The 230686-nt window shown below is 51.8% G+C and carries 205 protein-coding genes, 4 tRNA genes and 3 rRNA genes (2 of these 212 running past the window's edge); 128 read left to right on the top strand and 84 right to left on the bottom strand.

Translation table 11 applies throughout. The features are described 5' to 3' along the window. Positions 1 to 1243: the 5' portion of a tetratricopeptide repeat protein gene (locus M0220_RS02130; RefSeq protein WP_264018556.1), read on the bottom strand. It extends 551 nt beyond the left edge of the window; 1243 of the gene's 1794 nt are visible here — the first part of the coding sequence; the start codon lies at positions 1241 to 1243; its stop codon lies beyond the left edge, outside the window. A 267-nt stretch (positions 1244 to 1510) separates the two neighbouring features. Between M0220_RS02130 and hemA the strand changes: the two genes are divergently transcribed. The 5 genes from hemA to M0220_RS02105 are packed head-to-tail and all read left to right on the top strand — an operon-like array spanning position 1511 to position 6060. Beyond that, entirely contained in the window at positions 1511 to 2821 is a 1311-nt protein-coding gene (gene hemA / locus M0220_RS02125) for a glutamyl-tRNA reductase (RefSeq protein WP_264018555.1), read from the top strand. Beyond that, the gene (gene prfA / locus M0220_RS02120) at positions 2818 to 3906 is read left to right on the top strand and encodes a peptide chain release factor 1 (protein ID WP_030070240.1); all 1089 of its coding nucleotides are present in this window, start codon (positions 2818 to 2820) and stop codon (positions 3904 to 3906) included. The genes hemA and prfA overlap by 4 nt, the downstream gene beginning before the upstream one ends. Before the next feature lie 14 nt (positions 3907 to 3920). Then, the gene (gene prmC / locus M0220_RS02115; RefSeq protein ID WP_030070241.1) at positions 3921 to 4766 is read left to right on the top strand and encodes a peptide chain release factor N(5)-glutamine methyltransferase; all 846 of its coding nucleotides are present in this window, start codon (positions 3921 to 3923) and stop codon (positions 4764 to 4766) included. 33 nt (positions 4767 to 4799) lie between these two features. Continuing rightward, positions 4800 to 5300 (top strand): Lrp/AsnC ligand binding domain-containing protein, encoded by a 501-nt coding sequence (locus M0220_RS02110; RefSeq protein ID WP_030070242.1) that lies wholly within the window; start codon positions 4800 to 4802, stop codon positions 5298 to 5300. Between the two features lie 4 nt (positions 5301 to 5304). Beyond that, the gene (locus M0220_RS02105; RefSeq protein ID WP_030070243.1) at positions 5305 to 6060 is read left to right on the top strand and encodes a HesA/MoeB/ThiF family protein; all 756 of its coding nucleotides are present in this window, start codon (positions 5305 to 5307) and stop codon (positions 6058 to 6060) included. Positions 6061 to 6180: 120 nt separating this feature from the next. Here M0220_RS02105 and ahpF read toward each other — a convergent pair whose 3' ends face one another. Together ahpF and ahpC are read right to left on the bottom strand one after the other, a co-directional pair. After that, the gene (gene ahpF / locus M0220_RS02100) at positions 6181 to 7737 is read right to left on the bottom strand and encodes an alkyl hydroperoxide reductase subunit F (RefSeq protein WP_264018554.1); all 1557 of its coding nucleotides are present in this window, start codon (positions 7735 to 7737) and stop codon (positions 6181 to 6183) included. A 202-nt stretch (positions 7738 to 7939) separates the two neighbouring features. After that, positions 7940 to 8503 carry an alkyl hydroperoxide reductase subunit C gene (gene ahpC, locus M0220_RS02095; RefSeq protein ID WP_264018553.1) on the bottom strand — a complete coding sequence of 188 codons (564 nt, stop codon included), beginning with the start codon at positions 8501 to 8503 and terminating at the stop codon, positions 7940 to 7942. Between the two features lie 339 nt (positions 8504 to 8842). Here ahpC and M0220_RS02090 point away from each other — a divergent pair, with 339 nt between their 5' ends. The 4 genes from M0220_RS02090 to M0220_RS02075 all read left to right on the top strand — a co-directional run bounded on the left by M0220_RS02090 (position 8843) and on the right by M0220_RS02075 (position 13005). Then, positions 8843 to 9946: a polyamine ABC transporter substrate-binding protein gene (locus tag M0220_RS02090; protein ID WP_030070246.1), complete on the top strand. Its 1104-nt coding sequence runs from the start codon at positions 8843 to 8845 to the stop codon at positions 9944 to 9946. 92 nt (positions 9947 to 10038) lie between these two features. After that, positions 10039 to 11223, top strand: a complete 1185-nt coding sequence (locus M0220_RS02085; RefSeq protein WP_030070247.1) for an ABC transporter ATP-binding protein — start codon at positions 10039 to 10041, stop codon at positions 11221 to 11223. Positions 11224 to 11254: 31 nt separating this feature from the next. Continuing rightward, positions 11255 to 12163 (top strand): ABC transporter permease subunit, encoded by a 909-nt coding sequence (locus M0220_RS02080; protein ID WP_264018552.1) that lies wholly within the window; start codon positions 11255 to 11257, stop codon positions 12161 to 12163. After that, positions 12163 to 13005, top strand: coding sequence for an ABC transporter permease subunit (locus M0220_RS02075; RefSeq protein ID WP_264018551.1), 843 nt, complete (start codon positions 12163 to 12165; stop codon positions 13003 to 13005). Before M0220_RS02080 ends, M0220_RS02075 begins: the two co-directional genes overlap by 1 nt. A 23-nt stretch (positions 13006 to 13028) precedes the next feature. Here M0220_RS02075 and M0220_RS02070 read toward each other — a convergent pair whose 3' ends face one another. Further along, complete coding sequence (locus tag M0220_RS02070; protein ID WP_264018550.1) at positions 13029 to 13238, bottom strand: CPXCG motif-containing cysteine-rich protein; 210 nt, start codon at positions 13236 to 13238, stop codon at positions 13029 to 13031. A 304-nt stretch (positions 13239 to 13542) separates the two neighbouring features. On the opposite strand from M0220_RS02070, the gene M0220_RS02065 reads away from it, so the two are divergent. Further along, the gene (locus M0220_RS02065; RefSeq protein ID WP_030070251.1) at positions 13543 to 13971 is read left to right on the top strand and encodes a DUF3617 domain-containing protein; all 429 of its coding nucleotides are present in this window, start codon (positions 13543 to 13545) and stop codon (positions 13969 to 13971) included. 103 nt (positions 13972 to 14074) lie between these two features. Here the strand turns inward: M0220_RS02065 and M0220_RS02060 are convergent, their stop codons facing one another. Next, positions 14075 to 17215, bottom strand: a complete 3141-nt coding sequence (locus M0220_RS02060) for an efflux RND transporter permease subunit (protein ID WP_264018549.1) — start codon at positions 17213 to 17215, stop codon at positions 14075 to 14077. Further along, the gene (locus M0220_RS02055) at positions 17215 to 18282 is read right to left on the bottom strand and encodes an efflux RND transporter periplasmic adaptor subunit (protein WP_264018548.1); all 1068 of its coding nucleotides are present in this window, start codon (positions 18280 to 18282) and stop codon (positions 17215 to 17217) included. The genes M0220_RS02060 and M0220_RS02055 overlap by 1 nt, the downstream gene beginning before the upstream one ends. A gap of 192 nt (positions 18283 to 18474) precedes the next feature. Here M0220_RS02055 and M0220_RS02050 point away from each other — a divergent pair, with 192 nt between their 5' ends. Beyond that, positions 18475 to 19659 carry a BaiN/RdsA family NAD(P)/FAD-dependent oxidoreductase gene (locus M0220_RS02050; RefSeq protein WP_030070254.1) on the top strand — a complete coding sequence of 395 codons (1185 nt, stop codon included), beginning with the start codon at positions 18475 to 18477 and terminating at the stop codon, positions 19657 to 19659. Between the two features lie 112 nt (positions 19660 to 19771). Here M0220_RS02050 and M0220_RS02045 read toward each other — a convergent pair whose 3' ends face one another. The 4 genes from M0220_RS02045 to M0220_RS02030 all read right to left on the bottom strand — a co-directional run bounded on the left by M0220_RS02045 (position 19772) and on the right by M0220_RS02030 (position 21881). Beyond that, positions 19772 to 20071, bottom strand: coding sequence for a YqjK-like family protein (locus tag M0220_RS02045; protein WP_264018547.1), 300 nt, complete (start codon positions 20069 to 20071; stop codon positions 19772 to 19774). Beyond that, the gene (locus tag M0220_RS02040) at positions 20046 to 20450 is read right to left on the bottom strand and encodes a phage holin family protein (RefSeq protein ID WP_030070256.1); all 405 of its coding nucleotides are present in this window, start codon (positions 20448 to 20450) and stop codon (positions 20046 to 20048) included. Before M0220_RS02040 ends, M0220_RS02045 begins: the two co-directional genes overlap by 26 nt. Next, positions 20450 to 20782, bottom strand: coding sequence for a DUF883 family protein (locus M0220_RS02035; RefSeq protein WP_030070257.1), 333 nt, complete (start codon positions 20780 to 20782; stop codon positions 20450 to 20452). Before M0220_RS02035 ends, M0220_RS02040 begins: the two co-directional genes overlap by 1 nt. 79 nt (positions 20783 to 20861) lie before the next feature. After that, on the bottom strand, positions 20862 to 21881 hold the full coding sequence (locus M0220_RS02030; protein WP_030070258.1) for a phospholipase A: 1020 nt from the start codon (positions 21879 to 21881) through the stop codon (positions 20862 to 20864). A 288-nt stretch (positions 21882 to 22169) separates the two neighbouring features. On the opposite strand from M0220_RS02030, the gene mscK reads away from it, so the two are divergent. Then, complete coding sequence (gene mscK / locus M0220_RS02025; RefSeq protein WP_264019190.1) at positions 22170 to 25457, top strand: mechanosensitive channel MscK; 3288 nt, start codon at positions 22170 to 22172, stop codon at positions 25455 to 25457. A 43-nt stretch (positions 25458 to 25500) separates the two neighbouring features. Here the strand turns inward: mscK and M0220_RS02020 are convergent, their stop codons facing one another. From M0220_RS02020 to M0220_RS02010, 3 genes are read right to left on the bottom strand one after another with little or no spacing between them, the layout of a single operon-like run. Further along, the gene (locus M0220_RS02020; protein WP_030070260.1) at positions 25501 to 26268 is read right to left on the bottom strand and encodes a TlyA family RNA methyltransferase; all 768 of its coding nucleotides are present in this window, start codon (positions 26266 to 26268) and stop codon (positions 25501 to 25503) included. Positions 26269 to 26322: 54 nt separating this feature from the next. Continuing rightward, entirely contained in the window at positions 26323 to 28353 is a 2031-nt protein-coding gene (locus tag M0220_RS02015) for a hypothetical protein (protein ID WP_030070261.1), read from the bottom strand. A 30-nt stretch (positions 28354 to 28383) separates the two neighbouring features. Beyond that, entirely contained in the window at positions 28384 to 29607 is a 1224-nt protein-coding gene (locus tag M0220_RS02010; RefSeq protein WP_030070262.1) for an ATP-grasp domain-containing protein, read from the bottom strand. Positions 29608 to 29819: 212 nt separating this feature from the next. On the opposite strand from M0220_RS02010, the gene M0220_RS02005 reads away from it, so the two are divergent. From M0220_RS02005 to M0220_RS01995, 3 genes are all read left to right on the top strand, one after another. Continuing rightward, on the top strand, positions 29820 to 30149 hold the full coding sequence (locus tag M0220_RS02005; protein ID WP_009100748.1) for a DUF1820 family protein: 330 nt from the start codon (positions 29820 to 29822) through the stop codon (positions 30147 to 30149). A gap of 85 nt (positions 30150 to 30234) precedes the next feature. After that, on the top strand, positions 30235 to 30870 hold the full coding sequence (locus M0220_RS02000; protein WP_264018546.1) for a TIGR04211 family SH3 domain-containing protein: 636 nt from the start codon (positions 30235 to 30237) through the stop codon (positions 30868 to 30870). A gap of 53 nt (positions 30871 to 30923) precedes the next feature. After that, positions 30924 to 31556, top strand: a complete 633-nt coding sequence (locus tag M0220_RS01995) for a thiopurine S-methyltransferase (RefSeq protein ID WP_264018545.1) — start codon at positions 30924 to 30926, stop codon at positions 31554 to 31556. A 54-nt stretch (positions 31557 to 31610) separates the two neighbouring features. Here M0220_RS01995 and M0220_RS01990 read toward each other — a convergent pair whose 3' ends face one another. From M0220_RS01990 to cysP, 5 genes are all read right to left on the bottom strand, one after another. Next, a complete protein-coding gene (locus tag M0220_RS01990) occupies positions 31611 to 32204 on the bottom strand; it encodes a YajG family lipoprotein (RefSeq protein WP_030070265.1) in 594 nt (197 codons plus the stop codon). A gap of 174 nt (positions 32205 to 32378) precedes the next feature. Then, positions 32379 to 33473, bottom strand: coding sequence for a sulfate/molybdate ABC transporter ATP-binding protein (locus M0220_RS01985; protein ID WP_264018544.1), 1095 nt, complete (start codon positions 33471 to 33473; stop codon positions 32379 to 32381). Further along, positions 33470 to 34297 carry a sulfate ABC transporter permease subunit CysW gene (gene cysW, locus M0220_RS01980; RefSeq protein ID WP_030070267.1) on the bottom strand — a complete coding sequence of 276 codons (828 nt, stop codon included), beginning with the start codon at positions 34295 to 34297 and terminating at the stop codon, positions 33470 to 33472. The genes M0220_RS01985 and cysW overlap by 4 nt, the downstream gene beginning before the upstream one ends. Beyond that, a complete protein-coding gene (cysT, locus tag M0220_RS01975; protein WP_264018543.1) occupies positions 34297 to 35151 on the bottom strand; it encodes a sulfate ABC transporter permease subunit CysT in 855 nt (284 codons plus the stop codon). The genes cysW and cysT overlap by 1 nt, the downstream gene beginning before the upstream one ends. A gap of 9 nt (positions 35152 to 35160) precedes the next feature. Then, positions 35161 to 36198: a thiosulfate ABC transporter substrate-binding protein CysP gene (gene cysP, locus M0220_RS01970; protein ID WP_030070269.1), complete on the bottom strand. Its 1038-nt coding sequence runs from the start codon at positions 36196 to 36198 to the stop codon at positions 35161 to 35163. 220 nt (positions 36199 to 36418) lie between these two features. On the opposite strand from cysP, the gene rpe reads away from it, so the two are divergent. After that, positions 36419 to 37120, top strand: a complete 702-nt coding sequence (gene rpe, locus M0220_RS01965) for a ribulose-phosphate 3-epimerase (RefSeq protein ID WP_264018542.1) — start codon at positions 36419 to 36421, stop codon at positions 37118 to 37120. A 9-nt stretch (positions 37121 to 37129) separates the two neighbouring features. Here rpe and M0220_RS01960 read toward each other — a convergent pair whose 3' ends face one another. Next, a complete protein-coding gene (locus M0220_RS01960) occupies positions 37130 to 38428 on the bottom strand; it encodes an NAD(P)/FAD-dependent oxidoreductase (protein WP_264018541.1) in 1299 nt (432 codons plus the stop codon). A gap of 149 nt (positions 38429 to 38577) precedes the next feature. Here M0220_RS01960 and M0220_RS01955 point away from each other — a divergent pair, with 149 nt between their 5' ends. Next, on the top strand, positions 38578 to 39246 hold the full coding sequence (locus tag M0220_RS01955; RefSeq protein WP_264018540.1) for a phosphoglycolate phosphatase: 669 nt from the start codon (positions 38578 to 38580) through the stop codon (positions 39244 to 39246). Between the two features lie 17 nt (positions 39247 to 39263). On the opposite strand, the gene M0220_RS01950 is transcribed toward M0220_RS01955, so the two are convergent. Next, a complete protein-coding gene (locus M0220_RS01950; protein ID WP_030070273.1) occupies positions 39264 to 40181 on the bottom strand; it encodes a metal ABC transporter solute-binding protein, Zn/Mn family in 918 nt (305 codons plus the stop codon). Positions 40182 to 40466: 285 nt separating this feature from the next. Between M0220_RS01950 and M0220_RS01945 the strand changes: the two genes are divergently transcribed. The 5 genes from M0220_RS01945 to trpC all read left to right on the top strand — a co-directional run bounded on the left by M0220_RS01945 (position 40467) and on the right by trpC (position 47603). Then, on the top strand, positions 40467 to 42206 hold the full coding sequence (locus M0220_RS01945) for an NADH-ubiquinone oxidoreductase-F iron-sulfur binding region domain-containing protein (RefSeq protein ID WP_264018539.1): 1740 nt from the start codon (positions 40467 to 40469) through the stop codon (positions 42204 to 42206). Further along, the gene (gene fdhF / locus M0220_RS01940) at positions 42203 to 45010 is read left to right on the top strand and encodes a formate dehydrogenase subunit alpha (protein WP_264018538.1); all 2808 of its coding nucleotides are present in this window, start codon (positions 42203 to 42205) and stop codon (positions 45008 to 45010) included. Before M0220_RS01945 ends, fdhF begins: the two co-directional genes overlap by 4 nt. A 120-nt stretch (positions 45011 to 45130) precedes the next feature. Continuing rightward, positions 45131 to 45736, top strand: coding sequence for an anthranilate synthase component II (locus tag M0220_RS01935; protein ID WP_264018537.1), 606 nt, complete (start codon positions 45131 to 45133; stop codon positions 45734 to 45736). 36 nt (positions 45737 to 45772) lie between these two features. Continuing rightward, a complete protein-coding gene (gene trpD, locus M0220_RS01930) occupies positions 45773 to 46792 on the top strand; it encodes an anthranilate phosphoribosyltransferase (RefSeq protein WP_030070277.1) in 1020 nt (339 codons plus the stop codon). A gap of 7 nt (positions 46793 to 46799) precedes the next feature. Further along, positions 46800 to 47603 (top strand): indole-3-glycerol phosphate synthase TrpC, encoded by an 804-nt coding sequence (gene trpC / locus M0220_RS01925; protein ID WP_264018536.1) that lies wholly within the window; start codon positions 46800 to 46802, stop codon positions 47601 to 47603. A 47-nt stretch (positions 47604 to 47650) separates the two neighbouring features. On the opposite strand, the gene ydiJ is transcribed toward trpC, so the two are convergent. The 3 genes from ydiJ to M0220_RS01910 form a co-directional block, all read right to left on the bottom strand. Next, entirely contained in the window at positions 47651 to 50755 is a 3105-nt protein-coding gene (gene ydiJ / locus M0220_RS01920) for a D-2-hydroxyglutarate dehydrogenase YdiJ (protein WP_264018535.1), read from the bottom strand. 88 nt (positions 50756 to 50843) lie between these two features. Further along, positions 50844 to 51434 carry a DUF4202 domain-containing protein gene (locus M0220_RS01915; protein WP_264018534.1) on the bottom strand — a complete coding sequence of 197 codons (591 nt, stop codon included), beginning with the start codon at positions 51432 to 51434 and terminating at the stop codon, positions 50844 to 50846. 115 nt (positions 51435 to 51549) lie between these two features. After that, a complete protein-coding gene (locus M0220_RS01910; RefSeq protein ID WP_030070281.1) occupies positions 51550 to 52803 on the bottom strand; it encodes a dicarboxylate/amino acid:cation symporter in 1254 nt (417 codons plus the stop codon). A 333-nt stretch (positions 52804 to 53136) separates the two neighbouring features. On the opposite strand from M0220_RS01910, the gene serS reads away from it, so the two are divergent. Further along, positions 53137 to 54414, top strand: coding sequence for a serine--tRNA ligase (gene serS, locus M0220_RS01905; RefSeq protein ID WP_030070282.1), 1278 nt, complete (start codon positions 53137 to 53139; stop codon positions 54412 to 54414). Here serS and M0220_RS01900 read toward each other — a convergent pair. After that, positions 54353 to 55195 carry an SIMPL domain-containing protein gene (locus tag M0220_RS01900; protein WP_264018533.1) on the bottom strand — a complete coding sequence of 281 codons (843 nt, stop codon included), beginning with the start codon at positions 55193 to 55195 and terminating at the stop codon, positions 54353 to 54355. The genes serS and M0220_RS01900 overlap by 62 nt on opposite strands. 192 nt (positions 55196 to 55387) lie before the next feature. Here M0220_RS01900 and M0220_RS01895 point away from each other — a divergent pair, with 192 nt between their 5' ends. After that, positions 55388 to 56488 carry an AI-2E family transporter gene (locus tag M0220_RS01895; protein ID WP_030070284.1) on the top strand — a complete coding sequence of 367 codons (1101 nt, stop codon included), beginning with the start codon at positions 55388 to 55390 and terminating at the stop codon, positions 56486 to 56488. 229 nt (positions 56489 to 56717) lie between these two features. On the opposite strand, the gene trxA is transcribed toward M0220_RS01895, so the two are convergent. After that, positions 56718 to 57041 (bottom strand): thioredoxin, encoded by a 324-nt coding sequence (trxA, locus tag M0220_RS01890; protein ID WP_016914369.1) that lies wholly within the window; start codon positions 57039 to 57041, stop codon positions 56718 to 56720. A 343-nt stretch (positions 57042 to 57384) separates the two neighbouring features. Here trxA and cysB point away from each other — a divergent pair, with 343 nt between their 5' ends. Further along, positions 57385 to 58359, top strand: a complete 975-nt coding sequence (gene cysB / locus M0220_RS01885; RefSeq protein WP_030070285.1) for an HTH-type transcriptional regulator CysB — start codon at positions 57385 to 57387, stop codon at positions 58357 to 58359. Positions 58360 to 58462: 103 nt separating this feature from the next. On the opposite strand, the gene M0220_RS01880 is transcribed toward cysB, so the two are convergent. Further along, on the bottom strand, positions 58463 to 59083 hold the full coding sequence (locus M0220_RS01880) for a phosphoadenosine phosphosulfate reductase domain-containing protein (RefSeq protein WP_030070286.1): 621 nt from the start codon (positions 59081 to 59083) through the stop codon (positions 58463 to 58465). 115 nt (positions 59084 to 59198) lie between these two features. After that, positions 59199 to 60557: an aminodeoxychorismate synthase component I gene (gene pabB, locus M0220_RS01875; protein ID WP_264018532.1), complete on the bottom strand. Its 1359-nt coding sequence runs from the start codon at positions 60555 to 60557 to the stop codon at positions 59199 to 59201. A gap of 252 nt (positions 60558 to 60809) precedes the next feature. Between pabB and M0220_RS01870 the strand changes: the two genes are divergently transcribed. From M0220_RS01870 to prpF, 5 genes are all read left to right on the top strand, one after another. Further along, entirely contained in the window at positions 60810 to 61553 is a 744-nt protein-coding gene (locus M0220_RS01870) for a GntR family transcriptional regulator (RefSeq protein ID WP_030070288.1), read from the top strand. A 43-nt stretch (positions 61554 to 61596) separates the two neighbouring features. Continuing rightward, positions 61597 to 62493 carry a methylisocitrate lyase gene (prpB, locus tag M0220_RS01865; RefSeq protein ID WP_030070289.1) on the top strand — a complete coding sequence of 299 codons (897 nt, stop codon included), beginning with the start codon at positions 61597 to 61599 and terminating at the stop codon, positions 62491 to 62493. Positions 62494 to 62552: 59 nt separating this feature from the next. Beyond that, entirely contained in the window at positions 62553 to 63680 is a 1128-nt protein-coding gene (gene prpC / locus M0220_RS01860) for a bifunctional 2-methylcitrate synthase/citrate synthase (RefSeq protein WP_264018531.1), read from the top strand. A gap of 33 nt (positions 63681 to 63713) precedes the next feature. Then, on the top strand, positions 63714 to 66353 hold the full coding sequence (gene acnD, locus M0220_RS01855; protein WP_030070291.1) for a Fe/S-dependent 2-methylisocitrate dehydratase AcnD: 2640 nt from the start codon (positions 63714 to 63716) through the stop codon (positions 66351 to 66353). A gap of 165 nt (positions 66354 to 66518) precedes the next feature. Then, a complete protein-coding gene (gene prpF / locus M0220_RS01850; protein WP_264018530.1) occupies positions 66519 to 67697 on the top strand; it encodes a 2-methylaconitate cis-trans isomerase PrpF in 1179 nt (392 codons plus the stop codon). 203 nt (positions 67698 to 67900) lie between these two features. On the opposite strand, the gene M0220_RS01845 is transcribed toward prpF, so the two are convergent. Beyond that, a complete protein-coding gene (locus tag M0220_RS01845) occupies positions 67901 to 68185 on the bottom strand; it encodes a ComEA family DNA-binding protein (protein WP_030070293.1) in 285 nt (94 codons plus the stop codon). A gap of 321 nt (positions 68186 to 68506) precedes the next feature. Between M0220_RS01845 and pyrF the strand changes: the two genes are divergently transcribed. Continuing rightward, complete coding sequence (gene pyrF / locus M0220_RS01840) at positions 68507 to 69208, top strand: orotidine-5'-phosphate decarboxylase (protein ID WP_264018529.1); 702 nt, start codon at positions 68507 to 68509, stop codon at positions 69206 to 69208. A gap of 4 nt (positions 69209 to 69212) precedes the next feature. Here the strand turns inward: pyrF and lapB are convergent, their stop codons facing one another. The 3 genes from lapB to M0220_RS01825 form a co-directional block, all read right to left on the bottom strand. Further along, positions 69213 to 70409 carry a lipopolysaccharide assembly protein LapB gene (gene lapB / locus M0220_RS01835; protein WP_264018528.1) on the bottom strand — a complete coding sequence of 399 codons (1197 nt, stop codon included), beginning with the start codon at positions 70407 to 70409 and terminating at the stop codon, positions 69213 to 69215. Further along, entirely contained in the window at positions 70410 to 70715 is a 306-nt protein-coding gene (locus tag M0220_RS01830) for a LapA family protein (RefSeq protein WP_030070296.1), read from the bottom strand. Between the two features lie 146 nt (positions 70716 to 70861). After that, positions 70862 to 71158: an integration host factor subunit beta gene (locus tag M0220_RS01825; protein WP_030070297.1), complete on the bottom strand. Its 297-nt coding sequence runs from the start codon at positions 71156 to 71158 to the stop codon at positions 70862 to 70864. A gap of 205 nt (positions 71159 to 71363) precedes the next feature. Here M0220_RS01825 and M0220_RS01820 point away from each other — a divergent pair, with 205 nt between their 5' ends. Then, entirely contained in the window at positions 71364 to 71657 is a 294-nt protein-coding gene (locus M0220_RS01820; protein WP_030070298.1) for an FAD assembly factor SdhE, read from the top strand. Continuing rightward, positions 71617 to 72015 (top strand): hypothetical protein, encoded by a 399-nt coding sequence (locus M0220_RS01815; protein ID WP_232222334.1) that lies wholly within the window; start codon positions 71617 to 71619, stop codon positions 72013 to 72015. The genes M0220_RS01820 and M0220_RS01815 overlap by 41 nt, the downstream gene beginning before the upstream one ends. On the opposite strand, the gene nadB is transcribed toward M0220_RS01815, so the two are convergent. The 7 genes from nadB to uvrY form a co-directional block, all read right to left on the bottom strand. Further along, positions 71992 to 73644, bottom strand: a complete 1653-nt coding sequence (nadB, locus tag M0220_RS01810; RefSeq protein ID WP_264018526.1) for an L-aspartate oxidase — start codon at positions 73642 to 73644, stop codon at positions 71992 to 71994. The two genes, M0220_RS01815 and nadB, sit on opposite strands and share 24 nt — an antisense overlap. Before the next feature lie 365 nt (positions 73645 to 74009). Beyond that, positions 74010 to 74096 (bottom strand) — tRNA-Leu (locus M0220_RS01805). Positions 74097 to 74138: 42 nt separating this feature from the next. Next, positions 74139 to 74212, bottom strand: a tRNA-Cys gene (locus M0220_RS01800). A gap of 87 nt (positions 74213 to 74299) precedes the next feature. Continuing rightward, positions 74300 to 74374, bottom strand: a tRNA-Gly gene (locus tag M0220_RS01795). Positions 74375 to 74457: 83 nt separating this feature from the next. Continuing rightward, complete coding sequence (gene pgsA / locus M0220_RS01790; protein ID WP_030070301.1) at positions 74458 to 75006, bottom strand: CDP-diacylglycerol--glycerol-3-phosphate 3-phosphatidyltransferase; 549 nt, start codon at positions 75004 to 75006, stop codon at positions 74458 to 74460. A gap of 95 nt (positions 75007 to 75101) precedes the next feature. Then, a complete protein-coding gene (gene uvrC / locus M0220_RS01785) occupies positions 75102 to 76916 on the bottom strand; it encodes an excinuclease ABC subunit UvrC (RefSeq protein ID WP_030070302.1) in 1815 nt (604 codons plus the stop codon). Between the two features lie 45 nt (positions 76917 to 76961). Beyond that, on the bottom strand, positions 76962 to 77612 hold the full coding sequence (gene uvrY / locus M0220_RS01780) for a UvrY/SirA/GacA family response regulator transcription factor (protein WP_030070303.1): 651 nt from the start codon (positions 77610 to 77612) through the stop codon (positions 76962 to 76964). A 194-nt stretch (positions 77613 to 77806) separates the two neighbouring features. Between uvrY and M0220_RS01775 the strand changes: the two genes are divergently transcribed. After that, positions 77807 to 77882 (top strand) — tRNA-Ala (locus tag M0220_RS01775). A 145-nt stretch (positions 77883 to 78027) separates the two neighbouring features. Here M0220_RS01775 and argF read toward each other — a convergent pair. Then, positions 78028 to 78951 (bottom strand): ornithine carbamoyltransferase, encoded by a 924-nt coding sequence (argF, locus tag M0220_RS01770; protein WP_030070304.1) that lies wholly within the window; start codon positions 78949 to 78951, stop codon positions 78028 to 78030. A 220-nt stretch (positions 78952 to 79171) separates the two neighbouring features. On the opposite strand from argF, the gene grxD reads away from it, so the two are divergent. From grxD to M0220_RS01730, 8 genes are all read left to right on the top strand, one after another. Then, on the top strand, positions 79172 to 79522 hold the full coding sequence (grxD, locus tag M0220_RS01765; protein ID WP_030070305.1) for a Grx4 family monothiol glutaredoxin: 351 nt from the start codon (positions 79172 to 79174) through the stop codon (positions 79520 to 79522). A 158-nt stretch (positions 79523 to 79680) separates the two neighbouring features. Continuing rightward, positions 79681 to 81597: a DNA polymerase III subunit gamma/tau gene (gene dnaX / locus M0220_RS01760; protein ID WP_264018524.1), complete on the top strand. Its 1917-nt coding sequence runs from the start codon at positions 79681 to 79683 to the stop codon at positions 81595 to 81597. Positions 81598 to 81651: 54 nt separating this feature from the next. Then, entirely contained in the window at positions 81652 to 81978 is a 327-nt protein-coding gene (locus M0220_RS01755; RefSeq protein ID WP_030070307.1) for a YbaB/EbfC family nucleoid-associated protein, read from the top strand. A gap of 3 nt (positions 81979 to 81981) precedes the next feature. Next, positions 81982 to 82587: a recombination mediator RecR gene (gene recR / locus M0220_RS01750; protein WP_030070308.1), complete on the top strand. Its 606-nt coding sequence runs from the start codon at positions 81982 to 81984 to the stop codon at positions 82585 to 82587. Between the two features lie 53 nt (positions 82588 to 82640). Then, positions 82641 to 83774, top strand: a complete 1134-nt coding sequence (rnd, locus tag M0220_RS01745; RefSeq protein WP_030070309.1) for a ribonuclease D — start codon at positions 82641 to 82643, stop codon at positions 83772 to 83774. Then, positions 83771 to 84064, top strand: coding sequence for a YcgL domain-containing protein (locus M0220_RS01740; RefSeq protein ID WP_030070310.1), 294 nt, complete (start codon positions 83771 to 83773; stop codon positions 84062 to 84064). The genes rnd and M0220_RS01740 overlap by 4 nt, the downstream gene beginning before the upstream one ends. Before the next feature lie 38 nt (positions 84065 to 84102). Then, entirely contained in the window at positions 84103 to 84738 is a 636-nt protein-coding gene (locus tag M0220_RS01735; RefSeq protein WP_264018523.1) for an acyl carrier protein phosphodiesterase, read from the top strand. Further along, complete coding sequence (locus M0220_RS01730) at positions 84719 to 85177, top strand: YcgN family cysteine cluster protein (RefSeq protein WP_030070312.1); 459 nt, start codon at positions 84719 to 84721, stop codon at positions 85175 to 85177. The genes M0220_RS01735 and M0220_RS01730 overlap by 20 nt, the downstream gene beginning before the upstream one ends. 52 nt (positions 85178 to 85229) lie before the next feature. Here M0220_RS01730 and M0220_RS01725 read toward each other — a convergent pair whose 3' ends face one another. After that, complete coding sequence (locus M0220_RS01725; protein ID WP_198023690.1) at positions 85230 to 85397, bottom strand: hypothetical protein; 168 nt, start codon at positions 85395 to 85397, stop codon at positions 85230 to 85232. A 233-nt stretch (positions 85398 to 85630) separates the two neighbouring features. Next, positions 85631 to 87736 (bottom strand): S9 family peptidase, encoded by a 2106-nt coding sequence (locus M0220_RS01720; protein ID WP_264018522.1) that lies wholly within the window; start codon positions 87734 to 87736, stop codon positions 85631 to 85633. Between the two features lie 62 nt (positions 87737 to 87798). Between M0220_RS01720 and M0220_RS01715 the strand changes: the two genes are divergently transcribed. From M0220_RS01715 to M0220_RS01680, 8 genes are all read left to right on the top strand, one after another. After that, positions 87799 to 88224 carry a hypothetical protein gene (locus M0220_RS01715; protein ID WP_264018521.1) on the top strand — a complete coding sequence of 142 codons (426 nt, stop codon included), beginning with the start codon at positions 87799 to 87801 and terminating at the stop codon, positions 88222 to 88224. 33 nt (positions 88225 to 88257) lie between these two features. Further along, positions 88258 to 89043 (top strand): class II glutamine amidotransferase, encoded by a 786-nt coding sequence (locus tag M0220_RS01710; RefSeq protein ID WP_030070315.1) that lies wholly within the window; start codon positions 88258 to 88260, stop codon positions 89041 to 89043. Positions 89044 to 89228: 185 nt separating this feature from the next. Next, on the top strand, positions 89229 to 90902 hold the full coding sequence (locus tag M0220_RS01705) for an AMP-binding protein (RefSeq protein ID WP_030070316.1): 1674 nt from the start codon (positions 89229 to 89231) through the stop codon (positions 90900 to 90902). A 234-nt stretch (positions 90903 to 91136) separates the two neighbouring features. Next, positions 91137 to 95048 (top strand): ATP-dependent RNA helicase HrpA, encoded by a 3912-nt coding sequence (gene hrpA / locus M0220_RS01700; RefSeq protein WP_264019189.1) that lies wholly within the window; start codon positions 91137 to 91139, stop codon positions 95046 to 95048. 107 nt (positions 95049 to 95155) lie between these two features. Beyond that, positions 95156 to 96277, top strand: a complete 1122-nt coding sequence (locus M0220_RS01695; protein WP_264018520.1) for a beta-ketoacyl-ACP synthase III — start codon at positions 95156 to 95158, stop codon at positions 96275 to 96277. Positions 96278 to 96353: 76 nt separating this feature from the next. Further along, a complete protein-coding gene (locus tag M0220_RS01690) occupies positions 96354 to 97154 on the top strand; it encodes an MlaA family lipoprotein (protein WP_030070319.1) in 801 nt (266 codons plus the stop codon). An 8-nt stretch (positions 97155 to 97162) separates the two neighbouring features. Beyond that, positions 97163 to 98356: a PP2C family protein-serine/threonine phosphatase gene (locus tag M0220_RS01685; RefSeq protein WP_030070320.1), complete on the top strand. Its 1194-nt coding sequence runs from the start codon at positions 97163 to 97165 to the stop codon at positions 98354 to 98356. Further along, positions 98346 to 98861 (top strand): STAS domain-containing protein, encoded by a 516-nt coding sequence (locus tag M0220_RS01680; RefSeq protein WP_264018519.1) that lies wholly within the window; start codon positions 98346 to 98348, stop codon positions 98859 to 98861. The genes M0220_RS01685 and M0220_RS01680 overlap by 11 nt, the downstream gene beginning before the upstream one ends. A 166-nt stretch (positions 98862 to 99027) precedes the next feature. Here the strand turns inward: M0220_RS01680 and tal are convergent, their stop codons facing one another. Then, positions 99028 to 99969, bottom strand: a complete 942-nt coding sequence (tal, locus tag M0220_RS01675; protein WP_264018518.1) for a transaldolase — start codon at positions 99967 to 99969, stop codon at positions 99028 to 99030. A gap of 208 nt (positions 99970 to 100177) precedes the next feature. Between tal and M0220_RS01670 the strand changes: the two genes are divergently transcribed. Further along, positions 100178 to 101362 carry a Bcr/CflA family multidrug efflux MFS transporter gene (locus tag M0220_RS01670; RefSeq protein ID WP_264018517.1) on the top strand — a complete coding sequence of 395 codons (1185 nt, stop codon included), beginning with the start codon at positions 100178 to 100180 and terminating at the stop codon, positions 101360 to 101362. A 533-nt stretch (positions 101363 to 101895) separates the two neighbouring features. Here the strand turns inward: M0220_RS01670 and M0220_RS01660 are convergent. From M0220_RS01660 to M0220_RS01645, 4 genes are all read right to left on the bottom strand, one after another. Further along, a complete protein-coding gene (locus M0220_RS01660; protein ID WP_264018516.1) occupies positions 101896 to 102441 on the bottom strand; it encodes a luciferase domain-containing protein in 546 nt (181 codons plus the stop codon). A gap of 43 nt (positions 102442 to 102484) precedes the next feature. Next, entirely contained in the window at positions 102485 to 102997 is a 513-nt protein-coding gene (locus M0220_RS01655) for a nuclear transport factor 2 family protein (RefSeq protein ID WP_264018515.1), read from the bottom strand. Positions 102998 to 103063: 66 nt separating this feature from the next. Beyond that, positions 103064 to 103780, bottom strand: coding sequence for an outer membrane protein (locus M0220_RS01650; protein ID WP_264018513.1), 717 nt, complete (start codon positions 103778 to 103780; stop codon positions 103064 to 103066). Between the two features lie 196 nt (positions 103781 to 103976). Further along, positions 103977 to 104456 (bottom strand): ester cyclase, encoded by a 480-nt coding sequence (locus M0220_RS01645; protein WP_264018512.1) that lies wholly within the window; start codon positions 104454 to 104456, stop codon positions 103977 to 103979. Positions 104457 to 104585: 129 nt separating this feature from the next. On the opposite strand from M0220_RS01645, the gene M0220_RS01640 reads away from it, so the two are divergent. Beyond that, entirely contained in the window at positions 104586 to 105470 is an 885-nt protein-coding gene (locus tag M0220_RS01640) for a LysR family transcriptional regulator (protein ID WP_264018511.1), read from the top strand. A 112-nt stretch (positions 105471 to 105582) separates the two neighbouring features. Here the strand turns inward: M0220_RS01640 and M0220_RS01635 are convergent, their stop codons facing one another. Continuing rightward, positions 105583 to 106308: a GntR family transcriptional regulator gene (locus M0220_RS01635; protein WP_264018510.1), complete on the bottom strand. Its 726-nt coding sequence runs from the start codon at positions 106306 to 106308 to the stop codon at positions 105583 to 105585. A 172-nt stretch (positions 106309 to 106480) separates the two neighbouring features. On the opposite strand from M0220_RS01635, the gene M0220_RS01630 reads away from it, so the two are divergent. After that, positions 106481 to 106765: a UxaA family hydrolase gene (locus M0220_RS01630; protein WP_264018509.1), complete on the top strand. Its 285-nt coding sequence runs from the start codon at positions 106481 to 106483 to the stop codon at positions 106763 to 106765. Positions 106766 to 106767: 2 nt separating this feature from the next. Continuing rightward, positions 106768 to 107937 carry a UxaA family hydrolase gene (locus M0220_RS01625; protein WP_264018508.1) on the top strand — a complete coding sequence of 390 codons (1170 nt, stop codon included), beginning with the start codon at positions 106768 to 106770 and terminating at the stop codon, positions 107935 to 107937. 42 nt (positions 107938 to 107979) lie between these two features. On the opposite strand, the gene M0220_RS01620 is transcribed toward M0220_RS01625, so the two are convergent. After that, positions 107980 to 108105: a hypothetical protein gene (locus M0220_RS01620; protein ID WP_264018507.1), complete on the bottom strand. Its 126-nt coding sequence runs from the start codon at positions 108103 to 108105 to the stop codon at positions 107980 to 107982. Here M0220_RS01620 and M0220_RS01615 point away from each other — a divergent pair. The 5 genes from M0220_RS01615 (at position 108104) to M0220_RS01595 (ending at position 113126) form a co-directional block, all read left to right on the top strand. Then, positions 108104 to 109066 (top strand): tripartite tricarboxylate transporter substrate binding protein, encoded by a 963-nt coding sequence (locus M0220_RS01615; RefSeq protein ID WP_264018506.1) that lies wholly within the window; start codon positions 108104 to 108106, stop codon positions 109064 to 109066. The genes M0220_RS01620 and M0220_RS01615 overlap by 2 nt on opposite strands. A 24-nt stretch (positions 109067 to 109090) precedes the next feature. Beyond that, positions 109091 to 110614, top strand: a complete 1524-nt coding sequence (locus M0220_RS01610) for a tripartite tricarboxylate transporter permease (protein WP_264018505.1) — start codon at positions 109091 to 109093, stop codon at positions 110612 to 110614. Next, positions 110614 to 111114 carry a tripartite tricarboxylate transporter TctB family protein gene (locus M0220_RS01605; protein WP_264018503.1) on the top strand — a complete coding sequence of 167 codons (501 nt, stop codon included), beginning with the start codon at positions 110614 to 110616 and terminating at the stop codon, positions 111112 to 111114. The genes M0220_RS01610 and M0220_RS01605 overlap by 1 nt, the downstream gene beginning before the upstream one ends. A 63-nt stretch (positions 111115 to 111177) precedes the next feature. After that, a complete protein-coding gene (locus tag M0220_RS01600; RefSeq protein WP_264018502.1) occupies positions 111178 to 112116 on the top strand; it encodes a hydroxyacid dehydrogenase in 939 nt (312 codons plus the stop codon). After that, positions 112113 to 113126, top strand: a complete 1014-nt coding sequence (locus tag M0220_RS01595) for an Ldh family oxidoreductase (RefSeq protein WP_264018501.1) — start codon at positions 112113 to 112115, stop codon at positions 113124 to 113126. The genes M0220_RS01600 and M0220_RS01595 overlap by 4 nt, the downstream gene beginning before the upstream one ends. Before the next feature lie 12 nt (positions 113127 to 113138). Here the strand turns inward: M0220_RS01595 and M0220_RS01590 are convergent, their stop codons facing one another. Further along, positions 113139 to 114167 (bottom strand): LacI family DNA-binding transcriptional regulator, encoded by a 1029-nt coding sequence (locus M0220_RS01590; protein ID WP_264018500.1) that lies wholly within the window; start codon positions 114165 to 114167, stop codon positions 113139 to 113141. 248 nt (positions 114168 to 114415) lie between these two features. Between M0220_RS01590 and M0220_RS01585 the strand changes: the two genes are divergently transcribed. The 17 genes from M0220_RS01585 to M0220_RS01505 all read left to right on the top strand — a co-directional run bounded on the left by M0220_RS01585 (position 114416) and on the right by M0220_RS01505 (position 133677). Beyond that, a complete protein-coding gene (locus M0220_RS01585; RefSeq protein ID WP_264018499.1) occupies positions 114416 to 114643 on the top strand; it encodes a hypothetical protein in 228 nt (75 codons plus the stop codon). A gap of 59 nt (positions 114644 to 114702) precedes the next feature. After that, complete coding sequence (locus tag M0220_RS01580) at positions 114703 to 115887, top strand: TRAP transporter substrate-binding protein (protein ID WP_264018498.1); 1185 nt, start codon at positions 114703 to 114705, stop codon at positions 115885 to 115887. Then, entirely contained in the window at positions 115859 to 116422 is a 564-nt protein-coding gene (locus M0220_RS01575; protein WP_264018494.1) for a TRAP transporter small permease, read from the top strand. The genes M0220_RS01580 and M0220_RS01575 overlap by 29 nt, the downstream gene beginning before the upstream one ends. A gap of 11 nt (positions 116423 to 116433) precedes the next feature. After that, entirely contained in the window at positions 116434 to 117741 is a 1308-nt protein-coding gene (locus M0220_RS01570) for a TRAP transporter large permease (protein ID WP_264018493.1), read from the top strand. Positions 117742 to 117918: 177 nt separating this feature from the next. After that, positions 117919 to 119232 carry a histidinol dehydrogenase gene (gene hisD / locus M0220_RS01565; RefSeq protein WP_264018492.1) on the top strand — a complete coding sequence of 438 codons (1314 nt, stop codon included), beginning with the start codon at positions 117919 to 117921 and terminating at the stop codon, positions 119230 to 119232. Position 119233: 1 nt separating this feature from the next. Then, on the top strand, positions 119234 to 119995 hold the full coding sequence (locus M0220_RS01560; protein WP_264018491.1) for an SDR family NAD(P)-dependent oxidoreductase: 762 nt from the start codon (positions 119234 to 119236) through the stop codon (positions 119993 to 119995). A 25-nt stretch (positions 119996 to 120020) separates the two neighbouring features. Further along, entirely contained in the window at positions 120021 to 121013 is a 993-nt protein-coding gene (locus tag M0220_RS01555) for an alcohol dehydrogenase catalytic domain-containing protein (protein ID WP_264018490.1), read from the top strand. Between the two features lie 120 nt (positions 121014 to 121133). Next, positions 121134 to 122189 (top strand): YeiH family protein, encoded by a 1056-nt coding sequence (locus tag M0220_RS01550; RefSeq protein ID WP_264018489.1) that lies wholly within the window; start codon positions 121134 to 121136, stop codon positions 122187 to 122189. Positions 122190 to 122255: 66 nt separating this feature from the next. After that, positions 122256 to 123827, top strand: a complete 1572-nt coding sequence (locus M0220_RS01545; protein ID WP_264018488.1) for a Re/Si-specific NAD(P)(+) transhydrogenase subunit alpha — start codon at positions 122256 to 122258, stop codon at positions 123825 to 123827. 16 nt (positions 123828 to 123843) lie between these two features. Continuing rightward, complete coding sequence (locus tag M0220_RS01540; RefSeq protein WP_030070677.1) at positions 123844 to 125286, top strand: NAD(P)(+) transhydrogenase (Re/Si-specific) subunit beta; 1443 nt, start codon at positions 123844 to 123846, stop codon at positions 125284 to 125286. A 375-nt stretch (positions 125287 to 125661) separates the two neighbouring features. Next, positions 125662 to 126672 carry a substrate-binding domain-containing protein gene (locus M0220_RS01535; protein WP_030070325.1) on the top strand — a complete coding sequence of 337 codons (1011 nt, stop codon included), beginning with the start codon at positions 125662 to 125664 and terminating at the stop codon, positions 126670 to 126672. 152 nt (positions 126673 to 126824) lie between these two features. Then, positions 126825 to 128075 (top strand): phosphate ABC transporter permease subunit PstC, encoded by a 1251-nt coding sequence (gene pstC, locus M0220_RS01530; protein ID WP_030070326.1) that lies wholly within the window; start codon positions 126825 to 126827, stop codon positions 128073 to 128075. 18 nt (positions 128076 to 128093) lie between these two features. Then, positions 128094 to 129260 carry a phosphate ABC transporter permease PstA gene (gene pstA / locus M0220_RS01525; RefSeq protein ID WP_030070327.1) on the top strand — a complete coding sequence of 389 codons (1167 nt, stop codon included), beginning with the start codon at positions 128094 to 128096 and terminating at the stop codon, positions 129258 to 129260. A gap of 24 nt (positions 129261 to 129284) precedes the next feature. Continuing rightward, positions 129285 to 130124 (top strand): phosphate ABC transporter ATP-binding protein PstB, encoded by an 840-nt coding sequence (gene pstB / locus M0220_RS01520; protein WP_264018487.1) that lies wholly within the window; start codon positions 129285 to 129287, stop codon positions 130122 to 130124. 157 nt (positions 130125 to 130281) lie between these two features. Next, positions 130282 to 131310 (top strand): ArsJ-associated glyceraldehyde-3-phosphate dehydrogenase, encoded by a 1029-nt coding sequence (locus M0220_RS01515; protein WP_264018486.1) that lies wholly within the window; start codon positions 130282 to 130284, stop codon positions 131308 to 131310. Between the two features lie 49 nt (positions 131311 to 131359). Then, positions 131360 to 132526 (top strand): organoarsenical effux MFS transporter ArsJ, encoded by a 1167-nt coding sequence (arsJ, locus tag M0220_RS01510; RefSeq protein ID WP_264019188.1) that lies wholly within the window; start codon positions 131360 to 131362, stop codon positions 132524 to 132526. Then, positions 132523 to 133677 carry an MFS transporter gene (locus M0220_RS01505; RefSeq protein ID WP_264018485.1) on the top strand — a complete coding sequence of 385 codons (1155 nt, stop codon included), beginning with the start codon at positions 132523 to 132525 and terminating at the stop codon, positions 133675 to 133677. The genes arsJ and M0220_RS01505 overlap by 4 nt, the downstream gene beginning before the upstream one ends. Positions 133678 to 133695: 18 nt before the next feature. On the opposite strand, the gene M0220_RS01500 is transcribed toward M0220_RS01505, so the two are convergent. From M0220_RS01500 to arsH, 6 genes are all read right to left on the bottom strand, one after another. Then, entirely contained in the window at positions 133696 to 133932 is a 237-nt protein-coding gene (locus tag M0220_RS01500) for a thioredoxin family protein (protein ID WP_264018484.1), read from the bottom strand. 63 nt (positions 133933 to 133995) lie between these two features. Beyond that, complete coding sequence (locus M0220_RS01495; protein WP_264018483.1) at positions 133996 to 135348, bottom strand: permease; 1353 nt, start codon at positions 135346 to 135348, stop codon at positions 133996 to 133998. A 113-nt stretch (positions 135349 to 135461) separates the two neighbouring features. Next, positions 135462 to 135755: a CC/Se motif family (seleno)protein gene (locus tag M0220_RS01490; protein WP_264018482.1), complete on the bottom strand. Its 294-nt coding sequence runs from the start codon at positions 135753 to 135755 to the stop codon at positions 135462 to 135464. A gap of 3 nt (positions 135756 to 135758) precedes the next feature. Further along, positions 135759 to 136418, bottom strand: a complete 660-nt coding sequence (locus M0220_RS01485) for an NADPH-dependent FMN reductase (protein ID WP_264018481.1) — start codon at positions 136416 to 136418, stop codon at positions 135759 to 135761. Positions 136419 to 136430: 12 nt separating this feature from the next. Further along, complete coding sequence (gene arsB, locus M0220_RS01480; RefSeq protein WP_264018480.1) at positions 136431 to 137501, bottom strand: ACR3 family arsenite efflux transporter; 1071 nt, start codon at positions 137499 to 137501, stop codon at positions 136431 to 136433. Between the two features lie 15 nt (positions 137502 to 137516). Next, positions 137517 to 138236 carry an arsenical resistance protein ArsH gene (arsH, locus tag M0220_RS01475; RefSeq protein ID WP_030070337.1) on the bottom strand — a complete coding sequence of 240 codons (720 nt, stop codon included), beginning with the start codon at positions 138234 to 138236 and terminating at the stop codon, positions 137517 to 137519. Positions 138237 to 138390: 154 nt separating this feature from the next. Here arsH and M0220_RS01470 point away from each other — a divergent pair, with 154 nt between their 5' ends. Both M0220_RS01470 and M0220_RS01465 read left to right on the top strand, forming a co-directional pair. Next, positions 138391 to 138816: an arsenate reductase ArsC gene (locus M0220_RS01470; RefSeq protein WP_030070338.1), complete on the top strand. Its 426-nt coding sequence runs from the start codon at positions 138391 to 138393 to the stop codon at positions 138814 to 138816. Positions 138817 to 138852: 36 nt separating this feature from the next. Continuing rightward, positions 138853 to 140520 carry a methyl-accepting chemotaxis protein gene (locus tag M0220_RS01465; RefSeq protein ID WP_264018479.1) on the top strand — a complete coding sequence of 556 codons (1668 nt, stop codon included), beginning with the start codon at positions 138853 to 138855 and terminating at the stop codon, positions 140518 to 140520. Between the two features lie 37 nt (positions 140521 to 140557). Here the strand turns inward: M0220_RS01465 and M0220_RS01460 are convergent, their stop codons facing one another. Further along, on the bottom strand, positions 140558 to 141745 hold the full coding sequence (locus M0220_RS01460) for an acetyl-CoA C-acyltransferase (protein WP_264018478.1): 1188 nt from the start codon (positions 141743 to 141745) through the stop codon (positions 140558 to 140560). A gap of 128 nt (positions 141746 to 141873) precedes the next feature. On the opposite strand from M0220_RS01460, the gene M0220_RS01455 reads away from it, so the two are divergent. From M0220_RS01455 to rlmM, 8 genes are all read left to right on the top strand, one after another. Further along, positions 141874 to 142437 (top strand): TetR/AcrR family transcriptional regulator, encoded by a 564-nt coding sequence (locus M0220_RS01455; protein WP_030070341.1) that lies wholly within the window; start codon positions 141874 to 141876, stop codon positions 142435 to 142437. Positions 142438 to 142628: 191 nt separating this feature from the next. Then, complete coding sequence (locus tag M0220_RS01450; RefSeq protein WP_264018477.1) at positions 142629 to 144299, top strand: AMP-binding protein; 1671 nt, start codon at positions 142629 to 142631, stop codon at positions 144297 to 144299. Between the two features lie 16 nt (positions 144300 to 144315). Continuing rightward, entirely contained in the window at positions 144316 to 145083 is a 768-nt protein-coding gene (locus M0220_RS01445) for an SDR family NAD(P)-dependent oxidoreductase (RefSeq protein WP_264018476.1), read from the top strand. Positions 145084 to 145334: 251 nt separating this feature from the next. Further along, a complete protein-coding gene (locus M0220_RS01440; RefSeq protein ID WP_264018475.1) occupies positions 145335 to 147140 on the top strand; it encodes an acyl-CoA dehydrogenase C-terminal domain-containing protein in 1806 nt (601 codons plus the stop codon). 637 nt (positions 147141 to 147777) lie between these two features. Beyond that, a 16S ribosomal RNA gene (locus M0220_RS01435) occupies positions 147778 to 149310 on the top strand. 345 nt (positions 149311 to 149655) lie between these two features. Further along, positions 149656 to 152549: ribosomal RNA gene (locus M0220_RS01430) — 23S ribosomal RNA — on the top strand. 157 nt (positions 152550 to 152706) lie between these two features. After that, a 5S ribosomal RNA gene (gene rrf, locus M0220_RS01425) occupies positions 152707 to 152822 on the top strand. The 16S, 23S and 5S rRNA genes sit together here, the layout of an rRNA operon. Positions 152823 to 153285: 463 nt before the next feature. Next, positions 153286 to 154353, top strand: coding sequence for a 23S rRNA (cytidine(2498)-2'-O)-methyltransferase RlmM (gene rlmM / locus M0220_RS01420; protein WP_030068832.1), 1068 nt, complete (start codon positions 153286 to 153288; stop codon positions 154351 to 154353). Positions 154354 to 154399: 46 nt separating this feature from the next. On the opposite strand, the gene M0220_RS01415 is transcribed toward rlmM, so the two are convergent. After that, on the bottom strand, positions 154400 to 154687 hold the full coding sequence (locus tag M0220_RS01415; RefSeq protein WP_009724920.1) for an antibiotic biosynthesis monooxygenase family protein: 288 nt from the start codon (positions 154685 to 154687) through the stop codon (positions 154400 to 154402). 28 nt (positions 154688 to 154715) lie between these two features. Here M0220_RS01415 and tusA point away from each other — a divergent pair, with 28 nt between their 5' ends. Then, the gene (gene tusA / locus M0220_RS01410; RefSeq protein WP_030068839.1) at positions 154716 to 154967 is read left to right on the top strand and encodes a sulfurtransferase TusA; all 252 of its coding nucleotides are present in this window, start codon (positions 154716 to 154718) and stop codon (positions 154965 to 154967) included. Positions 154968 to 155031: 64 nt separating this feature from the next. Here the strand turns inward: tusA and M0220_RS01405 are convergent, their stop codons facing one another. From M0220_RS01405 to M0220_RS01395, 3 genes are all read right to left on the bottom strand, one after another. Beyond that, positions 155032 to 155742, bottom strand: coding sequence for a hypothetical protein (locus M0220_RS01405; RefSeq protein WP_030068841.1), 711 nt, complete (start codon positions 155740 to 155742; stop codon positions 155032 to 155034). 113 nt (positions 155743 to 155855) lie between these two features. Further along, positions 155856 to 156854, bottom strand: a complete 999-nt coding sequence (locus M0220_RS01400) for a DUF3080 family protein (protein WP_030068843.1) — start codon at positions 156852 to 156854, stop codon at positions 155856 to 155858. A gap of 3 nt (positions 156855 to 156857) precedes the next feature. Then, positions 156858 to 158276: an MATE family efflux transporter gene (locus M0220_RS01395; RefSeq protein WP_264018473.1), complete on the bottom strand. Its 1419-nt coding sequence runs from the start codon at positions 158274 to 158276 to the stop codon at positions 156858 to 156860. Positions 158277 to 158459: 183 nt separating this feature from the next. On the opposite strand from M0220_RS01395, the gene M0220_RS01390 reads away from it, so the two are divergent. Next, complete coding sequence (locus M0220_RS01390; RefSeq protein WP_264018472.1) at positions 158460 to 159044, top strand: elongation factor P hydroxylase; 585 nt, start codon at positions 158460 to 158462, stop codon at positions 159042 to 159044. Here M0220_RS01390 and M0220_RS01385 read toward each other — a convergent pair. Further along, positions 159041 to 159520, bottom strand: coding sequence for a hypothetical protein (locus M0220_RS01385; protein ID WP_030068848.1), 480 nt, complete (start codon positions 159518 to 159520; stop codon positions 159041 to 159043). The two genes, M0220_RS01390 and M0220_RS01385, sit on opposite strands and share 4 nt — an antisense overlap. Positions 159521 to 159532: 12 nt before the next feature. Beyond that, complete coding sequence (locus M0220_RS01380; protein ID WP_264018471.1) at positions 159533 to 160384, bottom strand: TatD family hydrolase; 852 nt, start codon at positions 160382 to 160384, stop codon at positions 159533 to 159535. 271 nt (positions 160385 to 160655) lie between these two features. On the opposite strand from M0220_RS01380, the gene M0220_RS01375 reads away from it, so the two are divergent. The 5 genes from M0220_RS01375 to M0220_RS01355 are packed head-to-tail and all read left to right on the top strand — an operon-like array spanning position 160656 to position 167571. Continuing rightward, a complete protein-coding gene (locus M0220_RS01375) occupies positions 160656 to 161888 on the top strand; it encodes an ABC transporter substrate-binding protein (RefSeq protein ID WP_030068850.1) in 1233 nt (410 codons plus the stop codon). Positions 161889 to 161931: 43 nt separating this feature from the next. Beyond that, entirely contained in the window at positions 161932 to 163488 is a 1557-nt protein-coding gene (locus M0220_RS01370) for a fatty acyl-CoA synthetase (protein WP_030068851.1), read from the top strand. 2 nt (positions 163489 to 163490) lie between these two features. Then, a complete protein-coding gene (locus M0220_RS01365; protein ID WP_264018470.1) occupies positions 163491 to 164633 on the top strand; it encodes an acyl-CoA dehydrogenase family protein in 1143 nt (380 codons plus the stop codon). A 60-nt stretch (positions 164634 to 164693) separates the two neighbouring features. Beyond that, a complete protein-coding gene (gene bktB / locus M0220_RS01360) occupies positions 164694 to 165881 on the top strand; it encodes a beta-ketothiolase BktB (RefSeq protein ID WP_264018469.1) in 1188 nt (395 codons plus the stop codon). Between the two features lie 37 nt (positions 165882 to 165918). Further along, positions 165919 to 167571: a fatty acid--CoA ligase gene (locus M0220_RS01355; protein WP_264018468.1), complete on the top strand. Its 1653-nt coding sequence runs from the start codon at positions 165919 to 165921 to the stop codon at positions 167569 to 167571. A 3-nt stretch (positions 167572 to 167574) separates the two neighbouring features. Here M0220_RS01355 and M0220_RS01350 read toward each other — a convergent pair whose 3' ends face one another. After that, positions 167575 to 168588, bottom strand: coding sequence for an AraC family transcriptional regulator (locus tag M0220_RS01350; protein WP_030068858.1), 1014 nt, complete (start codon positions 168586 to 168588; stop codon positions 167575 to 167577). Positions 168589 to 168741: 153 nt separating this feature from the next. On the opposite strand from M0220_RS01350, the gene M0220_RS01345 reads away from it, so the two are divergent. Beyond that, on the top strand, positions 168742 to 170661 hold the full coding sequence (locus M0220_RS01345; protein WP_264018467.1) for an ATP-binding cassette domain-containing protein: 1920 nt from the start codon (positions 168742 to 168744) through the stop codon (positions 170659 to 170661). Positions 170662 to 170711: 50 nt separating this feature from the next. Here the strand turns inward: M0220_RS01345 and M0220_RS01340 are convergent, their stop codons facing one another. After that, positions 170712 to 171164, bottom strand: a complete 453-nt coding sequence (locus tag M0220_RS01340; RefSeq protein WP_030068860.1) for a universal stress protein — start codon at positions 171162 to 171164, stop codon at positions 170712 to 170714. A gap of 242 nt (positions 171165 to 171406) precedes the next feature. On the opposite strand from M0220_RS01340, the gene M0220_RS01335 reads away from it, so the two are divergent. Continuing rightward, complete coding sequence (locus tag M0220_RS01335; protein ID WP_030068863.1) at positions 171407 to 171946, top strand: hypothetical protein; 540 nt, start codon at positions 171407 to 171409, stop codon at positions 171944 to 171946. 24 nt (positions 171947 to 171970) lie between these two features. Here the strand turns inward: M0220_RS01335 and slyA are convergent, their stop codons facing one another. Continuing rightward, positions 171971 to 172423: a transcriptional regulator SlyA gene (gene slyA, locus M0220_RS01330; protein WP_030068865.1), complete on the bottom strand. Its 453-nt coding sequence runs from the start codon at positions 172421 to 172423 to the stop codon at positions 171971 to 171973. Between the two features lie 71 nt (positions 172424 to 172494). Then, complete coding sequence (locus tag M0220_RS01325) at positions 172495 to 173652, bottom strand: DUF5924 family protein (protein ID WP_030068868.1); 1158 nt, start codon at positions 173650 to 173652, stop codon at positions 172495 to 172497. Positions 173653 to 173930: 278 nt separating this feature from the next. Between M0220_RS01325 and fadB the strand changes: the two genes are divergently transcribed. Continuing rightward, positions 173931 to 176105 (top strand): fatty acid oxidation complex subunit alpha FadB, encoded by a 2175-nt coding sequence (fadB, locus tag M0220_RS01320; RefSeq protein ID WP_030068870.1) that lies wholly within the window; start codon positions 173931 to 173933, stop codon positions 176103 to 176105. Between the two features lie 23 nt (positions 176106 to 176128). Then, positions 176129 to 177307: an acetyl-CoA C-acyltransferase FadA gene (gene fadA, locus M0220_RS01315; protein ID WP_030068872.1), complete on the top strand. Its 1179-nt coding sequence runs from the start codon at positions 176129 to 176131 to the stop codon at positions 177305 to 177307. 106 nt (positions 177308 to 177413) lie between these two features. Here fadA and M0220_RS01310 read toward each other — a convergent pair whose 3' ends face one another. Beyond that, positions 177414 to 177875 (bottom strand): flavodoxin family protein, encoded by a 462-nt coding sequence (locus M0220_RS01310; protein ID WP_030068875.1) that lies wholly within the window; start codon positions 177873 to 177875, stop codon positions 177414 to 177416. A gap of 80 nt (positions 177876 to 177955) precedes the next feature. On the opposite strand from M0220_RS01310, the gene M0220_RS01305 reads away from it, so the two are divergent. From M0220_RS01305 to M0220_RS01255, 11 genes are all read left to right on the top strand, one after another. Continuing rightward, entirely contained in the window at positions 177956 to 178330 is a 375-nt protein-coding gene (locus M0220_RS01305) for a thiol-disulfide oxidoreductase DCC family protein (RefSeq protein WP_030068877.1), read from the top strand. 28 nt (positions 178331 to 178358) lie between these two features. Further along, positions 178359 to 178916 (top strand): hypothetical protein, encoded by a 558-nt coding sequence (locus M0220_RS01300; RefSeq protein ID WP_030068879.1) that lies wholly within the window; start codon positions 178359 to 178361, stop codon positions 178914 to 178916. Positions 178917 to 178985: 69 nt separating this feature from the next. Beyond that, positions 178986 to 179462: a YbhB/YbcL family Raf kinase inhibitor-like protein gene (locus tag M0220_RS01295; RefSeq protein ID WP_030068882.1), complete on the top strand. Its 477-nt coding sequence runs from the start codon at positions 178986 to 178988 to the stop codon at positions 179460 to 179462. A gap of 87 nt (positions 179463 to 179549) precedes the next feature. After that, positions 179550 to 179891, top strand: a complete 342-nt coding sequence (locus M0220_RS01290; protein ID WP_030068884.1) for a zinc ribbon domain-containing protein YjdM — start codon at positions 179550 to 179552, stop codon at positions 179889 to 179891. Positions 179892 to 180160: 269 nt separating this feature from the next. Then, positions 180161 to 180619, top strand: a complete 459-nt coding sequence (locus tag M0220_RS01285; protein ID WP_009724947.1) for an SUF system Fe-S cluster assembly regulator — start codon at positions 180161 to 180163, stop codon at positions 180617 to 180619. A gap of 71 nt (positions 180620 to 180690) precedes the next feature. Continuing rightward, positions 180691 to 182133, top strand: a complete 1443-nt coding sequence (gene sufB / locus M0220_RS01280) for a Fe-S cluster assembly protein SufB (protein ID WP_030068888.1) — start codon at positions 180691 to 180693, stop codon at positions 182131 to 182133. A 69-nt stretch (positions 182134 to 182202) separates the two neighbouring features. Beyond that, positions 182203 to 182952, top strand: a complete 750-nt coding sequence (sufC, locus tag M0220_RS01275; RefSeq protein ID WP_030068890.1) for a Fe-S cluster assembly ATPase SufC — start codon at positions 182203 to 182205, stop codon at positions 182950 to 182952. Then, the gene (sufD, locus tag M0220_RS01270) at positions 182949 to 184289 is read left to right on the top strand and encodes a Fe-S cluster assembly protein SufD (RefSeq protein ID WP_264018465.1); all 1341 of its coding nucleotides are present in this window, start codon (positions 182949 to 182951) and stop codon (positions 184287 to 184289) included. The genes sufC and sufD overlap by 4 nt, the downstream gene beginning before the upstream one ends. Positions 184290 to 184321: 32 nt before the next feature. After that, a complete protein-coding gene (locus tag M0220_RS01265) occupies positions 184322 to 185587 on the top strand; it encodes a cysteine desulfurase (RefSeq protein ID WP_264018464.1) in 1266 nt (421 codons plus the stop codon). Between the two features lie 22 nt (positions 185588 to 185609). Continuing rightward, complete coding sequence (sufT, locus tag M0220_RS01260; RefSeq protein WP_030068896.1) at positions 185610 to 186179, top strand: putative Fe-S cluster assembly protein SufT; 570 nt, start codon at positions 185610 to 185612, stop codon at positions 186177 to 186179. Between the two features lie 18 nt (positions 186180 to 186197). Then, on the top strand, positions 186198 to 186977 hold the full coding sequence (locus tag M0220_RS01255; RefSeq protein WP_030068899.1) for a SanA/YdcF family protein: 780 nt from the start codon (positions 186198 to 186200) through the stop codon (positions 186975 to 186977). A gap of 1 nt (position 186978) precedes the next feature. Here the strand turns inward: M0220_RS01255 and M0220_RS01250 are convergent, their stop codons facing one another. The 4 genes from M0220_RS01250 to M0220_RS01235 all read right to left on the bottom strand — a co-directional run bounded on the left by M0220_RS01250 (position 186979) and on the right by M0220_RS01235 (position 190047). After that, a complete protein-coding gene (locus tag M0220_RS01250) occupies positions 186979 to 187425 on the bottom strand; it encodes a hypothetical protein (RefSeq protein ID WP_030068901.1) in 447 nt (148 codons plus the stop codon). Positions 187426 to 187512: 87 nt separating this feature from the next. Next, on the bottom strand, positions 187513 to 188421 hold the full coding sequence (gene rimK, locus M0220_RS01245) for a 30S ribosomal protein S6--L-glutamate ligase (RefSeq protein WP_009724955.1): 909 nt from the start codon (positions 188419 to 188421) through the stop codon (positions 187513 to 187515). Positions 188422 to 188467: 46 nt separating this feature from the next. Further along, positions 188468 to 188908 (bottom strand): ATP-dependent zinc protease family protein, encoded by a 441-nt coding sequence (locus tag M0220_RS01240; RefSeq protein ID WP_030068904.1) that lies wholly within the window; start codon positions 188906 to 188908, stop codon positions 188468 to 188470. A gap of 86 nt (positions 188909 to 188994) precedes the next feature. Beyond that, positions 188995 to 190047: a DUF3549 family protein gene (locus tag M0220_RS01235; RefSeq protein WP_264018462.1), complete on the bottom strand. Its 1053-nt coding sequence runs from the start codon at positions 190045 to 190047 to the stop codon at positions 188995 to 188997. A 285-nt stretch (positions 190048 to 190332) separates the two neighbouring features. Between M0220_RS01235 and M0220_RS01230 the strand changes: the two genes are divergently transcribed. Next, a complete protein-coding gene (locus tag M0220_RS01230; RefSeq protein WP_030068907.1) occupies positions 190333 to 190665 on the top strand; it encodes a YqcC family protein in 333 nt (110 codons plus the stop codon). A gap of 156 nt (positions 190666 to 190821) precedes the next feature. Here the strand turns inward: M0220_RS01230 and M0220_RS01225 are convergent, their stop codons facing one another. The 8 genes from M0220_RS01225 to M0220_RS01190 all read right to left on the bottom strand — a co-directional run bounded on the left by M0220_RS01225 (position 190822) and on the right by M0220_RS01190 (position 204497). Further along, positions 190822 to 191448: an OmpW/AlkL family protein gene (locus M0220_RS01225; RefSeq protein WP_030068909.1), complete on the bottom strand. Its 627-nt coding sequence runs from the start codon at positions 191446 to 191448 to the stop codon at positions 190822 to 190824. A gap of 295 nt (positions 191449 to 191743) precedes the next feature. Continuing rightward, on the bottom strand, positions 191744 to 193234 hold the full coding sequence (gene putP, locus M0220_RS01220) for a sodium/proline symporter PutP (RefSeq protein WP_264018461.1): 1491 nt from the start codon (positions 193232 to 193234) through the stop codon (positions 191744 to 191746). A gap of 150 nt (positions 193235 to 193384) precedes the next feature. Further along, the gene (gene putA, locus M0220_RS01215) at positions 193385 to 197050 is read right to left on the bottom strand and encodes a bifunctional proline dehydrogenase/L-glutamate gamma-semialdehyde dehydrogenase PutA (RefSeq protein ID WP_264018460.1); all 3666 of its coding nucleotides are present in this window, start codon (positions 197048 to 197050) and stop codon (positions 193385 to 193387) included. Between the two features lie 136 nt (positions 197051 to 197186). Further along, the gene (gene putP / locus M0220_RS01210) at positions 197187 to 198677 is read right to left on the bottom strand and encodes a sodium/proline symporter PutP (RefSeq protein WP_030068916.1); all 1491 of its coding nucleotides are present in this window, start codon (positions 198675 to 198677) and stop codon (positions 197187 to 197189) included. A 296-nt stretch (positions 198678 to 198973) separates the two neighbouring features. Continuing rightward, the gene (gene putA, locus M0220_RS01205) at positions 198974 to 202165 is read right to left on the bottom strand and encodes a bifunctional proline dehydrogenase/L-glutamate gamma-semialdehyde dehydrogenase PutA (protein WP_264018459.1); all 3192 of its coding nucleotides are present in this window, start codon (positions 202163 to 202165) and stop codon (positions 198974 to 198976) included. A gap of 242 nt (positions 202166 to 202407) precedes the next feature. Continuing rightward, entirely contained in the window at positions 202408 to 203307 is a 900-nt protein-coding gene (locus tag M0220_RS01200; RefSeq protein ID WP_264018458.1) for an AraC family transcriptional regulator, read from the bottom strand. Between the two features lie 27 nt (positions 203308 to 203334). Beyond that, the gene (locus tag M0220_RS01195) at positions 203335 to 203694 is read right to left on the bottom strand and encodes a hypothetical protein (protein ID WP_030068924.1); all 360 of its coding nucleotides are present in this window, start codon (positions 203692 to 203694) and stop codon (positions 203335 to 203337) included. Between the two features lie 395 nt (positions 203695 to 204089). Further along, positions 204090 to 204497 carry a CBS domain-containing protein gene (locus M0220_RS01190; RefSeq protein WP_030068926.1) on the bottom strand — a complete coding sequence of 136 codons (408 nt, stop codon included), beginning with the start codon at positions 204495 to 204497 and terminating at the stop codon, positions 204090 to 204092. A gap of 195 nt (positions 204498 to 204692) precedes the next feature. Here M0220_RS01190 and M0220_RS01185 point away from each other — a divergent pair, with 195 nt between their 5' ends. The 8 genes from M0220_RS01185 to M0220_RS01150 all read left to right on the top strand — a co-directional run bounded on the left by M0220_RS01185 (position 204693) and on the right by M0220_RS01150 (position 211047). Beyond that, the gene (locus M0220_RS01185) at positions 204693 to 205223 is read left to right on the top strand and encodes a YqaE/Pmp3 family membrane protein (RefSeq protein WP_264018457.1); all 531 of its coding nucleotides are present in this window, start codon (positions 204693 to 204695) and stop codon (positions 205221 to 205223) included. An 85-nt stretch (positions 205224 to 205308) separates the two neighbouring features. Beyond that, entirely contained in the window at positions 205309 to 206178 is an 870-nt protein-coding gene (locus M0220_RS01180; protein WP_030068930.1) for a carboxylate/amino acid/amine transporter, read from the top strand. Between the two features lie 116 nt (positions 206179 to 206294). Next, positions 206295 to 207287, top strand: a complete 993-nt coding sequence (locus M0220_RS01175; RefSeq protein ID WP_264018456.1) for an NAD(+) kinase — start codon at positions 206295 to 206297, stop codon at positions 207285 to 207287. Position 207288: 1 nt separating this feature from the next. After that, positions 207289 to 208275, top strand: a complete 987-nt coding sequence (locus tag M0220_RS01170) for a metallophosphoesterase (protein ID WP_030068934.1) — start codon at positions 207289 to 207291, stop codon at positions 208273 to 208275. A gap of 207 nt (positions 208276 to 208482) precedes the next feature. Next, a complete protein-coding gene (locus M0220_RS01165) occupies positions 208483 to 209334 on the top strand; it encodes a rhomboid family intramembrane serine protease (RefSeq protein WP_030068937.1) in 852 nt (283 codons plus the stop codon). 11 nt (positions 209335 to 209345) lie between these two features. Then, positions 209346 to 209630, top strand: coding sequence for a YeaC family protein (locus M0220_RS01160; RefSeq protein WP_030068939.1), 285 nt, complete (start codon positions 209346 to 209348; stop codon positions 209628 to 209630). Continuing rightward, positions 209614 to 210480 carry a DUF2797 domain-containing protein gene (locus tag M0220_RS01155; RefSeq protein ID WP_030068942.1) on the top strand — a complete coding sequence of 289 codons (867 nt, stop codon included), beginning with the start codon at positions 209614 to 209616 and terminating at the stop codon, positions 210478 to 210480. Before M0220_RS01160 ends, M0220_RS01155 begins: the two co-directional genes overlap by 17 nt. A gap of 141 nt (positions 210481 to 210621) precedes the next feature. Then, a complete protein-coding gene (locus M0220_RS01150; RefSeq protein WP_264018455.1) occupies positions 210622 to 211047 on the top strand; it encodes a CopD family protein in 426 nt (141 codons plus the stop codon). A gap of 40 nt (positions 211048 to 211087) precedes the next feature. Here the strand turns inward: M0220_RS01150 and M0220_RS01145 are convergent, their stop codons facing one another. Next, positions 211088 to 211555, bottom strand: coding sequence for a DUF2231 domain-containing protein (locus M0220_RS01145; protein ID WP_264018453.1), 468 nt, complete (start codon positions 211553 to 211555; stop codon positions 211088 to 211090). 68 nt (positions 211556 to 211623) lie between these two features. On the opposite strand from M0220_RS01145, the gene coxB reads away from it, so the two are divergent. The 4 genes from coxB to M0220_RS01125 are packed head-to-tail and all read left to right on the top strand — an operon-like array spanning position 211624 to position 217782. Beyond that, positions 211624 to 212688, top strand: coding sequence for a cytochrome c oxidase subunit II (gene coxB / locus M0220_RS01140; RefSeq protein WP_264018452.1), 1065 nt, complete (start codon positions 211624 to 211626; stop codon positions 212686 to 212688). Then, the gene (ctaD, locus tag M0220_RS01135; protein ID WP_264018451.1) at positions 212685 to 215210 is read left to right on the top strand and encodes a cytochrome c oxidase subunit I; all 2526 of its coding nucleotides are present in this window, start codon (positions 212685 to 212687) and stop codon (positions 215208 to 215210) included. Before coxB ends, ctaD begins: the two co-directional genes overlap by 4 nt. Further along, positions 215210 to 215566, top strand: coding sequence for a hypothetical protein (locus M0220_RS01130; RefSeq protein WP_264018450.1), 357 nt, complete (start codon positions 215210 to 215212; stop codon positions 215564 to 215566). The genes ctaD and M0220_RS01130 overlap by 1 nt, the downstream gene beginning before the upstream one ends. A gap of 23 nt (positions 215567 to 215589) precedes the next feature. Next, positions 215590 to 217782, top strand: a complete 2193-nt coding sequence (locus M0220_RS01125) for a heavy metal translocating P-type ATPase (protein WP_264018449.1) — start codon at positions 215590 to 215592, stop codon at positions 217780 to 217782. Between the two features lie 8 nt (positions 217783 to 217790). Here M0220_RS01125 and M0220_RS01120 read toward each other — a convergent pair whose 3' ends face one another. The 4 genes from M0220_RS01120 to M0220_RS01105 form a co-directional block, all read right to left on the bottom strand. Beyond that, complete coding sequence (locus tag M0220_RS01120) at positions 217791 to 218087, bottom strand: winged helix-turn-helix domain-containing protein (protein WP_030068959.1); 297 nt, start codon at positions 218085 to 218087, stop codon at positions 217791 to 217793. A 43-nt stretch (positions 218088 to 218130) separates the two neighbouring features. Beyond that, positions 218131 to 219207, bottom strand: coding sequence for a PA0069 family radical SAM protein (locus tag M0220_RS01115; RefSeq protein ID WP_264018448.1), 1077 nt, complete (start codon positions 219205 to 219207; stop codon positions 218131 to 218133). A 77-nt stretch (positions 219208 to 219284) separates the two neighbouring features. After that, the gene (locus M0220_RS01110) at positions 219285 to 220922 is read right to left on the bottom strand and encodes a methyl-accepting chemotaxis protein (protein ID WP_264018447.1); all 1638 of its coding nucleotides are present in this window, start codon (positions 220920 to 220922) and stop codon (positions 219285 to 219287) included. A gap of 136 nt (positions 220923 to 221058) precedes the next feature. Further along, complete coding sequence (locus tag M0220_RS01105) at positions 221059 to 222513, bottom strand: uracil-xanthine permease family protein (RefSeq protein ID WP_030068964.1); 1455 nt, start codon at positions 222511 to 222513, stop codon at positions 221059 to 221061. A 515-nt stretch (positions 222514 to 223028) separates the two neighbouring features. Between M0220_RS01105 and uraH the strand changes: the two genes are divergently transcribed. The 7 genes from uraH to M0220_RS01070 all read left to right on the top strand — a co-directional run. Next, positions 223029 to 223391, top strand: a complete 363-nt coding sequence (uraH, locus tag M0220_RS01100) for a hydroxyisourate hydrolase (RefSeq protein ID WP_030068966.1) — start codon at positions 223029 to 223031, stop codon at positions 223389 to 223391. A 92-nt stretch (positions 223392 to 223483) separates the two neighbouring features. After that, positions 223484 to 224683, top strand: coding sequence for a urate hydroxylase PuuD (locus M0220_RS01095; RefSeq protein WP_264018446.1), 1200 nt, complete (start codon positions 223484 to 223486; stop codon positions 224681 to 224683). A gap of 194 nt (positions 224684 to 224877) precedes the next feature. After that, positions 224878 to 225675: an IclR family transcriptional regulator gene (locus M0220_RS01090; protein ID WP_264018444.1), complete on the top strand. Its 798-nt coding sequence runs from the start codon at positions 224878 to 224880 to the stop codon at positions 225673 to 225675. A 364-nt stretch (positions 225676 to 226039) separates the two neighbouring features. Continuing rightward, positions 226040 to 227827 carry a glyoxylate carboligase gene (gene gcl / locus M0220_RS01085; RefSeq protein WP_264018443.1) on the top strand — a complete coding sequence of 596 codons (1788 nt, stop codon included), beginning with the start codon at positions 226040 to 226042 and terminating at the stop codon, positions 227825 to 227827. A 68-nt stretch (positions 227828 to 227895) separates the two neighbouring features. Further along, complete coding sequence (gene hyi / locus M0220_RS01080; RefSeq protein WP_264018442.1) at positions 227896 to 228672, top strand: hydroxypyruvate isomerase; 777 nt, start codon at positions 227896 to 227898, stop codon at positions 228670 to 228672. Between the two features lie 109 nt (positions 228673 to 228781). After that, positions 228782 to 229666, top strand: a complete 885-nt coding sequence (locus tag M0220_RS01075; RefSeq protein ID WP_264018441.1) for a 2-hydroxy-3-oxopropionate reductase — start codon at positions 228782 to 228784, stop codon at positions 229664 to 229666. A gap of 115 nt (positions 229667 to 229781) precedes the next feature. After that, positions 229782 to 230686: the 5' portion of a glycerate kinase type-2 family protein gene (locus M0220_RS01070; RefSeq protein WP_030068979.1), read on the top strand. It continues 418 nt past the right edge of the window; 905 of the gene's 1323 nt are visible here — the first part of the coding sequence; its start codon is at positions 229782 to 229784; its stop codon lies off the right edge, out of view.

Below are 230686 nucleotides of genomic sequence, written 5' to 3'. Positions count from 1 at the left end.
GTACTTCTAGCATTACCAGATCGCCGAAGTAGTTGTCATAGCGCATTCGCTCAATGCGCAGCATAGCGCGAGCATCTAGCAGGCGATCATTTTCAATCAGCATGCGTGCGGCAGTGGCCCTGGCCGGTAGAAACTCGTTGCCACCTTGTACTTGCCGATAATAAAGCAGCGCGTTATCAACTTCACCTTGGGATTGAGCGATAGCTCCCAGTAAAAAGTAGGCTATGTCGGGCACGCGGTCCTGACCAATAAGGGGCTGTAGTAGCCGATACGCGGGCTCGCTATGACCTTCTTCCAGGTAAAGTTGGGCGAGAGCAATGCGCAACTCTTCATTACCACCATGTGTTTCTAGCAGGGTGTTGGTTTGTGTTTCTGCAGCAGCAATATTGTTCAGACGAATTTCGGCCTGGGCGAGCATTAATATAAAACGGACATCATCAGGTGCTAAATCTAACCCTTGTTGAGCGGCTCGTTTAGCATCGCGATGATCGCCTGTCTCTAGTGCCAGACGTGCCTTAGCCAGCCACAGAGCGGCAGAAGCGGGTGAGCGCAGGGTTACTTGATCTAGATACTGTTGCGCTTGACGCGTTTGCCCCAGGGCGGACTCGATCAATGCAGCGCCAAGCAAAACATCACTATGGAATTCATTTTGCTGAGCGCCAGGCTTAGCAAGATAATCGCGCAGTGGCTGAACTAACAGGTCCAGCGGTGCCTCTTCAGCCACGGCAGCCTCAGAAAAAGCGGCTATTTCGCCGTTGCCTCCTGCTTGAGTAATTGCTAAGCGTTGCTCTAGGCTATCCAGCCAATCGCCTCGTTGTAACGAGAGCGTTGCCAGCAATCTGTTTGGAAGTTCTGCTTGGGGTGCTAGTTCACGCCAGCGTATCGCTGAGGCTTCCATTAATGCCACATCATTACCAAAGCGTGCGGCAAAGGTAGCACGTTCGGCCAGTGCGGCATTGCTATAGCGCCTAGCAGCTTCCAAGTAGCCTTGGCTGGCATAGCGATAATCACCCCGCTGTCCGGCAAGTTCTGCTGCCAGCAGCGAGCCGAGTCCTTCAGCGTCCAGCCCACGTGTAATTGGCGGTGCGGAGTGCATGGGATCGTAAGCACTATTCTGAAACCCGTTCTCCTGAGAAGAGGGTGACAGCTGGCAGCCGCTCAATAATAGCGTTGCGGCCAAAGGCAGTAGGGGTAAACCCAGTAATGATAGGGGGTGACCCAGTAGTGTCGCGCGAAGGGGCATGCGTCTCTCGATCAGGTGGCCGAATGCTCAGCATAGCGGCTTGGTTGCCTGCGGCAAAGTGGTGTGCGCCAGAACATGCTGTGCTGTGATAGAATATTTCACTTTGAAAACGAAGTAGGGTGGTGCAATCCATGGTACCTGTTCATAGTATCTATCCTAGTATTTACCCTAGTATTTACCCACTCCTCAAACTTGCTTGAGCAAGTTTCGGACCTTTAGACCGATAAGTGACGTGACGACCGATCCACTAGCGAAGACGCATAACGCATGACGCTTCTTGCCCTGGGAATAAATCATCGTACTGCCAGTGTGGCCGTACGTGAGCAGGTGGCTTTTACGCCAACGCAGCTAGAAAGCGCGTTGACGGAACTGCGCAACCTGCCACAAATTAGCGAAGCGGCAGTGCTTTCGACGTGTAACCGTACCGAACTTTATTGTGTGACGGATGCCGCTGGTGAGCACGCCGTGCTGGATTGGCTTGGGCGCTTTCATAACTTGCGCGTCGAAGACCTCACCCGCTGCGCTTACCATTATCTTGACAACGATGCTGCGCGCCATCTAATGCGTGTTGCCGTTGGCCTGGACTCTATGGTGCTGGGTGAACCACAGATACTTGGCCAGTTAAAGGATGCTTATCAGCAGGCCCGCCAAGCCAACGGGCTGGGGGGCGAACTAGAGCGGTTATTCCAGCACACGTTTGCGGTGGCCAAGCAAGTACGCACGGAAACGGGTATCGGTAAAAACCCGGTCTCAGTTGCGTATGCGGCTGTCAGTATGGCGAGCCGTATTTTTGATGACTTTAGCCGTGCCAAAGCGCTTTTGATCGGCGCAGGAGAGACCATTGAACTGGTCGCGCGCCATCTTCATGAAGCGGGCGTGCGACATCTTACGGTAGCCAATCGGACCCGTGAGCGCGCTGAGCAAGTATCTTCCCCACTTGGGGGGACCGCTATTACGCTGCCAGAAATACCAGAGGCGTTAGAGCAGGCGGACATCGTCATTTCTTCTACTGCCTCGCCACTGCCTATTCTTGGAAAGGGGATGGTGGAGCGTGCGCTGAAGAAGCGCCGCCATCGCCCGGTCTTTATGGTCGATATTGCAGTACCTCGTGATATTGAGCCCGAAGTGGGTGAACTGGCAGATGTTTTTCTTTATACCGTTGATGACTTACAAGAGGTCATTGAGGAGAACCGTCGTCACCGTCAGATCGCCGCCGATCAGGCCGAATCACTCATAGAGCATGGGGTGGGCAGCTGGCAGCACGAACGACGAATTCGTAATGGCGGTGAAATCATTCGCGACTATCGACGTCACGGTGAGGCCATTCGTGACCATTCTCGCGAGCAAGCCCTTGAGCGGTTAGCAAAGGGCGAAGATCCTGCCAAGGTGATTGAACGCTTAGCCCACCAGCTGGCGAACCGTTTGATGCACCAGCCTACACTTGCCCTGCGCGACGCTGCATCCCAAGAAAATAACGAATTGCTGAATGCCGCGCCCAATCTACTACTGCCTGCTAAGCCTGCTTTTGAGCAACCAGTGGCCGCGGTAAAACGCCAGAAGGATGATACACCCGCATGAAAGAAACTTTGCGCCAACGCCTAGATAGCTTTGCCGACCGCTTCGAAGAGCTGGCAATGCTGCTGTCTGATCCTGAGGTGATTAATAACCAGCAGCGTTTTCGCGACTACTCCCGAGAGTACGCTGAATTAGAAGAACTGGTGGCCGCCTGGCAGCGTTACGGTGCGGTGGAAAAAAGCATCGAAGAAGCCGTGCAGTTAAGCCGCGATAGCGACCCAGATATGCGCGAGCTAGCGGAAATGGAAATCAGTGACGGGCGAGAGCAGCTAGAAGCGCTGGACACCGAGCTGAAGCGCTTGCTGGTACCTAAAGACCCCGATGATGGCCGCGGCGTTTTCTTAGAAGTGCGTGCAGGAACGGGGGGAGATGAAGCGGCTATTTTTGCTGGCGATTTGTTTCGTATGTACTCCCGCTATGCTGAAAAGCGCGGCTGGCGCGTTGAGGTGGTCAGCGCAAGCCACGGTGAGCAGGGCGGCTACAAAGAAGTTATTTCTCGGGTGAAAGGCGATGGAGTTTATGCACGCTTGAAGTTTGAGTCTGGCGCGCACCGCGTACAGCGGGTGCCTGCGACAGAATCGCAAGGCCGGATACACACGTCTGCCTGCACGGTAGCCGTGATGCCTGAAGTGGACGACGTGGGGGATATTGATATTAACCCTTCAGACCTGCGCGTTGATACCTACCGTTCAAGCGGCGCGGGGGGGCAGCACGTTAACACTACAGACTCCGCTATCCGTATTACTCACCTACCTACCGGCGTGGTGGTGGAGTGTCAGGAGGAGCGCAGTCAGCACAAAAACCGCGCAAAGGCGATGTCGTTGCTGGCAGCGAAGCTAAAACGTAATGCGGTTGACTCACAGCGCCAAGAGCAAGCCGACGCTCGCCGCTCCTTAGTAGGCTCAGGAGATCGTAGTGAGCGCATTCGTACCTACAATTTCCCCCAAGGTCGTATTACCGATCACCGTATTAATCTGACGCTTTATAAGCTAACGGAAGTCATTACCGGTGAGCAGCTTGATGATGTGATTGAACCGCTGATTCATGAATACCAAGCAGAACAGTTGTCGGCCCTTCAGGACGCTTGATGAGCTTTGATGTGCTGACTTTCGATGTGCTTTTGCGACAAGCGACGACTCGACTGCAGGCGGTAGGTTCGCCTTCCCCTAGAATTGATGCCGAAGTGCTGCTCAGCCACGTTACGGGCCATGACCGTACGTGGCTATATACTTGGGGTGACCGCCATTGCCCTGTCTGGGAGCATGCAAGATTCGCTGCATTAGTAGCTGCACGTGCTCAGGGAATGCCGATTGCTTATTTGACCGGCGAGCGTGAGTTTTGGGGGCTGCGATTGGCAACATCGCCAGATACGCTGATTCCACGGCCTGATACAGAAACTCTGGTAGAAGCGGTGTTAGCGCGTGCCCAGGCATCAGAGGGAAGGTTTCTTGATCTGGGCACCGGTACGGGTGCTATTGCACTTGCCTTTGCCAGTGAAAAACCCAACTGGCAGGTAATGGGAGTAGATATTCGCCCAGAAGCGGTGGCGCTTGCCACACGCAACGCACAAGCACTTAAAATCGTTAATACTCAGTTCAAGGTTAGCGATTGGTTTAGTGAGCTTGCACCGTCTACTCAAATGACTGTATTTGACATTATTGTGAGTAATCCACCCTATATTGCTGCTGACGACCCGCATTTGTGTCAGGGGGATGTGCGGTTTGAGCCACGATCTGCGCTGGTGGCGGGTGCTGATGGCATGGCTGATTTACTGCACTTGATTACCACGGCCCGCGAGTACCTTTCTCAAGGCGGCTGGCTAGCTCTAGAGCACGGGTATACACAAGCGGCCAGCGTGCGTCATGCGTTAGCGTGTGCAGGCTTTCAAAACGTTGAAAGTATGCAAGACGTTGGAGGTCATGAACGGGTTACTCTAGGGCACCTTTAATAACTGCCTGATTCATCAGTATTGGATCCTGCCATGAAACCAAAAAATAGAACGCTGGACCGAATCGATCTTAAAATTTTGCGCTGTTTGCAGGAAAACGCGCGAATTTCCTATGTCGATCTTGCCGCTGAAGTCGGCTTATCCACTACCCCTTGTTTAGAGCGTGTTAAACGCCTTGAACGTGCGGGCATCATTCGCGGCTATCAAGCTATACTTGATCCACAAGCACTGAAAGCCAATTTGTTGGTGTTTGTGGAGATTAGCCTGGAAACTCAGTCACCTGCTGTATTTGATGAGTTTCGTCGGGCGGTTGAGAAACTGCCGCAAATCCAAGAGTGTCACTTGGTGTCCGGCCAATTTGACTACATTTTAAAATGTAGAATTCCTGAGATGTCGGCATATCGACAGTTACTAGGCGACGTAGTACTGACATTGCCGGGAGTAAAAGAGTCTAAAAGTTACGTGGTAATGGAGGAAGTGAAAGAGAGCTTCAGCTTACACGTACCTGATTTCGAGGAATTTGAGGATAAGTAGCCTAATGATGGATGATCAGGCGCTGCTACGCTATAGCCGCCAAATTATGCTGCCTGAGGTTGATATTGAGGGGCAGGAACGCCTTAGAAGCGCTCATGCTCTCATTATTGGTGCGGGTGGGCTTGGTTCCCCAGTGGCTCTTTACTTAGCGGCCGCTGGCGTTGGCAAGATAACCATTGCGGATGCCGACACTGTAGAGGTGTCAAACCTGCAGCGCCAGATTGCTCACCAACAGGCAAGTATCGGCTCTAATAAAGCGCGTTCAGCAAAAGCGAGCATGCAGGCGCTTAACTCTGAGTGCCATGTTATCGCTTTGGAACAGCACGTTGATGGCCAGGCGCTTGAGGCGCTGGTCGCAGCGGTAGATGTGGTGTTGGATTGCACGGATCGTTTTTCGAGCCGCTATGCGATTAACGCTGCCGCTCATCAGGCCGGCGTACCACTGGTCTCTGGAGCGGCCATTCGTTTTTCTGGGCAGTTAGCGGTTTTTGATCCTCGTAACCCTACATGCCCCTGCTATGCGTGCCTATACCCGCCAGGGGACAGCGAAGATGAAGCCTTGAGCTGTGCTGAAAGCGGGGTAATGGCACCACTGGTTGGATTGATCGGCTGTTTTCAAGCGATAGAGGCTTTTAAGCTGTTGAGCGGCACAGGGAAGCCGCATCAAGGCCTTTCCACTTTTGAAGGCCTGAGTGGTCAGTGGCGCCACTTCCAAGTGCCTCGCGATCCTGCTTGCCCCGTGTGTGGTCGCGCTGGTTAGCCATACGGGTAAAAAAACGCCCGCTGAGCAGCGGGCGTGACGTCACGGTCTTTACGTCAAAGGAACAACCTAAAGGGCGGTAGGGGATCCGCCCAGCAGGCTAGCTAATGTCGAATCAGGTTAGTGGCGAATCAAGTAGTCAAACGCACCAAGTGATGCTTTTGCACCTTCACCCATGGCGATAATAATTTGCTTGTACGGCACGGTGGTAACGTCACCTGCGGCAAATACGCCAGGTACTGATGTCATGCCATGAGCATCGACAATGATTTCGCCGCGCGGTGTCATTTCAATAGGGGAGCCTTTCAGCCACTCGGTATTAGGCACGAGACCAATCTGTACAAAGATGCCCTCCAGAGCGATGGTCTTAAGCTCGTCAGTGTTGCGATCTTTGTACGTTAAGCCGTTAACACGGCTACCGTCCCCCGTCACTTCTGTGGTTTCAGCGTTTAAAATAATGTCTACGTTGGGCAGGCTCTTAAGCTTTTTCTGCAGCACGGCGTCTGCACGCATTTCACCCATAAACTCGACAAGAGTGACGTGGCCCACAATGCCGGCCAAATCGATCGCCGCTTCAACACCAGAGTTGCCGCCACCAATCACTGCGACGCGTTTACCCTTGAAGAGCGGGCCATCGCAGTGGGGGCAGTAAGCAACGCCTTTGTTGCGATACGTTTGCTCGCCGGGTACGTTCATTTCGCGCCAGCGGGCACCGGTCGCCAGCACGAGCGTTTTACTCTTTAATTTAGCGCCTGACTCGAAGATTACTTCGTGTAAACCACCTTCGGTTTCAGCTGCTTTAAATGTCGTCGCGCGCTGAAGATTCATTACGTCAACCTCATACTCTTTGACGTGTTCTTCCAGGGCGCTAACTAGCTTGGGACCTTCGGTATGGCTGACTGAAATAAAGTTTTCAATGCCCATGGTGTCTGCTACTTGGCCACCGAAACGCTCAGCAGCGACACCGGTGTTGATGCCTTTACGAGCTGAATAAATCGCAGCGGATGCACCCGCCGGGCCACCACCAATCACTAGCGTATCAAAAGCCGCTTTTTCACTTAACTTTTTGGCTTCACGCTCAGCAGCGCCTGTATCCACTTTAGCGAGAATCTGTTCTAGGGTCATGCGGCCCTGGTCAAATGGCTTACCATTTAAGTAGATGCTGGGAACCGACATGATTTCCCTGGCTTCGACTTCATCCTGGAACAGCGCGCCGTCGATGGCGACGTGGCGAACGTTCGGATTGAAAATTGCCATTAAGTTGAGCGCTTGAACAACATCTGGGCAGTTCTGGCAGGAGAGTGAGTAATACGTCTCGAACAGCATTTCACCGTCGAGTGCCTTGATTTGATTTAGCAGTTCTTCGGACGTTTTGGGGGGGTGTCCACCCACTTGTAGCAGTGCCAGCACCAACGAGGTGAACTCATGTCCCATCGGGATGCCCGCAAATACCACGCCGGTTTCTTCGCTGGGGCGGTTAATGGCAAATGACGGCGTGCGATTATCCTGGCCGTCAGTTTGCAGTGTAATCTTGTCGCTTAGGCTGCTGATGTCTTCGAGCAAGCCTAGCAACTCACGTGACTTGGCGCCGTCATCGAGGGACGCAACGATCTCGAACGGTTGAGTCACTTTTTCTAAATAAGCTTTCAACTGATTTTTTAAATTGGCGTCCAGCATGACAGTGGCTTCCTCGCAGTCAGCAGTAATGAGTTCTCAACCTAAAACGCTCGCTGCTGTTGAAATGAAAGACAGCATCATGATAAGGAGCGATAGGGAAAACGATGGTTGCGTTAACACGGGTACTCAAAGAAAGACACCCGGGGTCGCCCGGGTGTCGCGCTGCCTTAAGGGCTACCCTGTATCGGCAGCAGTAGGCGGTTTAGATTTTGCCTACGAGATCTAGAGAAGGAGCAAGTGTCTCTTCACCTTCTTTCCATTTAGCCGGACATACTTCGTTCGGATTCTCACGAACGTATTGAGCGGCCTTCACTTTGCGCAGCAACTCTTCAGCGTTACGACCGATGTTACCAGCGTTGATTTCGACGATCTGGATTTTACCGTCAGGATCAACAACAAAAGTGCCGCGCTCAGCAAGACCCGCTTCTTCGATCAATACGTCGAAATTGCGAGAAATTTGCAAGGTCGGGTCGGCGATCATCGGGTACTGCAGTTTACCGATGGTTTCAGAGCTGTCGTGCCAAGCTTTGTGAGTAAAGTGGGTGTCAGTAGACACGCTGTAGATCTCAACACCTAGCTTTTTAAATTCAGCGTAGTTGTCAGCCAGATCGCCAAGCTCTGTCGGGCAAACAAAGGTGAAATCAGCTGGGTAGAAAAAGAAAATAGACCACTGACCTTTCAAGTCTGCTTCAGTAACGTCGATAAATTCGCCGTTCAGATAAGCAGTCGCTTTAAACGGTTTTACTTCAGTATTGATCAAGGACATCTATAACGTCTCCAAAATAAGTGAATGACAGTGGAAAAGATTGAGTTTTATCTTAACCAACTACGACTAATAGCTAAAATTGTAAAAATAAATACATGCAATAGCTTAAGGCTATGTGTGTGCATTATTAATATTTAGCTACCTTACAAGTGGGGGTGCAGTGAGCCGATCACAAGAATTTTTCACATGGACTTGCGATAGGCGTCGCTGCACCGCAGAATTCGCTCGTCTGGCATAGTCGCCATAGCTGTTTAGGCGTTTTGGCATAAGCTGAACATCTGAACGATGTGGCAATCCACAACTATTTTTATGATATCGGTTTTTATAAGGAGTAGTGAGATGGGGAATATTCACAAACTTTCAGTGGCCGTTACGGCCCTCTCTTTTGCCGTAGCGGCTGCCAGTGCCCAAGCGAATGAAGTGCGAGTTTATAATTGGTCTGACTATATCGCCCCTGAAACGCTTGAAACGTTTACCGAGCGCACCGGTATTGAGGTGATCTACGATGTGTATGACAGCAATGAAATCCTAGATGCGGCACTTTTATCGGGTCGTTCTGGCTATGATGTAGTGGTTCCTTCTACACATTATTTTACGCGTCAGTTAAAAGCTGGCGTTTATCAGCCGCTGAACCATGAGCTGTTACCCAACCTGGACAACCTTAATCCTGAGTTAATGGGTAACCTGGAAGGTATCGACAGCGGTAGCGAGTACTCTGTGCCTTATATGTGGGGCACCAATGGCCTTGGTTACAATGTTGATCGTGTCACCGACATTTTAGGTGATGATGCGCCCGTGGATAGCTGGGCACTGTTATTCGATCCAGACATTACTAAACAGCTTAGCGATGCTGGCTGTGGATTAGCCATGCTAGACTCTGGTGATGAAATGCTTTCTCCCGCTATGGCATACCTTGGCCTTAGCCCACTGAGTGAAAACATTGAAGATCTTGAAGCGGCTGGCGAACTAATCGCTAACATCCGCGACAACATTACGTATTTCCACTCGTCTCGTTATGTTTCCGACCTAGCAAATGGCGATATCTGCGTAGCAGCAGGTTATTCTGGCGATATTTTCCAGGCGGCCGACCGTGCTGAAGAAGCGGGACGTGATTTCACCATTGCTTACAGCATTCCCAAAGAAGGCGCTGCGCTGTGGTTTGATATGATGGCCGTTCCAGCAGATGCGCCGAATACTGAAAATGCCCACGCGTTTATCAACTTTATTTTAGAGCCAGAAATTGCGGCTGAAATTAGTGAATATGTGCGCTATGCCAACCCTAATGCAGCGGCAAATGAGTATCTGTCTGACGAGTTGCTAAATGATCCTGCCGTATATCCTGAAACGGATGTCATGCAGAACCTCTACGTTGCGGTAGAGAAGCCTCAAGACGTTCAGCGCGCGCGTACGCGTATCTGGAACCGCGTCAAATCAGGCCGTTAATTTAGCCAGCATCTAACAGCGAGCCAAGCGTCTGCGAGGCTCGCTGTCACTTTTTAACGCCCGGTTTCCGGGCCCTTTGATGGGAGTGGCGAATGGTCACTACGCCCCTGTCGAACGAGTCGTCATCTTCTCCTTCGGTGATTCCTGCTGCCGCTCAGCGTGCCCAGGGAAAAACACCACGGTTTGCAGAAGATATCGTGCTTGAGGTAAAGCGTTTAAGTAAGCGCTTCGACGATTCGCTTGCAGTCGATGATGTTAATTTGCAGGTAAAGCGCGGTGAAATTTTCGCCTTGCTAGGTGGGTCTGGGTCAGGTAAATCGACGTTGTTGCGTATGCTCGCGGGGTTTGAAACGCCCAGCGAAGGGCGGATTCTGCTAGGTGGTGAAGAGATCACTTCTATGCCGCCACATAAGCGTCAAATCAATATGATGTTCCAATCCTACGCGTTATTTCCTCATATGACGGTAGCCCAAAATATCGCGTTTGGACTCAAGCAGGACAAGCTAACCGCTTCAGAAGTCGACGCACGTGTGGCGCAAATGCTCAAGCTGGTGCATATGGAGCGCTTCGCTAAGCGCAAGCCGCACCAGCTGTCTGGCGGCCAGCGTCAACGGGTAGCGCTCGCACGCTCGCTGGCCAAACGTCCCAAATTACTGTTGCTGGATGAACCGATGGGGGCGCTAGATAAAAAGCTACGCACTGAAATGCAGCTCGAGGTCGTCGAGATTATTGAGCAAGTGGGTGTTACCTGCATCATGGTGACTCACGATCAGGAAGAGGCCATGACCATGGCTGATCGAGTCGCCATTATGGCTGACGGCTGGATCGAACAGGTGGGGTCTCCAGTAGATATTTATGAAAGTCCGGCGAGTCGAATGGTGGCGGAATTTGTCGGTACGGTAAATATCTTCGAAGGTGAGATCGTCGAAGACGCTGCGGATCACTGTCGTATTGCATCACCCGCCTTGTCTCGTCCGATCTACATTGATCATGGCATTACAACGCAGGCGGTAGATCGACGCGTATGGGCTGCACTGCGCCCAGAGAAAATCTGGCTAACCCGTGAGCAGCCATCCGCTGCGTACAACTGGGAAGCAGGTAAAGTGGATGATATTGCTTACTTGGGAGGTTACTCGCTTTACTACGTGCGTACCGCTTCTGGGCAAATGATAAAAGTGAGTATGGCCAATACGGAGCGACGTGGTGATCGCCCAACCTGGGAAGATAGCGTTTATGTCTATTGGGAAGACCACAGCGCTATTGTGCTGAATCGCTAATGTCTCAGTGGCTGACAGGAGATCGCCTATCATGATGCCAGCTCGCATTACAGGCTTCGTAAAGCGGCTGCAACTAGGACGCCGCGCCGTTATCGCGCTGCCTCTTTTGTGGCTTACGCTGTTCTTTTTACTGCCGTTTGCGCTAGTCCTCAAGATAAGCCTTTCAGAAGCGGCAATTGCTATCCCTCCCTATGGGCCGATTGTTGAGTATGCTGACCAAACGCTCAATATCTTTTTGAATCTGGGCAACTATCTGTTTTTGTTGTCAGATTCTCTCTATGTGGCGGCCTACTGGGGGTCGATAAAAACCGCGTTTGTAGCAACAGTCGCCTGTTTGCTGATTGGTTACCCAATGGCGTACGCGATGGCGCGTGCTCCTGGGCGCTGGCAGCTTATTTTGTTGCTGTTAGTGATGCTGCCGTCGTGGACCTCGTTTTTGATTCGCGTCTATGCATGGATGGGTATTTTAAGTAATAGCGGATTGATTAATAACCTATTAATGGGAATAGGGGTGATCGATTCACCATTACGCATGATGAATACCCAGTTTGCTGTCATCATCGGCATTGTGTATGCCTACTTGCCGTTTATGGTACTACCGCTTTATGCCCATCTAACGCGGTTGGATAACTCACTGTTAGAAGCCGCTTCTGATTTAGGGTCGCGTAAGTTGAATACCTTTATTAAGGTCACACTGCCTCTCTCTATGGGCGGAATTATTGCAGGCTCTATGCTGGTGTTTATTCCTGCAGTGGGAGAGTTTGTTATCCCTGAGCTGCTAGGGGGGCCCGATACGTTGATGATCGGCAAAGTGCTGTGGGAAGAGTTCTTCTTAAATCGCGATTGGCCTGTGGCTTCGGCGTTAGCCATGGTGATGCTATTGCTATTGTTAATTCCCATTGTTTGGTTCCATCGCTATCAATCACGGGAGCTTGAATAATGATGAGACTGCGTCGACGCCCAAGCTTCTCTTCCGTGATGTTAGTGTTGGGCCTGTTGTTTCTCTATTTGCCGATGGTTGTGTTAGTGGTTTACTCCTTCAATTCCTCACGGTTAGTGACGGTATGGGCTGGGTTTTCCACGCAATGGTATGGCGAATTATTCCGTGATAAGCAGATCCTTTCTGCCGTATGGACGAGCCTAAAAATTGCCTTCTTCGCGGCCAGTATGGCGGTATGTTTGGGGACGGTAGCCGCGTTTGTAATGACGCGTTATGGCCGTTTCAGGGGAAAGACGGCACTGTCGAGTATGGTGACTGCGCCGCTTGTAATGCCGGAAGTTATTACGGGGCTATCGCTATTATTGTTATTCGTGCAGATGGCACAATTGATTGGCTGGCCGGCGGATCGCGGTATGGCGACTATCTGGATCGCGCATACGACGTTTTGTAGTGCTTATGTGGCGGTGGTTGTGGCAGCGCGGTTGCGTGAAATTGATCGCTCAATTGAAGAAGCCGCTATGGACTTAGGCTCGCCGCCGGTGAAGACTTTCTTCTTTATTACGCTGCCGGTTATTTCACCTGCATTAGCAGCAGGATGGTTATTGGCATTTACCCTTTCATTAGATGATCTAGTAATTGCCAGCTTTGTGTCAGGCCCAGGAGCGAATACGTTACCAATGGTGGTGTTTTCATCGGTGCGCATGGGGGTATCGCCTAAGATCAATGCGCTGGCAACACTGATTATTCTGGCGGTATCGCTTGCGACATTTATTGCGTGGTACTTCATGCGCCGTGGTGAAGCAAAACGTAAAGCGCTACTGCGCCAAGCCGATAGCGCTTAGGTACTAGCGTTAGAGTATTCAAACTAAAGCACATCGTCGTCTCGACCGGTGAGTACTGCTTCTAGCTCACCGGTCATCAGCGAAACAATAATGTGTAATTGAATCGGTGCGCAGCATTGATGACAGTCTTCCCACGTGTCATGACTACCTTGAGAGGTGTCAATCACAAACGTCAGGGGTGTGTCGCAGTAGGGGCAGTAAAAGTCATGATTTACAAGCGCGTCATCTTGCATGGCTATTTCCCCTTGATGTGATCGTTAATGCTTAGTCTATGAAAGGTTCAGTCTGTGTCTATGAAAGGTTCAGTCTGTGAAAAGCGCTGAAGTGAAATAGTAATGGGTTGGTTCAAGCGCCATTGTCCTGGGCGTGGCGGTTGGCAGCGTGCAGTGACGAGTATTCGGGGCCTGAGAATAACTTTCCCGACAATAATAAGTCATAAGGTAATAGTGTAGCAGTGTGCCTGCTCGGTAGGGCATGTGAGTAATGAATCAGGTAGGATAATAACGTATTCCTTAAAGCCACCTAGAGATGAGTGCGATGATGAAACGATACATGGCAGTAGCGGCCTTTTTGGCCTTCCCGATGGTTGCTCAGGCAGAAACCCCTAACGTCACGCCTGGCGAGTGGGAGTTTGTCAGCGTGACCAGCATGAGTGGCGACATGCAAATCCCAGATCAAACAGAGACCGAGCGTCAGTGCATCACCCAAGAAGAGCTAGACAGCGCTGAGTTTGGCTTCATTGAAGAGGAAGAGGGCTGCGAGCTGCTCAACCAGGATATGAATGCCGATGGTCTTTCCTACAGCATGGTATGCCGTGCCGATGGCGGTGAAGCGACTATCGATGGCGAAATGCGTTTTATGGGTGAGCAGATTGAAGGCAATGTGGATATATTCACACAGTCGCCAATGGGTGAGCTGAGCATGAAGACCGTCATTGAGGGTGAGCGTATTGGTGACTGTGACTAATACGTCAGTTAGCTTATCTTCATGATCTAAAAAGGCGCCTGTGTGGCGCCTTTTGTGTGTTGAGGGTAGGCGAGGGAGCTTGCCATCTTGGCATGGTCTTGCGTTAACGCTCGGGAGTATCAAGCGGCCTATGATGAGCAGTGGGGGCGCTGGCTATCTCTTCTTCTAGCTGGCGTTTAACTGCCCCTGGAGAGCCTGAGTAGCGTGCAAGAAGGTCATAAGCGACGGGGACTACAAACAGAGTAAACACAGTCGCAGAGCCGACACCTGCCATAATAACTGTGCCGATAACCAACCGTGATTCTGCGCCTGGGCCGCTTGATAATATCAGCGGTATTGCGCCTGCCATGGTGGTTACCGCTGTCATTAGGATTGGCCTTAGGCGTGTTACTGATGCCTCAATTAAGGCAGAGCGAAACGCCTGTCCTTCATCGCGTAGCTGGTTGGCAAACTCAACAATTAAGATGCCATTTTTAGCGGCAAGGCCAATGAGCAGTACTAAGCCTACCTGACTATATATATTAAGTGACTGTCCGCTAAGCAACAGCGCAAGCAACGCACCACTCATGGCGAGTGGAACAGTTAGCATAATGACAAAGGGGTGAATTAAGCTTTCAAACTGAGCAGCGAGTACCAGAAAAACCACCACAGCACCGAGCACCAATAAGAACATAGTGGCACCACTGGCCTGTTGAAAGTCGCGGGAAGGGCCTGCAAGATTTGTTTGTACCTCTTCAGGCAGTACGCTGTCAGAAGCTTGCTGTAAGTACTCAAGCGCTTCACCTAGTGGGTAACCATCCGCTAAGTTGGCTTCAATGGTAATGGCGCGAACACGATCAAAGCGATTCAATGTGCTAGCACCAGCGAAGTCAGACAGGCTTACTAGGCTTGCCAGTGGAATCAGTTCTCCTGAACGCGCTGAGCGCACTTGAATGTTGTTCAGCGCACTTGGGCTGTTTTGGCCACTGCGGTCGCCCTCAAGAATGACATCATACTCCTCGCCGTCATCCACGTAGCGAGTAACGTTACGCCCTCCTAGCAGTACTTCAAGCGTGCGGCCTATTTCAGTGACAGTAACGCCTAACGCTGCAGCGCGTTCGTAGTTGATATCTACGCGTAACTGAGGTTGTGTTTCATCGTAATTACTTTCGATCGCGGTAATGCGTGGGTTGTTTTCACGAACGTGGGTAATCAATGTGTCTCGCCAGCGTGCTAAATCTTCGTAAGTGCCACCTCCAAGTACGAATTGCACAGGTTTTTGTGTGCGTTGTCCAAAGCCTTGACGCATAACGGGAAAGGCTTGGACACCCGGTAGCGAACGTAGTTGTTGGCGAATATCGGCCATGATTTCCCAAGCGCTACGTCGGCTGCCCCAGTCGGCCATGTTAACGATAATAAAACCGCTGTTAAAATTTTCGATATTACCGAAACCGCGTGGTGCACGAACCACGATTCGTTCAAGCTCACCACTTTCTACAAAGGGGGTCAGCCTAGTCTCTATTTCATCCATGTAGTCCATCATGTAGTCGAATGTTGCACCTTCAGGACCGTTGACAAGAACAATGAAATTGCCACGATCTTCTTGTGGGGTATATTCATTAGGCAGCTCGGTTGCTAGCCAAGCAGTGGCTGCTATTAATAGGAAAAATAGTGCGACGACTAGCCACTTAAGGGTTAGTACGATTTCTAATGCGCGCTGGTACCGACGCTGGGTGCCCGCTAGCAACCACTGAACGGCTTTACCAATGCGGCTATCGTGCATGCCTGGCTTGAGTATTTTAGAAGCCATCATTGGCGTAAGGGTAAGGGCTAACAGTGTTGAGACAACAACCGCTGCCGCCATGGTAAGTGCGAACTCTGAAAATAGCCGACCAATATCCCCCTGCAGCATGCTGAGGGGGACAAAAACGGCCACTAGAACTAGCGTGGTAGCGATAACCGCGAAGGCGATCTGGCGTGTGCCTCTAAATGCGGCGACTAGGGGAGTTTCTCCATAGTCGTGCATCCGCCGATTGATGTTTTCAAGCACTACAATGGCATCATCAACAATCAGTCCAATCGCCAGCACCAACGCCAATAGCGTGAGTAGATTAATCGAAAAATTCATGGCGGCCAGGGCGGTAAAAGCCCCAATGACAGCAATAGGCACTGTCACGGCAGGGACCAACGTGGTGCGTAGATTTCCTAAGAACATAAACATCACCACAACGACCAGGCCCATGGCGATAAACAGCGTCATTACTACCTGCTCGATGGCACCGGAAACAAACACTGAGGCATCGAAGTTGAGACTTAATGACATGCCTTCAGGCAACGTACCTTGGAGCCGTTCAAGCTCTTGTTGTACAGCTTCAGATAACTCCACTACATTTGCGGTTGATTGCATGATCATGCCCAATCCCACCATAGGGACTCCATTGGCACGAAATACAGACCGATCCTCTACCGAGCCTATCTCGACGCGAGCGACATCGCCCAATCGTACTAGGTAGCCATCGGCACCCTCATTTAACGCAATCTGCTGAAAATCATCAGCGGTCGCAAAGCTACGTGGCAAACGTACGATAAATTGGCGATCTTCAGACTCAATTGACCCTGCGGGTAGCTCAACATTTTCAGCACGTAGAGCATCTTCGATATCTCCTACGGTCAGTCCTCGAGCTGCTAGCGCGTTGCGGTCCAGCCAAACGCGCATTGCGTAATCACGTCCGCCGCCGACACGTACCCTTGCCACGCCGGGCTGCACCGATAGGCTGTCTACCAGAAAGCGATTTGCATAATCTGTCAGTTCGGTAATGGAGTAATCCGCTCCGGAGAGACTGAGCCAAATAACAATCGTTTCGCTACTGTCAGCTTTGGTGACTTCAGGGTTATCAGCATCATCTGGCAGGTTGCGCAGCGCCCCTGAGATACGGTCGCGGATATCATTGGCAGCAGCGTTGATATCCATAGTGATAGCGAATTCAATTTCAATTCGCGAACGACCATCCTCGCTTTGCGAAGTAATCAACTCAATGCCTTCTACCCCGGCAATACGGTCCTCTAACACTTGAGTAATGCGTGTTTCCACAACGCTTGCTGATGCGCCAGGGTAACGGGTATCAATACTAACGATGGGAGGATCAACCGTTGGATATTCTTGTAGCGGCAGCCGGTTCAGTGCCAGTAAACCAAACGCGATAATCAGAGCAGCAATCACCATTGCCAGCACTGGGCGTTGAACTGAAATGTCGGATAAACGCATTAGCGGTCAGCCTCTAACAGCGAGCGAATACCCGTTTCTTCATCGGCGATGCCTAATAAACGGACTTCTTGACCATCTCGAGCGAGCTGTAACCCATGAATCACTATCAAATCGCCTGCGCTAATACCCTCAAGTATTTCTACGTCACCGCTTCTTCGCTCACCGATCATGACTTCTCGACGCTCTAGCCGGGGCACATCGTCAGGTCGCTCGATTAACATAACAAAGTGACGGTTGCCACTGGGTTCGATCGCTGCTTCAGGTAGAACAAGCGTATCGCGAACACGCTGTTGAACCACGACTTCCATTAACATACCAGGCCGCAGACGAAGCCCTGGATTTACCATTTCAGCACGAACGCTAACGCTGCGGGTTATGGGATCAATACGAGTGCCAATGCTGGAAATTTCACCGCTAAAGATTTCTTCAGGGAATGCTGCCGTCGTAGCACTTAGCTTGAGGCCAGTGGACAAACGTCCCAAAAATACTTCAGGCACTGTAAAGTCGAGTTTCATGACATCTAATTTATCAAGTGTGACAAGCGCCATACCGGGTGTCACTAACGCACCGACACTAACGTTGCGAAAGCCAACACGCCCGCTAAACGGGGCATGTAAGCGATAATTTGACAATCTGGCTTCTAACGCTTGTGCGTCGGCTTGCGATTGGCGTAAACGAGCCTGGGTATCTTCTACATCAGCACGAGGGGCAAGGTTACGTTGTTGCAGTTGGGTTGCTCGGCCCAATGCATTGCGACGTTCATCATTAAGCGCTTGGGCAGCCCTTAATTGAGCCTGCTCTTCAGCATCTTCCAGACGAATTAACAGCCTTCCGCGTTCTACTTGCTCACCATCTTCAAAATTTATTTCAGCAATCGTGTCAGTCACCGTAGCGGAAAGTGTCACGCTTTCATCAGCATTTAGAGTGCCTAACGCTTCAAGTGGATCAGACCAGGTGGTTATGGCGGCGTAGTGACCGATAACGCTGGGGGGGGATTGTGCCAATAAAGGGCTAGTCCCTAACAAGGTAACTAACAAAACAGAAAAGATACGTTTACAAACAAACATAGGCGTCTCAGCATTATCAAAAGTGCGTAGTAGTATCACTTAGAACTCTGCCGCGTCAGAGCGTAAAAGGGCAGGCGATGCTATTTTCTTAAATAAATGTACGTTATCTGTACATCTACTTTTTAATGTACAGCAATTGAGCGCTATTTACCTGTTAAGATGCCTCTCTTTTTTAACCTGGGAGCCTAATATATGGTCTACGACGTCGTCGTTATTGGTGCAGGTGCCGCTGGTTTAATGTGTGCTGCTCAAGCAGGGTATTCAGGGCGTCGTGTGCTGGTCGTGGATCATGCCAATAAGCCAGGCAAGAAAATTTTGATGTCTGGGGGCGGTCGCTGTAATTTTACCAATCTGGATACCACGCCTCAGCACTTTTACTCTTCAAACCCCTATTTTTGCATTTCCGCATTAAAACGTTATCGCCCTGAGCATTTTGTATCGCTGGTGGAGCGACATGGCGTCGAGTATGTGGAAAAAGCCCCAGGGCAGCTTTTTTGTGAGAACTCTGCTAAAGAAATAGTTCGCGTCCTCCTCACCGAATGTGAATGGGCAGGCGTTAAAGTGTCGCTTAGTACCTCAATCTCTAAAGTAGAAAGGGTTGGGGATAGCATGCGCTTAACTAGCTCGATGGGAAGTATTGATGCGGGTACGGTAGTGGTAGCTACCGGGGGGTTGTCGATACCCACGATGGGGGCGACAGGGTTCGGTTATGAGATCGCCCGTCAGTTTGGATTAGAGATTTTGCCTACTCGCCCTGGATTGGTGCCGTTTACCTTGAGCGATAGTTGGAAAGAGCGAGCGGCAATCCTTTCTGGCGTTAGTGTGCCGTGCGAGGTTAGCTGTAACGGAAGACGCTTTAATGAACCAATGCTATTTACTCATCGTGGTTTGTCAGGCCCTTCGATGCTGCAAATTTCCAGCGTTTGGGAACCAGGCGATGCTATCGATATTAATTTACTGCCCAGTGAAGAGGCGGCTGACGCATTACGCTACGCACGCCGTACGGCGCCTAAACGTCAGCTGTCCACTTGGCTGGGGGAGCGTTTTCCAAAGCGTTTTGCACAAGCGCTGTTGGAATGGTACCCGGATGCCAATCTTGCCAACCCTTTAGCAGAGTACAGCAACGATGCGCTTGATAGTTGGGCACAGCGATTAAACCGATGGCAGTTAAAACCATCCGGCACGGAAGGGTGGCGTACAGCAGAGGTGACCATGGGAGGGGTAAGCACGGAAACCATTTCATCAAAAACGTTTGAAGTAAAAGACCTTCCACAACTTAGGTTTATCGGTGAAGTGCTAGATGTAACGGGGGAGCTGGGAGGATATAACTTTCAGTGGGCTTGGGCGAGCGGTGTCGCTTGTGGGCAATCATGCTAATAAGCAAAGAAAACTGGGCCGTGACTGAATAGCGTATTAAAAAACGCTTATAAAACGGCCCAGCTTAACACCTTTCAACGAGCTAGTAGCGGAATGTGTTGACAGTAAATAGCTAGCTCGCCACTTTGGCTAATAACTTCAGCTTACGTATCAGCATATAGCTTGCTAGGGCTTTTCTGCCAACGGCCATTGCGCCACCAGGATGGCGAAAAATACGCACGGCAGCAACGCCACCGATTATATACAAGGGCAGCTTGAGCCTACGCCAGTTACTGTCTAAGGGTGAAGCAGCGTTCGTCAGCGTATCGCTATCCACTAAAATATCGATACGTTGCTGTTCTAATTCAGCTAACAGCAAAGCTTTACGTTCTGCTCGGCTAAGAGGTTTATTGACGGTGTTGGGACGAGTCATCCTCATTAACCTCCAGCAGAGCACGGTCAGCGGCAAGTTGCTTAAGTGTTTCTTTTAGTAGCGTATGCTGCTTCGCTTGACGCATGGCTGCTACTGCCAACAAAAAACTGATGGCAATAAGCACGCCTGCGCTAACGCCGATCGCAGTAAGCCGATAGGTGTCCCAAAACAGCACTACCACCAGCGCAGTGAGTGTCGCGACGCCTAATAGCAGTAACAATAAGCTAGCCCCTGCCAGCAAGAGCAGGGTGAGTAAACGAGCACGTTCTTCTTCTAATTCTAGAACCGCCAAACGGAGCCGAGTTTCACCATTGGCAATTAATGATTTCAGCAGGCGTTTGGCAGCAGAGAAGACGCGTTGTGTAGGCCCTAACGCCATTAGCGACGACCGAGAAGCATACCCACTACTAAGCCCGCGGCAGCACCAATACCAATGCTAGCCCATGGGTTTTCATGTACGTAACGATCACAGCAGTCAACTTGCTGAGATAATGTTTCACGGGTGTCCTCATAAAGTCGTTCACCACGTGCTTCTAGGCGCGCTCGTGTATCTTTCAAGCGCTTTTCAGCACGCTCTCGAAGGTCGCGCATTTCGCCACTGGCATCTTTGGACGTAGCGTTCATCAACTCTTCGACAGTTTCACTCAGGTGGCGGAGGTCTTCCTTCAACTGGTCAGCACGAGCAGAAGTATCAGTATTACGTTTGGCCATGATGTCATCCTTTGACGAGTGAATATAAATAAGTACAGCTCAAGCATAGCAGCCGTTAACTATAAGACAACCTCAAGCGCTAACGGTTCAGCCCAGTAGCACTGAACAAGGGATTCAAACTAAAGCCGATGCTAAGGCGATGGACGCGATTGTTGTAATCAATCATGCTTTCTCCATAACCGTAGTAATACTGCACATGAGCACGGACATTGTTGAACGCAGGCCAGCTGTAGTCTATCTGGGTGCCGTAATTGCCAGCGCTCGGGTTGCCACGCAGTTGTCCAGCTACTTCGTGGTTACGATTAAGTCGTTTTGCCAAACGTAGGTCGCCATAGCCAACAAAGCGATCAATGTCTGGGTTGTCATCGTCGCTTTCAGACTCAGGGACACGCCAATGTGGCGCTAATGAAAGTGCCCAATCACCGCGCTGAAACGTACTTTCCAAATAGACTCTATTCCAGCTGCGTGAAAGCGGGTCTGAACGGCCATTGGATTGATGGATAAAGGACAAGCGATTACGTGTATTGACCCAGCCCAACGCGCTCCACGCGTTATCAAAATCAATAAAAATTTCAGGTTCGTAATTGGTTTCCCGGAAGGGGGAGGAGGCATCGGTGTTATAGGCTTGCCACCAGCTACGCTGTGTGTAAGCAAAATAGACGTCGCCAATATCACCAAACACATCCTGAGCTAGGTTGAACTTGGCACTAAACTGAAATTTCACTTCGACATCATTAGGTGCGGAGTCTTCAGAAATGCTGCGAAAGTTTTCGGTATTCTGATTGGTGTTATAGCTAACGGGCAAAAGATAGTTGGTACGGTGAGTCGTAATCGCAAACGGGTTGCGTGATGATTCCTGCTCTAGCTGACGGCGATCACTGAGGTCCTCAAGTGCCTCTTCTTCGGGAAGTAGCTGGGGGCGGAAAGTGAACTCGTTTGCTGTTGGTTCTTCAACGTGTTGTAGCTGCTGGCGCAGCTGATAAAGCTCGGTATTGAGTGCGCGGATGCGCGCTTCAATTTCCTCGCGTGACTCTGCAAAGGCATTTTCAGTGCCTAGCAGTACAATTAAACTAGCTAACAGCAGTTTTCGAATGACCATCAACATGGCTCGCAAAAAAATAGAAGGCAATTATCACAGTCTCTTCTAACACGCCCATCGTGTAAGTCAATATATCCTGTTCAGCAAGCGCGTTAGATTGCGTAAGACGCCAGAACGCCTGACAATGATCACCTTACAAATGGTCTTCGTGGTTAGGCTTCTTAGTTGGGGTAGTATTCATGTCGATGAGGCATAGGTAACGTGGTTATAAACGCGCTGAAGGTACTCTCTAAGCACTTCTCTAAGCACTTTTCTAAGCACCTCTCTAAGCTTTTCTGTGTTTATTTATTGTTAATATTTACTGGTGCCGGATACGCGCAAACACCGCTGCTTGAGCAAGTCCCCTCTGAGGCACAGTTATCTGAACGATTAGCTGAGCTTGAGTCTCAAGAAAGTGAGCTGACCACAGAGCAGAACCAGGTTAAAGAAGCCTTGTCTGCTGCATTACAAAGCTACGAGCGTCTCCACGCGGTTGAAGAACGCCTTAGCGCGTTAGAAGAGCGGGTTGCTCAGGCACCTGAAATACTGCTCCGCCTAGAACGCGAGCTAAATGCCGCTGAAGAGGAAAGCCAGCAGTTGTCGCTAGGTAACCTTAGTGACATGCCGCTGGAGGAGCTAGAAGCACAGCAAGCAGAAGCTGTGGTAGAGCTTCAGCAGTTGCAAAGCCAATTGGCTGAAGTTAACTCGCAGCTATTGGCAGCACAAACGCTGCCTGAGCGTGCTCAGCAAGCCATTTCAGATGCGCTGCAACGCGCTGAAAGTTTACGGCGCCAAGCGGATGAGCGAGAAGCGCTGCTAGGCGATCGGCAGCTGTCAGCGCGCAACGATGCACAATTAATTCAGTGGCGCATTGAGCGTGCCCTTGCTGAGCAGGAGGTTAGCCTCAATCAACGCGAACTGAGTGCTAATAGTCGGTTACGTGAGCTGGCACAAGAGCGGCGGGAGCTTATTGAACTACAAATAGATCAGCAGGAACAGCAGCTTAACTTATTGCAAGGTGTCATTGACCGCCAGCGGCGGCTGCTTTCTGAGCAGGCCATTGCGGATGCAGCAAAAAATGATCCGCTGATCGCAGAAGGGCATCCAGTGGTGCTCAATGCCCAGCAAACTAACCAAGCACTGAGTCTTGAATTGCTGCGGGCCACGGATCGAGCGAATGGCATTATACGTGAAAATATTGAGGCCCAGCGCCAGTTAGATCATGTGCGGCAACTTCAGCGCAGCCTTAATGAGCAAATTGACGCTATTCGTGGTAGCCAGCTGTTATCACGTATTCTAAGGGAGCAGCGACAGTCATTACCTCTGGTTGCGCCAAAGCGTAATTTGCAGGATGAGATTGCCGATCTGCGTCTCAAGCAATTTGACTTGATTCGACAGCGTGATCAGCTACGCCAAAGCGATCGTTTGGCGGCTCAGCGCTTGCAGGAAGCAGGGGTAGATGTCACGCCAGGGCTAGTGGACTCCCTGACGCGGCTTTATCAGTCGCGCCGTGAATTAGTAGAGCAGCTTGAACAGTCCTATGGCAGTCTGCTCAGTGCCGCGATTGAGCTACAGCTAAATCAACAACAGTTATTAACAACAACGCGAGATTTACGGGCAACTATCGATGAGCAGCTATTCTGGGTAGCGAATAGCCGTCCTCTGGATTTCAATTGGTTACGACAAATTCCCCATAACCTTCAACTGGAGTGGCGAGAAGGTGAGTGGCGGGCAATTTTGCCCTCTCAATGGCAAGGCTTCTCCTGGCAAATGCTAAGTGGCGCGCCGGTTGTTTTACTTGGCGTAATGCTGATTGGGCTGCGCCGACGGATTAAGTCACGGCTTGAGCTAATTCATTCACAAATAGGCCGGCTGAAAAGTGATACTCAGTTACATACAACAAAGGCTGTGCTTTTAAACGTGCTATTGGCATCGCCAGGCCCACTGGGTTTGGCAGGGATTGGTGTTGCTCTAAGTGAAGCTGAAGGAGCATTAGCAAGTAGCGTTTCACCCGCGCTAATGCAGCTGGCGCTAAGCTGGGCGGTTGTGGCTTTAGGGCGTCGTCTTCTTGTCCACGATGGTGTTGCAGAGCGTCATTTTACTTGGGCGCCAGCTTATACATCGCGGTTGCGTAAACTGCTGGGTGGATTGGGGGTAGCGTTAGTTCCGGTGGTTGCTATTGCTGCGCTTTCAGGGCAAATGGAAACACCGCTAGCGTTACGCCCGGTGGCGATCGGTCTCTTTGCCGCAGGTTTAATAGCCATGAGCTGGTGGCTGGCACTGTTAATCCTAGCTCATGTACCGTTTTTCGGTGTGCGACTCTTTCGGTTGGTGTTAGGGCTTGCCATGGCGTCGGTACCGCTTGTGCTGCTAGGGCTGGTGCTCTGGGGCTATGAGTATACGGCTTTGCAACTGGTGGCTCGCTTTGCGATAACGCTTTACCTGTTGGGCTTGTGGGTCGTGGTTGAGGCTACCGTTGTTCGTAGCCTAGCAGTGGCGGCCCGCCGGTTAGCGTATCGACGTGCGCTTGCCAGGCGTCGTGCTCAAGTGCAAGAGGGTGCAGAAGGTGGGTTGGAGGTCGTTGAAGAGCCACCTTTAGATATGGAAAAGATCAACTCGCAATCCTTACGCTTATCAAAGTTGATTTTGTTAATCGGCTTCAGTGCCCTGCTGTATCTTGTGTGGTCAGACCTGCTGGCAGTGTTGGGGTATTTGGATCAAGTAGCCATATGGGATGCGGAAGAGGGTGATTTAGTCGGTGACGCGCTATCGCTTTCCGATGTATTTACGGCGCTGCTGGTAGTTGCTATTACCTTTATTATGGCGCGTAACTTGCCTGGTTTGTTGGAAGTGATGGTGCTTTCACGCCTGTCATTAAAGCAGGGCAGCGCTTATGCCATCAGTTCACTACTCTCTTATACCATTGTGGGTACGGGGGTTGTGATGGCGTTGGCGACGCTGGGCGTTTCGTGGAATAAATTGCAGTGGCTGGTGGCTGCACTAAGTGTCGGCTTAGGCTTTGGGCTTCAAGAGATATTTGCCAACTTTATTTCCGGCTTGATTATTCTATTTGAACGCCCAATTCGCATTGGCGACACTATCACGCTCGGTAATCTTCATGGCACGGTGAGCCGAATTCGCATACGGGCCACTACCGTGACTGACTTTGACCGAAAAGAAATCATCATTCCAAATAAAACGTTTGTAACGGATCAGCTCATCAATTGGTCGTTGTCAGATAATGTGACCCGCGTGGTGCTAACTTATGGGGTTGCTCATGGCTCTGATTTGCCTTTAGTGCACGCACTACTGCGTCAAGCTGCGGATGAAAACCCTCGCGTGCTAGAAGATCCAGAGCCTCAGGTTTTCTGTCTGAATTACGGTCCGCACAGCTTGAATTTTGAGGTGCGTATTTTCGTTAACGATTTGCTTGACCGCCTGTTTGCTGCTGACGAAGTTAATTGTCGAGTTGACGAGCTGTTCCGTGAAGCAGGGGTACGGGTGGCCTTCGAACAAATGGACGTGTGGTTGCACCGTGACCCAGGTGAGTCTGTTAAAGTGCAGTCAGCTAACCAACTGCCTTCTGCTAACCGCTAATTACCATTAATCGATAGGTTTAAGGTTAGCATCAGCGTTGGTTTTAAGCGCTTGGTTTTTCATGTTTACTCGCGAGCAGTAAAAACTCCCGATTACCATCGCTGCCGGTAATCGGGCTTTCCTGCCAGTGGCTAATGACTAAGCCGCACTCAGTACAAGCATCGCGTATCTTTTGCTCCACGTCGCTATAACGGCTAGCGTCACGCACAATGCCGCGCTTATCTAGTGCGCCTGGTTCTAACTCAAACTGTGGTTTTACCAATGAAAGCAGTTGCCCCCCAGTGGGAAGAAGGGAGGCAATCTCTGGCAAAATCAGTGTCTGAGAAATGAACGAAACGTCCATTACGGCGATGTCGATAGGATGTTTAGCCACGGTTTGTTGAAGCTCTGTCGAGGACGTCATATAACGGGCATTTAAGCCTTCAAGACAAGTGACCCTCGGGTCGTCACGTAAGCGCTCGGCTAGCTGGGCATGACCAACGTCTACGCCAATCACATGACGGGCACCAAACTGCAATGCGCAGTCGGTAAACCCCCCCGTTGATTGGCCAACGTCTAACACAATAAGCTCTTCCAGGCGCCTATCCAGTGCGTTAAGGACGCCCTCTAATTTCAAACCAGCACGGGAAACATAGCGCTCTTCAGGGTCTTCATCGATATGCAATAAAGTATCTTGCGGCCATTTTTCAGACGGTTTAGCGAGTAGCGTGCCATCTTGAAGCGACACACGTCCGTTACGAATTAATCGCTGCGCACGGGTGCGAGAACTGACCAGCCCTTGGCTGACCAGTAGTTGGTCTAATCGTGTCAATTGAGTCATTGTCGTCAATGTGGCAGTTATTCAGCGCGTCTGGCGAGTCCTTGGCTACGGTGTGTGTGGCCCTTCGTCTGCCTGAAGCTCTGTCGGCGGCAAGCGGCTAGCTCCCCAGCTGCGATGCAGGTAGCTTTTTACAGACTCAAGTTCATCATCCGTTACGGTAGCCAGTTCGCCTCGCTCTAATGGGTCATAATGGTAGATATATAGCCGAGAGGTAAATTGTTCAAAGGGTAAAGAAGCCTCGCCAAAGCGCTCTCCGTTACCAGACGTACTTACCTTAACGCCATCTCCCCAATCTTGGCCGCTGTCGTTGTTGGGATTATAAAAATAGATCCTCATGACATCGTTTGGATCTAAAGACGCGCGTAAAATCGTTATTGCATGCCAACCAATAAACCGAGCGGCACTGTCAGTTACGGCGATGCCTGCTGGCTGAGGATGAATCAGCGGTTGGTTACCATTGTAATAGGGATGATAGCTGGCATAAAAGTGACGAATAAAGTTATCTACGCCACTTAGTTGGCCGGTGGCAACATCAACGTTAATGCTAAATCCACGGCCTGACCACCAACCATGGAACTCTGGGTTGACCCAACGGTGAGGGTCGCCTTCGCGGCCAATGCAGCGTCTACCCATCTCTGCATAGATGCGATCCAAATGGGGCACAACAATCAACGAAGCAGGGTCTAGATCCATCGGCAGTTCAGATGCAACGCCAGATGCACTCTCCATTGAAGAGATTGCCTGACCTTCAAAATGCATAATGATTTCGTCATCCCGTGCTGCCCAGGCGACCATTTGTAACAAATAGTCCGGATCATTGTAGGCCCACATGGAGAGCGCTCTTGCTGACTGGCAAGTTGGGTTGTTGCCTTGCCCTACACCTAACGGCAGCCCCAGCATGCATAGCACACCTTCAATGAGGCGTGCGCGAGGTGATGCGTCGACTCCATAGGCAAGGTTCAATCGTGCTTCTGACCATTCTGAAAGTTTTAAATTTAGCTGTCGCCACATCGCTGGGGCAACCGGAGGCTGATAGAGAATGCCCCGCTCAAGTAACAGTGCCAAGCCATAGACCGCCTGCGCAGTAGCTGGGTAAACACCGCTGCGAATCAGGGCATGTACCAACTCACGATAGCACAGAAGGCAATCTCGTCCTGTTGATGAGAGGCCTAGGGCTTCTGATAGCAGGTGGTCTCCCTCTTCCAACAAATAACGCATAAGAACCGTATGGTAGGGTGATACTAACCCTGTGTCGTGCATGGCCCGGGCGAAGCCGGTAGATTCTGCTTGTAAAGCAGCATTATCCATACGTTCCAGTCGTTCACGATAAAGAGCTACGCCAGGGTCTTCACGGCAAGCTTGCGTTGGCCCAAAAAGTGAACTGACCAGTCTGTCAGCCCCTTGGCCACTTGCGCCTAAATCAATTTCTGGATTGACTTGGCACAGCGCAATTTGAGTAATCATCTGTTTGATGGCATCAACTTGAATTGGGCGCTGCTTTAAAATGCGCCATATTTCATCAATAAGTTGATCAATCACATGTTCGTAACCAATGCGCTCGGCTAAATGTTTGAACAATTGCCTAGGGATAGTCGCTAAGCGTCCCTGAGTTTCTCGTTCGGCCTCACTTGGTGCGTTAAATAACAGCCATAAATTAATGGCCATTACTTGGGTTAAATAGTGGTGAGCGTGCTCTTGAGATACCAGCGCGTGAAGGTAATCACCTTTGGCAACTGCTAAAAGCCTCAATTCACTCAGAGCTTCAATTACCACCACGTTGGGGTCAGCACTTCTAAGTGAAAAAGTAGTTAGTGTAGGTACTAGAAACTGCGGTGTTTCCCAGTCTGAACCTGCAAACACTCCGGCGGATTCAAAATCCGCCGCGCGAGATTCGAGGGCGGCGCAGCCACCCTCTTGCATCAAGATTCTGCGCGCAGTATCCATTACGCGAGGCAGCTTTGCCGGTTTAGAAAAAGCAGGAGCCTGCATAAGCAGGCGCACCGCCTCATCAAATTTTTTCAAAAGTCCGTTAAGCTTGCCATCTTCATAAGAAGATGCCTCTTGATTGGTCGTCACGTTGACTCCTTATCCCAGCCGTAACGGGGATTATACATAGAAGTCGAGGTCTTCTTGGCGTTTAAGAAGATCGCGTAGTGTGTGCGCATCTTCGCCTTTAAAGTAGACCAAGCCCCAATGGGTACCAAACGCTGTACGTTTAGTGACGGTTTCTTCAACCGGTGATGTCAGTTCGTGAGATTCAAAGTACGGGTGATCCTCTGTTTCTTCAGGGATCTCTAAGCGGCTAACAACCCGACGGCGGGGATACACGCCAAAGCAGCCCGCGAACCCATCTGCGTCCACCACTTCTTTGGGAAAGAAAGCCGCAACTTCCTCTTTGGTGCTTTTGGGGTCGAAGACCAGCATCGAAGCTTGGTAGGCGTTGAAGCCATACACCCGCTCAAGAAGTTCAAATACTTTAAAGCCGGGTGGACGATAGGCCACTTCGCCAAAGTACATCTCACCATCGCTGGTCACAAAGTACTCGGGGTGAATAAGGCCGAACTCAATATCAAACGCTTTGATCAGTTTTTCAATTTGCGCTGTAATCTGCTCGCGGTATTTTTCAAGCTCAGGAGACGCGGGCACAAATACCGAGTAGCCAAGTGTCACGTACTCTGAAATATTCAGAAAAGCGATCTTACCGTCATGGATCCACGCTTCAACGGCAAATTCCCAACCATCCAAGTGTGATTCCATCAACACTGGGAACTCTTCATCGGGAATCGTATCAACTTCATCCGGTGTACGAATCACCCGGTGACCAAGACACCCTGCCTTATCAAACGCTTTGAGGTGGATAGGGTCGTTAGGATCGCCATCCAGCTTGAGTAGCGTTTGGTTAACACGTTTAAGGAAGCGGACAACGTCATCTTTATCGTGGGCTTCTTCGAAAATGCCTACGCGAATGCCGCCAAGCTGTGCGCGGCGTTTCATTAGCGCTTTATCGCGAAGTAGTAACGACTGGCCATAAATGCGCGGATTATCGAGCAAGACAGAGTTAATTGCGCCCGCCCACTCTACGGTCTCTTCATAAAGTGGGATTGCAACATCGACGCCTTTCTCTTTTAACGTTTCAGCAATTTCGATAGAACGATCGTTGAGACGCTCAAAATTCCAGGGAACGTAGGGAATATCATGTTTTTGGCAGTAATCCTCGGCCCAGTCGGGTGCAACCACGATGTAGCGGCGGTCAAAATTCTCTGCCGCTTCGATCGCATTGAGGCTCCAACCTAGTAGGGCGATATAGCCCTTATTGGGATCCTTTTGCATGATGGTGACTCCTGTGGGTGAGTGAATAAAGTTGCCATACCACTTACTTCACCATACACGATAGGGCCTCCCGACGGCTAATTAGCAGGCTCTGAAGGTGAAAATGGCTAAAAATAAGTGCTTTTCATGGTGTGTAGTAAAGAGCAAACCCCTGAGTATGTTAGGCTAGGCGCCTCAACATTATGTTCAAGTGGCAAGAGGAATAGGCCAAGATGGCGGCCAAGCCGATCTACCGTGTGGTGGTTCACCAGCAGGGTGAAATCTGGGATTTATACGTCAGAGAAATTTTTCAAAGCGAACTCTGGGGCTTTATTGAAGTCGAGGAGTTTGTCTTTGACGATGCGTCGCGGGTTGTTGTCGATCCAGGGGCAGAAAAATTACAGCGCACCTTTGAAGGTGTTAAGCGCAGTTACCTGCCGCTTAACGCTATTGTGCGCATTGATGAAGTTGAACGTGAAGGCCCTTTAAAAGCTGTCAAGAGTGATGCCCGCGTCGCAGAGTTTCCTCGTCCCTTCCCGTTACCGCCTCGTGGGGAAGGGTAAGCGCCTAAGACAAGCGCACCGCTTTGAGCGATACGCGCGATTGGCTTCGTCGGCTACGCGCGTTTTATGATCAGGACATGACGTCATGCAAGTAAATAAACTTCGTAATAGTTGTTACGCCGCCGCCGTTGGTGTGTTGCTGAGCGCTGGGGTAGCCCCTGCATTTGCCCAGTCTGATAGCCAGGCCTGGGTCAGCGATGAGTTAAGCACCTATGTGCGTAGCGGCCCAACGGATGGTTACCGTATTGTTGGCACGCTGAATGCGGGCGAGCAAGTTGAAGTTCTTGAAAGGAGCGGGGATTATACTCGCGTCCGTGGCGACGGCGGCGATGCTGTATGGGTGCTGAGCAGTGAGTTACAACAAACTCCCAGCGCCCGTGAGCAGCTGCCTGTATTGCAAACGCAAGTAGATCAACTGACACAAGAGCTGGACGGAATCAACAATACGTGGGAGCAGCGTGTCTCTTCAATGACAGAAACGCTCGAAGTACGTGAGCAGCGTATCGTTGATTTAGAAGCGCGTAATCGCGAGCTAGATAACGAAGCTGAGCAATCTCGCCAGCAGGTGCGCGCATTGCAGGCGCGTTTAGATACGCAAGAAGAAGATTTATTGATGCGCTATTTCATGTACGGCGGTGGGGTGGCCGGTGCTGGTTTGTTAGTCGGCCTGATTGTTCCCCATTTACCACGTCGTCGTAAAAAGAGAGACCGCTGGTTTTAAAGTGGTTTCTACAGCAAGCGTTACGGGTAAATTTTGAGTGTGAGGTAGGTCCAATGGAAAATCCCTGGCGTCAACGTTGGCAGGAAGGATGTATCGGATTTCATTTGTCTGATACGCATCCAGCGTTGGTGCAGCATTGGCCCGCGCTTAACGTAACGCCTAGGGCCAAAGTGCTTGTGCCGTTATGTGGTAAAAGCCTTGATATGCGTTGGTTAGCAGATGAAGGCCACCCCGTTCTAGGTATTGAGTTGGCACCGGAAGCCATAGAGCAGTTTCTGGCGCAGCGAAACGCAGGCGTCTCACGCTATACCCAAGCAGGGTTCAATGTCTCACGCCAGGGTAGCGTTGAATTGTGGTGCGGTGATTTTTTTCATTTGCACATCAAACAGGCGGCAGAAGTGGGTGCGTTTTATGACCGAGCCTCACTGATTGCGCTGCCTCCCGCCACCCGAGAGCGCTATGCCTTTCATCTTGCTCAGTTAGTGCCCCCAGGAGCCCGGGGGCTGCTAGTTGGGTTAACCCATGATGATGGTAATGCCGGCCCACCTTACAGCGTGCCCAATAGTGAAATTGAGCGTTTGTTTGTGCCCAACTTTCGCATTGAGTTGGTTGAGAACAAACCGGCAGACGAGCGGGGGCGCAGTGAAAGCGTTTGGGCGCTAGAGCGTCGTGGGCCACGCATATGAATCTGCCCGCCAAGCGGGCAGTTTTTCTCAGTATAAACCGTCGGTCTGAACTGTTTAACGGGCGAGCAAGCGACCAAGCTCAGGGTCACTAAACGCACGGTTTAAACCATCGCTTAACAAGTCGTTTAACATACGTGTATTAGCATCTTCACCGGGTTTAATGGCATAGCCCTGGGTGCGGCGTGATGTGTACGTGCCCGTATAGGTTGTGCCCTTATTCTGAGCAATTGCCCGGAAAACCCCTTCAAGGCGCGCTTCGTCAATCAACGGCTGGCCGCTATCACCTTTGGCATAGTTAAGGTTTGCCAGCTCAAGCGTAATACTTGGACGACCTTGAGCAGCCTCGCGTGTGGGATTAAAGCCCATATCACGCACAGCGCGTTCTGCTTCAGCTTGGAGCTGTGGAATTAACTCATGACTACTCACGGTAATCTGCGAAGTAGACATACTGCCACCCGCGCGGGTCCCAATAACTTCGCTTTCCCGAGCATCGGTAGCGATGACAGTGACCTGTTGGCCAGCGCCTGTTTGCGGGACACTGGCACTACGCTCTGGGCTTAGCTGAAGGTATTGAGGGCTAGCGCAGCCCGCTAGCAAAATGCTGGTAAGCAACGCACCAGTGAGGTGTAAAAAATGGCGCCGACGCATACAATTCTCCGCTGTAACCGAAAATAGGTGACAAACTACTAGTAGGTATCAAAACGCTGAGCCTACGCTCAGTATTTTACAAGCATGCCCTTGACTGACCGAATACGACAGCCAAACAAAAGGCTTAGTTAACTGCCAGTATAGCGCTGCGTTTGCGTAAGGTGCTACCAACGCTTAGGCCGCGCGGGTCTGCTGCTTCGGCTTTTCCGTTTCTTCTTTAAAACGGTGCCACTGACGTGGATGCGCGAACAAGCGTTGTCCACGGCGCATCTGAAGCTGCTCAAAATCAGCATGGCGCACTGTTGCAAGCCATGGCTTAGCTAGCCAGTCGGCTTCTAGCTCAACACGTACTTCAGCACCTACCGGTGAAATGGCGGTAATCGTTACCGGTAAGTGGCTCTCTGCACTAGGCTGCTGGGCAAGGCGCACTTCATGAGGGCGTAGCAATAACTCTTCGTCACCATCAGGTAAGTCAACATTGAGATGAGCGTCGCCACAGGTAAGTATACCTTGGTGTACTTTGCCTTCTAAGTGGTTAACGTCGCCAAGGAATTCAAATACAAAACGGTTTTTGGGGGACCGATAGAGCGTTTCAGGCGTATCAATTTGCTCAATGCGCCCGTTGCTCATTACCACCACCCGGTCAGAAAGCTCAAGCGCTTCTTCTTGGTCGTGGGTCACAAATACGCTGGTAAAGTTAAGTTCTTCATGCAGTCGACGCAGCCAGCGTCGCAGATCCTGGCGTACCTTAGCATCCAGCGCACCAAACGGCTCATCCAATAGCAATACGTCAGGCTCAACGGCCAGGGCGCGGGCTAGTGATACGCGCTGCTGTTGGCCACCTGAGAGTTGCGCAGGTAAGCGGTTAGCTAAATGCTGCAGCTGAACCATTTCCAGCAGCCTAAATACGCGAGCGCGTATCTCACCGTTGGAAGGACGGCGCTTTTTAGGCATTACGGTTAAGCCAAAGGCCACATTGTCGTAAACGCTCATATGGCGAAATAGCGCGTAGTGCTGGAAGACAAACCCAATGCGACGATCGCGCACGTGAACGTTAGTTACATCGCGATCGCCGAACAATATTTTACCGGGTTGAGGAGAGCGATCAGCGCTCTCCAAACCGGCAATAATACGTAGAAGTGTCGTCTTTCCTGAGCCAGACGGTCCAAGTAGGCCGACTAGTTCGCCTTCATGGATATCCAGATTGATCGGCTCAAGCGCTTGGGTGTTGGCAAAGTGCTTGGCGATGTTCTGTAGGCGAATACTCATAAATATGCCTCCTGGCGCGCTGCGCGCCATTCCAGGCCTGCCTTGGCCGCAAGGGTTAACAGGGCAATAAGGGCCAGCAGCGCGGCGCTAGCAAATGCGCCCACCGCGTTGTAATCCTGATAAAGCTGCTCTAGGTGCAGCGGTAAGGTGTTTGTCTTCCCACGAATAGCCCCGGCGACCACCGACACAGCGCCAAATTCACCCACCGCACGCGCGTTGGTGAGGATGATCCCGTAGAGCAGCGCCCAGCGAATGTTAGGTAGCGTGACACGCCGGAAGGTAGTCCAACCACCCGCGCCGAGGGTCACGGCGGCTTCCTCTTCACGGGAACCTTGGGCCTGCATGAGCGGAATTAGTTCACGTGCCACAAACGGGCAGGTCACGAAAATAGTCACCATTAAAATACCGGGCCAAGCGAACATTAGTTGAATATCGTGGGTGTCTAGCCAGCCACCAATCCAACCATTGCGGCCATAAAGTAATAGGTAAATAAGCCCGGCCACTACGGGTGATACGGCAAAGGGAATATCGATCAGCGTTTGCAAAATACGCCGACCTGGGAAACTAAAGCGGGTCACTAGCCACGCTAGAGCGACACCAAACACCAGGCATACCGGTATGGTCAATAACGCAATAACAAGCGTTAGGCCAATGGCATGTAGGGTGAACGTATTGCTAACGTTGGCCCAAAAGACCATCACACCTTGGGAAAACGCCTGGGCAAAAATGGCCACTAGCGGAAGCAGTAAAAACAACGCTGATAGCAACAGGGCGGTGCCAATGAGTAAACGCCGCACAGCGGGTGCATCACCAATCCGGCGCATTAGCCTTTTCCTCCATGCAAGCGGCGTACAAAGCGACCTTGCCAAATGTTGATCGCCAATAGCAGCGCCAGTGACACAAAGAGCACAACGGAGGCAATTGCAGAAGCGCCAGCGTAGTCATACTCCTGCAATTTGACGAAAATCATCAGCGCAGTGATTTCGGTTTCGTAGGGCATATTACCTGCGATAAAAATAATCGCCCCGAACTCACCTAGTGAGCGTACAAAGGCTAACCCGGTGCCAGTAACGAGAGCTGGCCACAGGTGCGGCATAATCACTCGTCGAAACGCTACGCCATCGGTTGCGCCAAGAGACATCGCGGCTTCATCAACTTCTGCGGGTAAATCCTCCAGCACCGGTTGCACAGTGCGTACCACAAACGGAATGCTGGTAAACGCCATGGCCAGTGCAATGCCTACCCAGGTGTAGGCTACTTGGAACCCTAGCGGCTCTAATAAGCTGCCCATCCAGCCATTACCCGCATACAGTGTGGCTAGAGTAATACCTGCTACCGCTGTGGGGAGTGCAAAAGGTAAATCCATTAAGGCATCTAGAAGACGCTTGCCAGGAAACTCATAACGAACCAGTACCCAAGCAAGTAGTAAGCCAAATACCGCGTTAACCAGCGCCGCGACAGCCGCTGCTCCTATGGTGACCATGTAACTGGCCACCACACGACCTTCGGTAATAATGGCCCAGTATTCGGCAAGGCTCAGCCCTGCTAACTGACCAAATAGACCAGTGATCGGGAGAAGGAGTACCAGCGAAATGAAGAGGACGCTGATCCCCATAGACAGGCCAAAGCCCGGCAGCACGCGAGCACTGCCGGACCGCCATATTGCTAGCTGGCTCATGAGATTCCGTTAACGACGTTGCAGTTGATCAAGTAGGGCTCCGCCTTCAAAGTGGTTTTCCATTGCTTCTTCCCAGCTGCCAAACACATCTTCAACTTCAAAGAGTTCGGTATCGGGGAATTGGTCAGCAAATTCAGCCACAACCGTTTCGTCGTGAACGCGATAGTTAAAGCCTGCCAGCAAGCGCTGAGTATCTTCACGGTAGAGGTATTCAAGATAGCTCTGAGCAAGGTCGCTATTGCCATTACGCTCAGCATTTTCACCCACCACCGCAACGGGGAACTCTGCCAGAATACTGACCGGCGGCACGATGACTTCGTAGTCGTCGCTGCCGTATTCGCTGCGGATATTGTTCACTTCTGATTCAAAGCTGATTAATACGTCGCCAATGCCGCGCTCGATAAAGCTTGTGGTGGCACCACGGCCGCCGGTATCAAACACCGCAACATTGCGCAGGAAGGTGCGCATAAAGTCCTGGATTTTTTCTTCATCACCGTCAAACTGGTTATCGGCGAAGCCCCAGGCAGCTAAGTAGGTGTAGCGACCGTTACCGGACGTTTTAGGGTTCGGGAAGACCATTTGCACGTCTTCTTTCACTAAGTCGTCCCAACTTTCGATGCCTTTTGGATTGTCTTTACGGACCAAAAACGCAGTAGTGGAGTAGTAGGGAGATGCATTATTGTCGAATGCGTCTTGCCAGTCTTCTGCTACTAAGCCCGCATCCGCAAGCACTTGAACATCAGTTACCTGGTTGAAAGTAACTACATCCGCACGCATTCCTTGCATAATCGCGCGCGCTTGCGCTGAAGAGCCGCCGTGAGACTGACTAATGGCAATCTCTTCACCGTGCTCTTCTTGCCACCACGCTTGGAATTCCGGATTGATAGCTGAAAACAGTTCACGGGCAATATCGTAAGAGGAGTTCAGTAACTCGCGCTCTTGAGCCATCGCAGTGTTAGAAACAGCGGTGGCAGCCATAGTAGCGCCAACAGCGGTGGCTATCAGGCTGCGGCGCAGGCCAGTACGGAAAAAAGTAGATCGCGTCATTACAACAGGCTCCTTACATCTGGGGGCGATTTAATCGCAATGATGCTAAGGTTAAACCTGTGATTGTGGAATTACAATTATGTTTTATATTCTATTTGGGAATATGTATTTAAAGATATTCATTCTTTGACGGCTGAGCTTTAACGACAGGGCGGTGGGCTTCCTAGGTGGCTCTGGTAAGATATACCTTCTTTTTCCCCTGTTAACCTAGGAACGCATTATGAGCGCCGAGCAGGACTTTCTGATTGCCCCTTCGATTCTTTCCGCTAATTTCGCGCGACTTGGTGAAGAGGTCGACAATGTGTTGGCTGCTGGGGCCGATATTGTCCATTTCGATGTCATGGATAATCACTATGTGCCGAATCTGACCATCGGGCCGATGGTGTGCAAAGCGCTGCGCGACCATGGCGTGACAGCGCCCATCGATGTGCATCTAATGGTCAAACCCGTAGATCGTATGATTAGCGACTTTAGTGCGGCTGGGGCGAGTTATATTACTTTCCATCCAGAAGCCTCTGAGCATGTTGATCGCTCGCTACAGCTGATTCGTGATAGTGGATGCAAAGCAGGGCTGGTCTTCAATCCAGCGACGCCGCTTTCGTACCTCGATTATGTCATGGACAAAATCGATATGGTGCTGTTGATGAGCGTTAACCCAGGTTTTGGCGGCCAGTCGTTTATCCCCGGTACGCTAGATAAATTGCGCGAAGCGCGGGCACGTATTGATGCGTCGGGTCGCCCGATCCGATTAGAAATCGACGGTGGCGTTAAAGTAGAGAATATCGCCGACATTGCCGCTGCGGGTGCCGATACCTTTGTAGCTGGTTCGGCTATCTTCAACGCTCACCAAACAAGTGACCCGCACGGTTACAACACGGTTATTCAACAAATGCGCGCTGAGTTGGCAAAGGTTAATGGCTAAGCGTACAACTTAATGCAATTTCATACGGGGCTTTAAGTAGCGATTTAGCTTATCAACCAGCCACGCGAGTCCCGTTTTGGGTGCGCCATGAATAGACAGCTGATGCATTCGATAAAGCGATGCATAGGCTTGGCGCGCCAGCCAGCCTTCCAAAAATAGTCCACGAGACGCAGAGCTGCGCATTAGGTTTCCCACCGCATCGTAACGGGCAAGCGACACTAGCGAGCCGTGGTCGCGATAGACAAAGTCGTTAAGTGGTTTGTCATCCAATAACCGAACTAAGTTTTTAGCAAGCACCTTGGCTTGTTGATGAGCTGCCTGGGCCCTGGGTGGAACGGAGCCCTCTTCGCCTTGAGGGCAGTTAGCGCAATCACCCATGGCAAAAATATGCGGGTCATCCACGCTTTGCAGCGTCTGATGAACGCTAAGCTGATGCTTTTTATTAGTTGTCAGGCCAAGTTCTGCCAGAAATGGCGGCGCTTTGATGCCCGCCGCCCACACGTTTAGGTCAGTTTCGATAATCTCGCCATCGCCTGTCACTAAGCGATACTCCTCAGCCTCCTGAATAGCGGTGCCGACATGGACGTTTACGCCCATATTTTCGAGCTCTTGTTGCACGGTTTCGCTAATACGTTCTGATAAGCCAGGCAGCAGGCGTGGCGCCGCTTCGATGAGGTGTACGCTAATCGTTTGGTGGTCTATCGCGGTTACGCCGTAGGCGTTAAGCAAGCGCGAAGCATCTAGAAGTTCTGCGGAAAGCTCGACGCCTGTTGCGCCGCCGCCGACTATGCCAATGGTCAGCTCTTTATGCTGGCGCAGTTCTGGATCGGTATAGCGCAAAAAGGTATTGATCATATCGCGCTGAAACGCCTTGGCCTGCTGGGGTGAATCAATAAAATGGCAGTGCTCAGCAACGCCTGTGGTGCCAAAGTCATTGGAAACACTGCCCAGCGCTAATACGAGGTAGTCATAACTAAGCTCCCTGGCTGGAAGTACTTCAATGCCGTCCTCATCTTTAATTGGCGCTAGGTGAATGATTTTTTGTGCGTGATCAAGGCCATTTAAAGAACCACGCTGGTAGAGGTAATGGTGTGCGGAAGAGTGGCCGCGATAATCCACTTCATCCATGCTGGAGTTCAGCACGCCGGTAGCGAGTTCATGTAACAGTGGTTTCCATACATGAGTAGCATTGCGGTCGAGCAGCACAATCTCGGCGCGCCTTTTTTTGCCGAGCGTGCGCCCTAAGCGTGTTGCTAGGGCAAGTCCACCGGCACCGCCGCCCACAATCACAATTCGAGGAATGGCCATTACTTTCTCCTTGCCTAAGATAGCAACAGCATAGAACTTTCTCGCGTGTCTGACGACGCGCTAAGCAGGTAAGATAATAAAAGTTAACAGCGGATGCGTCTGATCTGTATTGGAATATTCTAATGGCAATAGTTTAGGGAGAGAGCCACGTGCACGCCATTTTGCAGGGTAAGCGATTAATTGCGTTTGATTTAGATGGCACGTTGATTGATTCAGTGCCAGACCTGGCGGTAGCGGTTCAGCATGCGCTTGGTGATGTTGGACTGCCTCTACCTGGTGAAGAGCGCGTGCGAGACTGGGTGGGTAATGGTGCTCAGGTGCTAGTCGAAAGAGCGCTGACCTGGGCGTTAGCAGAAGCGCCAGGGCAGGTATTGCAAACCACCGCCTATGAAGCTTTTATGCGCCATTATGGTGCTGCTCCTAATGCGCTAACTCAGCTCTATCCAGGCGTGCAAACAGCGCTACACGATTTGCATAAGGCAGGCTATCCACTGGTGCTGATTACCAACAAGCCAGAGCGCTTTATTGCGCCAATTTTGAGCCATTTTGGTCTGTTAACACTTTTTACATATTGCATTGGCGGCGACACGCTTGCCGAGAAAAAACCCAGCCCGCTACCGCTACTTCATGTGGCCCAACAGCTGGATATTCCATCTTCAGCATGTGTCATGGTAGGAGATTCACGCCACGATATTGATGCTGGCAAGGCTGCTGGCTTTGCCACCGTGGCGCTACCTTACGGCTATAACCATGGCGAACCAATTGAGCATAGCCAGCCGGATCTGATTATTGACTCATTGCTAGCGCTAACGGAATAAGTTAAGCGGTGCTAGGGCTACTCTTCAGCCCGTGCACCGCCTAAATATTCATGTAGTAACTCTGTGTTATGGCGCAACATAGCAGGGTAGTTATAGGCAGGCCCATCGGCATCACTTAAAGTATCTATATATAAAGGCCCTGCCAGCGCAAGCTCAGTTTCTCGGGCAAGCGCATCCATGTGGATGTAGGGCGATGTACTTTCATAGAAAAGTGCAGGCGGGCGCTTTTGTGAAAGTCGCATACTCATGGCTTCCATTGCTTGTGCGCTGCCAATCGTTTCACTGCCAATGCCCCAAATGGCCGCGTACTCAAAGTCGTACGCGCGGGCAAAATAGGCCATAGAGGCCTCGCTAGTGGTGAGCATACGATTTGTGTGCGGAATGCCTTCCAAGCGTTCACTAAGTTGATGATCGAGCTGCGCTAGTGCTTCACGAGTTTCATCGGCACGCGTGGTAAACGCATCAGCTTGCTCGGGATAGTGTTCAATAAGCGTTTTTTCTATCACATCAACATAAGCGGCCGCCCCTTTCGGATCCATCCACATATGTGGATCCGTGCTGTCCTTATAGTGGCCTACTGGGATTGCTAGCGTCTCGTAATTGGCGCTTTCTGCAAGGGCTATCAGCGTTAGTGAATCATTTGCCATGGCTTCGATATGGCGTATCCATGGTTCTAATCCATATCCGTTATAGAAAACAATGTCAGCTTTTTCAACGGCCAAGGCATTTGGCGGTTGAAGCTCCCAGCGGTGCACATCCTCACCTGTTGGCACAATAGTGGTAATGTTGATGCTGTCGCCCGCCACACGCTTCACTAAATCTTTAATGACTGAAAACGAAGCGATAACGTTAAACGAGGTGTCGCCCAGCGCGTGAGTGCTGTTGACAGTCGTCATCAATACGAGCGTGATTATCCAAGGTGCTCGATTGTCCATGTCACGCTCCTAACGCATTAAAAAGTCGGCAGATAATAAAGATAGTACAGGCACGTTGCCAGTTTCATTCTGTTGCCAGGCCGTTTGACTTCTCGGCACCGTAGCGTTGATGCAACAACGGGTTTCGTCCTGTGGGGTTAGCCTCTATGCTGTTAAAACAGGCTGCAAAATACGCAAAATAAACATGGTCGATAATAGGGTTAGTTACTTTGTATATTCAGCCAAAGCTTAGCCATTATATGGCCTAGCCCAGCGTTTATAGACAGCTCCTTTGGATAGTGTGTAATGACTTCACAAACTGGTATGACTTCACGCCGACGTCGTGGTTTCCCTCAGGGGCGCGCTGTGGCACCTGTGGCGCTAGTAGCGCTACGCGACCTCTTGGGAGATGAGCGCTGCAACCCCACGCTTAAACGCCGCGACCTATTAATAGAACACTTGCACGCTATTCAGGATGCTCACGGTTATTTATCACTGGTCGAGCTACGCGCCTTAGCCTCCTACATGAACCTGCCGATGGCAGCGGTGTACGAGACAGCGACGTTTTACGCTCACTTTGATGTGGTACACGACCACCAAGCGCCACCGCCTGCTACGACTATTCGCGTGTGTGATTCGCTCTCCTGCCAGCTGGCAGGCGCCAGTGCGTTACAACAAGCGCTTGAGGAGCGCGTCGACCCTGACGGCGTGCGGATCATACGTGCGCCCTGCATGGGCCGCTGTAACCACGCCCCAGTAGCTGAAGTTGGCCATCACCACGTGCTGTACGCCACGGCAGATGGCGTCGAGGCGGTGGTTGATACCGGCCACTTTCATCCAGAAGCGATTGTGTGGCAGCGTCTAACGGCTTATCAGCAAGCCGGCGGCTTTCAACTGCTGGCCCAGTGCCGCAGCGGCCAAGTAAGCGTCGATGCACTGAGCACACTCTTAGAGCAATCTCAGCTGCGTGGACTTGGCGGCGCGGGTTTCCCCACTTTTAAGAAGTGGCAGGCGGTGCGCCAAGGGGCAGGGCCGCGTTACTGTGTGATTAACGCTGATGAGGGTGAACCCGGCACCTTTAAAGATCGTTTCTACCTTGAAAAAGCCCCCCACCAATTTCTGGAAGGTGCGCTGGTTAGCGCCTGGGCAATAGATGCCGAGCGACTCTATATTTACCTGCGCGATGAATACCCTGGGCTTCACCGCGTGCTGCATGAAGCGATTGCCGAGCTTGAAGAGGCCAAGCTCGTACAGCCTGGGCTTATCGTCATGCGCCGTGGTGCAGGGGCTTATATATGTGGGGAAGAGTCGGCGCTGATTGAGTCTCTAGAAGGTAAACCTGGCAAGCCTCGCCATCGGCCGCCCTATGTGGCTCAGCAAGGGCTGTTCAACCGCCCGACGCTGGTCAATAACGTTGAAACGGTTTACTGGATACCACGCATTTGGAAAAAGGGGGCAGCATGGTTTGCTGAGCCCGGGCGCAATGGGCGAAGTGGCCTGCGCAGTTTTTCCGTTTCCGGTCGAGTCAACAAGCCGGGTGTGTATCTCGCGCCTGCTGGAATCACTCTGCGTGAACTGATTGATGAGTATTGCGGTGGCATGGCAGAAGGGCACACCCTTGCCGCTTACCTTCCCGGCGGCGCATCTGGGGGGATTTTGCCCGCCAGCAAGGCGGATATTCCGTTGGATTTCGATACCCTGCATGCTCACGGCTGCTTTATTGGCTCAGCAGCGATTATCGTGCTCTCCGAGTACGATAACTTACAGGCCGTTGCGACTAATTTATTGGCCTTTTTCGCTGATGAATCCTGTGGTCAGTGTACTCCCTGTCGGGTAGGCACTGAAAAGATGTTGAGCCTGCTTGAAAGCGAGCGTTGGGATGTACAGGCGCTGACTCGGCTGGCCCAAGTAATGCAGGACGCGTCGATCTGCGGGTTAGGCCAGGCTGCACCGAATCCCGTGCTTGGGCTGCTAAAAGATTTTCGACCGGCGCTTGCCCAGCAGCAGGTTATTGTCAGCGATGCGGTGGAAGGGGGCGCGCCATGAGTACTGAATTTGCGCTAACGCTGGATGGCCACGAAGTGACTGCTTATGCCGGTGAAACCCTATGGCAGGTGGCCAAGCGCGCAGGAGAAACCATCCCCCACCTCTGTTTCAAAGAGGCTCCAGGTTACCGTGCCGATGGTAACTGCCGTGTTTGCATGGTCGAGATTGACGGCGAGCGCACCTTGGCGGCCAGCTGCATACGCGAAGCAGCGCCGGGCATGGTGGTGCGCAGCGCAAGCTCTCACCGCGCGGTGCAGGCCCGTGAAACCGTGCTGGAACTGTTCATGGCGGATCAGCCCAGTCGAGCGGAAAGCCCCGACCGTTCCAGCCATTTTTGGAAGACTGCCGAGCAGCTTTCAGTGGATGAACATGCTGTTAAGGCATGGCTGCCACCGCGCCGGAAAACCCCTGTTAGCCACGCGGTGGTGGCGCCGTCAGTTCAACAGCCAGATACCAGCCATCCCGCCATGCAGGTTAATTTAAACGCTTGTATTACCTGCAACCTGTGCGTACGCGCCTGCCGTGAGGTGCAAAGCAACGACGTGATTGGTCTGGCTCAGCGCGGCGCGGCAGCCACGGTGGTGTTTGATTTTAACGACCCGATGGGCGATAGCACCTGTGTTGGCTGTGGCGAGTGTGTTCAGGCGTGCCCGACGGGAGCGCTGATGCCTGCCTCGTTGGTGAATTCGGCTGGCCACGGCGATTCACACAGTCAGCGACAGGTTGATTCCGTCTGCCCTTACTGCGGCGTGGGCTGCCAGCTTACCTACCATATGAATAACGACGCCCTGGCGTATGTAGAAGGGCGCAACGGCCCTGCTAACCAGGGTCGTCTGTGCGTGAAAGGGCGCTTTGGGTTTGACTACGTTAGCCATCCGGCACGGCTAACCAAGCCGCTGCTGCGCAAACCGGGTGTGGCTAAAGGTCTCGACCCGAGCTTTGACCCTGCCAAGCCGCTCAGTCATTTCCGCGAGGCCAGTTGGGAAGAAGCACTCGACGTGGCCGCCAGCGGCTTAAGGAACCTCAAGGCCGCCCATGGCCCAGAAGCCTTGGCGGGCTTTGGCAGCGCTAAATGCTCCAATGAAGAAGCCTGGCTATTCCAGAAGCTGGTGCGTACGGGGTTTGGCAGCAATAACGTTGATCACTGCACCCGGCTGTGTCACGCCAGTTCTGTCGCTGCGCTGATGGAGTGCCTGGGGTCTGGGGCGGTAACGGCATCGTTTATGCAGGCTCTGGAAGCAGATGTGGTGATCCTGACGGGTTGTAACCCAGCGGTAAACCATCCTGTCGCGGCCACCTTCTTCAAGCAAGCTGCCAAACGCGGCACTGAGATTATTATTCTCGATCCTCGCGGGCAGGCATTAGATGCTTACGCTAGCCTGAGCGTTCGCTTTACGCCAGGCGGCGATGTCTCGTTATTCAACGCGCTGCTCCACGTCATTATTGCCGAAGAGCTGTATGACAACGCCTATATTCAAGCGCATACCGAAGGCTTTGAGGCATTGAAAAACAGCGTTGCCCATAGCACTCCTGAAGCTATGAGCGTGCTGTGTGGCGTCGCGCCAGAGACTCTTCGAGAGGTGGCGCGGCGCTACGCCAACGCCGAGAAAGCGATGATTTTCTGGGGTATGGGCATTTCTCAGCATACCCATGGCACCGACAACGCGCGCTGTCTGATCTCATTGGCGCTGGCGTGCGGTCATACAGGCCGTCCAGGCACTGGTCTGCACCCGCTGCGTGGACAAAATAATGTGCAGGGCGCATCCGATGCGGGGCTTATTCCCATGGTGTTGCCCGACTATCAGCCGGTGGGTGATCGCCAATTGCGGGCTGCCTTTGAAGAGCTGTGGAATACTCCGCTCAGTGCCGAACCAGGGCTGACGGTGGTCGAAGTCATGGATGCTATCCACGCGGGGAGCGTGCGCGGTATGTACATCCTGGGTGAGAACCCCGCCATGTCTGACCCAGACCTGACTCATGCCAGAGCCGCCCTTGGCAAACTTGAGCATCTGGTGGTGCAGGACCTGTTCGTCACTGAAACTGCCCAGTTTGCCGATGTCATTCTGCCAGCTTCCGCCTGGCCTGAAAAAGACGGCACTGTGACCAACACCAACCGCCAGGTGCAGTTAGGCCGCGCGGCTCTGCCGCTACCGGGAGATGCCAAGCCCGATTGGTGGATTATCCAGGAGATTGCCAAGCGCTTTGAGCTTGGCTGGAACTATGCCCACCCTCAGGAAGTGTTCGTAGAGATGCAGCAGAGTATGGCGTCGTTTAATCACATCAGCTGGGCGCGGCTGGTGCGGGAAGGCTCGGTAACGTACCCCTGCCCAGCGGAAGATTTACCTGGCCAGGATGTGGTGTTCAGCGACGCCTTTCCACGCAAAGGTGGGTTAGCTAAATTTTCCCCTACGCGCCCGTTACCGCCAGACGAACCGGTAGATGACGCTTACCCCACGGTATTAACCACTGGTCGGCAACTAGAGCATTGGCACACCGGCTCCATGACTCGGCGCAGCCACGTATTAAATGCCCTGGAGCCAGACGCTGTGGCCAGTCTTTCCCCAGGCGAGTTAAATCGCTTAGGCGTTGTACCAGGAGAAAAGCTGACGATCACAACGCGACGCGGCACGATTACGCTAACCGCCAGAATGGACTCAAAAATTCCTGATGGCATGGTGTTTGTGCCGTTCGCTTATGCAGAGGCGGCAGCCAACCTGCTGACCAACCCAGCGCTTGATCCCTACGGCAAAATACCGGAGTTCAAATACGCGGCGTGTCGGTTAGCACCTCTAGTGAGCTCCTAGTTAGTACCCTCTAAATAAAATGTGAATGCGTCATACGCCCCTTGTCCCTGCAAGTGGTGCCTGGGTTGGGGTATCATCTCTGCAAAGTGGTTTGATTCATGTGATGGAGTAAGCGGGGCGATGGCACAAGTGCAGGCAGTGCAACGTGTGTTGATGATCGATAATTACGACAGCTTCACGTTCAATATCGTCCAGTACCTCGGCGAGCTGGGAGCCGAGGTGGTGACCTACCGTAATGATGAGCTTACCCTTGAACAAATTGACGCCTTAGCGCCTACCCATTTAGTTATTTCACCAGGGCCATGCACCCCTAATGAAGCGGGAGTATCGCTGGCAGCGATTGCTCACTTTGCGGGTAAGTTGCCTATTTTGGGCGTTTGTCTTGGGCATCAGGCGATTGGCCAGGTTTACGGTGGTAGGGTAGTGCGTGCGCCCCAGGTGATGCATGGCAAAACGTCTGCTGTTGTGCACGGTGGGCAAGGGGTATTTAACGGGCTTGAAAACCCGCTAGAAGTGACCCGTTACCACTCGTTAGTGGTAGATAAAGCAAGCTTGCCGGAGTGTTTTGAAGTCACCGCCTGGACCGCAGACGATGATGTTACGCCAGGGCTGATAATGGGCTTTCGTCATCGTACCCTCGATGTTGAAGGGGTACAGTTTCATCCTGAGTCGATTCTGACGCGCCAAGGCCATGCGTTATTGGCCAACTTTTTAACACGTGGCTAACTGCCAAATTTATACGCTTTAGGGGCTTTTCTGTTCATGCAAATGCGAGATGCAATTAATGCGGTAATGCGCCGCGAAGACCTCTCTTTCGATGCAATGCACGCGCTAATGCGCCAGATCATGACCGGCGAAGCCTCCGATGCGCAAATTGGTGGCCTGCTGGTGGGGCTGGCCATGAAAGGCGAGAGCGCCGAGGAAATTAGCGCGGCGGCCCAGGTTATGCGCGAGCTAATGAAGCGGGTAGAGCTACACACCGATAACGTAGTAGATATTGTCGGTACCGGCGGTGATGGTGCGAACCTGTTTAACGTTTCTACGGCGGCTAGCTTTGTGGCGGCCGCTGGGGGCGCTCATGTGGCTAAGCATGGTAACCGCAGCGTTTCTTCATCCTCAGGCAGTGCAGACCTTTTCGATATCGCCGGTATTTACCTTGATCTCAAACCTGAACAGGTGGCGCGCTGTATTGAGCAGGTCGGTGTGGGCTTTATGTTTGCCCCCAACCATCACCCGGCCATGCGCTACGCTATTGGTCCGCGCCGGGAGATGGGCGTGCGCACGCTGTTTAACATCCTTGGCCCTTTAACTAATCCTGCCGGTGCACCTAATCAAGTGCTGGGCGTGTACTCGCTTGAGCTAGTGCCGTTAATGGCGGAAGTGCTTCGAAAGCTTGGCAGTCGTCACGTGCTGGTGGTGCACTCTGAAGATGGTTTAGATGAAATTTCGTTGGCTGCACCCACGCGGGTGGCTGAACTGAAAGATGGCAACATTACTGAATACACCATTACCCCAGAAGAGTTGGGTATTGAGCGCCAAAGCCTTGCCGCACTAAAAGCGACCAGTGCAGAAGACAGCCTGCGGTTAGTAAAATCTGCGCTAAGTGGTGAAGGAGCGGCTGCTGATATGGTGGCGCTCAATGCTGGCGCGGCGCTTTATTGCGCAGGCGTAGCGGATAACTTAAAAGAGGGCGTATTAGTCGCGCAGGATGCTCAAGCCTCTAAACTGCCGCTTGAAAAGCTAAAAGAGCTTTCGCACTTTACTAGCGTCTTTAAAGGATAAAAATCCAATGACTGACCAGGCAACGCCAACTATTTTAACGCGCATTTTGGCCCGAAAGGACGAAGAAGTCGCAGAGCGCCTGCAGGCGGTAACCGAGGCAGACCTGCTGGCGCTGGCTGAAAAGCAGAGTGCTCCCCGTGGTTTTATTGACGCGCTGAATGCCCGCATTATCGCAGGCGACGCAGCAGTCATCGCTGAAATTAAAAAAGCCTCGCCTTCTAAAGGCGTCATGCGTGAAGATTTTCATCCTGCGGATATTGCCAAAAGCTATGCCGAAGGCGGCGCAGCATGCCTATCCGTATTGACCGATGCAGACTTTTTTCAGGGCCATGAAGACTTTCTGATCGCCGCCCGCGATGCGTGCGATCTGCCCGTGATTCGTAAAGATTTTATTACCCATGGCTACCAGGTGACCGAGGCGCGAGCTATCGGTGCAGACTGCATCTTGCTGATTGTCGCTGCCCTAGACGACGCCCAGCTGCGTGATCTGCATCAGCAAGCCAATGCGTTAGGCATGGATGTACTCGTCGAGGTGCACGACGCTGTTGAGCTTGAGCGAGCCCTGGCGCTGGATTTAAAGCTGGTGGGTATTAACAACCGCAATTTGCATACCTTTGATACCAGCCTTAACACCACCTTAGATCTTCTGCCGCGAATCCCTGAAGGCGTCACGATCATCACGGAATCCGGCATCCAAACTCGGGATGACGTGGAACTTATGCGTGACCATGACGTGAATGGTTTCCTCGTCGGTGAAGTCTTCATGCGCGAAGAGGACCCGGGTCAGGCCCTTAAGCGTCTCTTCTTTTAACTGACATTGTTTGAAACGTTAGTTGTTTGAAACGTTAATAGCATGCACTAGCCTGCCCGCTTTAAGCACCCAAGCAGCGCTTGAAGCGGGTGGTGCAACGTTTGTGCTGAGTAGCGTTTCACCTGGCTACGGCAGGAGTAGCCGGTGGCGAGTAGCTTGCCCGCGTTTTCCTCGGCTTCCACCTGGGGCTGCCAGGATTGGGCGTAGATCGTCTTAGAAGTGTCGACATTACGGGTTTCATGTCCGTAGGTGCCGGACATACCGCAACAGCCCGTGGTGGCTAACTCCAGCTCTAAACCAAACGCCGCAAACACCTGTTGCCAGGCTTTGGGGCTGCCCGGGGCGTTGGTCTTTTCGGTGCAGTGGGAAAGCAGCTTAAAGCCTGGGTCGGTTAAGTTCAGTTGGCTAGGCGCTAGCGTGTTAATACGGGTGGCTAGCCACTCTTGTAGCATCAGCACGTTAGGCACTTGCTCTACCCCTAGCGCTTTGACGTACTCCTGGCGGTAGGTCAGCGTCATGGCAGGGTCGATACCCACCATCGGCACCTCAAACTCTGCCAACGCCCGCAGGCGCTTGGCCTGTTTTTCTGCCGTGCGCTCAAAGGCACCTAAAAAGCCCTGCACGTGCAGCGGTTTGCCGTTAGCAGAAAACGGCATCACAAACACCCGCAGATTCAACCGCGACAGTAGTTCCACCACGTCCATCACCAGCTTGGCTTCAAAGTGGCTGGTGAACGCATCCTGGACAATAATCACGCTGTTAGCGCGCTGCTGCTCGGTAAGCAGCACCAGCGAGGTGGGAGTGGCTTCCGCAACGCCCCAAGCCCTTAGCTGTTTCTTTACGCTGGCACGGGAAAGCTGCGGGGAGTCGCTCATTCCCAACCCTTTGCGCATCAAACTGTCTACCCAGCGCTGGTTAAGTAGGGCGTTATATAGCGGCGCGACCTTGGCAAGGGTGGGCAACATGAATTCGGTGCCGCCGATGAGGTAATCGCGCAGCGGGCGTAGATAGCGGCCGTGGTAGACCTCTAAAAACTGCGAACGGAACTGCGGCACGTTGACCTTAATCGGGCACTGGCCCGCACAGGATTTACACGCCAAGCAGCCCGCCATGGCATCGTAAACTTGGTGAGAGTAGTCGTGGTGTTGCTGTTTACTAACGGTGTTCATCACCCGGCGGGGGAAGCTTTTAACAAAGCCCCAGCCGTTTTCGGCTTTCTTCTTGCGCGACTCTTCCACCACATCGATGCCCGCTTGAGACTGCAGGCGTAGCCACTCACGTATCAAGCTGGCACGGCCTTTGGGAGAGTGACGGCGGTCGCGGGTGGCCTTCCAGGAAGGGCACATGGGGTCATCAACATCGTAGTTGTAACAGGCACCATTGCCGTTGCAGTACACCGCAGCGTCATAGGCCTGCCAGGCGCGTTCGTCGATGGTGCGATCCAACTGGCCGCGCATAGTGACGCCATCGACCGTTAACAGATCAGGGTCGCTGTCTTTGGCGATTAATGTAGTGTTGTCAGAAGGCGATGCAATCTTGCCAGGGTTCAGCTGGTTATGAGGATCAAACGCGGCTTTGACGCGCTGCAGGCTGGGGTAGAGTTCACCAAAGAACTTAGGGCCGTACTCCGAGCGCACGCCTTTGCCGTGTTCGCCCCATAACAGCCCACTGTACTTCTGAGTGAGAGCCGCCACTTCATCGGAAATCTCACGAATCAGTTTTTCCTGCGCAGGGTCTTTCATATCCAGCGCCGGGCGTACGTGTAGTACCCCCGCATCCACATGGCCAAACATCCCGTAGGAAAGCTGCCGAGCATCCAGCGCGGCGCGGAACTCGCTGATAAAGTCAGCTAGGTGTTCCGGCGGGACGGCGGTGTCTTCCACAAACGCAATCGGGCGCTTTTCACCCTGCACGTTACCCAGCAAACCCACCGAGCGTTTACGCATAGCGTAGACTTTTTGAATCTGCGGGCGGCCTTCAGCCAGGGTGTAGCCTAAGCGCTCGACGGTCACATCGCGGCCAAGGTGCCCGGTAAAGGAGCGAACCCGTTCCGCCAAACGCTCAGGATCATCGTCATTAAACTCGATCAGGTTAATGCCCCGAATTGGCGTGTGGCCGGTGGTGGGGAAAAACTCAGCTACGCTGTCCCAGACAAAGTCTTCCATGGCCAGCTGCAGCACGGTGTCATCGATGGTTTCAATCGAGGTAGGGCGAGCGCTGGCGGTCATGAGGGCTTTGGCATCGCGCAGCGCCTCCATAAAGCTGGCATAGCGCACATTCACTAGCGTTGAGTGCTTCGGGATCGGCAGTACGTTCAATACTGCTTCATTCAAAAAGCCCAACGAGCCTTCCGAGCCACACAGCAGGCTGTTCAGGTTCAGTTGGCCTTGCGTCTCTCGCAGGTGCGCCAGATCGTAGCCGGTTAAACAGCGGTTGAGCGGCGGAAATTTCGCCTCAATCAAATCGCGCTGTTGGTCGATAATCTCAGCAGCGGTGGTATGCACACGGCCGAGAATGCCGGATTGCGCAACAGCCTGCTGCTCCTCTTCAGCGCTAAGCGCACGGCTGTGCAAGTGCTGGCCCCCCAGCAAAACCGTGTCCAGTTCCAGCACGTGGTCACGGGTTTTACCGTATTCACAACTGCCCTGGCCGCTGGCATCGGTGGAAATCATGCCGCCGATGGTGGCGCGATTAGAAGTGGATAACTCCGGTGCAAAAAACAGCCCGTGGGGCTTCAATGCCGCGTTGAGCTGATCTTTCACCACGCCCGCCTGAACGCGTACCCGGCGTGCCTCTACATTGATCTCTAAAATCTGGTTCATATGGCGGGAAACATCCACCACGATACCGTCGGTCAACGACTGGCCGTTGGTGCCCGTGCCGCCGCCCCGGGGGGTGAGCACGATATCGCGGTGGGGCAGCTCAGCAGCCAGCTTGGCAAGGCGCTCAAGATCTTCGGCATGCTTAGGAAACACCGCAGCCTGGGGCAAGCGCTGGTAAATCGAGTTATCCGTCGCCAGCACCGTGCGGTTGGCATAGTCCGGGGCAATTTCGCCTTCAAAGCCACGAGCGCGCAAGGCGTCTAGAAAACGCACGTAATGCGTGCTCAGGCGTTTAAACGGGGCCGTACGCGAATCCAAAGATGCAATCATAGTTGATCAAGCCGTCACTGCTGGGAGCGGATAGGGGATTGCGCTACTTTACCGCAGCTACCACGGCTCTGCATCCTGGAGGTGAGGTTTATGCATCGCCCAGCGCTTCTTTTACCAGCGCAGCACAGGGCTCGTTCATAGGCAGCGCCAAGGCAAGTGTATGTGCCTGAGGAGACATCTTGCCCCAGGTTTTTTGCACAATGCGCACCATGTGCTGTTGGTCAATCTTGCGCGAGAAATCTGCAAAGTAGTTTTCTAAAAATACCAGGCAGGCGCAGTCCTCCAGTGTTTGCACATCGGCGTCGCGACCTAGGCCTTTCTTACGGATAATGGTTGCGGTTCGTTCGGCGTCTGCAACGCTGTAACCAGCGTCGCGCATCAGTTGGGCAGTAGTGTTGCCAGCGCGCTCGCTCTGATCGCGACGCCAGGACAAATAGCCAATGCGCCCTTCAGGGTAATCGCTGCGCGGCACCAACCAGCGTTGGAGATGCTGGGCGCGCACTGCCAAACGCAGCAGTTCATTGGGGTTGCTTTGCAGCGGATCAAGCCAATGGCTCATACGCTGGGCGTAGGCAAGTTCCTGGGGCAGGGTAGTGCCATCGGCAAGGGTGGTTTGGCGCGGATCTTGAGCGTGAAGCGCATCAATGGCCGTTAGGGTTTGTTCAAAGGCAGTTGGCATAAGGGTTCGCATGGTGAGTGGGTATTGCCAACATGCTAACAGGATAGTAGCAGGCCATAAAAAAAGCGCCTGCCGCACAAAAGAACGCAGGCGCTAAGTAATATTGATAGTGAGTCTATGCGCGGCTGTTGTTATAAACCTCTTCGTTTAGTTCACCTTCGCTTTTGCCCACGAGAGTTGTGACCATCAAATCACCCGCCACGTTTACGCTGGTGCGGGCCATATCTAGAATTCGGTCAATACCGGCAACCACTGCAATGGCTTCCAGGGGCAGGCCAATTTGTGCCATTACAATCGACAGCATTATCAGGCCTGCGCCAGGAACGCCCGCGGTACCAATCGAGGCCAACGTACCGGTGGCCACAATCATGCCGTAATCCATCATGGTTAAATCGGTGCCGGTCATTTGGGCAATAAACAGCACTACTACGCCTTGGTAAAGGGCGGTGCCGTCCATGTTAATCGTTGCGCCCACTGGCAGCACAAAGCCAGATACCCCTTCTGAAATCCCTAAGTTTTTTTGCGCACAGCGAATCGACACCGGCAGCGTGCCTGCAGACGAGGCAGAGGAGAATGCCACCACAATGGCGTCCAAGCTGCCTTGCAAATAGCGCACCGGGTTTAAGCGGCCAAGGAGTGAAATAAAGCCAGAATAAACCACTAGCACATGCAGAATGCTGGCGAGATACACCACACCGATCAGTTTAGCCAGTGGCAACAGAATTTCTAAGCCGTACTGGCCTGAAACGTGAGCGATTAAGCCAAATACACCAAAAGGCGCAAAGGCCATGACAATCCCGGTAAGCTTGTACATAGCTTCAGCAAAGCTATCGAAAACCTTCATAACCGGCTCGCCTTTTTCGCCAATCAGCGTTAGCGAAATACCTAAGCCAATGGCAAATACAATGATCTGCATAATGTTGCCATTAGCCAGGGCGTCGAGAGGGTTGCGTGGCACCAAGTTAACTAAAATAGAGATCAGGGAGGGAGCTTCGTTTGCAGCCACTTCTGTATCAAAGCTTAAATTGACGCCAACCCCTGGCTGTAACAGGGTAGAAAGCAGTAGACCAATGCTGATAGCAAAGGCGGTGGTGATCAAATACAGCGTAATGGTACGCGCACCAATGCGTCCCATTTTTTGCGGGTCACGCATTGAGGTAATGCCCACTACCAGCGTCGAGAACACTAGGGGGACAATCAGCATCATTATGGCATTAATGAAAATATCGCCGAGTGGCTTAAAGATGCTAGCGGTTTCACCTAGTAGTGCCCCAGCTAATACCCCTAGTGCCAACCCCACCAAAATTTTTTTCCACAGCGCGATTCTACGCCACCAAGCAAATTTTCCCTTTTTCGCTGTTTCTTGCACTATGTTTCTCCTGTTTAACGTCCATTATCAGTGTTTCGCGCTACAGATTGGCGGGCACTCTATCAGTTTTGACTAGTGAACCAATGTTTTTATGCCGATTGGTAATAGCACATACAGTGTGGAGAGGGGGAGCATATGTCCTAGAAGATGCTTTTATTGAGCAAACTAACCCTTGGTATCGTTTTCCAATCTACTTTTTGTAATGTGCTGTTTCAGTTAATAACTCCCCGGTATTCTCCCCATAGCCGTGCCTTGTGCTTTTGCCTACAATGGTCGTCTTACATCACGGGCGGTGCTGCCGTGTTCCACTGATTTCAGGCCAAGGGATAACTCATGCTCGATCCGAAACTGCTGCGCGGTGATCTTGATGCGACTGCGCAACAACTGGCCCGGCGGGGCTTCGAACTCGATAAAGCGGCATTACAAGCGCTGGAATCGCGCCGTCGTGAGTTGCAGACCCAGACCGAGCAGCTGCAAAACGAGCGTAATATGCGCTCAAAAGCGATTGGTAAGGCGAAGGCTAACGGTGAAGATATTCAGCCGTTGCTGGATGAAGTGAGCGATTTAGGCGAGCGTTTAGATAACGCCAAGAAAGAACTGGCCGAAGTGCAGGAAGAGTGGGACGACGCGATTAGCGGCATTCCTAACCTTCCCCATGAGAGTGTGCCGGAAGGCAAGAACGAAGACGATAATGTTGAACTTCACCGCTGGGGCACACCGCGTGAATTTGATTTTGAGGTGCTGGACCATGTGGATCTTGGTAAGAGGTCCGGCTATCTCGATTTTGAGCTAGCAGCTAAGCTGACCGGCGCGCGCTTTGCAGTGATGCGTGGGCCGATTGCGCGCCTGCACCGCGCGCTGGCGCAGTTCATGCTGGATACTCAAACCGAGCAGCATGGTTACGAAGAGTGTTACGTGCCGTATATGGTGAATCGTGATTCGCTGATGGGCACTGGGCAGTTGCCGAAGTTTGGCGAAGACTTATTTAAGCTTAATGACGAGCGGGAATATCATCTTATTCCGACCTCGGAAGTGCCGTTAACCAACTTCGTGCGTGATGAAATTGTCGATCAGACAGCCTTGCCAATGAAGCTGACTGCCCATACACCGTGCTTTCGCAGTGAAGCAGGCTCTCACGGGCGCGATACCCGAGGCATGATCCGCCAACACCAGTTCGATAAAGTAGAAATGGTGCAGATCGTCGAGCCAGAAAAGAGTTATGAAGCGCTGGAAGAGATGCGCGGCCATGCTGAAGCAATTTTGCAGGCGCTGGAATTACCTTACCGCGTAGTTACGCTGTGTACCGGCGATATGGGCTTTGGGGCGGCGAAGACCTACGATTTGGAAGTGTGGTTGCCTAGTCAAGAAACGTACCGGGAAATTTCTTCTATTTCTAACTGTGAAGATTTCCAGGCACGACGTATGCAAGCGCGCTTCCGTCATCCTGATGTCAAAAAGCCACAGTTACTGCATACATTGAACGGCTCTGGGTTGGCGGTGGGGCGTTGCCTGCTGGCGGTACTTGAAAACCACCAGCAGGCAGATGGCTCTATTGCTGTTCCTGCTCCCCTGCGATCCTACCTGGGCGGGCTCGAGCGTCTTGCCCTCTAAGCGTCCATTCGACGTTGACCCCGGCATCAATGCGAATGGTGCCGGGGCGGTAGTCGCTAGCTGAACCACTACCCATCGAATCGCTCTCGGCGCGCATGGCCATCATGCGGGGCTGGAAGATGGGGGCTTGGGTTTCTTCAATGCGCTGTACTTGACCAAGTCTTACGCCCAGTGTGCTGGCCATCAAATCTGCTTTATGGCGGGCTTTTTCAAGTGCTTTTGTAAGCGCTTCATCGGTAGCCGCATCGCGGTCTTGCAGGTCAAACTGAACGCCATCCAGTGTGTTTACACCGGCACCTATCAGGGCGTCAAATACCTCGCCTAACTGGCCTATATTGGTAAGCTCAACACTGAAAGGACGCTCTAAACGGGTGCGTATTAACGTTTCTTGTTCGTCGTTATTATTGCGCGGGCCTGCGACATGTTCAGGGTAGATGTTAAGCGACCCAGCGTTGATAGCACGCTGTTCAATGCCGATCTCCTCCATAGCTTTAATTAGCTCGCTGGCACGCTTTTCAAGTCGTTCGCGGGCATTGCTTAGCTCGTCACTGTCGGTGTCTTCCAGAGTAGAGACCGCTGGGGTGTTTTCCCACAATCGTGCCGAGAGAGTGGCTTTGTCGGGCTCTACTTCCACCCATGACTGGGCCTGAACATGTAAGCTGGGCGGTGTGGCAGGAGCAGCATTAGCTGTATTAGCCGTAGATGTTGCTAATAGCGCGAAAAGGGCACTGCCAATCACGCCATAGCGCAAACGTTTGAGAGAGTGGGGAACTGAAGACATAGGTCACTTCCTTGCTGAGAGAGCCAATGATTAGAGTTAACTAACTTATGTTATGACGATGCTTGGAAGGGTGAAGTGCAATAAAGTTCAGTGACTAAGAGTAGACGAAAAACAGTTGCTTAATGTTGTCATGGTTTGTGCAATATTGCCCAAGCAGCCATGATGTAGGGATAACATGCTAAGGAAAAGGCTATGTCGAAGTTGTCGGACGAGGATTATCGCAGTATTCCCTTAAATGCGACCTTGGCGCTTGCCGCGCTGGTGGTGATTGTTGCGGGTATGAAAGCAGGGGCTGATCTGTTGGTGCCTCTTTTACTGGCAGTATTTATTGCCGTTGTATGTACGTCACCTGTCCAGTGGCTTCACCGTGTTGGCCTAAGCATGAGGGCCTCTGCTTTTTTGACTTTGATGGTGCTGTTGGGCTTTATTTCTTTAATTGGCCTGCTGGTAGTGAACAGCTTTAGCACCTTTGTAGAGGCATTGCCGGATATTGAGTCGCGTCTGTATGAGCACTATTGGGATTTGTTGAATGCGCTCTCTAGTCGTGGGCTCGCTATTGATCCTGATCAGCTCAGTAATATGTTTGCAATGGAAGACGATGGGTCATGGGTGACCGCATTATTAGGCGAGATTGGCAACCTATTTATGCAGGGTAGTATTATTGGGTTGTTGGTAATTTTCATGCTGTTTGAAACGCTGAACTTTCGGGATAAAGTATCGCGCGCGCTTGAGAATCCTGCCCCAAGCCTAAAGCGATTTAGCGAGTTTAGCTTAACGCTGAAGCGCTACTTGGCGGTGAAAACAGTGATTAGCTTAGCCACTGGGGTGTTGGTGTGGCTCTCTTGCTTAATGGTGGGTGTAGAGTTCCCGCTGTTGTGGGGGGTGCTGGCTTTTGCGCTCAACTTTATCCCCAATATCGGTTCAGCCTTGGCGGCGATTCCTCCCGTACTACTATTGCTGGTATCTCAAGATGGTGGAGCATTGCAGGCAATTTTACTCGCTTCGGCTTATCTGGTAATTAACTTTGTTTTAGGTAACTTGATTGAACCAAGAGTGATGGGGCAAGCGTTGGGGTTGTCGACGTTTGTTGCGTTTCTTTCGTTGGTTGTATGGGGATGGATCTTTGGGGCTGCGGGGATGCTGTTGTCGGTAGTATTGACGATGACGTTGAAAATTGCTTTAGATAGCCACCCCCAAACTCGCTGGATTGCCCATTTATTGGGGCCGGGAGGGCAGCGCCGAAAACGTTTTGGTGATGCGCGACTCCCACCTTGGAAGCGGCGACAGGAGTAGCCACTGGTAAGCAGTAATGCTGTTTAAATACCTGCTGAAAAAGTGTTTGCCCCTGCCAATGCGCAGAAAATAAAAAGTACGCAACAAATGGGCTGTGCTTATGATAGGGATACGAGAATTGATAGGGATATAAGAATTGATAGGGATATAAGAATTGATAGGGATATAAGAATTGATAGGGATACAAAAGGGTTACCGCTGGCTGTGCCAGCGGTAACCTTAGCGCGGGTTAGGCGTTTTGATCGATAAACTGGGTTAGCTGAGATTTAGATTGGGCGCCTACTAGCGAAGCTACTTTCGTGCCGGACTTAAATAGCATCACGGTAGGAACGCCGCGCACGCCTTGTTCTGCTGCAATTTCAGGCGCATCGTCAACGTTCACGCTAACCACTTTTAAGTTATCACCACGTTCTGCAGCAACTTCATCAACCACAGGTGCCATTACTTTACAGGGACCGCACCAGGGGGCCCAAAACTTCAGCAGGACTGGCTGTTCGGCGTTGAGGACTTCTTGCTCAAAATTGGCGTTGGTGACATCAACATTGTTAGCCATGTGTTTCTCCTGTTTGCGTTGCTCTTACTGTTTCGTTGCCTCAAATGGAGCAACGGTCATTACGCGTTTTACTAGCGCACTTTCACCGCGCCAAGTTGGCAGATGTTAGCGGGCGCGGAGAGTGCTGGCAAATTTCCTATGCCGTTTTGACAACAATGATTAAAAATTAAGGGGTGTTCGTAACGTCTATTTTTTATACTATAAGTGAATTATAAGAAGATTTTTTATTCAAAATTGTATGCATGAGGCGTGTTATCCAAAATACTTTTTGGGTGAGGCAAATCGACAGTAGCGTGAGGATGCGCGTCAATGTGCTTCCTGCATAGATAATAAGGTGAGGGATATGAAGCTACAGCAACTTCGCTATATCTGGGAAGTCAATCGACATAATCTGAATGTGTCAGCCACCGCGCAGAGTTTGTTTACCTCGCAGCCTGGGATTTCTAAGCAGATACGCTTGTTAGAAGATGAGCTAGGCGTCGAGATTTTTGCACGCAGTGGAAAGCACCTTACTCGTGTCACCCCTGCGGGGCTTTCAATCATCGAGTTGGCCGGGCAGGTGTTAAAGCTGACCGAGAATATCAAACAAGTTGCCCAAGAACACAGTGATGAGCGGCGGGGCAGTTTGTCGATTGCTACCACCCATACCCAGGCACGTTATGCGCTGCCCCCCATCATCAGTGAATTCACGCTTAAGTATCCTGATGTGGCGTTACATATGCAGCAGGGTACGCCGAAGCAAATTGCCCAAATGGTCAGTGAAGGCCAAGCCGATTTTGCTATTGCTACAGAATCACTAGAGCTATTTACTGATCTGATACTGCTGCCTTGCTATCGTTGGAATCGCTGTGTACTAGTGCCAAAAAATCATCCACTTGCATCAATTGATAAGCCGCTGACGCTCCAAGCGTTGGCTGAACACCCGCTGGTAACCTATGTGTTTGGGTTTACCGGTCGTTCGCAGTTAGATGATGCGTTTAAAGCACAGGGGTTAACGCCTAATGTGGTATTAACCGCCGCCGATGCTGACGTGATTAAAACCTATGTGCGCCTGGGGATGGGCGTTGGCATTGTCGCCCACATGGCAGTTGACCCAGTGCTAGATGAAGACTTGGTAGCGCTGGATGCAAGTCATCTGTTTGCTAGCTCAACGACTAAAATTGGAATCCGTCGTGGCACTTTCATGCGCGGCTATATGTACGACTTCCTAACCCGCTTTGCGCCTCACCTTACCCGTGATTTAGTCGATGAAGCGCTGCTAGCAGGCCCACGTTTTGAACATGAGCTGTTTAAAGAGATCGATCTTCCTGAGCACTAAGAATACCAAGAGCACCAACAAGAGCATTAGATGACGAGATGGATAGCGCGCCAGCTGAGAGAAGCTTGCGCGCTATTCACCATTTACCACCTACCTTTCATTTTCAGTGTTGTAAGTGCAGGCCGCATTCGCGCTTATCTTCCACTTTGGTGGGGTCGAAGTAGTCAAAGTTGTTAGGCAGGCCGTGAGCTTCAAGGTAGTAGTACATCTCTTTTGCTGTCCATTGTAATAGCGGGGCGATTTTTAAAAGGCCATCGCTGTTACGGCTGGCAGGCTGCATTTTGGCCCGTTCTGGGGTGTCTTCTGCTCGGAGTGCAGTAAACCAGACGTCAGGTCGCATTTCTCTCAGCGCTCGCTCAAACGGCTCAATTTTTACTTCTTGGGTAAAAGCCGCGTGGCGTGGATCGTCAATACTTGGCATTGGCCCTTCAAGTGCTTCTCGGTGAGCACGGGTTCTCTTGGGAATAAAGCTCACCATGTTTAAATTGAGGCGCTGAATGAGTGCATCGGCAAACTGGTAGGTGGCCGCTGTGTTGTAACCGCTATCCATCCATACGATCGGTATATCTGGGCGTACCTGAGTCACCATATGCAGAATTACCGCTTCAAACGGACGAAAGTTGGTGGTGCAAATAGGGCGTTTGCCTTGGTTAAACGCCCATTCAATAAGGTCTTGGGGGTTATTGGCAAAATCACGGTTAATGCCATCAAGCGCTGAAGACATGCTGCCTCCTGTCATAAGGTCAAGTATGACACTAGGCTATCAAAGAGAGGGTGCTTAGCCCCAATACCGTTTGGTTTGGCTTTTATATTTCTTTTTGATTTAAAAAATTTGCTGGTTATTCCAATGCGCTAATGAGATGACGAATCTTATCCAGTGTTTCGATGTACTCTTCTTCTGCTTTTGAGTCGGCGACCAGGCCCCCGCCGCCCCAAACATGCAGCGTACCTGCATCAGCTACCATGGTTCGTATTGCAATCGATGTATCCATACTGCCCCGGATATCTATGTAGCCTAGGCTTCCGCAATAGACACTGCGCTGGCAGGGTTCAAGCTCGTCGATAATTTGCATGGCGCGTATTTTAGGTGCGCCAGTAATAGAGCCACCGGGGAAAGCAGCAGTGAGCAGTGAGAGCGGCGAGCGATGCTTGGCAAGCTGCCCTTGGACCACGCTAACCAAGTGATGCACGTTAGGATAGCTCTCTAGCTGACATAGCTGTGGCACACGAATAGACCCTGGTGCACATACCCGGCCTAAATCATTGCGCAGTAAGTCAACAATCATGACATTTTCCGCACGGTCTTTGGTGCTGTTCAATAACTGCTCGGCAAGCGTCTGGTCTTCTTCCGGTGTTTGCCCCCTTGGTCGTGTGCCTTTGATCGGGCGCGTTTCCACCACGCCTTCTCTGCACTGAAGAAAGCGTTCAGGAGAAAGCGACAGCACAGCTTGGTTTTTCCATGCCATAAAGCCTGAGAAAGGCGTGGGCGTTGCCTTACGCAGGCGCAGGTAGGCCTGCCATTCATCGCCTTGATAGCGCGCTGTAAAGCGCTGGGCAAGGTTGATTTGATAACAATCCCCTGCACGAATATAGCGTTGAACAGCATTAAAGCGTTCGGTGTAATCCGCTTGGCTAAGTTCGGCCTGAAATGGCTGGGTGAGTGTGAAATCTTCACCGGTAGTTGAAGGAGAGCATGCCAACCACTCCAGCACCTGCTGCTGACGAGTAGCGCAAGCAACGAGCCAAGCGGTTTGGGTTTGGTGATCAATGGTAATGCACCAGTCGTAAAGCCCTAGGCGTGCCAACGGTAGTTGGGTAACGCTTGGATGACGGCTGGGAATTGCAAGATGGTTGCGACCCAGGTCATAGCTCCAGTAACCCATTAGGCCGCCTAAAAATGGCAGATCGCAGCTCATATCAGTGCGCGGCAGTTGTTCAAGCATCCATTGCTGCTGCGCCGCCATATCACCTGTCAGCGCTTCAGGAAGTCGCATGTGGGCTGAATGAAACTCGGTCTTGCCGTTAGGCAACACTTCTAGCGTGGCTAGTGGGTCGCTGCTAATAATGTCATAGCGTCCGCTTGCTTTAGGACGGCCGCTATCAAGTAGTACCGCCCCAGGGCGTTGTCGCAGACAAGAAAAAGTCTCCAAGGGGTTAGGAGAGTAGGGCAGGGCTTTAATGGTCAACGCCGATGTCATGAAGCAATCGCCTAGCCAGTGAAAGGCAGTGCATTTTAGAGGTCGTTAATCGATGACACCAGCAGAACACGCCGACGCATTTCTCACGATGGGTAAAATTTGATTAACGAAGCAGGGGTGATTGTTGACATTAAGGTGGTTGTGAAATGCTGGGTTACACGAAAGATGAATAAAATCGAGCATTTTGACTAGTTGACGGCACAAATAGGGCAGGCTAAAGTTCTCCTACCCCATAATTGTCGACAATTAGCCATGACCTCACTGACTACGCTTTCTCGATCAACCGCTGATACGCCCAATGATCAGGTCTCGCCAGAAGTTCGAACTCTGGCTGAGCGGGTATTTCATCAGTTGCAAGACGCTATTGTACGTGGAGAACTGGCGCCAGGCAGCAAAATTACTGAGCCGGGGCTTTCTAAAACGTATGGTATTTCTCGCGGCCCACTGCGGGAAGCTATGCGGCGTTTAGAAGCACATCGTCTTATTGAACGTGTTCCCCACGTCGGCGCTCGCGTTGTCAAACTCTCTATGAAAGAGCTGCTTGAGCTTTTCGATGTGCGTGAAGCATTGGAGAGCATGGCTGCACGTTTGGCGGCGGAACATATGTCTGCCGACGAGATCAAGGGGCTGCGAGAAGTGCTTGCGCTCCATGAGGGACAGGCAGATCTCAAGCGTGGTGAAGCCTACTACCAGCGTGAAGGCGATCTCGATTTTCACTACCGCATTGTTCAAGGCAGCCACAATAAAATGCTGATGAACCTGCTGTGTGATGATCTTTACTATTTAGTACGTCTTTACCGCACCCAGTTTAGTGCTAGTGGTTCACGCCCTCAGCGCGCTTTTGTAGAGCACCATCGCATCGTCGATGCGATTGAGGCCGGGGATGCCGAACTCGCTGAGCTGCTGATGCGTCGTCACGTTAGTGCTTCTCGCGCAAACGTCGCCGACCGCTATGCCGCTATTCTTGAACAACAAACAACGTCATCAGCGGATTAGTTCGATACGCCTATCCGCCAGGCTTTTCAAAGGAGCAACGTCAATGTCCACTTCATCTATTCTCACGCCAGGTGCTCGCTTTCGTGCTGCGCTAGAAGCGAACCGCCCTCTACCAATTTTAGGCACGATTAACGCATACACTGCGATGATGGCCGAGCGGGTAGGGCATCAAGCGATATATCTGTCTGGTGGTGGCGTGGCTAACGCGTCTTTTGGCTTGCCGGACTTGGGTATGACCAGTATGAACGACGTGGTGGAAGATGCGCATCGTATCTGCGGTGCCACTGATGTTCCTTTGCTGGTAGATATTGATACAGGCTGGGGCGGCGCGTTTAATATTTCGCGTACCGTTAAAGAGATGCAGCGCGCAGGCGTTGCTGCCGTTCACCTTGAAGACCAAGTGGCTCAAAAGCGCTGCGGACATCGCCCGAATAAGGCCATTGTGTCCCAGCAGGAGATGGTCGACCGTATTAAAGCCGCAGCGGATGCCAAGTTAGATCCTGATTTTTATCTGATTGCGCGTACCGATGCATTCCAGAAAGAGGGCCTAGACGCGGCCATCGAACGTGCTAATGCCTGCGTGGAAGCAGGTGCTGATGCGATCTTTGCTGAGGCGGTGCACACGTTAGATGACTATCGCGCATTCTGCACGCGCGTAAACGCCCCGATTCTGGCTAACATTACTGAATTTGGTGCGACGCCGCTGTTCTCTCAGCAGGAGTTAGGTGAGGTGGGCTGCCGTATGGTGCTCTATCCGCTTTCTGCCTTCCGTGCAATGAACGCCGCCGCCCTGAAGGTGTATCAAAGCATTCTGGATAACGGTCATCAAAAAGAGGTCGTGGACATTATGCAGACCCGCGATGAGCTGTACGACTTTTTGAATTATCACGATTTCGAGCAAAAGCTGGACGCGCTATTCGTTGAGCAAAAAGACGCTTAATGACTGCTTACCCATTTAGATAATTAAAACCTATAAAAAGAGCTAACAGGAGACACATCATGGCTGACAAACCGCAAAACAGCGCAGGACTTCGTGGGCAAAGCGCCGGGAGCACTGCCCTGTGTACCGTAGGTAAAACGGGATCTGGTCTAACCTACCGTGGTTTTGATATTAAAGAGCTGGCTGAGAAGGCCAAGTTTGAAGAAGTTGCTTACTTGTTGCTGAAGGGCAAACTGCCCAACCAAGCTGAGCTTGATAGCTATATTACTAAGCTGAAAGGGCTGCGTGGCTTACCTGATGCATTGAAAACTGTGCTGGAGCAAATTCCGAAAGATGCGCATCCGATGGATGTGATGCGTACTGGTACCTCCATGCTAGGTAACCTAGAAACAGAGGAGAGCTTTGACCAGCAGCAAGATGTATCTGATCGTTTGCTGGCAGTGCTCCCCTCGATTATTTGCTACTGGTACCGTTTCAGCCACGACGGCGTTCGTATTAATACTGAAACCGACGATGCCTCGGTAGGCGGCCACTTCCTGCATATGCTGCGTGGCGAGCCTGCTTCTGAGCTGCACGCGCGAGTTATGAACGTATCGCTGATTTTGTATGCTGAGCACGAGTTTAATGCGTCTACCTTCACGGCGCGTGTGTGTGCTTCGACGCTTTCCGATATGCACTCCTGTGTTACCGGTGCGATTGGTTCGCTGCGTGGCCCGCTGCACGGCGGTGCTAACGAAGCAGCAATGGCGATGATTGAGAACTGGACTTCGCCGGAAGAAGCCGAGCGTGAAATGCTCGGCATGCTTGAGCGCAAAGAGAAAATCATGGGCTTTGGTCATGCGATTTACCGCGAGTCCGACCCGCGTAATGAAATCATCAAAGAGTGGTCGAAGAAGCTTTCTGAAGACGTAGGGGATAGCGTGCTTTATCCCGTGTCTGTGCGCTGTGAAGAAGTCATGTGGCGCGAAAAGAAGCTGTTCTGTAACGCGGACTTTTTCCATGCCAGTGCTTACCACTTCATGGATATTCCGACCAAGCTGTTTACGCCGATCTTCGTCATGTCCCGCCTGACAGGGTGGGCAGCCCACGTGTTTGAGCAGCGTGCCAATAACCGCATTATTCGCCCCAGCGCCGACTACACTGGCCCTGAGAAGAGCGAGTGGGTGCCCATCGAAGCGCGTGACTAAGCCTTAACGGGCCGTGATTAAGTGAGAGGCATTATGAACACGAATTATCGCAAGCCGCTGCCAGGCGTAACGGCAGAAGGTGCGCCGGTAGATTTCTTCGATGCGCAGCAAGCCGTTGAGGATATCCAGCCTGGCGCCTACGCGACGCTACCCTATACGTCCAGGGTGTTGGCCGAGCAGTTGGTTCGTCGCTGCGACCCAGCGTTGCTAACCGATGCCCTAAAGCAGCTCATTGAACGTAAACAAGACTTGGACTTCCCCTGGTACCCGGCGCGGGTGGTATGTCACGACATTCTTGGGCAAACCGCGTTGGTAGACCTTGCAGGTCTACGCGATGCGATTGCTGAAAAGGGTGGTGACCCAGCGAAAGTAAACCCTGTGGTGCCCACGCAGCTGATCGTTGACCACTCATTGGCCGTTGAGCACGCAGGGTTTGAGAAAGACGCGTTCGAAAAAAACCGCCAGGTAGAAGATCGCCGTAATGATGACCGCTTCCATTTTATTAATTGGACCAAAGTGGCTTTTGAGAACGTCGATGTTATTCCTCCGGGTAACGGCATTATGCACCAGATTAATCTGGAAAAAATGTCACCGGTGGTGCAGTGCCGCCCTGATGAACAAGGCGTGCATATTGCTTACCCGGATACCTGTGTAGGTACCGATAGCCACACGCCAATGGTCGATGCGCTGGGCGTCATTTCCGTCGGCGTTGGCGGTCTTGAAGCTGAAAGTGTGATGCTGGGCCGTGCTTCGATGATGCGCCTGCCGGATATCGTCGGTGTAGAACTCTCCGGCAAGCTGCAGCCGGGCATCACCAGCACCGATATGGTGCTGGCGATTACCGAGTTTCTACGCAAAGAGCGCGTGGTGGGTGCCTACCTGGAGTTTTACGGAGAAGGCGCTGACGCGTTAACCGTTGGTGACCGGGCGACCATTTCCAACATGACGCCAGAGTACGGTGCTACGGCGGCGATGTTCTACATCGACAACCAAACCATTGACTACCTCAAACTCACAGGTCGTGAAGATGAGCAGGTGGCCTTGGTGGAAGCCTATGCCAAGCACACAGGGCTGTGGGCCGATAGTTTAAAAACTGCTGAGTATGAGCGGATACTGCGCTTTGATCTTTCCAGCGTTACCCGCACCTTGGCAGGGCCTTCCAACCCCCATGCGCATTTGCCCACTTCGGAGCTTGCCCAGCGCGGTATAGCGATTGACCTGGATAAAGCGCGGGCCGACGAGCAAGCGGGCAGAATGCCGGATGGCGCGGTCATTATCGCCGCTATTACCAGCTGCACCAATACCTCTAACCCGCGTAACATGGTGGCAGCAGGCTTAATTGCCCGTAATGCCAACCGCTTAGGGTTAACCCGCAAGCCGTGGGTAAAGTCGTCGCTGGCGCCGGGTTCGAAAACCGTCAAGATGTACTTAGAAGACGCTGGCTTGATGGATGAGCTGGAAGGACTTGGCTTTGGTGTCGTGGCATACGCCTGTACTACCTGTAACGGTATGTCCGGTGCGTTAGATCCGGTGATCCAGAAAGAAATTATTGATCGTGACCTATATGCCACGGCAGTACTTTCCGGTAACCGTAACTTCGATGGGCGCATTCACCCCTATGCGAAGCAGGCATTTTTGGCATCGCCGCCCTTAGTGGTTGCTTACGCAATTGCGGGTACGATTCGCTTTGATATTGAGAAAGACGTACTGGGCACCGACCAAGACGGTAACCCAGTAACACTGAAAGATATCTGGCCCGACGATAGCGAAATCGATGCGATTGTGAAGGCTTCCGTGAAGCCGGAACAGTTCCGTCAAACCTATATCCCAATGTTTGACCTCGACAAGAGCGCACGCACCCAGGTGAGCCCGCTTTACGAATGGCGGCCCCAGAGCACCTATATTCGTCGCCCGCCCTATTGGGAAGGCAACATGGCTGCTGAGCGTGGCTTGAAAGGCATGCGTCCGCTGGCAATCTTGCCGGACAATATCACCACTGACCATCTGTCGCCCTCTAACGCGATTATGATGGACAGTGCGGCTGGCGAGTATCTGCACAAGATGGGCTTGCCTGAGGAGGACTTTAACTCCTACGCGACCCATCGCGGCGACCATTTGACGGCTCAGCGGGCGACCTTGGCCAATCCCAAGCTGTTTAATGAAATGGTGCACGACGAGCAGGGTAAAGTGTTGCAGGGGTCGCTGGCACGGGTTGAGCCAGAAGGCACTGTGACGCGGATGTGGGAAGCCATTGAAACGTATATGGCACGTAAACAGCCGCTGATCATTATTGCCGGTGCGGATTATGGTCAGGGTTCCTCGCGTGACTGGGCGGCGAAAGGTGTTGCGCTAGCGGGTGTTGAGGCGATTGTAGCTGAAGGGTTTGAGCGTATTCACCGCACCAACTTAATTGGTATGGGTGTGATGCCGCTGCAGTTTGAAGAAGGCACCACACGGAAAACCCTAGCGCTGGACGGTACGGAAGTCTTCGACGTAGAAGGTGTTCCTCAGCCTCGCGCAGAGCTGACGTTGGTTATTCATCGTCAAAGTGGTACCACTGAACGTGTGCCAGTGATCTGCCGCATTGATACTGCTGAAGAGGTCACGATCTACTCTGCCGGTGGGGTATTGCAGCGTTTCGCCCAGGATTTTCTTGAATCCACCACGGCGTAGCCAAGCAGGCGTGTAACGTGTAGCGCCAAGGCGATTAATGAAAGAGCCCGTCGCTAAGCGTCGGGCTCTTTTTTCGGCATGCGGTTAGTGAACATGGTCATTGGAAAACGACATTGAGCATGGTCATTAGGCATCGTCATCGAAAATGGTTAGGGAGCGTTGTTTATGTCTCATGTTGCGCAAATTAGTATTCCCGCCACGTATATGCGAGGCGGCACCAGTAAAGGGGTGTTTTTTACCCTAAACGACTTGCCCGAGGCAGCGAGAGTGCCAGGAGAGGCGCGGGATAAGCTGCTCCTGAGGGTGATTGGAAGCCCCGACCCCTATGAAAAACAGATTGATGGGATGGGTGGGGCGACATCCAGCACGAGTAAAACGGTTATTCTTTCCAAGAGCGAGTCCGCGGATCACGATGTGGATTATCTATTTGGGCAAGTGTCTATTGATAAGCCGTTTGTAGATTGGAGCGGTAACTGTGGCAACTTGTCAGCAGCTGTCGGCCCCTATGCAATTGCTAATGGGTTAATTGATCCCGCCAAGGTGCCGGAAAACGGTGTGGCTGAAGTGCGTATTTGGCAGGTCAATATTGGTAAAACCATTGTGTCTCAAGTGCCTATTGTGAATGGTCAGGTGCAAGAGACCGGCGATTTTGAGCTGGATGGCGTGACCTTTCCTGCTGCAGAAATCCCCGTGGCTTTTATGGACCCTGCTGACGGTGAGGGGGCCATTTTCCCCACTGGCAACTTGGTAGATGAGTTGGAAGTGCCTGGGGTTGGCGTTTTAAAAGCGACGCTGATTAATGCAGGTATTCCCACCGTGTTTGTTAACGCCCAGGACATCGGCTATACCGGCTGTGAGTTACAAGAAGCGATTAACAGCGATGCCAAGGCGCTTGCTATGTTCGAGACTATTCGTGCCCACGGCGCGGTGCGTATGGGATTGATTAAGCACGTTGATGAAGCGGCCAGCCGACAGCATACGCCGAAGGTGGCTTTTGTTGCCCCACCGGCTAGCTATACCGCCTCCAGTGGTAAAGCGGTGAGTGCAGAAAATATCGATCTGGTGGTGAGAGCGCTTTCAATGGGTAAGCTGCATCATGCGATGATGGGCACTGCAGCGGTGGCGATTGGTGCAGCTGCCGCTATTCAAGGCACGCTGGTGAACTTAGCAGCAGGCGGAGATGAGCGGGAAGCGGTTACCTTTGGCCATCCTTCCGGCTCCTTGCGAGTCGGGGCCAAGGCAAGCCTAACGGACGGGCGTTGGCAGATAGATCAAGCGGTGATGAGCCGTAGCGCACGGGTATTGATGGAAGGAGCGGTACGAATACCAGGCGATAGTTTTTAATATCGCTTTTAAGCAGTGCTTAAGCACTAGTAATGTGTTGGCATGATGTAGTGGTTAAGAAATAGCAGTTAAGAAATAGCAGTTAAGAGATAGCAGTTAAGAGATAGTGGCTATGCAGCCTTGATGATAAAAGCCGCTTGGGTCTCCCAAGCGGCTTCAACCATTGCTTATAATAGCTATTACGTTAATTACTCGTACGTTAATTACTCGGTAACTGTCACTTGATCACGCATGCGGTCAACGGTGGCAGGGCCAATACCGCTAACCCGGGTGAGGTCATCTGCATCTGCAAACGCTCCATTGTTCTCGCGTTCTTCTATAATGGCTGCCGCACGGCTCGGGCCAATACCAGGTAGTTCAGCCAGCAGCTCCGCATCTGCCGTGTTCACATTAATGGGCGTTATATCCTGTGCTAAAGCAAGGCTTGATATGCCTAAGCTTAAGCTCAAAAATAGAGCAGCGAATAGTCCTTTGAGAGTTATTGGCATTATTAGTATCCTCTTGTTTTCCCTGGAGTCGCCTTACCATAGGTAATTATGTTAGGCAGTGAAATGTTGCGGTGGTTTGCATACACAAAACATTCCCTGTTGCTTCTATTCCCTATCCCATCTATTCCCTATCCCATCTATTTCCTGTTACTTCTAGTTCTCTTTGCCTTGACTAAATTAATACGTTTATAGGATGAGTGCTGTAAGACATTAACGATGATTTTTGTAAGATTTTTGCTATCTGATAATGGTCAATCGCCTACACAGCAAGGTGAAATTGGCTGTTATAATGTTGGGAAATGAAAAATGGAGTTAAACGCAGTGTCTACTGATTCCCCTTTGATTATTGCTTTGGATTACTGCTCGCTTGACGCGGCTTTGTGCATGGCAGATCAGCTTGATCCTAAGCGCTGCCGGGTGAAGGTCGGTAAAGAGCTATTTACGCGTAGTGGCCCTGCGGTGTTAGAAGCCTTGCATGGCCGTGGTTTTGAAATTTTCCTAGACTTAAAATTTCATGATATTCCGAATACCGTAGCAGGTGCGGTACAGGCAGCGGCAGAGCAAGGTGTCTGGATGGTTAACGTGCATGCGTCCGGTGGCCGTAAAATGATGGAGGCGGCCGCTAAGCGCTTAGATGACCATGGCTTAAACACGCATCTTATTGCCGTTACTGTGCTTACCAGTATGCAAGCTGAGGATTTAAGTGAGACGGGCATCGATGATACGCCAGAAGAGCATGTCTTACGTTTAGCATCCTTAACGCAGCAGAGCGGATTAGGTGGGGTAGTAGTGTGTTCAGCTCAAGAGGCGGCGCAAATTAAGTCGCTTTGTGGTAACGATTTCTTGAAAGTAACGCCAGGTATTCGGCCTAGCTTTGCTGCGGCTAATGATCAACAGCGAATTATGACACCCAGTGATGCAATGCGCGTTGGCAGTACTCACTTAGTGATTGGACGGCCAGTCACTCAAGCAGAAGAACCTATGGTGGCGCTTGCAGCTATAGAAGCTGAGCTGGAGGGCTGATTCATTACTCGCCATCGACACCTGTAATAGGTTTAATGGTGCCCCAGCGTCGGCAGCTCGGGCACTGCCAAGCCAAGTTATCGCTTGCAAAGCCACATCGGCGGCAACGATGGCGAGGCTTGCCCTCTAAAAGAGCGTCGGTATGGTGCTTTAAAAGCAATAAGCGGGTGTCTGGCGGTGTTTTTCCACTTAGACGTTGGCTTTCATGATAAAGGTCGATTAAGTAGTCGAGCCCTCCTAGACTGGGTGCCTCCCTTAACCATTCGCCCGTTCGTTCAATAGCGCTATCTACGCCATCTCGTTGATGAACGAGTTCTCCTAAAGCGATAATGATGCTGGTGTACGGTGCTTGCCCCAGCAGCCGATAAAGATGCGTTTCAAAGCCCTGAATATCGTTATTACGCTCATAGGCATGCTGAAGGGCGGGTAGCATGGTGGGAATGTGAGCAATATCCTGTTGGGGAATATGGCTCAGTCGTTCAATGGCACGCGTGTAATGCCCATTATCCATCTCTAGCTCGGCAAGCAGTAATGTTGCGCGGACGCATCGCTCATCGAGTTGTAGTGCTTTTTTTAAGTGTTTGCGGGCGAGCGCTCTACTTGCTTGTTGTATCTCTTCCTGAGCGAGCTCACACAGCCAGTGAGCAGCCGGGCGACGCATGCCAGGTTGTTGCTTTATCAATGATTGCGCCACGTCGAAGGCTTCTTGCCACTCTTTTTCGCGCTCAAGTAAATCAATCAATAATCGTTTGGCTTCCTGACGATAGAGGTCACTGAGTGATTTGTCGAGAAGCGCTCTCAGCAGTCGCTGGGCACGGTCATGAACGCCTAACGCCATAAAATCGCGCGCTAGTTCAAGCTGTACATGTTCGTTCGTTATAGTGGAAAGGGCAGGGCGAGCCAGCAGGTTTTGATGAATCCTTACGGCCTTGTCGGCTTCACCACGTGCACGAAACAGCTTGCCTAGCGCGATATGGGTTTCTACCGTGTCGCTGTTGACATCTAGTGCGTTGATGAACGTGTTGATCGCTTCGTCGGGCTGCTCGTTAAGCAGATAGTTAAGCCCGACGAAGTACTCTTTCGATAAGCCTATCGTGCGCGAGGAAGGGGGGCGCAAGCGGCGGGATGTATAACGAACACCCAGGCCAAAACCGATGGCGATGGCTGCCAATAGAACGCTTAGCAGCACGACATCGAACATTTATGCCAGTTCCTTAAGCTCCTGGGTACGCAAGCGATCCAGCTCTTTTTGCTGCTGCTTATTATGGCGCTCGCTTCGAGCTAATTGCGCTTTAAGCCGTATATAAACGCCTAGCATGGCGAGCATGCCTAAAATGACGCCAAGAGCTAACGTAGCCAGTAACCAAACCGAGAGGGACACAGGCGGTAGTTCTGCCCAGATCAGGTTTAAGGCGATAGTTTGTTGGTTGTTGACGGCAAATAAAATACCTACCAGCAGAACAACCAGCAATATGATGGCCAGAATCAGCCCTTTGATCCAACGCATGAGAGTTTCCTAGTCAGTGACATTCATAATGGCTCTATTGTGTATTAGTCGTGGCGTGGCGTCATCCCGCATAAAGTAGGATAGCCCGATCATATCAACACTCTTGCTATTGACGACGCCAACGTTGCATAACCTTGGTAAGCTTACTAATAGCCTAGTGCTCGGCTAGCATCTACCTGCTCACGAAGCTCCTTGCCAGGTTTAAAGTGCGGCACGTACTTACCATCCAAGTCGACTGGGTCTCCCGTTTTTGGGTTGCGCCCAGTACGCGGCTCTCGGTAGTGTAATGAAAAGCTGCCGAACCCTCGGATTTCAACACGCCCTCCACTTGCAAGCGCATCGGTCATGTCGTCTAAAATAATACGCACCGCCGTTTCCACTTCTTTGGCGGATAGCTCCGGTTGACGCATCGCAATTTGTTCGATTAATTCAGATTTGGTCATCGGTTGGCTCCCTGCGAACTTTAAAGGCCGTGACGCACGTGCGACCTCGATAACAGCAAGGTCAGCATACTGCGCATGGCAGCATAAAACAATTCAGATAAAACAAGGTACTAGAATGAATATCAGCATAGGCGAAGCAAGGCGCTGGCGCGACCCCGTGGCTTAGGTATACTGACAACTCATTTTGTAACTGGAGAGGCTGACGTTGAACGACGATACTTCCCCTGCAGCCATACTGCGCAAGCGCCTTTATTGGCATTCCCGTCGTGGCATGTGGGAGCTAGATTTATTGCTGATTCCTTTTCTCGAGCACCGTTTTGATGGGCTGAGTGAGGACGAACAGCTAGCCTATCAGCGTTTAATTGAAGAAGAGGATCAAGACCTCTTTGGATGGCTGATGCGTCGTGAGTGGCCCGAGGAGCCATCGTTAAAGCGCATCGTGAAGATGATTGTGGACCATGCAGAAACTACCGATAACTCTGCTTATCGCACGCTCTAAAATACAGAGCGCTTTCCACGCTTTGCTGGCTGTTGGGTTATGTGCAATGGCGGCATGGCTGATAGGCTTATGGGTCGCGATACTATCGGCTTTAGTCGCCTTGCTGTTGCTAAGCCGAGAGTATCGCTATCAACCTACGGGCGAGCTGAGGGTTGTAAAAAGCGACTATCAACTTAGTGCTCAGTGGTTGTCAGAAGAAGGTGAGCTTGAAAACGAACAACCGGTTAATGCGGACTACGTAGGACCTTGGTTAATCGGACTTCGAGTTGGGCCACAGAGACTTTGGCTATGGCCTGATAGCTTGCCAGCCCATAGCCAACGAGCGCTGAGGCGCTTATGCCATCGTCCTGGGCGATAGTTGCTTAAGTGACGACTCGGATGCCATGGTGTCTTGTTGGTGTTTAGGCCAGTCAATTGAGTAATGCAACCCACGTGATTCATGCCTTTGAAGCGCTGCTAATACCGTTAACTGCGCTAGCCAGAGCGCTTGTTGCAAGCGCACACTTTCCGGATGTCTGCGCTTTTCATCTATATCGTCAAGCTGCATTTCAAGGTCGCTTAGCTTATCGTAAGCGATACTTAAACCGTGATTGCTACGAACAATTGAAACATATTGGCTCATAATGGCGCGCATCTCGCTGCGTAAAGCAGTGAGTGCTGACATTGGAATTGAGATCTCTTGCTGGTCTGGCAACTGCTCTGATCGTTGTGATGCATCAGTGTGATCGCCTGGCAAATTTTTGCACTGAGTTTTCTGTGGCTGTGTTTTCTGTGTCTGTGTTTTCTGTGACTGTGCTAGCAAGTGCTTTGCACAGCTTCTTGCGTACACCAGGCATTCTAGTAATGAATTACTGGCCATACGATTGGCGCCATGCAGTCCCGTATAAGCAATTTCACCAACAGCATAGAGATTGGTGACGTGAGTTGCGCCGTGATGATCGGTAGCAACACCACCACAGCTGTAATGAGCAGCAGGGACGACTGGAATGGGCTGGCAGGTAATATCAATTCCCCGAGAGGCGCAATGAGCCAAAATGGTAGGAAAGTGATGACGGATAGCCGTTTCTCCAAGGTGGCTGATGTCTAGCCAGACATGCCCTTGGTGACTTTGTTGAATTTGTGAATCGATAGCTCGGGCAACCACGTCTCTAGGGGCTAGCTCGGCGCGAGAATCGATATCGGGCATAAACCGATGCCCAGCTTCATTTAGCAAACGCCCACCCTCTCCTCGAACGGCTTCGCTAATCAAAAAAGCAGGCCCTTCTGGGTCAAACAGGCAAGTAGGATGAAACTGCTGAAACTCAAGATTCATTAGTTTCGCGCCCAACTCAGCCGCCATTACCATACCTTCTCCACTACTTGGCGAGGGGGTAGTGGTATGGCGATAAAGGCCGCTTGCACCACCGGTTGCCAGAACAACGTGCTTAGCAAACAGCATCTGTTGGTGCTGCTGTCGATCGACGCCTTCCGCGCCAATGCAGCGTCCTTCGGTATCGCTAATCAAATGCAAGATGGTCAAGTCACTGCGCTGAATAATGTTGGGATGTGCAGCTACTTTTTCGTATAACGTATCGACTACCGCGCGACCAGTCGCGTCATCCGCATGAATAATGCGGCGTGCGTTATGGCCTCCCTCGCGGGTTAAATGGAAGGGGTAGCGAGCGCTGGGGTCTGGGTCTGGAGTAAAGGGTACGCCGTTGTTGATTAGCCACTGAATGGCGTCTGGGCCATGAGTGACAGTAAAGCGGACTGCATCTTCATCGCACAGGCCATCGCCAGCAATGAGTGTATCTCGTATATGTGCCTCTAGATCGTCATCCGGTGAGAGAACGGCGGCTATTCCCCCTTGCGCCCAGCGGCTGGCTCCTTGGTCGTCCAGGGCGGGTCTCACTAACGTCACCGAGAGATGATCGGCAACTTCAAGTGCTAGGGTTAGGCCGGCGACGCCGCCGCCGATAATAAGTACGTCGGATGTTGGCGTGCTCATGGGACCCGATCCTCTTTTCACATTCATAACGCGGTAGGTGCTAAACGCTAAACGCCTTTTACGCGATAGATAACAGAAGTGGCATCATAGCGTGACTGCTTTCGCTTGGCGATGAGTGGGCGCGAAAAATTGCTTTCAGTGCATATAGATAGAGGCGAAAGACTGGCATGCAATAGATAGGGGGATGGGCTTATGAGGCAGAGCTACCAGCCTGACTAACAGTTGTTAAAAAGTAACCAATAGAAGCTACTGGATACGTTCTTTATAGGCTAAAACAACTGATAGTTTGCTATCGCCTAATAGGCTGACCAAACGTGCGATGAATAAATAAACTGGAAACAAGTAGGAAGGGGTGTTGCAGTATATGGTGCCCGGAGCCGGACTTGAACCGGCACGGAGTTACCTCCGAGAGATTTTAAGTCTCTTGCGTCTACCAATTTCGCCATCCGGGCAGTGTATCGATGAAAGATTGCTATTCGTCGTCACACTTAAAATGGAGGCTGGAGTCGGAATCGAACCGGCGTACACGGAGTTGCAGTCCGCTGCATAACCACTCTGCCATCCAGCCATACAAGTCATTGGAGCGGAAAAGTAGATTCGATCGGACTGGCGTTCCAGCTCACGACCTTCTCTTGCTTTACCACATTATCCAAGTTGGAGCGGGAAAGGAGATTCGAACTCCCGACCCTCGCCTTGGCAAGGCGATGCTCTACCACTGAGCTATTCCCGCTTGACTCGAGGGCGAATTATACGCATTGCTGCGCACTTGTCAATTAATGAATTTATCTGAAGCCTCTGTTATGCAACAAGTCATTACATAGAGCGACTCAAGTGTGGCCAGGCTGCTTTGAGGTATTGGGCCATTGACCAAAGCGTAAGAATGGCGGCGGCGTAGAGAACAACAACGCCAATGAGTGCAAGCTCATGCCCTGGTGGGAAGGCCAATAGTATGAGGAGAGCAACCATCTGTAGCGTTGTTTTAAGCTTACCGATCCAAGAAACCGCGACCATTCCGCGCTTGCCCATTTCTGCCATCCACTCGCGAAGTGCTGAAATGACGATTTCACGACCAATAATGACCAGCGCGGGTAGAGTTAATACCAGAGTGTCAAAGCGCTCGATAAGCAGCGCTAAGGCAACCGCGACCATTAACTTATCAGCCACGGGATCGAGAAACGCGCCAAATGGCGTGGATTGATTCCAGCGGCGGGCTAGGTAGCCATCCAGCCAGTCAGTTACGGAGGCTAGCGCAAATAGGCCTGCAGCCACAGGCATGCTCCAGCTAAAAGGTAAGTAAAAAAGTACTACCAGTAGTGGAATGAAGGCGATTCTTGCCAGAGTCAGTATGTTAGGTATATTCATCGCAGGGCGCGATCCTTGCCGGAGAATCATAGAAGACGAAGTAGTGGAGAACATTCTATCCCCCTTAGTGCCTAGCATCCACGTTAACAACAGGTTTATCCGTTGAGAGATTGGTAAATAGTCTCGGCAAGCGAGGCATTAATGCCGGGTACACGTGCTAGTTCATCGCGACTGGCCTTTTGAACGCCCTGTAAGCCACCGAAGAAGCGTAGCAGTTCGCGCCGTCTTTTAGGGCCGATGCCGGGTATATCCTGAAGTGTTGAGGTGCGTCGTGCCTTGTCACGTTGGGCCCGATGGCCGGCAATAGCAAAGCGGTGTGACTCGTCACGAATATGCTGAATCAGGTGCAGTGCCGGCGAAGCTGGGTCAAGGGGGAGTGGGTTGTCGGTGGTTTCCAGAAAGAGCGTTTCAAGGCCTGCTTTACGAGTAGTGCCTTTGGCAACGCCGAGCAAAATGACATTGGTAACCGCTAGGTCGGTTAGTACGCCGCGGGCCATGTTGAGCTGACCTTTGCCCCCATCAACGATTAAAATGTCAGGTGCCACGGCTTCGCCACTTTTCACACGTTTGAGTCGACGTGTTAAGGCTTGCTGCATGGCTGCATAGTCATCGCCTGCGGCAACGCCCTCTATGCGGAAATGACGGTAATCGCTCTTGCGTGGACCCTGATGGTCAAACACTACACAGGAAGCCACGGTTGCTTCCCCATGGCTGTGGCTGATGTCAAAGCACTCTAGGCGCTCGGGTATTTTGTCTAGTGAGAGAGCTTTCTGAAGGGCTTCAAATCGCTGAGTAAGTTGGGTTTTATTAGCCAGCTGCGAAGAAAGCTGTTGCTCAGCATTAGTCATTGCTAGGTGCTGCCACTGAGCGCGATGGCCCCTAACTTGGCTGGTAACGCGAACGCGTTTTCCTGCTTGCTGAGAAAGGGCTTCAGCAATCAGTGTGCTGTCTTCAAGTGGATGACTGGTAATAACTTCACTTGGTACGTTATGAGGCTGTCCGAAGTAGTACTGGCTAACGACCTCTGTCAACAGCATGTCAGGCGGCAAATCTAGGTCGTTTTTGGGCGTATGATGGCGAGCGCCCAGTAAACGTCCATCGCGTACGCTAAGGATTGATATGCCAAGCGCGCCAGGACGTTGGGCAAGTGCAAAAACGTCGGCATCGCCATGTTCATTATCGACAAACTGCCGTTGCTGCAGCTGGCGCAGCTGCTGTATCTGATCACGTAACCTTGCTGCTTCTTCAAAATTTAAGGCACGGCTGGCTGTTTCCATCTCCTCGCTAAGTAGTTGGGTGACATGTTCGCTTTTGCCTTCAAGGCACATAACGGCATGCTCTACATCGCGTCGGTAATCCGCTTCCGAAATGTAGTCGACACAAGGCGCGCTACAGCGCTGAATTTGGTATTGCAGGCAAGGGCGAGAGCGGTGGGCAAATACGCTGTCTTCGCAGTTGCGGATGCGGAAGATTTTCTGCATGAGCGCTAGGCTTTCTTTCACTGCCCCACTACTTGGATAGGGCCCTAAATAGCGTCCATCTCCCTTGCGCTGCCGTGCTCGCTTGTATTCAAGTGCGGGGTAGGCGTGCCGATCAGTAACAAAGATGAAAGGGTATGACTTATCGTCTCTTAACAGGATGTTATACGGTGGGCGTAGTTCCTTTATGAGCGTCTGCTCTAGAAGCAATGCTTCGGTTTCGCTGCGAGTAACAGTGATTTGGATATCAGCAATGCGTGCCACCATTGCCTGAGTTTTGGCGTTAAGCTGGCCGCGAAAATAGCTAGCAAGGCGCGCTTTTAGGCGCTTAGCTTTACCAACGTATAAGGTGTTGGTGTGCTCATCCAGCATTCTATAAACACCTGGGGAGGTGCTAACAGAACTTAAAAACTGCTTAGCATCAAAAGTCATAGCTGGCATCGGCGCTTCTAATCAACAGAAGTTGCGATGGTAGGACTATCCCATGATGGCGTCAAAGCCCTCGACTAAACCATAGCGCAGTGCCAAGTGGGTAAGCTCTACATCAGTGGCTACCTGTAGTTTGTCAAATAGCCGATAGCGGTAAGTGTTAACCGTTTTGGGGCTAAGGTGCAAACGGTCAGAAATATCCTGAACGCGCTGACAATTTACAATCATAAGGGCAATTTGTAGCTCTCGGTGCGACAAGTGCTGAAAGGGGTTGTCCTCATCAGTAAAATGGGAAAGCGCCAGTCGCTGAGCGATCTCTTTACTAACATAGCGCCTTCCGTGAAAGACTTGACGAATAGCATCGGTCATTTCAGTTGCGTCAGCGCCTTTGCTAAGGAAGCCGATTGCTCCTGCTTCTAGCATAAGTCGTAATGCGCTATCTTCCATATGCGCGGTTAAGATCAGTACCCTAACGTCTTCCATTGTTCTATGAATACGTCGAGTTGCTTCAAGGCCTCCGATGCCAGGCATGCGAATATCCATCACAACAATGTCAGGTTTTAAGCGACGGCATTCAGTGACTGCGCTTTCACCATCGTCAACTTCGCCTACGATCTTGATATCGCACTCTTCGTTAAGCAGGTGAGCAATACTGGTTCTCACCAGGTGATGATCATCGGCGATTAAAACTTTGATCAAGGTGCTGGCTCCTGCATAAAATCATCGTAGTGGTGGGCGAAAGCCACGGTTGCAAGGTATAGAGTGCCACAGCTCTTATCAAAGGAGAATTTAGTTGATCGTTGTTCATCATTAGCTTGACGTTAAGCGATCTGTCAGCGTACTATTTTTCGCCGTTATAGGAAGCGATTTGAAAACGTCGCTTAAAAGTATGTGGGGCCTTAGCTCAGCTGGGAGAGCGCAACACTGGCAGTGTTGAGGTCAGCGGTTCGATCCCGCTAGGCTCCACCAATTTGTTATTGTTAATAATATTGTTGGCATTACTGACATTGTTGATAGAATCCAAAAAAGCGCCCATGGTAATGGGCGCTTTTTTTTAACTATTTATTCGTCAAATGAACGTTTTATTCGTCAAATGAACGTTTGGGTTTTCTGGCTATTCGTCAGTAATTTTACCGAGCAGTAAAAACTCAATCAGGGCTTTTTGAGCGTGCAGACGGTTGCCTGCTTCTTGCCATACGACAGCGCGCGGGTCATCTAGCAGAGTGGTGCTAATCTCTTCACCGCGGTGAGCAGGTAAGCAGTGTAGGAAAAGCACGTCAGGTTGTGCGCTGTCGAGCATCGCTTCGGTGACTTGGAATCCGGCAAAATCGGTTTCACGCTTAGCCTGTTCTTCTTCCTGCCCCATGGATGCCCACACATCTGTAGTAATCAAGTCGGCCCCTTTGACGGCTTCTTGTGGGTCGTGCAGCAGTGTGATGCAGTCGCTGGCCGCTTCCATGATGTCAGCGCGAGGTTCATACCCTTTCGGGCAGCAAATGCGCAGATGGAAGCCAAATTGGCGAGCAGCATTAATCCAAGAGTGGCACATGTTATTGCCATCCCCCACCCAAACCGCCGTGCGCCCTTTTACACTGCCGCGTAGTTCGGTCCAGGTCATCACATCCGCCAATAGTTGGCAGGGGTGATAGTCGTCACTCAAGGCATTAATGACAGGCACGCTGCTGGCGCTTGCGTAAGCCTCTAGTCCCGCGTGGGAGAAGGTGCGGATCATTACCGCATCGACCATTTCAGACAGCACTCGGGCAGTATCTTCGATAGGCTCGCCGCGCCCTAACTGTGTGTCGCGGGGGGAGAGAAAGAGCGCATGGCCGCCGAACTGTGCCATGCCGGTTTCAAACGATACGCGGGTGCGGGTGGATGATTTTTCAAAAATCATCGCCAGCGTGCGGTTAGGCAGCGGTGTGTACACCGGGCCGTTAGCCTTTAGCTCGGTTTTGATCTTAATCGCACGCTGAATCAGGTACGCCAGCTCATCTGGGGTTAAATCCAGCAAGGTTAAGAAATGGCGTGTCGCCATGATGGTATCTCTCCGCGCAAAAACACTATCCTAGCGATGCTAGGGGGGATGCGCAACGCGCCTGGCATGCGTAGAATGAGTCGCTATATGTAAGGCCGAGTAGTTTGCTCAAGTATTAACTTGCACAGCAATAAAAGGTAATCTTCGGCTAAAGGGTTAAAGCCAGTTAACGAATTGCGTAAACTGGCGCCATAACATTCCTTGTTTCTAGGAGCACATCATGAGCACGACTGCCGAAAATATTCAGCGCCAAATTAGCGAAAACCCTATCCTCATCTACATGAAGGGCACGCCACAACTACCGCAGTGCGGTTTTTCCGCGCAAACAGTACAGGCGCTGATGAGCTGCGGCGAACGTTTTGCCTTTGTTAACGTGTTGGATAATCCAGACGTTCGCGCTGAACTGCCGAAAATTGCTAACTGGCCAACCTTTCCGCAACTATGGGTCGAAGGCGAGCTGGTAGGCGGTTGCGACATCGTAGTCGAGATGCATCAAAGCGGTGAACTTGAGAAGCTGATTAAAGAAGCTGCCCAACGCGTTGGCGCTGCTGAGAGCGGCGACAACGCTTAACGATTAGTGCCCCATGCCGCTCAGTCGTTAGAGCTGCTAGTCTATGAGACTGTTGGTTTACCAGTCTATAAGCTGGGCGGTTGGCGGGCTGCAGCGCAGCCGCTAGAATGGTGCTCTTTTCGCATCGACAGTTAGCCCGCCAAAGGAAGTAGTGCTCAATGAGCTATCAGGTTCTGGCCCGCAAATGGCGGCCGCGTACATTCCACGAGCTCGTGGGCCAGGCCCATGTTCAACGCGCCTTAGTCAATGCCCTTGACCAGGGCCGTCTTCACCACGCTTATCTATTTACCGGCACCCGAGGTGTGGGTAAAACAACCCTTGCGCGTATTCTTGCTAAATGCCTCAACTGCACCGCTAATGGTCGCGGCGATGAAGGCATTACCTCGACGCCCTGCGGTCAGTGCGACAGCTGCCAGGCGATAGATGAAGGTCGGTTTGTTGACTTGATTGAGGTTGACGCTGCTTCGCGAACAAAAGTTGAAGATACCCGCGAGTTGCTTGATAACGTGCAGTATGCGCCAACTCAAGGGCGCTACAAGGTGTACCTGATTGACGAGGTACACATGCTGTCGACCAGTAGTTTTAACGCGCTGTTAAAAACGTTGGAAGAGCCGCCGCCCCATGTGAAGTTCTTGCTGGCCACTACTGATCCGCAGAAGTTGCCTGCCACCGTACTCTCACGCTGCCTTCAATTCACCTTGAAACATATGCCCCCAGAGCGGGTGGTGGAACACCTAACCTATGTTCTGGGTGAGGAAGGCGTTGAGTATGACGAAAGTGCTTTGTGGCTGTTAGGTAAAGCCGCAGAAGGTTCAATGCGCGATGCCATGAGCTTAACCGATCAGGCTATTGCCTTTGGCCAAGGTGCGATTCGCCATGCAGATGTTGCTGCCATGCTGGGTACCTTGGATCATCGCCACGTATTGGCACTGGTGGAAGCCTTGGCAGATGTGGATGTTCAGCGACTGCTAGCTGAGGTTGCGCAGTTATCGGAGCAAGGGCCTGATTTTGCAGCCGTATTGGATGAGTTAAGCGCGGTATTGCATCGTTTGGCGGTAGCGCAGATGGTGCCTGATGCCGTGGATAATAGCCACGGTGATCGAGCGCTTATTCAACAGTTAGCAAACCGTTTTACCGCTGAAGATATTCAGCTTTACTACCAGATTGGTATTCAGGGGCGTGGCGATATGGTGCATGCGCCTGATCTACGTAGTGCCTTGGAGATGACCTTACTGCGTATGTTGGCATTTCGTCCTCAGGGAGTGCCAAAACCGCCTACTACACCGCTACCGCTGCGTCGCGAGCCGCCAGCGTCTGACGTGTCGGATGTCCCCCCTGCGACACAGGCAAGTGCTGCTGCAGAGCCTGTGGCAAAAAAGCCTGAGCCTGCGTCGCCAATGGGTCAGGTTAACGCACCTGACCCCGCTGCTGCGCAGGCGAATGCTGAATCAGACATTGATAAGCCAGCCACTGATGAGGCATCCAGCGCGTTAGATGCTCTTTCGTCAGACCAGGCGCCGCCATGGTCGCTTGATGAAGTAGAGAGTGCGGCTATGCTTGCGCCAGAGCCAGAGCCAGAGCCAGAGCCAGAGCCAGAGCCAGAGCCAGAGCCAGAGCCAGTTTCCTCTGATGTACCTGTTAATGCTGTCAATTCCCAGGATACGGATGGTGATTGTCTCGATCATGCTGGGTGGCTGGCATGCTTTAGTGCGCTTGGGTTGGGCGGTCTTACGCGTAATTTGGCAGCACACTGTCAGCTTGAAAGTGATGATGGTCAGACGGTAGTGCTACGGCTTGATCCCAGTCAGTCTGCTATGCAAGCTGATGTACACAATAGCCGTATTGAGCGCGCGCTAAGCAGCTATGGGTTACCGCGGCGTGTCGAATTTACAGTGGCTGATTTGGCGCCAGAGCTTGAAACGCCACGTCAGCAGGAAGAGCGTCAGCAGAAAGAGCGTCACTTATTAGCAGTTGATCTATTACACCGCGACCCCAATATACAGAAGCTACAGCAGGCATTTGGGGCTACGCTCATTGAGTCAACCGTTAAACCTGCGTCTGACAAACGTGCTTAGCCGCGATGGTTGACTCGCAATGTTCATATTTTTGTTCCTTAAGGAGATAAGCGCATGTTTAAAGGTGGAATGGGCAACATAATGAAGCAAGCCCAAGAAATGCAGGAGAAGATGCAGCAGGTTCAAGAAGAAGCTGCGAAAGCAGAAGTACATGGCGAAGCGGGCGCGGGTATGGTGAAAATCACCATGAATGGTCGCCATGATGTCATCGATGTCAACATTGACCCCAGTGTTCTTGAAGAAGATAAAGAGCTTCTGGAAGATTTGCTTGCCGCGGCCGTGAATGACGCTGTTCGCAAAGTAGAAGCAAATTCCAAGGCGAAGATGGAAGAAGCAACGGCAGGCTTAAACTTGCCACCCGGCTTTAAGATGCCGTTCTAAACCATGCGTTTTTCCCCGCTTGTTGAGCAACTGATGGACGCTTTTCGCGTATTGCCAGGCGTTGGGCCGAAAACGGCTCAACGTATGGCTATGCATTTACTAGAGCGCGAACGCCCAGGTGGACAGCGGTTGGCGGCGGTAATTCAGCAGGCCATTGAAGAAGTAGGTTATTGTCAGCGCTGCCGTACATTGACCGAAGCGGATATCTGCGTGCTGTGCGAAAGTAGCCGTCGTGATGATTCACTCCTGTGCGTTGTGGAGTCACCTGCTGATCAACTTGCTATTGAGGAGGCGGGCGGCTTCCATGGTCGTTATTTTGTGTTACATGGCCATCTCTCTCCTCTGGATGGTATTGGCCCTGATGCCATCGGCTTAGATTTATTGGAAAGCCTCATCGCAGAGGGCAACATCCGTGAAGTAGTGCTTGCCACCAATCCCACTGTGGAAGGCGAGGCGACAGCACACTTTATTGCTGCCCAACTTTCTCATTACGGTGTCTCTTTCTCTCGGCTCGCCTATGGTGTGCCCATGGGGGGGGAACTTGAGTATGTCGACGGTGGTACGCTAAGCCGCGCCTTTAATGGTCGCCAGCCTTTTGCCAGCGATTGACCCTTACAAAAAACGCAAACGCTTATGCGCTTGTGCCAACCCGGAAGTGTGCTTTGTCCTCTTTAGCCCCCCCGTTGTATCAATGGATTGATAGTGCTGACGCCTTAGATGCTGCTTGCGAGCAAGTCGCCGGTGCCAGTGTCATTGCCCTCGACACTGAATTTTTCCGCGAAAATACATTTTTTCCGGTGCCAGCGCTTGTTCAATTCACCACGGGTGATACGGCTTATTTAGTCGATCCGTTGAGCACGCCCTGTACTGCTGCCTTTCGTGACTTGCTGCAAAATAGCGCCATTAAACTACTGCACGCGTGCAGTGAAGATTTAGAGGTTTTCCAGCATTGGGCAGGCGTATTACCAACACCACTTATCGATACACAGGTTGCGCAGGCTTTTTTAGGTGAAACCCCCGGCATGGGCTATCAAAAACTGGTAGAGCATTGGATGGGAGAAACGCTGCCTAAAGAAGAAACGCGTTCCAACTGGTTAGAACGTCCCTTGACGCCCTCTCAGTGTGAATACGCGGCGTTAGATGTTATTTATTTGCTGAAAGTGTGGAGATTACAAGCTGAAAAGCTTGAGCAACTAGGTCGACGTGAATGGCTTGACGATGAGTGTGCCAGCCTGATTGAGCAGGCGGGACGCAGTGTTGAAAGCGACGGCCAGTGGTATACGCGCCAGCGGCAGTTATGGCGTCTTGATCCCCATCAGCTTGAGGCCTACCGTTTAATGACCATTTGGCGGGAAGGGGAAACCCGGCGCCGTGATTTACCGCGTAACTGGTTAGTCAGCGATAAACTATTGTTTGCGGTAGCGGAAAAAATGCCCAAAAACCGCTATGAGTTGGCCGAGATTGAGGGAGTCAAACCGCCGCTGATTAAAAAAGAGGGCGACACGTTGTTAGCGCTGGTGAAGCAGGCTCAGCACTGCCCTGAAGATAATCTGCCTGCGCGTTGGCCAGATCCAATGCATCCTGCGTTTAAGCGGCGCTTTAAAGCACTAAAAAAAGTGGTGGTTGATAAGGCGGCTGAATTGCAAATAGCGCCGGAAATGCTATTGCGGCGGCGAGATATTGAGGGGCTGGTGATGCAGCGGCTCGCTAATCAGCCGCTAACGCCTCCTGGTGGCTGGCGTCATACTTACCTAACTCAAGAAATTTATCAGGCGCTTGAGGAGTCATCGCAATGAGCGAGAAACTGCTTTGTGAAATTTTAAAAAGCTCACGTAAAGACGAGATGTACCTCTATATAGACAAGCAGAAAGGGTTGTCATCCGTACCCGAGGCGCTAATGGAAACCTTTGGTAAGCCAGTGCCGGTACTGACAATGATATTGACCGCCGACAAAAAGCTGGCTCGGGTGAACGCAGCCGATGTGATGTCCGCCATCCAAGAGCAAGGCTTTTATCTACAAATGCCGCCTGCGAAAGAAGCCTATTTGCTGGATGTTCACCGTGCGCAAGCGGCTAACCGCGAATGAATGTTTTGCTATGAACGTTTTGTTATGAACCTTTTGTTATGAACTTTCTTGCCCATGCTTGGCTTGCCCATGCTGGAAGTGATGAGTTCCTTTACGGAAATCTGATTGCTGACGGTGTGAAGGGGCAAGACCTCACGGCTTGGTCGCCAGAAGTTGCTAGTGGCATACGTCATCATCGCCGCGTGGATGCTTGGATTGACCGGCACCCAAACGTTTTAAAGGCAAAGCGGCGCGCGCCAAGCGCTCAGCGGCGTTATGTTGGTATCGCGTTAGATATCGTGTGGGATCATTTTCTTGCTCGTCAACAGGCGGGAGAGCAGCAGCATCAGTTAATTGAGCGCTGCTATCAGCTGTTACAGGCTTGGCCTGCGCCGCAACGCCTGTCTACCATGATGCCACTCATGATTAAGCATGACTGGTTGCACCGATACGCTGATTTTGACTTTACCTGTCGTGCAGTAGCAGGCGTTGGCCAACGGCTATCGGGGCCTAACCGTTTAGCAGAGTTAGTGCCTTGGCTTTACGAAGACTACCCATGCTTAGCAGCCGACTTCTCAGTGTTATGGCAAGAGTGCCGTGCCACGCTAACCAGCAGTGGTGGTACTACGGAGGGTGGAGATTATTTAAAGATGGTGAAAGTAAAGGGAATCAATGATGGTGGCGGCTATGCGTGAGCGCTTCTGGGAAAGATACTCGCTAGAAGAATTAACGCCCCAAGAGTGGGAGGCGTTATGCGATGGCTGTGGCCAATGTTGCTTGTTGAAGCTCCACGACGATGAAACGCAAGAATTGGCAGTGCTTAACGTTGCCTGTCGGTTACTGGATATTCACAGCTGTCAGTGCAGTGACTATGAAAATCGCTTCGATAGCGTACCCGACTGTACGCAACTGACGCCTGAACTTGTCAAAGAGTTTACTTGGCTGCCGCACACATGTGGCTATCGGCGTGTTGCTGAAGGGCGCAAACTAGCAGGATGGCATCCATTACTTAGTAATGATGCGGAGCGCGTTCACAGAAAAGGCGTTAGCGTAAGAAGCTTTGCGGTTTCCCAGGACGATGTACCTGAGCGCCAACTAGAAGATCATATTATCGCAGTGTTGCCGATGACTTAAATCCATAAGTCGCCCTCCCTGGCACGTGTCTGACCGCTGGCTAACCAACATGTTAGCTGGCGGTTTTGGTTTTTGTGCTATCCCAAATGGTTAAAAATGCTTCTTTAAACGGCAAAGGCTGTGGTGCTTTTGCTGTTTTTAACGTAGCCAGCTGCTGTGTAGACGCGCGTGTTTTTGGCGAAGTATCCCAAATCGTTGGAAACTGTTCTTTATAGTTCATGGTGTTCTCCTAATTACGTGTTAGATCAAATTGTGCATTAGACATTTGTCTAATGAGCATATGGGTAGTATGGCGTAAAAATTATTTTATGGAAAGTATTTCCATAAAATAATTTGCTGACAAAAAAGCAGCGCCTAAGCGCTGCTTTACACGTTATCTAGGTTAAGTCTTGATATTTTTCTAGTGCTAAAGGCCTCCGCTAGGTCAAATACCTGTGGCGCTTTGGAACAGCGTTAGGGTTGCTGGTGTGTCGTATCCACAGAGGCTAACCCAAGAGCCCAGAGAATAAACGCGTCTTGGCGGGCAGTATCTCGCCAAGCTTTGAACCTACCTGATGCACCACCGTGGCCGCTGGTCATGTCGGTATGTAGCAATACAGGCGAGCTGCCTTGCTGTGCCTCGGTAACGCGGGCATAAAATTTAGCGGGCTCCCAGTAACTGACGCGAGTATCAAACCAACTGCCCTCTATCCACAGCGCTGGGTAGTGCTGAGAGCGAATGTTGTCGATAGGCGAGTAGCCACGGATACGTTCGGCCACTTCTGGGTCTTCAGGGTTACCCCACTCACTATATTCGGCGGTAGTTAGGGGTAATTCTGGGTTCTGCATGGTACGTAATACATCTAAAAATGGCACCTCTAACACCGCTGCGCAAAACGCCTCAGGCCTGCGATTGATGCAGGTGCCAACTAACAAGCCGCCTGCACTTGCTCCGCAGGCCACGATCCTTTCTGGCTGACTAAATCCTGCGTTTACTAACGCATCGCGGGCCGCTAAAAAGTCATTAAAACTGTTCTCTTTGTGGGCCATTTTGCCGTTGAGATACCACGGTTCGCCTCGCTCACCGCCGCCGCGTACGTGGGCTACTGCAAATGCTGCGCCACGTTCGAGTAGTTCAAGCCGGGCAATTGAGAACCAGGGGTCAAGCGCTTCACCATAAGCGCCGTAACCATACAGCAGCGTTGGGAGTGGTTGGCCAATTAAGTCAGCACGCATAACGATGGATACCGGTACGCGTTCGCCGTCAGCGCTGGTTGCCCATATGCGCTGGCTGACTAGTTGTTCAGGCAGCAGTTGGCCGTAAACAGGGACTTGCTTTAGCAGCGTGCGTTCACCGCTATCAAGGTTTAGCGCATACCAGCTGGGGGGGCGAGTGAATGACTCTTCACGTAGATGTACTGTATTTGCATTGAAGTGTGGCGAATCTTCTAGCAGCTGCGAGCAGGGTGTTTCAGGTAGTTCTATATGCTTATCCAGTGAGAGGTTGTGATCTTTATCTAGCACTAAGCGACGTAACATGACCTGGGCATCGTGATGGCTTCGCTCGGCGATGATTAAACCCCAGTCAAACGCATCGATTCCTTCTAAGGTGGTAGCTTCACGGTGGGCTATCAGTGGCTGCCACTCAGGAGCATCGGCACTGTGCTGGGTAATATGCATGAAGTCGAGCTGAAAATGAGGGCCTTCAAGGTTTTGTAAGCGATAAAACGTACCAGGGCGATGTTCAATGCTTACTTCAACACCTGCTTGGCGGGCGTGTAAGCATAGTGGTGAAGCCTGGGGTTGGTTTGCAGGCACCGCATGAATTTCTGTTGTATCTTTTGAACCGCTTTCAATCAGAAGCCATGCTTTCGAACGCGTTTTGCCAATCCCAATCCAGAATTCTGGATCGTTTTCTCGCATGATTAAGGTTGGTTCGGCAAGGCGCTCTGGCGTTGAAAACGGTATCCATACACGCCAGATAGAGTCTGGTCGCTGAGTATCGTCAAAACGGGTAAATAGCAATGTTGCACCATTAGCCGCCTGGTCTTCAGCCCAGCAAACACTTGCGCCAATGTCACTAAGTAACTGTTGTGGTTTTCCGTTTGGCAATGCTTTTAGCCACAGGGTAAAGCGCTCATCTCCTTGAGTGTCTTCTGTCCAGGCGAGCCATTGCTCATCAGGAGAAAGCGCCATATCGCCCATATCATAAAACGGCTGGTCAGCGGCACGATCGCGCACGTCAAGAAAGCACTCGTGTGCATCAGGCTGGCCGTTAGGATGTCGCCACCAGCAAGGGTAATCATCCTCGGCGGCAGTGTTGTTCCAGAACGTAAAATGGTCCAGCGCTGTCTTAAGACTGGTGATCGCCAGCTCGCGGCGCGCTAAGTGGCTTTGATAAAGTGTTTCAGCAAGCGGCCGTAAAGGAGCAAACCATTCAGCATGCTGATGGTTTGCAGCGTCCAAAAAAAGTCTTACATCGGGCGTTTCACGCTCTTCAAGCCAGTGCCATTCTGGAGAATTAGCGCGATAATAATGTGCGACAGGCGAGCCTTCGTGCATACCAGGCTGTGCTTTCATAAATTGATAGGTACCATAGCGGGAAATCAACGTCGGGTGTCTCCACCCACATGAGGGGTATTATGCTGTTTGAAGACTCAATGTCACTGTTGTGGTTAAGTTATTACGTCCTTTCACTGCTAGTGCTAGTCGCTGTTTACTCTGCGATGGCGTTCTTGCCTCGTCTACCACGCTTGCTCATCACCTGGTGTGTGGCGGGGGCGATGTGGATACCAGCAGGATATCGGTTGCCATTGATAGAAGAGGGTGAGTTTTATACCGGCTGGGCGCCGGCAGCCATGGTGTCTGCAGTTGCCTTTTTAGAGGGTAGCATGAGTGCGTTACGCGGTGGTTTGCTTTGGTTAATTCTGGGTGTTGGTTTAGGTGGATGTGTGGGGGTTGCTCTGTGGTGGTGGCGTAGGCCCCAGTTAGTTGAAGAGGCCAATTCACGTCGCGATGTAGAAGAAGATCCGCAACCGACTCGCCGCCGAGAACCAGTCATTAACTAATGCGTGTTCAAGGCGCGATGGTGGAGCCAGCCGATGTGTGAGTTACTGGGCATGAGCGCCAATGTGCCTACCGATATTTGTTTCAGCTTTTCCGGCTTTTTGCATCGTGGTGGGGGTACAGGCCCCCATCGCGATGGGTGGGGTATTGCGTTTTATGAAGAGGGAGGTTACCGGGAATTTCGTGATCCTCATCCTTCTGTTGACTCTCCAATTGCCCGCTTAATCTGTGAATATCCTATCAAATCTAATGTGGTGATCAGCCATATTCGCCAAGCGAATGTAGGTGGTGTGCGGCTGGCAAATACGCATCCGTTCACTCGTGAAATGTGGGGGCGGCCCTGGTGTTACGCCCATAATGGCCAGTTAAGTGATTGGCAACAGCTGCCGCTAGGCGTGTATACCCCGGTAGGTACTACTGACAGTGAGCACGCTTTTTGCTGGCTAATGGGGGAGCTACGTCGCTGCTTTCCCACACCGCCAGCGTCTCCACAACTATTATGGTCGCGGCTGCACGAGTTGTGCGAAGAGTTGCGCGGGTTAGGTGTTTTTAACCTACTGTTATCTGATGGGGTTTACCTATACAGCTATTGCTCAACCAAACTGGCACACATTACCCGCCGCGCGCCCTTTGGTGAGGCAGAGCTATCTGATGCGGAGTTGACGGTTAACTTTATCGAACATACGACGCCTAACGATATTGTCTCTGTGATCGCCACTGAGCCGCTTACTCAAAATGAAGCGTGGCAGCGTATGGTGCCTGGTGAATTATTGGTATGGCGTGAAGGAGAAATCTACGCGCGTTATGGTCATAGCAAATAGGAGGTCGACACAGCGTGAGCGACAGTAGCGAAGGTACGTTTTAAGCTAAAGTTGAAACGCCAGTTTCAATCGATCGTTTTACAGTATGCTGCCTGTCGTATATGGTTGGCTTTTTTAGGCTTGCCACTTTGTCACGTAACAATAACAAGTCGGTCAAATATCGACACGGATAGCGGAGATTGCCCATGAGCGAACACGCCAATGCCCACGTACTACGTGGTCCAGCGCTTGAAGGCTTGGAACAGTACAATTCAGTTACGGATGTCTTTCACTCAGCGGTTAAACGTTTTGCCAGCAAACCAGCCTTTAGCTGCATGGGAAAAACCTTAACATTTGCCGATCTTGATCGACTTTCTGCCAATTTTGCAGCTTGGTTGCAGCATGAAACCGATCTGGTTCCTGGGGATCGGATAGCTATTCAACTGCCTAATGTGCTGCAGTTTCCAGTGGCGGTGTTTGGTGCATTAAGAGCGGGCCTAGTGGTTGTCAATACCAACCCGCTTTACACTGAGCGTGAGATGGCGCACCAGTTTAAAGACTCAAATGCCAAGGCCATTGTGATTTTAGCCAACATGGCAGATAAACTTGAGAAAGTGTTGGATAGAACAGATATCCAACACGTATTGGTGACTCAACTTGCCGATCTGCACGACGTGCCGAAGCGTTGGTTAATCAACGCCGTTGTGAAACACGTCAAAAAAATGGTGCCTGCCTATTCGTTACCTAGCGCTGTTGGCTTTCGTGATGCACTGAAAAAAGGCGCGTCGTTACACCATACCGAGGTGCAACGCACCATGGATGATGTAGCAGCACTGCAATACACTGGTGGCACCACCGGCATGCCTAAAGGCGCTATGCTGACCCACTGTAACTTAGTGGCCAATATGCTTCAGGCCCGTGCCGCCATTGGTGAACACTTAACTGACGGTGAAGAACTCGTAGTTGCACCATTGCCGGTTTATCACATCTATACGTTTACCGTTAACTGTTTGTTCCTCATGGAAACAGGCAATCACTCGCTATTGATTACTAACCCTCGCGATTTACCGAGCTTTGTTAAAGAGCTTAAGGGGTTGCCATTTACCGGTTTTATTGGTCTGAATACGCTGTTTAATGCGCTGTGTAACCGAGACGACTTTAAACAGCTCGATTTTTCAAAGCTAAAGCTGACCATTTCAGGCGGCATGGCGCTTACCAAAGCGGCTGCTAAACGCTGGGAAGAAACGACAGGTTGTCCAATTGCGGAAGGCTACGGGCTAACGGAAACATCGCCCATTGTTAGCTTTAATCCGACCAACGCTATCCAGCTTGGCACCATCGGTAAGCCTGTTGCAGGTACTGCTGTTAAAGTGGTTGATGCGGATGGAAATGATGTGTTGGCGTTAGGTGAACCCGGTGAGCTCTGCGTGAAAGGACCGCAGGTGATGAAAGGCTATTGGCAGCGGGAAGATGAAACGCGCAACTCCATTGATGAAGATGGCTGGTTTCACACAGGTGATATCGCCATATTGCAAGACGACGGCTACATCAAAATTGTTGATCGCAAAAAAGATATGATTCTGGTATCTGGTTTTAATGTATACCCAAATGAAGTAGAAGATGTGGTCGCTGCTCACCCTGACATTCTGGAATCTGCGGCAGTTGGCGTGCCGGATGAAGATTCAGGAGAAGCGATTAAACTGTTTGTTGTTTCCAAAAACAGTGAGTTAGACGCCGAGACGTTGCGTAAGTGGTGTAAAAAAGAGCTGACCGGCTACAAAGTGCCGAAGTTTGTCGAGTTTCGTGATGAGCTTCCTAAAACCAACGTTGGTAAGGTGCTGCGTCGCCAGCTCCGCGATCAGGAAACTAACGACGCTTAAGCACCTGTTGCACTGGCTAATCGCTGCGGTTAGGTGTCCTGTTAGTGAAAGCGTTACAATGGTCGGCCCACTCATGCAGTGGGCCGATTTTATTCTGAGATGGAAGCCGAGCCTAACGTGACCACCGACACGCACTCTCCCCACGCAGAAACCCAACAACATGCTGAAAGCCAACCAGTGCCCCAACTTGCTTTTTTAGAAAACGCTGTTTTAGAAAAAGCGCTAAGTGAGGTGATGCTGCGTGACGCTCAGCGGTTAGCACGCCGTGTGGATGGCCTTAAAAGGCGTCAGCGGGATAACAAGCCGATTGACCGCGGCGTACAGGAGATTCAGCGTGACCTAGAGAAAGCTAAACGTCTGCTGGCTAATCGTGAAGCATTGAAGGTGGCGCTGGATTATCCTGCAGAACTGCCCGTGGTAGAGCGGCGTGAGGATATCTTAACGGCCATTCGCGACCATCAGGTAGTGGTCGTGGCGGGGGAAACGGGCTCAGGGAAAACCACTCAGCTGCCTAAGATGTGCCTAGAGCTTGGACGTGGGCGAAAAGGCATTATTGGACATACTCAGCCCCGGCGCTTGGCGGCACGCAGTGTGGCCGGACGGTTAGCGGAAGAAATGAGCGTAGCGCTTGGTGAGCAGGTGGGCTACCAAGTGCGCTTTAATGACCAAAGCTCTCCTAATACGCTCGTCAAGCTGATGACGGATGGGATCTTGCTAGCAGAAACCCAGCATGATCCCTTGCTGCTGCGTTATGACACGCTGATTATTGATGAAGCGCATGAGCGCAGCCTTAATATCGATTTTTTGTTAGGTTATCTAAAGCGCCTGCTGCCGAAACGTCCAGATTTAAAAGTCATTATTACCTCTGCCACCATTGATGTGAACCGCTTTGCCGCCCACTTTGGCAGTGTTAAGACGCCTGCACCAGTGGTAGAAGTCTCCGGGCGTACCTTTCCTGTAGAGGTTCACTACCGCCCGCTGGCGCGCAGCGAAGAGGATGAAGAGGATCGCACATTGCAAGAGGGCATTTTGCATGCAGTGCGTGAAATCGAATCCATTGAACGTGAAAAAGGCTGGCTGCATGGCCCACGGGACGTGCTGGTGTTTCTACCAGGGGAGCGGGAAATTCGTGAGACGGCTGATACCCTGCGACGGGCTGACTTAACCGGTACTGAAATTCTGCCGCTATACGCTCGGCTCTCTAATGAAGAGCAAAATCGCGTCTTCGCTTCCCATCGTGGGCGGCGCATTGTGTTGGCTACTAATGTGGCTGAAACGTCACTCACTGTGCCGGGGATTCGCTATGTGATTGACCCAGGCTTGGTGCGTATCAGCCGCTATAGCTACCGTGCAAAAATACAGCGCTTGCCGATTGAGCCGATTAGCCAGGCCAGTGCCAATCAGCGTAAAGGGCGCTGCGGCCGTGTTGCGGAAGGGGTGTGCATTCGTCTTTATGATGAAGAAGACTTCTTGTCGCGGCCAGGGTTTACCGACCCAGAAATTCAGCGCACCAATTTAGCGTCGGTCATTCTTTCTATGCTGGCGCTGAAGCTTGGTAGTATTGAAGCATTCCCCTTTGTTGACCCACCCGATAGCCGGTTCGTAAAAGATGGCTTTCGTTTGCTGTTTGAACTAGGGGCGGTAGACAACCAGCAGCGCCTGAGCCCGCTGGGGCGCAAGCTAGCTAAGCTACCCATTGACCCACGCCTAGCGCGCATGGTGCTGGCGGGTGCTGAGCGGGGTAGCCTGCGGGATGTGCTGATTGTGGTCTCAGCCCTGGCGATACAAGATCCTAGGGATCGACCGGCCGACAAACGCCAAGCGGCAGATCAGGCGCATCAGCGCTGGCATGACCCGGATTCTGATTTTGTCGCGCTACTCAATCTGTGGCACGGCATCGAAAATGCCCGCGAGACGCTTTCGGGTAACCAACTGCGTCGCTGGTGCCGTGAGCACTATATTAACTACCTGCGTATGCGCGAATGGCATGATACGTTCCGTCAGTTGCGACAGCTGCTGCGCGATATGGAGATTGTGGTACCTGCTCCGCCACCCAAAGATGAAGACGAAAGTGAAGAGCAGGCCAAGCAAGTGCGTCGCAAAACGTCTGGCAAGCTGCACCAAGCACTGCTATCTGGGCTGCTGTCTAACCTGGGTACGCTGCTGGAAAACCGCGAGTACTTGGGGGCGCGTAATCGTAAGTTTATGATTCACCCCGGTTCAGGGCTGGCGAAAAAAACGCCTAAGTGGATAATGGCGTTTGAACTGATTGAAACTACTAAATTGTTCGCCCGTACAGTGGCGAAAATTGACCCCCAGTGGATTGAGCCTCAAGCCCAACACTTAGTGAAAAGCAGCTACAGCGAGCCTCACTGGGAAATGAAACGTGCCCAGGTAGTTGCGTTCGAGCAAGTAACGCTGTTCGGCCTACCCATTGTTGCTCGCCGCCGGGTGCATTACGGCCCTATTGCGCCTCAAGAGTCGCGGGAGCTGTTTATTCGCCGAGCGCTAGTGGAGGGCGAATTTCAGACAAAGGGAGAGTTTTTTGCCCATAACCGAGCGCTGGTTGAAGAAGTTGAGGCGCTTGAGAATCGTGCACGTCGGCGCGATATTCTGGTCGATGAAGAGACGTTGTTTGCTTTTTATGACGAACGCATTCCTCACGATATCGTTAATGGCAAAGGGTTTGAACACTGGCGTAAGCAGGCAGAGCGTGAGTCTCCAGATTTACTAAAATTTGATATCGAGGCGCTGAAAGCGCGCGATGCTAACGACGTTACTCAGGCGCAATATCCCGATCATCTAACACTGGCAGGTGTTGCCTACCCAGTTAGCTATCACTTTGATCCTGATGCAGAAGATGACGGGGTGACGCTGACAGTGCCCGCTGCCATGTTGCCGCAGTTGCCTGTGTATGCCCTTGAATGGTTAGTGCCCGGGCTGCTGCGCGAAAAGTGTATTGCACTACTTAAATCACTGCCAAAAAGCATCCGTCGGCAGGTGGTGCCTATTCCCGATTGGGTGGATGCTGCGCTGGAGACGCTGACACCGGACCAGCGCCCGCTAACTGAGGCATTGGGTGAGTTTATTCGGCGCCGAACGGGCACACGGGTACACCCTGATGACTGGCGCTTAGACCTGCTAGCACCCCATTTAATCATGAATGTGCGCGTTGTCGATCACGCTGGTAAAACGCTAGGCCAGGGGCGTGACGTGCGTGCCCTGGAAAGACGCTTTGAAGAAGCCGCCAGTATGGGGGCCCAGGCGTTAGCAGAGCAGGCTAATCAGGCCCCGACGCTTGAAGGTTTGCCTAGTGAGCCGCTGCCTGAATCTCGAGTGACGACCCAGGCGGGTATACGTGTTGAAGCTTACCCGGCGCTGGTGGCTGAAGAGTCGCGTTTCAAAGTAGCGCTTTTTGACCATCCTGCGAAAGCTGCGGCGGCCCATCAAATGGGTGTGGCACGTTTAGCGATCGCACAACAGCCGGATCAGGTTAAAGCAATTAAACGCTTGCCTGGCGTGGAAAAATGCGCATTGTTGTTTGCCAAGGTAGGAAGCAAGAACGCGTTGGTTGATGATCTTCTGCTAGCAGTGTTTACTCAAGTAGTGGCTCAACATCCCCTGCCACGTTCTGAGAGAGCTCTTAAAGAACGTATGCAAGCTTCAGAAGCAAGTTTGCTAGCGCATGCGCAGATGTTGTTGACCCATGTCGAGGCAGCGCTTAAAGGGCATCTGGCAGTAACTAAAATTTTAAAAGGCAAGCTCAACTTTGCGTTGGCGCTTGTTTACAGTGATGTCAGCGCGCAGATGCAGCGCTTAGTTTACCCTGGTTTTATTCGCGATGCAGGCGAGTGGTTAACGGAGTATCCTCGCTATACCGAGGCTGCGTTGATCCGGCTTGAAAAAGCAGCACGAGAGCGAGGGCGCGACCAAATGCTAATGCATGATGTCCAAGCATTAGAAACACGCTTTGATGCGCGCCGTAAAAGCGAACGTCGAGGCGATGCGGAAGACCCTGAGTTAGTGGCCTTCGGCTGGTGGATTCAGGAGTTAAGAGTGTCTCTATTTGCTCAGCAGTTAGGCACTAAAATGCCGGTATCGGTAAAACGCCTTGAAAAGCGTTGGGAAGAGATTGTTAGCGTTTAACGCCTGCCGTAATACGATAATAGGGCTGTGCATTAAGTTGATGTACCAAGATAGCAATATTGTTTGACAGCCAGCGACTCTCAGCAAGCTGCTAAAAGGAGAAAGGCATGACACATGTGGTGATTACCGGTACTGGACTCTACACACCGGAACACGCCATTGATAACGCGTCGTTGGTGAAAGCATTTAACGCGTGGGTGGACAGCCAGAATGCTCATTATGCTGATGCAATTGCACGTGGTGAACGAGAGCCGTTGTCACATTCAAGCAGCGAGTTTATTGAAAAAGCTTCCGGTATAAAAAGCCGTTACGTGTTGGACGCCTCGGGAATTCTTGACCCAGTGCGTATGCGGCCTAAACTGCCACAGCGTAGTAATGACGAGCCGTCTCTCCAGTGTGACATGGCGATTCAAGCGGCACGTCAAGCGTTGGCCGCAGCCAAAGTTGATGCTATTGATATTGAGCTTGTTATTGTGGCGTGTTCAAACCTGGAGCGTGCCTATCCAGCCGTAGCCGTCGAAGTACAGCAAGCGCTTGGTGCCGGTGGTTATGGTTTTGATATGAACGTAGCATGTAGTTCTGCCACCTTTGCACTGGAAACAGCGGCCAATGCCATTGCATCAGGTAGCGTTAAGCGGGCACTCATTGTAAACCCAGAAATTTGTTCAGCCCATCTCAACTTTACAGATCGAGACAGCCACTTTATTTTTGGTGATGCTTGTACAGCTATGGTGCTAGAAAGTAGTGACTGTGCGGTGGCAAATGAGCAGTATGAAATATTGGGTACGCGTTTGGTGACTAAGTTCTCTAACGCGATCCGTAACAACGCGGGCTTTTTGAATCGCGTTACTGACAGCGATCCGCTGGCGCTAGATAAGCTGTTTGTACAAGAAGGGCGACGGGTTTTCCGCGAAGTGTGCCCTATGGTAGCTCAATTGATTTCAAGTCATTTAGCTTCTTTAGAGTTGTCTGGAAGCGATTTGAAACGCATGTGGCTACACCAAGCTAACCGTCATATGAATGACCTAATTGCGCGTAAAGTATTGGGCGTTGAACCCATTGAAGCACAAGCGCCGATTATTCTGGATCGCTATGCTAATACCAGCTCAGCGGGGTCAATTATTGCCTTTCACCTGCATCGTGATCAGTTTGAAAGCGGTGATATTGGGGTGATTTGTTCGTTTGGCGCCGGCTACAGTGCCGGTAGCGTTGTGTTACGTCGTCACTGATAGTGGTGTTTTATTCATTGTTTTAAGCGTGAATCGCTACCAACAACACGCTCCATATGCTGAAAGAGGAATTGTCATGCTTGGGTTATTAGCAAAGCATAAACGCGCACTTAGTTGGCGCTACAAGGGATTGCCTGTCTTGCTACTAGCCATATTAAGCATGAGCGGATGCGCCAGTTCAGGACCTAATGTTAGTGAACAAGCTCATCCCGAAGATCCTTGGGAAGGGTTTAACCGTCGGGTGTTTGTTTTTAACGACGTTTTAGATCGTTATACGCTCAAGCCGTTAGCACAAGGTTATCAAACGGTTACTCCTGGCCCTATACAAACTGGTGTCGGTAATTTTTTCTCTAACCTAAGTGAAGTACGCACTGCATTAAACAGTTTGCTCCAGGGCAAGCCTGCTAATGCAGGTTTAGCTACTTCACGCTTTTTAATTAACTCGACCGTTGGTATAGGCGGGCTGTTAGATTACGCTACGTTGATGGAAATCAACGCTGATAAAGAAGATTTTGGTCAAACGCTGGCGGTATGGGGCTGGGAGGACTCGCGCTATTTAGTGCTGCCACTGCTAGGTCCTCGCACATTAAGAGACACCACCGGATTGCCGTTTGATATTGCTGCCCATCCTATTACCTATATGGATGACCATACGCTTAGAGCTGGCTTGACGGCACTGGATATTATCCATATTCGTGCTGGGTTGCTTGACCAAGAAGCATTGATTAGTGGCGACCGTTACCGCTTTATTCGCGATGCCTTCTTACAACGCCGTCAATTTGAAATTAATGATGGTGAACTTGGGGATGACCCATTTGCCATGGACGATTTTGAATTCGATGATACCGATTTTGGTGACGACGATTTCGCCGATTGAGGCTTAATATGGATCATTCTAAGCAGTTGATCGCGGTGATCGATGAGCCGGGGCAAGAGCGTGATGCGTTAGCGGAAGCGATCACATGTGATGGCCTATGGGTATTTGCAGCGGAGAATATTGATAATTTGCCCGCTGATACTGCACTGATTGTTGCTCATGCAAGGGCAGTGCCGCGCCAACACTGGTCGCAGCTTACCAATCGCTTGCCCACTCTGGTTGTTAGCGATTCTCGTCAAGATGCTGATTTGATTAAGGCAGTTGACGTTGGTTTAGTGGATTATATTGTTCATCCACTACGTCACGCGGAACTGTTGCGTCGGATGATTCGCAAAGCCATTGAGCTTCACACTCTGGCTCAGGAGCGAGATCGAGACCGAGAGCGGTTGGCGGAACTAAACGAAAGCCTGGAAACGCACTTGGCCTTGCTGCGAATGGATCAGCAGAGCGGCGGACATATTCAGCGGCGTTTACTGCCGATTCATCCCAAAGTCATCAACGGAGTGTATTACGATTATTGGTTTGCGCCTTCGCTGTATTTATCAGGTGATTTCCTTGACTATCAGCGTTATAACGACCGCTACAGCGCGTTTTATTTTGCCGATGTGTCAGGCCATGGCGCGTCATCTGCGTTCGTTACTGTGCTGCTCAAATATCTGTGTAACCGTTGGTTGAATGAGTGGGATGGGCAATCGCCAGAACAGCTGGCGCCAAATTGGTTGGCGGCATTAAACCGAGAATTGCAGGACACGGATATTGGTAAACACGCGACCTTATTTGTTGGTGTTATTGACCATGAGGCTCGTAAGCTTCACTATTCGCTTGGCGCGCAGCTTCCTATGCCGTTGCTGGTATCGGGTGGTAAACTAGCGCGTCTGGAAGGTGAGGGAATGCCAGTAGGTCTTTTTCCAGATGTAGAGTATCCTTCGCTCAGCTGTGCTTTACCGGCCGATTTTCATTTATGGCTGTGTTCAGATGGTGTATTGGAATGCTTGCCGGGTAAGACGCTCGACACGCGGCTCAAGGAACTTGAGCAATTAGTAAGCGAAAGTGTCACGCTTGAGCAGTTGCGCGATCGGTTAGCTAATACCAACTCGCTTCTTATAGAAGGCGATGCGGATGATGAGGCGAACCAGGACCGCGATGCTTTACCCGATGACCTGACAATCATGATGGTGAGCGGATTTGGTCATGCTGATTGAAGAAGGCCGCATTAAAGCGGCGTTCGATTCCGGTGTTTTTGTTTTAAAATTATGCGGTGATGTACGCTTAACGCTGTGCGCTACCCTTGATACCCAAGCTCAACGCCTTGCGGAAACGCCAGGGCTGACGGCGGTGCTAATTGACCTGCGAGAAGCAACGAATGTTGATTCGACAGCGTTGGGTTTTCTTGCCAAAGTGGCAATGGCAGTAAAAGGGCGTTTAGAGCAACCTCCCACCATCATTGCTGATAACCCTGACGTGCGGCAAATGCTGGATGTGATGGGGTTTGCACGCTTTTTTACGTTGATGGAAGCACCTTTGCAGCAAGCGTCAAAATTAACGTCGGCACTCGAAGACTTACCTGCTGAGCCAGCTGATGAGGAAGGATTGCGTGAGCGTATTTTAGAGGCCCATCGAATTTTGATGCATATGAACGAGCACAACCGCGAACAGTTTCAACCGCTTGTGGAAATGCTCGAAGCGCAAAACACCACAGCCCATTAACACGTCATCAGCGTACATATTGCAAAAAACTCGATCTTTATTAAGGAAGTGCCCTCTAAGAAAACATTCCTAGAGGGCCTTTTTGATTGTGTTGCCTTCTGTTTTGTCTCAGTAGCCTATTTCTGTATCAGTAGCTTCTAGTTCCACAAGGCAAAAAGTAGATAAATTAGCTATTACGAAGTGTGCTAAGCAGCTCTTCAAGTTTTCGCTGGTCAGCCATAAATTTGCGTATGCCTTCTGCCAGTTTGTCCGTCGCCATCTCATCTTCATTCATTGCCCAACGAAAATCCTGCTGAGATAACGCCTCGCTCGGTACGCTGCTAGCAGCTTGGGGGGGAATAAGCTGTTGCGGCAAATCGCCTTTAAGTTCGTCTAGCTCGTTGAGTAATGCAGGGGATATCGTTAAACGATCACAGCCGGCCAATGCTTGAATCTCACCTACGTTTCTGAAGCTTGCGCCCATCACGATGGTAGGGTAGCCATGGTCTTTGTAGTACTCGTAAATACGCTTGACAGACTGCACGCCCGGATCATTGGCTCCACTAAAATTTGTGTCAGGATGTTTAGCTTTATGCCAGTCGAGAATACGGCCCACGAACGGTGAAATAAGCGTTGCACCAGCATCTGCACAGGCTTGCGCCTGGGCAAAGCCAAATAACAAGGTCAAGTTTGTACGAATACCATCACGCTCAAGTTGACGAGCGGCTTGGATGCCCTCCCAGGTCGAGGCCATTTTGATCAAAATACGCTCAGGTCCCACACCATGCTGTGCATAGCGCTCAATCAGTGAGTGCGCCTTGGCAATAGTGGCATCACGATCAAACGATAGTCGGGCACTGACTTCAGTTGATACATAGCCGGGTACCAGCTCGCTGATTTCGCTACCGATATCAACAGCGACACGATCTACTGCATCTTCGAGATTGATGCTTTCTTTAGCAATGCTAGCCAGGCGTGCGCGTCGATCTTCTTGTTGAGCCGCTTGCAGGATAAGTGATGGATTGGTGGTGGCATCTTGCGGCTGAAAACGGCGGATAGCCTCAAGGTCGCCGGTGTCAGCGACCACCGTAGTCATCTTTTTTAATTGAGTTAGTAGGCTAGTAGCCATGCACCGCTCCTTAGTTGTCTTTTAGATAGCTGTCGTTGAGATCGTAATGGTTGAGATAGTAATGGTTGAGATCGTAATCATCGGACTACTTTAGCAAGGCCATTGCGCAGCGAACAGAGACCGACAAACGAATTGAAATCGATTATAATTAGCGTCCTATCTATTCAGCGGCATTCTCTGCTGTTTAGTGCCCACTTCAAGGATATTTATGGAACTTGATCCTCGTCGGGTGGCGCTGTTGGTGGCGGCCAATACAGCGCTTGCGCCGTTTGCAATTGATGCTTATTTACCTGCCATGGGGATACTGGCTGAAAATATCAATGCGAGTATTCATCATACTGAACTCTCTATCAGTATGTTCTTATTTGGTTTTGCAATAGGTCAGCTGTGCTTTGGACCACTGTCAGATCGGATTGGGCGTAAGCCTGTTTTACTCAGCGGTTTGGTGGTGTTTATGCTTGCAAGCCTAATGATCACTACCGTGGATAGTTTGTCTTCCTTGTTGGCATGGCGATTCATTCAAGCGCTGGGCGGAGGTGCCTGTGTGGTTAACTCGGCAGCGATTGTGCGCGACTGCTTTAGCGGACGTGAAGCCGCTAAGGTCATGTCAACAATGGCGATGATTATGATGCTAGCACCATTGGTCGCTCCTGCGGTGGGCAGTCTCTTGCTACACGTTGCCGGGTGGTGGTTGATCTTTGTATTTTTGGCCGCTTATGCAGGATTTTTGCTTTGGCTGTTAGGCACGCGTTTACCCGAGACGCGAGATACGAACCTGCCCGCTGCTTCGCCGCGCCAAGTTATACGTAACTACGCTAGCGTGCTGCGTCATAAAGAGGGGATGGGCTATATATGCGCCGTCGCAGCCTCATTCGCTGGGCTGTTTGCTTTTGTAACGGCTTCTCCATTTTTATACTTAGACTACTTCTCGTTATCGCCTAGCGTTTACCCACTAGTATTTGGCGTCAATGTCCTTGTGATTGCGTTATCTAATCGCGTCAATATTCATTTGCTGCGTAAGCGCTCGCCTCAGCAGAATTTAAGACTTGGGTTAACCATTCAGCTCATTGCAGCGCTAGGGCTGGTAACAGTGACAGCCCTTAATCTCGCGTCGCTTTATGTAGTGGTTCCGCTGATCATGCTGTTTACCGGCATGATTGGCTTGATCACGCCAAATGCCATCTCTGCGCTACTCGATCATTTTGGACATATTAGTGCCACAGCAACTGCCTTGCTGGGCGGCATCCAGTTTAGCTGTGGGGCTATTGCTGGGGTGATGGTGGGTTTATTCCAAGTAGAGCACCTGTGGCCAATGGTGCTCACAATGTTAGGAGCCGCGCTGCTGGGTAATATCGGTGTTAGAAAACTGACAAGTAAGCCGGAACATGAATAGTCAGCTGTTAGTGCTTCACGTAACACTTTCAGCTGACAGATTTTTCTAACCCCCTGATATTATTTATTTTCCCGTATGAAGATTAACGGCTAATAACGAGAGTATGTTCAGAAGGCTTCTGGAATGAGCAGAAGGGTGATCTCAGCACTATCTGCGCTGCATCCAAAAAGGCGCGCGTTTGTCTAGCACGCTGCTAGCAAGTAGCAGCGTGAAGAATGCAATATCAACGAGCTGTGGTCTGGCCTCCTGCCCGACCACAGGTAACGCGTTCGACAAGCTCTATGGTGCAGGCTGCCCCCTGGCATTCGGCGAAACGTCCGAACTGGGCGGCGGCGGGGCCGTTGGCTGGTCTCAGCTGGGAGGATGTCGGCCGCTGGCTTGCGTGAAGAGGCAGTATAGATGGGGGCTAACGCAGTGATTGGTATTGATCTCGACTACATAGACGATAGCAAGTCGATGCTACCATCGGTCACAATGACATCTTCATGAGGTTAACCTAAAACGGAGAAAATGAGCCGTATCTTTCCTTAGCGTTACCCTGTAGTTGTCTGCCCTGTAATGAAGTTATATGACCCTCGTAACAGCTCAAGCACTATATCCAGTTCAGCTTGATTGGTGGGAGTGTAAATCATCACGAAACCCTCCCAGCCCGCACGCTTATCGGCCCAAGGATGTGCCACCGCCCAACCAGCATCTATCGCAGCACGAGCTGCGTCTGGGTGCAGTGAGGCATGTAAACTGCCATCCGGGTGAAGGTGGGCAAACTCGCGTCCTCCGACGATGGCTTGTGGTTGAGCGATAGGGGTGTCACGCGTCAGCTGAAACCCAACTGCTCCGGGGAGAGAAACGCGGGTAGCGCCAAGAACGACGCCTGGAAACTCATCGACTTGACGTAGCATTTCCTCCGAGAGTTCAGGGATCGGCTGAACGTCGATCTGTACATGTGGCACGCCGTTCGTTGTCTCTGGGCGCACCCCATCTCGCATTGGGAATATCACGTTTTGCGCAGACGCGAGTGTTGCGATGGTGATCAGTGATGCTGCCGCCGCGATTAAAATCAGGTTTGGACGTTTTCGCATTTCATTCTCCTCATGGGCGGAGTCATCGGGATGGTCTGATAACTCAGGTGGCGTGGAACGCCTGACTCACGGCATAGCTGTCCTCAAACCAGTTCCAGAACACGACTTGCCCGTTGCGCACCTTGGCGCGCAGAGCAAACGTGAACTCGTCGGTTTCCACACCAGAGTTTGACAGCCTTAATTTCATGCGACCAAAGACGGCCACGGTATCGCCGGAGGCAAACGCATCCTGGTTTTCCCAATGAGTGACCTGTACATTCTCAGAGAACATGCCAAGGAAGCCGAAGATAGCTTCTTTGCCCTCCCAGGTGCCGATCCATGGAAGGTCTGGGTCGCCTTCGTTTTGCCAGACCATGTCGCCCGCCATAAGCTCGTCCAAGGTGTCCATGTCACCGCCACCCATAGCCCCCATGAAGGCCATGACAGTGTCAAAAGATGCTTTGTCTTTGTCATCCCTATCTTTCGCTGAGAGCGATGTGCTCAATGCAGCAGCTGCAGTTCCGGCTACGGCTATTGTTAAAAATGCTCTACGGTTCATATGTTTCTCCAGTTTCATTTTGGCTTGCTTTGACGGCACAAGATCGTGGCGCCGTAAGTTGTGGCTTTCGTAAGAAGCTGGTTCTTAGAAGTTGACGCGAACGCCGGCCATGAATTCATGCGCACCCGCATCTACCTCAAAACCGTCGGTAAAAGCGTCCGCACCAGTGGTCGCCTTGCCAAGATAGGCGTACTGATATTCACCAAATAGGGAAACGCGCTCATTCAACTCAATGCTGGTACCAAAGCCCGCATTCCATGTGAAGTTTGTAGAAGTTTCATCTGAGTAATTGTCGTAATAGCCATCAACTGTCCCATCAAATGGGTCGAAAGCTGCGACACCCGCGCCACCAAGTCTTGCGGAATAGCTGTTATATGCCACACCGATACCTGCCTTGATGTAGGGGGTGAAAATAGTGTGGGTCGGGATGTCGTAAAAGCCCTCAACGGTGATGGTTGTGCTTTGAAGATCGCCGTCAAGGATGAATTCTTCACCAGTACGCGCACCACTTCCAAACTCCGTTGATCCAAAGGTCGCGTTGCGTCGACTCACGCGCCCCTCAAGGCGCAAGCGATTGTTGAAAGAATAACCAAGTGCTAAAGAGCCTACAGCGCCGTCGCCGCTGTCAAAACCACCAGGAAAATCTGGGTCAACGGCAATATTTTCACCAAAAGCTTCGGCATCATTGGCTTGAAAGCTGCCGCCAATGCTGGCTGAGCCATAGAACCCCTCCGCAGAAGCCACGGTTATGGAGCCTAAAGATGCCCCAGTTATCAGAAGTAAAGATATGAATTTGTGCATCACTGTCGTTTTTCCATTTTTGCAACGTGTCTTTTCGCACGCGAACCAGAACTGACACTTGTTTCTGTTTCGGATGACTGGCTCACGCCAATAGGCGCAAGCCAGTCGGGTTGTCAGCTTAGTTGGCGGTTTCGCTGGGAAGCCAAGGATAAGATTCCATCCATAGCTCCAGCTAATTATCCAATAGTGGTTGTGATTACTGGCCGGAAAGCTGCTGCAAGGCGCTTGCCCAGTCCTCGACATGGTAGGTGCGGACAATCACGCCATCGTCCAGCTCATGAATATCGATGGTCATAATGTCAAAGCTGCGACCTTCGCCATCGACACCGAAAAACGTGTCAGTGGGTGTGCCAGTGGCGCGGCTGCGTACAGTCACAAAATCACCGTCCTGATGCATCGCCTGAACAGACCAGTCAAGGTCGGGGATGAGCTGGGCGAAGAAACCCATCTGGCCGACAAACTTATCGCGAGTCTCGTTCTCGCCAGAGTAGTTGCCAACACTTTCCCAATCCTCCGACGTCACCTCAAGAAATGCCTCGGCAAGCTCTTCGGAGCCCGGATTGCTGAGTAGGTCATAGAACGTTTGCACGGTGGCTTTATCATCGGCTGCAGCATTCGTGGCGATTCCCGCGAAGCAAAGCGAAGCAACTGCAAGAGTGGTTTTTAACGCTTTCATGGTGCTGTCTCCTGGGTGAGGAATAAAGGTGCCACGCAGGCTTGCGGGGCCTTACTGACCAAGATAGACAACCCCAGGAAATAGCATAAGATGGGATGAATAAATTTAACTGTTCGGATTATTTGTATAATGATTGATCGACTGCGTCAGATGGCTATTTTTGCCAAAACGATTGACCATGGGTCTTTCCGTGGGGCCGCAAGGGAACTGCGTTTGTCGCCTTCGGTGGTCAGTCACCATGTCGCGCAGCTTGAGGAGAGTTTAGGCGTTGCATTGATCTACCGTTCGACCCGTAAGCTGACGTTGACACGTGAGGGACACAGGCTGCTATCAGCAACTCACAAGATGCTTGAGGCCGTCGAAGGCGAGCTAGTTGATCTATCGGTTTCCGCAAGTGTGCCAAGCGGCGAACTGCGCATCACGATTCCCTCGGTGTTGTCACAATCACATTTTATTGAGCAAATCGCCGCCTTTAAAAAAACGTACCCTCGAATCACTTTGTTTCTGGACTTCTCAGATACACGTCGTTCGCTTATCGATGACGGTTTTGATATTGCGATCCGAATGGGCCCAAAGGCGAAAAATTCTGCAACGTCACGCAAATTGTTTTCGGTCAGGCGTAAGTTAGTCGCGTCGGCTGAATATCTCGCATCACGGCCGATTCCCGAAAATCCGCAAGATGTTGTTGATTGGGACTGGTTAGCACTTGTGCCAGCACAGAACGTGCCACTGGAGTTCACCGGAGTTGCTGACTCTCAAGCCATCATCAAACCAGAAGCGAGCATCTTTGCAAACGATGCTCAGGCGATTTATCGTTTGGCTAACGCAAGTGCAGGGCTTGCCATCGTTCCGGATTTTCTCGTCAGCGAGGATGTTAAGTCAGGAGCGCTGAAATATGTGCTGCCCGGTTGGGAATTACATGCCATTGATGTCTATGCAACTTGGCCTGCCAACGCGCCTAAGCATGGCCTTATTCACCTGGCGTTGGGCGCTCTGAGCCAGAGCGGAGGCTAACGCTAACATTGACACCGCCTTTGCGGATGGCCAACAGAGGCCATGCCGCCGGGATTCGGCGCTAGCGGTGATGCCAGCGCCTGTTTGAGCAAATTAATCCCCTTAGCCTATGTCACAGCTCGTTCAGGTAGCAGTGGTGCTGGGTGTTACAGCGTGAAACACGGTATTCAAGGGCTTCGCCTTGCAGGCCTCGGGCAATCCGGCGGACTTCAAGCAGCGGTGAGCCAATCTCCACGCCCAGGTGTTTCTGCTCCTGTTGGCCAGCGACAACGGCTAGTAAGCGTTCCTCCGCTTTTGCAACACTCTGGCTGAATTTCTGCTGATACAGCTGATAAAGAGTGTTGGGCAATGTCTGTGGTTCATTTTCTAGCGCCGGGAAGCGCTTGGCATCCACCACCAGATCTTCCAGTAATGCCGGTACGTCGTCCAGCACCCTGATGCGCTGGATATGGACAACAACGGTGCCTTCCTCAATTTCAAGCGCTTGGGCTTCTTCTAGCGTGGCCTGGCGGCATCTGCGCTGCAGTACCCGGGAAACCGGAAGTGAGCGTGAACCATCAAAGCGCACAAAATGAAAAAACTGAAACAACGAACGATCACTGTCGTGGGTGGCAACGACAGTGCCTTTCCCCTGATGACGAATAACCACGTGCTCGTTGGCCAGCGCATCAACGGCCTTGCGCAGCGTGCCCACGCTAACACCGTATTCTTGTGAGAGAGCAGACTCGCTGGGGATGTAAGTGCCCGGTGGCCAAACGCCCGAGACAATACGTGATAGCAGGGCTTCCTTGATTTGCTGATACAGCGGGCGGTAGCTGGGTGCTGGCTGGTCGTTCATGTTCCTTTCCTTAAAGTATTGCTAATAGGGCAGCCACTTCCATCAATGGTTTGCGCTCGGTAACGGTCTTTGCTGGAAACAATAATACCAAAAAAACATACAGAGGACTTGCTATCATCTATCATATGTCATATATATGAGTTGTGGTTTCACAACGATGAGAGGAGACATCATGAGTATCGACTTCGTAGTACATGATGCCGACGATAGTGTTGGCGTTGCGGTGGTCGAGGGGATTCAGGCGGGTCAGGAACTGACAGGCTGGGTCATGCAAGGTGATCAGACAATTACGTGCACCGTTAGTGACCCTATCCCGATCGGGCACAAGCTGGCCGTTCGTGATCTGGCAGAAAGCGATGCGGTAATGAAGTACAGCGTCGATATCGGCCGCGCTATCAAGCCGATCAAGAAAGGCGAGCACCTGCACGTCCACAACGTTAAAACAAAGAGGTGGTAGAGATGGAAATCCAAGGTCGCAAATTTCTGGGTTATCGTCGCGAGAACGGGCGTGTCGGTGTTCGCAATCACGTCATCGTGTTGCCGGTAGACGATATCTCCAACGCTGCTGCCGAAGCCGTTGCCAATAACATCAAGGGCACTATGGCGCTGCCGCATGCCTATGGCCGTCTGCAGTTTGGCCCGGATCTTGATCTGCACTTCCGTACCCTGATTGGTATTGGCAGCAACCCCAATGTGGCGGCAGTGATCGTGATTGGCATTGAGCCGGGCTGGACCAACAAAGTGGTCGACGGTATCAAGGCAACCGGCAAGCCTGTTGAAGGCTTCTGGATTGAGCAGAACGGTGATCACAACACTATCTGTGCGGCATCCAAAAAGGCGCGTGAGTTTGTCCAGTACGCTAGTGAGCAGCAGCGTGAAGAATGCGATATCAACGAGCTGTGGGTTTCGACCAAGTGCGGTGAGTCTGATACGACTTCTGGCCTGGCTTCCTGCCCGACCACAGGTAACGCGTTCGACAAGCTCTATGATGCAGGCTGCACCCTGGTATTCGGCGAAACGTCCGAGCTGACCGGCGGTGAGCACCTGGTAGCAGAACGCTGTGCCACCCCTGAAGTGCGTGCGCAGTTCCAGGCGATGTTCGACAGCTACAGCGACATGATTGATCGCTACAAGACCAGTGATTTGTCCGAGTCACAGCCGACTAAGGGCAACATTGAAGGCGGCTTGACCACTATCGAAGAAAAGGCGCTGGGTAACATTCAGAAGATTGGTAAGCGCTGTATGGTCGATGGGGTGCTGGATAAAGCCGAAACGCCTACCGGGTCGGGCCTGTGGTTCATGGATTCCTCTTCAGCGGCGGCCGAGATGGTCACCCTGTGTGCGGCAGCCGGTTATGTGGTGCATTTCTTCCCGACTGGCCAGGGCAACGTGATCGGTAACCCGATTCTGCCGGTCATCAAACTGTGTGCCAACCCACGCACCCTGCGCACCATGAGCGAGCATATTGATGTGGATGTAACGCATCTGCTGCGCCGGGAAATGGATATGAATCAGGCAGGTGATGCGTTATTGGAAATGATGGTGCGTACCGCCAATGGTCGCCTGACAGCGGCTGAAGCGCTGGGCCATCGTGAGTTTGTCATGACGCGTCTTTACGAAAGCGCCTGATGACGGGTTAGCGCTCCATCCTTGGGTGGAGCGTTTTTGCATTTATTCACTATGACGCAGTAACACCAGGAGCTCTTTTTTCTGATACATGTTTTGGCCTGATGACAGTGCCACAAACGCTGCTCGCAAGTTGACAACGATAAATACAATACTTGGAGAACGAACCATGCGCATCTCTCTATCCATCGGCCTTGCAGCCGGTCTTGGGCTATCAATCGTCAGCGCTTTTACCATGGCTCAGACTGACGAGTTTCCATCGAAAGACATCCAGTACGTGATTCCCTTTGGTCCTGGCGGTGAGTCTGATATCAGCGCCCGGCTGCAGCAAAAGTACTTTGAAGAAATCACCGGTGAGCAGCTGGTTATACAGTATATGCCGGGCGGCGGCGGGGCCGTGGGTTGGTCTCAGCTGGCGGGTATGTCGGCTGATGGTCATACTATCATGGGCTCCAATCTACCCCATATCATCCTCAAGCCCATGGGGCAGGATGTGGGTTTCGCCACTGAAGATCTCAACAACTTTTTCTATTTCCACTATTCGCCTGATGCCATCCTGGTGCGCAATGAAAGCCCCTACCAAACCCTGGATGACCTGATTCAGGCGGCTAAAGAAATGCCCGGGGCGGTCACTTTTTCCGGCAGCGGCACCTATAGCGCCAATGATGTTGCCAACACCCGCTTCCAGCAATTAGCAGATGTCACCACCACCTATATTCCTTTCAAGGGCACTGGCGCAGCGGTGACGGCGCTGTTGGGCGGGCAGGTGCAAGCCGAATGGGGTTACACCACGGTAGCGGCCAACCACGATGATAAGGTGCGCATGCTGGCGGTGGCTTCTGAGGAACGTCATCCCATGTTCCCGGATGTGCCTACTTTTAAGGAGCTGGGCTATGACATGGTAGGCGGTGCTTATCGCGGCATGGCGGTTCCAGACGGCACACCTGTCGAGATCCAGCAGCAGCTCTCTGATATTTTTCAGCAGATCAATCAACATTCTCAGTTCCGCCAGGAGATGGAAGACCTGGGCTTTGTACTGATGGATGTTCCCGTCGATGAAATGGATGCCTTCATGTCTGAGCGTATGGATGTCTATGAGGCGTCGGCGCGTGAATTGGGCCTGATTGATTAATCCCTGCTCCTGCTGAGGAATCGTATGGATATTTTCAGCCATGCATTAGGCGCGCTTTCACCGCTCAACCTAGGGCTGGCGCTGCTCGGCGTTGCCTCGGGTATCATTATCGGGGCGCTGCCAGGTCTTTCGGCCACCATGGCGGTGGCCGTACTGGTGCCGGTGACCTTCGGGATGACGCCGGAATCGGCACTCATCATGTTGGGTGCCATCTACACCGGAGCTATTTATGGCGGCTCCTATTCGGCCATTCTGGTCAATACACCGGGAACGCCTTCGGCGATCGCCACCACCTTTGATGGCTTTCCGATGGCCAAGCGCGGTGATGGCGACCTTGCCGTAACTCTCTCGACGCTGGCGTCCGTGGTGGGCGGGCTTGTCGGTGTGCTGGCCTTGTTGACCCTGGCGCCATTGCTGGCCCAAATAGCGCTTAGCTTTGGCCCGGTGGAGTATTTCTGGCTGGCCATCTTTGGCTTGACGCTGATTTCGGCGCTATCTGAAGGCTCGACCCTGAAAGGCTTTATGGGCGCGGGTTTCGGGCTTTTGCTGTCTACCGTCGGTGTCGCCGTGATCGGTGGCGATATTCGCTATACCTTTGGCTCCCAGGTGATGCTGGGAGGCATTGAAACGGTGTCGGCGTTAATTGGCCTGTACTGTATTCCGGTGCTGATTGATCTGGTGGCCACCCCTGAATCGCACCTCAAGGTGGATGCGGAACAGCGCGGCATTCGTTTGCGTGAAGGGCTCAAGCATGCCTGGATAGGCAAGCTTAACCTGCTGCGTTCGGCCACCATCGGCACCGGGGTGGCAATTCTGCCCGGCGCGGGCGGCTCGATTGCCAGCCTGGTGTCCTACTCAGAGGCTCGGCGCGCTGCCAAGGATTCCAGCTCCTTTGGCAAGGGCAACCCTCAGGGGGTGCTGGCCACCGAGGCGGCGAACAATGCCACCGTAGGCGGGGGCTTTATTCCCACCCTGGTGCTGGGGATTCCTGGCACGCCACCGGATGCTGTTATCCTCGGGGCGCTGTTGGTTCAGGGCTTCCGCACCGGACCGGAACTCTTCACCACTAATGCCAGTATTACCTACACCTTTATTGCTGGCTTGTTCATCGCCACCTGCTTGTTGTTGCCGTTGGGGCTAATGATTGGGCGCTACGCGTTCAAGTTTATTATCACTATTCCCAAGGCGCTGTTGGTACCTACCATTGCCTTCATGACGGTGATTGGCACTTATGCAATTCGTAATAGTATTAGCGATGTGATCATCATGCTGACCCTAGGTGTCATCGGCTGGCTGCTTAACCGCTATGGCTTCAAGCCTTCACCGATTGTGCTGGGGCTGATTCTCGGTCCCATCGCTGAACAAGGGTTCGTACAAGGCTTTTTAATCGGACGTGCCAGCGGCTCCTATGGCATGACGTTCTTTGGTGGCCCTATTTCGTTGACGATTATCGCGTTATCGCTAGTCAGTGTTTTTTATCCAATGATTAAGGCGCGGCGTCAGCGTCAACAAAATGCTGCCGGTGATGCTCATCAGGAGGTGCTGTGATGGCGAAGACGCTTTCCAGGAACAAGGCGGCTCCCAGGATTCAAGCGGCATGTTCGGCACGCTCCGAGTACATAATGCCGATGCTGTTCATTGCCTTAGGCGCGGCGTGTCTTTGGCAAAGCCAGGGAATGAGCCAGCTTGGCAGTATTTTTCCGATCACTATTGCGATTGTCACTATGCTGGCCGGTGTCTTACGTATCGGTCAGCTTATGATCAGTGGCGTGATCAGCAACACTGAGCGGGAGACGGGCTCCACCCTGCGGCGGGTACTACTGGTGCTGGCGATGACCGTCTGGGCGCTGGCTATGCCATGGGTAGGCTTTCTGCTGACCGGGTTAGTTAGCTTCGTCATACTGATGGCGGTAGCACAATATGAACAGTGGACCCGTAAACGGCTGATCAGCCACTTGCTGACAGGAGCTCTGTTGGTGGCGTTTTTCTACACCCTTTTTGCACTGCTGCTCAACGTTCCCTTACCGCTGGGGCGATGGTGGATGTAAGCAGCATATTACCCTTTCTACCGGGGTTGGCCCGGCAACAAAAACAGGCGTACAGGAGTACTCATGGCCAAAATCGTGATATCTGAATTCATGGATGAAGCGGCTGTTGATCATCTTAAAGACCGCTTTGAGGTCGTTTACGACACAACCCTGGTAGATCACCGCGACTCACTGCTTGAAGCGCTTGCGGATGCTGATGGCATCATTGTGCGCAACCGTACCCAGGTCGATGACGCCTTACTGTCTGCAGCCCATGGACTCAAGGTCGTCGGGCGCCTGGGGGTAGGGCTGGATAATATCGATATGGAGGCCTGCAAGGCGAGAAATGTCGCGGTGAAGCCGGCGCATGGCGGCAATGGGAGCTCGGTCGCCGAGTACGTGCTGACCGGTATTCTGTTGCTGCGTCGTCAGGCATATTTTTCCAGCCAGGCCATGCTGGCAGGCGATTGGCCGCGTCAGGCGCTGATTGGCCGAGAAGTCAGCGGATGTGTCCTGGGGCTGGTCGGCTTTGGCGCTATTGCCCGGGAAACCGCCCGGCGCGCGCTGGCCCTGGATATGCAGGTTGTGGCTTTTGATCCCCATCTGCCGGCAGAGGCGCCTGAATGGGCGGGTGTAGAGCGCCATGCAAGCCTTGAGAGTCTGCTGGCAGTGTCTGATGCGGTCAGCTTGCACGTTCCTTTGACCGATGAAACTCATCATCTGATGGATAAGGCGGCGTTGAACGGCATGAAGCACAACGCCGTGCTGGTGAATGCAGCCCGTGGCGGTATTGTTGATGAAGCCGCGTTGGCAGCCGCGCTGCGTGAGGGGCGGCTGGCCGGGGCGCTGCTGGATGTGTTCGAGCAGGAACCTTTGCCAAGCGGCTCGGTGCTGGAAGGCGTGCCGAATCTTGTGCTTACTCCGCATATTGCCGGGGTCACCGAGGAATCCAACGCGCGTATCAGCCAGATGACCGCCGATAACGTGCGTGGTGTGCTCGATGCTACGGAGGTAGGCGCATGAGTGACAATGTCGTCATCAGTGTGGATCAGGCGCGTGAGCTGGCAATGGCGGCCATGCATGGCCGTGGCTTTGGTGAGGCTGAAGCGGCGGCGACGGTCGAAGCCTTGCTGGGAGCAGAGCGCGATGGCTTGCCGTCTCATGGCCTTTCACGGCTACCGTTCTACCTGGATCAGGCTGCCAGTGGCAAGGTGGATGCCTCCGCGGTTCCCCAGGTAGAAACCGACGGCGCCGTGGTGCGCGTAGACGCTCGGCATGGTCTGGCGTTTCCGGCGGTAGAGCGCGGCCTTGAGGCTGGCTATGAATGCGTGGCGCAAGCGGGTATAGCGGCGGTGTCTATTGCGCACTCTCATCATTTTGGGGTGGCCGGTACGCCAGTGGAAGCCGCTGCCCGCCGTGGCTATTTGGCGCTGGCGTTCAGTAATGCGCCGTCTGCCATGGCGCCCTGGGGTGGCAAGCTGCCTCTGTTTGGCACTAACCCGATTGCCTTTGCCTGCCCGCGCCGTGACGGTGACCCGCTGCTGATTGATCTCTCTCTATCCAAGGTCGCTCGCGGCAAGGTCATGTTGGCCAAGATCAAGGGCGAGCCAATCCCCGAAGGTTGGGCGCTGGATACCGAAGGGCGTGTGACCACTGACCCGGATGCTGCCATTGCAGGCAGCATGGTGCCCGCTGGCGATGCCAAGGGAGCCGCGCTGGCGCTGATGGTGGAGTTACTGACAGCGGGTCTGACAGGCAGCAATTTTGGCTTCCAGGCGAGCTCGTTTTTCGAGGCTGAAGGCGAGCCGCCGGGGATTGCCCAGCTGATGTTACTGATTGACCCGCAGCGTTTTTCTCAAGGCTTTGTTGGCCACGCCGAAAGCCTGTTTGCGGCAATGCTCGACCAGCCAGGTGTGCGGATTCCCGGTGAGCGGCGTTTTCAACTGCGCCGTGAACAAAATGACACTGTCACGCTGTCCACTGATCTGGTGGCGGCCCTTGAACAGCATGCTGCGTTTGCCGGGCAGAGCTAAACAGGGTTCAAGCTAGCCAGCAGGTGGCGCCGGGCCGCTAGACCCGCGCAGCACCAAAGGGGCATCAAGCAGTTGCTGGTGGGGCGGGGTTTCGCCATCAATACGGGCAATCAGTGCATCGGCAACGCCGTGCCCGATATCAATGGCGGGTACGGCCACCGTGGTGAGGGCGGGCGTCATGAAACGTGCCTGCGGCAGGTCATCAAAACCGGTGACCGAAAGCTGCTGGGGGACATTGATTCCGGCCGCCTGGGCCGCCAGCAGCACGCCAAACGCCAGGGTGTCGTTGCCGCAAAGTATGGCAGTTGGCCTGGGCTGAAGTTGCATCAGAGCATCAAAGGCCTGAAAGCCTTCAGCAATGCCATACTCGACGGTCATGACATGGCTGTCAGGAATGGGGCATCCGGTCTGTTCGGCGGCCTGAATAAAGCCTTGCAGGCGTGCCCGGGCACGGTCATTGCTGGTGACGGGGGCGCTCAATACCGCCAGGCGGGAATGCCCTAGTGCCAGTAGGTGTTCGGCCAGTGCCTTCGAGGGAGCCGTATTATCAAAGCCTATACATGGCCAGTCAGCGTCGTGGAGGCCATGCCAACAGCTCAGAAAAGGCATCTTGCGGCGTTTAAGCGTGGTCAGGACGGCAGGGCGATGGTCATGGCCGATCAGTACCATGCCATCGACGCCTTGTTGAATGAGAGTTCGCAGGGCATCGAATTCGTCATCCAGGTCATAGCGGTAGGTGGCAATCAATAGACGGCAATCATGATGTTTAAGGCGCTGTTCAAGGCTGTTGATGGCAATGCTGAAAATCGGGTTATCCAGGGTGGGCACCAGGACGCCAATAGCCCCTATGCGCCGTGAGGCCAGGGCGCGCGCCGTGCCATGGGGAACATAGCCCAGCTTTGCGATGGCAGCCTCAACCCGTGCCTGGAGTGGCTTGCTGACATGCGGTGCCCGGTTAAGCACCCGTGATACGGAGGCCGTGGAAACGCCTGCTTCACGTGCTACATCTGCCAGTAAAGCATTTTGTAGTTTGTTGTTCATAAAGCATTTTTTCCTTTGCTGCGGCTTTTCTGGGATGCCTTACCTTAATAGCAAGAATAGATGAAATTTTTTCTGGACAACTCATCTATATGAGTCTAGTTTGAGGATACAGCTTTGTAAGCGCTTACATAACAATTTGTACTGGATGTGGTGCAAAGATGCTAGTTGCAAAGGTGACCGACAAGGCTGAATAAGAAAATCTGACAGGCAAAAGATAATTACAAGAACAAGCGTTGAGGAGTCAATGTATGTCTGATCCATCTCAAGAACCTTCTGGTAATAAGGGGTTAGGGGTACTCATGTGGGTAGCCTTTGGTCTCTTTGTCGTCTTTTTTCTGAATGTTGCCCTCCAGCGTTTCAGTCCCGGCCTGGTGGAGCTTTCCGCCGCCCAGGAAGCGATGTTGCTCGTGGCGGCCACCGGTGTCTTTATCTCTGCCTGTTTGAAGCTGGAAGCCCGACATTCCCATAACGCATGACGTGGCCTGTTAAAGGCTTAACAATAAGTACCTTAACAACAAGTACAAGGAGCACGCTGATGTCTCTGTTCAACCGTTTCGATATATTTAAACCGGGTGTTTCTGGTGAACCTAGCCTACCAGAGCGTCGTCAGTTCATGTTGGCGGCAGGACGCTATGGTTTTAGCGCCGCCGTGGTCGCTGCCGTGGGTGGGACGCTGTTCTCAGAACAGGCTCTGGCGCAAACCGCTCAGGAAGAAAGTGCGCTTCAGGCCGCTGCTGAGATGACCATTGTCCTGGCAACCGGTTACCGGGTAGGCGCGACTCGTGCGTACCCGATCATGCAGCTGAACTATAAGGAAAACCTGCAGAACTTTACCGGCGGCAGGGTCTACGTCAGGCTGGCGCCAGCGGGCGAGTTGGGTGTTGGTGATACCCTGATCAGCAAGGTTCAGAACGGCTCGGTAGCGATTGCCCAGCACTCCATGGCCAACCTGGCGGCCTTTGCCCCGGAAGTGGATCTGATCAATATTCCTTACTGGTGTGGCAATAACCAGAACCTGATTAATCTGGTGACATCATCTGCCTGGCAGAATGTGGTGCATAACAAGATTGAGGAACGTGGTTTCAAAGTACTCAACTATATATGTATCGACCCGCGCACAGTGGCGGTTCGCGAGGGGCTGCTGGATGGCCCGGCGCGAACGCCGGAAGACATTGAAGGTATCAAGTTCCGGGTTCCTGGCTCGCAGATTCTGCAGAAGGTTTACCGCCTGCTAGGGGCAAACCCGACACCAGTGGCATGGGGCGAAACCTCATCTGCCATGCAGCAGGGCGTTGCAGATGCACTTGATCCGAGTGTTCAGGCACTGCTGGTCTTCGGCTTTACGGATGTCCTGAAGAGTATCTCCACTATCCAGTCGGTCGCTGATGCCCAGGTATATACCTGCAACAAGGAATGGTTCGACTCCCTCTCAGCGCCTATTCAGGATGGCGTGATGCAGGCGGCTGAAACCACTTTCCGTGAAAATCTGGCTAAGGTGCCTGCGGCGCGGGCATACGCTTACAACCAGATGCGTCAGGCGGGTGTCGAGGTATATAACCCGACAGATGACGAAATTGCACAGTGGCGTGACCGCTGTGGCCACCAGCTGTCGGATTGGGACGAGACCAAGCTGGAACTGGCGGGATCAATGGACGTCTTTGAGCAACTACTGGCGGCTACGGAGGAAAGCAATGGCTACTACGTCGACAGCAACAGCTAAGATGTCCAAGTGGCGGGCTTTCCGGTTGCGTTGCGACAAGATCGACCGTAGCGCAGAGCGCTGGCTGCTATTGACCTTTTATGCGCTCATCATCCTGACGATTGCCATTGAAGTCTTCCGGCGCTTTGTCATGAATTACTCCTCGTCCTGGGGCGAGGAGGTTGCCCGCTACGCCTTTATCTATCTGGCCTGGTTGGCGGCGGCGGCCGCCGTCAGGGATCGAGCGCATATCCGTATTGATGTGCTGGTCAATCTGGGTGGCCCCAAGATGAAGCGTCTGGCCTGGTGGCTGGCGGATATTGCTACCCTGGTGCTGGCGGTCTGGGCGTTATGGCTATCGATTGGCCCTATTCTCACCTCGATCAACTTTGGCTCTATTACACCGGGTCTACGGGTATCGCAGGCTTTCTTCCTGGCGGCAGTGCCCCTTGGCTTTACGTTGGTGGTGTTACGGGTGGTGCAGTCCATGCTGGCTGATATTCGCCGCATGCGTCGTGGTGAACCTGTTTTTGACGGCCAGAAGCTGTTCGACTGAGGGAATTCGTTATGGAATTTATGACCTACCAACCCGCGGCAGCGGATCTAGGGTGGAGCTTTTTTCTGCCCATCCTGGGGCTGGTCGCCATGATTGCGCTGGGTGTACCCATCTGGGTGGCGATTGGGCTGGGTACATTGGCGGCAATGACGTTTACTGAAGCGTTGCCTTTGTCCGTGTTTGGCGCGTCGCTTTTTGAAGGCATCAACGCCTTTGCACTGATTGCCGTCCCACTCTTTATTCTGACCGGGGATGCGCTGGTGCGCTCGGGTCTTTCGGATAAACTCTTGAACCTGGCGCAAGCCACTGTCGGCAGCTTTCGCAGTGGCCTGGGCAGCTCCACCACCCTGGGGTGTGGTTTCTTCGCGTGTATTTCCGGCTCTGATGCGGCCGGTGCAGCGGCTGTTGGGCGGATGACCATTCCCCGCTTGGTGGAAAGAGGCTATCCGCTGCCCGCAGCCTGTGCGCTGGTGGCAGCAGGTGCCTGCACGGGTATTCTGATTCCGCCTTCGATTGCCTATATCGTGATTGGTCTAGTGCTGGGTATGCCCGTTTCCACGTTATTTCTGGCCGCTGTTATTCCCGGTATTCTGGTCATGCTGGCCATCATGCTGACCAATGTGGTGCTTAACCGCATGCACGGCTTTGAAAAGGGCCATGAGCGCTTTTCACTGCGTAACTGGCTACATGCAGTCTGGGATGCGCGGTGGGCACTGTTCGTTCCTGTGGTGATTCTGGGCGGTATCTATTCGGGCATCTTCACGCCCACGGAAGCGGCATCCGTGGCCGTTGTGGTCGTTGTGCTGGTCGGTTTCAAGCAGGGCACCTTAAGACTGAGCGATATTCCACGTATGTTGGAATCCTCGGCGCGGGTATGTGGGGTGATAGTACCCATCATTGCGATTGCGCACCCGTTGGCCCAGATGCTTGCCAGTCTGTCTATTCCACAAACCATGGTGGGTAGCATCACCAGTATTACCGATTCGCCTGTGTTGATTATCCTGATGATGATTGGTGTGCTGGTATTGGCCGGCTGTGTGATGGAAGCCACGCCAAATATTGTCATTCTGGCGCCACTTTTATTGCCCCTGGCACAAATGGTCGGTATGGATCAGTTCCATTTTGCGATCCTGATGATTACCACTCTGGGGCTTGGGTTTATAACACCGCCGTTAGGGTTGAACCTGTTCGTGGTGGCAGGGTTAACGCGCTGTTCGGTGCTGGCTATCGCACGCTATGCGATCCCCTTTGTACTGGCAATGCTCTCGGTCGCGCTGCTGGTGGCCTTTGTGCCCTGGCTGTCGCTGTGGTGGCGTTAATATCTCTGTTTTTTCCTGAATGAAGTGACTGAAAAACGGCCGTAACCTGGCGCGAACATAAATTGTAAGCGCTTACAAAAACTCTGAGTGTTTAACCCTGAAGGTGCCTTCGAGTCTCAGGCAGCACTCCTGGCACCTTGATGAAACGTCAATAAAACAACGTTGAGGAATACAAAAATGGCGATTACCTATTACAAAAAAGCCGAAAAGAATGCATCCACTGGCTACGATCAGACACAGGAAGTGGTTGCCAGGATGCTGGCTGAGATTGAGGCCGAGGGTGAAAGCAAGGCAAAGGAATACTGCCTTAGCCTGGATGGCTGGCAGGGCGATATTGTGGTTAGCCGTGAGCAGATCGAAGCGGCCAAGGAGAAGGTGCCTGAGCAGCTCAAAAAAGATATCGAGTTTGCCTACGAGCGCGTTAGCCGCTTTGCCAAGGCCCAGCGAGACAGCATTCAGGAATTTGAAACAGAACTCTCGCCTGGCCTGTTTGCTGGCCAGAAGCTGATCCCCATGGAAACCGCTGGTTGCTATGTGCCGGGCGGGCGCTATGCGCATATCGCCTCCGCGATCATGAGTGTGGCGACTGCCAAGGTCGCGGGCGTCAAGAATGTGGTGGCGTGTTCCGTTCCCCGCGATGAACAGGGCATTCATCCGGCGATTCTGTATGCCATGGACCTGGCCGGAGCCGACACCATTCTGCAGATGGGTGGCGTACAAGGTATTGCCTCCATGGCATTTGGCCTGTTCACCGGTAAGCCAGCCGATATTCTGGTAGGGCCGGGTAACCGTTTTGTTGCCGAAGCCAAGCGCCAGTTATTCGGGCGTTGCGGTATTGATATGTTTGCTGGGCCAACCGAAATCGGCATCATTGCCGATCATAATGCCGACCCTGATATCGTGGCGGCGGATCTGGTGGGGCAGGCCGAGCACGGCCCTGACTCTCCTGTCTGGCTATTCACTACCTCTAAAGAGCTGGCCGACGCGGTGACAGAGCGGATGCCTGGCTTGATCGAGTCGCTCCCGGAAACCCAGCGTAAGGCCGCTGATGTTGCCTGGCGCGATTATGGCGAGATCATCATCTGTGATACCCGCGAAGAAGTGGTGGAGGTCAGCGACCGTTATGCCTCTGAGCATTTGGAATTGCAGGTAGAAGACCTCGATTGGTGGGTTGATCGGCTGACGAGTTATGGCTCCCTGTTTGTCGGGGAAGAAACCACGGTTGCCTTCGGGGATAAATGTTCCGGCACCAACCACATTCTGCCTACCAAGGGCGCTGCGCGTTATACCGGCGGCCTGTCAGCCCAGAAGTTCCTCAAGATTGTCAGTTATCAGCGTCAGAGCCGTGAAGCAACCCGCAGTGTGGCGGCTGCAACGGCGCGCCTGTCGCGCTGTGAAGGGATGGAAGGCCATGCCCGCACCGGTGATGTTCGTCTGGCTAAGTATTACCCGGACGAGACCTTTGATCTGGTGATCAACGAGGAGATCTGATATGCAGCCGGACTTCAGTCTCAAGGGTCAGGTAGCGTTGGTGACCGGCGGCAGCAGCGGGCTGGGTCGCACCATGGCCGAAGCACTGGCAGCAGCGGGTGCCCAAGTGGTGGTGGCGGCTCGGCGGCGTCAGGCGCTTGATGAGAGCGTGACGGCAATCGAAGCACAGGGCGGCCATGCGGCCGCCCTTGTGGCCGATCTTGCGGCACCCGAGTCTCTTGATGATATTGCCCACCGGGCGGCAGCGCCTTTTGGCGATATCACCATTCTGGTCAATGCGGCGGGTGTCAATTTACGCCAGCCAGCGGAAGAGGTTGACCTGGCTTCCTGGCAGTTGACGTTACAGCTGCATCTGGGCACGCCGTTTTTCCTGTCGCGTGCCCTGGTGCCCGGTATGCGCAAGAAAGGCTATGGGCGGATTATCAATCTGGCCTCTTTGCAGTCGCAGCGGGCCTTCCCCAATAGCGCTCCTTACGGAGCAGGCAAGGGCGGGATCGTACAGCTGACCCGAGCCATGGCGGAAGCGTGGTCTCAGCATGGCATTAATGCCAATGCCATTGCACCGGGCTTTTTTCCAACCGAACTGACGGCACCGCTGTTTAACGACCCAACTGCCGCTGGGAACCTGGCGGAGCGCACCGCGATAGGGCGCAATGGCCAAATGGCCGATATTGCGGGGCCGACTGTCTTCCTCGCGTCTCCGGCTGCTGGCTACGTTACCGGGCAGACGCTCTATGTCGACGGTGGTTTCACAGCCAAATAATCTCACCCAGTGAGGAGATCGTATCATGCGAGCATTGTATTACGTTGGCCCGGAGCAGGTTGAAATGCGTGAGGCAGAGGAGCTGCCATTGGCGGAGGGCGAATCCCGGGTGCGCATTCAGGCGACAGGAATCTGTGGCTCTGATCTGCATGCCTTTCATGGCCATGATCCGCGCCGAAAACCGCCCTTGATTCTGGGGCATGAGGCAGCGGGTGAAGTGATAGAAGGACCGCTGCTGGGTAAGCGGGTTACCATGAATCCGCTGATTATCTGCGGGCATTGTGATTACTGCATGGAAGGTCGCCAGAACCTGTGCGCCAATCGCACCATGATTGGTATGACCCGCCCCGGCAGCTTTGCCGAAACGCTGACCATTCCCAGTCACTGCCTGATTGAGCTGCCTGATTCCCTGTCTGCGGAAGCAGCAGCGCTTACCGAGCCTGCCGCCACGGCCTTGCACGGTGTCAATCGTCTTGCCGCCTGCCTGCCAAGGCCGCTTTCTGAAGGGCGGGTGCTGGTAATTGGTGGTGGCGCGATTGGCTTGCTGACCGCGCTGATTCTGCGCCACAAGGGGGGGCGTCATCTACAGGTTGCTGAAACCAACCTGCCCAGGCGAAACACTGCAGAAAAAGCCGGATTGACAGCGTTTGATCCGCGCAGTGAGGCGCCAGAGGCCGATGCCTTTGACGCGGTTTTTGATTGCGTTGGTTCAGCACCGACACGCCAAATGGCGGTGCACTGTATACGGCCTGGGGGGGCGATCATGCACCTTGGCTTACAGGATAACGAAGGAAGCCTGGATACTCGCGCGATTACGCTCAAGGAAGTTGCTTTCCTGGGCGCGTATACCTACACATCCGCCGATTTGAGGGCCACCGTTGACCTGTTGGATTCCCAGGCGCTGGGCGAGCTTTCCTGGGTAGAAGTACGCCATCTGGAAGACGGTGATAGCGCCTTTGCTGACCTGGTGGCAGGGCGTACCCCAGCGGCCAAGGTGATACTCAAGCCTCACGGTTGAACCAGTAACGTGTGAGGTATCACGGATAACCACCCTCTGATGTGGCACTGACCGTCAGGTTGCAAGCCAACCGCGCATCAGGCACATGCACCCGCATGAAAAGATAAGGAGAGCTGGCAGATGAAGCCACCTATATTGACCACACCCAAGGAGGGGTGGTTGGCACGACTGATTCAGCGAACAGGCAATTACCGCAATATTGGCCGAGGCCTTCTGGTGTGCGTCACCATTGCATTGGCAACCACTTTTATTGCGGACCATTACGGCGGTCCGACGCTTCTTTATGCACTGCTGTTTGGTATGTCGCTGCATTTTTTGAGTGAGGAGGGGGCATGCCGGGAGGGCGTTGAATTTGCCGCGCGTACCGTGCTGCGCCTGGGAGTTGCCTTGTTAGGGGCGAGGATGACGTTCGAGCAGGTTGGGGAGCTGGGGATCGGACCTGTGTTGACGGTGATTGTTTCGGTGGCCTTTGTCATTCTGGCTGGCGCTGTGATGGCAAGGATGCTGGGACTTTCGCGTGATCTTGGGCTGCTAACCGGCGGTGCGGTGGGTATCTGCGGTGCCTCGGCGGCGCTGGCACTTTCGGCGGTGATGCCGCGCGACGAGAACAGTGAGCGCAATACCATTCTTACTGTGGTGGGGGTCACCACGCTATCAACGGTGGCGATGGTGATTTACCCCTTGATTGCCGGTGTGCTGTCATTGGCCAATGCTCAGGCAGGTATCTTTCTGGGCGGTACCATTCACGATGTTGCCCAGGTTGTGGGCGCCGGTTATATGATTTCCGAGGAAACAGGCGATACCTCAACGCTCGTCAAGCTGGTGCGGGTGGCCATGCTGGTACCGGCGGTTATGGTGTTTATGTGGTTGTTTCGCGCATCACGCCATGCACAGAGCGGGGCGACCAAGGTGCCCATGCTGCCCAGTTTCCTGGTCGGCTTTGTGGTGCTGGTGGTGATCAACAGCCTGGGGCTGATTCCCGAGGCGGTCAACGAGGGCATGTCGACACTGTCCCGCTGGTGTCTGGTAACGGCGATTGCCGCTCTGGGTATCAAGACCTCGTTCCAGAAGCTTGCCGTGGTGGGATGGAAGCCGGTTATCCTGATGGTGTTGGAAACACTGCTTTTACTGGCCGTTGTATTGGGTGTGGTGCTGTTTGCAGGGTTAGGAACTTAGTTGATGATTGCGCTGATAGAGTCGTGATGGCTAGATAAAGATTTATTAATGCTGTGGAGATTAAACGTGAAAATAGGCGCACCGAAAGAGACAGCTCAGGGAGAAGCGCGTGTAGCGTTGACTCCTGAGAGCGCAAAACAGCTTCAAAAGCTAGGCCATGAGTGCCTAGTAGAAGCCGGCGCGGGGGCTGCTGCGGGCTTTAATGACGACACGTATCGCGACGCAGGCGTCAGCGTTGTGGAAAGTGCGGAAGCACTGTGGCGTGATGCGGACGTGGTGATTAAAGTCCGTGAACCTTCGGAAAAAGAGGCTCACTACTTACGCGAAGGCCAAACGCTGATTGCGTTTTTCTGGCCAGCACAGAACGAAGCGCTGCTGGAAACCTGTAAAGCGCAGGGCGCAACGGTCATCGCGATGGACATGGTGCCGCGTATTTCACGGGCGCAGAAGATGGACGCGCTCTCCTCCATGGCCAATATCGCGGGCTACCGGGCGGTCATTGAGGCGGGTAACAACTTTGGTCGCTTCTTTACGGGTCAGGTCACCGCTGCCGGTAAAGTGCCGCCAGCTAAAGTGCTGGTGATCGGCGCAGGTGTCGCGGGCTTGGCGGCGATTGGTACCGCCACTAGTTTGGGTGCCGTGGTGCGTGCGTTTGATGTGCGCCCGGAAGTCTCCGAGCAGATTGAATCCATGGGCGCTGAATTCCTATTCCTCGATTTTGAGGACAGCCAGGACGGCTCGGAAAGCGGTGGCTATGCCTCGCCTTCAAGCCCCGAGTTTCGTGAAAAGCAGCTCGAATGTTTCCGCGAACAAGCGCCGGACGTCGACATTGTGATCACCACCGCGCTGATTCCTGGTCGACCCGCGCCAAAGCTGTGGCTGGAAGATATGGTCGCCGCCATGAAGCCTGGCTCAGTGATCATTGATCTAGCCGCTGAAAAAGGCGGTAACTGCGACTTAACTAAGCCAGACGAGCGTGTAGTCTCTGATAACGGCGTTGTGGTAGTGGGCTACACCGACTTCCCCTCACGCATGGCTACCCAGGCGTCGCTACTTTACGCCACCAACATCCGCCATATGCTGACCGACCTTACGCCGGAGAAAGACGGCGTCATCCATCACAACATGGAAGACGATGTCATTCGCGGCGCGACGGTCACCCACCAGGGCGACATCACCTTCCCGCCACCGCCGCCTAAAGTAAAAGCGATTGCTGCGGCGAAGCCGAAGAAAAAAGAGAAAGAACCAACGCCTGAAGAGAAGAAAGCCGCTGAGCTGGCCACCTTTAAAGCACAAACCAAGCGTCAAGTTGGTTTGCTTGCCGTGGGGGGAGCGCTCATGCTGCTGTTGGGACAAATAGCCCCCGCCTCCTTTATGCAGCACTTCATTGTGTTTGTATTGGCGTGCTTTATTGGCTTCCAGGTAATTTGGAAGGTCAGTCACTCGCTGCATACGCCGCTCATGGCGGTGACCAATGCCATCTCAGGCATCATTATCTTAGGGGCAATTTTGCAAATCGGCTCAGGCAGTGGCGTCGTTATCGTGCTGGCGGCCATTTCGGTACTGATTGCATCGATTAATATCGTGGGTGGCTTCCTGGTGACACGCCGGATGCTTGCCATGTTCCAAAAATCCTAAGCGGCGGAGAAACGATATGTTAGGACAAGGGTTCGTATCTGCCGCGGCAATTGCGGCAAGTGTGCTATTTATTTTATCGCTAGGTGGCCTGAGCAATCAGGAAAAAGCCAAGCGCGCCGTATGGTACGGCATCGTGGGCATGGCCGTAGCCGTGTTCTTTACCTCCTTCGGGCCTGGTATTGGTGGCTACTGGTGGCTGATTCCGGCCATGCTGATCGGGGCTGGGATTGGTGTCTATGTGGCAGGCAAGGTCGAAATGACCGAAATGCCTCAGTTGGTAGCGGCACTACATAGCTTTGTGGGCTTGGCCGCGGTTTTTGTTGCCTGGAGTGCAGACTTAGAGCGTCGCCGAGTGCTGGCAGCACAAGCAGCCGATGGCGTGATGCAAGAGTTTTCTGCGTTTGCTGCCTTGGTGGCTACAAAAGCCCCTGACGAGCTGACCTTTTTGCAAATTGAGGTGGTGTTTGCGATTTTCATTGGTGCGGTGACCTTTACCGGCTCGGTAATTGCGTTTGGTAAGCTGGCAGGTAAAGTCGATGGCAAACCACGCCAACTGCCGGGTGGGCATATGCTCAACGCCGGTGCGGCGGCGCTTTCATTGTTACTCGCGATTCTTTACCTCAACGGCGCAGGTTTCTGGACACTGATCGTGTTGGCCGCGTTGTCGTTCTTTATTGGCTATCACCTGATTATGGGCATTGGCGGTGCCGATATGCCGGTGGTGGTGTCGATGCTGAACAGCTATTCCGGCTGGGCAGCAGCGGCGATTGGTTTCACGCTTTCCAACGACTTGTTGATTGTCACCGGTGCCCTGGTGGGGTCTTCAGGGGCGATCCTGTCTTATATTATGTGTAAGGCGATGAACCGCAACTTTATCAATGTCATCCTGGGTGGTTTTGGTGGTGCTCAAGGGCCAGCCGCTGAAATTGAAGGCGAACAGGTCGCCATTGATGCAGGCGGTGTCGCGAGCGCCTTAAACGATGCGGATAGCGTGATTATCGTGCCGGGTTACGGCATGGCGGTAGCGCAAGCACAGAGTGCCGTCAGTGACTTAGTGCGTAAGCTGCGCGCAGCCGGTAAAACCGTACGCTTTGGTATTCACCCGGTAGCAGGGCGTCTGCCTGGGCACATGAACGTGCTGCTTGCTGAAGCTAAAGTGCCCTACGATATCGTGCTGGAAATGGATGAGATCAACGACGACTTCCCAAGCACTGATGTGGTGATCGTGATCGGCTCCAACGACATCGTCAACCCAGCGGCCGAGGAAGACCCCAATAGCCCTATCGCCGGTATGCCGGTGTTGAAGGTGTGGGAAGCCAAGCAGGTGTTTGTTAGCAAACGCGGCCAGGGCACGGGCTATTCTGGCATTGAGAACCCGCTGTTCTTCAAAGAGAACACGCGTATGTTCTACGGCGATGCACGGGATAGCTTGAACACGTTGTTGCCGTTAATCGATTAATCTTTGACGTCTAGTTTTAAGGCTAAATTTTTAAGTACTAAATCAATATCACAAGGCTGTTTGCGGTCAGCTTTATCGGCGGTATAGATAGTATGCTGATCGCTTACATAGCAATAAAGTTATAATAAATATAATTCAACTATCTACTAATAGGGCGGAGGTGGTGGCTCATCGTTTGAATAGGCAACTGCTGCAAGTGGCCTTGATTGGGCTATGCACGCTAGCAGCGTTGGGGCTGTTAATTTAGTACGGGGTATGCGGTATTTCGGACTAAAATTTTTCTGTTAAGTCATGCTGTGTCACAAAGTTGTCATCGAAGCGGTGCAAAGTACGACCTGCGAAGGCCAAAACCTTACATCGACAGGAGTATTTCGCATGAACCGTATTCTAAAAACGACCGTGATCGCGGCTGCCGTAATGAGCGTTGCCGGTGTTGCCCAGGCACGTGATCAGATCCGTATCGTAGGTTCCAGTACCGTTTACCCGTTTGCCAGCTACGTTACTGAAGAGTTCGGTGCCACTACCGGTAACCCTACCCCTGTTATTGAATCAACAGGGTCGGGTGGTGGTTTGCGTCTGTTCTGTAATGGTGTTGGCGAAGGCACGCCCGATATCACCAATGCGTCACGCCGCATGAAATTGGGCGAATTTGAGCGCTGTGAAGAGAATGGCGTTACCGACATCACCGAAGCTAAAATTGGTTCTGACGGTATCGTACTGGGTCAGTCCAACACAAATGATGTTGTTGACCTGACGCTTGAGCAGATTTTCATGGCAGTTGCCGCTCAGGTGCCGGTTGATGGCGAGCTAGTCGACAACCCCTACACTAACTGGAGCGAGATTGACTCATCGCTGCCAGACCGTGAAATCTCTATCTATGGTCCGCCCACGACTTCTGGTACCCGTGACGCTTTTGAAGAGCTTGTCATGGAAGTGGCTTCCGAAGAGATGGACGAGTATGAAGAAGCCTACACTGAAATTCGTTCTGACGGTGTTTATATCGACGCTGGTGAGAACGATAACCTGATCGTTCAGCGCTTAAGCGAAGACACCGGCGCAATGGGCATCTTTGGCTACTCTTTCCTTGAAGAGAATACCGATACGCTGAACGGTGCCACCATTGGCGGCGTTGAGCCAACGCCAGAGGCTATTAGCTCGGGTGATTATCCTGTTTCGCGTTCAATGTGGTTCTACGTCAAGAACCAGCACGCTGAAGAAGTACCGCCGATGTACGACTACGCCGACATGTTTATGAGCGAAATGATGATTGGCAGTGACGGGTATCTTCGCGATATCGGCTTGATCGTACTGCCGGAAGAAGAGCGTGAAGAGTGGCGTCAAGCGGTTGCTGATCGCACTACAATGTCAGCAGACGTTCTTAAGTAAGTCGCTGAGTTAGAAATGAAAATGGTCGGCAGCGAAAGCTGTCGGCCTTTCGTTTTATGACGGCGAATATTGGCCTCTGTCACATTGTTGTAATGTTTTTACCCCAAAGTAGTCGTCAATACGATTTCATTAAGTAATGCGAGAGAAATTCGATGCAGACTAACCAGCTTCTTCTGATTTTTTGCGGTGCGTTACTACTGCTGGGGCTGCTAGCGTTTTTTGCTGGCCGTTCAAAAGCCACCCGGTTACGCAGTGCGGGTACGGCGATGTTTGCTCAGCCAGATCAATACGCCTGGTTTACCGTGCTCTCAACTGCCGGTCCAGCTGTACTAGTGAGTACGTTGGGGGCTTTTGTACTGCTTTTAATGGGCGCTGATATTCCTACGCTCTATTTATTGTCCGCGAGTTTGGTGATTGCAGCCATAGGGCTGATGGTAAGTCTTAACCAAGTTAAACCTGATTTTCACGCCCGGCAGGCCATTGAGCGGGTCATTCGCATGGTCTTGGCCGGAGCAGCGTTAATCTCGATTTTCACTACGTTTGGTATTTTGTTCTCGATTATTTCCGAGGCGCTGCGTTTTTTCCAAATGCACAGCTTTTGGGAATTCATTACCGGCACTACTTGGAATCCAGGCGCGAGCTTTTTAGCGTCAGCGGGTCGTGGCGATGGTAGTGGGGCTGAGTTTGGCTCGATACCGCTATTTGCCGGTACCTTTATGATTACCGCTATCGCTATGCTGGTCGCTGTTCCTATCGGCCTGCTCTCCGCGATTTACATGTCGGAGTTCGCCCCTCAGCGCGTGCGCACTGTCGCTAAACCAGTACTGGAAGTGCTCGCGGGAATTCCTACCGTGGTTTACGGCTTTTTTGCCGCGATTACGGTAGCGCCCATTATTGTCAATATCGCCGGATTTTTTGGGCTCGATGCTTCTTACAATAACGCAGTCGCCCCAGGTGTCGTAATGGGTATCATGATTATCCCGTTTATCTCGTCGCTGTCTGACGATGTGATTAATTCTGTGCCCGATAGTATGCGCCAAGGGTCGCTGGCATTAGGCATGACCAAAGGTGAAACCATTCGAGACGTGGTCATTCCTGCTGCTCTGCCCGGGATTATTTCGGCGGCACTCTTGGGTATGTCACGAGCGCTAGGCGAAACCATGATTGTGGTGATGGCAGCAGGTATGCGGCCCAATCTCACCGCTAATCCGCTGGAAGATATGACCACGGTGACCGTGCGAATTGTGGCGGCTTTAACAGGGGACCAAGAGTTTGAAAGCGCTGAAACCTTGTCGGCCTTTGCCCTTGGGCTTGTGCTGTTTGCGGTAACGCTCGCGCTGAACCTGGTGTCCGTACTAATGATCCGTCGTTTCCGCGAAAAATACCGCGTGAATAACCTGTAACGCTGAGGAACTGTTTCGATGAGCCATACTTTTGACGAAATCAGCCAGCAGCTAAAGCGGCGTCACCGTAAGTCTGCCCGCCTTAAATGGATCTCGATGGGATCGTTGGGCTTGGCAGGCCTGTTTCTGGTGCTCTTCTTTGCTGACATGCTGAGCAAAGGCTTACCAGCCTTTCAACAGGCGTACGTTCTGACCGAGTTGAATTATACAGAAGAGGCTTCCACCGATGCCCGTCAGGCTATTGCCGAAGACCTAGTGCCATTGGTAAGTCGTACTGAATTGCGCACTATCCCTCTTCAGATGCGCAATGATCCAAGCATGCTCGGTACCACCGAAGAAAGATGGCTATTAATTAATAGTGAAGCTGATCAGTATATTAAAGGGCATCGCCACCGTCTAAACGAAGAGGAACAGGCCGCTATAGACGAGCGACTGGAGTCGGGCCAAGTGAGCTTGCGCTTCAATACCACCTTTTTTGGATCCGGTGATTCAAAAATCGCTGAGAACGCAGGTATCCTCTCAGCCGTGGTCGGCACCGTAATGACGATGATCGTAACGCTATTAATCTCGTTTCCTATCGGGGTAATGACCGCCGTTTATTTAGAAGAGTTTGCGCCGGATAACCGCTTCACCCAGGCAATTGAAATCAACATCAATAACCTGGCCGCAATCCCGTCGATCCTATTTGGTTTGCTGGGCTTAGCGATCTTTATCAACTTTTTCGGGGTTCCGCGTTCGTCGCCGTTGGCCGGTGGTATGACGCTAGCACTGATGACGTTGCCAGTTATTATTATCTCGACGCGAACCGCGCTGCGTAGCGTACCAGATTCTATTCGCCATGCTGCCTTTGGGGTGGGGTGTTCGCGCTGGCAAGTCGTACGCGATCACGTTCTGCCTTTGGCAATGCCGGGCATTATGACCGGCTCCATCATCGGGCTTGCTCAGGCGATGGGTGAAACAGCACCGCTGATTATTGTCGGTATGGTGGCATTTATTCCTGATGTCGGTGCGTCCTTTACTGAAGCGGCCACCGTTATGCCTGCGCAAATATTTACTTGGTCAGGTGAGCCTGAGCAGGCGTTTGTGGAAAAAACAGCCGGCGGTATTTTGGTGCTACTCACCATACTCATCTCACTCAACGCCTTTGCCGTTGTGTTACGTAAGAAATTTGAGCGTCGCTGGTAAGCCAGCGCGATAGAGGACATGACTATGAATAGCCAAGCACCCGTTATGAATCATCAGCATGCACCAGACGTTGGTCAGCCCTATACACGTAACGAGCAAGCGTGCCACGACCTCAGTATTCGCGTTCGCGACCTCAACCTGTGGTACGGCAAGAGCCAAGCCCTGAAAGGTCTGAACATCGACCTGTTCCAGAAGAACGTGACCGCGCTGATTGGCCCTTCGGGATGCGGTAAGTCGACCTTTTTGCGCTGCTTAAACCGCATGAATGACTTGATCCCTAGCGTCCATACAGAAGGCTTGGTCGAAATGGACGGCCGTGATGTGAACGCTGCAAAAATGGATGAAGTGGCGCTACGCCGCCGGGTAGGGATGGTGTTCCAGAAGCCGAATCCTTTTCCTAAGTCGATCTACGAAAATATTGCTTACGCACCGCGCATGCATGACTTAGTAAGTCGTAAAGCAGATCAAGATGAGCTTGTTGAGAAAGCGTTGCGCGATGCAGGCCTATGGAATGAAGTGAAGGATAAGCTACAGGAACCAGGTACTTCCTTATCCGGTGGTCAGCAACAGCGCCTGTGTATTGCACGAGCAATTGCGGTTCAGCCGGATGTCATTTTAATGGATGAACCTACTTCTGCGTTAGATCCGATCTCTACAGCAACGATTGAAGATCTAATGGATAAACTGAAAGAGCAGTTCACCATCGTGACAGTCACGCATAATATGCAGCAGGCTGCACGGGTAGCTGACTACACGGCGTTTTTCCATTTAGGGGAAATCATCGAGTACAACGATACCAAAGTAATGTTCTCAACCCCTGCACAGAAGAAAACCGAAGACTATATCTCTGGTCGCTACGGTTAACTAAGTACTGCCTGCAAGCTAGCGCTAAGCTAACCTGCAGGCATTTTTTTAGTTTTTTATATATGTTTTTTCGTATATTTGCATTACGATTTTTGTACTGTTCACCTATTCGCTTATCTAGCCATTCATCCATATGTTTAACTAAACAGGAGGCCTCATGGCATTACGTATTGGTATTAACGGGTTTGGTCGTATTGGTCGGCTGGCGCTGCGCAGTCTCTGGGCTGGGGTTGAAACTGGGGCGGTAGAACTTATCCGTATTAATGACCCCGGCGGCGATGCGGCAACGTTTGCCCACCTGCTTGAATTTGACTCGGTACATGGTCACTGGTCGCCTGGTAATGGGATCACCACCTCTAACAATACTATTGTTTTAGATGGTAAATCTGTTTCATTTAGTGCCAATAAAATGATTGCTGACAGTGACTGGTCAGCGTGTGACGTGGTCATTGAGTGCTCGGGTAAAATGAAAGAAACCGCCACACTTCAAGCATACCTTGACCAAGGGGTTGCGCGGGTGGTGGTGAGTGCACCAATTAAAGATGCTAGCGTGCTGAACGTGGTGGTAGGCGTTAATGATCACCTTTACGATCCTGCTCAGCATCGAATTGTGACCGCCGCTAGTTGTACCACTAACTGCTTGGCACCGGTGGTGAAAGTGATTCAGGAAACCTTTGGCATTCGCCATGGCTCGATGACCACGGTACACGACATTACCAACACTCAAACCATTCTGGATGCGCCGCATAAAGACCTGCGTCGTGCTCGCGCTTGTGGCATGAGTCTGATTCCGACAACGACCGGCTCTGCGAAAGCGATCACCGCAATTTTCCCTGAGCTGGAAGGCAAGCTAAATGGTCATGCCATTCGCGTGCCGCTAGCCAACGCATCGCTCACTGATATGGTGTTTGAGCTTGAGCGCGCGGTCACGGCGGAAGAAGTTAATCTAGCACTGAAGACAGCCGCGGAGGGAGAGCTTGCCGGTATTTTGGGTTATGAAGAACGCCCGCTGGTATCGATTGATTATCGCACTGATCCACGCAGCTCCATTATCGATGCGCTTTCCACCATGGTCGTCAACGGCACCCAGCTTAAGCTTTACGCCTGGTATGACAACGAGTGGGGTTATGCCAACCGTACCGCTGAACTCGCTATGAAAGTGGGTGGAGCCGATGGGGGTGAGTGATTCCCTGCTGAGCCGGGTTCGAGCGCTACCTTTCGAGGTGCGCCAATACATGCTAATCACCGGTAACTACTGGGCATTTACCATTACCGATGGCGCGCTGCGCATGTTGGTAGTGATGTATTTTCACCAGTTGGGCTACTCGCCGCTGCAAATTGCCATGCTGTTTCTGTTCTACGAAGCCTTTGGCGTAGTGACCAACTTGGTGGGCGGCTGGCTGGGTGCGCGGTTAGGCTTGAACCGCACGATGAATGTGGGGCTTGGGTTGCAAATTATCGCCCTTGCTATGCTGATGGTGCCCGCAGGAATGCTTACGGTTGTTTGGGTCATGGCGGCTCAGGCGTTGTCTGGGATCGCCAAAGACCTAAACAAAATGAGCGCTAAAAGTGCGGTTAAAGTGCTGGTACCTAAAGAGAGTGCCAATGCCAATAGCGCGCTTTACCGTTGGGTAGCGATGCTGACCGGCTCTAAAAATGCATTGAAAGGTCTCGGCTTTTTTATTGGCGGGGTGTTGCTAACGCTGATTGGTTTCCGTGGTGCGGTGATTGCCATGGCGGTTATGCTTAGTGGGGTGCTCTTACTCTCTTTTTGGCGCTTGAAGGCTGATTTAGGGCGCCAGAAGGTAAAGCCTAAGTTTTCGGAAATTTTCTCCAAGTCCCGCGCGATTAATGTGCTTTCAGCGGCGCGTTTTTGCCTGTTTGCATCAAGGGATGTCTGGTTCGTAGTGGCGTTGCCGGTGTTTTTATATGACCAGCACGGCTGGACCCACTGGACGGTGGGGGGATTACTGGCAGCATGGATTATTGGCTACGGCGGGGTCCAAACCCAGGCACCTAAGCTAACTCGGCTGATTAAGGGGGATGCTCGCGCGCTAACCGCAGGCTGGGCAGCTGCTCTAGCAGTGTTGGCAATTTTATTGGCGTTGCTACCGCTAGAGCAGGTGGCTTGGCTAGTGGTCGGGCTTTTAGCGTTTGGTGTGCTGTTTGCGATTAATTCCAGCTGGCACAGTTACCTGATCGTTCATTATGCCCGTGCCGATGGCGTCTCGATGGACGTTGGCTTCTACTATATGGCCAATGCCATGGGGCGGTTGGTGGGAACCTTGCTATCAGGCTGGCTATATATGGCGTATGGGCTGAGTGCCTGTCTTTGGGTATCGGCGGCCTTAGTGGCAGCCAGTTCATTGATGGCACTGGCGTTGCCTAAACAAACCGCATGATTCGCTCGCCCAGGGTTGGTTTAACGCTCACATTAGGCAGTGCGCAAACCCTCGCCTGGGCTTCCAGCTATTATCTGCCCGCTATTCTTGCAGTCCCAATAGCAAAAGAGTTAGGTGTCTCAACTAGCTGGGTATTTGGCGCTTTTTCAGCAGCCTTACTGCTGACGGCAGTGCTCGGGCCTTCCGTTGGCCGATGGATCGATAGGCAAGGCGGGCGAGGCGTGTTGATGGCCTCTAATGGGGTATTGGCACTGGGTCTTGGCATAATGGCCGTGTCCCAGGGTTTACCCTCGCTAATACTTGCTTGGTTGGTGACGGGGATTGGGATGGCGATGGGGCTATACGATGCTGCCTTTGCCACCTTAGGCCGATTATTAGGGCGTCAAGCGAGGGCATCGATTACCGGTGTTACGCTGGTTGCTGGATTTGCCAGCACGGTGGGGTGGCCGCTTACCGCATGGTTGGAAAACGAATGGGGCTGGCGCGTGGCCTGCGCTAGCTGGGCATTAGCGCATGTGTTGATCGGTATGCCCTTGAATTTCAGCCTGCCTAAAGTGGCTAGCAACGCCGTTTTTAGTGAGGCCGATCAACGAGCGCCAAGGCCAGACCGTCCCCGCTTAACTATGCTGCTACTAGCCTATGTGTTTGCGGCTGGGTGGTTTGTGTCGACGGCGATGGCGGCGCATCTTCCAAGGCTTCTGCAGGAGAGTGGTGCGTCACTTTCAGTCGCAATTGCTGCTTCCGCGCTTGTGGGGCCTGCGCAGGTAGCAGCGCGCATGGGAGAGTTTATACTGCTCAGGCACTGCCATCCGTTAGTGGCGGCACGCGTGGCAACAACGCTGCATCCGTTAGGTGCCGCACTGTTAACAGCCGTTGGTATGCCTGCTGCCGGTTTTGCGTTACTGCATGGTGCGGGCAACGGTATGATGACCATTGCTTCCGGCACGTTGCCGCTAGCGTTATTTGGCCCTAAAGGGTTCGGTCGGCGGCAAGGGCTTATTATTGCCCCCGCACGTGCGTCTCAAGCACTCGCACCGCTGCTGTTCGGTCTGCTAATTGAGCAAAACGGTGCCAATGCGCTGTGGCTGACGGCACTGTTAATGCTCGGAGCGACGCTAGTGTTACTGCTTATCCGTGTGCCTAGTCAGTAGGATTGTATCATCGACACATTATGATGCTTTGAGCAGTTTCTGAATATCTTCTGCGCTGGCTACTTTGCCCTCAATGACGATATCGTCCTCGATGCCTAGCGCAGGCGTGCGCATAATGCCTTCGTCAATAATAGCGTTCACATCAGTAATTTTCTCGATATCCACCGTTAAGCCGAGGGCATTGGCCGCTTCCTGTGCGTTGTCGGTCAGTTGTTGGCACTTTTTGCAGCCGCTACCGTATATCTTGAGTTTCATGACATCACTCCTGTCAGTTTGAGCGTTTTCTTACCACAACATCGTTGCGGTAGTACTTGTTAGTTAAGGCCAAAACTGGCCATATAAATAACCTGATAGTGTTGCCATTACGACAACCAGTGTGCAGTAAACCAGGGTTTTTTGCGTACCTATGATGGTGCGAATCACTAGCATGTTGGGTAACGACAGGGCAGGCCCTGCCAGCAACAGGGCTAACGCTGGGCCCTTGCCCATCCCGTTACCAATCAGGCCTTGAACGATGGGCACTTCGGTAAGGGTCGAGAAATACATAAAGCCGCCCAGTAACGAGGCAAGAAAGGTAGAGCGCAAGCCGTTATCTCCTACCGCCAGTACCACCCACTCTGAAGGGATGAGGCCTTCCTCACCGGGGCGGCCTAACAGCAGACCAGCTACGAATACCCCCACCAGTAGCAGTGGCATGATCAGTTTGGTGAACTCCCAGCTCTGCTCTGCCCATTCACGGTCTTCGTCACGCAGAGTGGCAATCAGCATAAGGCCGATAATACCGACCGCGAACGCCAGTTCAGGTACGCTGGGAACTAGTACGGCGGCGATGGCGACGGCACTTGCCAGTACCGCTACTTGATGAAGCGGCCAGTTCCAGCGGCGAATCAGTAGCAGTGCGAAAAGCCCGGAAAGTACGGCAGTGATATGCCATTTATAGGCATGAATAGTCATCCAGACAGCGCTGTCGGCTGCCGCCCAGTTAGCGAAGACCAGGATGCCCACCATCAAACCAAAAAACACCCCAATTTGGCTTAAAGGGCGAGAGAGCTCACCACTGAAGCCACGGCTATTTTTAGTGGCACGGGCCTGCTCCTCGCGGCGGTAGATTAGGTGCATGATGACGCCAATTACCACGGCAAATACAATCGCGCCGATAGCTCTGGCTAACCCCAGCTCCAAGCCAAGTACTTTGGCGGTTACCACAATCGCCATAATATTGATGGCGGGTCCTGAATAAAGAAAGGCAATGGCAGGCCCCAGACCTGCGCCCCGACGATAAATGCCGCCGAAAAGCGGTAGTACGGTGCAAGAACAAACGGCCAGCAGCGTGCCAGAAACCGAAGCCATGCCAAAAGCGACAGGCTTTGAGGCGTTAGGCCCTAGGTAGCGCATCACGGCGCCTTCGTTTAGATAGGCAGCCATGGCGCCAGCGATCAGAAAGGCTGGCAGTAGGCAGAGAATGACGTGTTCCTGTGCGTACCAGTGTGTCAATCGAATGCCTTCCAACACGGCGTTGTCGAAGCGCGCTGTTCCAGCGGGCAGGAAATAGATCAGCAGAAAAATTCCCACTACGGCAGCGAGCCAGCGTACTTGGTTGGGGTTCTCCTTGGCGAGATAAAGCAAGCGACCGGCAAAGGAGGAAGTTGAGGTAGGACTAGATTCCGTCACGGGATACCTCGCATAGGTCTAAATGAAATATGATTATAACAATATATGTTTATGCGTATATTATCTAGTCAATGCTTTCGTTAAGGCAATCCTGCCTTTATGTTTTGTGTCATCTATTTTGATTGAATAACGGCGCCATCCACATAAAGATGGCGAAATTTCCACCAGCCTTCAACGCCAATGCGCAGCCCTTGATGAGCCAGTTCAGGGGCAATGTAGATCGAAATATTCTCTTGAACATGATGTTGGTAGTGTTGGGTGGCATTTGGGGATTGCGCTTCGGCTACCGCTAGGTTGGCAAGCCCTCCGCAGCAGCCGTGGCGAGGGGAAAGACGAACAGTGACGGCGCTGCCTTGTTGTTTGATGAAGTCGATGGCGTCGCTGTCTATTTCAATCACATGCTTCATCGCTCACTCCGTAGGTGCATTGCGCTGAGCGGGCGACGTATTAAACGTAGGCGATAGCGTTGCAGGATCTTGCTCGGCTTTTTGCGCTTTGGCTGCCTCTGCCCACCAGGTTAATTGGCCTAACGTACGGCCAAAATAGCTTTCCCAGCGCTCCTGTTCCTGTACAAATTGCCCATCGTCGCTCAGCGCTTCCTGGGCTTTGGGTATATGAATCATGGCGGACACTGGCAGGCACCCCAACTCAGAGAGAAATGCGCGCATGCTAACCGCAGCACGCGCGCCTCCCCATTGTCCCATGGAGTAAGTCACGATGGCGCTGGGCTTAAAGGCAAACAGTGACGCGCCAAAATGATTCAGCAAATGACTTAGTGCCGGGCTCATGGTGTGGTTGTATTCAGGACTGACCATCACGTAGCCATCGGCGTGCTCAATTTTACCCGCAAGGGCGTCAAGGTCTGTGGGAACCGCTTTTTTTGCGTAAGCAAAATGCGGCTTAAAAGGGCCGTTAAGATCTAACGTTAGCGGGTCTATAACCTCTGCCGTTGTATCGGGTAGCGAGCTAAGTAGACGTTTGCACGTCTTGGATACCCGCTCGCCTAAGCGGGCGGGGGCGGGCGGTGTGGAGGTTCGTGTTGAACCAAGGAAAATTAAGTAATGGGCCATTCAAGTGCCTCTTTACGGTGCGTTTTCAGGAAAATGCTGACGCGTTTTGTTAGCAATGCGCACTAGCGCGAGCATAAGCGGTACTTCTACTAGAACACCCACCACCGTAGCGAGCGCGGCACCTGACTGTAAGCCAAACAGGGCAATGGCCGCTGCGACTGCCAGTTCAAAAAAGTTGCTGGCACCAATCATTGCACCAGGCGCTGCAATGTTGTGCGGCACACGCCACGCTTTAGCCCAGCTATAGGCAATAAAGAAGATCAAAAATGTTTGGATAATCAGCGGAATGGCGATTAGCACGATATGCAGTGGATTATTCAGAATGACGTCGCCTTGGAAGGCGAATAGCAGCACCAGGGTAATGATTAGCCCGATGGGCGTGATAGGGCCGACACGCTTCATAAACACGTTGTCGTACCACTCGGTGCCATACTTGGTGATCAGTGTTTTACGGGTGAAATAGCCCGCCGCAAGTGGAATCACAATGTATAGCACCACGGATAAAATAACCGTATCCCACGGTACCTGGATATTCGAGATGCCGAGTAAAAAAACCACCAGCGGTGCAAAGGCAAACAGCATGATCAGATCATTCAAAGCCACCTGAACGAGGGTGTAGGCCGCATCACCACGGGTGAGGTAGCTCCATACAAATACCATCGCGGTGCAAGGTGCTGCTCCTAATAATATGGCACCCGCTAGATATTGACTGGCCAGTTCTTCAGGAATAAAGGGCCGAAATATCACCATGAAAAACAGCCAAGCTAAGGCGAACATGGTGAAAGGCTTAATTAGCCAGTTGACCGTGGTGGTAATGGTCAAGCCCTTTGGCTGGCGACGCACCCCTGCAATCGCGCTGAAGTCAATTTGTGCCATCATGGGGAAAATCATCGCCCAGATTAATACCGCAATCGGAATCGATACCTGGGCATACTCAAACCGCGATAACACCTCTGGCACGGCAGGAGCGAACTGCCCAAGTGCAATCCCAGCGACAATGGCAATCGCTACCCATACAGAAAGGTAGCGTTCAAACAGTCCCATATCGGCACTAGTGGGGGAAGCATTGCTCTGAGTTGTCATAAGATCACTCCTTTCTTAAATGGCGCGCTGGTTGACGCGTTTAGAGACTTCTTCGGCGCTCTCTTTGCGTTCAGAGTAGCGGTCGGTTAGCAGGTCGCTACGCTCGTGAACCAGCAGGGTGAATTTCACCAGCTCTTCCATGACATCAACAATGCGGTCATAAAACGGCGAAGGTTTCATACGGTCATTGTCATCAAATTCCATAAAGGCCTTAGGCACTGATGACTGATTGGGGATCGTCACCATGCGCATCCAGCGACCTAAAATGCGCAACTGATTTACCGTGTTGAATGACTGGGAGCCGCCGCATACTTGCATCACGGCAAGGGTTTTACCCTGGGTAGGGCGAACGCCGCCTAGCGCAAGCGGGATCCAGTCAATTTGTGCTTTCATAATGCCAGTCATTGCGCCGTGGCGCTCAGGCGAGCACCACACCATGCCGTCAGACCACTGTGCCAGTGTCCTCAGCTCATCCACTTTCGGGTGGCTTGCATCTTCCGCATCCGGCAAGGGTAAGCCACGAGGATCAAAAATTTTTGCATTAGCCCCCATTGCAGTGAGTAGCCGAGCGGCTTCTTCAACCACCAATCGGCTGAATGAACGCGCTCGCAGTGAACCGTAGAGCAATAAGATGTTAGGCGTAGGCTGGTCGCTAGGAGGGAGCATCAATGTTTCAGGAGTAGGCGCTTTAAACATACTGCTGTCCACGTTTGGTAAGTCATCAAGCAATGCCATTAGTGGTGTTCCTTTTACATCGTAAGAGTGATTATTAATACTTATGATATATGTTTTTTCGTATATTTGTACTAGTAACCAGTAGGCTGCAATAAATGCGTCATCTTGAGAGCGTAAATTGCTGAAATTAAACTCATCAAGAGGTCTTTTATTTATGCCAAAGCGTCGCGTGCTGTTTCTTTGTAATGCCAATTCTGCACGGTCTTTGATGGGGGAGGCGCTGCTTCGCCAGATGGCAAGTGATCATTTTGATGCTTTTAGTGCAGGTTCCGAGCCAGACGAACCCCATGCGCTAACGTTAGAGGCGCTACGTAAACAAGGGCTTTCTACGGAAGGGTTGCGTAGTAAGTCACTGGATGAGTTTGAGGATGAGTACTTTGATTTTGTTATTGTGCTTTGCGACAAGGCGCAACAGGTGTGTAGAGATTGGCAGGGGCATGCGGAAGAAGTGCTCTTCTGGGATATTCGTGATCCAAGGTTAATTAGTAAATTAGATGCATATGAACAAGCGCTATTAGAGATCCGTCGACGTCTGCAGCTTTGGTTGCCACTGCACGCTAACCGCCAATCACGTGGTTAAAAGCCTTAGTTGGAAAGCTTTTGTTGAGAGCCTTATATGCGCATGATCAATAATCTAAGCGTTAAATCGAGCTGGGCGCTGGTATTAGTTACCTTTAGCTTTTTAGTGCTAGCAATCGGTAGCTTAGGCCTATTTGCCAATCATTTCGGCCGAGAGGCATTCACATCATTACAGCAGCGAGATATGGCGCAGGTGCGCAAGCTGAACGGTGCCTATACTCAGCTGCTGCGTGCTCGCATACAAATGAACCGAGCTGCAGAACTAATTCGCACCCCATCGTTTGATCGTCCAGAACCTTTACTAGAAGAAGCAGAAAGTTTATTGAGTGCGGCTTCAGCCCGGTTTAATGCTTTCCACTCGAGTTTTTCTGAGGAAGAGCGACTTGAGCTAGTGGATCAGTTAGCGAATGATTTCCGCTCATTGGTTAATAATAATTTAAGTTTGCAAATGATGATGTTGGAAGAGCGCGATGTTCGTGGCTTCCTTTCTGGTGAATCCCGAGTGGATGAGAGCAGCCAGAAATTCGTGAGTACTGCCGATGCTTTTTATGATTACTCCGTTGCCCGTGGTGCTGGGTTGCTCAATCGTTTTCAAAAAGTATCATCACTACTTTTTTGGGGAGTACTTGGGGTTGTTTGTTTGGCGCTACTAACCGTTGCGTTTGTGGTGTGGGGCGTACGTAAAAACGTCCTTCGGCCTCTAAATACCATAACGCAACATTTTAGGCGTATCGCTAAGGGCGACCTATCAACGCCAGTAGAAGCTCATGCTGCGAATGAAATCGGCCGTCTGTTTAGCGAATTGGCAAGTATGCAGAATGCGTTGAAGACGACAGTTAACCACCTCAACAACAGCAGTCAGCAGGTTTATACCGATAGCCAGGTAATGAAGGCCCAAAGTCTGCAATTGGCAGGGCAAACTGATTCCCAGGCGGCTGCGCTTATACAAATGGCGGCAAGTCTTGAGCAGTTAACCGCCACGGTAAGCCAGAATGCAGAGAGTGCTGCGCATGTGAATCACGCAACCACTGATGTTTCATACAAAGCACAGCAGGGTGACCAGATAATCGCCCAGTTTATTGCTACGATGCAGGCCATCAATGACCATTCTGAAGAAATACAAAGCATTATTTCAATGATTGAAAGCATCGCTTTCCAAACGAATATTCTTGCTTTGAACGCTTCAGTTGAAGCAGCGCGTGCGGGTGAGCACGGACGAGGTTTTGCGGTAGTCGCCAGTGAAGTGCGGGCGCTAGCAACGCGCAGTGCGAATGCTGCACATGAGATCCGGTCACGTATTGAAGCATCACGTCAAAGCGTCGAAAAGGGTAGCAAGCTGTCCCATCAAGCGGGCGAGCATACGCGCGATATTATGCAGGCGGCCACTCAGGTAGAGCAGTTAATGGCGCAAATGGCCCGTGCTTCTGAAGAGCAGCGACGGGGTATCGACGAGGTAAATAGTGCTGTGGCGCAAATTGATATGACGACCCAAGATACGTTAAGGCTTGTTAATCAGGCAGCACAAAGCGCCGAAGGGCTAGCGCAGGAAGCCTTGCAGATGCGTGAATATGCCGGTCAGTTCCGTATGGCTGAAGAGCTTAAAAAAGAAGCAGAGGCTTTGGTGACGGTAAAATCACCAGATTGGGAGACCTTGGCAACTTTAGACGCGCGTGAAGTACAGAATGAGCATCGCGCCTTGGCATGATTAGTGCGCCAAGACGCGGGTAGGTTGGTAAGTCGTATTAGTCGATAAGCTCAACCGCTACTGCGGTGGCTTCGCCGCCACCAATACAAAGACTAGCAATACCGCGTTTGCCGCCTTTGGTACGTAGGGCATGAATAAGCGTTGCAATTACCCGTGAACCGGTCGAACCAATCGGATGCCCTTGGGCGCAAGCGCCGCCAAACACGTTGACTTTCTCGTGGGGCAGCCCCAGGTCATCCATTGCCATTAACGTGACGACAGCAAACGCTTCGTTAATCTCAAACAGATCAACGTCGTTAACGCCCCAGCCAAGCTTTTTCATCAGCTTTTCAATGGCCCCTACTGGCGCAATAGTGAATTCGCTAGGATGACGAGAGTGGGTGGTATGGCCAAGCATTTTCGCAAGCGGCTTTACGCCGTGCCGTTTAGCGGCTTCATGACTGGCCAAAATAAGCGCCGAGGCGCCGTCAGAAATGGAGCTGGCGTTGGCAGCAGTAATAGTACCGTCTTTGGCAAATGCTGGGCGCAGCTGGCGAATTTTATCCAGTTTGGCTTGGAAAGGCTGTTCGTCATGCTCGACCAGCGTTTCACCTTGGCGGGTAGTCACTGTTACGGGAGCCATTTCAGCCGCTAAGTGGCCTTTATTGGTGGCGTCCATGGCGCGCTCTAAAGACGCAATGGCAAAATCGTCTAGACGTTCGCGGGTGTAGCCACGTTCTGACGCAACATCTTGGGCGAAAACGCCCATCAACTTGCCCGTTTCGGCATCTTCTAGGCCGTCAAGGAACATGTGGTCTTTCAGTTCACCATGACCTAAACGGTAGCCGCCGCGTGCTTTAGTGAGTACGTGAGGGGCATTAGACATCGACTCCATGCCACCCGCGAGCAGGATTTCGCCGGTACCTGCTTTAATCAAATCGTGGGCCAGCATGGTAGCTTTCATGCCAGAACCGCACAGTTTATTGATGGTGGTGGCACCATTGGCATCGGGAATGCCTGCCTGGCGCATAGCTTGGCGGGCTGGTCCTTGTTTTACCCCAGCAGGTAGTACACAGCCGATGATGCCTTCTTCAACAGTCTCTGGCTCGATACCGGCGCGCTCTATGGCTGCGCGGATTGCAACGGCTGCAAGCTCTGGGGCGGTCATGCTGGAAAGGCTACCCATCATTCCGCCCATAGGCGTGCGGGTCGCGGATAAAAATACAACGTCGGTGGCATTACTCATTGGTACGTCTCCTGACAGATTTATTGTGATTATCTTGCAGAGTGGCTAGGGATGCGTTGACCCGTTGGCAGGGCTGTGGTCTTCTCCTAAGTAACCAAGCAAGCGCTAGTGTAAATAATATGAATGTAATGAATGCATCTCCTCGCCGCAAGGAATTGACACGTTTAGCCGCTCAGCTATTCGTCCAAGAAGGCTTTGACCGCACCACAGTGCGTATGCTGGCGCAAGAAATGGGCATTAAGTCTGGCAGCCTGTTTCATCACTTTAAAGATAAGCAGGAGATATTGGCTGCGGTGATAGAGGAGGGCACTCAGAATGCGCTTAGCATTGCCAAAGCAGCGCTTCAGAAATGCGACGATGATCCTGAGGCGCGCCTGCATGCTATGGCACGAGCGCATTTGGAAACGCTGTTTGCTGATCGCAATGCCCATGTGGTCGCATTATTTGAATGGCGGCGATTAGATCCTGATGCGAGTGCCCACCTAAGCCACCTGCGGGATGCCTACGAAGCACTCTGGGTAGACGTTATTGACGATGCGCTGGCAGCAGAGCTTATTCACGGTGACCGCTTTCTGGTGTCGCGGTTTATCTTGGGGGCGCTGAACTGGACGGTGCGTTGGTACGACCCCAGCGGGCCGCGAACCCCCGACGATTTAGCCGATGAACTGGTCGCTATGATTATGGCGCGTTAACCCTTTCGATCGACCAACGTCTAATCTATTTAGAACGCTGATTGCTTGCGCTCCCGCGTAAATGCTTTTAGCGTTAGCTCAACTGCAAGGTTTCCGTTAACGTAAACGGACAATAATAATGCGTAAGCTCGGAACCCTGGCCTGTCTGTTTGCGTACCACTGCTCACGACTAACAACATAAGAGAGCCATCATGACAGCAACATCAGCCTCATTACCCACCTATTCGACCTTCCTGGAAAGCTTTACGGTTGACAGTATGATTGCCAGGCTAGATGACCATCAAGATGGTTACCTTAATGCCTTTGAAGCATGCTGTGGCCGTCATGTGCGCCAGGGGCGGGGAGATGTGCTTGCGCTGGTACAGGAAGATATCAATGGGGAAACGCATACCCTGACTTACGCAGAGCTAGACGAGCAGAGTGGCAAGCTTGCTGGCTGGTTTAAGACGCAGGGGCTTGGCGAGGGCGATCGCATAGCTTGTATGCTGCCGCGCTCACCAGCGCTGCTAGTAGCTGTGCTTGCTACTTGGCGAATTGGTGCGGTCTACCAGCCGTTGTTTACCGCGTTTGGCCCCGATGCGGTGGATTATCGCTTGGGGCGCGCTGATACCAAGCTGGTGATTACTGATCACGTTAACCGCTATAAGTTTGACGGGCTAAGCCAGTGCCCACCTGTTTTGGCGGTAGGTGGTGCTACCAGCGAACACCCTAATGACCATGACTGGCAGGCTGCATTGACGCATACGTCAATGAGCGAAAAGCCACCCCGGCTTGCCCCTGAAAAACCTTTTCTTCAGATGTTTACCTCAGGCACAGTGGGCAAGCCAAAAGGCGTGGCAGTGCCGCTTTCCGGGATGACAGCGTTTGCTCTCTATATGGAGCTGGCAGTCGATCTTCGTGACGATGACCGCTTTTGGAATATGGCGGATCCTGGTTGGGCATACGGGCTTTATTATGCGATTGCCGGACCGCTGCTGCTCGGTGTTACCACGCACTTCTGCGAGGCGGGCTTCAGTGCAGAAGGTGCATTGGCGTTTATGAAGCGCCACCATATTACTAATTTCGCGGCAGCTCCTACGGCATACCGTTTAATGAAAGCATCAGGGCTGTTCGATGATGCCCACCAAACGCTTGAGCTTCGCGCGGCAAGCTCAGCAGGCGAGCCGCTCAATACGGAAGTAGTGACCTGGGTGGAGAAGTCGTTGGGTTGTCCGGTCATGGATCACTATGGCCAAACAGAAACCGGCATGACCTGTAATAACCATCACTCCCTTGATCACCCCAAGCATGTAGGCGCTATGGGTGTGCCGATGCCGGGTTACCGCCTAGCCATTTTGGACGCAGAGTATAACGAGCTGCCACCTGGTGAGCCGGGTGTGCTTGCGGTTGACATTAAAAACTCACCAGCCCACTTCTTCCAGGGTTATACCTGGCAAGAAAAAGACCCCTTTGTAAATGGTTACTACCTAACTGGTGATGTGGTTATTCGCAATGAAGACGGCTCATTCCAATTTGCCGGACGTGATGACGACATTATCACCACTGCAGGCTATCGGGTCGGCCCCACGGACGTTGAAAACAGCGTGATGACACACCCAGCGGTTGCAGAGTCTGCGGCGGTTGGGCAGCCGGACGAGATTCGCGGTGAGGTGATTAAATCTTACATCGTGCTGCGTGATGGGTATGAAGCTAGCGAGGCGCTTGCCGATGAAATCCGCCAGCAGGTGCGTGAGCGTCTTTCCACCCATGCGTTCCCTAGGGTAATTGAGTTTGTCGATGAGCTGCCAAAAACGCCTAGTGGTAAAATTCAGCGCTTTAAACTTCGTGCCCAAGCCACTGAGCAAGCACGCAACGACAAATAATTAAAGGAAAGTTGAAATGCAGGTAAAGGATTGTACGTTTTTAATTACAGGGGCTGCTTCAGGTTTAGGTGCGGCAACTGCAGAGCGTTTAGTGGCTGCCGGTGGGAAGGTTGTACTTTGCGATATGAACAACAGCGTGGTGGATCACGCCAAGCGCTTGGGTGATCGTGCAAAGGCTTGCATGGCTGATATTACTTCTGCTGATGAAATGCAGCAGGCGATTGACGAAGCGGTTGCAATGGGTGGTGAAAGCGGTCTTTCTGGCGTTATTCACTGTGCTGGCGTGGTAAGTGTAGCCAAGCTTGTGGATCGTAATGGTAATCCTGCAGACCTGGAAAGCTATGCAAAAACGATCAACATCAATCTAATCGGCACGTTTAATGTGATGCGATTAGCGGCCGCAGCCATGGCTAAAAATGCCCCTAATGAAAGCGGCGAGAGGGGCGTAATTATTAATACGGCTTCTATAGCCGCATTCGATGGGCAGGTTGGCCAGTGTGCTTACAGTGCTTCCAAGGCTGGCGTAGTGGGCATGAGTTTGCCTGCGGCTAGAGAGCTTTCTCGTCATGCTATTCGCGTTATGGCGATTGCGCCGGGTGTGTTTGAAACCCCTATGATGAGTGAGATTCCTGATGAAGCGGCCCAAGCGTTAGCGGCTGCGGTGCCTTTTCCCAAGCGATTGGGTAAGCCTGGTGAATTTGCCCAGCTGGCTGAACACATTATCACTAACCCAATGTTGAACGGTGAAGTGATTCGGCTGGATGGAGGCATTCGAATGCAGTAATTGGGTTGGGACATAGGCGTCGTTTATTAACCTGTCAGCATTTTTGCTGGCAGGTTTTTTTATTTTATAAATCAGAAAGCTACTGTATGGGCGACCAAAGTTGTAGCTGTTTTAGGGGGTGTATTAAAACGACCGCTTGACTATAGGCGGTGCGCGCGCTAACTTTCAAACATGTGTTTGAAAGTAGTTATCAAAACTCAATGTGATTGACGCTTATGACTGCTTTCAGCCCCTTGTTTAGGAGAAGTGACATGCCCAGCTATCAAGCCCCTCTACGTGACATGCGTTTCGTTATGGACGAAATGTTTGACTACCCCAGCCATTACGCCGCGCTACCCAATGGCGATGATGCATCTCCAGACGTTGTGAATGCGATTTTGGAAGAGGGCGCTCGTTTTGCCCGCGACGTGTTGTTGCCGATTAACCAAAGCGGTGACAAAGAGGGGTGTTTGCTTGAGGGTGGTGACGTTAAAGCACCGAAGGGCTTTAAAGAAGCCTATCAGCAATATGTAGAAGGTGGCTGGCCAAGCCTAGCGGCAGACCCGGAACAGGGGGGGCAGGGCTTGCCTCATTCGTTGGCGATGATGCTCTCTGAAATGATTTGCGCAACTAACTTAGCGTGGGGTATGTATCCAGGGCTTTCTCATGGTGCTGCCGATGCGCTTAGGCATCACGGTACCGATGAGCAGAAAGAAACTTACCTTACCAAGCTGGTGGAGGGTGTTTGGACAGGCACGATGTGTCTCACCGAACCACACTGTGGTACTGACCTTGGGTTGATTAAAACACGTGCAGTGCCTGATGAAAGCGGCGCTTATTCAATTACTGGTACCAAAATCTTTATCTCTGCCGGTGACCATGATCTAGCAGAGAACATCGTACACCTTGTGTTGGCTAAACTGCCTGACGCTCCTGAAGGCTCGAAGGGTATTTCTCTATTTGTCGTGCCCAAGTTTATGCCCGATGCTCAAGGTAACCCAGGCGAGCGTAATGGCGTAACGTGCGGTTCGCTTGAGCACAAGATGGGCATCCATGGCAATGCTACCTGCGTGATGAACTTTGACGCTGCAACGGGCTATTTGGTTGGTACGCCCAATAAAGGTTTGGCGTGCATGTTCACTATGATGAACGCAGCGCGCCTTGGGGTAGGTATTCAAGGGCTAGGTTTAATTGAAGCCAGTTTCCAAAACTCGCTGAGTTACGCCCGAGACCGGTTGCAAATGCGTGCGCTTTCTGGAGCCCAGGCCCCTGAGAAGCCAGCAGACCCGATTATTGTGCATCCGGATGTACGCCGTATGCTGCTGACCCAGAAGGCATTCGCCGAGGGTGGCCGCATGTTAGTGCTTTACACCGCTCAGATGCTCGACATTGTTGAGCATGGTAAGCCTGGCGAAGAGAAAGAGCAGGCTGAAACCTTGCTCGGCCTACTAACACCTATTGTGAAAGCGTTTCTCACTGAAGTCGGTTTTGAGTGCACCAATGAAGGCGTGCAGATTTTTGGTGGGCACGGCTTCATTAAAGAGTGGGGGATGGAACAGTTAGTGCGTGATGCGCGTATTACCCGTCTCTATGAGGGTACCACTGGTATTCAGGCGCTAGACCTGCTTGGCCGCAAGGTGTTGATGAGCCAGGGTGAGTCGCTAAAAGTGTTCACCAAAGAAATCCATAAGTTCTGTAAGACGGAAGCTGATAACCCTGCGTTAAAAGAGTTTGTTGAGCCGCTAGCGAAGCTAAACGCTGAGTGGGGCGAGTTGACCATGGGCGTGGGCATGAAAGCGATGCAGGATCGCGAAGAGGTTGGGGCGGCAAGCGTCGATTACCTAATGTACTCCGGTTATGTCACGTTGGCCTACCTCTTTGCCCGCGCAGCTAAGCAAGCATCGGTGGCATTAGAGGGTGATGACAAAGCGTTTTATGCCGCTAAATTGAACACTGCCCGCTTTTACTATCAGCGCTTGCTGCCGCGTACAAAGGCTCACGCGCAAATGATCCAGTCCGGTGCGGGAAGTCTTATGGCGATGTCGAGTGAAGACTTTGGCTTAGGATTTGAAATTTAGGTTTCGAAGTACGCAGTGAGAAATACGGCTTTTGAAATTCCAGTGACACAGATAAATCTGTATGGGTAACCGAGCACTCTCTGGTCAGGCGTTCTGATCGGTGGTTTGCGGCAGGATTGTTCTATGAACAACGCCTGCCGCTTTTTTTATGTTTTTTTGATAAACCCTCTTGCCAAGACGGCAGCGAATCCGTAAAGTACGCATCCGCTGCCGGGGACGCACAGCGTTACCAGCGGTGATAGAAGGTGAAAACCTTCGGTTTGTCAGGAAGTTAGCGCAATAAAAGAGAAGGCATCGTTATCTCGCTTTCTTAACTCGCTCGCTTCACTCACTGAAAACAGTGATTGACAAACACCAGGAAATGCGTAGAATACGCCTTCCTCGCTGAGGCAAACCAGTTCATCGGTTAGCCGGCTGATAAGACAGCCTCGCAGCGAAACAGCTCTTTAACAATTTGATCAGGTAATTCATGTGGGCGCTTGCCGATGAGGGTGATAAATCACCAAATATCAAGGCAAGCGGTCATGACAATGTAAATTGAAATGAATTCGTTTGAACCTTGAGCCAAGTTTGATGCGCTTTTGTTGTTCGTCAACATTATATGTGTCGGGTGACGAGTAAGCATCACAATGATTTTAAACTGAAGAGTTTGATCATGGCTCAGATTGAACGCTGGCGGCAGGCCTAACACATGCAAGTCGAGCGGTAACAGATCTAGCTTGCTAGATGCTGACGAGCGGCGGACGGGTGAGTAATGCATAGGAATCTACCCGGTAGTGGGGGATAACCTGGGGAAACCCAGGCTAATACCGCATACGTCCTACGGGAGAAAGGGGGCTCCGGCTCCCGCTATCGGATGAGCCTATGTCGGATTAGCTAGTTGGTGAGGTAATGGCTCACCAAGGCAACGATCCGTAGCTGGTCTGAGAGGATGATCAGCCACATCGGGACTGAGACACGGCCCGAACTCCTACGGGAGGCAGCAGTGGGGAATATTGGACAATGGGGGGAACCCTGATCCAGCCATGCCGCGTGTGTGAAGAAGGCCTTCGGGTTGTAAAGCACTTTCAGCGAGGAAGAACGCCTAGTGGTTAATACCCATTAGGAAAGACATCACTCGCAGAAGAAGCACCGGCTAACTCCGTGCCAGCAGCCGCGGTAATACGGAGGGTGCAAGCGTTAATCGGAATTACTGGGCGTAAAGCGCGCGTAGGTGGCTTGATAAGCCGGTTGTGAAAGCCCCGGGCTCAACCTGGGAACGGCATCCGGAACTGTCAAGCTAGAGTGCAGGAGAGGAAGGTAGAATTCCCGGTGTAGCGGTGAAATGCGTAGAGATCGGGAGGAATACCAGTGGCGAAGGCGGCCTTCTGGACTGACACTGACACTGAGGTGCGAAAGCGTGGGTAGCAAACAGGATTAGATACCCTGGTAGTCCACGCCGTAAACGATGTCGACCAGCCGTTGGGTGCCTAGCGCACTTTGTGGCGAAGTTAACGCGATAAGTCGACCGCCTGGGGAGTACGGCCGCAAGGTTAAAACTCAAATGAATTGACGGGGGCCCGCACAAGCGGTGGAGCATGTGGTTTAATTCGATGCAACGCGAAGAACCTTACCTACTCTTGACATCCTGCGAACTTGTGAGAGATCACTTGGTGCCTTCGGGAACGCAGAGACAGGTGCTGCATGGCTGTCGTCAGCTCGTGTTGTGAAATGTTGGGTTAAGTCCCGTAACGAGCGCAACCCTTGTCCTTATTTGCCAGCGAGTAATGTCGGGAACTCTAAGGAGACTGCCGGTGACAAACCGGAGGAAGGTGGGGACGACGTCAAGTCATCATGGCCCTTACGAGTAGGGCTACACACGTGCTACAATGGCCGGTACAAAGGGTTGCGAGCTCGCGAGAGTCAGCTAATCCCGAAAAGCCGGTCTCAGTCCGGATCGGAGTCTGCAACTCGACTCCGTGAAGTCGGAATCGCTAGTAATCGTGAATCAGAATGTCACGGTGAATACGTTCCCGGGCCTTGTACACACCGCCCGTCACACCATGGGAGTGGACTGCACCAGAAGTGGTTAGCCTAACGCAAGAGGGCGATCACCACGGTGTGGTTCATGACTGGGGTGAAGTCGTAACAAGGTAGCCGTAGGGGAACCTGCGGCTGGATCACCTCCTTAAACGATGCATCATCCCTCGCGGTAAGCGCTCACAATGAATTACCTGATCAGAATGCTGTTGATACGCAGTGATAAGCGTTTTCTTCATATTGAAAAAAGAGAAAAGATCTTTTTTTAAAGAGTTCTTTTAAAGAGTTCTTTTAAAGAGCTTTGTTTTAAAGACCCTTCTTTTTTTAACGTGAAAAAAGCAACCGCTTATCACTGCGCATAGCAGTCGCTCTTTAACAATGTATATCATGCTGACATAAACGTTTTAAAACGTTTATACGTAATTGTTTTGTGATACGTCTCAAGCGTATCCGGCAATCGTTATCATTGCGAACCCCAGACTCCTTCGGGTTATAGGGTCAAGCAATGAAGCGCACACGGTGGATGCCTAGGCAGCCAGAGGCGATGAAAGACGTGGTAGCCTGCGATAAGGCTCGGCGAGGTGGCAAAACAACCTGTGACCCGGGCATCTCTGAATGGGGAAACCCACTCATCATAAGATGAGTATCTTACGCTGAATATATAGGCGTAAGAGGCGAACCAGGGGAACTGAAACATCTAAGTACCCTGAGGAAAAGAAATCAACCGAGATTCCCCTAGTAGCGGCGAGCGAACGGGGACCAGCCCTTAAGCATGTGACTGATTAGACGAACGAGCTGGGAAGCTCGGCCGTAGCGGGTGATAGCCCCGTAGTCGAAAATCTGATCATGTGAAATCGAGTAGGTCGGGGCACGAGAAACCTTGACTGAAGACGGGGGGACCATCCTCCAAGGCTAAATACTCCTGGCTGACCGATAGTGAACCAGTACCGTGAGGGAAAGGCGAAAAGAACCCCGGAGAGGGGAGTGAAATAGATCCTGAAACCGTGTGCGTACAAGCAGTAGGAGCAGACTTGTTCTGTGACTGCGTACCTTTTGTATAATGGGTCAGCGACTTATATTCAGTGGCGAGGTTAACCGTTTAGGGGAGCCGTAGGGAAACCGAGTCTTAACTGGGCGACACAGTCGCTGGATATAGACCCGAAACCGAGCGATCTATCCATGAGCAGGGTGAAGGTTGAGTAACATCAACTGGAGGCCCGAACCAGGATCTGTTGAAAAAGATTTGGATGACTTGTGGATCGGAGTGAAAGGCTAATCAAGCTCGGAGATAGCTGGTTCTCCTCGAAAGCTATTTAGGTAGCGCCTCACGTATCACCGCCGGGGGTAGAGCACTGTTTCGGCTAGGGGGTCATCCCGACTTACCAACCCGAGGCAAACTCCGAATACCGGTGAGTGCGAGCGTGGGAGACACACGGCGGGTGCTAACGTCCGTCGTGAAAAGGGAAACAACCCAGACCGTCAGCTAAGGTCCCGAAATCCTGGTTAAGTGGGAAACGATGTGGGAAGGCTCAGACAGCTAGGAGGTTGGCTTAGAAGCAGCCATCCTTTAAAGAAAGCGTAATAGCTCACTAGTCGAGTCGGCCTGCGCGGAAGATGTAACGGGGCTAAACCAGGTACCGAAGCTACGGGTTCATCCTCTGGATGAGCGGTAGAGGAGCGTCGTGTAAGCCAATGAAGGTGAATTGAGAAGTTCGCTGGAGGTATCACGAGTGCGAATGCTGACATGAGTAACGATAAAGGGAGTGAAAAACTCCCTCGCCGGAAGACCAAGGGTTTCTGTTCGACGCTAATCGGAGCAGAGTGAGTCGGCCCCTAAGGCGAGGCCGAAAGGCGTAGTCGATGGGAAACGGGTCAATATTCCCGTACCGGACATGATTGCGATGGGGGGACGGAGAAGGCTAGGTGAGCCAGGCGTTGGTTGTCCTGGTGAAAGTGAGTAGGCTGGTGTCCTAGGTAAATCCGGGATGCTCTAAGGCCGAGACACGAAACGAACTGACCACGGTCAGGAAGTCATTGATGCCACGCTTCCAGGAAAAGCCTCTAAGCTTCAGATCATGTGCGACCGTACCCCAAACCGACACAGGTGGTCAGGGTGAGAATCCCAAGGCGCTTGAGAGAACTCGGGTGAAGGAACTAGGCAAAATGGTGCCGTAACTTCGGGAGAAGGCACGCCGGCGTAGGGTGACGAGACTTGCTCTCCAAGCCCGAACCGGTCGAAGATACCAGGTGGCTGCAACTGTTTAGTAAAAACACAGCACTCTGCTAACGCGCAAGCGGACGTATAGGGTGTGACGCCTGCCCGGTGCCGGAAGGTTAAATGATGGTGTTAGCCGTAAGGCGAAGCTCTTGATTGAAGCCCCGGTAAACGGCGGCCGTAACTATAACGGTCCTAAGGTAGCGAAATTCCTTGTCGGGTAAGTTCCGACCTGCACGAATGGCGTAATGATGGCCACGCTGTCTCCACCCGAGACTCAGTGAAATTGAAATCGCCGTGAAGATGCGGTGTACCCGCGGCTAGACGGAAAGACCCCGTGAACCTTTACTATAGCTTCACACTGGACGCTGATGTTGCCTGTGTAGGATAGCTGGGAGGCTTTGAACCTCGGACGCCAGTTCGAGCGGAGCCAACCTTGAAATACCAGCCTGGCATCATTGGCGTTCTCACTCAGGTCCGTTATCCGGATCGAGGACAGTGTGTGGTGGGTAGTTTGACTGGGGCGGTCTCCTCCCAAAGAGTAACGGAGGAGCACGAAGGTACCCTCAGCACGGTCGGACATCGTGCAGTGAGTGCAAGAGCATAAGGGTGCTTGACTGCGAGACAGACACGTCGAGCAGGTGCGAAAGCAGGTTCTAGTGATCCGGTGGTTCTGTATGGAAGGGCCATCGCTCAACGGATAAAAGGTACTCCGGGGATAACAGGCTGATACCGCCCAAGAGTTCACATCGACGGCGGTGTTTGGCACCTCGATGTCGGCTCATCACATCCTGGGGCTGAAGTCGGTCCCAAGGGTATGGCTGTTCGCCATTTAAAGTGGTACGCGAGCTGGGTTTAGAACGTCGTGAGACAGTTCGGTCCCTATCTGCCGTGGGCGTTGGATGTTTGAGAAGGGCTGCTCCTAGTACGAGAGGACCGGAGTGGACGCACCTCTGGTGTTCCGGTTGTCACGCCAGTGGCATTGCCGGGTAGCTATGTGCGGACGGGATAACCGCTGAAAGCATCTAAGCGGGAAGCCCCCTTCAAGATGAGACATCCCTGAGGCCTAGAGCCTCCTGAAGGGCCCAGCGAGACCAGCTGGTTGATAGGCACGGTGTGGAAGCGCTGCAAGGCGTTGAGCTAACGTGTACTAATGGCCCGTGAGGCTTGACCCTATAACACCCAAGGGGTCTGGTCGCAGTGATAACGAAACGAGTGTGACAACACTCAGAAAACCGGATACGCGGATTAAGCCCACCGTGACACACGACAGGCTTAAGACAAAAGAGACGACACAAAACACTGTCAGCATGATATGCATTACCTGTTACGCCTGACGACCATAGCGAGCGTGAACCACCTGATCCCATGCCGAACTCAGCAGTGAAACCGCTTAGCGCCGATGGTAGTGTGGGGTCTCCCCATGCGAGAGTAGGTCATCGTCAGGCACTTATTAAGAAAAACCCCAGCTTCAGTTGAAGCTGGGGTTTTTTGTTGGTGCTTACCACACCGTCATTCCCGAGTCACCACACCGTCATTCCCGAGTCACCACGCCGTCGTTCCCGAGTGGGGGTATCGGGAATCCACCTTGACATTGACCTGCAGCAGCCCAAAACCCCAACTCAACATGGATTCCCGCTAAGGGTCTGCGGGAATGACAAGAGCGGCTCGGAGGGCTGGGGCGAGTTATCGTCAGGCATTTATTAAGAAAAACCCCACCTTCAGTTGAAGCTGGGGTTTTTTGTTGGCCGCTGATAATGTTTTAAGCGCATCAAGCAGATAAATTATCGCTACTATTCTCACTACTTAGAAAGCATTAGACAGAAAGTGCTATGATGCGGCGATTAATGGGGGCATTTTCTTTTGAATATATGTTCACTTATGACATGAAATTACTTTAGAGGTGAAAGGGTGAGTGAAACAGTACCCACGTCGTGGCTTGTCTATTGCCGCCCAGGGTTTGAAAGTGACGCACTTGCTGAAATGCAGCACCATGCTAAGCAGCAAGAGGTAAGTTGCGAAGCTGCGCAAGGGGAAGGGTGGGCGAGCTTAACGCGCTTGGATGACGAACCTATTAATGATTTGCATCGTAAAGCGGCATTTAAGCGGCTTATTTTTGCTCGTCAAAGTTTAGCCGCTATGCCAGCTCTAACATTGTCCCGAGACGATCGGCTTACTGCTATTCTAGATCAGGTGAAGGCAAGTCGGTGGAGTTTTGAAGAAATCTGGCATGAAACGCCAGATACTAATGATGGCAAAGCATTAGCGGGCTTAATTAAAGCGCTGACAAAACCATTACAGAGTATGTTAAAAAAACGTGGTGCCCTGCGCGGTAAAGCAGGGGCTCGTCGGCTGCATATTTTCTGGACAGATGGCGATCGTGTTCAACTGGGCATGAGCTTTCCTGATAATCGGAGTGAACTGCTTAATGGTATTCGCCGGTTGCGTTTTCCTTCTCGAGCGCCAAGCCGATCAACGCTGAAGTTAGAAGAGGCATGGCATGAATTTATTCCCCGAGAAGAGTGGGATACGCGGCTTTCCGCCCACATGCAGGCAGCAGATCTAGGAGCCGCCCCAGGTGGCTGGACATGGCAGTTAGTGCAGCGTGGTATGTATGTTTATGCCATTGATAATGGGCCAATGGACAAGCAGCTAATGGCTACAGGGCAGATAGACCATCTTAAAGAAGACGGTTTTGTTTGGGAGCCGCCGCAACGAATGGATTGGCTAGTTTGCGATATCGTCGATAAGCCTGTGCGCGTGTTAGCAATGGTAGAAAGGTGGTTAACTCGCAAATGGTGCCGAGAGGCAATTTTTAATCTAAAGCTACCTATGAAGAAACGCTGGGATGAAGTTACTCGCTGTATTAACACCCTAGAAGAAGCGTTGGAAGCGGCGGGTGTGAGGGCTAAGATCACGTGTCGTCACCTCTACCACGATAGGGAAGAAGTGACGGTGCATGTGAGGCTTGATCACTAATTTAATGGCGCCTTAATTTAAGGGCAGCTAAGCTAGCGTCACAGTGTTAACAGCCAGGCTCGTATACACGAATTGTTTCGTCTTCTGTTAATAGAGGTAGAATACGTTGCATGGCCGTTGCACGTGCGTCACTTGAATGCCACTCTTTCCAAGCGCGAAGATCGCGCCATTTAGTAATCATAAGGCGGCGATCAGTATGGCCGAGTTCAACAAGTGTTTCACCACCGACAAACCCTCGCACGCCGAGTGAAACACGCATAGCTTCGCGGGCAGCTAGTTCATACTCTTCTTCCAGGCCAGGCATAATACGCCGTTCAATGATTACTTTGATCATGCTGTCTGTTTCCTAAACGAGATTGTAGATGACTGATAATACGTATGACCCATGTGCCTTTGATACATCGTTAGACACTACGGGGTTATATTGCCCTGAGCCAATCATGCTGATGCATAACAAGGTGCGTGACATGACGCCTGGGCAGGTGTTGAAAGTAATAGCAACCGACCCTGCTACGACGCGGGATGTCCCAAAATTTTGTCAATTTTTGGGACACCAACTGTTGCAGCAAGATGAGTCCGGTGACCATTATGTGTATTTTATTCGCTTAGCGTGACAATGTGCAGCTGTGCGAGGCTAACCCTCCGAGATTCGGTTTTGGTGGATCGCCTCGCAAGTGTTTATTTAAGATCATCCTCTTTGTTTGGAACAACCATCATCGCCAGAGCTTCCAATGTCGCAGGGTCTTCTTCCATTATGCGGCTAGCAATATGGCGTTGAAAAAAGTAAACCGTGCGATGTCTGGAATGAGCATCATAAAGGCATTTATCTCCAAGAAGGATGGGGGACATCGTAGCTTGTTGCTCATCGGCAAGTACTGCTTCAACGCTGCCATCGCTATAGAGACGCCATCCGTAGACCTGCTTCATATTCCAAGGTGCGTTGGGATGATTCATGCACAAAGCATGAGTACCAAGAGTATCTGGAAGTTGCTGGATCAGTGTGATCTCCCCAGACGCTTCATATTCGAAGTAGCTAGCGGATGCAGTCAGTTCATCGTATTTGTGGTCGGGGGGGAGGGCAAAAATCTCTTCTGTTTCTGGATCACGGTAGCCAATAAATTGGCCATTTTCATGACTGTCAAGTTCGTGACAAGCAGCGAGTGTCTCCATCCACGGGACCAAGCCAATCACGTTACCATTCTCTTGTAGCCCCCAGGCCAATACAGGCAGGCCGTAATACGTGTCGGGACTCGCAGCGAGCTGGTAGACCATCTCTAAGCCATCTAGCTCAGGTGCTAAACGGATTAAACATTTCTGCGCCTGCTGACGCTGACGCACGGTTTCCAGGTCGATGACCTGGGCAGAGCGGGGTGACAGGGTTGCGCCCATAATGTCCCTCCTTGTGCTGCGTGGTCACGACATCGGTGAGTAGCGTATGCTTGCCCACCACTTAGTTCACCAATAGCACAGGTTGCTCAGAAGGTTAAGAGGGTATGTGATTTTTAATTATCAGAACAGCGATTAAATTGATCTCGTAGCGCTTGGTGTTCAATTTTTACTCGTTGCAGTTGCTGCCAGGGAGCCTGTGGATTGCGCAGTGACAACCAAGTGTTCTGATAGTTTTTAACCGCTTCTGGCGGCGTTATTTCGTGAATATTAATTAGTTGATTAATCGCCGTCAGCCACTGTAAAGAAATTTGTTCGACAGGAGCAAGCCATGCTGGAAAATCGTCCTGCAAGCATACACTAGCTTTTGGCTGCGTTGACTCGAGAGCTTCATTGGCTTCTGTCAGGCGTTGGTAGGCAAGTAGTACAGTCCTTAATACTTCTGCTGTTAACGGGCGCTCTTGTAATGTCTTCAGGTGGTTTTCAAGCGTCGCAGAATCTTGTTGCCAGTTGCTGTTGAATTGGTGAACTACCATCTGTTCAAGATAAGCCACCGCTGCTAAATGCTTATTGATATTGGGTAGGCTGGCACTATCTAAAGGATCGCTAGCTCTGGAAAAGCTTTTTTCCCACTCTTCGGAATCAAAAATGGCATTCCAACTGACCGCTGGAAGCTGCTCAGTTTTGAGTTCAGTTAACTGGGCTAATCGAGCTTTATTGTCATCACTTAAGCTGTCAGGCACGTCGCTGTTCCAGCAAGCACTTAAGCGTTGCCATAATTCACGCTCATATAGCCACTGTTGGCTAGGGGGGGCGACACGACCTAATTGATTGTTCCTTGCTGCGATGAGTGATGTTATCTGACACTCACGTAATGCATATACGTTGAGCATGCCTTCACGGGTTTCTGGAATATCGAATAGTCGCTCTCGACGTTCAGGAAACTCACCAACATTAGATGGAGAGTAACGCTCAATAGTAGCAATTGAAAGATCGCTGGTAAGCTGTTGGTGATACTCTATCCAGGGTTGTTCAGCACTACTATTATTGCAGCCCGCGAGGAATAAGCTGGCACTAACGGCCAGCCATAACAGACGTTGTGGGTAGGGTGTCATTGATTACTCCTGTCGACTGATCCACGTTAACCGCCAAGCAAGTAATAGTGCGGCCGTGCTGAGTCCAGCAATCAGGCCTATCCAGTAACCGTGCACACCCATTGGTTCTGACAGGTTACCAATCCCATGAGCTCCTAGCCAGTGACCACCGCCTAAACCGACAATCCAATAAGAAAGCACCGTGATAACCATCACAATTCTCGTGTCTTTATAACCTCTTAACGCCCCTGCCAAGTTGACTTGAAGTGAGTCTGAGAGTTGGAAAATCACCGCTAGGGATATGATAGTAAGTGCTAGTGCTTGAATGTCAGCATTAGAGGTGTACAGCGAAATCACCGGTACCGCGGTAACCCACAGCAAGGTACTGTTAATGGCGGCGACAATAACGCTGATGACAATACCGTTCCAAGCCACGGTACGTGCCATGGCGAAACGCTGTTGGCCCAATGTATTACCCACGCGTACGGTAAGTGCCATGCTTAATGACATAGGTAGCATAAACAGAATCGTCGTGAAGCTTAGTGCGATTTGGTGAGCCCCTACTGTGACTTCTCCAAAGCTGGCAATAAACAGGGCTATTAACGTAAATAGTGTCACTTCGACAAAAATGGCCACCCCGATGGGCACGCCCACCACCACAAGTTCGCGGATACCGGATAGCTTTGGTGGCGTAAATGTTTTCCAAATAGAAACACTACGGTAGGTGCGGCCTTTACGGGTATAGAGCGCCATCGAAACGGCCATTGTCCACATTGATAGTGCAGTGGCTATGCCACAGCCGAATGCACCTAACGCAGGCAGTTGTTGCAGGCTGCCGGGCAGCCCGTTACCAAATAAACTAACAAGTCCGTCACCACCGTAGATAAGCAAATAATTGCTAGGAATATTAACGGCTAGCCCTACTAAGCTTATCCACAAGGCGGGGCGGGTGTGGTTCATACCATCTGAGAAGGCTCTAAGTGCCTGAAAAAGAGCAATTCCCGGCATACCAAAGGCAACGGCAGTTAGGTAGGCAGCAGACTCGCGTGCGACTGCAGGAGGCACCTGCATAAGCTCGAATATCGGTGTGACGACTGTCCACAGCAGCACAGCTGCAATAATCCCGAGTACTAATGCAACCCACAATGCCTGGTGAACCGCAGGACGGATGTCAGTATTTCGTTGGCCACCTAACAGGTGCGCCACAATAGGGGTAAGGCCCATTAACGTGCCGGTCATAAACAGCATCAGCGGCATCCACAGGCTTGAACCAACTGAGACCGCAGCGAGGTCAGTGGCGTTGTGTCGTCCGGTCATGATGACATCGACAACGCTCATGCCCGCTTGCGCTAACTGAGCACCGCAGATGGGTAACGCTAACGCTATTAACGTGCGTGTTTCTGGCCAATAAATCGATTTGGTATTGCTAGTAAAGCCGCCCAAGGTGTGGTTCCTATTCAGCAAAGAGACCTAAGAAAAGCCTTTAGAATAGCAGGAGTTACTGTTGTTTCGGTAGCCATTTAGTAAGCAGGCTATTCTTTGGTTCGCAGGTGCGCTACGGGTATACTGTGAGGATTGGGCATTACCCATCAATAGATTATGTGAAACAGTTGGTGAATTGGTTCTATGGTGAAAAATAAACAGCAGCACTGGACGCTTAACGATATTACGGCGCTATTTGATGGTGTGTTTTTTGAGCATTACCAGACACGTTTGATCAGGGGCGGAGACGAGCCTGTTTATCGCCCTAGCAACGTTGATACGCCATATCACCAAGTGATTTTTGCGCGCGGTTTTTTCGCCAGTGCTTTGCATGAGATTAGCCACTGGTGTATTGCTGGTGAAAAGCGTCGACAGCTGGAAGATTACGGTTACTGGTACCTACCTGATGGACGCGACGCCCAGCAGCAACTCGCCTTCGAAAAAGCGGAAATCGCACCACAGGCGCTGGAGCAGCTGTTTACCCACGCCTGTGGGCGCACGTTTTACGTAAGTGTGGATAACTTGGGTGGGAACGTTGAGGTGGATCGTGAGGCATTTGCTAACAGCGTCGCCGCCAAAGCTAACAACTACTTGGAAATCGGGCTGCCGCTGCGTGCCAACGCTTTTTTAGTGGCGTTGACACACTATTATCAGCACCAAGCTACTCTGGCACAGGCCGTTAAGCAGGGGCGGGAAGCACTGGATGTTGTATCGCTCGAAACGGCTTAGTCTTTTTCGGTAAGTTGCTTGTGTAGCGTCAGCATGACCTCAATTTCATGTTCAGGCCGCATCGGCTCGAACCCTAAATCGTTAAACGTATCGCTACGCAGGCGGTGCCACTGATTTGCGCTAATTGTTTCATAGAGCACTTGTGCAGGTGCTAGTTCCACAAAAGGGTCAAGACCGTAAGTATCAAACAGACGGGCTAGCGCTGCTTCATCTTCACCATTATCGCTAGTGTACAACGTAGCTGAAAAGTGATCGGTTTCTAATTCACGTATGACATCTAAAGGACTGACGCCCAGACTTTCCAGCTCTTCAATGCTGTAAGCCCCCATCACGTTGGTATCTTCAGTGATCCAGCTGTCGTCAGGTTGAATAAGGGTCTGCTTAATACGCCCATCGGGTAACGACCAGGCAATAGCCAGCGGCAAGCCGTCTTCTTCGCCCGTCTCAATGGCAATAAATCCTGGGTAATCAGCCACGCTGTGCTCCTTTTAAGTTTCCGCATCAAGGCGAAAAAAACGCTGGGCAGTTCGAGTGGTTACGGCCCCCAGCTCGGTTTCAGTCACGTTATGCCACTGGGCAATCTCTCTGACAATCCATGGTAGCAAGGCTGGCTCGTGACGGCGCCCTTTCAGCTTTGCTGGAAGGTTGCGGGGTAGTAAGTAGGGGCAGTCGGTTTCCACCATGAGCCTTTCTAAGGGAATATCCTTCACGATTGAGCGAAGGTGATGGCCTCTGCGCTCATCACAAATCCAGCCGGTTAAACCAATATGAAGATCTAAATCAAGATAGCCGTGGAGTGTCTCTCGGTCAGCGGTGAAACAGTGAATAACGGCTTCGCTGATATCATCGCGCCAGCTATGCAGTATCTCACGCATTCGCTGTCCAGCGTCCCGCTCATGTAAAAAGAGCGGCAAGCCACTTTCAATGGCGAGCGCCAGCTGAGCCTCAAACGCTCGTTCTTGCTCAGCAGGTGTCGAGAAATTGCGATTAAAATCCAGCCCACACTCGCCAACGGCAACCACTTCGGGTTGTTGGTGCAGTGCTTTCAACTGGTTCGCCACATCGCTATTCCACCCGCTAGCATCATGCGGATGAACCCCCGCAGTGGCATATATGCCAGGGACCTGCTGAGCCATCTTAACGGCTAGCTCAGCATGTTCAATATCAGTACCCGTCACGATAAGAGTTGTTACATTAGCCGCTTTTGCTCTGGCAATGACATCTACTAAATCGCGCTGAAAACTTTCATGAGTCAGGTTAGCTCCAATATCGACTAAGGGAGCACCGGAACGAAATTGCAGCGCTTCTGGTAAAAAGCTATCCACAGCACTTGTTGTCAAACGTCATACCCTCCAGCGCCAATTAAATAATCGATAACAGCCAGGCATTCGTCAATGGGTTAGCTAGCTGCAGAACACTATTGTAACGCCGGTAAGTAACAACAACTAATGGTCTGGCTTGGTTGAGTAGCTTAATCGAATGGCATGAATTGCAAAAAAACTGGCTCGAAAGGTAAACAGCAATGCGGTTTTTACTCTTAACATGAAGATGCAGTATGCAATAAATCGGGCTAAAGGCTCTTTTAATAACAACAATAGACGGGTGAAAAATATGCAGCTATCACGTCATTTCGCTATTTCTACACTAGCAGCGGCGGTTATTGCCGCTGGCTATGCACCCAGCGTGGCCGCCAATGATGGTATTTCAGATAATGAGATTCGTATTGGCTATCTGGCTGATATGTCAGGCGTTTATCGTGATCCGATAGGGCCGTTAGGGCAAGATGCCATTGAAATGGCGATTGAAGATATGGGTGGCAGCGTCCACGGCGCTGAGGTGGTGGTCTTTAGCGCGGATGATCGTAACAGCCCAGATGTTGGCTCAAGCGTTGTGCGCGAGTGGATTGATGAACGCAATGTCGACATGGTCACGGGGCTAGTGGCGTCATCGGTTACTTTGGCAGCAGTAGGCTTGCTAGAAGATGCGGATAAACTTGGTTTGGTAAATGGCGCTGTTTCCTCTAGCGTTACTAACGAACACTGCTCTCCCAACCATATTCACTGGGTATATGATACCTGGGCGATGTCTAACGGTACGGCCAAAGCCATCACGCAAGAAGGCCATAAAAATTGGTATTTGCTCAGTGCCGACTACTCATTTGGCCATGCGCTTGAAGCAGATGTTGAACGTGTGGTCACTGAAAATGGTGGAACGATAGTCGGTAGCGCGCGCCATCCCTTCCCGAACAACGATTTCTCCTCCTTCATGCTGCAAGCCCAGGCATCGGGTGCTGATGTAATTGCCCTCAATAATGCCGGTGGAGACACCATCAATGCCGTACAAACGGCTGGCGAGTTCGGTATTACCCAAGCGGGTCAGATTCTAGCGGGTATGGTGCTGTTCAGCACCGATATACGCAGCATTGGTCTCGAAAATGCCCAAGGGCTGCAGTTCACCAAAGCATGGTATTACGACTTAAATGATGAGACCCGTGCGTGGGCAGAGCGTTTCCGTGAGCGTACCGGCAGCATGCCTACCATGGTACACGCAGGTCTTTATTCCAGTACCCGCCACTACCTAGAAGCCATTGAGGCAACGGGAACAGACGATACGCAAACTGTTCGTCAGCAGATGGTCGATACCCCGATTAATGACGTGTTTGCAACGGGCGGCTATATCCGTGAGGACGGTCGTATGGTGCATGACATGTACCTCGTGGAAGTAAAAACGCCAGAAGAATCTGTTGATGAAGATGATCTTTTCAGAATTGTGCGCACTATTCCCGCCGAGGAAGCGTTCCGGCCACTGTCTGAAAGCGTCTGCCCACTCGTTAACAAGGGATAAAACGCTGACGCCTTATCAACAAACATAACAATAAGGACTTGGCATGGAACACATCTCTACCATTCACCGTAATACGATTGGCGCTGCGTTAAATCGCAGCGCCCGAAAATATTCTGACCAGCTTGCGCTAACGTTTGGTGAGCGAACATGGAGCTATCAGTCGCTTAATGACGCTGCTAACCGAGTGGCCAACGGCTTGTTAGCGGCCGGTCTTTCGCCTGGAGACCGGTTGGCGGTATACGGTAAAAACTCAGATGCTTATGTCATCGCCTGGCTTGCCTCCACCAAAGCAGGCTTAGTACATGTGCCTATTAATTTCGCGCTAAGTAGCGACGAGCTGCGCTATATCCTTGAGCAATCTGGGGCGAAAGGGCTGCTAAGCGATATCGCATTAGCTGGCAAAGTAGAGGAAGCAACCCAAGGATTAGCATTAACGGTCAGTGGAACCCTGCATGCTGATCAACAAGGTAGTCAATCAGGCAGTTTCGATGTTTTAACTTGTGTACGTTCTTCGCCATCAACAAGTGAACCAGCGGTTGCTTTAGAGGGAAGCAGTCTTGCACAGCTGCTCTATACCTCTGGCACAACGGCAGCACCTAAAGCGGCAATGATGAGCCATCAAGCGCTGATGGCAGAATATATGGCCTGCATGGTGGAGTTGGATATCAAGGGAGGCGACGCCATGTTGGCTGCTCTTCCGCTTTACCACTCTGCACAAATGCATGTGTTTTTAATGCCCGCTCTGCTACTGGGTGCTCCCGTTCACCTGCTGGAAGCGCCGCTGCCAGATAGCTGCCTCGCGGCCATTGCCGAACAAAAAATCGTATCGTTTTTTGCACCACCCACGGTGTGGATTAGCTTGCTGCGCCATGCTGACTTTGATCAGTTCGATTTGACTACGCTCAAGAAAGCGTACTACGGCGCTTCAATCATGCCGGTGCCTGTTTTGGAAGAGATGCAGCAGCGTTTCTTAGGCGTGGGTTTATATAACTGCTATGGGCAGAGTGAAATTGCTCCTTTGGCAACGGTGTTACGCCCAGAAGAGCATGCTGAACGTCCCGCATCGGCGGGGCGGCCGATACTTACGGTAGAAACGCGCATTGTTGATTTGGAAATGAACGACGTTGCCCCTGGTGAGCACGGTGAGATTGTTCACCGTTCGCCGCAGCTAATGACGGGCTACTGGGATAAGCCTGAGATGACCGCTGAATCGTTCCAGGGCGGCTGGTTCCATTCTGGCGATGTGGGCTACTTCGATGAAGCTGGCTACTTATATGTTGTGGACCGGATTAAAGACGTTATCAACACGGGGGGAGTACTGGTAGCCAGCCGTGAAGTGGAAGAGGCGCTGTTTAAGCACTCGGCCATTTCGGAAGTGGCGGTAGTGGGGCTGCCTGATGAAAAGTGGATTGAAGCGATTACCGCCGTGGTGGTGCTGAAAGAGGGGCAAGCGGTGAGTGAGGATGCGCTTATCCATCATGCAAAAAGCTTGATTGCACCCTACAAGGTTCCTAAACGCGTGGTATTCGCAGAGACACTGCCAAAGAGCACCGCCGGTAAAATTCTTAAACGCCACCTGCGCCAAGACCTAAAGGAGTGAGCATGGACGAGCAAACACAGGCGCTATTTCATGACATGATCTCCCGCTGCTTAGCGCAGGAAGTGACCCCTTTCTACGAACAGTGGGAAGCGGCCGGTGAAATACCACGCTCTTTATGGAAAGCGTTGGGTGCCGCTGGCCTATTGGGGATTGACCTTGATGAAACCTATGGTGGCTCCGGTGCCGATATTGCCATCACCCAACTGGCACTGGAGGAGATGTCTCGGCAAGGGTTTGGTGGGCTAGCCAGCGCTTACAATATTCACGCCAATATTGTCATGCCTTACCTGCAAAATTTAGGCACTGATGAACAGCGCGAAACGTGGCTACCCCGCATGGCAAGCGGTGAATGGTTGGGAGCGATTGCCATGAGCGAGCCTCATGCTGGCAGTGACTTGGCAGCCATGAAAACCCGTGCCACCAAAACAGCCGATGGGTGGATGCTCAACGGCAGCAAACTGTTTATTACCAATGGCCAAGTAGCAGATCTCGTGATTGTCTGTGCAAAAACAGACCCCAGTGCCGGTGCAAAAGGGGTCTCACTGTTTTTGGTCGATACGTCACTCCCTGGTTTTTCCCGTGGCAAGCCGATTAAGAAAATTGGCCAGCACGCCAGCGATACAGCAGAGCTGGCGTTTGATCAGTTGCATCTGCCAGCGAGCGCACTGCTAGGTGAAGAGGGCGCTGGGTTTCGCTATCTCATGCAAGAACTTCCTCGGGAACGCCTAGGCGTAGGTGCGCAAGCGCTTGGCGCAGTAGAGGGCGCGTTGGCATTAACCCTTGATTATGTCACCCAGCGTCACGCATTTGGCCAGCGCGTGGCCGATTTTCAAAATACCCGCTTTACGCTGGCTGAGATCAAGGCACAGCTGGATGTCGCGCGAGCCTACTTTGATCAGTGCGTTAATAAGTATCGTCAGGGCACGATGACAAGTACCGATGCGGCGATACTCAAATTACAGCTCAGCGAGCTTCAGTGTCGCGCTGTTGATCGGTGCCTTCAGCTGTTTGGCGGTTATGGCTACACCCATGAATACCCGATTTCACGGTTCTATTTAGATGCACGTGTACAGACGATTTACGCCGGTAGTTCTGAGATTATGAAAGAAGTGGTCGCACGCTCGCTGTTGGGCAAAGTGGCTTAAGCTTTTTTAAGCCCGTTTCTTAAGCTCTTACCTGCCGTGTGCCATTACTAAGGAGAGACTATGCAGCTGGATAGCGTTGTGATTGTAAGCGGTGCTCGCACCGCCATTGGTGGGTTTGGTGGGTCCCTCTCATCTTTCGCACCCCATGAGTTAGGCACCATCACGGCCCAGGAAGCACTACGTCGTGGGGGCATTACTGGCACTGATATCGACCACTCAGTGTATGGACATATTATTACTACCGGCCCCGAAGATGCCTACCTTGCCCGTCATATCGCACTGAATGCGGGCGTGCCGAAAGAAGCGGGTGCTTTTAATGTTAACCGGCTATGTGGTTCCGGCGTGCAGGCGGTGGTATCGGCGGCGCAGCAAATCGCGCTGGGGGACAGCCGACTGGCATTGGCGGGTGGGGCTGAGTCGATGTCACGAGGTGCTTATCTACTGCCGCCCCAAGCACGCAATGGCATACGCCTGGGCGATGCCAATATCCAAGATCTTACCCTCGGCATTCTTAGTGACCCCTTTGGCAGCGGGCACATGGGGATGACTGCTGAAAATATCGCCAAGCAGTATGGCTTAAGCCGCGAGCAGCTGGATCAGTTTGCGGTGGATAGCCACCGTAAGGCGGCTAAAGCCATTGCAGAAGGGCGTTTTGACGAGCAAATCGTGCCTGTTGAAGTGACAAAAGGTAAGCAGACGGTTTCCTTTGCCCGTGATGAACATGTGCGTGAAGGCGTTGAGTTAAGTGATCTAGCCCGGCTTAAACCGGCCTTTAAAAAAGAGGGAGTAGTAACGGCAGGAAACGCCTCGGGGATCAACGACGGCGCAGCGACCTTGGTGCTGGCGCATGCCGATGAAGCACAGCAACGCAATTTAACGGTGAGGGCGCGACTTCGTGTGGCAACCACCGCCGGTGTGGAGCCTTCGGTAATGGGATTAGGGCCAATCCCTGCGGTGAAACGCTGCCTCCAACAGGCAGGGCTGACGATCAATGATATTGATGTGATTGAGTCCAACGAAGCGTTTGCAGCACAAGCAATGGCGGTTGCCGATACGCTAGGATTCCCATTGGAAAAACTAAACCCGAACGGCGGTGCGGTGGCGCTTGGGCATCCTGTCGGTGCGACCGGTGCTATCTTGATCCTGAAAGCCTTGCATGAACTGGAGCGATGCCAGGGCCGCTATGGCTTGATCACGCTGTGTATCGGCGGTGGTCAGGGCATTGCGCTGTTAATCGAACGCGAGTAACAAACGGTTTTCCAATAACAATCGACAGGTGTGTTTTATGTCTACGATAACGCCAAAAATACTTCCCTCTACGCCGTCAGCGACGAACTCGCCTCTGTTAATCAGAGACTTGCTGGAGTCTGGTGTTCGAATGGCGGGAAACAATCAGATTGTTTATCGAGACCAGAGCCGTCATGACTATCGGCGTTTTCGTGAGCGGGTACACCAGCTTGCCCATGCGCTCACCGCACAAGGCGTTCAGGCAGGTGATGTGGTGGCGGTGTTGGACTGGGACAGCCATCGCTATTTAGAGTGCTTTTTCGCCATTCCCATGATTGGTGCCGTGCTGCATACCGTCAATGTGCGTTTGGCACCTGAGCAAATTCACTACACGATGGAGCACGCTGAAGATGTCTTTGTGCTGGTGCATGAGGATTTCGTGCCGCTATTAGAACCACTTGCTGACCAACTACCTAACATACGCGGTTATCTGCTTTGCCAAGAAACGGCTAGCACGGTTAATACGTCGCTGCCGTTAGTGGGAGAATTTGAAGCGCTGTTAAGTGAGCAGCCAACTCATTACGAGTTTCCTGTGTTTGATGAAAACGCAGTGGCCACGCTGTTCTACACCACAGGCACCACCGGCAACCCAAAAGGGGTATTTTTTACCCACCGCCAATTAGTCCTGCATACACTCGGTGAAGCTAGTACCTTCCAAGCACCGGGCTTTGAGTTGCTCAACCGTGACAAGGTATATATGCCTATCACGCCGATGTTTCATGTGCATGCCTGGGGCGTGCCTTACACCGCCACCTTGATGGGAGCGACCCAGGTATATCCTGGCCGCTATGAGCCGGAAATGTTGGTGAAGCTGCTGGTAAACGAAAAGGTCGATTTTTCTCACTGCGTGCCAACGCTGTTAAATATGGTGGTGAGCGCTGACGCCGTTGCATCGAAAAAAATTGATTTAACCGGTTGGAAGGTGCTGGTAGGCGGAAGTGCGCTTACTCAGGCGTTGGCCAGCCGTGCTTGGTCACTCGGAATCGATACGCGCAGTGCCTACGGCATGTCAGAAACTTGCCCACTATTAACGGCCGATATCTTACCTAGGGATGTCACAGAAGCTAATTTTGAAGAACAGCTTCCTTGGCGGTGTAAGGCTGGTTTGCCCGTGCCTCTGGTGAAGTTACAGGTGGTTGATGCCAATGGAGAGCCGTTACCCTATGATGGTGTTAGCGTGGGAGAAGTGCGTGCCCAGGCACCTTGGCTAACCCAAGCCTATTACAAAGAAGAGAAGCGCAGTGAAGAGCTTTGGCGGGATGGCTGGCTTCATACCGGTGACGTTGGTTCGATTGATGAGCATGGCTTCCTGACTATTAGCGACCGTATCAAAGACGTTATCAAAACCGGCGGAGAGTGGCTCTCTTCGCTAGAAATAGAAAGCTATATCAGCCAATGCCCAGGCGTGGCGGAAGTGGCGGTGATTGGCGTTGCGGATGATAAATGGGGCGAGCGGCCGGCGGCACTCGTCGTCCCCAGCGATGTAAATAACCCACCCACGGCAGAAGACGTGCAGAATTTTATGGAGCAGTTCGTAGAGCAGGGCAGTATCAACCGATGGGGCATACCATCGATGATTCGCTTTGTAGATGAAATTCCTAAAACCAGTGTGGGTAAACTGGATAAAAAACGTATTCGCACTGAGATCTAAACGCTAGCGTTTAATGCCCGCCGTTTGAGCCTTTCGGTAGGCGGCGGGCGAGTTCCCTGTCCACTGTTTGAACGCTCGGCTAAAACACGCTAGGTCTTCAAAGCCCAGTTTTTCTGCAATTGTGGTCAGTGGTTGTGTGCTGCGAGTGAGTGCTTGAATAGCATAGTCGCGACGGTATTCGTCTTTAACCGCTTGGAAATGGGTACCTTCAATTTTCAAGTGTCTTGAGAGTGTACGAACGGACATATGGACAGCATCTGCGACATGTTGAACAGTACATGAGGTGGGTAAGTGGCGGCTAAGGTGTTCGCGAACACGATGGGTGATCAAGCGATCCTCAAAAGAGACATAAAACCAATCCGCTGGAGCGCGTTGTAAAAATGCGCCCAAATGCTGTTTAGTTTGACGGATAGGATGGTCTAGAAACGTTTTATCAAAATAAACAGCCGTTTGTGGTTGGTCAAACCTTACTTTGCCAGGGTAAAAGTAGAGGTAGTCAGCGCTGTGGGCGGGTTGGTCGTAGCCACATTCCATTAGAATAGGTGGAATTTTGCGCGCTATCATCCATGAGGCGATACCGTGAAAAAGCTTCAACATTAGCTCATGAATTAATATTCGGCTTCCTTGAAGTGGCGCATGTTCTTCTAGCGCCATGCGGGCCAACTCACCTTCAATCGTAAAGCAATAGCTAAAATCATCTAACAGAATGCGGAAAAACTGCGTATAGCGGTGAAGCGCAATCTGCAGAGTGGGCGCGTCTAGCAAGCTTAGGCACAGTAGCTTTAGCGTTCCACAGCGTAGCGGCCTGGAGAAAAACCCCGGTGTTTCATCATCCAACTCAAGGGCCAGTAAGCGGTAAAGCTCGGCAAACTGCTCAACCGTGACCCGCCCATTAGGCGCGCTCAGCAGAAAGGGAGAAATCCCTGCCTGTTCTAAATAACGGGTAGGAGCGAGTTCGGTGGCAGGTAAACCACATAATAGCTCGTTCACAAAGTGCATTGAGACGGTAACAGTCACGATGTCAGCCCTAAACGTGTAGCTTGGCACTACCTTGTTATTATCACGTGATGAAGAGACGTTAGCACGATGTGTCGTTTGGCACTATAAGGGGCCTCCTTAACACGAGCGCATGCGTTACACTGTGCGCCTCATGATGAAGGAGGACACTGCGTGACCTTGTTACGACTAGAACAGCTGCAACTTGCTTACGGCACCCAAGTACTGCTTAACCGCGCCGACCTGACGGTTGAAAAAGGCGAGCGGCTGGCGCTGGTCGGGCGCAACGGCACCGGTAAGTCAACGCTATTAAAATTAGTAGCGGGTGACATTCATGCTGATGACGGCACTATTTGGCGTGCGCCTGGCTTGAAGATCGGCGTATTGTCTCAGGAGCTGCCGGAATCCTCAGGTATGACGATTTTTGACATGGTTGCTCAGGGCCTACCGGAAGCGGGGGAGCTGCTTTCCGAATACCAGCATTTGATCAATGATCCCGACCCCGATATGAATCGCATGGCCAAGCTGCAAACGCGCATCGAGGCCATCGACGGCTGGTCTTTCCATCAGAGTATTGATGTTGTACTTACTCGCTTAGGTTTGCCCCCTGAAGCTGAAATGAGCGCGCTTTCCGGCGGCTGGCGCCGTCGTGTTGCATTGGCGCGAGCATTGGTGTCTGAACCTGACTTATTGCTTCTTGATGAGCCTACTAACCATCTTGACCTGGACACCATTGCTTGGTTGGAAGAGCAGCTGCTAGCCTTCAACGGCGCGGTATTACTAATTACCCACGATCGGGCCTTTTTATCTAAACTGGCCACCACGATCCTTGAGCTAGACCGCGGCAAGCTAGGCCGTTACCCCGGTAACTACGCCGAGTATCAAGAGCGTAAACAGCACGAGCTGGAAGTAGAAGCCCGTGAACATGCGCTTTTTGACAAAAAACTGGCCCAAGAAGAAGTTTGGATACGGCAAGGCGTTAAGGCGCGGCGTACCCGCAACGAAGGACGTGTGCGGGAACTTGAGCAGATGCGCGTAGAGCGCAGCCAGCGCCGTGAGCGCCAGGGGACTGCGAACCTCAATGTCGACAGCGGCGAGCGTACTGGCAAGCGAGTGGTCGAGCTAAAAGGTGTCACCCAGCGCTTTGGCAGTGATGTCATTCTGCGTGATGTGAACCTTGAAGTGATGCGTGGCGACCGCATCGGTTTCCTTGGCCGCAACGGTGCCGGTAAAACAACGCTGCTGAAAATTCTGCTAGGCGAGCTTGCCCCAACCGAAGGCAGTGTTCAGCTGGGTACTAATTTGAAGGTGGCTTACTTCGACCAGTTACGCGCTGGCCTGGAGCTTGAAAAAACCGTCTATGACAACGTCGCTCAGGGCAGTGACCGGGTAACCGTAGGCGGCAAAGATCGCCACGTGATGAGCTATCTTCAGGATTTTCTGTTCACCCCTGACCGCGTTCGACAGCCGGTAAAAGCACTTTCCGGCGGTGAGTCTAACCGCCTGCTGTTAGCCAAGCTGTTTACCCAGCCGGCCAACGTACTGGTGCTGGATGAGCCGACCAACGACCTGGACATGGAAACCCTAGAGCTGCTTGAAGAGCTGCTGCTGGACTTTGATGGCACGCTGCTGCTGGTTTCCCACGACCGAACATTTATGGATAACGTCGTGACCAGCATGCTGGCCTTTGAAGGCGAAGGCTGTGTGCGTGAGTATGTGGGTGGCTATACGGACTGGATTCGTCAGGGGGGGAAGTTACCGCCTGCCCCGTGGGAAGGTGCTGCTCGCCAGAATACTGAGCCGACCAGCGTTGCGGTTGAAAAAACGCCAGAGAAGCCGGTTGCCGAGCTCGCCAAAAAAACCGTCAAGCTCTCTTACAAAGTGCAGCGGGAACTAGACGCGTTACCAGCTCAGATTGAACGCCTTGAGAATGAAGTAGAGGCGTTAGAGCAAGAAATTGGCGATCCAGCCTTCTATCAGCAAGAAGCCGAAGCGGTAAATGCCAAGCTGCAAGCGCTGGAGGAAGTACAGAAGACGCTTGAAGAAGCAATGGAGCGCTGGATGGAGTTAGAAGCAATGGCCAACGGTGAATAGCGACAGTCGCCAATGAATTAAGGCACCCCTTAGGGTGCCTTCTTCACGACTTATTCGTCGCTCTTTTCGCCTTTTTTGCCGACCCGAACGGCTAAAACGTCACACTGCGCGCCATGTAGTACGCCGGTAGAAGTAGAGCCAAGCAGCAGAGCAAAGCCGTGACGCCCATGGGAGCCAACCACGATGAGATCGACGTTATGCTCTTCTGCAAAGCGGTGAATTTCAGTGTCCGGCATACCGACCACAACGTGTTGGTCGGCAGGGGCGACGTGGGGTGCAGAAATTTCTGCTAGTCGTTTTTTAGCGTGGTCATCTAGCTGGTCTTGAATACTGGTAAGATCCATCGGAATATCGCCGCCGTAAGCGAAGCCCAAAGGTTCGAGAGTGTGCATGATAGAAATCTTGGCGTCGTTATTACGTTCAGCAATAGCGACTGCGCGCTCTAAGATTCTATGAGAGTCTTTGGTCAGATCAACGGCGACTAAGATGTGGTGATAGCTCATGGCTTATCTCCTTGGTGATAGTTAACAAAAAGCTTTGTTAGATGACCTCTACTTTAGGTTGCAAGCGCAATCTTAACAACGATCTGTGTCATGCTTTTTTAAGTTAAACCCGTTTTGATGGCTCATGAAGATGGCTGGTATTTACGCCCGGCACTTATACCGGCACTTATATACTGGTGCTCATAGTTCGTACTTACAGCCCGTGTTTACAAATCGTATTTAGAATCAGGAGAGCTGCCTAGATGGAATGGTTAATTATCATTTTTATTTTGATGTTTGTTATTGCGCCGGTGATGTGGTTGAAACCCAGCCCACAGCAAAAGCGCCAAATGGCGCTGCGGACTAGCGCCACGAAACAAGGGGTAACGATCAAGATGGAAAAGCCCCCGCTGCATCATTTTAGAGGAACGATGCCCGCCTATCGTTGGTATTTTTCCCAGCAGCAGCCAGGGCCTGATTTTGTGTTGGTGCGTGAGTCAAACGCCAGTGAAGCGCTGGAGCTTTATCATGCCGGGTGGCGTTGGCGTATTGCGCCATTACGGCCGCTGCCAGAAATGGCAAGCGTCTCTTTGAAAGCCCTGCTAGAGCGCCTTCCACAAGATGCATTGGTGATTGAGTCAAACTCTACGGCGCTAACGCTTTGGTGGTGGGAGTCGCAAGCTGCCGAGCGGTTCTCTACTTATATAGAAGATTTTCAGGCACTAAAAGAAGCACTAGGTGGGTTATCAGACCGCCCTGCTGCAAGGCCGCTAAATGGGGCTGGCGAAACAGCAGGGCATTAAAACAGCAGGGCACTATAGGAAATCTTATGCCGAGGGACCGTCTTGGTCTCTTGCTTGAATCGCCATGCCATTAGACTCTATTAGCGCTAGCCACTTATCTAACTGGTCTAAATCACTCTCGCTGAGCCCAGCCAGCATCTCTTTGCGCGCCGCTTGGACAACGCTATCAATTTGCTCAAGCAGCGGCATTGCAGCGGGCGTTAGGTAAAGCCGCTTGCTACGGCGGTCATTATCACAGGCTCGTCGTTCGACTAGCCCTTGCGCTTCGAGTTGTCCCAGTGTTCGTACTAATGACGGAGCTTCTACGCCAATTGCCCTTGCTAAATCACACTGTGGGTTGCCTTCGCCTAATTTCCAAAGATGATAAAGCGTCACCCAGCGTGTCTGGGTTAGCCCTAACGGGGCAAGCCTTCGGTCAATAATAGAGCGCCACAGATGGGGCAGGCGTGCAATGCGAAAACCAATTGTTGAAGGCATAATAAACAGCTACCGAAAAGTGTAAGTAGGCGAATTGTCATAAGCTGCGGCGCTGAATGCAAGGCGTTATGTTATTCATCCGTTGATGAATCGTTTTCAGAGCTGTTGTTTCCAGGTACAAAGCGGCGCAAATTTAGCGCGCTCAAGCCGCTTGGTTGGATCTTACTGTCCGCTATCGTGGCTTTTTCCAAATCTTCCGAAACAGTAAAGCGGATCAGCCCCAGCCGTTGTCCGCTATCCGTCATAATATCGATACGCCACTCTCCCGACGGAGATTCAGGGAAATTTTGCTTGTGGCTCCACGCACGGTATCCCTGTTCTCGTCCTCCGTTGATAGCAAGCTCTACTTCATCTAACAATTCACCGTTGTGGTGCCATACATGATGAATCGTCTCGCTTAATCCACGGGGTGCTCTAATAGCGGTGTAAACGTAAAGACCTTTAGAGCGAATCGCGTCTGGCGTAAGCGCCATGGACCCTTGCGGTTCACGGCTCTGAATATCTAGAGCTGGAGAGAGTGCACTATTTGTCATCCATAGACTGGCGGGAGGCACCCAAATTTTGCCAAGCCATGCCGCATAGGCCAATACGATAGTGAGCCCAAAGAAACCGCACCAGCGCGCTAGCGAACGCTTTTTTAATAGATGCCAAAAACTAGGCAGTGCGATAAATACGGTAATCAACAGCGCAAGGATTAAGCTTTGGCCCGTTGTCAGTTGCAGCATAATAGGCAGAATGACCAGCACCACTAAAAAGACACACTGAGCATGAAAAATGAAGTAGAGACTTCGCCAGCGCCCAGCGAGCTTATAGTAGAGCGGATCTATGATGGACAGTATTGCCATTGCGATCACTAACAATGCAAAGAGTGTCTGCCCGCTATTCCACACGGTAGTAACCAGAATGAACGGTAACGTAAAGAACAGGGTTTCCTGGTGAATCATTTGGGCGATAAAGGTGGTGACCCCGCGGGGCAAGGTGGGGTGGCCACGTTTAGCAAGCCAGCGCCCCATAAGGCTCTCAGTGAGCAATAGCAGCCAGGCAAAAAGTAGCCCTAACGCCAATGCGGCGCCCAACCACTGTTGGCGATCCACTAGAAAAAAACTACCCAGCCCTGCGCCAAAAGCGATAGGTGGCCACAGCCAGCTCCAGGGTTTTAGACGTTCGACGGCACTCTCAACCCGTACTTGTAGGGCCGAGATACGAGCGGGAGTAAAGAAACTACCCATAACGATGTTGGCTCATAAATGAAAACTGCATGATGGTTGGATTTATCGGCAAAGTCGATGTGTGCCCACTATGCCGTAAAAATACGCAAGAAATGTGAGAGCAGTTAGGCGGTTCCTAGTTTCATCGTGTACGTTCATTTATGAGATAAGCGTATTAGCCAAAAGTCAGGGCTTGACGTTCTGCTGTATCTCAACCAAGCTTAAGCAATCAAACGACCGTATGAATGCGTGGCGGGCCCGATTCAAGGCGCCAGCCCGAACTTGTGGAGAGAGCGCGGATGATCTATCAAGGCAATGCCATCACGGTGGAGCGTCGTGACACCCAAGGTGGCAATGACATCGCTAAGCTCACTTTCGATCTGAAAGATGAGTCCGTTAATAAGCTATCCAGCGCCGTTGTGGCAGAGCTAGGTGAAGCAGTAAAAGCGCTTCAAGCGGAAAGTGGCCTGCAGGGCCTGATAATTAGCAGCGGTAAAGATGCGTTTATTGTCGGCGCTGATATTACTGAATTTCACAGCCTTTTTGACAAAGGTGAAGAGTATCTCGTCGAGATGAACCTTAAGGTTCACGACATTTTCAATGCGATTGAAGATCTGCCTTTTCCAACCGTGACGGCTATTAATGGCTTAGCACTTGGTGGCGGCTGCGAAGTACTGCTGACCACTGATTTCCGAGTAATGAGTGAAAAAGCCAAAATTGGCTTGCCGGAAACCAAGCTGGGTATTTTGCCAGGTTGGGGCGGCTGTGTACGTTTACCCCGCTTAATTGGTGCTGATAATGCCGTTGAGTGGATTGCGGGCGGCACTGAAAACCGTGCTAACGCTGCACTAAAAGTCGGCGCTGTTGATGCAGTGGTAAGCCACGAGCATCTTGAAGAAGCCGCGTTGGACATGTTGGATCGTGCCAATGCCGGTGAGCTGGATTACCAAGCACGCCGCGAAGAGAAGAAAACACCCCTTAAGCTGAACGCTATTGAACAGATGATGGCCTTTGAAACGGCCAAAGGGTTCGTCGCTGGCAAGGCTGGCCCTCACTACCCGGCGCCGGTTGAAGCCATAAAAGTGATTCAAAAAGGCGCTGGCGAAACTCGTGACCGTGCCCAGGCGATTGAAGCAAAAGCATTCGCGAAGCTAGCGCTCAGCAGCGTTGCCTTTAATTTGGTTGGCCTGTTCCTTAACGACCAAGTCGTGAAGAAAAAAGGTAGCAAGTACGAGAAGCAGTCGCAGCCAGTTAAGCAAACCGCCGTGTTGGGCGCAGGCATTATGGGCGGTGGTATCGCCTATCAGAGCGCCAGCAAAGGCACGCCCATCGTAATGAAGGATATTAACGATGAGGCTATCGAGCTAGGCCTGAAAGAAGCGCGTAAGCTGTTTGCTAAGCAGGTAGAGCGTAAAAAGCTGACGACTGAGCAGATGGCCGAAAAGCTGACCAACATTCGACCCACGCTTTCCTACGGTGATTTCGGCAATGTTGATCTAGTGGTTGAAGCTGTCGTTGAAAATCCCAAGGTCAAAGACGCCGTGCTGACCGAAGTGGAAGGCATGGTGAGCGAAAACACCATCCTTACCTCTAACACCTCAACGATTTCTATCAATCGTCTGGCTAAGAATCTTAAACGTCCTGAAAACTTCTGCGGTATGCACTTTTTCAACCCTGTGCACCGTATGCCGCTGGTGGAAGTTATTCGTGGCGAGAAGACCTCAGATGCAGCGGTAGCCGCAACGGTCGCCTACGCACGTGCAATGGGCAAAACTCCGATCGTGGTGAACGACTGCCCCGGCTTCTTGGTTAACCGCGTACTGTTCCCTTACTTTGGCGGCTTTAGCTTCCTGGTAGAGCAGGGCGCTGATTTCCAACGCGTTGACAAAGTGATGGAAAAGTTCGGCTGGCCCATGGGGCCTGCGTACCTTCTGGACGTAGTCGGCCTGGATACCGCGGTGCACGCTAACGAAGTGATGGCGGAAGGCTTTCCGGATCGCATGGCGCGTGACGGCAAAACCGCTATTCAGGTGATGTACGATAATAAGCGCCTGGGCCAGAAGAACGATAAAGGCTTCTATGCCTATGAAGAAGATAAGAAAGGCAAGCCTAAGAAAGTGACCGACGAGCAAGCCTATGCACTGGTAAAAGACGTCGTCAAAGAGCAAAAAGAGTTTTCTGATGAAGACATTATCGCTCGCATGATGGTACCGCTTTGTCTGGAAACGGTGCGTTGCCTTGAAGATGGCATTGTGGAAACCCCTGCTGAAGCTGATATGGCGCTGATCTACGGCATTGGTTTCCCTCCCTTCCGCGGTGGCGCGCTGCGCTACATTGACGCGATGGGCGTTGCCGAGTTCGTGAAGCTAGCCGAAAACCTTGCCAATGAGTTAGGCCCGCTTTACGCGCCCACTGAGAAACTGCGTCAGATGGCTCAAAATAATGAGCAATTTTATTCTGGCACTCAGGCCTAACCACCACGCATAGGAGATAGAAGATGAGTTTGAACCCAAGAGATATCGTGGTGGTTGACGGTGTACGTACCGCCATGGCGAAAGCTAAAAATGGTGCGTTCCGCAACGTGCGTGCTGAAAACTTATCAGCAGCCGTCATGCAGGCGCTGTTTGATCGTAACGCCAATCTAGACCCATCCGAAGTGGACGATGTGATCTGGGGTTGCGTTAACCAGACCCTTGAGCAGTCCATGAACATCGCGCGTAATGCGGCGATTATGACTGGTATTCCCCGCTCGGTGCCTGCGCAAACGGTTAACCGTTTGTGCGGATCTTCGATGACCGCGCTACACATTGCGGCGGCTAACATTAAAGCGGGCATGGGCGATTTTTACGTGATTGGTGGGGTAGAGCACATGGAGCACGTGCCCATGGCTCACGGTGTTGACGTTAACCCCGCTGCCAGTAAGTACGCCGCGAAAGCCGCTATGATGATGGGACTAACCGCTGAGCTGCTGGGTAAAATGCACGGTATTTCCCGTGAAGATCAGGATAAGTTTGGCGTGCGTTCCCACCAGCGTGCCCAGGCCGCCATGGAAAAGGGCTATTTCGATAACGAAATTATCGGTGTCGAAGGTCACGATCAGCGCGGCTTTAAAGTGCTATTCAAGCATGATGAAGTCATCCGTCCTGAGGCGAGTCTTGAATCAATGGCCAGTCTTAAGCCGGTGTTTGATCCGCGTAACGGTACCGTTACTGCTGGCACGTCATCTGCATTGTCGGTCGGTGCGTCAGCCATGGCCGTGATGAGCTACGAGCGCGCTCAAGCGTTAGGGCTTGAGCCAATTGCGAAAGTGCTTTCCACCGGTGTGGCAGGTTGTGATGCCTCTATTATGGGTTACGGCCCGGTGCCTGCGTCTAAAAAGGCACTGAAAGCCGCTGGCTTATCGGCTGCAGATATTCAAACAGTCGAGCTTAACGAAGCGTTCGCAGCCCAAGGTTTGCCCGTATTGAAAGATCTTGGCTTCTTAGATGCTATGGATGAAAAGGTAAACTTACACGGTGGTGCTATTGCACTTGGCCACCCGCTGGGCTGTTCGGGATCGCGCATCTGTACGACACTGCTTAACGTCATGCAACAGCGTGATACCACCCTTGGTCTTGCAACGATGTGTATCGGTATGGGGCAAGGGGTAGCGACGGTATTTGAACGCCTTAAATAAGCACGCTATATAGTTAAATCGCAAAGTACTCGCTTTTAAAACGGCACCCACACGGTGCCGTTTTTACGTTTAAATTGTTATTAAAAACAGACATTAAAAACAAGCATTAAAATAGGCCATTATCCAGCCCCGCTGCCATGTAAAGGCCCAGCTCTTCTACTTGGTCGATAAATGCATCCTGCCACTCGCCGCGCAGCGTTAGAGGGTCTTGCACCCAACGCCAGCGTAGCCCTGTCACAATGCTTTCAACCGCTCGCCTTGTGCCAGTGCCATCGATACCCGCACGAATATAAAGTGCGCATGGAAGCCCTTGTTTTTCTTCTAGGATGGGATAGTAGCTACGATCAAAGAAATCCTTGAGTGCGCCGCTCATATAGCCCAGGTTTTCCGTTGTGCCGAGTAAAATGCCATCGCAGGCGCGAATATCTTCTGGTCCAGCCTCAAACGGCGTTTTTACTGTGCAAGTAACCTGTTCTATGGTGTCTTGGCTAGCACCTCGTTTTGCGGCTTCGCTCAAGACACGGGTATTTAGTGAGGGTGCATGGGCAACGATTAATAGATGTTTCATGATAGCGCCCCGTTAAATGATAATTTGCATGGCTAGTGCAACTTGTTCCACGGCTAAGTATGACCACGATGAGAGCCTATATGTCTGATAATGCCTCAATCAATGTTTTCTACGATGCTGTTTGCCCTATTTGCAGGAAGGATCGTCGTCTTTTTGAGCGCTGGGCTGGCAAGCATGGCAACGGGATTAACTGGTGTGATGTCACTGAGCACCAACGGCAGTTGCGTGAAAAAGGGGTGACACCAAACGCTGCTTTACGTTCGCTGCATATCGAAAAAGCTGATGGCACTCTTATTGAAGGTATCGATGCCTACCGCTTGCTGATGATGCGTATTCCACTGCTTGTGCCAATTGCATGGCTTATTGGCCTGCCGGGAATCAAAAAAGCCTTACGCTGGTATTATGATTGCTGGGTAAAAAAGCGCCTAAAGCGGGAAGGGCGTTGGTCTGAATAAGTATGGATATTGATATAGGGAATTTATCATGAAGCAGTGTCCTCTATGGTTAGTGCCAGCATACGCAATGTTGGCTATGTTAGCGGGGTGCGCTGGTCAGTCAGCTTCCCCTCAAACACCTGATGCCATCGCTCAGGAAGTGTCACCTGCCGTGGCTCAGGTATCTCCAGTAGCAGCACAACCCGGCTACGTAGCTAACCGCCAAGTAACCGACTGGGTGCCGCCGTTGTTAACGAGCCCTGAAGAGAAAGCGGCCTACTATGTTAGCCGATTGGCAGACAGGCGGTTTGTCTCGCAGTATGGCGGCCAAGATAATCCTCGAACTTGGTATATCGCGGCAGAACGGTTAGGAGAAATCGGCTTGCCTGCTGTACCTTTGCTGTTTGCGCGCCTTGATACTACTGATGACTATGAGTTGATGTTAGCTCTATATGCGCTTCATCTTGCCACCCAAGATCCGCTATTAATGGCGAGAACTCGAGGTGACTATATACAGTTGCCCTCCGTGTTAGATTCGGCGGCGAATGCTAACAATGTACGCATTGCCCGTGAGTGGTGGCAGCGGCATTCAGCTAAGCTGAATTAATGTTGACATCTTTGTGCTGTTCAACAAGGCTAAAAATGCTCTTTTGTTTTATCCATTTAGGAGAACAGCATGGCATTTGCACTATCCTCTCTGCAGGTGACTAGCAGCGCATTTCTCAACCATCAGCCTATTCCTTCTAAGCATACGGGTGAGGGCGATGATGTATCGCCTGCCTTATCTTGGGACGGTGTGCCCGAAGGCACTAAAGGGGTTGCAGTGATTTGTCACGACCCTGATGCCCCGTTGGTAAAAGACGGTACTTATGGGTTTGTTCATTGGGTTCTCTATAATCTCCCTGGTGACATTCATGATTTAGCAGAAAACACACCGGTAGGGACGCCAGGTATGAATGACCAAGGAAGCCATGGCTATTGTGGCCCAATGCCACCAGAAGGGCATGGCAGCCATCTTTACTACTTTTGGGTGTTGGCGTTGGATCATCAAACCTCTCTACCAGAAGGATTAACGCTTAAAGAGTTGCTTAATGAAATTGAACCCCACCTGTTGGGTATGAACCGATTGGTTGGTACCTATCAGCGCGGCTGATACACCCTCCTGGACATTTTGCAAAACCCGTGTAGGCTCCATCGCTTTCTAAGTCCTGCGTATTAGACTGAAGTAATGGAGCCTACGATGAGTGAACTACCCAACTGTCCTGCTTGTGCCTCTGAATTTACCTATGACGATGGTATCCAGTATGTTTGCCCAGAATGTGGCAACGAATGGTCAAAGGACGCTAATGAGGGCGCTGAAGAAGCCGAGTCAAGTATCCGTGATGCTAATGGGAATAGTCTGGCTGATGGTGACACCGTCACTGTCATCAAAGATCTTAAGGTCAAAGGCAGCTCATTAGTGGTCAAGGTAGGCACCAAAGTTAAAAATATTCGGTTAGTCGGTGGTGATCACGATATTGATTGTAAGATTGACGGCATTGGGCCCATGAAGCTTAAGTCCGAGTTCGTCAAAAAAGCCTAGCACTTGAAGCCTAGTATCCTTAATAAAGCGCTCTGTCATACTATCTAGAAAAGCCTACGACTCCTTCGTAGGCTTTTTGCATTTAAGAAGATTGATAGTTTTCTTAAATGATAATGATTGTTGTTTTTGATGCTAACAGTGGCGAACGTGCTGTTATTTTGCACAAATTGATAAGGATTTTGCAGAAGGGCTTCACATGAAACTTATACAGGACTAAAATGGTCCCCAATTAACAGATGAGTCCACTGTGACGGTCAACGGGAGTCAACATGCTCAAGCTTTCTCGGCTGACAGACTATGCCGCTGTCGTGATGGCACAAATTGCTCGCCATCCTCAGGCGTCGCATGCGGCGGCTGATTTAGCAGAAGCCGTGCAGCTGCCTCATCCTACTGTCAGTAAAACACTCAAAATGTTAGTAAAAGCTGGGCTTCTGGAGTCACAGCGTGGTGTTCAAGGCGGTTACCGTTTGGCGAGGCCCGCGTCACATATTACTGCTGCCGATATCATCGCGGCCATTGAAGGGCCGGTGGCGATGACAGAATGTAGTCAAGCTGAAGGCGAATGCGACCTAGCTGCTACCTGCGGTGTGGCTGATAACTGGCAGCGAGTATCGCTAGCGATACGTACGCTGCTAGAAAGCGTGACGCTGGCACACTTAGCCGACACAACGCCAATCAAGCTGCCCGTACAATTACCGATTCAAAGTATTAGCTTGGCATCTGCTTAAACAGGCTAGGCAATATTATCTCTATTGACGGCGAGCTGACCTCGCCACCCAACTGCCCGGAGGGTATCACCATGGCAAGCGAAGAAATGGAACAGTTGGTTCGTCGCGAATATAAAGATGGTTTTATAACCGATATTGAAAGCGACACCCTGCCACCTGGCCTTGATGAAAACACCATCGCCTTTATTTCCAATAAGAAAGGCGAGCCGGAATGGATGCTGGAGTGGCGCTTAGATGCGTACCGTCAGTGGCTAAAAATGAAAGAGCCCTCTTGGGCGCATCTTGACTATCCGCCGATTGATTACCAATCAATTTCTTATTTTAGTGCACCTAAGCGCCCAGAAGATCGGCCGCAAAGCTTGGATGAAGTTGATCCCAAGCTGCTAGAAACTTACGAAAAGCTTGGTATTCCTCTGCATGAGCGTGCAGCGCTTGCAGGTGTAGCGGTAGACGCGGTATTTGACTCAGTCTCTGTGGCAACCACGTTCAAAAAGCAGTTAGGTGAAGCAGGCGTTATTTTCTGCTCAATTTCTGAAGCGATTCGCGATTATCCAGACCTTATCAAGCAGTACCTTGGTACGGTCGTTCCTGTTGCTGATAACTACTTTGCTGCATTGAACTCGGCTGTATTTACCGATGGCTCATTTGTATTTGTTCCTGAAGGCGTTACCTGTCCAATGGAGCTATCGACTTATTTCCGTATTAATGCGGCTAATACTGGCCAGTTCGAGCGCACCCTGATTATCTGCGAGAGCCGTGCTCAGGTATCTTACCTGGAGGGCTGTACGGCGCCAATGCGTGATGAAAACCAGCTTCACGCGGCCGTCGTCGAGCTCGTTGCCTTGGATGATGCCTATATTAAGTATTCCACCGTTCAGAACTGGTATCCCGGTGATGAAAACGGCAAGGGCGGTATTTACAACTTTGTTACCAAGCGTGGCGACTGTCGCGGTGAGCGTTCACGGATTAGCTGGACACAGGTAGAGACCGGTTCAGCGATTACCTGGAAGTATCCTTCCTGTATCTTGCGTGGCAAAGACAGTATCGGTGAATTCTATTCTGTGGCGGTGACTAACGGCCGTCAGCAGGCCGATACTGGCACCAAGATGATTCACATTGGTGAAGGCACCCGTTCCTATATTGTTGCCAAAGGTATTTCCGCGGGCAAAAGCGATCAGTCCTACCGTGGCTTGGTTAAAATTGGCCCCCGTGCCAAAGGAGCGCGTAATTTCACTCAGTGCGACTCCTTGCTGATTGGCGATAAGTGTGGTGCCCACACGTTCCCCTATCAGGAAATTGGTAACAGCACCGCTACGATTGAGCACGAAGCCACCACATCCAAGATTGGTGAAGACCAGCTTTTCTACTGCCAAAGCCGCGGAATTTCAGAAGAAGATGCAGTCAGCATGATTGTGAATGGCTTCTGTAAAGATGTTTTCCAAGAGCTGCCTATGGAGTTCGCTGTTGAAGCCGAAGCGCTTCTGAATGTGACCCTTGAAGGCGCGGTGGGTTAATTACTTCGCACCCGACTTATTTTACGGGGGGCGCGATAGCGTCCCGCAAGAATTTAAAAGGTTATGATTATGTTGCAAGTTAATGATTTACACGTCACCGTCGATGGCAAAGAAATCTTAAAAGGCCTCACGCTCACCATCAATGCGGGCGAAGTGCACGCCATTATGGGTCCAAACGGCGCGGGTAAATCTACCTTGTCTGCCGTTATCGCCGGTAAAGATGGTTATGAAGTGACCCAAGGTAGCGTTACCTTTGAAGGCCAGGATGTGCTGGAGATGGAAATTGAAGAGCGCGCCCAAGCGGGTCTGCTGCTTGGCTTCCAGTACCCAGTGGAAATTCCAGGGGTAAAAAACATCTATCTGCTTAAGTCAGCGCTTAACGCTCAGCGCGTCGCGCGTGGTGAAGGAGAGATGCCAGCACCTGAATTTATGAAGCTAGTAAAAGAGAAGCTGGGCTTTATGAAGATGGATGCCAGCTTCCTGCAGCGTGCTGTCAATGAAGGTTTCTCTGGTGGTGAGAAAAAGCGCAACGAAATTCTTCAGATGCTAGTGCTCCAACCAAAACTTGCCATGCTCGATGAAATTGATTCGGGACTCGATATTGATGCAATGAAAGTTGTTGCCGACGGCGTCAACAGCCTGCGCGCTGAAGAGCGAGCTATTTTGTTGGTCACGCACTACCAGCGCCTGCTCGACTACATCGTCCCGGATAAAGTGCACGTCCTCGTTGACGGTCGCATTGTCAAAACCGGTGATGCTGAGCTTGCCAAAGAGCTGGAAGCCAACGGCTACGAAGGTATTGAGGAGTCTGTGGCATGAGCGATACGCAAACGTTTTTGGACACGCTGAACGCGCGTAGCCAACAGCGCGGTGCGGAGCCCACCTGGATTGCGGCTCGCCGCCAAGCGGGCGCTGCCCGCTTTGAAGCCATGGGGTTTCCTACCCGCCGCGATGAAGAGTGGAAATACACTGATGTACGCGCGATTGCCCAGGGCAACTTTGCGCTGGCTGAAAATGCCGACTTTTCTCAGGCGCAAGCGGCCGCACTTACGCTGCCATTGGACGCTTATCGCTTAACCTTCGTAGATGGCGTCTTCTCTGCGGCATTGTCGGATCTAGAAGCACTGCCAAGTAGCGTTCAGGTCTTGCCGCTTTCCAAAGCACTGGCTGATAACCACGAAGCGGTGGGTGGGCCCCTGGGTCGCTTGACCGGCGTGGATTTCTCCCCGTTTGCAGCGCTGAATACAGCGTTTACGGAAGAGGGTGCCGTAGTACGTATCGCACCGGGTACCGTAGTAGAAAAACCCATCCTACTGCAGTTTCTATCCCGTGCGGGAACGCCTGTGATGTGTCATCCGCGCATTTTAGTAGAAGCAGCAGGGCGTAGCGAAGCGACGTTAATTGAACACTATATCGGTGAGGCCGATGCGGCCAACTTCACCAACGTGGTCGCCGAGTTAATGCTTGATCGTGGAGCAATACTGAACCACTACAAACTGCAAGAAGCGCCCCTAGGCGACCTGCATGTTGCCAGTATTCATGTGGAGCAGAGCCGCGATAGCCGCTACAGCTCTTTTAACCTGAATCTGGGTGGCGCGTTGGTGCGCAACGATCTGATTAGTGATTTGAATGGCCAGGGTGCAGAAACCAACTTCTATGGCTTGTTCTTCGGCCAAGGTCGTCAGCATGTGGATAACCATACCAAGGTTAATCATAATGCGCCGCTGACGTTCTCGAATGAGAACTACAAAGGCATTCTGGATGACCGTGCCCACGGCGTTTTTAACGGTAAAGTGTACGTTAAACGCGATAGTCAGAAGATTGAAGGTTTCCAAAGTAACCAAAACTTATTGCTTTCTGATCGCGCGCAGATTGATGCTAAGCCTGAGCTTGAAATCTATGCAGATGATGTCAAGTGTTCACATGGCACCACCACAGGTCAGCTGGACGAAGACGCGATTTATGCGCTGCGTACCCGCGGAATTGATAAAGCGACCGCTCGTGGGCTGTTGACACTCGCGTTCGCAGGTGAAGTGCTTGAGCAAGTAGCGCTTGATGTGATTGCTGAGCGGGTAGAGCTAGCGGTGGCAGGCAAGCTGCCGGAGCGTTTCAATTTAGCGGGGTTGGTTGAAGCGGCGGCTGCATTCAACGACTAAAACGCACTCAACGACCAGCCAAGGAGTCACCGATGCCCCATAGCGTGATTGAGAAACCTACTGAGCTTGTAAACGCGGCGTTTAACGTCGCGACGCTGCGCAACGACTTTCCGATACTAAAACGGGAAGTGCACGGTAAGCCGCTGGTATATCTCGATAATGCCGCGACAAGCCAGACGCCCCAGCAGGTTATTGACGTATTTAGCGACTACTATTCGCGCTATAACGCTAATATCCATCGCGGTTTGCACACCTTGTCGGATGAGGCGACAGCAGCATTTGAAGCCACACGGCACCGTGTCAAAGCGTTTCTCAATGCGGAAGATGCGCGCCAGATCATCTTTACGCGGGGCACGACTGAAGCAATTAATTTGGTAGCTCAAAGCTGGGGCCGCACCCAGCTTGCTGCTGGCGATGAAGTGCTCATTTCAATGTTGGAGCATCATTCCAATATTGTGCCTTGGCAGCTATTGGCCGCTGAAATCGGTTTTACCATCAAAGTGATTCCCGTTGAGGCCAACGGTGCGTTAGATTTAGCAGCGTACCGTGCGTTGCTTAATGAGCGCACCAAACTGGTGGCGGTTAACCATGTTTCTAATGCGTTGGGTACTATTAACCCAGTCAAAGAGATGGCGGCCCTTGCCCACCAGCAGGGTGCGTTAATTTTGGTCGATGGCGCTCAGGCAACGCCGCATCAAATGGTCGATGTGCAGGATATTAACGCTGACTTTTATGCGTTTTCTGGGCACAAGGTGTATGGCCCCACCGGCGTGGGTGTGCTGTACGGTAAGAAAGCCTTATTAGAAGCGATGCCGCCTTGGCAGGGCGGTGGTGAGATGATTAAAACGGTCTCTTTTGACGTTGCTACCACTTTCGCAGAAATTCCTCATAAGTTTGAAGCAGGCACGCCAGCGATCGCAGAAGTCATCGCCCTTGGTAGCGCTTTAGATTGGATGGATAGCGTTGGTGTCGATGCTATTAGCGCCTGGGAAGCTGTCTTGCTGAACCATGCGACTGAAGAGGTAAGTCGAATTGACGGCTTACGAATTCTAGGTACTGCGCCTAATAAAGCAGGCGTGCTCTCATTTGTGGTTGATGGGGCGCACTCTCAAGATATCGGTTTGTTGATTGACCAGTTAGGTGTGGCTATTCGCACGGGGCATCACTGCGCACAGCCGTTACTCCATCATTTCGGTGTGGATGCTACGTGCCGTGCCTCTTTTGCTGCTTACAACACCTTAGAAGAGGTGGATATCTTTGTCGCCGCGCTTAATCGTGTGATTGGTATGGTACGTTAAAAGCCGTCATTTAAGGATCGTTATGGATATCGAGCAAGTAGCCCGCCTTGAACGAGGCCAAAAATTGCCGCTTCAACGTGATGTCGACGCTATTGCTATTCCGTTTGGTAAAACAGAAACCTTAGCAGAAGACAGTATCGTGAGCGTTATGCAAGCCAAAGGTAGTTCGGTGAGCGTTGGCTTTGAAGGGCGATTGTACTTGATAGAGGGGCGGCACCTCGATGCGTTAGGTCTAGAACCTTTGCCTCGCCCAACGCTTCCTGAAGATGCCAATGATGAGGAAATAGAGCAGTTCGTATGGGATCAGTTACGCACCTGCTTTGATCCAGAAATACCGGTTAACATTGTCGATCTAGGACTGGTCTATGGTTGCCGTCTTGAGCGCTTAATTAATGGCGAGCGGATGGTCACTATTCGCATGACTCTGACCGCTCCCGGTTGTGGAATGGGCGATGTTATTGCCGCGGATGCACGTAATAAAATCTTAGGCGCGCCTCAGATCAACAAGGTACATACTGAAATTGTCTTCAGCCCACCCTGGAGCCGTGACATGATGAGTGACGAAGCCAAGCTTGAGCTAGGCATGTTTTAACCCCTGCTGGGGAGCTGGATGCACAGCTTGCTATTACGTTATACAAAACGTTTTTTAATGTCGCTTGGAGCGTTAATGCTACTGGCGGCATTGCTGTTTATAGCAGGTAATCTCTGGGTGGTCGTCAGTACGGCCCGCTACATTGATAATCATGTTGATGAGTGTCGTGCTGCGGATGTGGCAATCGTGTTTGGTACCTCTAACTGGACGCGTAGTGGCTTTCGAAACCCCCATTTTCATGCCCGGATGCGAACGTCTGCGCGTTTGATTGCCGATCAGCGGGTTGGTCATTTGTTAATCTCTGGGGATAATCGCACTCAAGCCTATAACGAGCCTCGCGCTATGTGGCGCGACCTATATCGGCGTGGTGTGCCAGCAGATCAACTCACCATGGATTTTGCTGGGTTTAGTACTTACGACACGCTTGTGCGTGCTCGCGATGTCTTTCAGCTTGATAAGGCATTGTTAGTTACCCAAAGTTGGCATCTTCCGCGTGCGGTTTTTATTGGTCGCGCACTAGGGCTTGAGGTTACCGGTTGTGTTGCAGAAGAAGAATCAACGGCGGGAGAGTGGCGATTAAGGATTCGCGAATGGGCTGCACGGGTTGCGACGTTAGGCGATCTATATATATGGGGGAGAGAGCCATATTTTTTAGGCTCTCCAGAACCTATTGAATTAAAAGCTAACAGCACTGTTCGTGAAGCGTTTCGCTTAGCGTTTGACCCTGATCGTCTTGCAGTTAATCACTACGCTGCAAGACTAGTGCGGCCGCCACAAGAGCAGGTGGCAGGAAAATAGATCAGCGATGCGTTTTGCGTTTTTGTAAGTTATACAGCTCGCGTATTAACTTACGGCAACCTTGCATGCACTCTTCCACCACCGGCTCAATAGGGTCAGGCAAGGGATGGGTAAACAGTGTTGATAGGGCCTGCATCAGTACACGCTCTTGTTCTAACAGCTCATTGATTAATACCTGACTGTCGTTGCCCACAAAGCTTTTTAGACGGCTCCATAGCCATAAAAAGTCATCGCGCTCTACGTCCGCATCCCGGGGCAGCATCTTCAAGTGCGCCCGGGCCAACTCCTGAAGATTGCGCATCTGTTTTAACCGCTCTGTGTAGTGCGGTTTCAGCGCGTCACGCAGAGTGGGTCGCAGGCGTTCGATATTATCCTGGAAATAATCAATGCTATCGGCCAGCGCTTCCAGCACGCTGTCCATCGCCACTTGGCGATTGTCGAGAAACATGAGCGTCTACCTCCTTCGGTGACGCAGATTGTGGGGGCGGCAGCGTTAATTTGCCACCCCTAATGCGGATTATTTTTGCATTCTGGCTTAGCCTTTAGGCTTGGGTGGCGCTTTACGCACTGGCATGGCATTTTTTTCGATATGCTCAATAATCATGCCAGCAATATCTTTGCCGGTGGCATTTTCAATGCCTTGCAAGCCAGGTGATGAGTTGACCTCCATAATCACCGGTCCATGGTTAGAACGCAGCAAGTCAACGCCTGCAACGCGCAACCCCATGGCTTTCGCAGCGCGTATAGCAGTTGAGCGCTCTTCCGGTGTAATACGAATGACACTAGCGGTGCCACCACGGTGCAGGTTGGAGCGGAATTCACCTTCGGCTGCCTGGCGTTTCATGGAGGCAACCACTTTATCACCAATTACTAGGCAGCGAATATCAGCACCGCGTGCTTCTTTGATGTATTCCTGCACCATGATATTGGTCTTCATGCCCATGAACGCTTGAATAACCGACTCAGCTGCTTGATTGGTTTCGGCAAGCACCACACCAATTCCTTGTGTTCCTTCTAGCAGTTTGATGACTAACGGTGCACCTTTGACCATGGTAATAAGGTCGGGAATGTCATCAGGAGAGTGGGCGAAACCGGTAATCGGCAAGCCTAGTCCTTTCCGTGAAAGAAGCTGTAACGAGCGCAGCTTATCCCGTGAACGAGTAATGGCAACGGAATCATTGATGACGTAAGTACCCATCATTTCAAACTGCCGCAGAACGGCACAGCCATAAAACGTAACCGAGGCACCAATGCGTGGAATAACAGCATCAAAGGGCTCAATTTCAGCGCCCTTGTAATGAATCGACGGATGGTGGGAGGCGATGCTCATATAGCAGCGCAGCGTGTCTACCACGCGAGCAGTATGCCCACGCTGCTCGGCGGCTTCAATAAGGCGACGAGTAGAGTAAAGATTGCGATTGCGCGAAAGCAGGGCAATATGCATGCAGGGCTCCGGGGCCAAAAAAGGTGGCTATGGCTAATAAGTTAGTTTAAGGCTCGCCGTGCAAAAATGCAGCCCCAGGCGCTATCAGCAAACGCCGCATAGCACGGCGTCCAAGCAGCATGGGGTGGCGCATATTGCTACGGTCAGTCAGGGTTAGTTCAACCGGAAAATTTAGTTCACCCAATTGCATGGGGGTGCGAATAACATAGCGCCATTCACTGTGCCCATTAGAGCTGGTCACGCGTCGCCTGTCATGTAAATGGAGCTGGTAACGATGAGCCGGCGTTTGCGGACCTCCACTGTGAGTAATAAAACTCACCCATAGCTGCCCGTTTTCATCTTCATGGGTATCAATCTCTTCAGCGTGCAAAGCAGAGGTGCGTGCGCCAGTATCGGCTTTGCAGCAAAGGTGAAGCCCTAATTCAGGTAACGTCACCATTTCGCGGCGGCCGATGACTGCTTTGGCCTGATAGGGTAATTCCTTCACGGCTTACTCCTGGCAAATATATTCATACAGTGAAACAAACGAGTGAGACACATCAATTAATCGCTAAGCGTTGCATACAAAAGGAGTTACTTTCTAGCGTAAGCCATTATGGCGCTTAGTCGTTGTTGTATAGCAGAGCCTGGTAATGCGTCACGTAATGTCAGCATAACGGGTAGCCGAAGTCTGGGAATCAATGCAAGGTCTCGAACGACCGCATTAAAATTGGTACGACTGTCTTCTGCCAAACGCTGTAACAAGAGTGGCAACCGATCTGCATCTTCTAACAGTAACCAGCCGCGACCAGCGATGGCTGCAATCACATCTGGGCCACAAGCAGCAGGATCATTCAATAGACTTGAATACCAACTGCCCACACTAGCCGATGATGTGCTGCCCACCGCACGTATGCAGGCGCACAAGGTTTCGATATCAGCATTGCTGGCGGCTTGCTCTCCACGCGCCCTTAGGGCACTTACCAGTGATTCAGCAAGCGGCCTATGTTCTAAGCAATAGCAAAGCGAGTGAATAACATCAGTTGGCAGGTAGGGGAGGTGTAGCGCTAGCGAGTCTGACGTTTGCCTGTCCAGGCGCACCACGTAATCAGCGATACCCTGCAGGCCCAGCGCTTGCCAGTCAATGGTTTGCTGTTTGCTAAGGTAGGCTTCTACAGGCTCTAAATGTTGACTAGCAGCTAATCCTAACGCGTGGGTAGCCTGGGCATTGAGCATTGCTTGAAAGATAATGTCAGGCGCGAAAGCGAGCGGATTATCCTTCATCAGATGATCCACATCTGCCGTTTCCGTCTGAGCTAGTGGTTTATTTTCTATCTGCGTGACATTTCGGCCAAGGGTTTCAAGCAGGCGATTAATAAAGCCATCGCGCTGTGCAGGTGAGAGCATGCCTTGTTCGTCTAGTGGTAGCGCTAAAAACCAGATGGCCGGCTCAGGCATGTCGCCTAAACGAAAAACAACGCCAAGCCGTGCTTGTTGTTGCCACGGTTCCGGCCAGGCAATCTCGCCGCTTTCAAATGCCCTTAGCGTGTCTCGCGGGCAGGCTGCTACGCGTCGTCCCATATAGTAAAGGGAAACGTCTGCGCCGCTACGTGTAAAAAATTCATCAAGTGTCTGGATTGGTTGCATGACATCCTTCCGCGTTTCAAGCCTGCACTCTACCTTGCTGTTATGTCACTGTCAGCCGCAAACGCTGAATAATCCGCGCTTTATTATCAAAGTGGTTAAAAATTGCGCAACTTAGTGTAACCCGCGTGGGAGTAACGCTAGCGACATCTTTCCATAGTTTATCCACAGCCTCTTGCAGGTTTTCTGTGAATCTGTGAATAACGCATAAATTCCGCTAGGCAGTTGGCAACTTACTCACAGGACTGGGATAATAGATGCCTACTGATCTAAATGAAAAAGGTATTTATGAGCGTCCATCAACAGCTTCAAACCGCGCTTCTTGAGCTTGAAGCCACTATGAAGGCCGCAAACTTATGGCGTATGCCAACGCCAGAGGCCTCTGCCTTTGCTAGTGAACAACCTTTCTGCATCGATACGATGTCGTTGCCTCAATGGATTCGCTTTGTGTTTATTGCTCGACTAAATGCAATGATTGAAGCCCAATCCGCTATGCCCGCTAAGTGCGATGTAGCACCGGCAGTGGCTGCTTATTTAATGCAGGAAAAGGTTCGTGCCAGCGACCAACTACTGGTTGTTAGAGCCGTCGAAAGGATTGATCAGATTGTGACTGACAACTAGTTCGCGATATTCCACTGAACAGTGGCTGAGCTGAATGTTAATGCACAATCTTTATTCAAAATGACGGCAACACCAAAGATAATGCCCAGCACCGTGAACGGTACTGGGCATTTTTCATACGATGACACGGCTAGCAGAAATCGTTTGCACTCAGAGTTAGAAGCGGTAGCTTAAGCCGCCCATTACCACCAGCGGATCGATCTCTACTGTGCCTGCTGCGGCACCATTAACAGTTGCGTCAGTGTCGATATCGATGTACCACGCTGCCGCGTTTAGTGCCCAGTTCTCATCGATAAGTAAATCGATACCCACTTGAGCCGCGGCGCCCCAAGAGTCGTCCAGCTCCAACTCGCCAATCGCTAGCTCTTCGTCAGAGAAAAAGGTGTAGTTAATACCTGCACCGACATAGGGCTGGACACGCGCTTCAGTACCACCTAACGGGTAGTACTGCAGCGTTAACGTGGGGGGAAGGTGTTTGGTAGAAGCGAGATTGTCGCCGTTTAGCGCAATATCGTGTTCAAACGGCAGGGCAGCCAGTAGCTCGATGCCCACCTTATCGTGGAAGCGGTAACCCAGGGTAAAGGCGAAGTCGGTTTTATCTTGAACATCAACCGCGAATGCGCCGCCAGCTAATGAGCCGTTGTCGCTTGTTGGTTCCACTTTGGCAACGCCCACGCGAGTAAAGAAATCGCCAGCGCCGTAAGCTAAAACTTGGCCGCTTGCCATCAGTGTGGCCGCTGCGAGTCCAGTGGCAACCAGTGTTGAAAGAGAGTTATGGCGCATAGCGTTGCTCCTGACCGTTTACGTGGGTCGTTACAATTGAGTGAGAGTGGTTAACGTGGACTGTTTAATAGAAACGTAAACCATACAAGAAGTGTATCGGGCAGAAGAAGGCAGGTTATTGACCTAGGGCAAAGAGCGATAAAAAGACCTGCAAAAATAGCAGAAAAAGCCACAGGGAGGCGTGAGGTTAGGTAGTTAAGATACTACTTAGAGCCTTCCGTGTCGGTGTGAGCGACACGGAAAGCACACAGGGCCATATTAACGATGATTAGGCTTATGTGTAATTAACGCTCGTCTAGCGCTCGATATGCTGATATTCACCCGAATCAGCTGTGGCATTGCTCACCACTAGGATGGCAATGAAGGAAGCGATGAAGCCAGGGATGATTTCATAGATGCCAGGGCCGCCCATAAATTCGCCATTCCAGCCTAATGCAATCCAGATCATGACGGTTGCCGCACCTACTACCATACCTGCGATAGCACCATTGCCGTTTGTACGTGGCCACATTAGCGATAAGATAATCAGTGGCCCAAACGCCGCACCGAAGCCAGCCCAGGCGTTACTGACTAGTCCTAAAACCTGAGAGTTTTCATCAGCTGCAATAATTGCCGCCACAATGCCCACCAGTACTACGCAGACACGGCCGACGGCTACACACTGCTGCTCAGAGGCACTCTTGTGTAGGAACAAACGATAAAAGTCTTCGGTTAGCGATGAAGAGGCCACCAGTAGCTGGCTAGAAACGGTGCTCATGATGGCAGCGAGCAGTGCTGCATATAGGAAGCCAGTAATCAGTGGGTGAAACAGCAGATTTGCCAGAACGATAAAAATCGTTTCGGGATCCTCGATATCCAGACCGTTACGGATGGCATAAGCCCGGCCAAATATCCCCAGTGAAACAGCGCCAATGAGTGAAATCAGCATCCAACCCATACCAATGTTGCGGGCAATAGGAACATCCTTCAATGTCCGAATAGCCATGAAGCGCACAATAATGTGCGGTTGTCCGAAATAGCCAAGCCCCCAGGTAACGGCAGATAACCAGCCGATGAACGTTAGTCCTGACGTCCAGGATAAGAGGGTAGGGTCGACTTCATTAAGTGTCTGTGATGCCTGAGAGAACCCGCCGCCACCTTCACCAAACAGCACCACTGCAGGCATGATGACCAAGGCTAGCATCATAATGCAGCCCTGCACGAAGTCGGTCATGCTCACAGCGAGGAAGCCACCGACCACCGTATAAATAAGCACGACACCAAGAGTAATCATGACCCCCATGCCGTAGTTACTCATGTCACCGAAGTTATAGATGCCGGAAAATGCGCTTTCAAATAGTTTGCCGCCAGCGACTAAGCCTGATGCTGTATAAACTGAGAAGAAAACAACAATCACGATAGCGGACACCATGCGCAGGGAAAGCGCACGTGTCGGGAAGCGGTTCGCAAGAAAGGCTGGAATGGTAATCGCATTACCGTAGTGAACGGTTTGCTCACGCAGGCGCGGGGCGACCAGAATCCAGTTGAACAACGCCCCTACGAGCAAGCCAATCCCGATCCAGGCTGACCCCAATCCCGATACGAACATTGCCCCTGGCAAGCCCAATAGCAACCAGCCGCTCATATCTGACGCCCCTGCCGATAGTGCCGCTACTTTGGGACTGAGGGTGCGGCCGCCCAGCATATAATCTTCAGAGGAAGAGGTAGAGGTGCGCATGGCATAAATGCCAATGGCGACCATGAGCAAAAAATAAGCAATGAGACTGATCCAAACACCGATAGCCATGAAAGTTCTCCCATTCGTCAGGATGGAGCTAGCGCCAACAGGTGCGCGCTTGTTTTTGTTAATGAGACGCCCGTGCGGGCGTCTCCCGGTAGAACATTGGCTTTACCGACGTTCAGTAATGAAAGGAAACGTCGATAAAGCTGGTGGGGCTTATTCAGCCGTTGCCAACAGACTAGCGTTACCACCCGCCGCGGTCGTGTCGATGCACAAGTGGCGTTCAACCACGTAGCGATCCGGTGAAAGGGGCTGGATTTCGAGCGGCACGATAGCACCGTCGCGTTTGGCAAGCGCAATACGCAGTTCATGGGTCCAGTCGCTTTTGCCAGCTGCGGCCACCGCTGCAATGCCTTTGACTTCACTTAGCGTCTCGGCTGTGATGCTCCCGTCTAGCCCAATGACCGGTGCTCCGGCATCCATCAGCGGCTGAATAGCTTGAGATGCACCTGACACGATCACTACTGCCGAACAGCCTGCACCAAGTGCCTGCACTGCTTGGGCAACCGCGATATCCAAGGTCGGCCCGAGACACAGAACCGCTCCCTTCGGATACATCGCCAATCGATTGCTTTCTCCTGTTGGCCCAGGAAGGGTCTGCGGCGTCATATCGAGAGCCGCCGTCTCATTCAGCGCCCGGCGGACCACTCCACCCTTGCCGGAAAGTGCTTTGCGCAACACTTCTACCCGGTCTGGCCTCGCCGCCCAATTACGTGCATCTAAACCGTCGAGGGCCGATTGGAGAGTGTCGAGTGCCACGGTTTTCCCTTCGGGCATCGCGTAGCGTTCGGCAGTGGCGGTGCGGCGAAAGCGAGCAACATAAAGCGGGCCACCGGCCTTGGGGCCGGTGCCTGAAAGGCCTTCGCCACCGAACGGCTGTGAGCCGACGATAGCGCCAATCTGGTTGCGGTTGACATAAACATTGCCAACATGGATGCGCTCGACGATTTGCTGCACACGGTCATCAATACGGGTATGCAGGCCGAAGGTCAGCCCGTACCCCTTACTGTTGATAGCATCGACTACTTTGTCGATGTCTCGCGCTTTGAAAGTGGCTACGTGCAGAACCGGGCCGAATATCTCGCGCTCGAGATCCTCAATGCCGCCGACCTCAATTACCGCTGGGGTAACGAAGGTACCAGTGGCTGGCGAGGACAGCTTCTTCAGTACTTTGCCAGCCTTCTCATGTGCCGTTACATAGTCGTTTATCTCGGCCTGAGCATCAGCGTCAATCACTGGTGAAACATCGGTATCGGTATTCCAGGGGTCGCCGATGGTAAGTGCGTCCATAGCGCCATAGAGCATGTGAAGTAACCGGTCACGGGCTTCTTCTTGAACATACAGCATCCGCAGCGCCGAACAGCGCTGCCCAGCGGATTGGAAGGAAGAAATCAAGATGTCGCGCACCGCCTGCTCGGTCAGAGCTGTGGAATCCACGATCATCGAGTTAAGGCCGCCAGTCTCAGCAATCAGTATGGCATCTGGCCCAGCATTCTCAGCCAGCGCCTTATGAATGATCTGTGCCACTGGGGTTGAGCCAGTAAAACAAACGCCAGCAATACGTGAGTCGCTAGTCAGCGGGCCGCCCACCGTCGGGCCGTCGCCAGGCAGCAATTGCAGCGCTGCTTCTGGCAGGCCTGCCTCACGCATCAGTTCGACGGCGCGGGCGGCGATCAGCGGGGTTTGCTCGGCAGGCTTGGCAAGTACCGCATTGCCAGCTACCAAGGCTGCAGCAATTTGTCCGGTAGTAATCGCCAGCGGAAAATTCCATGGGCTAATGCAGACGAAGATGCCGCGAGCGCTCCCCGGCTCTTCTGCTTCAAGCCGTTCGCCTTCGTTGGCGTAGTAGCGTAGAAAATCTACCGCTTCGCGTACTTCAGCGATGCCGTCGAACATCATTTTACCGGCTTCACGAGTGGTGATGACGGTCAACTCGGCAATGTGCTCCTCAAAGAGGTCCGCAGTACGACGCAGTACCTCAGCGCGCTCGGCCGCCGAGCGCGCTGACCATTCGCGGAAACCACCTTCAGCAGCGTCAAGCGCGGTGGCTACCTCCGTTGGGGTGGCCTCATGCACCGTACCAATAACTCGCGAGCTGTCAGCGGGGGAGAAAACTTCACGAGCCGGACCTTGGGGAGCAGGGTTTCCTACCAGCATAGGGCCGGCGGTCCATGTCTTGTCGGCAAACGCTTCACGAGCAGTGAGCAGAGGCAAGATCGAGGCGGGCTCATTAATGCGGTAGCCCTTGGAATTTTTGCGATCGGGCTCAAATAGCTCGCCGGGTTGGCGGATAAACGGGCTTGAAATGGCGCTGCCAAGCTGTTTAAACCCTTTAACTGGATCCTTTGAGACCTCGCTTGGGGGGATAGAACTATCCACCACTTGGTTAACGAACGAGGAGTTGGCGCCGTTTTCTAACAGTCGACGTACCAGATAGGCGAGCAAGTCGCGGTGTGCGCCAACCGGCGCGTAAATGCGGCAGTGCGTGCCTTCTGTCTCCTTAACGATGTGGTGCAGCGATTCGCCCATGCCATGCAGGCGCTGAAACTCGTAGCTGTCCTTATCGCTACCTGCCATCTCCACGACGGCAGCACAAGTATGGGCGTTATGGGTCGCAAACTGAGGATAGATGCGGTCGCGACGGTCGAGCAGCATTTGGGCGCAGGCCATGTAGCTGACATCGGTATTTACCTTGCGGGTGAAGACTGGGAAAGTTTTCACACCCATCTCTTGAGACAGCTTGATCTCGGTATCCCAGTAAGCCCCCTTGACCAAACGCACCATGATCTTGCGATTGAACCGCTCGGCAAGTTCGTAGAGTGTCTCAATTACCGGCGCGGCACGGCGCCCGTAAGCTTGTACAACGACTCCAAAGCCCTCCCAGTCATCTAAGCTGGGGTCGGCCATTAACGCCTCAATCACGTCGAGAGACAGGTCCAGTCGATCCTGCTCCTCGGCGTCGATATTGAAACCGATATTAGCTTTGGCCGCTTGCTTGACCAGTTCCAGCGCGCGCGGTACGAGCTCCGCCATCACCGTATCACGATGGGTGTACTCATAACGCGGATGCAGCGCTGATAGCTTCACCGAAATTCCGGGGCTTCCACGCACATCTCCCTTAGCCTGTTCAGCAATCGCAGTGATCGCCTTGGCATAAGCTTCATGATAACGAACGGCATCTTCGTCAGTGCGAGCCGCTTCGCCTAGCATGTCATAGGAATAGGTGTAGCCCTGTTTCTCAAGGTCACGGGCATTCTTCATACCCTCTTCAATGGTCTGGCCAAGTACGAACTGGCGGCCAAGAATCTTCATTGACTGACCTACCGCTTTACGCACTACCGGCTCGCCCATACGGCGTACCAGACCGCGCAGTGCACGCGTTGGGCCTTTGGGGTCTTCTTCCAGCACCTTGCCGGTCAGCAGCAGTGCCCAAGTCGATGCGTTGACCATCGACGAGGACGATTTGCCCAGGTGCGCACCCCAGTCGGACGGCTCTATCTTATCGTGGATTAAATCGTCGATGGTTTCTGCATCAGGCACACGCAACAGTGCTTCTGCCAAACACATCAGGCCGACGCCTTCGGTCGTAGAAAGTCCATACTCAGCGAGGAACGCCTCCATCATTGAGGGGGATCTTTCCTTGCGGACACGCTCAACGTAGTTAGCGCCGACGGCAGCCACCTGACGGCGGTCGTCTTCTGACAGCTTAATACGCTTGGTTAACTCGTGCAGTACCGCCGCTTCATCAGCGTCATAGTTACTGCGGATGCGTGCGCGTAGATCACTGACGTCACCATGCAAATGAAGATTGGCTTTGTTCATAATGGGTCTCTTCTTGCTGGTCGACACCTAGCGGTGATATGTCGACTTAGATTTTTTCAGTAAACAAAAAAATCAAAACAATAATAGAGGGCTCCTGCCGGAGCCCTTCGGATACCTTCAGCGTGTTGTGCGCTTACTAGCGCTCAATATGCTGATATTCGCCAGAGTCAGCAGTCGCATTGCTTACCACCAGGATGGCAATGAAGGAAGCAATGAAGCCAGGAATAATCTCGTACACGCCAGGGCCGCCCATAAACGAACCGTTCCAGCCCAACGCAATCCAGATCATAACGGTTGCCGCACCCACTACCATGCCCGCGATAGCGCCGTTGCCGTTTGTACGGGGCCACATCAACGATAAAATAATCAGAGGGCCAAACGCCGCACCAAAACCTGCCCAGGCATTACTGACTAATCCTAGTACTTGAGAGTCTTCATCAGACGCGATAATAGCGGCCACAATGCCCACCAATACTACGCAAACACGGCCTACAGCCACACACTGTTGCTCGGACGCTTTTTTATGTAGGAACAGGCGATAGAAGTCTTCGGTCAATGATGACGAGGACACCAACAGCTGGCTGGAAATCGTGCTCATGATGGCCGCCAGTAGAGCTGCGTAGAGGAAGCCGGTAATCAACGGGTGGAACAACAGCTCCGCCAAGATAATAAAGATTGTTTCTGGGTCCTGGACATCTAATCCATTACGAATCGCATAGGCGCGACCAAAAATACCTAAAGAAACCGCGCCAATTAGGGAAATCAGCATCCAGCCCATGCCAATGTTACGTGCAACTGGCACATCTTTTTGTGACCGAATTGCCATGAAGCGAACAATGATGTGCGGTTGACCGAAATAGCCCAGTCCCCAGGTAACCGCTGACAGCCAGCCAATGAAAGTAAGCCCCGAGGTCCAGGAAAGCAGTGTGGGGTCGACTTCATTGAGTGTCTGTGTGGCTTGGGAGAACCCGCCGCCACCTTCACCAAAGAGCACCACCGCTGGCATGATGACCAGAGCTAGCATCATGATGCAGCCCTGCACAAAGTCGGTCATGCTCACGGCCAAGAAGCCACCCACGACGGTGTAAATCAGCACCACGCCGAGGGTGATCATGACCCCCATGGCGTAGTTGCTCATATCGCCAAAGTTATAGATGCCGGAAAACGCACTTTCAAACAGTTTGCCGCCTGCCACTAAGCCAGAGGCTGTGTAAACTGCAAAGAAAATTACGATAACAATAGCGGATACTGTTCGCAGGGAAAGCGCCCGAGTCGGGAAGCGATTGGCAAGGAAGGCTGGAATAGTGATCGCATTACCGTAGTGAACGGTCTGTTCACGAAGCCGTGGTGCGACCAGGGTCCAGTTAAAGAACGCTCCCACCAGCAAGCCGATACCGATCCAGGCTGAGCCTAAACCGGATACAAACATTGCCCCAGGTAACCCCAGCAGCAACCAGCCGCTCATGTCTGAAGCACCGGCTGAAAGAGCCGCTACCTGTGGACTTAAGCCTCGTCCTCCCAGCATGTAATCTTCCGATGAAGAGGTTGCTTTGCGCATGGCATAAACGCCAATGGCGATCATGAGCGCAAAATATGCAAAAAGACTGATCCAAACACCGATAGCCATAAAAACTCCTTCAGTACATTAGGCCGGACATAACGCCGACAGGTTTGTGCGCTTACCGAGAGGAAACGAGTAATAGCGCAGCCTTGTTGTTGTTACCGTTATTGTTAAGCAGTGTTGTTAAATATAGTTGTTGAATTCTTTTTCTATTCATATTGCTGGCCCTAAGAAAGCCTACCTAGGCATACATCAATGATCGAAGACTAGGTAGGCTGTGAAAGCGGAAGTCATCGCTCCACTATTTTTCAGTCATAAGCGCTGCTTTATTTTCAAGCGCAGGCTTAGTAGCGATAAATCGTTTACTCATCGCCAAGTGCCAGAAGCGAGGCGTTGCCACCTAAAGCAGCGGTGTTATTGGTAATCGTTTTTTCAGTCACAAAGCGCTGTAGATAGTGCGGACCGCCTGCTTTTGGCCCAGTACCCGATAAGCCTTGTCCACCGAAAGGTTGTACGCCAACTACCGCGCCGATGATGTTCCGGTTGATATACACATTGCCCACCCGCATTTTTTGCGCTATTTCAGCGGCAAAAGACTCATTGCGACTGTGAACCCCGAAAGTAAGGCCATATCCGCGACCATTAATGTCGTTGATAACGCGGTCAAGTTCGCGGGCCTTGTAACGCACAATGTGCAGAATGGGACCAAACTGCTCGCGGGTCAGCGCATCAATGCTGTCGATGATAAAAGCGGCAGGCGCAACAAACGTGCCGTTTTGGGTGTGTTCCGCCGCCATCGGAGTTTCTGCGACTAATCGGTTTTCGCCCTTGAGTTTTTCAATATGCGCCATCAGACCTTTACGCGCATCTTCATCAATCACTGGGCCAACGTCAGTGCCTAAATCGCGAGGGTCACCAATGCGCAGTTCATTCATGGCACCTTTAAGAATCTCAATCACCCGGTCGGCAACATCGTCTTGTAGATAAAGTACCCGTAGTGCGGAGCAGCGCTGACCGGCACTCTGGAACGCAGACTGAATCACATCCACAACCACCTGTTCAGGCAAAGCGGTTGAGTCGACAATCATTGCGTTCATACCGCCCGTTTCGGCAATTAACGTTGGTAGCGGTGCGTTTTCCCGTGCGGCAAGCGCGCGGTTAATGATCTGCGCTGTATCGGTGCCACCGGTAAATACAACACCTGTAATGCGGGGGTCAGAGGTCAACACGCTGCCCACTGTGGGGCCATCGCCGGGCAGTAGCTGAACCACATCACGCGGCATGCCTGCTTCGTACAGCAGTTCAATCACGCGGTGGGCAACAATCGATGTTTGCTCTGCAGGTTTGGCAAGCACAGTGTTGCCAGCAACGGCGGCGGCAACAATCTGGCCACAGAAGATAGCTACTGGGAAGTTCCAAGGGCTTATCGCTGCAAATACGCCTTTACCACCCATCATCAAACGGTTGGATTCGCCGGTTGGGCCAGGCAGTTCAATCGGTTGGCCAAACGCTTCTTCAGCACGCATGGCGTAGTAGCGGCAGAAGTCGACGGCTTCTTTGATTTCGTCGACACCGTCGGTGAGCAACTTACCGCCTTCACGTGAACAGAGCGTCATTAGCTCTGGCATGTGCTCTTCCATCAGGTCGGCCAGGCGGCGCAGAATGTCAGCGCGTTCGCTCACTGGGGTCGTTTCCCAGCGCGGGAAGGCTTGCCAAGCTGCATCGAGCGCTTTGGCTGCCTGCTCTTTGCTAGTCCACTGAACGCTGCCTACGGTTTTGCGTCGGTCAAAAGGCGAGGTTACTGGGTGGGTGTTGTCGGCATCGTCGGCAACATCAAAGGCCAGCAGCGGTTTTGCGAGGTACTGCTTATCCATAAACGTGCCCATCTTTTCCATTAGCGGATAGAAGTGGCTACGGATATTAAGATTGACCCCGCGAGAGTTGCGGCGTTTTGGCCCGTAAATATCTTTCGGCAGTGGAATACGTTTATTGGCGAACGTTTTCTGCTGACGAAGCGTTTCAATGGGATGTTGGCACAATGACTCTACGGGGACTTCTGGATCGACAATTTGGTGAACAAAAGAGGAGTTGGCACCGTTTTCAAGTAGACGACGTACCAAATAGGGCAGTAGGTCTTTATGGGCGCCAACCGGGGCGTAAATACGGCAATAAGTGCCTTTAGGAGCACGCTCGAGAGCCGCGTCGTAAAGGGCTTCGCCCATGCCATGTAAGCGCTGGAATTCAAACGGGCGGCTATCGTGGTTGGCTAATTCAAGAATCGTGGTAACGGTATGAGCGTTGTGGGTAGCAAACTGAGGGAAAATACGCCCATGAGTATCGTTGGATAGCAGGAATTGGGCGCAGGCCAAGTAAGCCACGTCGGTACAGGCTTTACGCGTAAATACCGGATAGCCGTCAACGCCAAGCTGTTGAGACTCTTTGATTTCGCTGTCCCAATAAGCACCTTTTACTAAACGCAACGGGATCTCGTCGCCTTGTTGTTCGGCTAGGCGATTAATATAGTGCAGCACCGGCAAAGCGCGCTTTGAATATGCCTGAACGACAAGACCAAAGTGCCCCCATCCTTTCACTGCGTCACTTTCATAAATCGCACGGAAAACTTCTAGTGAAAGCTCTAAACGATCAACTTCTTCTGCATCGATAGTGACGGCGACATGAAGTTCACGGGCTTTGGTGACTAACTGAATAACCGTATCGACGAGTTCGGCAAGTACCTGCTCACGGCGGCCAAACTCATAACGCGGATGAAGGGCAGACAGCTTGATAGATACTGAAGGTGCAGGGGTTTTATCGCCCAGTGTTTTACAGGCTCTGCCGACCTGCTCGATTGCGCGAGCATAGTCATCATAGTAGCGCTTGGCGTCGGCTCGGGTGCGCGCTGCCTCTCCCAACATGTCATAGGAGTAGGTGTAGCCTTTATTAAACAGTGGTTTAGAGCGCTTTAGTGCTTCATTAATATCGCGTCCTAAAACGAACTGTTTGCCCATGATTTTCATCGCTTCCATCATGGCGCGACGAATCACTGGTTCGCCCATGCGATTAACCATGCGGTTAATAAAGTGGGCAGGTTGGCCCTCTTTTGGATGGTCAAGCTTCAATACATGGCCAGTCATCAATAGACCCCATGTAGAGGCGTTTACCATCCATGATTCACTTTTACCGACGTGAGACTTCCAATCTGCGGGGCCAAGTCGGTCTTCAATTAGCGCATCGGCGGTCTCTTTATCTGGAATGCGTAGCATAGCCTCTGCTAAACACATCAACATTAGGCCTTCATGGGTGTCCAGGCTGTACTGCTGTAATAGTTCGTCAATCGTATCAACAGCCGTATCCATATTACGAACATCACGCACTAGCGCTGCGGTATTCGATTCAATCCGTACGAAATCGTCGCTGTCAGCATTGAGAACTTTGATGAGCTCACTGACGAAGGCATCCTCATCTACAAGATAGTGATCACTAACACGCTGCATTAGCGTATCAAGATCGGTTTGCCAGATGGCAGGGTCACGCATTTTCTTGGCATTGAGCATTGAGGCCCCCATAAGTCTGTACAGAAAGCGAAAAGCTGAATCAAATAACCGAACTAAAGAGATGATAGGGCGTTATGCCCAAGATAACGGACGAATGTAGAGCGAGCTGCCATTAGGTGTATGTCGTTTTCATGGCAAAACGTGTCAATTTCTCGGTAAGAAACGCTTTTTAAGACTTTAGTTTAGTTTCTAAATGGCTGCCAACACACAAACTTACGCGTCAAGCGACCCAGCTAACGGCTTTATGATGAGCGAGATGAGAGTGCACCAGCTTTAGCAGCTGCTCCTGTGGGCGTCGAGGAAGGCGCTAACGGCGTTGAATAAGCCGTTGAATAAGCAGTTGAGCGAACAGCTGAATCAAGAGGTGTATTGGCTATTCCCGCACCCTGGCGTAATTGGCGGGGTGATACCCCATAGCTACGCCGAAAAGCGTGGGAAAGAGCGCTTTGGTTAGCAAAGCCTGTTTGAATGGCAATATCGGTAAGTGGCAGGCGGCTTTGTAATACTAGCTGACGAGCCGCGTGTAGGCGCTGGCGTCGCACATATTGCCAGGGCGACAGGCCCGTTTGGATGCGAAAGCGCTCAGAGAAGTGTGCTTCACTAAGGCACGCTAGCTTAGCTAAATCAGCGACTCTTAGCTCATCGGCCAAGTGGTGGCGAATGAAACGATCAATTTGACTAAGATTAAGACGACGCTGAGAGGTGCTCTCTGTTGCGCCCAAACGAGCTTTTAATGAACCTAGCAAAGTGGCAGCAAGCCGATCCTGCTGAAAAGACATGGCTGACGTGTCAAATCCTTGGGCGAGTTCGCTTTCTACAAAGGCTAGGTAGTGGCGTAATGGGTTGTCTAAGGCAAAAAAACGCGGGGCATCAAACAGGGCCACTAACTCGCGGTGTTCACCCGTCAGAGCTGGCGCATCTTCAGGGAGGTCAAGAATTAGTTGCCGGTTGTAGCCGTTACCTGAATAAAAATGTTCATGGTTAGCAGGAACAATGCAACCAGAGAAGGCGTTGACGCGGCCACCGAGGCCTTCGATTTCAAATTCTGAAGAGCCGCAAAGCGTAATGACTATTTGGTGAAAGTCGTGGGAGTGATGTTTTGTGGCGCTTTCTAAAGGGATTTGACGAATAGTACTCGGCATGGGGGTCTCCTCGGCACTGCTGGCCTATTAGCGTTGGCGCAGCGCTGTATGTGCCGCTAAATGATCACGTAAAGCTTTCAGTTCCGTGTAACCCTCCTGGTTAAGTAACGGTTTGCTTCGAGCAATTTGCCAATGGCGCCCGTAGGAGTCCATTAAATGCGCTGCGCGACGGCGCACACTATCTAGATACTCATCGTGACGAATGGGGTAGCCAATAATGGCATTCCATTCGGTTTCACTGACCTTGCTTTCCAGCGCTTTGTCAAATAAAGCGAGCAGGTCATGGGGTTCGGTGCGGTAGCGTGGTGTACCTACCGTCATTAATATCAACAGCACGGCACCTATCACCAATAAACATACGCCAAACACCAATAGGTACAGTGCCATACTAGGCTCCCCGCAGTAGCAGTACTCGTTTGAAAGTTGAAAACCAGTATACGCGTGCTGCTCCTTAAGGCGAAAATTTTGCCGTTTTGCGAACTTTTCCTGTGCACGGTGTCTGAAGGTTTACAGGCAACATCGCGATAGCAGTCGTTAATAGTGTTGTTCTGGCTATTGTTTTCGATCCCTTGCTTCCGCTGCTTATACTAAGCAGCGGTTTTTTTTGCTTTTAAGATGGTCGTTTCACTTAACGCAAACACTTATTTAACCGAAAAGGTGTTGTCGATAAGTGGCTATCCGCAGCGAAGAGAACATGTGGTTGATAGCTCGTGGCCTTCAGCGAATAGATCAAGGCCCAGCAGATGGCAGCTACTAGACAGAGAATCGCTGATAAATAACGGTTAGTGGCGGCGAATAGTAAGCAGCGCCATTAAAATATCACGGCGCGTTACAATGCCGACTAAACGTTGCTGTTCCACAACGGGATAAATCTTGGGCTTAGCTCCGAGCATCTCTTGTGCCAAATCGGTGATGCTTTTGTTGGGCGTTGTTGTGAGCACATCTTGGCGCATTAATTCCCGAACCAGCGGCGCTTCATCGTCGTGGTAGATACTGTCTAAAACGCGGCCCATCACATCCTGTTCCGATATAAAACCAATTAGCCGATCAGAGGTATCTACCACCGGAGCGCCTGGTAAGCGATGTAATGCTAAACCCTGAGCCAAGGTGGTGATAGAGGTCTCACCAGTAACACGATAGCAGTCCCGTGACATGACATCGCGCACGGTATCGGGGGTTTTTTTATTCATGGTGATACTCCTTAACGTGATACGCGCATTTTCGCTCTAAAAATGGGTCGGGTAGTTGCTGTGGGACTAGGAACGATATGTGCTTTATTTTTATTAATGTAGAAGATTTAACTCATCCTGCGTTGTCCTTACTAATGTTACATTCAACGCTTTGCTCTTTTTCAAATGCTATTTCAACTACTACAAGGAGCCACTATGGACGCGCGTGAATACCTCAATCGCAAAGGCGTTGGCATAGAAAGAGACCCTGAACGGCCCAACACATTAGAAGAAAAAGCGTGGGAAAGGGCGCGTGGGTCAGGTAGCCAGCGGCCTAAGTCTGGCACGCCCCATGACTGGGAAGATTGGGAGCGCCATCATGATGATTTGGCAGACGGTGCGGAAACGTTAGAGCAGAAAATAGATAAAGAGGCGCATCAAAAAGCGCTTGCTAAAGAGAAACAGCAGGCTGAAAAAGCACGGGCAGCGGTAGAGCATTTTACTCCCCCTGTGCAGCCGGATATTCAGCATCAAGCGTCATCGTCTACGGCTTCGGGAGTAACGCCAATATCATCTCAGCCCGCTGCTTTACTGCTTGCTTACCGTGCGCTAGCTATTCTACTACCGCCTTTGGCCGTCGGGTTAACAGACGGAGGGGCAAAACGTGTTGCTACTAGCATTGTATTGACGCTATTAGGCTGGATTCCAGGTGTGGTACATGCCTTTATATGGTTAAAAAAGCACTAATCCGTTAATTACTCGTTTGGCCCATTGGCAGTTGTTGTTAAGCGCGTATAATCTCCGTCAACTTTCCTTTTTTTTGAGGTTTACGATGGGCTACCTTGTTGGCGTAACGGCGCTGTGGGCGTTCTCTTTTTCGTTGATCGGAGTGTACTTGGCTGGCCAAGTCGATAGCTATTTCGCAGTGCTCGTCAGAGTAACACTCGCCACGCTGGTCTTTTTGCCGTTTTTACGCCCCAGCTTGCTACGTGGCAGGCAGCGCTTAGCGTTAATGGCGTTGGGGGCGGTTCAGCTAGGCATCATGTACACCTTTTTTTACCACTCCTTTTTACTGCTGTCGGTTCCTGAAGTACTGCTGTTTACGATTTTTACACCCATTTATATCGCGCTCCTAGATGACTTAATGTTTAAGCGCTTCACGCCTATTTATTTAGTAACCGCCATACTGGCGGTAATCGGAGCGGGCGTTATTCGTTACGACGGTATTGATAGTGGATTCTGGCTGGGCTTTTTAGTGGTGCAGGGGGCTAACCTCTGTTTTGCAATCGGACAGGTGGGCTATCGGCGGCTAGCCGCTGATTTGCCGCCTACCTTGGCATGGCATAACGTTTTTGGCTGGTTCTTTGTTGGTGCGATGGTGGTCGCTCTTCCCGCATTTTTACTCTTTGGTAATACGGCTGCACTCCCTACTACCCCAGTACAGTGGAGCGTATTGGCATGGCTTGGATTAGTCGCGTCTGGAGTGGGTTATTTCGCCTGGAACCAGGGCGCCACTAAAGTAGATGCGGGAACGTTAGCGGTAATGAATAATGCGCTAGTGCCCGCTGGCCTAGTGGTTAATTTGGTGATCTGGAATCGCGATGCGGAAATCGGTAAGCTACTTTTAGGTGCTGCAATCATGGCCGCCTCGCTGTGGTTAAATCACTGGTGGTTACAGCGCCGTCACGCTATATCTGTCTAATTAATTCAAGCCATTGTTTTTGCCCAGGGGAGCTTGCGTTTCTGCATTACACTGGGCAATTTGCTCGATACCCTCATACTCTCCATAATGTGGGCTGATGCCAGCGAGAGTTGTCCATGTCTAACACCCCATCGTCAGGTTTAGCACCCTTGAGCCAGGCCCAACAAACGCAGCCTTTCGAAACGACGTCTTTTAAGACGAGGCCTTCTAAAGCAGCGCCTTTTAAGACAGCGCCTTTTAAGACAATAGGCTTAATCGGCCGTTTAGGCAGCGATAAAGTGGTCGATTCGCTCAAAAGGCTGGTCAACTATTTAGTTACCCATGATTATAAAGTATTGATTGAGGATCGGACGGCAACGGCGTTACCGGATCATGGGCTGCCTGAAGCCAGCCGCCGCATACTTGGAGAGTTATGCGATCTTGTCATCGTTGTTGGTGGCGATGGCAGCCTTCTGGGCGCCGCACGCACGCTATGCCTTAGTGGTACGTTAATATTAGGCGTCAACCGTGGGCGGTTAGGCTTTTTAACCGATATTTCTCCCGATGAGTTGGAAAGCCGGGTTGGTGAAGTGTTAGCGGGTGAGTTTGAAGTTGAAGAGCGTTTCTTGCTTGATGCCGTGTTGTATCGAAACGGTAAAGCGGTAGGTAGCGGTGTTGCGCTCAATGAAGTGGTGGTTCATCCCGGTAAAGCGGTACGAATGATTGAGTTCGAACTGTTTATTGATGGGCAGTTTGTGTATAGCCAGCGTAGTGATGGCTTAATTATTGCTACGCCGACAGGTTCAACTGCCTATGCTCTTTCGGGGGGTGGGCCGATCATGCATCCCAAGCTTGATGTGGTGACGTTAGTCCCCATGTTTCCCCACACGCTTTCAAGCCGTCCTATTGTGATTGACGCTGCCAGTGAAATCCGTATCCATATTGGTGAAACCAATCAGACCTATCCCCATATCAGTTGCGATGGACAAACCCGTGCAGTGGCTAAACCAGACGATGTGCTTGTCATACAACGCAAACCAGAGCGTGTACAGCTAGTTCACCCTATTGGGCATAATTTTTATGAAGTGCTGCGCAGCAAGCTCGGCTGGAGCCATCGGCTAGGGGATTAACATGGAGGGCTACGATTTAATTGGCGATGTACATGGGTGTGGTGCAACACTTGCAGCGTTATTAGAGCGGCTTGGCTATCATCAGCGGGGTGGGGTATATCGACACCCTCGCCGAAAAGTGATCTTTTTAGGCGACTTGATCGATCGTGGACCACGTATTCGGCTAGCAGTTACGATTGCACGCCGAATGGTTGAAGAGGGTGAAGCACATATTGTCATGGGTAACCATGAGTACAATGCTCTGGCTTATACGCACCCCGCCCCCCCTGGTAGCAACAAGCGCTGGCTGCGCGAACATACACCGCGTCATAACCGTATTATTGAAGCCACGCTAGCTCAATACCGCGATTACACCAATGAGTGGGAAGATACCCTGGCGTGGTTTAAGACCATTCCTTTATGCCTAGAGCTGGACGGAATTCGTATAGTTCATGCCTGCTGGGATGAAGAGTTGATTAGACAGCTTAAACAACGCGCTCCCAATGCCTGCATGGATAGCCACTTTTTGGTTGAGTCCACCGACCCCTCAACGCAAGCCTTTCGTATACTTGATCGCTTAACCCGCGGCCCTCATATACCGTTACCTAAAGGCATTGCGATACATTCTGGTGATGGCTTCACACGGCAGAGTTTTCGTGCGCATTTTTGGTCGGCTAACCCTCAACAATGGGGGGATGTAGTATTTCAGCCAGATAACCTTCCTGGTGATTTGGAGACTAGAACGCTAACTAACGCCGAGCGCCAGCGTCTTAGCTACTATGGCCCTGAACAGCCACCCCTATTTATTGGTCATTACTGGTGCGAAGGGATTCCTGCCTTGCCAGCACACAATATTGCTTGCTTGGATTACAGTGCTGTGAAATTTGGCCGACTGGTTGCTTATCGCTGGAGCGGCGAAGCGCAGCTCAATGCCGATCATTTTGTGTGGATACAGGTACCAAAAGAAGAGCGTGCGCTGCCAAAGCCGTGGGAAATAGATTTCGATTAATGGGAGTGATTTTTAGCTTTACATACCGTTACATATTTTTTTCAAAATAGCTGAACTAACGGTGTTGTCGGTTATCAGAGTAAGTGTTCCCTTGAATGATCCCTTGCTTTTTTTTCCGGCGGCCCCCTCCGCCGGATTTTTTTCGTCTATCCGTTGGTGACGCGGCGCGTTGTCGCGCTAATATTTATTGGTTGAAAGGAACCTGCCATGCATCCAGTAATGCTCTTACCCACGGACGCAGATACCAAAGAACTGCGTAAGGCGCTGTGGCACTACCGCATTGGTCACCGTATTACTGATGAGGCAGACGGCCAACTGCTATGGGTTGCCGACCCGCGCCAGCAAGATGAAATGAAAGTACTCGTTAGCTGCTGGGAGCGAGGTGAGCCACTAATCACTACTGCCGCTAGATCGAGCCGCCAGACCCCAGCCCGTCATTTTTTACCCATGCTGCGCCAAGTGCCGGTTACTGCGCTGATGATTGCTATTAGCCTAGCGGTGTTCGCGCTGACTGGGATATTTGGTGATCTGCTAATTGTAAAACTCACCATTGTTTCGGTGGGGGTCGCCGGCGGTCAGCTCGTATATGGCAGCCTTAGCGATACGATAATGTCTGGTCAGTTATGGCGTTTATTGTCGCCTGCATTCTTACATTTTGGCTGGATGCATTTGATCTTTAACCTAATGTGGGTTTGGTACTTCGGACGTCAAATTGAGCAGCTTCAAGGTAGTCGTATCATGCTGCTACTGCTTATCGTGGCAGGTATTGGTGCTAACATCGCGCAGTACATTACCGGCACGGTGTTGTTTGGCGGTATGTCTGGCGTTGTTTACGCCTTGCTGGCTCATGTGTGGTTGATGTCCTATCGTGCCCCGCAAAGCGGATTTTTCGTCCCCCAGATGTTGGTAGTCTTCATGCTGGGCTGGATGGTATTTACGATGACCGATATTGCCGGCAGCGTGGGTTTTGGTAACGTAGCCAATGAAGCACACTTGGGCGGGCTGCTCGTGGGGCTGGTCACGGGCTGGTATTATTCCTCCAAACGAAGCAAACACTAAAGGTGCCTACGATGAGCGACATGACCTTCGATAAAATGATTAACCAAATGACGCCCGCTATTTATGAAAGCCTTAAACAGGCGGTTGCGTTGCGGAAATGGCCTGATGGTCGATATTTAACGCCTGAACAGACGGAACTGTGCTTGGAAGCGGTCATACGCTTTGAAGTGGAAAATAACGTTCCTGAAGAGAATCGCGTAGGTTATCTAGAACGCCGTACGTGTGGTGCTGGCGCGACTGGTGCAGGCGTTACGCCTGAAATGGCAGGCCTTGCCCGGGATGCCACGCGTGACTGATGACTTGTTTGCCTCAGTAGTATCCCCGGTGCAAGGGTGTTTGCAGAAAATGGCGGCGGATTTACCTAGCCGCCTAGGTGATCCGGTGGTGTATCACCTTCGTGCGGGTGAGCATCGAATGCTACTGAATGAGCGTATCGGCTCGCCGATGCGTCTTACCTGGAGCGGTGCAATTGCCTGTACCCACTGTGGGCGTGCCACTAAAAAAAGCTTTGCCCAAGGCTACTGCTACCCTTGTTTTAAGCGCTTAGCCCAGTGTGATACATGCATCATGAAACCCGAAACTTGCCACTATCATCAAGGCACTTGTCGGGACCCCGTGTGGGGCGAAAAACACTGCTTCCAACCTCATATTGTTTACTTAGCGAACTCTTCCGGTTTGAAAGTGGGCATCACCCGGAAAACGCAAATGCCAACCCGCTGGCTGGATCAAGGTGCTATTCAGGCGCTACCTATTCTTGAGGTAAAGACCCGACAACAGTCTGGTCTTGTCGAAATGCTCTTTAAAGAGGAAGTGGCCGACCGCACTAACTGGCGTGCCATGCTAAAAGGCGATGTGAAACCACTGGATTTATGTGCTGAGCGCGATCGTCTTTTCAGCCTGTTAAATGAAGGGTTAGGGCAATTACGTGACGTGCACGGTGCGGATGCCATTCGTAGCTTGGATGAAACGCCGTTGGACTTTCATTATCCCGTGGCGACTTTTCCTAGTAAGGTGACTTCCCATAATTTTGATAAGCAGCCGCTAATTGAAGGTACACTTCAAGGGGTAAAAGGGCAGTACCTAATTTTTGATACTGGGGTCATTAACCTTCGTAAATTCACCGGTTACGAAATCGTTGTAGGGTAAGCGTCATCCTCTCCCTAACTGTTTCTTTTAACTGACTATAACTGCCTATCCTTGTTATTGAACCTAGCCAGAGTCGCTTTTGTTAACTAAGGTTATTAGGGTGAAATCCTATTCTGCCTTACGCAACGCAAGGAAGCCTCGATGCCATGGCTAAAACTGCTGCACATCGCCGCGCTGGTCATCTGGTGCGGCGCACTTCTTTATTTACCCGCTCTACTTTTGTATGCACTCCAGTTGCGTAAAGACGCTGGTTTCGCGCAAGGCACTCCCCCGATGCCGCGTTTTTTCTACAACTCCATTGCGACGCCCGCTGCTTTGGCTGCTATTGCATCTGGCACGCTTTTGTTTTTGCTAAATGGGCTTCTTGGAGGGTGGTTAATTCTTAAGCTGGGAGCGGTAGTGCTAATGGTGGCTGCCCACGGCTGTTTTGGCTGGCTGATTTTGCGGTTGGAAATGGGGATTTTTACAGGTGTTAAAGCCGCCAGCCTGTGCGCTTTAGTGCTCGCGCTAACGGGCATATTGGGTGTGCTTGGGTTGGTGCTTTCTAAACCATTGGCTTGGGGATAATGTGATGAAAGTTATCCCATTTATAGCCATGGTCGTGCCCTTAAGACGACTTCTCAACTTCGACGCCGACGGCGTGCTCGTATACCAATTGGCCGCCCAGCCAGCCTGCCAACGCGATCAGGCTGGCAGTTACCAGCGAAATAGCCAAACCCCAAGGCAGCACGGCGTTGGGTTCAGTAAAACGCAAAAGCCAGTTCAAAGACGCCAGCGAAAGCATGACGACGGCCACAATCGCGTGGCTCCAGCCAGTTATCAGGCGGCGGATTCGCGCCACAGTGACCAGGTCAATAATACCTGCTACCGAGGCAATCCAGCCGCCAAACGCGCCTACTCCTGCCAACCACAAACCGCTGCGCAGCCAGAAGGGGTCTTGGGTATACCAGAAGGCCAGGTCGCTAGCGACCAGTGCCATCAGGGCGGCCACTGGAAAGTGAATCATCACTGGGTGAAGCGGGTGGCCAGCCAGCGAAGCGCGGCTTTTGATCGAGCGTTGGCGAGTATGTGTCATGGTCACTTCCTGTGGTTAGACAAAGTGAAAGAGTCGGTCAGATCAACTGCACTTCAGGGAAACCGCTAATGAGGGAACGCAATAGCGAAATATCCATCATGATTTCATATTTATCGTCGCGATGGTTCCGGCGAATAGCTTGCTTACTTGGAACTTTGCTGCTGCTGAGCTTAGCGGGCTGTGCAGGCGATAGGTCTATCTTAGACCCTGCTGGGCCTGCTGCGCGAGACGTGAGGCTAATTTGGTGGGTAATGCTTGGGTTTGCCACCGTTGTGCTGATCGTGGTGACAGCACTTTGGCTTTACGCCTTTAAACCAAGAAGCGTGCTGCGTACACCTGCCCAGGAGCGCCGCATCGCTCGTCGCTGGATTGTTGGTGGCGGCATCATGTTGCCAGTGGCCACTATTACCGCGCTATTACTGTTTGGCGTGCCCGCCGGGCAGCGAATGCTAACGCTACCCATGGGTGAGCCGCCAGAGGTCATTGAGGTGATTGGTCATCAGTGGTGGTGGGAAGTGCGCTATCCCGGCGCTGAAGGTGGTGAGGTTGTTACCGCTAATCAACTGGTGATGCCTGCAGGTGAGCCAGTGGATTTTCACGTCAGCGGTGCTGATGTGATTCATGCATTTTGGGTGCCTCGGCTGGGGGGGAAAATAGATATGTTGCCGGGCCGCGTAAATAAAATTCGTTTACAAGCCGATGAGCCCGCGGTGTTTGGTGCGCAGTGTGCCGAACTTTGCGGCGTGGGCCACGCCCATATGCAGTTGCATGTGGAGGCCTTGCCGCGCAGCGAGTTCGAGGCATGGTTAACTGCAAGACAAGAGTCGGCGCTTAGCGAACTGTCCGTTGCCGATGCTACCTACGACGACGCGCGTGATGCCTTTATGACACATTGTGCCCGCTGCCACCAAGTAGCGGGCGTTAGTCAGGGAGGCATCGGTCCAACGCTTTCAGATGTGGGCGGTCGCGCCACGCTAGGAGCAGGGGTGATTGCCATGGAAGAGGGAGCTGTTAGTCACTGGTTGCAGCATCACCAAACGCTAAAGCCAGGCAATAAGATGCCTACCCACAGTGATATTGAAACGGACACCTTGGATGCCCTGGGTGCTTGGCTGGAGGCCTTGTCACCATGAAAAGTGTCAATCAAGAAGCCATTGAGCATGACCCGCAGCAATTGCATGAGGACTTGCACACCATTTGGGGTAACCCCAAAGGTTTAAGATCCCTAACTATCGTCAACCATACCACGCTCGGCCTGCGTTTTATGGTCACAGGGATGGTGTTTTTCCTGATTGGCGGCATTTTGGCAATGCTGGTGCGAACCCAGTTAGCGATGCCCGACCAAAACTTTATGTCGCCAGATATTTATAATCAGGTCACCACCATGCATGGCACGGTGATGATGTTTCTGTTCGCTATTCCTATGCTGGAAGGGCTGGCGATTTACCTGATCCCAAAGATGATCGGTGCCCGCGACCTGGTCTGCCCTCGGCTAACGTCACTTGGTTATTTCTGCTATTTATTTGGCGGGATTATTCTTACTTCCAGCCTGATTATTGAAATGGCGCCTTCTAGCGGTTGGTTTATGTACACCCCGCTTAGTAGTAAAGAGTTCGCGCCTGATCTGGGCTCTGATTTTTGGCTGTTGGGAATCACGTTTGTGGAAATTTCCGCAGTGTCTGCGGGTGTAGAGTTGGTAGTGTCAATACTGCGTACTCGCACTCAGGGCATGGCACTGCATAAAATGCCGTTGTTCGCTTGGTATATCTTGGCCATGGCGCTGATGATCGTGGTGGGGTTTCCGCCGTTGATTCTTGGCAGCGTATTACTGGAACTTGAGCGCGCCGTTGGTATGCCGTTTTTCCAGATTGCGGGAGGTGGTGACCCCTTACTGTGGCAGCATCTGTTTTGGCTATTTGGTCATCCTGAGGTGTACATCATCTTTCTACCGGCAGCGGGCATTGTTTCCACGCTAATACCGGTTTTTGCCGGTCGGCCTATTGTCGGTTATGGGTGGGTGGTAGCTGCCATCGCTATTATGGGCTTTATCAGTTTTGGGCTTTGGGTACACCACATGTTTACAGTGGGTATCCCACAGCTCGCTCAGGCATTTTTCTCGGCGGCTAGCATGCTGGTGGCGGTGCCAACGGCGATTCAGGTATTTGTTTGGCTGGCTACCCTGTGGCTGGGTAAACCTAAAATGAAACTGCCCATGCTTTGGGTAATGGGCTTTTTGATTATTTTCGTTTGCGGTGGCTTAACCGGGGTGATGCTAGCGCTGGTGCCGTTTAACTGGCAGGTGCACGATACCCACTTTGTGGTGGCCCACATGCACTATGTATTGGTGGGTGGCATGTTCTTCCCATTGATTGCAGGGCTTTACTACTGGTTGCCGCTATTTTCCGGACGTATGCCGTCTGAAAACCTTGGGCGCTGGGGGTTCTGGCTAACCTTTTTAGGCTTTAACGGTACATTTCTGATTATGCATTGGACGGGCCTTTTAGGTATGCCCAGGCGTGTTTATACCTATGAGGCTGGCTCTGGGTGGGAAATTTATAACCTGCTCTCATCCGTCAGTAGCTTTGTGTTATCGGCGGGTATTGCCATGGTGTTGCTGGATATCGCACTGCACTTCCGGTTTGGTAAACCCGCCAAACACAATCCATGGAACGCCGATACGCTGGAATGGGCTAACACGATGCCCCCAAGCGCTTATAACTTTGTCAGCTTACCTACTGTAGAAACGCGGCATCCGTTGTGGGATGACCCGAATTTGCCGCATACCATGGCGAAAGGCATGCACGGCTTGGCGGTGGCTTCCCACGGTAGGCGTGAAATGTGGGGTACTGATTCGATTACTGGCAAAGTACGTGAAATCATTCACCTGCCTGGTAATTCCTGGTGGCCGCTGTTTGCCGCGGCAGCGCTGGCAGTGGTATGCATTAGTTTATTAACCCGTGTCTATGCGCTAGCGGGCATCTTTGTAGTGATTGCTGGTGTATTTCTGCTGCGCTGGTCGTGGGAGAACGGTGCACACCCGAATGCAGCTCCTGATGCAGGCGTAAAGCCAGGCGATCCGCCGCTTCATTCACGCACGATGGATGGCCCTGGGCTTTGGGCAATGGCGGTGTTTTTAATTGCCAACGGTTCGTTCTTTCTTTCCTATCTGTTTGGCTGGTTTTATCTATGGACTGTTTCGCCTGAGTGGCAAATGCCAGATATACCGCCGCTGTCTCTGCTGATAATGGGCATAGCTGGGGGGGCGGTTTTAGCTGGGTGTGCGGTGATAGAGAAGTTGGTGCGCGGGCTGCGTCAGCAACGTGATGCAGGTTTAAGAGCAAGTTTCTATTTAGCCGCTGCGTTAGGCGCGCTTCAAGTGGGGCTGGCTGGCTGGGCGCTTTGGCGAGCCGATCTTTCACCGACTCAGACAACCCACGATGCGGTGATGCTGGTGGGGCTTGTTTACGCGCTTTTTCATGGTGGCCTAGCGGTTATTTTAACGGTGTTACAAGGCATGCGCGTTGGTTATGGCTACGTGGGTGCGCATGCACCGTTTGAACCTGCCGTAGTGGCACTACTCTGGCGCTATAACGTGGTCACATTCTGGTTGTTAGTTGGGGCGTTGGCGATACTGCCTCGGATGATAGGAGGGTAATGGTGATGGTACTGACACGACTACATTTTACTCATCCCATCCACTTAATTATCGGACTAACGCTATGGAGCCTATGGTTTGTGGCGGTTTATAGCGGCCTTTCAGTAGCCTGTGCCGTTGCGCCACCACCACCTGAAGCGGGGGCGCTTACAGGTCTTAATGCCGCGCTAGGTGGTGTTAGTTTCATTACTGCCCTGGGGCTTGTGGCACTTTCCTGGGGTAGTTGCCAAGTGGCGAAGCAGCATGAAGGACGCCAGCGTTTTCATGCCACTGTCTCTGCGTGGCTGTATTTGTTTTCCGCTTTCGGTGTGGTGTTTGCGGGTATGCCGATTATCAGTGTGCCGCCTTGCCTATAAGTCATAGCGCCCACGTTAATTCGATGCCAGAAGACGAAAAAACTTCTAGCCATAACACTCCCCTCTACACCCTGCATGGTATGTGGTGTACCAGCTGTGCTCTGGCGGTAGAAGGCGCGCTAACACGTCTGCCTGGGGTCATCGACGCTAGCGTTCACTACCCCACGGCAACTGTGTGGGTGAAAGGTGAGCGAAACGCAGTCGATCTGACGGAGCTTGCGCCGGTAGTCAAACGGTTAGGCTATCGGCTAACTGAATTAGAAGCCGTTGATGATGCCCATGAACGTCTTGAGCAAGAGAGCCGCTACCTTACTTTGCGGTTGTTAGTAGGCGCGGCATTCGGTATGTGGACCATGTTGGCCTCATTGCTTATTTATGTGGGAGCGTTACCGAGCGCATCGATAGAGCAAGTGGTGGCCTGGATATCGGGTGCCTTTGCACTGCCCGTAGTGGTGTATTCGGGCTTGCCGTTTTACCGAGCGGGCTGGCGCACGTTACTTGCCAAACGTCCAGGGATGGATGTGCTGGTTAGCCTTGGCGCGATCGGTGCAGTGAGTGTGTCGATTGGGTTGTTGTGGCGCGGCTCGGTGGAGGTGTATTTCGATACGGCGGTTATGCTGATAGTGCTGTTGCTTATTGGGCGACTGGTAGAAACGCTGTGCCGCCACCGTGGGCTAAAAGCGTTAGATGCACTGGCGTTGCCAGATGCGGCTATAAGCGCTTGGCAAAAGGGTGACTGGGTCTTACTGCCTGTCAATGATGTAGTCGCGGGTATGCGCGTTAAGCTAGCGCCGGGGGAATTAGTGACGCTAGATGGCATTCTTGATGCTCCCGGATGGATTGATACCGCCTCACTAACCGGTGAAAGCTTGCCACGTTACTTCAATGCAGGGCAGAGAGTGTACGCTGGCTGTCGTTACCTAGGCGCTACGCCACTGGTAATGCAGGTCACAGCGGGGGCTGGTAAACGCCGATTGGATCGACTACGTCATGAAATGCGCCGCTATCAAGCCCAAAAAGGTGAACTGCAGAAACTAGCCGACCGTTTTGCCGCCTGGTTAAGTCCTTTAGCATTAGCGCTCTCGCTAGTGACGTTGATCGGTGCGCTACTCGTTGGGTTGGGGTGGGAGGATGCACTGGTGCGCTCACTCTCAGTGCTCGTGGTGGCATGTCCCTGTGCCGTTGGGCTGGCGGTGCCTTTGGCTAGTCTTGCAGGTAACGGCCAGGCTATGCAGCAAGGTATTGCACTGCGCGACCCCGCCGCGCTAGAGATCTTGGCGCGTATTCATTCAGTAGCGCTGGATAAAACCGGAACCTTAACAACGGGGAGCCATGGGGTGCTTCACTGGCAAGTACGCGATGGCATTGATAAACACACGTTGCAGCACAAGCTCACCAGCGCCGTTGCTGGGAGCGAACACCCGTTGGCACAAGCATTGGCGCGCTGGTCGGGTGGCGACAATAACCAGCGCTCTAAACCATATAAGGTTGATGAATTCCCCGGAGAAGGTCGCCGTGTATGGCTCACAAATCGTCAATATTTGATGGTAGGCAGCGTTCGTTGGCTGGCGCGACAGCAAGTTGATGTGCCTTCCCAGGCAGCAGATGGCACGCTAGCGTCTGCTTCTCAAGTCATGCTGGCGGATGAGTCAGGCTGGCTAGCGACGTTCTATCTGACTGATCAGCCCGTAGACGATGCGGAGCAAAGCGTGAAGCGATTGCTCGCGTCAGGTTATCTGGTCGCAATGATCAGCGGTGATCGACAGGGCGCGGTTAGTTGGCTGGGTAAACGTATTGGGCTTCCAAGCGAAGCGTGCTATGCCCAGCGCTCACCGGAAGCCAAGGCACGGCTATTATGCGGGTTACCATCGCCAACACTTTTTGTAGGAGATGGCGTAAACGATACGCTAAGCATGGCGGCAGCAGACGTTAGCATTGCCCCACTGAGTGCCAGCGAAGCTGCTCGTGAGGGAGCATCCGCCCAGTTAATGTCGCCAGGGGTCGGAGGGGTAGTAAAACTGCTCAACATCGCCAAGCGTACGCGGCGCGTTATGGAGCAAAATCTTTTCTTTTCAGCTCTTTATAACACCTTGGCACTTGGCGTGGTGGTGGTTATGGCTATTCCGCCATTGATAGCAGTACTCGCCATGGCCATAAGTTCGCTCAGCGTGACGCTTAACGCCGCACGATTAGCATGGTCAGAGCCGGAACAATGAATCAGTGTTTAAGCGTAACCAAGAGACTGCTTTAGCCGTTCCGCATGAGTAGCAACCCAGCGAGGATCTATCGCCCCCCAGTCCCGTATCTGATAGTGGCCAATATTATGGCGCTGACCTTCACCTTTCTCGAATACGCACTCGATATCCAGCTCCGCAAGTGAGCTGATAGTGTCCTGCGCAGTACGACGAGGCATACCGGTGGCTTCGATTAACGCTGGTACGTTTGCGACGCCTTGCTCAATTAAATGCGCCACATACAAGCGGCGGTAGAAGCTTGATTTGGTCTTGCTAAGCGAGGTCATTGGGTTTCCTTTTGCGGGAAGCTGCTAGATCAAGAGGCTTAGCTTAAATGAATAAATCCCCTTGCGCCCGTGGTGGACGAAAGTCGCGGGTGTTCAGGCCCTGTTCGGTGCGTGGCTGCATGTTCCACTGGCGGCTGGCGCGATGAAAGCGCTGGGCGATCAAGTCAGCAAATACACCTTCGCCACGAAAGCGTGTGCCAAATTGCGCATCGTAATTTTTGCCGCTTCGGCATTGGCGAATTAGGCTCATTACCTTAATGGCTCGCTCGGGGTAGTGGGCTTGTAGCCATGCTTCAAACATCGGTGCGACTTCATGGGGCAGGCGCAGCAGCATCCACGTTGCGGTGCGCGCGCCAGCCCGGCTGGCCGCTTCTAGAATGCGCTCAATTTCGTGATCAGTAAGGCCAGGAATAATCGGTGAGACCAACGTACCCACTGGAATACCTGCGGTGTTGAGCTCGCGAATCACTTTTAAGCGCGCTTGAGGTGAGGCCGCCCGGGGTTCCAAGGTACGCTTTAGGTTGGCATCCAGACTTGTCAGGCTAACAAACACCCGTACTAACCGGTGCTCGGCCATCTCTGCGAGCAGGTCTAAATCCCGCAGTATTAGTGTACTTTTTGTGACTAGGGTGACCGGATGCCTGCATGCCAGTAGTAATTCTAGTAAACGACGAGTTGTTTGGTATTTCGCTTCCAACGGCTGATAGCAGTCGGTGTTGCCGGAAAGGTTGATAGGGCGGCATACATAATGAGGGTGGCTAAGCTCGTCTGTTAAGTGCTCAACTAATCCTGTGCGGGCGATCAACCTGGTTTCAAAGTCCAGCCCCGGTGATAAATCCCAATAAGCGTGGGAAGGGCGAGCGTAGCAGTAAATGCAGCCATGCTCGCAGCCGCGATATGGATTGAGTGAGCGGTCAAAGGGTAAATCCGGTGAACGGTTCCATGAAAGCGCACTCTTGCTGGCCTCCTCGCGTACCTCTGTTGCAAGTGAAGCAGTGGCCTCCTCATGCCACCAGCCATCATCCTCTACCACGCTGCAAGTTGGTGCGAAACGGTTATGTGGGTCGTAGGTCGCACCGCGCCCTTTGTACACGGTAGCGCTAGAAGGGGAAGAAGCCATTAGTTGCCACCTCTGCACGGTCGATAATTACCATATACTGTATATATGGCTATATATACAGTATATGGCGTTTGACGCTATGTGCAAGGTATGGCTTGGTGAGTTAACGAAGCCAGTCGAACGCGTGACTGTGCATTTTCATCGCTGGCGTTGAGTTTAAACCTAAGTACAACCTCGGTTAACCGCTCAGCTTCATGTTCTAAATGAGTCGCAGAAGTGCTGGCTTGCTCCACCATGGCAGCATTCTGCTGAGTCGTTTGTTCCATTTCACCAACAGCACTATTAACTTCGTTGATGCCGATACGTTGCTCCTCGCTAGCCACCGCGATCTCATCCATTAGGGTAGTAACACGCTTAACGGATTCCATAATGGCGACCATGGACTCACTGGCTAGATCCGCTTGTTGCGTGCCTGTTTCTATCTGGCTTACTGACGTTGCAATCAATTGACGGATATCCGCCGCGGCATCAGCGCTGCGTGTTGCCAGCAGGCGAACTTCACTGGCTACCACGGCAAACCCCCGACCATGTTCACCTGCTCGGGCTGCTTCAACGGATGCATTGAGCGCCAAAATATTGGTCTGAAAAGCGATTGAGTCAATTAGGCCAATTATGTCGGTAATCTGTTGCGAGCTATGACGTATCTCATGCATTTTACTAACCACATGAGTCACCACATCACCACCTTGCTGTGCATTATGCGCAGCTTCTTGAGCAACACGGCTAGCTTGGGCTGCGTTGTCACTGTTGCGTTCCATGGTGGCCGTCATTTCTTCAATGCTGGAGGCAGTTTGTGTTAATGAAGCCGACTGACGCTCGGTTCGCGAGGCGAGATCTTGGTTGCCTAACGCAATTTCCCGCGCACTGGCAAAGACCTCTTCACTGCTATGGCGCACGGTTGCCACCGTTTCCAACAGGTCTTTTTGCATGTTGCGTAGCGAGTTGAAGAGAATGCCGATTTCATTTCGTCCATGCACTTCAATTTCTCTAGAAAGATCGCCTTTAGCAATATGTTGAAAATGCTCGTTGATACTCTGCATTGGGCGAATTAAGTTGACGCTTACGCCCCAGTAGACAATGGCGGTAATGATTAATGCGATGATGAATACAGTAACGATAGTTGAATTAGCTAAGTTCACCACTGAAGAGAAGTTATCCAAACGTTTATTACCTTCTTCTTCTACGGTATGAAAAAAATTGACGGCGTCTTTATAAAAGGTGGCATAGGCATCATGGGTACCATTGCGCAAGCGTTGATAGCTAGTAGTGTCCCCTTGGTAAAGCGAGCCAAGTTGAGGAAGTAGCTGGTTGCTCATCATGTTATTGAAGCTACTATCTATTTCACGAATGAAGTGCTCATGAGAAGGGTTGAACGATAAAGAAAGAAATTCAGCGAACACATTGCCTGCGTTTTCAAGCAGGTTGCGTATTTCGTCAGCTTGTTGACGTCTCTCCACTGTCGACAGAGAGGAGGGGGCTTCGAGTAACTCTTCGTACAAACGGCCCATTTGTAAACGTACATTTTGTATCGACGAATTGGTTCTGTTAAGTGTCGATTGTTGGTTGACATTGACGTTGGTAAATTGCTCGATACTTTCCTGGCTATGATTGACCGCGTAGAGGCCAGTGCCACTAAGCAGTAACAGTAGTATTAAAAATGAGCATAAAACAAGTGACCAGCTCATTCTCATTGTCAGATTGTTTAAGCGATGCATGTGTCATCCTGTTCGCATGTTTATCAAGTGCCGTGATAAAAAAATAGAACTGCCGGGCTAGCGGCAGTTCCAAAACGTCGAACCTACGTTGATTTAATACTGTTAAAGATTGGCGATGTTGCTGATTAGCACATTATTAGTCAGCATGAACGCTGCGTTGGCTAAGGTTATCACTCTGGTTATTGGCTTCTTCCTTCGTGTCTTTATCTTCGTTAGCAATCTTTTCTCTTTCTTTTGCCTCATCTGAAAGAGATTTTTTGGGTAGGACGATATTCAGCGTGAAAGCTGTAATGGCAGCCACAACGATGGGGGCACCACCAATCAAGTCTCTTAATACCGCAGGAAACTGCTCAATTGCCGTTGGTTCAGCAGCGATTCCTAAGCTTAGTGCTAGGGAAAGGCCAACAATGGTCATGTTACGTGCAGACATCTCATCTTTAACCAGCAATTGGATGCCGGTCATGGTGATCATGCCAAACACGGTAATTGTTGCACCACCTAGAACGGGGTAAGGAATCGTCGTGATCATCGCGCCGAATTTCGGACTAAGGCCCGCTAAAATCATAAAGATACCTGCCAGCGCTAGTACGTACCGGCTAATTACCTTGGTCATGGCTACGATGCCAACATTCTGGCTGAACGTTGAGGTGGGCAGGGCACCGAAGAAAGAGCTAATGGTAGTGGTTAAACCATTGCCGAGTAGGCCGCCGGTAAGCTCTTTTGTTTTTAGCTCACGGTTCATGCCGCCAACGGTCGTGGCAGATAAATCACCAATGGTCTGAACAGAATTGATAATACAAATGACGACCATCGAAGCAATAGCTGCTGCGTGAAACTCCATTTCAAATGGCATTACTTTGGGAACGGCTATCCAGGATGCATTGGCTACGTTGTCGAAACTAACCAAACCCAGCGATAGGGAAAGTAAATAGCCCACCACAATGCCCACAATAATGGCTGAGAGCTTAATCACCCCTTTACCAAACTGAGCGGCAATCAAAACAGTGAGCAGCGTAACCACCGCGACGATCCAATTAATGGGGTCACCAAAATTGGCAGCATTGACGTTTCCACTGCCCGCCATATAGCGAATAGCGATGTCATATAGCGATAGACCGATTACCAATACCACTGTTCCTGCCACGACAGGGGGGAACAGGTGGCGAATATATTGGATGAAGTAGCCCACCACGACCATGGTCATACCGCCAATCAACTGGGCGCCAAGTATTCCTTCAATCCCATATTGAGCGCCAACCGCCACAAGTGTCGGCACGTAGGCAAAGCCGACACCAAAGATAGCAGGTAAGCGCGCACCGAATTTCCACACACCGTATAGATGGAATACGGTGCAGACACCGGATGCCAGCACCGCTATCTGGATAAGCAGGAGCTTTTCTTCGACGCTCGCGCCAACGACTCCGGCAACGATAATAGGCGGTGTTATCACGCCAGCAATCATGGCCAGCAGGTGCTGTAGAGAAAGCGGTAGCACCTTTAGAAATTTAGGTTTTCCATAAAAATCAAAGAGGGAGGTGCTCTTTCCATCTATTCGCGCTCGCTCTTCCGACGAGGCAATTGCGTCACTCATAAGGGACTCTCCATTGTTGTTGTATTCAATGATTTAAAATTATTGTTCATTTTTGAAGTTAATACTGTACACAAAAAAACTGCTGAAAATAAATAATTTCGCCCTGTTTATGCTCATCTATTTGGCTAATAGCGATTCTTGATAGGGCAAATAGCATGATGATTTCTCTGCTACGCTCATCAGTATTGTTATTTAAGTTTTTGATTTTTAAATTTTTTCAGGTTTCTCTTTCCAGGGGACTCCTATGTTTGCATGCCTGATTGTCGCCTAGGAAAGAAAACCTGAGCAGCTAAGGTGGCGTCAAAATTTTGGCGCTGGACAGGGTGAACAACGCTTCCTGATAAAAATGTATACAAAAATTCTTTGAAATGTGTCGATTTTTTATATAAAAATGTAGTCATCGGACTCTGGGCTATGCCAAGTCTTACCCGCTGTTGAGCTGCTTATTATTAGTAAGGCATTGGGAAAAGCAGGGTAATAGCTCTAATTACATTAATAAAATATAGGAGAAAACAATGGGTTACGTGACAACTCATGTGTTAGACACTGCGCAAGGCTGCCCAGGCGAGGGAGTTAAAATTGATCTGTACCGTGTAGTTAACGGTGAACGCAGCTTCCTTAAAACGGTAATCACCAATGATGATGGCCGCTGTGACCATCCCCTATTAGATGGCGCTGAGCTACAAGAAGGGGAGTACGAGTTGGAATTTCATGCGGGCGATTACTTCGCCAGTCGGGCTGGCCGAGTTGCGAATGATAACGAGCCTGCCTTTTTAAATGTGATACCGCTTCGCTTCGGGGTCAATGACGCCACACAGCACTATCACGTGCCACTGTTGCTATCGCCCTATGCCTACTCAACGTATCGCGGCAGCTAAAAAGACTTGATAAATAGTCCCGATAAAAATAGCCCTGATAAAAAACCTAATGCTGCCGACTAACAACAAACAAATGAGGCGAGGAAGCCGACATGCTGTCCTACTTAATTGATTTTTCAAATTTTATGCTTCGCTGGCTACACGTTATTGCCGCGATTGCCTGGATTGGTGAGTCTATCTACTTTGTCATGCTAGATAATGGCTTAAAATCCCCCAAAGATGAAAACTGCCGCAAAAAAGGCGTGTTTGGTGAGATGTGGGCCGTGCACGGTGGCGGCTTCTATCACAATCAGAAATATGCCACCAGCCCGGAAAAGCTGCCTGATGACCTCCACTGGTCTTTCTGGAAGGCTTATACCACTTGGTTATCTGGCTTCGCTTTATTCATTATTTTGTACATGTTTAATCCTGGCTTTTATTTGGTTAATCCCAATAGTAGTTGGGAGTGGGCTGCCAATATGACGGGCTGGCAGGCCAATGTTTTGGCGCTGACCTTTTTGTTATTGGGTTGGGTGGTTTACAACGAAATGTGTAAGCGCATCAGCCCCAACATGGAGCGCGACGGCCTATTAAGTATTGGTGTTGCGATCATGATGGTGGTGGTGGCGTACTTGAGTACTCAAATGTTCTCAGGTCGGGCCGCATTTCTATTGACCGGGGCTGTTATGGCCACGGCGATGTCAGCCAACGTGTTCTTTTGGATCATTCCTGGGCAGCGCCGCATTGTTAAAGCGATGAAAGCAGGCGAAACGCCAAATCCGTTAGACGGCAAACGTGGTAAGCAACGTTCGGTACACAATACGTACTTTACGTTACCCGTTGTCTTATTAATGATCAGTAATCACTACTCTTTCGCCTACTCTCATGCCCATGCCTGGGTCATCATGGCGTTGCTGATTTTTGCGGGTGCATTAATTCGTCAGTACTTCGTGTTGATGCACGCTGGAAAAATACAGCCTGGCTATCCGGCAGCAGGTGTTCTCTTGATTATGGTGGCGTTTTGGATAGGGATGCCCGCTAATCAACAGACTAATGCTGGTTCAGAAAGCGGGCCGGACATTACCGACGTGCAAGCAGTCATTGAACAGCGCTGTGTTGCGTGCCATGCCCAGTCGCCAACGCAGCCCGGTTTTTCTGCACCTCCTGCTGGCTTTGCCTATGACAACCTTGACCAAATCGTTCGTCAAAAGGAGAGCATTCAGCAAGTGGTGGCCAGTGGTTACATGCCCCTTGGCAACATGACCAATATGACAGATGAAGAGCGCGCGTTGATTGGAGAGTGGTCTGAGTAACTAGCTCGCTCGTTGTTATGTCAGCAGCTAGCACTTCGAGCAGGAGTGATAGCTGCTGTCTCAACGGAGTTCCTCAACGAATGCGCAAGGTTACTTTGTAGCCGTAATGACAATCGGCCAATGGTAGGTTTGCGCAGGCGTTGGGGTTTTCACGTTATCTCAATAATGCCAATAACGAAGTGAGTTAACCCGCCATGAGTAATAAGGAAAAAAAGCATTTAATTCCCGCGCTTGAACGAGGGCTAACGATTTTAATGGAGCTCAATCGTCATCATCGTGAGATGAGTTTTGCCGAGATCGTTAAACGCGTTGGCTATCCCCAGTCGACGTCGTATCGGGCAGTACAGACCTTGGAGCATATGGGGTTTCTTCGTCATCACCCGGTAACTGGGTTGTATTCACTGGGCGTTAACGTGCTAAAGCTGGGCTTTGAATATGTGGCCTCATTAGATGTTGTGCAGGTAGGTCATCCGGTTATTGAGTCGCTATGTGAGCAGACCGGCTGCTCAAGTCACATTGCCGTTCGGGATGGAAGGGATGCCGTTTACGTGGCCCGTGTGGGCGCCACTAACGCCACGATTCGTCGCGTTAGTGTAGGAACACGGATTCCGCTGCACTGTACTTCATTAGGGCGACTGCTTCTGACAGATCTTTCAAAAGAGGAATTTGAATCGCTCTATCCTGATGATCAACTGCTTAATAAAGAACTCGGTGCACCCATCCGGCGTGATGTTCTGTGGAACTTAGTTCAGGAAGATCGTCAGCGTGGTTATGTCATTGCAGATTCTTACTATCACTTTGGTATTTCATCGATTGCCTACCCGCTCTATAACCATGATGGGGTAGTAGAGGGCGTCGTTAGTATTATGGTGCCTGTGCATGAATTTGCAGAGGATGAGCGAACCAAATTGCAAACGTTGGTGCAAGAGGCCGCGAGAACAATATCCGACATGCTAGGACACGACCAAGCCCTTGCGAAACGCGATGATTAAGTGTTGTAGGCGGCAATAGCACGCTGCGCGCAGGGGTTAAATCTACAAAATTTTACCACTGTATGGACTGGATGCAAAAGCACCGGTCCGATTGGCATGCCTGTTTTTACTAATACCGAGAGCGCTCCGTTAGCAACGCTTGTGTTTCCTTGTACGTGTTTATATTCAGCTTAATTCATATTAAATAATTGATTTTAAATAACTTTTGTTGCGCCTATTGAATTTAATGGAAATATTTTCCATTAAATATTGACAGTGCATCGGATGGCGCATACTTTGAATATTGTCTCGTATACAAAATTAAATACAAAATTAAATACAAAAATGAATACTAAATGTATTCAATCTTCGAGGAGAAGTTGTGATGGCTAAAATGACAGCTGCAGAAGCCGCCATTCACGTCCTGAAAAAAGAAGGTGTTGATGTTGCCTTTGGTGTTCCAGGTGCTGCGATCAACCCTTTCTACGCTGCGATGCGTAAAGTGGGTGGGGTAGACCATGTGCTAGCACGCCACGTGGAAGGCGCCTCACACATGGCGGAAGGGTATACCCGTACAACCGCTGGCAACATTGGTGTATGCATCGGTACCTCTGGCCCCGCTGGCACGGATATGATTACGGGCCTGTATTCCGCCAGTGCTGATTCAATTCCGATTCTATGTATCACTGGCCAAGCACCGCGCGCCAAGATGCATAAAGAAGACTTCCAGGCCGTCGACATTCAGACGATAGCTGGCCCGGTGACCAAATGGTCCGTCACTGTGATGGAGCCTGCTCAGGTGCCGCGTGCGTTCCAGAAAGCCTTCCAGATCATGCGCTCTAGCCGTCCTGGGCCGGTATTGATCGATCTTCCCATCGATGTACAGATGAGCGAAATCGAGTTCGACCCGGACACTTACGAATCACTTCCGGCTTATAAACCCTCAGCATCTCGTGCCCAAATTGAAAAAGCACTGACGATGCTCAACGAAGCCGATAAGCCGCTGATCGTGGCTGGTGGTGGCATTATCAATGCCGATGCTGCCGAGCAATTAGTTGAATTTGCTGAGCTAACCGGCGTACCGGTGATCCCGACGTTGATGGGGTGGGGAACGATCCCGGATGACCATCCGTTAATGGCAGGCATGGTGGGGCTGCAAACGTCGCACCGATACGGCAATGCGACCATGTTGGCCTCTGACTTTGTCATAGGGATTGGTAATCGGTGGGCTAACCGACACACTGGCAATGTCGAAACGTATACAAAAGATAGAAAGTTTGTTCACGTTGATATCGAGCCTACGCAAATAGGCCGTATTTTTGGGCCTGACTACGGCATCGTTTCTGACGCGAAGCTCGCCTTAGATCTGTTTATCGACGTTGCTCGTGAAATGAAGGCCAGCGGCCAGCTTAAAAACCGTAGTGCCTGGGCCCAAGAGTGTCAGGAGCGTAAGCGCACGCTACTGCGCAAAACGCACTTCGATAATGTGCCGGTGAAACCGCAGCGTGTTTACGAAGAGATGAATAAGGTGTTTGGCAAGAATGCACGCTACATCAGCACCATCGGTTTGTCTCAAATTGCCGGCGCTCAGTTCCTACACGTGTACAAGCCTCGGCACTGGATTAACTGTGGCCAAGCTGGGCCGCTAGGCTGGACAGTGCCTGCGGCACTGGGTGTTTGCCGTGCCGACCCTGAGGCCGAAGTGGTCGCGCTGTCTGGCGATTACGACTTCCAGTTTATGGTGGAGGAGCTAGCGGTTGGGGCACAGTTTAACTTGCCGTATATCCACGTGCTGGTGAACAACTCCTACCTCGGTTTGATTCGTCAGGCCCAGCGTGGCTTCGACATGGATTACTGTGTCCAGCTCTCGTTCAAGAATATTAACTACACCGACGAAGAAGCGGCGCTTGCTGAGTACGGCGTAGATCACGTGTCGGTTGCTGAAGGCCTTGGCTGTAAAGCGCTGCGTGTCACTACACCCGATGAGATTGCCCCTGCGTTAGAGAAAGCGCGTGAGCTGATGCGCCAATACCGCGTGCCGGTCGTGGTGGAAATTATTCTAGAGCGCGTTACCAATATCTCGATGGGCACTGACCTTGATGGGGTTAACGAGTTCGAAGCGTTAGCTGAAAACCTTACTGATGCACCGAGCTCTATTGCCAGCCTGACGTAACGCACCCAGGTGCTTCCAGGCAAGTCGCTGAAGTCGTTATTAAGACGATAAAACGTTAGGAGAACACTATGGCTAAGTTTGCCGCGAATCTCAGTATGCTGTTCACTGAAGTCGATTTTCTTGATCGCTTTGAGGCCGCCGCAAAGGCGGGCTTTAAAGGGGTTGAGTATCTTTTTCCCTATGACTATGCGGCAGCTGACATCAAGCAGCGCTTGGATGCGAATGGCCTAACCCAAGTGCTGCACAACTTGCCGGCGGGGGATTGGGGAGCAGGCGAGCGAGGCATTGCTTGTCATCCCGACCGGATAGAAGAGTTTCGCGCCGGTGTGGATAAAGCGATCGACTATGCCACTACGCTTGAGTGCAAGCAGGTGAACTGCCTTGCGGGTATTCAGCCTGAGGGCGTTAGTAATGCTGAAGCTCACCGTACCTTGGTCGAAAACCTTCGCTACGCTGCCGAAAAACTCAAAGCAGCCGGCATTTTGCTACTTGCAGAGCCTATCAATACCCGTGACATTCCAGGCTTTTTCCTTAATCGCACCGAACAGGCGTTGGCACTTTTTGACGAAGTCGGCAGCGATAACTTAAAGCTGCAGTATGACATCTACCACATGCAAATCATGGAGGGCGATCTTGCGCCCACTATTGAAAAGCATTTTGCACGTATCGCTCACGTGCAGTTGGCGGACAACCCGGGACGCCATGAGCCAGGAACGGGTGAGATCAATTATCCCTTCTTATTTAGCCACCTACAGCAGCTTGGCTATGACGGCTGGATCGGCTGCGAGTACAAGCCCAAGACCACGACGGTAGAAGGTTTGGGTTGGTTAGATAAGACGCGTTAACCCTGTGTGACTTAAAGCAGGCAAGTGAGTAGATAGTCGATAATTCAAGAAATCTAAATCATTTGAAAACAATAGATTGGTTTCTGAAAGACGCGAATGGAGAACAATTATGAGTAACATCGGTTTTATTGGTTTAGGCATTATGGGTCGTCCTATGGCGGGCCACCTGCTCGACGCTGGCCACTCGTTGGTGACCGTTAAACGCGGCACCTTGGATGCTGCGCTTGCCGAAAAAGGCATGAGTGAAGTCGCTTCACCCAAAGCGGTGGCTGAAGCGTCTGACGTCATTATCACCATGGTGCCCGACACGCCCGATGTCGAAAGCGTGTTATTTGGTGAGGAAGGCGTGATTGAAGGCCTGAAGCCCGGCACGCTGGTGATCGATATGAGCTCCATTGCCCCGATGCAGACTCAGGCATTTGCCAAGCGGATTACCGAGGCAGGCGGGGAGTTTGTCGATGCGCCGGTTTCTGGTGGTGAAGGTGGCGCGATTAACGCCGCGCTTACCATCATGGTGGGTGCAACAACCGAAGGGTTTGAGCGAGCCAAGCCATACCTGGACGTTGTTGGGAAGACGATTACCCACATTGGCGGCCACGGTGCAGGTCAGACGTGCAAAGTGGCTAACCAGATTGTGGTAGCACTGACCATTGAAGCAGTGGCAGAAGGGTTGCTGTTTGCCTCTAAAGCAGGTGCTGATGTCGCTAAAGTGCGTGAATCATTAATGGGCGGTTTAGCTCAATCGAAAATTCTCGATGTTCATGGCGAGCGCATGATCAAACGCACCTTTGAGCCTGGGTTCCGCGTTCGTCTGCACCAGAAAGATCTCAACTTAGCGTTAGAAGGTGCCAGGACGTTAAACCTGTCATTGCCAGGCACCGCCAATGCACAGCAGTTGTTCCAAGCGTGTGCCGCCAATGGGGGCGAAGATTGGGATCACGCAGGTATTGTGCGCGCTTTAGAGAAGCTGGCAGACCATGAGGTTGGCCAATAACGCGCTTTTGTCAGGCAGGCCAGCGTCTGTTGGCCTGCCATTAAGTTCTTTGTTTGCGTTCTTTTCTAAGCTCCTTTCTGAGCCCTTCTCCTGTCCCTGCCCGAGGAGTCTTTTGATGAATTCCCATGTTCGCTTGGCGCCTTTTACCAGTGAAGAGGCAACCCGCCAGTGGCTGAATCAACTGGCCGAAACGGCCATTGCTGCCGTGCATCCCGATAGCTTATTAACTGCCCAGTTGCCTGAAAAACCGCCAGGACGAACTGTCGTCGTGGGCGCGGGTAAGGCTGCTGCAGCCATGGCGAGCGCATTAGAGTTGGCGTGGGAAAAACGCGCTCGTGAGTCAGGCGAAGAGGTCGACTTAACAGGCGTAGTAGTGACCCGTTATCAGCATGGGGCAGCTTGTCGCTATATCGATGTACTGGAAGCCTCTCATCCAATGCCTGATGCGCTGGGGGAACAAGCCGCTAAGCGCATGCTTGATGAAGTGAAAGACCTGGGTGAAGACGATCAAGTGATCGCACTTATCTCAGGCGGCGGCTCTGCGTTAATGACCCTGCCAGCGGACGGCATTTCATTAGAAGACAAGCAGGCTCTCAATAAGGCGCTGCTTCGGTGTGGTGCACCGATCCGTGAAATCAACACCGTAAGGCGCCACTTATCGGCGATTAAAGGCGGGCGTTTGGCCACTGTTGCGCACCCCGCGCAAGTGGTGACGTTACTTATTTCAGATGTTCCTGGTGACGTGCCTTCATTAATTGCCTCAGGCCCGACATTGCCGGATAACACAACGTCGTTAGATGCGTTGGCAATATTAAACCGCCATGAGCTTGAGGTGCCTGAGCACGTGAAACGTCATTTAATGGCTGATCATCGTGCGCCTCAGACCTGGAACCAAGGATTTGCACGGGATAAATCGACTATCCTAGCCCGTGCGCGGGACGCACTGAAGGCCGCCCAACTCAGTGCCGAAGAGAGTGGTTTAGAGGTAAGAGTGTTAGGTGATGACCTTGAAGGGGAAGC

This window comes from Halomonas qinghailakensis, from assembly GCF_025820815.1.
GTDB classification, from domain to species: domain Bacteria; phylum Pseudomonadota; class Gammaproteobacteria; order Pseudomonadales; family Halomonadaceae; genus Vreelandella; species Vreelandella qaidamensis.
The sequence above is the reverse complement of the archived record's forward strand: the minus strand, read 5'-3'. Positions and strand labels throughout refer to the sequence as shown.

Bases quoted from the DNA above. Each gene is read 5' to 3' on its own strand.
- hemA (WP_264018555.1), top strand. From the start codon at position 1,511: ATGACGCTTCTTGCCCTGGGAATAAATCATCGTACTGCCAGTGTGGCC.
- prfA (WP_030070240.1), top strand. From the start codon at position 2,818: ATGAAAGAAACTTTGCGCCAACGCCTAGATAGCTTTGCCGACCGCTTC.
- M0220_RS02110 (WP_030070242.1), top strand. From the start codon at position 4,800: ATGAAACCAAAAAATAGAACGCTGGACCGAATCGATCTTAAAATTTTG.
- M0220_RS02105 (WP_030070243.1), top strand. From the start codon at position 5,305: ATGATGGATGATCAGGCGCTGCTACGCTATAGCCGCCAAATTATGCTG.
- ahpF (WP_264018554.1), bottom strand. From the start codon at position 7,737: ATGCTGGACGCCAATTTAAAAAATCAGTTGAAAGCTTATTTAGAAAAA.
- ahpC (WP_264018553.1), bottom strand. From the start codon at position 8,503: ATGTCCTTGATCAATACTGAAGTAAAACCGTTTAAAGCGACTGCTTAT.
- M0220_RS02090 (WP_030070246.1), top strand. From the start codon at position 8,843: ATGGGGAATATTCACAAACTTTCAGTGGCCGTTACGGCCCTCTCTTTT.
- M0220_RS02085 (WP_030070247.1), top strand. From the start codon at position 10,039: ATGGTCACTACGCCCCTGTCGAACGAGTCGTCATCTTCTCCTTCGGTG.
- M0220_RS02080 (WP_264018552.1), top strand. From the start codon at position 11,255: ATGATGCCAGCTCGCATTACAGGCTTCGTAAAGCGGCTGCAACTAGGA.
- M0220_RS02075 (WP_264018551.1), top strand. From the start codon at position 12,163: ATGATGAGACTGCGTCGACGCCCAAGCTTCTCTTCCGTGATGTTAGTG.
- M0220_RS02070 (WP_264018550.1), bottom strand. From the start codon at position 13,238: ATGCAAGATGACGCGCTTGTAAATCATGACTTTTACTGCCCCTACTGC.
- M0220_RS02065 (WP_030070251.1), top strand. From the start codon at position 13,543: ATGATGAAACGATACATGGCAGTAGCGGCCTTTTTGGCCTTCCCGATG.
- M0220_RS02060 (WP_264018549.1), bottom strand. From the start codon at position 17,215: ATGCGTTTATCCGACATTTCAGTTCAACGCCCAGTGCTGGCAATGGTG.
- M0220_RS02055 (WP_264018548.1), bottom strand. From the start codon at position 18,282: ATGTTTGTTTGTAAACGTATCTTTTCTGTTTTGTTAGTTACCTTGTTA.
- M0220_RS02050 (WP_030070254.1), top strand. From the start codon at position 18,475: ATGGTCTACGACGTCGTCGTTATTGGTGCAGGTGCCGCTGGTTTAATG.
- M0220_RS02045 (WP_264018547.1), bottom strand. From the start codon at position 20,071: ATGACTCGTCCCAACACCGTCAATAAACCTCTTAGCCGAGCAGAACGT.
- M0220_RS02040 (WP_030070256.1), bottom strand. From the start codon at position 20,450: ATGGCGTTAGGGCCTACACAACGCGTCTTCTCTGCTGCCAAACGCCTG.
- M0220_RS02035 (WP_030070257.1), bottom strand. From the start codon at position 20,782: ATGGCCAAACGTAATACTGATACTTCTGCTCGTGCTGACCAGTTGAAG.
- M0220_RS02030 (WP_030070258.1), bottom strand. From the start codon at position 21,881: ATGGTCATTCGAAAACTGCTGTTAGCTAGTTTAATTGTACTGCTAGGC.
- M0220_RS02010 (WP_030070262.1), bottom strand. From the start codon at position 29,607: ATGCAAAAGGATCCCAATAAGGGCTATATCGCCCTACTAGGTTGGAGC.
- M0220_RS02005 (WP_009100748.1), top strand. From the start codon at position 29,820: ATGGCGGCCAAGCCGATCTACCGTGTGGTGGTTCACCAGCAGGGTGAA.
- M0220_RS02000 (WP_264018546.1), top strand. From the start codon at position 30,235: ATGCAAGTAAATAAACTTCGTAATAGTTGTTACGCCGCCGCCGTTGGT.
- M0220_RS01995 (WP_264018545.1), top strand. From the start codon at position 30,924: ATGGAAAATCCCTGGCGTCAACGTTGGCAGGAAGGATGTATCGGATTT.
- M0220_RS01990 (WP_030070265.1), bottom strand. From the start codon at position 32,204: ATGCGTCGGCGCCATTTTTTACACCTCACTGGTGCGTTGCTTACCAGC.
- M0220_RS01985 (WP_264018544.1), bottom strand. From the start codon at position 33,473: ATGAGTATTCGCCTACAGAACATCGCCAAGCACTTTGCCAACACCCAA.
- cysW (WP_030070267.1), bottom strand. From the start codon at position 34,297: ATGCGCCGGATTGGTGATGCACCCGCTGTGCGGCGTTTACTCATTGGC.
- cysT (WP_264018543.1), bottom strand. From the start codon at position 35,151: ATGAGCCAGCTAGCAATATGGCGGTCCGGCAGTGCTCGCGTGCTGCCG.
- cysP (WP_030070269.1), bottom strand. From the start codon at position 36,198: ATGACGCGATCTACTTTTTTCCGTACTGGCCTGCGCCGCAGCCTGATA.
- rpe (WP_264018542.1), top strand. From the start codon at position 36,419: ATGAGCGCCGAGCAGGACTTTCTGATTGCCCCTTCGATTCTTTCCGCT.
- M0220_RS01960 (WP_264018541.1), bottom strand. From the start codon at position 38,428: ATGGCCATTCCTCGAATTGTGATTGTGGGCGGCGGTGCCGGTGGACTT.
- M0220_RS01950 (WP_030070273.1), bottom strand. From the start codon at position 40,181: ATGGACAATCGAGCACCTTGGATAATCACGCTCGTATTGATGACGACT.
- M0220_RS01945 (WP_264018539.1), top strand. From the start codon at position 40,467: ATGACTTCACAAACTGGTATGACTTCACGCCGACGTCGTGGTTTCCCT.
- fdhF (WP_264018538.1), top strand. From the start codon at position 42,203: ATGAGTACTGAATTTGCGCTAACGCTGGATGGCCACGAAGTGACTGCT.
- M0220_RS01935 (WP_264018537.1), top strand. From the start codon at position 45,131: ATGGCACAAGTGCAGGCAGTGCAACGTGTGTTGATGATCGATAATTAC.
- trpD (WP_030070277.1), top strand. From the start codon at position 45,773: ATGCAAATGCGAGATGCAATTAATGCGGTAATGCGCCGCGAAGACCTC.
- trpC (WP_264018536.1), top strand. From the start codon at position 46,800: ATGACTGACCAGGCAACGCCAACTATTTTAACGCGCATTTTGGCCCGA.
- ydiJ (WP_264018535.1), bottom strand. From the start codon at position 50,755: ATGATTGCATCTTTGGATTCGCGTACGGCCCCGTTTAAACGCCTGAGC.
- M0220_RS01915 (WP_264018534.1), bottom strand. From the start codon at position 51,434: ATGCCAACTGCCTTTGAACAAACCCTAACGGCCATTGATGCGCTTCAC.
- serS (WP_030070282.1), top strand. From the start codon at position 53,137: ATGCTCGATCCGAAACTGCTGCGCGGTGATCTTGATGCGACTGCGCAA.
- M0220_RS01900 (WP_264018533.1), bottom strand. From the start codon at position 55,195: ATGTCTTCAGTTCCCCACTCTCTCAAACGTTTGCGCTATGGCGTGATT.
- M0220_RS01895 (WP_030070284.1), top strand. From the start codon at position 55,388: ATGTCGAAGTTGTCGGACGAGGATTATCGCAGTATTCCCTTAAATGCG.
- trxA (WP_016914369.1), bottom strand. From the start codon at position 57,041: ATGGCTAACAATGTTGATGTCACCAACGCCAATTTTGAGCAAGAAGTC.
- cysB (WP_030070285.1), top strand. From the start codon at position 57,385: ATGAAGCTACAGCAACTTCGCTATATCTGGGAAGTCAATCGACATAAT.
- M0220_RS01880 (WP_030070286.1), bottom strand. From the start codon at position 59,083: ATGTCTTCAGCGCTTGATGGCATTAACCGTGATTTTGCCAATAACCCC.
- pabB (WP_264018532.1), bottom strand. From the start codon at position 60,557: ATGACATCGGCGTTGACCATTAAAGCCCTGCCCTACTCTCCTAACCCC.
- M0220_RS01870 (WP_030070288.1), top strand. From the start codon at position 60,810: ATGACCTCACTGACTACGCTTTCTCGATCAACCGCTGATACGCCCAAT.
- prpB (WP_030070289.1), top strand. From the start codon at position 61,597: ATGTCCACTTCATCTATTCTCACGCCAGGTGCTCGCTTTCGTGCTGCG.
- prpC (WP_264018531.1), top strand. From the start codon at position 62,553: ATGGCTGACAAACCGCAAAACAGCGCAGGACTTCGTGGGCAAAGCGCC.
- acnD (WP_030070291.1), top strand. From the start codon at position 63,714: ATGAACACGAATTATCGCAAGCCGCTGCCAGGCGTAACGGCAGAAGGT.
- prpF (WP_264018530.1), top strand. From the start codon at position 66,519: ATGTCTCATGTTGCGCAAATTAGTATTCCCGCCACGTATATGCGAGGC.
- M0220_RS01845 (WP_030070293.1), bottom strand. From the start codon at position 68,185: ATGCCAATAACTCTCAAAGGACTATTCGCTGCTCTATTTTTGAGCTTA.
- lapB (WP_264018528.1), bottom strand. From the start codon at position 70,409: ATGTTCGATGTCGTGCTGCTAAGCGTTCTATTGGCAGCCATCGCCATC.
- M0220_RS01830 (WP_030070296.1), bottom strand. From the start codon at position 70,715: ATGCGTTGGATCAAAGGGCTGATTCTGGCCATCATATTGCTGGTTGTT.
- M0220_RS01825 (WP_030070297.1), bottom strand. From the start codon at position 71,158: ATGACCAAATCTGAATTAATCGAACAAATTGCGATGCGTCAACCGGAG.
- M0220_RS01815 (WP_232222334.1), top strand. From the start codon at position 71,617: ATGCAGAAACTACCGATAACTCTGCTTATCGCACGCTCTAAAATACAG.
- nadB (WP_264018526.1), bottom strand. From the start codon at position 73,644: ATGAGCACGCCAACATCCGACGTACTTATTATCGGCGGCGGCGTCGCC.
- pgsA (WP_030070301.1), bottom strand. From the start codon at position 75,006: ATGAATATACCTAACATACTGACTCTGGCAAGAATCGCCTTCATTCCA.
- uvrC (WP_030070302.1), bottom strand. From the start codon at position 76,916: ATGACTTTTGATGCTAAGCAGTTTTTAAGTTCTGTTAGCACCTCCCCA.
- argF (WP_030070304.1), bottom strand. From the start codon at position 78,951: ATGGCGACACGCCATTTCTTAACCTTGCTGGATTTAACCCCAGATGAG.
- grxD (WP_030070305.1), top strand. From the start codon at position 79,172: ATGAGCACGACTGCCGAAAATATTCAGCGCCAAATTAGCGAAAACCCT.
- dnaX (WP_264018524.1), top strand. From the start codon at position 79,681: ATGAGCTATCAGGTTCTGGCCCGCAAATGGCGGCCGCGTACATTCCAC.
- M0220_RS01755 (WP_030070307.1), top strand. From the start codon at position 81,652: ATGTTTAAAGGTGGAATGGGCAACATAATGAAGCAAGCCCAAGAAATG.
- recR (WP_030070308.1), top strand. From the start codon at position 81,982: ATGCGTTTTTCCCCGCTTGTTGAGCAACTGATGGACGCTTTTCGCGTA.
- M0220_RS01740 (WP_030070310.1), top strand. From the start codon at position 83,771: ATGAGCGAGAAACTGCTTTGTGAAATTTTAAAAAGCTCACGTAAAGAC.
- M0220_RS01735 (WP_264018523.1), top strand. From the start codon at position 84,103: ATGAACTTTCTTGCCCATGCTTGGCTTGCCCATGCTGGAAGTGATGAG.
- M0220_RS01730 (WP_030070312.1), top strand. From the start codon at position 84,719: ATGGTGGCGGCTATGCGTGAGCGCTTCTGGGAAAGATACTCGCTAGAA.
- M0220_RS01725 (WP_198023690.1), bottom strand. From the start codon at position 85,397: ATGAACTATAAAGAACAGTTTCCAACGATTTGGGATACTTCGCCAAAA.
- M0220_RS01720 (WP_264018522.1), bottom strand. From the start codon at position 87,736: ATGAAAGCACAGCCTGGTATGCACGAAGGCTCGCCTGTCGCACATTAT.
- M0220_RS01715 (WP_264018521.1), top strand. From the start codon at position 87,799: ATGCTGTTTGAAGACTCAATGTCACTGTTGTGGTTAAGTTATTACGTC.
- M0220_RS01710 (WP_030070315.1), top strand. From the start codon at position 88,258: ATGTGTGAGTTACTGGGCATGAGCGCCAATGTGCCTACCGATATTTGT.
- M0220_RS01705 (WP_030070316.1), top strand. From the start codon at position 89,229: ATGAGCGAACACGCCAATGCCCACGTACTACGTGGTCCAGCGCTTGAA.
- hrpA (WP_264019189.1), top strand. From the start codon at position 91,137: ATGCTGCGTGACGCTCAGCGGTTAGCACGCCGTGTGGATGGCCTTAAA.
- M0220_RS01695 (WP_264018520.1), top strand. From the start codon at position 95,156: ATGACACATGTGGTGATTACCGGTACTGGACTCTACACACCGGAACAC.
- M0220_RS01690 (WP_030070319.1), top strand. From the start codon at position 96,354: ATGCTTGGGTTATTAGCAAAGCATAAACGCGCACTTAGTTGGCGCTAC.
- M0220_RS01685 (WP_030070320.1), top strand. From the start codon at position 97,163: ATGGATCATTCTAAGCAGTTGATCGCGGTGATCGATGAGCCGGGGCAA.
- M0220_RS01680 (WP_264018519.1), top strand. From the start codon at position 98,346: ATGCTGATTGAAGAAGGCCGCATTAAAGCGGCGTTCGATTCCGGTGTT.
- tal (WP_264018518.1), bottom strand. From the start codon at position 99,969: ATGGCTACTAGCCTACTAACTCAATTAAAAAAGATGACTACGGTGGTC.
- M0220_RS01670 (WP_264018517.1), top strand. From the start codon at position 100,178: ATGGAACTTGATCCTCGTCGGGTGGCGCTGTTGGTGGCGGCCAATACA.
- M0220_RS01660 (WP_264018516.1), bottom strand. From the start codon at position 102,441: ATGCGAAAACGTCCAAACCTGATTTTAATCGCGGCGGCAGCATCACTG.
- M0220_RS01655 (WP_264018515.1), bottom strand. From the start codon at position 102,997: ATGAAACTGGAGAAACATATGAACCGTAGAGCATTTTTAACAATAGCC.
- M0220_RS01650 (WP_264018513.1), bottom strand. From the start codon at position 103,780: ATGCACAAATTCATATCTTTACTTCTGATAACTGGGGCATCTTTAGGC.
- M0220_RS01645 (WP_264018512.1), bottom strand. From the start codon at position 104,456: ATGAAAGCGTTAAAAACCACTCTTGCAGTTGCTTCGCTTTGCTTCGCG.
- M0220_RS01640 (WP_264018511.1), top strand. From the start codon at position 104,586: ATGATTGATCGACTGCGTCAGATGGCTATTTTTGCCAAAACGATTGAC.
- M0220_RS01635 (WP_264018510.1), bottom strand. From the start codon at position 106,308: ATGAACGACCAGCCAGCACCCAGCTACCGCCCGCTGTATCAGCAAATC.
- M0220_RS01630 (WP_264018509.1), top strand. From the start codon at position 106,481: ATGAGTATCGACTTCGTAGTACATGATGCCGACGATAGTGTTGGCGTT.
- M0220_RS01625 (WP_264018508.1), top strand. From the start codon at position 106,768: ATGGAAATCCAAGGTCGCAAATTTCTGGGTTATCGTCGCGAGAACGGG.
- M0220_RS01615 (WP_264018506.1), top strand. From the start codon at position 108,104: ATGCGCATCTCTCTATCCATCGGCCTTGCAGCCGGTCTTGGGCTATCA.
- M0220_RS01620 (WP_264018507.1), bottom strand. From the start codon at position 108,105: ATGGTTCGTTCTCCAAGTATTGTATTTATCGTTGTCAACTTGCGAGCA.
- M0220_RS01610 (WP_264018505.1), top strand. From the start codon at position 109,091: ATGGATATTTTCAGCCATGCATTAGGCGCGCTTTCACCGCTCAACCTA.
- M0220_RS01605 (WP_264018503.1), top strand. From the start codon at position 110,614: ATGGCGAAGACGCTTTCCAGGAACAAGGCGGCTCCCAGGATTCAAGCG.
- M0220_RS01600 (WP_264018502.1), top strand. From the start codon at position 111,178: ATGGCCAAAATCGTGATATCTGAATTCATGGATGAAGCGGCTGTTGAT.
- M0220_RS01595 (WP_264018501.1), top strand. From the start codon at position 112,113: ATGAGTGACAATGTCGTCATCAGTGTGGATCAGGCGCGTGAGCTGGCA.
- M0220_RS01590 (WP_264018500.1), bottom strand. From the start codon at position 114,167: ATGAACAACAAACTACAAAATGCTTTACTGGCAGATGTAGCACGTGAA.
- M0220_RS01585 (WP_264018499.1), top strand. From the start codon at position 114,416: ATGTCTGATCCATCTCAAGAACCTTCTGGTAATAAGGGGTTAGGGGTA.
- M0220_RS01580 (WP_264018498.1), top strand. From the start codon at position 114,703: ATGTCTCTGTTCAACCGTTTCGATATATTTAAACCGGGTGTTTCTGGT.
- M0220_RS01575 (WP_264018494.1), top strand. From the start codon at position 115,859: ATGGCTACTACGTCGACAGCAACAGCTAAGATGTCCAAGTGGCGGGCT.
- M0220_RS01570 (WP_264018493.1), top strand. From the start codon at position 116,434: ATGGAATTTATGACCTACCAACCCGCGGCAGCGGATCTAGGGTGGAGC.
- hisD (WP_264018492.1), top strand. From the start codon at position 117,919: ATGGCGATTACCTATTACAAAAAAGCCGAAAAGAATGCATCCACTGGC.
- M0220_RS01560 (WP_264018491.1), top strand. From the start codon at position 119,234: ATGCAGCCGGACTTCAGTCTCAAGGGTCAGGTAGCGTTGGTGACCGGC.
- M0220_RS01555 (WP_264018490.1), top strand. From the start codon at position 120,021: ATGCGAGCATTGTATTACGTTGGCCCGGAGCAGGTTGAAATGCGTGAG.
- M0220_RS01550 (WP_264018489.1), top strand. From the start codon at position 121,134: ATGAAGCCACCTATATTGACCACACCCAAGGAGGGGTGGTTGGCACGA.
- M0220_RS01540 (WP_030070677.1), top strand. From the start codon at position 123,844: ATGTTAGGACAAGGGTTCGTATCTGCCGCGGCAATTGCGGCAAGTGTG.
- M0220_RS01535 (WP_030070325.1), top strand. From the start codon at position 125,662: ATGAACCGTATTCTAAAAACGACCGTGATCGCGGCTGCCGTAATGAGC.
- pstC (WP_030070326.1), top strand. From the start codon at position 126,825: ATGCAGACTAACCAGCTTCTTCTGATTTTTTGCGGTGCGTTACTACTG.
- pstA (WP_030070327.1), top strand. From the start codon at position 128,094: ATGAGCCATACTTTTGACGAAATCAGCCAGCAGCTAAAGCGGCGTCAC.
- pstB (WP_264018487.1), top strand. From the start codon at position 129,285: ATGAATAGCCAAGCACCCGTTATGAATCATCAGCATGCACCAGACGTT.
- M0220_RS01515 (WP_264018486.1), top strand. From the start codon at position 130,282: ATGGCATTACGTATTGGTATTAACGGGTTTGGTCGTATTGGTCGGCTG.
- arsJ (WP_264019188.1), top strand. From the start codon at position 131,360: ATGCTAATCACCGGTAACTACTGGGCATTTACCATTACCGATGGCGCG.
- M0220_RS01505 (WP_264018485.1), top strand. From the start codon at position 132,523: ATGATTCGCTCGCCCAGGGTTGGTTTAACGCTCACATTAGGCAGTGCG.
- M0220_RS01500 (WP_264018484.1), bottom strand. From the start codon at position 133,932: ATGAAACTCAAGATATACGGTAGCGGCTGCAAAAAGTGCCAACAACTG.
- M0220_RS01490 (WP_264018482.1), bottom strand. From the start codon at position 135,755: ATGAAGCATGTGATTGAAATAGACAGCGACGCCATCGACTTCATCAAA.
- M0220_RS01485 (WP_264018481.1), bottom strand. From the start codon at position 136,418: ATGGCCCATTACTTAATTTTCCTTGGTTCAACACGAACCTCCACACCG.
- arsB (WP_264018480.1), bottom strand. From the start codon at position 137,501: ATGACAACTCAGAGCAATGCTTCCCCCACTAGTGCCGATATGGGACTG.
- arsH (WP_030070337.1), bottom strand. From the start codon at position 138,236: ATGGCATTGCTTGATGACTTACCAAACGTGGACAGCAGTATGTTTAAA.
- M0220_RS01470 (WP_030070338.1), top strand. From the start codon at position 138,391: ATGCCAAAGCGTCGCGTGCTGTTTCTTTGTAATGCCAATTCTGCACGG.
- M0220_RS01465 (WP_264018479.1), top strand. From the start codon at position 138,853: ATGCGCATGATCAATAATCTAAGCGTTAAATCGAGCTGGGCGCTGGTA.
- M0220_RS01460 (WP_264018478.1), bottom strand. From the start codon at position 141,745: ATGAGTAATGCCACCGACGTTGTATTTTTATCCGCGACCCGCACGCCT.
- M0220_RS01455 (WP_030070341.1), top strand. From the start codon at position 141,874: ATGAATGCATCTCCTCGCCGCAAGGAATTGACACGTTTAGCCGCTCAG.
- M0220_RS01450 (WP_264018477.1), top strand. From the start codon at position 142,629: ATGACAGCAACATCAGCCTCATTACCCACCTATTCGACCTTCCTGGAA.
- M0220_RS01445 (WP_264018476.1), top strand. From the start codon at position 144,316: ATGCAGGTAAAGGATTGTACGTTTTTAATTACAGGGGCTGCTTCAGGT.
- M0220_RS01440 (WP_264018475.1), top strand. From the start codon at position 145,335: ATGCCCAGCTATCAAGCCCCTCTACGTGACATGCGTTTCGTTATGGAC.
- M0220_RS01415 (WP_009724920.1), bottom strand. From the start codon at position 154,687: ATGATCAAAGTAATCATTGAACGGCGTATTATGCCTGGCCTGGAAGAA.
- tusA (WP_030068839.1), top strand. From the start codon at position 154,716: ATGACTGATAATACGTATGACCCATGTGCCTTTGATACATCGTTAGAC.
- M0220_RS01405 (WP_030068841.1), bottom strand. From the start codon at position 155,742: ATGGGCGCAACCCTGTCACCCCGCTCTGCCCAGGTCATCGACCTGGAA.
- M0220_RS01400 (WP_030068843.1), bottom strand. From the start codon at position 156,854: ATGACACCCTACCCACAACGTCTGTTATGGCTGGCCGTTAGTGCCAGC.
- M0220_RS01390 (WP_264018472.1), top strand. From the start codon at position 158,460: ATGGTGAAAAATAAACAGCAGCACTGGACGCTTAACGATATTACGGCG.
- M0220_RS01375 (WP_030068850.1), top strand. From the start codon at position 160,656: ATGCAGCTATCACGTCATTTCGCTATTTCTACACTAGCAGCGGCGGTT.
- M0220_RS01370 (WP_030068851.1), top strand. From the start codon at position 161,932: ATGGAACACATCTCTACCATTCACCGTAATACGATTGGCGCTGCGTTA.
- M0220_RS01365 (WP_264018470.1), top strand. From the start codon at position 163,491: ATGGACGAGCAAACACAGGCGCTATTTCATGACATGATCTCCCGCTGC.
- bktB (WP_264018469.1), top strand. From the start codon at position 164,694: ATGCAGCTGGATAGCGTTGTGATTGTAAGCGGTGCTCGCACCGCCATT.
- M0220_RS01355 (WP_264018468.1), top strand. From the start codon at position 165,919: ATGTCTACGATAACGCCAAAAATACTTCCCTCTACGCCGTCAGCGACG.
- M0220_RS01340 (WP_030068860.1), bottom strand. From the start codon at position 171,164: ATGAGCTATCACCACATCTTAGTCGCCGTTGATCTGACCAAAGACTCT.
- M0220_RS01335 (WP_030068863.1), top strand. From the start codon at position 171,407: ATGGAATGGTTAATTATCATTTTTATTTTGATGTTTGTTATTGCGCCG.
- slyA (WP_030068865.1), bottom strand. From the start codon at position 172,423: ATGCCTTCAACAATTGGTTTTCGCATTGCACGCCTGCCCCATCTGTGG.
- M0220_RS01325 (WP_030068868.1), bottom strand. From the start codon at position 173,652: ATGGGTAGTTTCTTTACTCCCGCTCGTATCTCGGCCCTACAAGTACGG.
- fadB (WP_030068870.1), top strand. From the start codon at position 173,931: ATGATCTATCAAGGCAATGCCATCACGGTGGAGCGTCGTGACACCCAA.
- fadA (WP_030068872.1), top strand. From the start codon at position 176,129: ATGAGTTTGAACCCAAGAGATATCGTGGTGGTTGACGGTGTACGTACC.
- M0220_RS01310 (WP_030068875.1), bottom strand. From the start codon at position 177,875: ATGAAACATCTATTAATCGTTGCCCATGCACCCTCACTAAATACCCGT.
- M0220_RS01305 (WP_030068877.1), top strand. From the start codon at position 177,956: ATGTCTGATAATGCCTCAATCAATGTTTTCTACGATGCTGTTTGCCCT.
- M0220_RS01300 (WP_030068879.1), top strand. From the start codon at position 178,359: ATGAAGCAGTGTCCTCTATGGTTAGTGCCAGCATACGCAATGTTGGCT.
- M0220_RS01295 (WP_030068882.1), top strand. From the start codon at position 178,986: ATGGCATTTGCACTATCCTCTCTGCAGGTGACTAGCAGCGCATTTCTC.
- M0220_RS01290 (WP_030068884.1), top strand. From the start codon at position 179,550: ATGAGTGAACTACCCAACTGTCCTGCTTGTGCCTCTGAATTTACCTAT.
- M0220_RS01285 (WP_009724947.1), top strand. From the start codon at position 180,161: ATGCTCAAGCTTTCTCGGCTGACAGACTATGCCGCTGTCGTGATGGCA.
- sufB (WP_030068888.1), top strand. From the start codon at position 180,691: ATGGCAAGCGAAGAAATGGAACAGTTGGTTCGTCGCGAATATAAAGAT.
- sufC (WP_030068890.1), top strand. From the start codon at position 182,203: ATGTTGCAAGTTAATGATTTACACGTCACCGTCGATGGCAAAGAAATC.
- sufD (WP_264018465.1), top strand. From the start codon at position 182,949: ATGAGCGATACGCAAACGTTTTTGGACACGCTGAACGCGCGTAGCCAA.
- M0220_RS01265 (WP_264018464.1), top strand. From the start codon at position 184,322: ATGCCCCATAGCGTGATTGAGAAACCTACTGAGCTTGTAAACGCGGCG.
- sufT (WP_030068896.1), top strand. From the start codon at position 185,610: ATGGATATCGAGCAAGTAGCCCGCCTTGAACGAGGCCAAAAATTGCCG.
- M0220_RS01255 (WP_030068899.1), top strand. From the start codon at position 186,198: ATGCACAGCTTGCTATTACGTTATACAAAACGTTTTTTAATGTCGCTT.
- M0220_RS01250 (WP_030068901.1), bottom strand. From the start codon at position 187,425: ATGTTTCTCGACAATCGCCAAGTGGCGATGGACAGCGTGCTGGAAGCG.
- rimK (WP_009724955.1), bottom strand. From the start codon at position 188,421: ATGCATATTGCCCTGCTTTCGCGCAATCGCAATCTTTACTCTACTCGT.
- M0220_RS01235 (WP_264018462.1), bottom strand. From the start codon at position 190,047: ATGCAACCAATCCAGACACTTGATGAATTTTTTACACGTAGCGGCGCA.
- M0220_RS01230 (WP_030068907.1), top strand. From the start codon at position 190,333: ATGAGCGTCCATCAACAGCTTCAAACCGCGCTTCTTGAGCTTGAAGCC.
- M0220_RS01225 (WP_030068909.1), bottom strand. From the start codon at position 191,448: ATGCGCCATAACTCTCTTTCAACACTGGTTGCCACTGGACTCGCAGCG.
- putP (WP_264018461.1), bottom strand. From the start codon at position 193,234: ATGGCTATCGGTGTTTGGATCAGTCTCATTGCTTATTTTTTGCTCATG.
- putA (WP_264018460.1), bottom strand. From the start codon at position 197,050: ATGAACAAAGCCAATCTTCATTTGCATGGTGACGTCAGTGATCTACGC.
- putP (WP_030068916.1), bottom strand. From the start codon at position 198,677: ATGGCTATCGGTGTTTGGATCAGTCTTTTTGCATATTTTGCGCTCATG.
- putA (WP_264018459.1), bottom strand. From the start codon at position 202,165: ATGCTCAATGCCAAGAAAATGCGTGACCCTGCCATCTGGCAAACCGAT.
- M0220_RS01200 (WP_264018458.1), bottom strand. From the start codon at position 203,307: ATGCCGAGTACTATTCGTCAAATCCCTTTAGAAAGCGCCACAAAACAT.
- M0220_RS01195 (WP_030068924.1), bottom strand. From the start codon at position 203,694: ATGGCACTGTACCTATTGGTGTTTGGCGTATGTTTATTGGTGATAGGT.
- M0220_RS01190 (WP_030068926.1), bottom strand. From the start codon at position 204,497: ATGAATAAAAAAACCCCCGATACCGTGCGCGATGTCATGTCACGGGAC.
- M0220_RS01185 (WP_264018457.1), top strand. From the start codon at position 204,693: ATGGACGCGCGTGAATACCTCAATCGCAAAGGCGTTGGCATAGAAAGA.
- M0220_RS01180 (WP_030068930.1), top strand. From the start codon at position 205,309: ATGGGCTACCTTGTTGGCGTAACGGCGCTGTGGGCGTTCTCTTTTTCG.
- M0220_RS01175 (WP_264018456.1), top strand. From the start codon at position 206,295: ATGTCTAACACCCCATCGTCAGGTTTAGCACCCTTGAGCCAGGCCCAA.
- M0220_RS01170 (WP_030068934.1), top strand. From the start codon at position 207,289: ATGGAGGGCTACGATTTAATTGGCGATGTACATGGGTGTGGTGCAACA.
- M0220_RS01165 (WP_030068937.1), top strand. From the start codon at position 208,483: ATGCATCCAGTAATGCTCTTACCCACGGACGCAGATACCAAAGAACTG.
- M0220_RS01160 (WP_030068939.1), top strand. From the start codon at position 209,346: ATGAGCGACATGACCTTCGATAAAATGATTAACCAAATGACGCCCGCT.
- M0220_RS01155 (WP_030068942.1), top strand. From the start codon at position 209,614: ATGCCACGCGTGACTGATGACTTGTTTGCCTCAGTAGTATCCCCGGTG.
- M0220_RS01150 (WP_264018455.1), top strand. From the start codon at position 210,622: ATGCCATGGCTAAAACTGCTGCACATCGCCGCGCTGGTCATCTGGTGC.
- M0220_RS01145 (WP_264018453.1), bottom strand. From the start codon at position 211,555: ATGACACATACTCGCCAACGCTCGATCAAAAGCCGCGCTTCGCTGGCT.
- coxB (WP_264018452.1), top strand. From the start codon at position 211,624: ATGAGGGAACGCAATAGCGAAATATCCATCATGATTTCATATTTATCG.
- ctaD (WP_264018451.1), top strand. From the start codon at position 212,685: ATGAAAAGTGTCAATCAAGAAGCCATTGAGCATGACCCGCAGCAATTG.
- M0220_RS01130 (WP_264018450.1), top strand. From the start codon at position 215,210: ATGGTGATGGTACTGACACGACTACATTTTACTCATCCCATCCACTTA.
- M0220_RS01125 (WP_264018449.1), top strand. From the start codon at position 215,590: ATGCCAGAAGACGAAAAAACTTCTAGCCATAACACTCCCCTCTACACC.
- M0220_RS01120 (WP_030068959.1), bottom strand. From the start codon at position 218,087: ATGACCTCGCTTAGCAAGACCAAATCAAGCTTCTACCGCCGCTTGTAT.
- M0220_RS01115 (WP_264018448.1), bottom strand. From the start codon at position 219,207: ATGGCTTCTTCCCCTTCTAGCGCTACCGTGTACAAAGGGCGCGGTGCG.
- M0220_RS01110 (WP_264018447.1), bottom strand. From the start codon at position 220,922: ATGCATCGCTTAAACAATCTGACAATGAGAATGAGCTGGTCACTTGTT.
- M0220_RS01105 (WP_030068964.1), bottom strand. From the start codon at position 222,513: ATGAGTGACGCAATTGCCTCGTCGGAAGAGCGAGCGCGAATAGATGGA.
- uraH (WP_030068966.1), top strand. From the start codon at position 223,029: ATGGGTTACGTGACAACTCATGTGTTAGACACTGCGCAAGGCTGCCCA.
- M0220_RS01095 (WP_264018446.1), top strand. From the start codon at position 223,484: ATGCTGTCCTACTTAATTGATTTTTCAAATTTTATGCTTCGCTGGCTA.
- M0220_RS01090 (WP_264018444.1), top strand. From the start codon at position 224,878: ATGAGTAATAAGGAAAAAAAGCATTTAATTCCCGCGCTTGAACGAGGG.
- gcl (WP_264018443.1), top strand. From the start codon at position 226,040: ATGGCTAAAATGACAGCTGCAGAAGCCGCCATTCACGTCCTGAAAAAA.
- hyi (WP_264018442.1), top strand. From the start codon at position 227,896: ATGGCTAAGTTTGCCGCGAATCTCAGTATGCTGTTCACTGAAGTCGAT.
- M0220_RS01075 (WP_264018441.1), top strand. From the start codon at position 228,782: ATGAGTAACATCGGTTTTATTGGTTTAGGCATTATGGGTCGTCCTATG.